Source organism: Streptomyces bugieae (assembly GCF_036352915.1).
In the GTDB taxonomy this organism is placed as follows: domain Bacteria; phylum Actinomycetota; class Actinomycetes; order Streptomycetales; family Streptomycetaceae; genus Streptomyces; species Streptomyces endophytica.
Map to the genome: position 1 here is coordinate 57,672 of NZ_JAZBJP010000007.1, position 180,973 is coordinate 238,644.

The 180,973-nt window shown below is 71.0% G+C and carries 150 protein-coding genes and 4 tRNA genes (1 of these 154 running past the window's edge); 79 read left to right on the forward strand and 75 right to left on the reverse strand.

Features of this window, described 5'->3' with window-relative positions; all coding sequences use genetic code 11:
* Together murJ and V2J85_RS15660 are read right to left on the reverse strand one after the other, a co-directional pair.
* On the reverse strand, positions 1 to 1,461 hold the 5' portion of the coding sequence (gene murJ / locus V2J85_RS15655) for a murein biosynthesis integral membrane protein MurJ (RefSeq protein WP_330821922.1). It extends 759 nt beyond the left edge of the window; 1,461 of the gene's 2,220 nt are visible here — the first part of the coding sequence; it begins with the start codon at positions 1,459 to 1,461; its stop codon lies beyond the left edge, outside the window.
* 46 nt (positions 1,462 to 1,507) lie between these two features.
* On the reverse strand, positions 1,508 to 3,742 hold the full coding sequence (locus V2J85_RS15660; protein WP_330821923.1) for a DUF6049 family protein: 2,235 nt from the start codon (positions 3,740 to 3,742) through the stop codon (positions 1,508 to 1,510).
* A 330-nt stretch (positions 3,743 to 4,072) separates the two neighbouring features.
* Between V2J85_RS15660 and V2J85_RS15665 the strand changes: the two genes are divergently transcribed.
* The gene (locus tag V2J85_RS15665; RefSeq protein ID WP_261956688.1) at positions 4,073 to 5,551 is read left to right on the forward strand and encodes a CCA tRNA nucleotidyltransferase; all 1,479 of its coding nucleotides are present in this window, start codon (positions 4,073 to 4,075) and stop codon (positions 5,549 to 5,551) included.
* Between the two features lie 218 nt (positions 5,552 to 5,769).
* On the opposite strand, the gene V2J85_RS15670 is transcribed toward V2J85_RS15665, so the two are convergent.
* The 4 genes from V2J85_RS15670 to V2J85_RS15685 form a co-directional block, all read right to left on the reverse strand.
* Positions 5,770 to 6,342: an LppU/SCO3897 family protein gene (locus tag V2J85_RS15670; protein ID WP_261956687.1), complete on the reverse strand. Its 573-nt coding sequence runs from the start codon at positions 6,340 to 6,342 to the stop codon at positions 5,770 to 5,772.
* 110 nt (positions 6,343 to 6,452) lie between these two features.
* Positions 6,453 to 7,712 carry an MFS transporter gene (locus V2J85_RS15675; protein ID WP_261956686.1) on the reverse strand — a complete coding sequence of 420 codons (1,260 nt, stop codon included), beginning with the start codon at positions 7,710 to 7,712 and terminating at the stop codon, positions 6,453 to 6,455.
* A gap of 78 nt (positions 7,713 to 7,790) precedes the next feature.
* Positions 7,791 to 8,873 (reverse strand): inositol-3-phosphate synthase, encoded by a 1,083-nt coding sequence (locus V2J85_RS15680; RefSeq protein ID WP_261956685.1) that lies wholly within the window; start codon positions 8,871 to 8,873, stop codon positions 7,791 to 7,793.
* Between the two features lie 46 nt (positions 8,874 to 8,919).
* Complete coding sequence (locus V2J85_RS15685) at positions 8,920 to 9,600, reverse strand: PadR family transcriptional regulator (RefSeq protein WP_261956684.1); 681 nt, start codon at positions 9,598 to 9,600, stop codon at positions 8,920 to 8,922.
* Positions 9,601 to 9,961: 361 nt separating this feature from the next.
* Between V2J85_RS15685 and V2J85_RS15690 the strand changes: the two genes are divergently transcribed.
* Together V2J85_RS15690 and V2J85_RS15695 are read left to right on the forward strand one after the other, a co-directional pair.
* Complete coding sequence (locus V2J85_RS15690) at positions 9,962 to 12,619, forward strand: transglycosylase domain-containing protein (protein ID WP_410011306.1); 2,658 nt, start codon at positions 9,962 to 9,964, stop codon at positions 12,617 to 12,619.
* 131 nt (positions 12,620 to 12,750) lie between these two features.
* Entirely contained in the window at positions 12,751 to 14,232 is a 1,482-nt protein-coding gene (locus V2J85_RS15695) for a glycosyltransferase family 87 protein (RefSeq protein WP_330821924.1), read from the forward strand.
* Positions 14,233 to 14,322: 90 nt separating this feature from the next.
* On the opposite strand, the gene V2J85_RS15700 is transcribed toward V2J85_RS15695, so the two are convergent.
* The 3 genes from V2J85_RS15700 to V2J85_RS15710 form a co-directional block, all read right to left on the reverse strand.
* Complete coding sequence (locus V2J85_RS15700) at positions 14,323 to 15,354, reverse strand: alanine racemase (RefSeq protein ID WP_330821925.1); 1,032 nt, start codon at positions 15,352 to 15,354, stop codon at positions 14,323 to 14,325.
* 65 nt (positions 15,355 to 15,419) lie between these two features.
* Positions 15,420 to 16,538 carry a lipid II:glycine glycyltransferase FemX gene (locus V2J85_RS15705; RefSeq protein WP_261956681.1) on the reverse strand — a complete coding sequence of 373 codons (1,119 nt, stop codon included), beginning with the start codon at positions 16,536 to 16,538 and terminating at the stop codon, positions 15,420 to 15,422.
* Between the two features lie 139 nt (positions 16,539 to 16,677).
* A complete protein-coding gene (locus V2J85_RS15710; RefSeq protein ID WP_261956680.1) occupies positions 16,678 to 16,995 on the reverse strand; it encodes a hypothetical protein in 318 nt (105 codons plus the stop codon).
* Between the two features lie 227 nt (positions 16,996 to 17,222).
* Between V2J85_RS15710 and rpsF the strand changes: the two genes are divergently transcribed.
* The 4 genes from rpsF (at position 17,223) to rplI (ending at position 18,990) form a co-directional block, all read left to right on the forward strand.
* Positions 17,223 to 17,513: a 30S ribosomal protein S6 gene (rpsF, locus tag V2J85_RS15715; RefSeq protein WP_006604399.1), complete on the forward strand. Its 291-nt coding sequence runs from the start codon at positions 17,223 to 17,225 to the stop codon at positions 17,511 to 17,513.
* 82 nt (positions 17,514 to 17,595) lie between these two features.
* The gene (locus V2J85_RS15720) at positions 17,596 to 18,180 is read left to right on the forward strand and encodes a single-stranded DNA-binding protein (RefSeq protein WP_261956679.1); all 585 of its coding nucleotides are present in this window, start codon (positions 17,596 to 17,598) and stop codon (positions 18,178 to 18,180) included.
* A 108-nt stretch (positions 18,181 to 18,288) separates the two neighbouring features.
* The gene (gene rpsR / locus V2J85_RS15725) at positions 18,289 to 18,525 is read left to right on the forward strand and encodes a 30S ribosomal protein S18 (RefSeq protein ID WP_003978893.1); all 237 of its coding nucleotides are present in this window, start codon (positions 18,289 to 18,291) and stop codon (positions 18,523 to 18,525) included.
* An 18-nt stretch (positions 18,526 to 18,543) separates the two neighbouring features.
* Positions 18,544 to 18,990 (forward strand): 50S ribosomal protein L9, encoded by a 447-nt coding sequence (rplI, locus tag V2J85_RS15730; RefSeq protein WP_069573178.1) that lies wholly within the window; start codon positions 18,544 to 18,546, stop codon positions 18,988 to 18,990.
* Positions 18,991 to 19,082: 92 nt separating this feature from the next.
* Here rplI and V2J85_RS15735 read toward each other — a convergent pair whose 3' ends face one another.
* Positions 19,083 to 19,916, reverse strand: a complete 834-nt coding sequence (locus V2J85_RS15735) for a trypsin-like serine peptidase (RefSeq protein ID WP_261956678.1) — start codon at positions 19,914 to 19,916, stop codon at positions 19,083 to 19,085.
* A gap of 74 nt (positions 19,917 to 19,990) precedes the next feature.
* Positions 19,991 to 21,328, reverse strand: a complete 1,338-nt coding sequence (locus tag V2J85_RS15740) for an MATE family efflux transporter (RefSeq protein ID WP_261956677.1) — start codon at positions 21,326 to 21,328, stop codon at positions 19,991 to 19,993.
* A 459-nt stretch (positions 21,329 to 21,787) separates the two neighbouring features.
* On the opposite strand from V2J85_RS15740, the gene dnaB reads away from it, so the two are divergent.
* Positions 21,788 to 23,263 (forward strand): replicative DNA helicase, encoded by a 1,476-nt coding sequence (gene dnaB / locus V2J85_RS15745; protein WP_261956676.1) that lies wholly within the window; start codon positions 21,788 to 21,790, stop codon positions 23,261 to 23,263.
* A gap of 33 nt (positions 23,264 to 23,296) precedes the next feature.
* Here dnaB and V2J85_RS15750 read toward each other — a convergent pair whose 3' ends face one another.
* Positions 23,297 to 24,145, reverse strand: coding sequence for an NAD(P)H-dependent oxidoreductase (locus V2J85_RS15750; RefSeq protein ID WP_330821926.1), 849 nt, complete (start codon positions 24,143 to 24,145; stop codon positions 23,297 to 23,299).
* 98 nt (positions 24,146 to 24,243) lie between these two features.
* On the opposite strand from V2J85_RS15750, the gene V2J85_RS15755 reads away from it, so the two are divergent.
* From V2J85_RS15755 to V2J85_RS15780, 6 genes are all read left to right on the forward strand, one after another.
* Positions 24,244 to 25,230 (forward strand): helix-turn-helix domain-containing protein, encoded by a 987-nt coding sequence (locus V2J85_RS15755; protein ID WP_330821927.1) that lies wholly within the window; start codon positions 24,244 to 24,246, stop codon positions 25,228 to 25,230.
* A gap of 84 nt (positions 25,231 to 25,314) precedes the next feature.
* The gene (locus V2J85_RS15760; protein ID WP_330821928.1) at positions 25,315 to 26,583 is read left to right on the forward strand and encodes a MerR family transcriptional regulator; all 1,269 of its coding nucleotides are present in this window, start codon (positions 25,315 to 25,317) and stop codon (positions 26,581 to 26,583) included.
* Positions 26,584 to 26,603: 20 nt separating this feature from the next.
* Positions 26,604 to 27,368, forward strand: a complete 765-nt coding sequence (locus V2J85_RS15765; protein ID WP_330821994.1) for a hypothetical protein — start codon at positions 26,604 to 26,606, stop codon at positions 27,366 to 27,368.
* 51 nt (positions 27,369 to 27,419) lie between these two features.
* Entirely contained in the window at positions 27,420 to 28,883 is a 1,464-nt protein-coding gene (locus V2J85_RS15770; protein ID WP_330821929.1) for a serine hydrolase domain-containing protein, read from the forward strand.
* 92 nt (positions 28,884 to 28,975) lie between these two features.
* Positions 28,976 to 30,121 carry a pyridoxal-phosphate-dependent aminotransferase family protein gene (locus tag V2J85_RS15775; RefSeq protein ID WP_330821930.1) on the forward strand — a complete coding sequence of 382 codons (1,146 nt, stop codon included), beginning with the start codon at positions 28,976 to 28,978 and terminating at the stop codon, positions 30,119 to 30,121.
* Positions 30,122 to 30,624: 503 nt separating this feature from the next.
* Positions 30,625 to 31,383, forward strand: coding sequence for a TetR/AcrR family transcriptional regulator (locus tag V2J85_RS15780; protein ID WP_330821931.1), 759 nt, complete (start codon positions 30,625 to 30,627; stop codon positions 31,381 to 31,383).
* 12 nt (positions 31,384 to 31,395) lie between these two features.
* Here V2J85_RS15780 and V2J85_RS15785 read toward each other — a convergent pair whose 3' ends face one another.
* Positions 31,396 to 31,848 carry a GNAT family N-acetyltransferase gene (locus V2J85_RS15785; RefSeq protein WP_261956669.1) on the reverse strand — a complete coding sequence of 151 codons (453 nt, stop codon included), beginning with the start codon at positions 31,846 to 31,848 and terminating at the stop codon, positions 31,396 to 31,398.
* Positions 31,849 to 31,898: 50 nt separating this feature from the next.
* The gene (locus V2J85_RS15790) at positions 31,899 to 32,486 is read right to left on the reverse strand and encodes a MarR family winged helix-turn-helix transcriptional regulator (RefSeq protein WP_410011305.1); all 588 of its coding nucleotides are present in this window, start codon (positions 32,484 to 32,486) and stop codon (positions 31,899 to 31,901) included.
* Positions 32,487 to 32,619: 133 nt separating this feature from the next.
* Here V2J85_RS15790 and V2J85_RS15795 point away from each other — a divergent pair, with 133 nt between their 5' ends.
* Positions 32,620 to 33,840: an MFS transporter gene (locus V2J85_RS15795; protein ID WP_261956668.1), complete on the forward strand. Its 1,221-nt coding sequence runs from the start codon at positions 32,620 to 32,622 to the stop codon at positions 33,838 to 33,840.
* A 140-nt stretch (positions 33,841 to 33,980) separates the two neighbouring features.
* The gene (locus V2J85_RS15800; protein ID WP_330821932.1) at positions 33,981 to 34,493 is read left to right on the forward strand and encodes a GlcG/HbpS family heme-binding protein; all 513 of its coding nucleotides are present in this window, start codon (positions 33,981 to 33,983) and stop codon (positions 34,491 to 34,493) included.
* 90 nt (positions 34,494 to 34,583) lie between these two features.
* Here the strand turns inward: V2J85_RS15800 and V2J85_RS15805 are convergent, their stop codons facing one another.
* Positions 34,584 to 35,141: a DUF2269 family protein gene (locus V2J85_RS15805; protein ID WP_330821933.1), complete on the reverse strand. Its 558-nt coding sequence runs from the start codon at positions 35,139 to 35,141 to the stop codon at positions 34,584 to 34,586.
* Positions 35,142 to 35,456: 315 nt separating this feature from the next.
* Here V2J85_RS15805 and V2J85_RS15810 point away from each other — a divergent pair, with 315 nt between their 5' ends.
* The 3 genes from V2J85_RS15810 to V2J85_RS15820 all read left to right on the forward strand — a co-directional run bounded on the left by V2J85_RS15810 (position 35,457) and on the right by V2J85_RS15820 (position 39,868).
* Positions 35,457 to 36,092, forward strand: a complete 636-nt coding sequence (locus V2J85_RS15810; RefSeq protein WP_261956665.1) for an HAD family hydrolase — start codon at positions 35,457 to 35,459, stop codon at positions 36,090 to 36,092.
* A gap of 1,279 nt (positions 36,093 to 37,371) precedes the next feature.
* Complete coding sequence (locus V2J85_RS15815) at positions 37,372 to 38,829, forward strand: globin domain-containing protein (protein WP_330821934.1); 1,458 nt, start codon at positions 37,372 to 37,374, stop codon at positions 38,827 to 38,829.
* 100 nt (positions 38,830 to 38,929) lie between these two features.
* The gene (locus V2J85_RS15820) at positions 38,930 to 39,868 is read left to right on the forward strand and encodes a pyridoxamine 5'-phosphate oxidase family protein (RefSeq protein WP_419836787.1); all 939 of its coding nucleotides are present in this window, start codon (positions 38,930 to 38,932) and stop codon (positions 39,866 to 39,868) included.
* A 74-nt stretch (positions 39,869 to 39,942) separates the two neighbouring features.
* Here the strand turns inward: V2J85_RS15820 and V2J85_RS15825 are convergent, their stop codons facing one another.
* From V2J85_RS15825 to V2J85_RS15845, 5 genes are all read right to left on the reverse strand, one after another.
* Positions 39,943 to 40,422 (reverse strand): NUDIX hydrolase, encoded by a 480-nt coding sequence (locus V2J85_RS15825; RefSeq protein ID WP_330821935.1) that lies wholly within the window; start codon positions 40,420 to 40,422, stop codon positions 39,943 to 39,945.
* Positions 40,423 to 40,589: 167 nt separating this feature from the next.
* A complete protein-coding gene (locus V2J85_RS15830; protein WP_261956662.1) occupies positions 40,590 to 41,486 on the reverse strand; it encodes a LysR family transcriptional regulator in 897 nt (298 codons plus the stop codon).
* Positions 41,487 to 41,801: 315 nt separating this feature from the next.
* Positions 41,802 to 42,929 (reverse strand): cystathionine gamma-lyase, encoded by a 1,128-nt coding sequence (locus V2J85_RS15835; protein WP_330821936.1) that lies wholly within the window; start codon positions 42,927 to 42,929, stop codon positions 41,802 to 41,804.
* A complete protein-coding gene (locus V2J85_RS15840) occupies positions 42,926 to 43,501 on the reverse strand; it encodes a low molecular weight protein-tyrosine-phosphatase (RefSeq protein WP_330821937.1) in 576 nt (191 codons plus the stop codon). Before V2J85_RS15840 ends, V2J85_RS15835 begins: the two co-directional genes overlap by 4 nt.
* 3 nt (positions 43,502 to 43,504) lie before the next feature.
* Complete coding sequence (locus tag V2J85_RS15845; protein WP_261956660.1) at positions 43,505 to 43,882, reverse strand: phage holin family protein; 378 nt, start codon at positions 43,880 to 43,882, stop codon at positions 43,505 to 43,507.
* 49 nt (positions 43,883 to 43,931) lie between these two features.
* Here V2J85_RS15845 and V2J85_RS15850 point away from each other — a divergent pair, with 49 nt between their 5' ends.
* The 4 genes from V2J85_RS15850 to V2J85_RS15865 all read left to right on the forward strand — a co-directional run bounded on the left by V2J85_RS15850 (position 43,932) and on the right by V2J85_RS15865 (position 46,952).
* Positions 43,932 to 44,249: a cupin domain-containing protein gene (locus tag V2J85_RS15850; RefSeq protein ID WP_201805744.1), complete on the forward strand. Its 318-nt coding sequence runs from the start codon at positions 43,932 to 43,934 to the stop codon at positions 44,247 to 44,249.
* 234 nt (positions 44,250 to 44,483) lie between these two features.
* Positions 44,484 to 44,708 carry a DUF5326 family protein gene (locus tag V2J85_RS15855; RefSeq protein ID WP_261956659.1) on the forward strand — a complete coding sequence of 75 codons (225 nt, stop codon included), beginning with the start codon at positions 44,484 to 44,486 and terminating at the stop codon, positions 44,706 to 44,708.
* Positions 44,709 to 45,654: 946 nt separating this feature from the next.
* Positions 45,655 to 46,425, forward strand: coding sequence for an IclR family transcriptional regulator (locus V2J85_RS15860; protein ID WP_330821938.1), 771 nt, complete (start codon positions 45,655 to 45,657; stop codon positions 46,423 to 46,425).
* Between the two features lie 104 nt (positions 46,426 to 46,529).
* Positions 46,530 to 46,952, forward strand: coding sequence for an SsgA family sporulation/cell division regulator (locus V2J85_RS15865; RefSeq protein WP_261956658.1), 423 nt, complete (start codon positions 46,530 to 46,532; stop codon positions 46,950 to 46,952).
* A gap of 686 nt (positions 46,953 to 47,638) precedes the next feature.
* Here the strand turns inward: V2J85_RS15865 and V2J85_RS15870 are convergent.
* Entirely contained in the window at positions 47,639 to 49,297 is a 1,659-nt protein-coding gene (locus tag V2J85_RS15870) for a YibE/F family protein (RefSeq protein WP_419836788.1), read from the reverse strand.
* 285 nt (positions 49,298 to 49,582) lie between these two features.
* Between V2J85_RS15870 and thiC the strand changes: the two genes are divergently transcribed.
* Positions 49,583 to 51,373 (forward strand): phosphomethylpyrimidine synthase ThiC, encoded by a 1,791-nt coding sequence (gene thiC, locus V2J85_RS15875; protein ID WP_261956657.1) that lies wholly within the window; start codon positions 49,583 to 49,585, stop codon positions 51,371 to 51,373.
* Positions 51,374 to 51,461: 88 nt separating this feature from the next.
* Here the strand turns inward: thiC and V2J85_RS15880 are convergent, their stop codons facing one another.
* From V2J85_RS15880 to V2J85_RS15890, 3 genes are all read right to left on the reverse strand, one after another.
* The gene (locus V2J85_RS15880) at positions 51,462 to 52,364 is read right to left on the reverse strand and encodes a hypothetical protein (protein ID WP_261956656.1); all 903 of its coding nucleotides are present in this window, start codon (positions 52,362 to 52,364) and stop codon (positions 51,462 to 51,464) included.
* Between the two features lie 227 nt (positions 52,365 to 52,591).
* The gene (locus tag V2J85_RS15885) at positions 52,592 to 53,656 is read right to left on the reverse strand and encodes a metallophosphoesterase (protein WP_315975469.1); all 1,065 of its coding nucleotides are present in this window, start codon (positions 53,654 to 53,656) and stop codon (positions 52,592 to 52,594) included.
* Between the two features lie 320 nt (positions 53,657 to 53,976).
* Positions 53,977 to 55,077 (reverse strand): LacI family DNA-binding transcriptional regulator, encoded by a 1,101-nt coding sequence (locus tag V2J85_RS15890; protein WP_030411986.1) that lies wholly within the window; start codon positions 55,075 to 55,077, stop codon positions 53,977 to 53,979.
* Positions 55,078 to 55,495: 418 nt separating this feature from the next.
* Between V2J85_RS15890 and hisC the strand changes: the two genes are divergently transcribed.
* Positions 55,496 to 56,575, forward strand: a complete 1,080-nt coding sequence (hisC, locus tag V2J85_RS15895; protein ID WP_261956654.1) for a histidinol-phosphate transaminase — start codon at positions 55,496 to 55,498, stop codon at positions 56,573 to 56,575.
* Positions 56,576 to 56,692: 117 nt separating this feature from the next.
* Here hisC and V2J85_RS15900 read toward each other — a convergent pair whose 3' ends face one another.
* Positions 56,693 to 57,061: a cyclophilin-like fold protein gene (locus tag V2J85_RS15900; protein WP_261956653.1), complete on the reverse strand. Its 369-nt coding sequence runs from the start codon at positions 57,059 to 57,061 to the stop codon at positions 56,693 to 56,695.
* 267 nt (positions 57,062 to 57,328) lie between these two features.
* Here V2J85_RS15900 and V2J85_RS15905 point away from each other — a divergent pair, with 267 nt between their 5' ends.
* The 4 genes from V2J85_RS15905 (at position 57,329) to V2J85_RS15920 (ending at position 65,216) form a co-directional block, all read left to right on the forward strand.
* Positions 57,329 to 58,837 (forward strand): cytochrome ubiquinol oxidase subunit I, encoded by a 1,509-nt coding sequence (locus V2J85_RS15905; RefSeq protein WP_330821940.1) that lies wholly within the window; start codon positions 57,329 to 57,331, stop codon positions 58,835 to 58,837.
* Positions 58,838 to 58,846: 9 nt separating this feature from the next.
* Positions 58,847 to 59,848, forward strand: coding sequence for a cytochrome d ubiquinol oxidase subunit II (cydB, locus tag V2J85_RS15910; protein WP_261956651.1), 1,002 nt, complete (start codon positions 58,847 to 58,849; stop codon positions 59,846 to 59,848).
* 39 nt (positions 59,849 to 59,887) lie between these two features.
* A complete protein-coding gene (cydD, locus tag V2J85_RS15915; RefSeq protein WP_330821941.1) occupies positions 59,888 to 63,442 on the forward strand; it encodes a thiol reductant ABC exporter subunit CydD in 3,555 nt (1,184 codons plus the stop codon).
* A 94-nt stretch (positions 63,443 to 63,536) separates the two neighbouring features.
* Complete coding sequence (locus tag V2J85_RS15920; protein WP_261957526.1) at positions 63,537 to 65,216, forward strand: sensor histidine kinase; 1,680 nt, start codon at positions 63,537 to 63,539, stop codon at positions 65,214 to 65,216.
* Between the two features lie 51 nt (positions 65,217 to 65,267).
* Here V2J85_RS15920 and V2J85_RS15925 read toward each other — a convergent pair whose 3' ends face one another.
* Entirely contained in the window at positions 65,268 to 66,242 is a 975-nt protein-coding gene (locus V2J85_RS15925; protein WP_419836789.1) for a Cof-type HAD-IIB family hydrolase, read from the reverse strand.
* 193 nt (positions 66,243 to 66,435) lie between these two features.
* On the opposite strand from V2J85_RS15925, the gene V2J85_RS15930 reads away from it, so the two are divergent.
* From V2J85_RS15930 to pspAB, 3 genes are all read left to right on the forward strand, one after another.
* The gene (locus tag V2J85_RS15930) at positions 66,436 to 67,335 is read left to right on the forward strand and encodes an LLM class flavin-dependent oxidoreductase (protein ID WP_261956649.1); all 900 of its coding nucleotides are present in this window, start codon (positions 66,436 to 66,438) and stop codon (positions 67,333 to 67,335) included.
* 294 nt (positions 67,336 to 67,629) lie between these two features.
* The gene (htpX, locus tag V2J85_RS15935) at positions 67,630 to 68,526 is read left to right on the forward strand and encodes a zinc metalloprotease HtpX (protein WP_261956648.1); all 897 of its coding nucleotides are present in this window, start codon (positions 67,630 to 67,632) and stop codon (positions 68,524 to 68,526) included.
* A gap of 72 nt (positions 68,527 to 68,598) precedes the next feature.
* Entirely contained in the window at positions 68,599 to 69,162 is a 564-nt protein-coding gene (gene pspAB / locus V2J85_RS15940) for a PspA-associated protein PspAB (protein WP_261956647.1), read from the forward strand.
* A gap of 71 nt (positions 69,163 to 69,233) precedes the next feature.
* Here pspAB and V2J85_RS15945 read toward each other — a convergent pair whose 3' ends face one another.
* Together V2J85_RS15945 and V2J85_RS15950 are read right to left on the reverse strand one after the other, a co-directional pair.
* On the reverse strand, positions 69,234 to 69,776 hold the full coding sequence (locus tag V2J85_RS15945; RefSeq protein WP_330821942.1) for an RNA 2'-phosphotransferase: 543 nt from the start codon (positions 69,774 to 69,776) through the stop codon (positions 69,234 to 69,236).
* A gap of 42 nt (positions 69,777 to 69,818) precedes the next feature.
* Positions 69,819 to 70,451, reverse strand: coding sequence for a PadR family transcriptional regulator (locus tag V2J85_RS15950; protein WP_261956645.1), 633 nt, complete (start codon positions 70,449 to 70,451; stop codon positions 69,819 to 69,821).
* 137 nt (positions 70,452 to 70,588) lie between these two features.
* Between V2J85_RS15950 and V2J85_RS15955 the strand changes: the two genes are divergently transcribed.
* Positions 70,589 to 71,179 carry a hypothetical protein gene (locus V2J85_RS15955; RefSeq protein ID WP_261956644.1) on the forward strand — a complete coding sequence of 197 codons (591 nt, stop codon included), beginning with the start codon at positions 70,589 to 70,591 and terminating at the stop codon, positions 71,177 to 71,179.
* Entirely contained in the window at positions 71,176 to 72,528 is a 1,353-nt protein-coding gene (locus tag V2J85_RS15960) for a carotenoid oxygenase family protein (protein ID WP_330821943.1), read from the forward strand. The genes V2J85_RS15955 and V2J85_RS15960 overlap by 4 nt, the downstream gene beginning before the upstream one ends.
* A gap of 117 nt (positions 72,529 to 72,645) precedes the next feature.
* Here the strand turns inward: V2J85_RS15960 and V2J85_RS15965 are convergent, their stop codons facing one another.
* The 4 genes from V2J85_RS15965 to V2J85_RS15980 all read right to left on the reverse strand — a co-directional run bounded on the left by V2J85_RS15965 (position 72,646) and on the right by V2J85_RS15980 (position 77,534).
* Entirely contained in the window at positions 72,646 to 73,785 is a 1,140-nt protein-coding gene (locus tag V2J85_RS15965; RefSeq protein WP_330821944.1) for a MerR family transcriptional regulator, read from the reverse strand.
* 29 nt (positions 73,786 to 73,814) lie between these two features.
* Positions 73,815 to 74,732, reverse strand: a complete 918-nt coding sequence (locus V2J85_RS15970; RefSeq protein ID WP_330821945.1) for a metal-dependent hydrolase — start codon at positions 74,730 to 74,732, stop codon at positions 73,815 to 73,817.
* Positions 74,733 to 74,814: 82 nt separating this feature from the next.
* Positions 74,815 to 76,545, reverse strand: coding sequence for an SDR family oxidoreductase (locus tag V2J85_RS15975; RefSeq protein WP_330821998.1), 1,731 nt, complete (start codon positions 76,543 to 76,545; stop codon positions 74,815 to 74,817).
* 122 nt (positions 76,546 to 76,667) lie between these two features.
* Positions 76,668 to 77,534: a M24 family metallopeptidase gene (locus tag V2J85_RS15980; RefSeq protein WP_261956639.1), complete on the reverse strand. Its 867-nt coding sequence runs from the start codon at positions 77,532 to 77,534 to the stop codon at positions 76,668 to 76,670.
* Between the two features lie 261 nt (positions 77,535 to 77,795).
* Between V2J85_RS15980 and V2J85_RS15985 the strand changes: the two genes are divergently transcribed.
* The 5 genes from V2J85_RS15985 (at position 77,796) to V2J85_RS16005 (ending at position 82,622) form a co-directional block, all read left to right on the forward strand.
* Positions 77,796 to 78,884 (forward strand): ABC transporter ATP-binding protein, encoded by a 1,089-nt coding sequence (locus tag V2J85_RS15985; RefSeq protein ID WP_261956638.1) that lies wholly within the window; start codon positions 77,796 to 77,798, stop codon positions 78,882 to 78,884.
* A complete protein-coding gene (locus V2J85_RS15990) occupies positions 78,874 to 79,785 on the forward strand; it encodes an ABC transporter permease (protein WP_330821946.1) in 912 nt (303 codons plus the stop codon). Before V2J85_RS15985 ends, V2J85_RS15990 begins: the two co-directional genes overlap by 11 nt.
* Positions 79,782 to 80,693: an ABC transporter ATP-binding protein gene (locus V2J85_RS15995; protein ID WP_261956636.1), complete on the forward strand. Its 912-nt coding sequence runs from the start codon at positions 79,782 to 79,784 to the stop codon at positions 80,691 to 80,693. The genes V2J85_RS15990 and V2J85_RS15995 overlap by 4 nt, the downstream gene beginning before the upstream one ends.
* A gap of 84 nt (positions 80,694 to 80,777) precedes the next feature.
* Positions 80,778 to 81,497, forward strand: a complete 720-nt coding sequence (locus V2J85_RS16000; RefSeq protein ID WP_261957524.1) for an ABC transporter permease subunit — start codon at positions 80,778 to 80,780, stop codon at positions 81,495 to 81,497.
* Positions 81,498 to 81,638: 141 nt separating this feature from the next.
* Positions 81,639 to 82,622 carry an IS481 family transposase gene (locus V2J85_RS16005; protein ID WP_330821999.1) on the forward strand — a complete coding sequence of 328 codons (984 nt, stop codon included), beginning with the start codon at positions 81,639 to 81,641 and terminating at the stop codon, positions 82,620 to 82,622.
* Here V2J85_RS16005 and mltG read toward each other — a convergent pair.
* The 5 genes from mltG to V2J85_RS16030 form a co-directional block, all read right to left on the reverse strand.
* Positions 82,619 to 83,425 carry an endolytic transglycosylase MltG gene (gene mltG / locus V2J85_RS16010; protein ID WP_261956635.1) on the reverse strand — a complete coding sequence of 269 codons (807 nt, stop codon included), beginning with the start codon at positions 83,423 to 83,425 and terminating at the stop codon, positions 82,619 to 82,621. The genes V2J85_RS16005 and mltG overlap by 4 nt on opposite strands.
* A 191-nt stretch (positions 83,426 to 83,616) precedes the next feature.
* Positions 83,617 to 84,930: a CynX/NimT family MFS transporter gene (locus V2J85_RS16015; RefSeq protein ID WP_330821947.1), complete on the reverse strand. Its 1,314-nt coding sequence runs from the start codon at positions 84,928 to 84,930 to the stop codon at positions 83,617 to 83,619.
* A gap of 97 nt (positions 84,931 to 85,027) precedes the next feature.
* Positions 85,028 to 85,759 (reverse strand): FadR/GntR family transcriptional regulator, encoded by a 732-nt coding sequence (locus V2J85_RS16020; protein ID WP_261956633.1) that lies wholly within the window; start codon positions 85,757 to 85,759, stop codon positions 85,028 to 85,030.
* A gap of 260 nt (positions 85,760 to 86,019) precedes the next feature.
* A complete protein-coding gene (gene lysA, locus V2J85_RS16025) occupies positions 86,020 to 87,480 on the reverse strand; it encodes a diaminopimelate decarboxylase (RefSeq protein WP_330821948.1) in 1,461 nt (486 codons plus the stop codon).
* A gap of 14 nt (positions 87,481 to 87,494) precedes the next feature.
* Positions 87,495 to 87,890 carry an SAV_915 family protein gene (locus tag V2J85_RS16030; protein WP_261956631.1) on the reverse strand — a complete coding sequence of 132 codons (396 nt, stop codon included), beginning with the start codon at positions 87,888 to 87,890 and terminating at the stop codon, positions 87,495 to 87,497.
* A gap of 339 nt (positions 87,891 to 88,229) precedes the next feature.
* On the opposite strand from V2J85_RS16030, the gene V2J85_RS16035 reads away from it, so the two are divergent.
* Entirely contained in the window at positions 88,230 to 89,150 is a 921-nt protein-coding gene (locus tag V2J85_RS16035) for a MerR family transcriptional regulator (protein ID WP_330821949.1), read from the forward strand.
* On the opposite strand, the gene V2J85_RS16040 is transcribed toward V2J85_RS16035, so the two are convergent.
* From V2J85_RS16040 to V2J85_RS16050, 3 genes are all read right to left on the reverse strand, one after another.
* Positions 89,101 to 90,066 carry a LysR family transcriptional regulator gene (locus V2J85_RS16040; RefSeq protein ID WP_330821950.1) on the reverse strand — a complete coding sequence of 322 codons (966 nt, stop codon included), beginning with the start codon at positions 90,064 to 90,066 and terminating at the stop codon, positions 89,101 to 89,103. The two genes, V2J85_RS16035 and V2J85_RS16040, sit on opposite strands and share 50 nt — an antisense overlap.
* Positions 90,067 to 90,248: 182 nt before the next feature.
* Complete coding sequence (locus V2J85_RS16045) at positions 90,249 to 90,650, reverse strand: hypothetical protein (RefSeq protein WP_330821951.1); 402 nt, start codon at positions 90,648 to 90,650, stop codon at positions 90,249 to 90,251.
* A 223-nt stretch (positions 90,651 to 90,873) separates the two neighbouring features.
* A complete protein-coding gene (locus V2J85_RS16050; protein ID WP_330821952.1) occupies positions 90,874 to 92,520 on the reverse strand; it encodes an MFS transporter in 1,647 nt (548 codons plus the stop codon).
* 119 nt (positions 92,521 to 92,639) lie between these two features.
* Here V2J85_RS16050 and V2J85_RS16055 point away from each other — a divergent pair, with 119 nt between their 5' ends.
* Both V2J85_RS16055 and V2J85_RS16060 read left to right on the forward strand, forming a co-directional pair.
* On the forward strand, positions 92,640 to 93,671 hold the full coding sequence (locus tag V2J85_RS16055) for an Lrp/AsnC family transcriptional regulator (RefSeq protein WP_330821953.1): 1,032 nt from the start codon (positions 92,640 to 92,642) through the stop codon (positions 93,669 to 93,671).
* Positions 93,672 to 93,679: 8 nt separating this feature from the next.
* On the forward strand, positions 93,680 to 94,537 hold the full coding sequence (locus tag V2J85_RS16060; RefSeq protein ID WP_410011301.1) for a rhomboid-like protein: 858 nt from the start codon (positions 93,680 to 93,682) through the stop codon (positions 94,535 to 94,537).
* Between the two features lie 248 nt (positions 94,538 to 94,785).
* Here the strand turns inward: V2J85_RS16060 and V2J85_RS16065 are convergent, their stop codons facing one another.
* From V2J85_RS16065 to V2J85_RS16105, 9 genes are all read right to left on the reverse strand, one after another.
* On the reverse strand, positions 94,786 to 95,616 hold the full coding sequence (locus V2J85_RS16065) for an HAD family hydrolase (protein ID WP_261956625.1): 831 nt from the start codon (positions 95,614 to 95,616) through the stop codon (positions 94,786 to 94,788).
* Positions 95,613 to 96,923 (reverse strand): serine--tRNA ligase, encoded by a 1,311-nt coding sequence (gene serS, locus V2J85_RS16070; protein WP_261956624.1) that lies wholly within the window; start codon positions 96,921 to 96,923, stop codon positions 95,613 to 95,615. Before serS ends, V2J85_RS16065 begins: the two co-directional genes overlap by 4 nt.
* Positions 96,924 to 97,539: 616 nt before the next feature.
* On the reverse strand, positions 97,540 to 98,466 hold the full coding sequence (pheA, locus tag V2J85_RS16075) for a prephenate dehydratase (protein ID WP_261956623.1): 927 nt from the start codon (positions 98,464 to 98,466) through the stop codon (positions 97,540 to 97,542).
* Positions 98,467 to 98,605: 139 nt separating this feature from the next.
* A complete protein-coding gene (gene efeB, locus V2J85_RS16080; RefSeq protein ID WP_330821954.1) occupies positions 98,606 to 99,940 on the reverse strand; it encodes an iron uptake transporter deferrochelatase/peroxidase subunit in 1,335 nt (444 codons plus the stop codon).
* Entirely contained in the window at positions 99,940 to 102,123 is a 2,184-nt protein-coding gene (locus V2J85_RS16085; RefSeq protein WP_330821955.1) for a copper resistance CopC/CopD family protein, read from the reverse strand. The genes efeB and V2J85_RS16085 overlap by 1 nt, the downstream gene beginning before the upstream one ends.
* A gap of 58 nt (positions 102,124 to 102,181) precedes the next feature.
* Entirely contained in the window at positions 102,182 to 102,628 is a 447-nt protein-coding gene (locus V2J85_RS16090) for a copper chaperone PCu(A)C (RefSeq protein ID WP_261956620.1), read from the reverse strand.
* Positions 102,625 to 103,275, reverse strand: coding sequence for an SCO family protein (locus V2J85_RS16095; RefSeq protein WP_261956619.1), 651 nt, complete (start codon positions 103,273 to 103,275; stop codon positions 102,625 to 102,627). Before V2J85_RS16095 ends, V2J85_RS16090 begins: the two co-directional genes overlap by 4 nt.
* Positions 103,276 to 103,390: 115 nt before the next feature.
* Positions 103,391 to 104,149, reverse strand: a complete 759-nt coding sequence (locus tag V2J85_RS16100; RefSeq protein ID WP_330822001.1) for a YcnI family copper-binding membrane protein — start codon at positions 104,147 to 104,149, stop codon at positions 103,391 to 103,393.
* Between the two features lie 179 nt (positions 104,150 to 104,328).
* The gene (locus V2J85_RS16105) at positions 104,329 to 105,228 is read right to left on the reverse strand and encodes a hypothetical protein (protein ID WP_330821956.1); all 900 of its coding nucleotides are present in this window, start codon (positions 105,226 to 105,228) and stop codon (positions 104,329 to 104,331) included.
* A gap of 247 nt (positions 105,229 to 105,475) precedes the next feature.
* On the opposite strand from V2J85_RS16105, the gene V2J85_RS16110 reads away from it, so the two are divergent.
* Entirely contained in the window at positions 105,476 to 105,964 is a 489-nt protein-coding gene (locus tag V2J85_RS16110; protein ID WP_261956616.1) for an ATP-binding protein, read from the forward strand.
* A 259-nt stretch (positions 105,965 to 106,223) separates the two neighbouring features.
* Positions 106,224 to 106,877 carry a TetR/AcrR family transcriptional regulator gene (locus V2J85_RS16115; protein WP_261956615.1) on the forward strand — a complete coding sequence of 218 codons (654 nt, stop codon included), beginning with the start codon at positions 106,224 to 106,226 and terminating at the stop codon, positions 106,875 to 106,877.
* 7 nt (positions 106,878 to 106,884) lie between these two features.
* On the opposite strand, the gene V2J85_RS16120 is transcribed toward V2J85_RS16115, so the two are convergent.
* From V2J85_RS16120 to V2J85_RS16130, 3 genes are all read right to left on the reverse strand, one after another.
* Complete coding sequence (locus tag V2J85_RS16120; protein ID WP_330821957.1) at positions 106,885 to 108,342, reverse strand: aminopeptidase P family protein; 1,458 nt, start codon at positions 108,340 to 108,342, stop codon at positions 106,885 to 106,887.
* 148 nt (positions 108,343 to 108,490) lie between these two features.
* Entirely contained in the window at positions 108,491 to 110,098 is a 1,608-nt protein-coding gene (locus tag V2J85_RS16125; RefSeq protein WP_330821958.1) for a PP2C family protein-serine/threonine phosphatase, read from the reverse strand.
* 27 nt (positions 110,099 to 110,125) lie between these two features.
* Positions 110,126 to 110,410 carry a hypothetical protein gene (locus V2J85_RS16130; RefSeq protein WP_261956612.1) on the reverse strand — a complete coding sequence of 95 codons (285 nt, stop codon included), beginning with the start codon at positions 110,408 to 110,410 and terminating at the stop codon, positions 110,126 to 110,128.
* 404 nt (positions 110,411 to 110,814) lie between these two features.
* Here V2J85_RS16130 and V2J85_RS16135 point away from each other — a divergent pair, with 404 nt between their 5' ends.
* Both V2J85_RS16135 and V2J85_RS16140 read left to right on the forward strand, forming a co-directional pair.
* Positions 110,815 to 111,525 (forward strand): bifunctional DNA primase/polymerase, encoded by a 711-nt coding sequence (locus V2J85_RS16135; protein WP_330821959.1) that lies wholly within the window; start codon positions 110,815 to 110,817, stop codon positions 111,523 to 111,525.
* A 182-nt stretch (positions 111,526 to 111,707) separates the two neighbouring features.
* Positions 111,708 to 112,484, forward strand: coding sequence for a hypothetical protein (locus tag V2J85_RS16140; RefSeq protein ID WP_330821960.1), 777 nt, complete (start codon positions 111,708 to 111,710; stop codon positions 112,482 to 112,484).
* 255 nt (positions 112,485 to 112,739) lie between these two features.
* Here V2J85_RS16140 and V2J85_RS16145 read toward each other — a convergent pair whose 3' ends face one another.
* The 3 genes from V2J85_RS16145 to V2J85_RS16155 all read right to left on the reverse strand — a co-directional run bounded on the left by V2J85_RS16145 (position 112,740) and on the right by V2J85_RS16155 (position 115,741).
* A complete protein-coding gene (locus tag V2J85_RS16145; protein ID WP_261956610.1) occupies positions 112,740 to 113,708 on the reverse strand; it encodes an SEC-C domain-containing protein in 969 nt (322 codons plus the stop codon).
* Between the two features lie 375 nt (positions 113,709 to 114,083).
* Positions 114,084 to 114,791: an ATP-binding protein gene (locus V2J85_RS16150; protein ID WP_330821961.1), complete on the reverse strand. Its 708-nt coding sequence runs from the start codon at positions 114,789 to 114,791 to the stop codon at positions 114,084 to 114,086.
* Between the two features lie 53 nt (positions 114,792 to 114,844).
* Positions 114,845 to 115,741, reverse strand: a complete 897-nt coding sequence (locus V2J85_RS16155; protein WP_261956608.1) for a glycerophosphodiester phosphodiesterase — start codon at positions 115,739 to 115,741, stop codon at positions 114,845 to 114,847.
* 943 nt (positions 115,742 to 116,684) lie between these two features.
* Between V2J85_RS16155 and V2J85_RS16160 the strand changes: the two genes are divergently transcribed.
* Positions 116,685 to 118,304 (forward strand): S1C family serine protease, encoded by a 1,620-nt coding sequence (locus tag V2J85_RS16160; RefSeq protein WP_330821962.1) that lies wholly within the window; start codon positions 116,685 to 116,687, stop codon positions 118,302 to 118,304.
* A gap of 51 nt (positions 118,305 to 118,355) precedes the next feature.
* Positions 118,356 to 118,442 (forward strand) — tRNA-Ser (locus tag V2J85_RS16165).
* 106 nt (positions 118,443 to 118,548) lie between these two features.
* Here the strand turns inward: V2J85_RS16165 and V2J85_RS16170 are convergent.
* Together V2J85_RS16170 and V2J85_RS16175 are read right to left on the reverse strand one after the other, a co-directional pair.
* Entirely contained in the window at positions 118,549 to 119,643 is a 1,095-nt protein-coding gene (locus V2J85_RS16170) for a baeRF3 domain-containing protein (protein ID WP_330821963.1), read from the reverse strand.
* A gap of 344 nt (positions 119,644 to 119,987) precedes the next feature.
* On the reverse strand, positions 119,988 to 120,536 hold the full coding sequence (locus V2J85_RS16175) for a hypothetical protein (protein ID WP_261956605.1): 549 nt from the start codon (positions 120,534 to 120,536) through the stop codon (positions 119,988 to 119,990).
* A 196-nt stretch (positions 120,537 to 120,732) separates the two neighbouring features.
* Between V2J85_RS16175 and V2J85_RS16180 the strand changes: the two genes are divergently transcribed.
* Entirely contained in the window at positions 120,733 to 121,509 is a 777-nt protein-coding gene (locus tag V2J85_RS16180; RefSeq protein WP_330822002.1) for a class I SAM-dependent methyltransferase, read from the forward strand.
* 118 nt (positions 121,510 to 121,627) lie between these two features.
* Here V2J85_RS16180 and V2J85_RS16185 read toward each other — a convergent pair whose 3' ends face one another.
* Positions 121,628 to 122,491: a bifunctional DNA primase/polymerase gene (locus tag V2J85_RS16185; protein WP_330821964.1), complete on the reverse strand. Its 864-nt coding sequence runs from the start codon at positions 122,489 to 122,491 to the stop codon at positions 121,628 to 121,630.
* Between the two features lie 870 nt (positions 122,492 to 123,361).
* On the opposite strand from V2J85_RS16185, the gene V2J85_RS16190 reads away from it, so the two are divergent.
* From V2J85_RS16190 to V2J85_RS16220, 7 genes are all read left to right on the forward strand, one after another.
* A complete protein-coding gene (locus V2J85_RS16190; RefSeq protein ID WP_261956604.1) occupies positions 123,362 to 123,670 on the forward strand; it encodes a hypothetical protein in 309 nt (102 codons plus the stop codon).
* A gap of 246 nt (positions 123,671 to 123,916) precedes the next feature.
* Positions 123,917 to 125,215 (forward strand): acyl-CoA dehydrogenase family protein, encoded by a 1,299-nt coding sequence (locus V2J85_RS16195; protein ID WP_330821965.1) that lies wholly within the window; start codon positions 123,917 to 123,919, stop codon positions 125,213 to 125,215.
* Positions 125,216 to 125,220: 5 nt separating this feature from the next.
* Positions 125,221 to 126,318 (forward strand): bifunctional MaoC family dehydratase N-terminal/OB-fold nucleic acid binding domain-containing protein, encoded by a 1,098-nt coding sequence (locus V2J85_RS16200; protein ID WP_419836792.1) that lies wholly within the window; start codon positions 125,221 to 125,223, stop codon positions 126,316 to 126,318.
* A gap of 6 nt (positions 126,319 to 126,324) precedes the next feature.
* Positions 126,325 to 127,587: an acyl-CoA dehydrogenase family protein gene (locus tag V2J85_RS16205; RefSeq protein ID WP_330821967.1), complete on the forward strand. Its 1,263-nt coding sequence runs from the start codon at positions 126,325 to 126,327 to the stop codon at positions 127,585 to 127,587.
* Positions 127,588 to 127,684: 97 nt separating this feature from the next.
* Positions 127,685 to 128,179 (forward strand): MaoC family dehydratase, encoded by a 495-nt coding sequence (locus V2J85_RS16210; protein ID WP_261956600.1) that lies wholly within the window; start codon positions 127,685 to 127,687, stop codon positions 128,177 to 128,179.
* Positions 128,176 to 129,399: a lipid-transfer protein gene (locus V2J85_RS16215; RefSeq protein WP_330821968.1), complete on the forward strand. Its 1,224-nt coding sequence runs from the start codon at positions 128,176 to 128,178 to the stop codon at positions 129,397 to 129,399. Before V2J85_RS16210 ends, V2J85_RS16215 begins: the two co-directional genes overlap by 4 nt.
* Before the next feature lie 126 nt (positions 129,400 to 129,525).
* On the forward strand, positions 129,526 to 130,059 hold the full coding sequence (locus tag V2J85_RS16220) for a SigE family RNA polymerase sigma factor (RefSeq protein WP_261956598.1): 534 nt from the start codon (positions 129,526 to 129,528) through the stop codon (positions 130,057 to 130,059).
* A gap of 44 nt (positions 130,060 to 130,103) precedes the next feature.
* Here the strand turns inward: V2J85_RS16220 and V2J85_RS41345 are convergent, their stop codons facing one another.
* Entirely contained in the window at positions 130,104 to 130,988 is an 885-nt protein-coding gene (locus V2J85_RS41345; protein ID WP_419836790.1) for a response regulator, read from the reverse strand.
* Entirely contained in the window at positions 130,985 to 135,424 is a 4,440-nt protein-coding gene (locus V2J85_RS16230; RefSeq protein ID WP_330821969.1) for a HAMP domain-containing protein, read from the reverse strand. Before V2J85_RS16230 ends, V2J85_RS41345 begins: the two co-directional genes overlap by 4 nt.
* A gap of 125 nt (positions 135,425 to 135,549) precedes the next feature.
* Here V2J85_RS16230 and V2J85_RS16235 point away from each other — a divergent pair, with 125 nt between their 5' ends.
* Entirely contained in the window at positions 135,550 to 137,406 is a 1,857-nt protein-coding gene (locus V2J85_RS16235) for a SpoIIE family protein phosphatase (RefSeq protein ID WP_261956596.1), read from the forward strand.
* A 48-nt stretch (positions 137,407 to 137,454) separates the two neighbouring features.
* Here the strand turns inward: V2J85_RS16235 and V2J85_RS16240 are convergent, their stop codons facing one another.
* Positions 137,455 to 137,691, reverse strand: coding sequence for a hypothetical protein (locus tag V2J85_RS16240; RefSeq protein ID WP_261956595.1), 237 nt, complete (start codon positions 137,689 to 137,691; stop codon positions 137,455 to 137,457).
* A gap of 273 nt (positions 137,692 to 137,964) precedes the next feature.
* On the opposite strand from V2J85_RS16240, the gene V2J85_RS16245 reads away from it, so the two are divergent.
* Positions 137,965 to 139,614: a long-chain fatty acid--CoA ligase gene (locus tag V2J85_RS16245; protein WP_261956594.1), complete on the forward strand. Its 1,650-nt coding sequence runs from the start codon at positions 137,965 to 137,967 to the stop codon at positions 139,612 to 139,614.
* A gap of 64 nt (positions 139,615 to 139,678) precedes the next feature.
* On the opposite strand, the gene infA is transcribed toward V2J85_RS16245, so the two are convergent.
* The 4 genes from infA to V2J85_RS16265 all read right to left on the reverse strand — a co-directional run bounded on the left by infA (position 139,679) and on the right by V2J85_RS16265 (position 146,025).
* The gene (gene infA / locus V2J85_RS16250) at positions 139,679 to 139,903 is read right to left on the reverse strand and encodes a translation initiation factor IF-1 (RefSeq protein ID WP_261956593.1); all 225 of its coding nucleotides are present in this window, start codon (positions 139,901 to 139,903) and stop codon (positions 139,679 to 139,681) included.
* Between the two features lie 91 nt (positions 139,904 to 139,994).
* Positions 139,995 to 140,792, reverse strand: a complete 798-nt coding sequence (locus V2J85_RS16255) for a GNAT family N-acetyltransferase (protein ID WP_330821970.1) — start codon at positions 140,790 to 140,792, stop codon at positions 139,995 to 139,997.
* Between the two features lie 259 nt (positions 140,793 to 141,051).
* Positions 141,052 to 145,074 carry a PAS domain-containing protein gene (locus V2J85_RS16260; RefSeq protein WP_330821971.1) on the reverse strand — a complete coding sequence of 1,341 codons (4,023 nt, stop codon included), beginning with the start codon at positions 145,072 to 145,074 and terminating at the stop codon, positions 141,052 to 141,054.
* A 192-nt stretch (positions 145,075 to 145,266) separates the two neighbouring features.
* A complete protein-coding gene (locus tag V2J85_RS16265; protein WP_330821972.1) occupies positions 145,267 to 146,025 on the reverse strand; it encodes an SSI family serine proteinase inhibitor in 759 nt (252 codons plus the stop codon).
* Positions 146,026 to 146,267: 242 nt separating this feature from the next.
* On the opposite strand from V2J85_RS16265, the gene V2J85_RS16270 reads away from it, so the two are divergent.
* Positions 146,268 to 146,358, forward strand: a tRNA-Ser gene (locus V2J85_RS16270).
* A 433-nt stretch (positions 146,359 to 146,791) separates the two neighbouring features.
* Positions 146,792 to 146,864: transfer RNA gene (locus tag V2J85_RS16275), tRNA-Arg, on the forward strand.
* Positions 146,865 to 147,918: 1,054 nt separating this feature from the next.
* Here V2J85_RS16275 and V2J85_RS16280 read toward each other — a convergent pair.
* A complete protein-coding gene (locus V2J85_RS16280) occupies positions 147,919 to 149,265 on the reverse strand; it encodes an NsdA family TPR-like regulatory protein (protein WP_330821973.1) in 1,347 nt (448 codons plus the stop codon).
* A 185-nt stretch (positions 149,266 to 149,450) separates the two neighbouring features.
* On the opposite strand from V2J85_RS16280, the gene V2J85_RS41350 reads away from it, so the two are divergent.
* The 3 genes from V2J85_RS41350 to V2J85_RS16290 all read left to right on the forward strand — a co-directional run bounded on the left by V2J85_RS41350 (position 149,451) and on the right by V2J85_RS16290 (position 152,055).
* The gene (locus tag V2J85_RS41350; protein ID WP_419836791.1) at positions 149,451 to 149,939 is read left to right on the forward strand and encodes an ATP-binding protein; all 489 of its coding nucleotides are present in this window, start codon (positions 149,451 to 149,453) and stop codon (positions 149,937 to 149,939) included.
* Positions 149,940 to 150,392: 453 nt separating this feature from the next.
* Positions 150,393 to 151,487: a radical SAM protein gene (locus V2J85_RS16285; protein WP_330821974.1), complete on the forward strand. Its 1,095-nt coding sequence runs from the start codon at positions 150,393 to 150,395 to the stop codon at positions 151,485 to 151,487.
* 22 nt (positions 151,488 to 151,509) lie between these two features.
* Complete coding sequence (locus V2J85_RS16290; RefSeq protein WP_330821975.1) at positions 151,510 to 152,055, forward strand: class IV adenylate cyclase; 546 nt, start codon at positions 151,510 to 151,512, stop codon at positions 152,053 to 152,055.
* 275 nt (positions 152,056 to 152,330) lie between these two features.
* Here V2J85_RS16290 and V2J85_RS16295 read toward each other — a convergent pair whose 3' ends face one another.
* A complete protein-coding gene (locus V2J85_RS16295; RefSeq protein ID WP_330821976.1) occupies positions 152,331 to 153,113 on the reverse strand; it encodes a hypothetical protein in 783 nt (260 codons plus the stop codon).
* 425 nt (positions 153,114 to 153,538) lie between these two features.
* On the opposite strand from V2J85_RS16295, the gene V2J85_RS16300 reads away from it, so the two are divergent.
* Complete coding sequence (locus tag V2J85_RS16300) at positions 153,539 to 154,615, forward strand: pentapeptide repeat-containing protein (protein ID WP_330821977.1); 1,077 nt, start codon at positions 153,539 to 153,541, stop codon at positions 154,613 to 154,615.
* A 335-nt stretch (positions 154,616 to 154,950) separates the two neighbouring features.
* Here V2J85_RS16300 and V2J85_RS16305 read toward each other — a convergent pair whose 3' ends face one another.
* Positions 154,951 to 156,420: a hypothetical protein gene (locus tag V2J85_RS16305; protein WP_330821978.1), complete on the reverse strand. Its 1,470-nt coding sequence runs from the start codon at positions 156,418 to 156,420 to the stop codon at positions 154,951 to 154,953.
* A 39-nt stretch (positions 156,421 to 156,459) separates the two neighbouring features.
* Here V2J85_RS16305 and V2J85_RS16310 point away from each other — a divergent pair, with 39 nt between their 5' ends.
* The 4 genes from V2J85_RS16310 (at position 156,460) to V2J85_RS16325 (ending at position 159,072) form a co-directional block, all read left to right on the forward strand.
* Positions 156,460 to 157,173, forward strand: coding sequence for a hypothetical protein (locus V2J85_RS16310; RefSeq protein WP_330821979.1), 714 nt, complete (start codon positions 156,460 to 156,462; stop codon positions 157,171 to 157,173).
* Position 157,174: 1 nt separating this feature from the next.
* On the forward strand, positions 157,175 to 157,585 hold the full coding sequence (locus V2J85_RS16315; RefSeq protein ID WP_330821980.1) for a hypothetical protein: 411 nt from the start codon (positions 157,175 to 157,177) through the stop codon (positions 157,583 to 157,585).
* Between the two features lie 733 nt (positions 157,586 to 158,318).
* The gene (locus tag V2J85_RS16320) at positions 158,319 to 158,492 is read left to right on the forward strand and encodes a hypothetical protein (protein ID WP_330821981.1); all 174 of its coding nucleotides are present in this window, start codon (positions 158,319 to 158,321) and stop codon (positions 158,490 to 158,492) included.
* A 506-nt stretch (positions 158,493 to 158,998) separates the two neighbouring features.
* Positions 158,999 to 159,072 (forward strand) — tRNA-Met (locus V2J85_RS16325).
* Between the two features lie 79 nt (positions 159,073 to 159,151).
* On the opposite strand, the gene V2J85_RS16330 is transcribed toward V2J85_RS16325, so the two are convergent.
* Complete coding sequence (locus tag V2J85_RS16330; protein WP_261956578.1) at positions 159,152 to 159,943, reverse strand: NAD(P)H-dependent oxidoreductase; 792 nt, start codon at positions 159,941 to 159,943, stop codon at positions 159,152 to 159,154.
* 119 nt (positions 159,944 to 160,062) lie between these two features.
* Here V2J85_RS16330 and V2J85_RS16335 point away from each other — a divergent pair, with 119 nt between their 5' ends.
* The 3 genes from V2J85_RS16335 (at position 160,063) to V2J85_RS16345 (ending at position 163,729) form a co-directional block, all read left to right on the forward strand.
* A complete protein-coding gene (locus V2J85_RS16335; RefSeq protein WP_330821983.1) occupies positions 160,063 to 161,223 on the forward strand; it encodes a GlxA family transcriptional regulator in 1,161 nt (386 codons plus the stop codon).
* A gap of 526 nt (positions 161,224 to 161,749) precedes the next feature.
* Entirely contained in the window at positions 161,750 to 162,637 is an 888-nt protein-coding gene (locus tag V2J85_RS16340) for a DUF2797 domain-containing protein (protein ID WP_330821984.1), read from the forward strand.
* Positions 162,638 to 162,835: 198 nt separating this feature from the next.
* A complete protein-coding gene (locus V2J85_RS16345) occupies positions 162,836 to 163,729 on the forward strand; it encodes an amidohydrolase family protein (RefSeq protein WP_330821986.1) in 894 nt (297 codons plus the stop codon).
* A gap of 103 nt (positions 163,730 to 163,832) precedes the next feature.
* Here V2J85_RS16345 and V2J85_RS16350 read toward each other — a convergent pair whose 3' ends face one another.
* Positions 163,833 to 164,516 (reverse strand): NADPH-dependent FMN reductase, encoded by a 684-nt coding sequence (locus V2J85_RS16350; protein ID WP_330821987.1) that lies wholly within the window; start codon positions 164,514 to 164,516, stop codon positions 163,833 to 163,835.
* Positions 164,517 to 164,919: 403 nt separating this feature from the next.
* On the opposite strand from V2J85_RS16350, the gene V2J85_RS16355 reads away from it, so the two are divergent.
* The 6 genes from V2J85_RS16355 to V2J85_RS16380 all read left to right on the forward strand — a co-directional run bounded on the left by V2J85_RS16355 (position 164,920) and on the right by V2J85_RS16380 (position 174,594).
* Positions 164,920 to 165,621, forward strand: a complete 702-nt coding sequence (locus tag V2J85_RS16355; RefSeq protein WP_279350124.1) for a response regulator transcription factor — start codon at positions 164,920 to 164,922, stop codon at positions 165,619 to 165,621.
* A gap of 265 nt (positions 165,622 to 165,886) precedes the next feature.
* A complete protein-coding gene (locus V2J85_RS16360; RefSeq protein WP_419836793.1) occupies positions 165,887 to 167,602 on the forward strand; it encodes a HAMP domain-containing sensor histidine kinase in 1,716 nt (571 codons plus the stop codon).
* A gap of 232 nt (positions 167,603 to 167,834) precedes the next feature.
* On the forward strand, positions 167,835 to 169,163 hold the full coding sequence (locus V2J85_RS16365; RefSeq protein WP_261956572.1) for a bifunctional glycosyltransferase family 2/GtrA family protein: 1,329 nt from the start codon (positions 167,835 to 167,837) through the stop codon (positions 169,161 to 169,163).
* A complete protein-coding gene (locus tag V2J85_RS16370; RefSeq protein ID WP_330821990.1) occupies positions 169,160 to 171,694 on the forward strand; it encodes an ArnT family glycosyltransferase in 2,535 nt (844 codons plus the stop codon). The genes V2J85_RS16365 and V2J85_RS16370 overlap by 4 nt, the downstream gene beginning before the upstream one ends.
* A 313-nt stretch (positions 171,695 to 172,007) precedes the next feature.
* Positions 172,008 to 173,639, forward strand: a complete 1,632-nt coding sequence (locus V2J85_RS16375) for an MFS transporter (protein WP_330821991.1) — start codon at positions 172,008 to 172,010, stop codon at positions 173,637 to 173,639.
* Positions 173,640 to 173,805: 166 nt separating this feature from the next.
* On the forward strand, positions 173,806 to 174,594 hold the full coding sequence (locus V2J85_RS16380; protein ID WP_261956569.1) for a TetR/AcrR family transcriptional regulator: 789 nt from the start codon (positions 173,806 to 173,808) through the stop codon (positions 174,592 to 174,594).
* 244 nt (positions 174,595 to 174,838) lie between these two features.
* Here V2J85_RS16380 and V2J85_RS16385 read toward each other — a convergent pair whose 3' ends face one another.
* The 3 genes from V2J85_RS16385 to V2J85_RS16395 all read right to left on the reverse strand — a co-directional run bounded on the left by V2J85_RS16385 (position 174,839) and on the right by V2J85_RS16395 (position 179,020).
* Positions 174,839 to 175,681, reverse strand: a complete 843-nt coding sequence (locus V2J85_RS16385) for a YceI family protein (RefSeq protein ID WP_261956568.1) — start codon at positions 175,679 to 175,681, stop codon at positions 174,839 to 174,841.
* Between the two features lie 235 nt (positions 175,682 to 175,916).
* A complete protein-coding gene (locus tag V2J85_RS16390) occupies positions 175,917 to 178,451 on the reverse strand; it encodes an MFS transporter (protein ID WP_474064963.1) in 2,535 nt (844 codons plus the stop codon).
* Between the two features lie 95 nt (positions 178,452 to 178,546).
* Positions 178,547 to 179,020 (reverse strand): MarR family winged helix-turn-helix transcriptional regulator, encoded by a 474-nt coding sequence (locus tag V2J85_RS16395; protein WP_261956566.1) that lies wholly within the window; start codon positions 179,018 to 179,020, stop codon positions 178,547 to 178,549.
* A 355-nt stretch (positions 179,021 to 179,375) separates the two neighbouring features.
* Here V2J85_RS16395 and V2J85_RS16400 point away from each other — a divergent pair, with 355 nt between their 5' ends.
* Positions 179,376 to 179,594, forward strand: a complete 219-nt coding sequence (locus tag V2J85_RS16400) for a hypothetical protein (protein WP_030816154.1) — start codon at positions 179,376 to 179,378, stop codon at positions 179,592 to 179,594.
* A 98-nt stretch (positions 179,595 to 179,692) separates the two neighbouring features.
* Here V2J85_RS16400 and V2J85_RS16405 read toward each other — a convergent pair whose 3' ends face one another.
* The gene (locus V2J85_RS16405; protein ID WP_261956565.1) at positions 179,693 to 179,974 is read right to left on the reverse strand and encodes a hypothetical protein; all 282 of its coding nucleotides are present in this window, start codon (positions 179,972 to 179,974) and stop codon (positions 179,693 to 179,695) included.
* A 386-nt stretch (positions 179,975 to 180,360) separates the two neighbouring features.
* On the opposite strand from V2J85_RS16405, the gene V2J85_RS16410 reads away from it, so the two are divergent.
* Positions 180,361 to 180,636, forward strand: a complete 276-nt coding sequence (locus V2J85_RS16410) for a GntR family transcriptional regulator (protein ID WP_330821992.1) — start codon at positions 180,361 to 180,363, stop codon at positions 180,634 to 180,636.
* Between the two features lie 206 nt (positions 180,637 to 180,842).
* Here V2J85_RS16410 and V2J85_RS16415 read toward each other — a convergent pair.
* On the reverse strand, positions 180,843 to 180,973 hold a 131-nt coding region (locus V2J85_RS16415), incomplete at its 5' end, for an integrase core domain-containing protein (protein WP_330822004.1).

Consider the following 180,973-nt stretch of genomic DNA (forward strand, 5'->3'; position numbering starts at 1 on the left):
GGCGTACGAGATGAAGCCGGTGCCCGGGTGTCCCTGCTGGTCGGCGGTGTTGCCGGCCCAGGTGGAGAGCTGGGTGACGACGAGCACGCCGGCCTGGTTGGCGAGCACGAAGAGCACGGTCCACTTGGCGAGCTTGGCGGCCTTGCCCAGGCCGTGGCCGCGCCAGTCGAACCGCAGCCGGAGCTTGAAGTCGGCGTCGCGCAGATACGGGATCATCGCCAGCGCCTGGACGACGAGCCCGAGGAGGGTGCCGATGCCCAGGAGGCGGATGCCCTCGTCGGGGATGGTGGTGACGCCGATGTGCGAGGTCTTCGCCGTGCCGTAGACCCAGATGAAGAGGCCGAAGGTGGCGATCATGACGATGTTGTTGAGGACCGGGGTCCACATCATCGCGCCGAAGCGGCCGCGGGCGTTGAGGATCTGCCCCATGACCACGTGCAGACCCATGAAGAAGATCGTGGGGACGCAGTAGCGGGTGAACGCCACCGCGACCTCGTTGGCCGCCGGGTCCCGGGAGATGTCGAACGAGACCAGTTTCACCAGGAGGGGCGCCGCGACCACCGCCAGTACCGTCAGCACCCCGAGCACCACGATGACCAGGGTCAGCAGCCGGTTGGCGTACGCCTCTCCGCCGTCGTCGTCCTCCTTCATCGCGCGCACCAGCTGCGGCACGAAGACGGAGTTCAGACCGCCGCCGATGGTCAGGATGAAGATCATCGTCGGGAGCTGGTAGGCGACCTGCCAGGAGTCACCGAGCACCGCGCCGCCGAGCGCCGCGACGATCAGCGCCGAGCGGACGAAGCCCGTCAGGCGGGACACCATCGTGCCGGCGGCCATCACCGCGCTGGACTTGAGCAGACCGGAGGCGCGGCCCCCGGAGGGCTTGCCGGCCGCCGGCACGGGAGCGGGCTCCGGTTCCGTCGCGGTCTGCTGGGGAACGGCCTCCGGGCCGGGCACCGCCCCGGTCACCGGCGCCCCGGCGGGCGGGCCGGCCGGGGCGGTGCGCTGGGGCTCGTAGGGATGCTGGTCCCGGTAGAGGTGCGCAAAGGCGTCGGACTCCGGACGCTCGCCCCCGGCCTGGCTGACCAGGGGATCGACACCCATGAACTGCGTCGTCGCGGCGTCGTCACCGTACGGAGCGGCCCGGTCCGGGCGCTGCGGCGCGGGCGTGCGGGGTGCGGCCCACGCCTGCGGGTCAGGAGCCTGCCGCCCGGGCGCGGGCTGCGGGTAGAGCGGCTGGGTGGGCTGCCCCGGGGACGGCGGCGGGTGCGCGGCGCGGTCGTAGCGCGCGTCGCTCACCGGATCCTGGGCCATCGGGTCCTGGGCGTGGTGCGGGTCGTTGCGGTAGGCGTCCCGGACGTAGGGGTCCTGCTCCGTGGGGAACGGGGGCGTCGGAGGGACCGGCCCCATGGGGTCGCCATTGGCGCCCCGGCCCCGGTCACCGTCGTACGGCGCATTCATCGCTGCCCCACCTCATCAGTCGCCGGCCATCCGGCCCCGCCATCTATCAACGGTCCACTTTCTCACCTGAGCCGGACGGCTCGGAGTTTTCCGAACCGGTGTCCGGCGCGGGGTCACTCGGCTGCTCGGGCTCGTCTCCGTCCGTGCCGCCGTCGTTGCCGTCCGTGCCCGCCGTGCCTTCGGAGCCGTCATCGGGGCCGTCCTCCTCGGGCCGGCTGCCCGCCCGCTTGCGCTGGAGGTAGATCCGTACGCCGGCGAGCACGAGCAGCAGCACGCCGCCCGCGATGACGAGCATCACCGTGGCGGTGATTTCCGTGACGTTCACCTGGAACGTCATGGGCTCACCGTAGGGCTTGCCGTCCGAGGTGTAGAGCTGGGCGGTCACCCAGGCCCGGCCGTTGGCGTTGGCGGTGGTGTCGAACTTGAACGACTGGCTGTGCCCGCCGTCCACCGAGATCTGCTGCGACTTGCCCACGTCGAGCCGGTTGGGCTGGGAGGACGTGAGCCGGAGCGTCATGTCCTTCACGCCCTGGAAGAGGTTGTTCTGGACCGTCACCGGAATCGTGGCGCTGCGCCCGGAGAGCGTGGCCTCCGACTTCTGGATCAGGTGCACCTTCGTCGTCAGGTTGTCGAGGTAGTTGCGCACGGAGTGGCGGAAGCCGGCGGCACCGGAGCGGTCGCCGCGCCACTGCGTCGACATCTCCCGCATTATCGCGTTGCCGAACGGGGTCACCACCCGCTCCGGCTGGGCCAGGATCGGCTGGAAGTCCTCCAGCGCCGACTGCGTGCCCTGGATCTGCCGGAACGCCTCGGTGGGGAGCTCCTGCCGGCGCAGCGAGGCCGGGTAGGAGGCGCCGCTCGGCACCTGGCGGGTGGCCGCGGGGTCGGGCTTGGCCTTGGCCGCGGCGCCGAGGTTCTGCGCCTGGGTCCAGCGGCCGGACTCGTCCAGTTCGCGCAGGGCGGTGGCCATGGCGTGCGCCTGGCTGGCCGACGGCATCCGCTGCGGCGCGACGACGACGCTGCGCTGCCGGTCCGGGTCCTGCAGGCCGATCATCTGGGTCTGGGCGAGGAATTCCTGGACCGCGTGCGTCGCGTTCGCCGCCTTCGACATGTCGCCCTCGAAGGCCCGGGAGAGCTGTGCGTCCGCCACGATGGCGGTGTTGCCGCCGCCGATGGGACGGGCCGCCGTCGGGGTGTACGACAGCCGGCCGGCGTCCCGGAGGCTGTCGCTGCGGGTGATCACGTTGTGCGCGCCGGCCGAGGTCGCGACATCGACGATCGAGCGGTCGATGGCGCCGTCGACGGGCCAGGCGAAGTCCGTACGCGGCTTGACCCCGAGGATCGTGTCCACGGTCTTGTCGGCGAGGTCGGTGGCCGGCCCGAGGTGGCCGAGCGCACTCGGCACGCCCTTGCCGTGGTGGGCGAGCGAGGCCAGGTCGGGGTCGGCGAAGGGCAGCGCGACCACCTGGTGCGACTTCACCGCCTCTTCGAGCTCGTGCAGCCACTGTTTGGCGACCGCCTGGTTCTTCCCCATGGGGCCGTCCGGGCCGTTCACCCGGTACGACTTGGTCATCGCGTCGACGGTCGCGAGCAGGTCGGGGTCGATGACGAAGGTCACCGGGAGGTTCTTGCCGAGCGCGACCATCTTCTGCAGCCGGCCGCCGGGGGCGAGCTCGGCGGCGAGATCGTCATTGCGGAAGACCGGGGTCTGCTGGGTGTCGGCGTCGGTCTCCGCCGTGAGGTGCGTGGGCGAGATCAGCGGCCACATGTAGGTGAGCTGCGTCTTCTTGTCGGCGGCCGCGGACTGCCAGGGCAGGAAGGTCCGGTCGATGCCCAGGAGCTGGTCGTACGGCGAGGCCTGGGAGTGCCCCGACAGAGAGACACCGATCTGGTACACGCCGTCATCGTTGAGATCGAGGTCCTTGACCGGGACGCTCAGGCTGAAGGGGCGGCTGGCACCGGCCTCCAGCTTGTCGATCTTCTCCGTGTGGCCCTTGATCTCCTCGCCGTCCACGCTGGGCAGATAGCCGGTGCGACGGGAGGCCGTCTCGATCGAACTGCGGTTGCCCAGCGCGTCGCCGCGGTGCATGCCGACGTGCGCGTCGGTGATCGTGCTGTGGCTGTCGTTGGTCAGGGTGCCGGAGACGGTGACGGTGTCGCCCTTGCCGGGGGCCGACGGAGACATGGAGTCGATGGACACGTCGACCGCGTGCGAGTCGGCCGCGGCGGCCTGCGCGGAGGGGGCGTGCGGGGCCTGGAGCAGTCCCACGAGCAGGGGCACTCCAGTGACGAGTGTCACGGTCCTGCGCAGCCATCGACCACGCGGCCGTTCAGTCCCCTGGAACCCTGCCGCCTCGGCCAATCGACCACGCGGCCGTTCAGTCCCCTGGAACCCTGCCGCCTCGGCCACGCGCTCGCCCGTCCCTCGTCGTCGTCAGTGGTCGTCGGAATGTGCGTCCACGAATGGTAACGAGACCCGCCGCGGAGGAGTGCCGGGGACTGCTCCACATGATCGCGGAGCCGACGGCCGCCCGACCGGCCTGTCCCCTTTATTACCTGCGCCTTTATTGCGTGGCGCTTCGCGCGGCGCGGCCACGTACCCTGTTCTGTTGTGCCGAACGCCAACAATGACCTCCCTGCCCCGCACGCCGAGCGGGCCCCGCAGTCGACGAACGCGTTGAACCACGTACAGCGCCGCGCCGTGAGCGAGCTCCTGCGGGTGTCCCCCGTCGCGGACGACCTGGCCCGCCGATTCCAGGAGGCCGGGTTCACACTTGCCCTGGTCGGCGGCTCGGTCCGGGACGCGCTGCTCGGCCGGCTCGGCAACGACCTGGACTTCACCACCGACGCACGCCCCGAGGACGTCCTGAAGATCGTCCGGCCGTGGGCGGACGCGCTCTGGGAGGTCGGCATCGCCTTCGGCACGGTCGGCTGCAAGAAGGACTCGTTCGACATCGAGGTCACGACCTACCGCTCCGAGGCGTACGACCGCACCTCCCGCAAGCCCGAGGTGTCCTACGGCGACTCCATCGAGGACGACCTGGTGCGCCGGGACTTCACGGTGAACGCGATGGCGGTCTTCCTGCCGCAGAAGGAGTTCGTCGACCCGCACAACGGCCTGGAAGACCTTGCCGCCCGCGTGCTGCGGACGCCCGGTGCGCCGGAGGACTCGTTCTCGGACGATCCGCTGCGGATGATGCGGGCGGCCCGGTTCGCCGCCCAGCTGGACTTCGAGGTCGCACCCGAGGTCGTCGCCGCGATGAAGGCGATGTCCGACCGCATCGACATCGTCTCCGCGGAGCGGGTCCGGGACGAGCTGAACAAGCTGATCCTCGCGCCGCACCCGCGCAAGGGACTGCGGCTGCTCGTCGACTCCGGCCTGGCGGACCGGGTCCTTCCCGAGCTGCCCGCGCTGCGCCTGGAAAGTGACGAGCATCACCGTCACAAGGACGTCTACGAGCACTCGCTCACGGTGCTGGAGCAGGCGATCGACCTCGAAGAGGACGGTCCCGATCTGGTGCTGCGACTGTCGGCCCTGCTGCACGACATCGGCAAGCCGCGGACGCGCCGGTTCGAGAAGGACGGCCGGGTTTCCTTCCACCACCACGAGGTGGTGGGCGCGAAGATGACCAAGAAGCGGATGGCCGCGCTGAAGTACTCCAACGACATGATCAAGGACGTCTCGCGGCTGGTGGAGCTGCATCTGCGCTTCCACGGCTACGGCACGGGCGAATGGACCGACTCGGCGGTCCGCCGCTATGTCCGTGACGCCGGCCCGCAGCTGGAGCGGCTGCACAAGCTGACGCGTTCGGACTGCACGACCCGCAACAAGCGCAAGGCCGGTGCCCTGTCCCGGGCCTACGACGGGCTGGAGGAGCGCATCGCGCTGCTGCAGGAGCAGGAAGAGCTCGATGCGATCCGTCCGGACCTGGACGGCAACGACATCATGGAGATTCTGGGTCTGCGGCCGGGCCCCGAGGTGGGCAAGGCGTACAAGCAGATGCTGGAGCTCCGGCTGGAGCACGGGCCCATGGAGCGCGAGGCGGCGATCGCCGCGCTGAAGGACTGGTGGGCCACGCAGCAGGGCTGATGTTTCACGTGAAACGGCCGGACGGCCGACCGGGTGCGTCGTTTCACGTGAAACGAGCGGACCGCGGACGGCTGCCACGTTTCACGTGAAACGAGTGGACGGTCGTCCGGTGTCATGTTTCACGTGAAACGTGGCGCAGACGACTGGGGGCGTAGACGACTGGGGCGGTGTTTCACGTGAAACACCGCCCCAGAGCCGTCGTCAGGAGACGGAGTGTGCTACTTCGTCGGGGTCAGGCAGAGCACCATGGCCGTGTCGGCCCGTCGACGGCGGTGCACCGTCTTGACGTAGGCGTCCTCGCCGGCGGAGCACACGGTCGGGTCCGAGGTGCCGTCGTGCACCTTGGAGACCTTGTACTGGGCCTCCCCGCTGCTGCAGTCGACCACTGCGAGCCCGTCGTCGAGTGAACTGCTGGACTTCTTCACGCAGTCGCCGGCCTCGGCGTTGCTGGCGTCGTCGCGGCTGGTGAACCAGAAGAACGCGAAGGCGGCCAGAACGAAGACGATCCCGATGCCCCGCAGAATCGACTTGGCGGAACGGGTCTTGGCCGGGCGGGGCGGCGGTATGGGAGCGCCGGGCTGCACATAGGGCTGCTGCGGCTGTGCCGGGTACCCGGGCTGCGGCTGGCCGTAGGGCGCCTGCGGCTGCTGGGGATAGGCGTACCCGCCCTGAGGCTGGCCGTACGGTGCCTGGGGAGCCGGTGGCGCCTGCGGATACGGGTTCTGGCCGTAAGGCTGCTGCCCGTACGGCGCCTGGCCGTACGGATTGGGACCCGGCGGCGGCATGGTCATGGAACTCCCCCGATTTTGTTGTGTACAGGCTTGTGTGGGACGCCCGTAAGGTACCGGGTCCCGGCGCCCACCGCAGGGACGGTGCCCTACGGGCCGGGGGAGGACGGGGCCTAACTCCGTCGAAAGCGGGCCATTGCCGCGGCGACCAGCCCGTAGATGACCGTCACCATCCCGAGCAGCGCGGCCGATCTGCCGTCCGGCGGCAGCATGAGGGCGGCCACCGCGGCGGCGCCGACGAAGGCGACGTTGAAGAGCACGTCGTACAGGGCGAAGATGCGCCCGCGGAAGGCGTCGTCGACCGACGACTGGACGACCGTGTCCGTGGAAATCTTGGTGCCCTGGGTGCCGAGGCCGAGCACGAACGCGGCGGCCAGCATCGGCCCCGGCGTGAAGAAGAGGCCCAGCGCCGGCACCAGCACCGCGCCTCCGAGGGCACAGCAGGCGATCCAGCCGAACGCGGTGAGCCGTCCCACCGCCCAGGGAGTGACGACGGCGGCGGCGAAGAATCCCGCCCCCGAGACCACGACGGCGATACCGAGCAGCGCCAGGCCCTCGGACTCGGTGTCCGACCAGGCGTACCGGCACAGCATCAGCACCATGACCGTCAGCGCCCCGTAACAGAAGCGGATCAGGGTCATCGCGGCCAGGGCGCGGGCCGGCACACGCCGCTGGGCGAGATGGCGCAGGCCTGCCGCGAGGCCGCGGACGGTGCTCAACAGGGCCTCGCCCAGGCCGGGTTGGAGCTGCGTCGGGTCGGGGCCGAGCAGCTGCGGCGTCATGCGCAGGGCGGTGAGCGCCGAAAGGAAGTAGAAGGCCGCGGCGAGCAGCACCACGAACGCATCCACGTCGGGGCCGGCCAGCCGGATGGCGAAGGCCAGCCCGCCACCGGCCGTCGCGGCGAGCGTCCCGGCCGTCGGGGCGAGCGAGTTGGCCATGACCAGTTGCTGTTCACCGTCGACCACGCGGGGCAGCGCGGCCGAGAGCCCGGCCAGGACGAAGCGGTTCACCGCCGTGACCGAGAGGGCCGAGGCGTAGAAGAGCCAGTCGGGGACCTTCGACACGATCAGCGCCGCGGTGGCCATGGCGAGCAGCGTCCGCAGCAGGTTCCCGTACAGCAGGACCTGACGGCGCCGCCAGCGGTCGAGCAGTACGCCGGTGAACGGCCCGAGGAGCGAGTACGGGAGCAGCAGGATGGCCATGGCGGAGGCGATGGCCGCGGGCGAGGCCTGCTTCTCCGGTGAGAAGACGACGTAGGTGGCGAGCGCGACCTGGTACACGCCGTCGGCCGCTTGGGAGAGCAGCCGTGCGGCGAGCAGCGAACGGAAGTCGCGTAGCCGGAGTAATACGCGGAGGGCGCGCACAGCATGCATGGGGCACAGCCTCACACAGCCCGCAGGCCCCCGGGTGGAATACCCGGGGGCCTGCGAAGGGTGGTGGCGACCGGCGCCTCAGCGCTCGACCTCGCCCTTGATGAACTTCTCGACGTTCTCGCGGGCCTCGTCGTCGAAGTACTGGACCGGCGGGGACTTCATGAAGTACGAGGACGCGGAGAGGATCGGGCCGCCGATGCCGCGGTCCTTGGCGATCTTCGCGGCACGCAGCGCGTCGATGATGACGCCCGCGGAGTTCGGGGAGTCCCAGACCTCGAGCTTGTACTCCAGGTTGAGCGGAACGTCGCCGAAGGCGCGGCCTTCGAGGCGGACGTAGGCCCACTTGCGGTCGTCCAGCCAGGCCACGAAGTCCGAGGGGCCGATGTGGACGTTGTCCTCGCCCAGCTCACGGTCGCGGATCTGCGAGGTGACCGCCTGGGTCTTGGAGATCTTCTTGGACTCCAGGCGCTCGCGCTCGAGCATGTTCTTGAAGTCCATGTTGCCGCCGACGTTCAGCTGCATCGTGCGGTCCAGGATGACGCCCCGGTCCTCGAAGAGCTTGGCCATGACGCGGTGCGTGATGGTGGCGCCGACCTGCGACTTGATGTCGTCACCGACGATCGGGACACCGGCCTCGGTGAACTTGTCCGCCCACTCCTTGGTGCCGGCGATGAAGACCGGGAGGGCGTTGACGAAGGCGACCTTGGCGTCGATGGCGCACTGGGCGTAGTACTTCGCGGCGTCCTCGGAGCCCACCGGGAGGTAGCAGACCAGCACGTCCGCCTGGGTGTCCTTGAGGACCTGGACGATGTCCACCGGAGCCTCGGCGGACTCCTCGATGGTCTGGCGGTAGTACTTGCCCAGGCCGTCGAGGGTGTGGCCGCGCTGGACCTGCACGCCGGCGTTCGGCACGTCGCAGATCTTGATGGTGTTGTTCTCGCTCGCGCCGATGGCGTCCGCGAGGTCGAGGCCGACCTTCTTGGCATCGACGTCGAAGGCGGCCACGAACTCGATGTCACGCACGTGGTACTCGCCGAACTGCACGTGCATGAGGCCGGGCACGCGGCTGTCCGGGTCGGCGTCCTTGTAGTACTCGACGCCTTGTACCAGCGAGGCGGCGCAGTTGCCCACGCCGACGATGGCTACGCGAACCGAACCCATTCCGGTTGCTCCCTGTGTTCTCGATGAGGCACTGCACCGCAGTGCCTCATGTGGTGGTGTCATCGGACGGATCCGGCCGGGATCCACCCCGGTGCCGGGGCAGGCCGCCCGTATCTCCTGACTGGTTCTTCTTGTTCTGCGCTGCGGGGTCCGGAGCGCGATGGTCGCGTCCGGCACGCTCACTCTCGATGAGCCCGTTCAGCCAACGGACCTCACGCTCCACGGACTCCATGCCGTGGCGTTGCAGTTCGAGGGTGTAGTCGTCCAGCCGCTCGCGGGACCGGGCCAAGGAGGTGCGCATCTTCTCCAGGCGCTCCTCCAGCCGGCTGCGGCGGCCTTCCAGTACACGCATCCGTACGTCCCGCGACGTCTGGCCGAAAAATGCGAAGCGGACGCCGAAGTGCTCGTCCTCCCACGCATCCGGACCGGAGTGGGCGAGCAATTCTTCGAAGTGTTCTTTGCCCTCTGCGGTCAATCGGTAGACGATCTTGGCCCGCCGCCCGGTCAGCGCCGCGGCGGGAACACCCTCCGCGTCACCGTCCGTCTCCTCGGTGAGCCAGCCGTTCGCGACCAGCGCCTTGAGGCAGGGGTAGAGGGTGCCATAGCTGAACGCACGGAACACCCCGAGCGACGTATTGAGCCGTTTACGCAGCTCATAGCCGTGCATCGGGGATTCACGGAGCAGGCCGAGGACGGCGAACTCAAGGATGCCGGAACGTCTGCTCATCCTCCGCCTCCTCGGCCCGGTGCGTTCTTTATGTCGTCCTGATGTATCGACTCGATACATCCAGACGATAGAACGGCCCCTGGGGCGGAACAAGAGGGGGGACGGTGAACGGCGTCACATCACTGATTCGTGCCATCCAACCTGACTGATTTGGAGTGAATTTCAACACTGGGCAGGTTTTGGCCGTGCGTAGTCTGTGCGGCATGCAGACTGCCGGGAACCGCGGGCCGATATCAGACGTCCCCGTCCTCGGTGTAGTGCGGCTCGCGCCTCTGGGGTGGGCCGCGCATCGGGGGGACCTGAAGACAACTGCCGCCTTCAGGCGACGAGATAGCGCGCCTGCCCGAGGAGTATCCGTTCCATGAGCGAGCACCGTCGCAAACCGCCACAGCCGCAAAGTGGCGGACGTGCCGCGGCCCGACGCGCCGCACAGCAGTCAGGGTCAGGGCGTCGTGCCGCCCCTACGCATGGCTCTGCTGCCGGCCCCACCCCTCCTTCCGGCCCGCCCGGGCAGGAGCCGAGGCAGGGCGGGCGGGCCGAGGCCCGCAGGGCCGCCCAGCGCGGCGGCCGCCGCCGGGCGCCCGACGCCGCAGCCATGGGCTCCGGTGGTGGCGGCCGCGGAGGCCGCCGCGGCGGTGGCGGTGGTGGCCCCGAGGGAGGTCGCGGCCGCGGTCGTGACGGCGGCGGCCCGCCCGGCAAGAAGCGGTTCATCGACTATCCGCGTGCCAACAAGTTCGGCTGGCGGCGGTTCGTCCCGTCCTGGAAGCAGGTCGCCACTCTGTGTGTCGGCTTCCTCGGCCTGATGGTCGGTGCGGCCGGTGTGGCGCTCGCGATGGTCAAGGTGCCGAGTGAGAGCGACGCGGCGAAGTCGCAGAACAACGTCTATCTCTGGGCCAACGGCAAGGTCATGGCCCGCGACGGTGAGACGAACCGTCAGAACGTGACGATAGATGAGATCCCGAGGTCGATGCAGAATGCAGCGATCTCGGCGGAGAACGCGTCCTTCCGCACCGACTCCGGTGTCGACCCGATGGGTATCGCCCGCGCCGTGGTGAACATGGCCAGGGGCGGTGAGACCCAGGGTGGCTCGACCATCACGCAGCAGTACGTGAAGAACGCGATGCTGAGCCAGGAGCAGACCCTTGACCGCAAGTTCAAGGAGCTGTTCATCGCGATCAAGGTCGGCTGGAAGATGGACAAGCCCCACATCCTGCAGGGCTACCTGAACACCAGCTACTACGGCCGCGGCGCGTACGGCATCCAGGCGGCGGCGCAGGCGTACTACGGCAAGGACGCGAAGAAGCTGACGCCGGACGAGGGGGCCTTCCTCGCGGCTGTCCTCAAGGGCGCGAACCTCTACGACCCCGCGGGCGGCACCGGGCCGGGTGCGACGGCGGCGGAGAACACCAAGCGCGTCAAGGCCCGCTGGTCGTGGATCCTGGACCGCGAGGTGGCCAACCACCTCATGCCGAAGGCACAGCGGGCCAAGTACACGATGGATCGCTTCCCGAAGCCCATCCGGCCGAAGCCCGTGGCCAGCAAGAGCGGTCAGATCGGCTATCTGATGGACGTCGCCAAGAAGTACGTCCTGCGGCACGCCAACATTCCCGAGGCCCGGTTCGACAAGGGCGGCTACACGATCCGGACGACCTTCGACGAGAAGAAGACCCGGGAGCTGGAGGCCGCGGTCAAGAAGGTCGACAAGCGCTACATCGACCCGAAGAAGCGGGAGAAGGACAAGTTCGTCCAGTTCGGTGGCGCGTCCGTGGTGCCGGGAGACGGCAAGATCGTCGCCCTGTACGGCGGTGAGGGCTACGACAAGGGCCACTTCAGCAACAACGCCGACACCTTCGGTGTGCCGGTCGGCTCGACCTGGAAGCCGTTCGTCCTGGCGGCGTCGATGAAGTACGGCGTCCCCAAGACCCGGCCCGAGGGGCTCTCGCCGGACAGCCTCTACAACGGCAACGACCACCTCAAGGTGAAGGACGCACAAGGCAACTTCGTCCTGAAGAGGGACAACTCGCCCTTCTACCAGGAGAACGAGAGCAACCATCCCTGGGGCTACATCTCGCTGGTCAAGGCGATGGAGCAGTCCGTCAACACGCCCTTCGTCCAGCTGGGCATGGACGTCGGCATGGACAAGGTCCGGGACATGGCGCAGGCCTGCGGCATCTCCGAGGCCAGCTTCGACAAGCACCTCAACCCGTCCTTCGCGCTGGGCACCTCCACACCGAGTGCGATCCGCATGGCCGATGCCTATGCGACGTTCGCCGAGTCGGGCACCAAGGTGGAGCCCTACTCGGTGACCAAGGTGACGTCGGGGGGCCTGGACGTGCAGGGCTTCGATAAGCCCAAGCAGGAGACGGCGATGGACTCCAACATCGCCAACAACGTCACCAAGGTCCTGAAGAACGTCATCCAGAACGGCACCGGCAAGGCGGCCCGCCGCCTGAACATGCCGGCCGCGGGCAAGACCGGTACCACCGACGAGAACAAGTCGGCCTGGTTCGTCGGCTACACCAAGCAGCTCTCGACGGCCATCACGATGTTCCGTGAGGACGCCCAGAACCCGCGTCAGCTGTCCATGAACGGTGTCGGTGGCTTCGACTCGATCCACGGTGGCGCACTGCCCACCGAGGTGTGGACCGAGTACATGCTGCAGGCGATGAACGGTGTCACCCCGGAGGACTTCCCCCCGGCGACGCCCATCGGGCAGAAGGCGGACGAGGCGGGGATGCCGGCCCCGACGCCGACGCCCACGCCGTCCGACACCCCGTCGGCGACCCCGTCGGACAAGCCCACCGAGTCCGCTCCCCCGAGCGACAGCCCGAGCCCGTCGCCGACCGACACCTGCTCGCCGTTCGACCCCACCTGCCGGAACACCGGCGGTAACGCCAACGGTGGAGGAAAGGGCGGCGGCACCGGTGGACCGGGCGGCAGTACCGGAGGCACGACTCCGACACCGGATCCCACGGATGCCAACGGCGGTGGAGGCATCTTCGGCGGTCCCCAAGGCTGACCCCGCGACCGTTTCACGTGAAACAGCGCCATGTTTCACGTGAAACGGAGGAGCCGACGAAGCCCCCGCCCGGCTTGACCGGGCGGGGGCTTCGCCATGTTCTGCCCCTGCTCGTACGGCAGGATGGGCCCATGACGAGCGTGCGACAGGACGAGCCGGTGCGGCCGACGAAGCGGGACGAGGTGGCGGCGGCCGGCAGCGAGCTGATCGGAGGGCCGTTCGGCCGGCACGCGCTGTTCGGTACGCACTGGCTGACGCCGGTACGCGTCATCGCGCTGGTCGCGATCGGGATGTTCGCGCTCGGCATGGTGCAGAAGCTCCCCTGCTACAACGGCGGCTGGTTCTTCGGCGCCACGAGCCAGTACACCCATGCCTGTTACTCCGACATCCCCCATCTCTACGCCGGCCGCGGCTTCGCCGACGGGCTCATCCCGTACTTCGATCGGCTGCCCGGCGACATGGAGTATCTGGAATACCCCGTGCTGACCGGCGTCTTCATGGAGGTCGCTTCCTGGATGACGCCGCACAGCGGGGACCTCCAGTTCCGCGAGCAGATCTACTGGCTGGTCAACGCCGGGATGCTGATGATCTGCGCCGCCGTCATCGCGGTGTGCGTGACCCGCACCCACCGGCGGCGTCCCTGGGACGGCCTGCTGGTGGCGCTGGCGCCCGCCTTCGCGCTCACCGCCACCATCAACTGGGACCTGCTGGCGATCGCCCTGACGGCGGCCGGGATGCTGATGTGGGCCCGCAGCCGCCCGCTGGCAGCCGGCGTCCTGATCGGTCTGGCGACCGCGGCGAAGCTGTACCCCGTGCTCCTGCTGGGGCCCCTGCTGGTGCTGTGCTGGCGGGCGGGGACCTGGCGCGCGTACGGCAAGGCGGTGGCGGGCGCGGTGGCGTCCTGGCTGATGGTGAACCTGCCGGTGATGATCACGCACGATGCGACGGGCTTCCACATCCGCGAGGGCTGGGCGAAGTTCTACGTCTTCAGCCAGCAGCGGCCCATCGACTTCGGTTCCGTCTGGCTGCTGATCTCCCAGCGCACCGGCGCCGCGCTGGAGAACGCCAACACCTACGCCACGCTGCTGATGATCCTGGGTTGCGGCGCCATCGGCCTGCTGACCCTCTACGCGCCGCGCCGGCCGCGTTTCGCCCAGCTCGCCTTCCTCGTCGTGGCGCTGTTCATCCTCACCAACAAGGTCTACTCCCCGCAGTACGTCCTCTGGCTGACCCCGCTGGCCGTGCTGGCCCGGCCGCGCTGGCGGGACTTCCTGATCTGGCAGGCCTGCGAGGTCATGTACTTCCTCGGGATCTGGATGTACCTCGCGTACACCGGCAACGGCGACAAGCACCAGGGGCTGCCGCCGGAGGGCTACCAACTGGCCATCGCGCTGCATCTCCTGGGCACTCTCTACCTGTGCGCCCTGGTCGTCCGGGACATCCTCATGCCGGAGCGCGACGTGGTCCGCAGGGACGGTGACGACGACCCGTCGGGCGGTGTCCTGGACCGCAGCCCCGATGCGTTCGTGCTCGGGCGGGCGTACCACCCGCCGCGCCACGCGGTGCACTTCGAGAAGGCACCGCGGGTCCGCTGGGGCGTGGCGCGCGACTGAGCCTGTTGGCCCCCATGAGACGGGCCCGGTGCCGCAGAGGGGATCTGCGGCACCGGGCCCGTCGTCCGTCCGGTGGGGCTGCTGTCCGGCTCAGCGGTCCACGAGGCGGTCGTACTGCGTCGTGGTGTGCCGCAGATGGGCCACCAGCTCCTCGCCGACCTGCGGCTGCGGCGCGTCGGCCGGCACGAACAGGATCGAGACCTGCATGTGCGGCGGCTCGGCGAACCACCGCTGCTTGCCGGCCCAGAGATACGGCGCGAGGTTGCGGTTGACGGTCGCCAGGCCGGCCCGGGCGACTCCCTTGGCGCGCGGCATCACGCCGTGCAGCGCCTTGGGCGCCTCCAGTCCCACGCCGTGCGAGGTGCCGCCGGCCACCACGACCAGGTAGCCGTCGGAGGCCGCCTTCTGCTGGCGGTAGCCGAAGCGCTCGCCCTTGGCGACCCGGGTGACGTCCAGCACCGATCCGCGGTACTCGGTGGCGTCGTGGTCGCCGAGCCAGAGCCGGGTCCCGATCCGGGCGCGGAACCGGGTCTGCGGGAACTGCTGCTGGAGACGGGCGAGTTCATTGGCCTTGAGGTGGCTGACGAACATGGTGTGCAGCGGGAGGCGGGCGGCCCGCAGCCGGTCCATCCAGCCGATGACCTCCTCGACCGCGTCGGACCCGTCGGCGCGGTCCAGCGGCAGGTGGATCGCGAAGCCCTCGAGCCGGACGTCCTCGATGGCCGTGGCCAGCTTCGGCAGGTCCTCCGGCTTGACGCCGTGCCGCTTCATGCTGCTCATGACCTCGATCACGACCCGGGCGCCGACCAGGCCGCCCACGCCCTCGACCGAGGAGACCGAACGGATCGCCCGGTCGGGCAGCGGCACCGGCTCCTCGCCGTGCCGGAACGGCGTCAGGACGAGCAGGTCACCGCTGAAGTAGTCCTTGATGTGGGCCGCTTCGTAGGTCGTCCCGACCGCGAGAATGTCGGCGCCCAGGCGGGTGGCCTCCTCGGCGAGCCGCTCATGGCCGAAGCCGTAACCGTTGCCTTTGCAGACCGGGACCAGCCCGGGGAACTGCTGGAGAACGCTCTGCTGATGCGCCCGCCAGCGCGCGGTGTCGACGTAGAGGGTGAGCGCCATGGCCGGGCCCGGAACCTTTCTCGTGGCTGGGGTGTGTCAGGAGTACGGACGGTGCGGTGGAGCGGTCAGCGGCGCGACATGTAGATGTCGAGCGCCTTGTGCAGCAGCTTGTTGAGCGGGAAGTCCCACTCACCGAGGTACTCAGCTGCCTGCCCGCCCGTGCCGACCTTGAACTGGATCAGGCCGAAGAGGTGGTCGTTCTCGTCCAGCGAGTCGCTGATGCCGCGGAGGTCGTAGACCGTGGCGCCGAGCGCGTAGGCGTCCTGCAGCATCTTCCACTGCATGGCGTTGGAGGGCCGGACCTCGCGGCCGATGTTGTCCGAGGCGCCGTAGGAGTACCAGACGTGCCCGCCGACGACGAGCATGGTCGCCGCGGAGAGGTTCACGCCGTCGTGGCGGGCGAAGTACAGCCGCATGCGGTTGGGGTCCTCGCTGTTGAGGGCCGTCCACATGCGCTGGAAGTAGCCGAGCGGCCGCGGGCGGAAGCGGTCGCGCTCCGCGGTGATCTCGTAGAGCCGCTGCCATTCGGCCAGGTCGTCGTAGCCGCCCTGGACGACCTCGACGCCGGCCTTCTCGGCCTTCTTGATGTTGCGGCGCCACAGCTGGTTGAAGCCCTTGTGGACCTCCTCCAGCGAGCGGTCGGCCAGCGGCACCTGGAAGACGTAGCGGGGCTGGACGTCACCGAAGCCGGCGCCGCCGTCCTCGCCCTGCTGCCAGCCCATCCGCCGCAGCCGGTCGGCCACCTCGAAGGCGCGCGGCTCGATGTGCGTCGCCTCGACGTCGCGGAGCCGCTTGACGTCCGGGTTCTGGATGCCCGACTTGATCGCGGCCGCGTCCCAGCGGCGGATGATCACCGGCGGGCCCATCTTCACGGAGAAGGCGCCCTGCTGCTTGAGGTGGCTGAGCATCGGCTGCAGCCAGTCCTCCAGATTCGGCGCGTACCAGTTGATCACCGGTCCCTCGGGCAGATACGCGAGGTAGCGCTTGATCTTGGGCAGCTGGCGGTAGAGCACCAGGCCGGCACCGACCAGCTCACCGCTCGCGTCGAACCAGCCCAGGCTCTCCGAACGCCATTCGGCCTTCACATCCGCCCAGGCCGGAACCTGCATGTGGCTCGCCGCGGGCAGGCTCTGGATGTATGCCAGATGCTGCTCTCGACTGATGGTCCTCAGGGTCAGGCTCATGCGGGGCGCTCCTCGGCAGGTGTGTCCCCTTGTTCGGGGCTCCGGCTCTCGCGCCGAAGCCTACTGTGGCCGGGGAGCGCCCCGTCTGGGCCATACGCGCCGGGGCCCCGTATGCCGCAGTGGCACCGGGGCCGGGCGGCTATCCGATGACGCCTCCGAAGAGGCCGCCGTGCGCCATGCCGAGGAAGAAGCCGAAGCCTGAGGCTCCGAGGCCGATGATCAACAGGAAGCGCTCACCCGTCGTCGACGAGATGAACTGTCCCCACAGGCCGGTGCCGATTCCGACCAGGCCGACCCAGGAACTGACCAGATGCAGACTGGGAGAAAGTGTGGTGAAGGCGGCGATCGCGCCGAGCACCACGGTGACAAGGGCGAAGGTGTTCTCTACGGGATGGTCCTTGCCGTCGCTGTTGAGAAGCGAGAGCAGACTGCGCTGGATCCTGGCTGCCTGTGCCATGCGGCACCTCCCATGACAGGGCGGCGCTCTGTAACGCCGCTCACACCCGTTGTGTTCCAGATTGGGGGGTGTACCGGGCGGATTTCAACCGGAAGACTTCAGGCAGGTACTGTGTACCGTCTGCGCCTATGTCTGCCCGGTGACCGGTCCGGCTCGGCGCGGAACGCATATGACCCTCCTGCCACGGAACGACCGTGGCCGCTGAGTCCAAAGGAGGTGGGTTCACCATGCGTCACTACGAGGTGATGGTCATCCTCGACCCCGATCTCGAGGAGCGCGCTGTCTCCCCGCTGATCGAGAACTTCCTCTCCGTCGTCCGTGAGGGCAACGGAAAGGTCGAGAAGGTCGACACCTGGGGCCGTCGTCGTCTCTCGTACGAGATCAAGAAGAAGCCCGAGGGCATCTACTCGGTCATCGACCTGCAGGCCGAGCCTGCGGTCGTCAAGGAGCTCGACCGTCAGATGAACCTGAACGAGTCGGTCCTCCGGACCAAGGTTCTCCGTCCCGAGACCCACTGAACGCGTCAGCGTCCAGCGGTAACCGGGTCCGAGTAGCAGCAACACCAGCAGCCAGCAGCACACCCGCCGAGAGGTTCCCCTAATGGCAGGCGAGACCGTCATCACGGTTGTCGGCAATCTTGTCGACGACCCCGAGCTGCGCTTCACCCCGTCCGGTGCGGCGGTCGCGAAGTTCCGCGTCGCGTCCACTCCCCGCACCTTCGACCGTCAGACCAATGAGTGGAAGGACGGCGAGAGCCTGTTCCTGACCTGCTCGGTGTGGCGCCAGGCGGCCGAGAACGTCGCCGAGTCCCTGACGCGGGGTACCCGCGTGGTCGTCCAGGGCCGCCTCAAGCAGCGGTCGTACGAGGACCGCGAGGGCGTGAAGCGCACGGTCTACGAGCTCGACGTCGAGGAAGTGGGCGCGAGCCTCAAGAACGCCACGGCCAAGATCACCAAGACCAGCGGTCGCGGTGGCCAGGGCGGCGGCTTCGGCGGCGGTCAGGGCGGTGGCCAGGGTGGCGGCGGCTGGGGCGGTGGCCCCGGCGGCGGCCAGCAGGGCGGCGGCGCTCCCGCCGACGACCCGTGGGCGACCGGCGGACCTTCTGGCGGTGGCCAGCAGGGTGGCGGCGGTGGTGGCTGGGGCGGCGGCTCCGGCGGTGGCTACTCGGACGAGCCGCCCTTCTAAGTCCGCATCGGCTCGGCGCTGCGCTGTTTCACGTGAAACAGCGCCGTGAAACGGGCGGCGGCCTTGAGGGCGTCAGCACAAACTTCTTGAACTCACTGGAGAGAGACAATGGCGAAGCCGCCTGCTCGCAAGCCTAAGAAGAAGGTTTGCGTGTTCTGCAAGGAGAAGATCTCCTACGTCGACTACAAGGACACGAACCTGCTGCGGAAGTTCATCTCCGACCGCGGCAAGATCCGTGCCCGTCGAGTGACCGGCAACTGCACGCAGCACCAGCGTGACGTCGCCACGGCCGTGAAGAACAGCCGTGAGATGGCGCTGCTGCCCTACACGTCCACCGCGCGATAAGGGAAGGGTGACCGACAAATGAAGATCATCCTCACCCACGAGGTCTCCGGCCTCGGCACCGCCGGTGACGTCGTTGACGTCAAGGACGGGTACGCCCGTAACTACCTGGTTCCGCGTGGTTTCGCGATCCGCTGGACCAAGGGTGGCGAGAAGGACGTCGAGCAGATCCGCCGCGGTCGCAAGATCCGCGAGATCGCCACGATCGAGCAGGCCAACGAGGTCAAGGGCCAGCTTGAGGGCGTCAACGTGAAGCTGGCCGTGCGTGCCGGCGACGCGGGCCGCCTGTTCGGTTCCGTCACCCCGGCCGACGTCGCTTCGGCGATCAAGGCTGCCGGTGGTCCGGACGTCGACAAGCGCCGCGTCGAGCTGGGCTCGCCGATCAAGACCCTGGGCGCGCACCAGGTCTCCGTGCGTCTGCACGCCGAGGTCGTCGCGAAGCTGGGCGTCGAGGTCGTCGCCGCGTAATCGCAGCACCGAGCCGAAGGGCCGCACCCCGTCCTGGGGTGCGGCCCTTCGCCGTACCGGTCCCGCGGTCGCCGTGGCCGACGGCGGCGGGTTCAGTCGTCGTCCTGGGCGCGTCTGTAGAGCGCGGCGATGTCGTCGTCGAAGTACGCCGCGTAGGAGACGTCGTCCTGGTCGCCGCCGCCTTCGTGGCCGCCGAGGACACCGATGACCGTGCCGGTGTGGCTCTTGGGGTCGTAGTCGGCCAGCCAGGGGCTGCCGCTCGTACCGCCCTCGAAGTCGGTGCACTGGATGCGCATCTGGGTGTCGCTGTACTTCGTGGTGCGGTTCTGGCAGGAGATCGGGGTGTCGCGGCTGGTGGGATAGCCGGTGATCTTGACTTCGTTGTCGAAGCCGCGGTCTATGCCGAGGGTGTTGCCGCCCAGGACGTCCTGGATGTCCTTGCCATCCTTCTTGTCCAGGATGAGGAAGGCGACGTCGAGGTCCTCGTCCTGCGACTTGACCCAGCGATCGTCGAGGATCACCTTCTTGACCTTCCACAGGCCGGTGGGCTCGTCGCCGTCGCGGTAGTCGGGGGCGAAGACGAGGTCGTCGACCGTGCTTCCGGCCTCGGCGTCGAAGGCGCAGTGCGCGGCCGTGATCAGCATGTTCCGGCCCGGGCTCTGCACCACGCTCGCGGTGCAGAAGTGATCGCCGGAGTCGTTCTTCTCGAAGACGACGCCGACCCGGGCGTTCTGCTCGGTCCGGCGGGGGGTGTACGCGTTGCCGTCATCGGCCGGTGCGGTCGCCGCGGGGTCCTGGTCCTGCGGGTCCTGACCCGACTCGCCGGACTTGCCGAAGCTGCTCCGCCCGCTGGCTCTGCTGCTGGTATGGGACTCGTCCGAGGCGTATCCCGCCACGGCAGCGGCCATGACGACGACGAACGTCATGGGCAGCAAGGACCTTCTGGCAAGCGAGCGCACCCCGTCATTATCGACAAGCGCGGAGTGTTGCGGGAGATGCTTCAGCGAGAGGCTCCGGTCACAATCCACCGGCCGGACCGGGTGCGCAGCAAGAGCGTGAGCATGCGGACGGTCATCATCAAGGCCATCGTCCACCACAGGGCCACCAGACCGCCGCCGACAGCGGGCACGGCGAGCGCGGCCGGAGCGAACAGGGCCAGCGTCACCACCATCGCCCCGGCGAGATACGGCCCGTCCCCCGCGCCCATCAGGACGCCGTCGAGGATGAAGACGACGCCGGAGACCGGCTGGGTCACGGCGACCACCAGGAGCGTGGTCAGCAGCGGGTCCCGTACGGCGGGGTCGGAGGTGAACAGCGGGATGAACAGGGGGCGGGAGAGGACGACCAGGAGCCCGAGGACCAGACCGGCGGCGATGCCCCACTGCACCATGCGGCGGCAGGCGGCCCGGGCGCCGGCCCGGTCCCCGGCGCCGAGGTAGCGGCCTATGATGGCCTGCCCGGCGATGGCTATCGCGTCCAGCGCGAAGGCCAGCAGGTTCCACAACGTGATCACGATCTGATGGGCGGCGACCTCGGCGTCGCCCAGCCGGGCGGCGATGGCGGTGGCGATCATCAGCACCGCGCGCAGCGAGAGCGTACGGACCAGCAGCGGCACGCCGGCTTGGGCGGAGGCGCGGATGCCCGCCGCGTCGGGGCGCAGCGAGGCGCCGTGCCGGCGCGCGCCGCGGACGACGACGGTGAGGTAGACGGCGGCCATGCCGCACTGGGCGATGACGGTGCCCCAGGCGGAGCCGGCGATGCCGAGGCCGGCGCCGTAGACCAGTCCGACGTTCAGTGCGGCGTTGGCGGAGAAGCCGCCGATGGCGACGTAGAGCGGGGTCCGGGTGTCCTGGAGGCCGCGGAGCAGGCCGGTGGCGGCCAGCACCATGAGCATCGCGGGGATGCCGAGCGCGCTGATGCGCAGGTACGTCGTGGCGTACGGCGCGGCGGTGCCGGAGGCGCCGAAGGCCTCCACCAGCCAGGGGGCGGTGGGCAGCACGGCGGCGATGACCGCGGCCCCGAGCAGCAGGGCGAGCCAGATGCCGTCCATGCCCTGGCGGATGGCGGCGGGCAGATCGCCGGCGCCGACCCGGCGGGCGACCGCGGCGGTGGTGGCGTAGGCGAGGAAGACGAAGACGGAGACGGCGGTGGTGAGCAGCCCGGCGGCGATACCGAGGCCGGCCAGCTGGGAGGTGCCGAGGTGGCCGATGACGGCGCTGTCGACCATGACGAAGAGGGGTTCCGCGACCAGGGAGCCGAAGGCGGGCACGGCAAGGGCGATGATCTCGCGGTCGTGGCGGCGGGCGATGCGCCGCGGGGTCGCGGGAGCCTGTGTCATGCACTCAATCTAATCTTCCACAGGTAAGAGATGCAAACCCTTTGCACTCCTTACTTTCCGTGCTCCGGCGCCGTCTCCTCCGTGCCGTTTGTCGCGATCTTGAACAGGCGGTGGAAGTTTTTCTCCCCCACAGCCTATGGATGAGAAAACCGCAGGTCAGGGCGGTGTGCACGGGGTGATTGTGTGCTTGTCCACAGAAGTTTCCCCCGCCCCATGCACAGGATCCGGGGAGTTCTCCACAGCTGAGGGCCAGTCATCCACACGGCCTGTGGATAACCAGATTGGCGGACGGTGCCCACGGGCCTACCGTGGTCCGGCGCCCGCCGCCCGTTTCCGGCCTGAGACCACGTCCGAACTCGACGCGCCGTAACCGGAGTCGGGCGTCTCGATTGTCAGAGCTGTGCCGTAAGAAGGAAGCGCACAGCAAGGTCCGCGCCGCGGACGGGAGGAGGTGCCGGGGTGAGCATTCCCGAGCCCATGGAAGACCCTTGGGCGGGCTCCGGCCCCAGCGACCTGCTGCCGGCGGCCCGGTCCCGGCGGCCTGACGGCAAGGGCCGCGGCCGCGGGGACCGGCCGGACCGCGACGACGACGGCGGTTCCTGGTCCGGCGGCTTCGAGCGGGTCCCCCCGCAGGACCTGGACGCCGAGCAGTCCGTGCTCGGCGGCATGCTGCTGTCCAAGGACGCCATCGCGGACGTCGTCGAGGTCCTCAAGGGCGAGGACTTCTACCGCCCCGCCCATGAGCTGGTCTTCCAGGCGATCCTCGACCTCTACGCCAAGGGCGAGCCGGCCGACCCCATCACCATCGCCGCCGAGCTCACCAAGCGCGGCGAGATCGCCCGGGTCGGCGGCGCCTCCTACCTGCACACCCTCGTCCAGTCCGTCCCGACGGCCGCGAACGCCGAGTACTACGCCGAGATCGTCCACGAGCGCGCCGTGCTGCGCCGCCTGGTCGAGGCCGGCACCCGCATCACCCAGATGGGATACGCCGCGGACGGCGACGTCGACGAGATCGTCAACAGCGCCCAGGCGGAGATCTACGCCGTCACCGAGCAGCGCACCAGCGAGGACTACCTCCCGCTCGGCGACATCATGGAAGGCGCCCTCGACGAGATCGAGGCGATCGGTTCCCGCCAGGGCCAGATGACCGGCGTGCCGACCGGCTTCACCGACCTGGACTCCCTCACCAACGGCCTGCACCCGGGCCAGATGATCGTGATCGCCGCGCGTCCCGCCATGGGTAAGTCCACCCTCGCGCTGGACTTCGCCCGCGCCGCCTCCATCAAGAGCAATCTCCCCAGCGTGATCTTCTCGCTGGAAATGGGGCGCAACGAGATCGCGATGCGCCTGCTCTCCGCCGAGGCCCGGGTGGCGCTGCACCACATGCGCTCCGGCAGCATGACGGACGACGACTGGACGCGGCTGGCCCGCCGGATGCCGGACGTCTCCGCGGCGCCGCTCTACATCGACGACTCACCCAACCTGTCGATGATGGAGATCCGCGCCAAATGCCGCCGGCTCAAGCAGCGCAACGATCTCAAGCTGGTGGTCATCGACTACCTCCAGCTGATGCAGTCCGGCGGCTCCAAGCGCGCCGAGAGCCGCCAGCAGGAGGTTTCGGACATGTCCCGTAACCTCAAGCTGCTGGCCAAGGAGCTGGAGCTCCCGGTGATCGCGCTCTCCCAGCTGAACCGTGGCCCCGAGCAGCGCACGGACAAGAAGCCGATGGTGTCGGACCTCCGCGAATCCGGCTCGATCGAGCAGGACGCCGACATGGTCATCCTGCTGCACCGCGAGGACGCCTACGAAAAGGAGTCCCCGCGCGCCGGCGAGGCCGACCTGATCGTGGCCAAGCACCGTAACGGCCCGACGGCCACGATCACGGTGGCCTTCCAGGGCCACTACTCGCGCTTCGTGGACATGGCGCAGACCTGACGACGCGCCTCAGCCCGGCGATCGACGCCTGACTCAGCCCCGAGGGCGGGCGGGCGCGTCCGGGCGGATGCCGGTGTCCGGGCCGGCGTCCGCGTCCGTGCGGAGGTGGAGGTCGAGTCCGCTCGTGCCCGGTGCCTCGACGCCCGGCAGCAGCCGCATGTCGCGCCCGTAGTCACCGCCGTCGAGCGCCCGGAACGGGACCGGTGCGTCGGTGAAGAGTCCATCGAGACGTCGCCCGAACTCCCGCTTCGCCGCCGCGAGTTGTTCCTCCGGCAGGTCGTTCGCGCCGTACACCGCGAACGGTTCGAGCGGCGTCATGCCGGTGAACCAGAACAGGCCGTGCTGGACCGGGTGGAGGACGTCCGTGAGCCGACCGTGGATGCCCCGGTCGGAGAACGCGGACTCCCGGGCGCCGACCGTCACCGACACCAGCGCCCGGCGCCCCGCCAGGGCGCCCTCGCTGTAGGGCGGCGGGACTGCCGGGCCGTATCCGAACCCGCTGGTGAACACCCGGTCCATCCAGCCCTTGAGGATCGCGGGCACCGAGAACCACCACAGCGGGAACTGCAGGATCACCGCGTCCGCCCAGCGCACCTTCTCCTGCTCCGCCGCGATCTCGGGCGCCAGCCGCCCCGCCAGCGTGGCCCGCTCCGAGGCTGCCATCACCTGCAGCCGCCGGTCCGCGGCGTGGTCGGGGAAGTCATCGGCGTCCACCGTCGCCTTCCACTTCATGGCGTAGAGGTCGGACACCTGCACCTCGTGCCCGGCCGCACGCAGGTGCTCGACCGCGAAGGCGGTCAGAACGGCGGTGAGCGAACGGGGTTCCGGATGGGCGCTGACGACGAGGATCTTCTGCGGCTGCCGCGGCGTGGCTTCGGTCATGCGGCCACGTTCTCCCGTGCGCGGACGGGTAACCAGAACCCGCTTCAACCGCCGGAACGGCAATCCTGGTAACGCTAGGGCCACCCATACTTGACCGCATGGACGGTGCGGACCACATCGAGCAGACAGGCGGCGGGGGCCACGGGACCGGGCCCGGGGCCGGGGCCGTGACCGCGCATGGGGCCGGGAACGGGAACCGGGCCGGTGACGGCGGCGAGCTCGACCGCATCGAAGACCGCATCGACGGGGTCGGGGACACCCGGCGGGCGCTCGGCAGTTTTCTGCGGGCCCGCCGGGGGCGGGTGGCACCGGAGGACGTCGGGCTCGCCGGCGGCAAGCGACGTCGGGTGCGGGGGCTGCGCCGCGAGGAGTTGGCCCAGCTCGCCGGGATCAGCGTGGACTATTACGTGCGCCTCGAACAGGGCCGCAACACCCAGCCGTCCCCCGAGGTGCTGGACGCCCTCGCCGACGCGCTCGGCCTCGACGCGGCGGAACGCAGGCACCTCACCACGCTGGCCGATGCCCGGCGGGGCCCCGCGCCCGTGGTCCGGGTCAGCCCCGTGCTGCAGCGGATGCTGGACGCCATGGGCGGCCTCCCGGCCTTCGCGACGAACCATCGCCTCGACGTCGTGGCGTGGAACGACCTGGGGGCCGAGCTGACCGGTGGCCTGGCCGACCCGGAACGGCGCGACCGGAACAACGCCCGGTTCCTCTTCCGCGACCCCGCATCCCAGGAGCTCTATCCCGAGTGGCCGGACCGGGCAGCGGAGGCCGTGGGCCAGTTGCGGGTCGCCGCAGGCCGTTACCCCGAGGACGGGGAACTGGCCGCGCTCATCACCGAACTGTCCACGCACAGCCCCGAGTTCCGGCGGATCTGGGACAGCGGTGAGGTCGTGATGTGCGGTGCCGGACGCAAACGCCTGCGGCACCCGGTGGCCGGCCTGCTCACCCTGGACTACGAGACGCTGCACGTGCCGGCCGCACCGGGTGAGACGGGCCTCGTGGTGCATGTGTTCAGTGCCGCGGAGGGCAGCGGTGAGGCGGTGGCCCTCGCCCGGCTGGCGACCGCTGGGTCGCCGGCATGAGGCGGCCCCGGCAGGGCCCGGAAATCCGTGGGACCGAGGCCGGGCTTTGACCTTCAGGTTGGTCGAAGCTCCAGAATCGCGTGCATGGACGACACCGGCGAGCTGTTGAGCATCGGTGCGTTCGCGCGGCAGGTGGGCCTGGCGCCGAGCGCCCTGCGGTTCTACGACGATTGTGGGGTGCTGCGGCCGGCCCAGGTGGACGGCGCGACGGGCTATCGGCGTTATGCCGCGGACCAGGCGGCGCGGGCGGTGCGGCTGCGCCGTCTGCGGGAGGCGGGGCTGCCGCTGGTCGATGTCGCGGTGGTCCTGGACGGTCCGCAGGAGGCGGCTCGGGAGGTTCTCCGTGAGCATCTGGAACGGATGCGGCGGACGGCCGATGAGGCGCATGCGGTGGTGGCGGGGTTTCTGCACCAGGCGCCCGGCGGGGTGCCCGGTGAGGCAACGGACGGCAACGGATGGGCGCGGGCGCGGGTGGGCGGTGCCGAGCTCGCCAGCGCCGTACGGCAGGTGGCACCGGCGGCCGCGAGGGGCGCGACCGCTCAGGAATTCCCCGTACTGGGCTGTGTGGCGCTCGAACTCGCCGACGGTGAGGTGCGGTTGGCCGCCACCGACCGCTATCGGCTGGCGGTACGGGTGCTGCGGCCGGAGGAGTTCGCGGGCGGACCACGGCAGGCCCTCATCGGGGCGGACGCTGCCCGGAGCCTGGCGGAGTGGGCCGTACGACAGGTGGCGGTGGACGTGGAATGTGGCGGGGAGACGGCGGGCGTACGACTGCGGAGCGGTGCGAACGGAGCGGACTGGCGCGAGGTGCCGGAGCCCGTCGATAAGGCGGGTGATGGCTCAGCTGAAGGGCACCTGGCGAAGGGCGCGGCGAGGTTTCCGGACTACCGGATGGTGCTGGAGGTCCTGGCAGCGGAGCGGCATCGACTCATCGTGGACCGGGCGGGGCTGAGGGACGCGGTAGCGGGGCGGTCGGGGGTGGTGTCGTTGTCGGTCCCTTCCAGGGACGAGTGCGAGGCCGAGGGGAGGCAGCGGGCCGTTTCACGTGAAACACGTGACGGATTGCTCGATGTTTCACGTGAAACCGCGGAAGCCGACCCAGAGGCCGTGCAGACGCTGGAGGTGACGGGCGGGGCCAGGCAGCCCGTCCGGCTGAGGGCCGTCCTCACGGGAAGCGCGCTCCGCATCGCCTTCGACCCAGCGGTCCTTGTGCCTGCGTTGGAAGCCGGAGTGGGGCCGGATGTCCTGATGGAGATCGTCTCGGCGGACCGGCCGGTCGTGGTCCGCTCCGCCGACCAGGGAAGTTTCACGACGCTGGTGATGCCTGTACGCGGTGCCGGGGGCCGGCGATGACGGAGGAGGGGAGCGTGACGATGGATCCGGAACTGCCCGTGGTCCGGTTGTGTGGGAAAGGGATGCAGGCCGAGGCGGAGGGGCGGGCGGAAGTCGCGCGCGAACTCTTCCAGCAGGCCTGGGACATCGCCGCCGACGACTATGAGGCGTGCATCGCCGCGCACTACCTCGCGCTGCACCAGAAGTCGGCGGAGGAGACGCTGCGGTGGAACCAGGAATGCCTGGACCGCGCCGATCGCGTCGCGGATGAGCGCGTGCGGGAGTTCTATCCCTCGCTGTATCTGAACATGGCCCATGCTTATCGGCGGCTCGGCCGCCGCGCACTCGCTCACCACTACTTCCTGCGGGCAGCGGAGCGGGTGTGTGACCCGGCCGGAGGCCGGCACGATCGGCACGGCCAACGTGACCACTACGACCACCACGGCCAGTACGGCGACTGGAACCGTTTCGCGATCGCGGAGGGGCTGCGGGCGACGGCCGACGCGGTGCCCGCCGAAGTGTCCGACGAAGTGTCCGACGCCCCCACGCTGCCCGGTGCCGCGGCGCTCCAGCCCCTCGATGCCGAGCTCGACGGACGCATCCGCGAGCTGTTGGCGCGTTGGTGTGCGCGGGCCGACCTCAAGGCGCTGGGGCTGACGCTCCCGGCGTACCTCGGCCACCTCGGAACGGAAGCGGACCGCGTACGGCTCCGGTCCGCGCTGCACATGGTGCATGCGGCGCGCTGGCTGCCGGCGGACGAGCAGACCGAACTGGGTGCGGTTGTCGGGGCGACGGCGCTGCGGTGAGCGGTGAGGATAGGGGCCGGCCGAGTCGGACCTGTCGTTGAGGAGCGTGCCATGACCATCACCCAGTCCGCGGAGTCGCCTGAGCCCGTAGCGGACGGTCCCCGGCCGGTGGACGGGGAGCCGGTGTGGGCCGAGACCTCTGCGGCGTTCACGGAGCTGTTGCCCCAGACGCGGCGGGCGCTGCTACGCCGACTGGCCGTCGGGCAGGCCGAGGGGCGGGCGCCTTCGATGGTGGGTGCGGTGGTGCGCGAGGGACGACCGGTCTGGATGGGGAGCCGGGGCTCGGTAGAAGGGGCGGCGCCGCACGGCGATGTGCAGTACCGGATCGGCTCGCTCACCAAAACGCTGATCGCCGTCCTCGTGATGAGGCTGCGCGACGAAGGGCTGCTGCGTCTGGACGATCCCGTGGGCAAGCACCTCAAGAGCACCCCGGTGCCTGAGGCGACGATCGCCCAACTCCTCTCCCATTCCTCGGGTTTGACCGCCGAGCCGCGTGGCCCGTGGTGGGAGCGGACCGCGGGCGAGCTGCGCCCCGAGCCGGCCGATCTGTTCGATGATCGCCCGCAGCGGCTCGCGGCGGGACGTCGCCACCACTACTCCAACCCGGGATACGCCCTGCTCGGCGCAGTCGTCGAGCGGCTTCGGGGCGGCACGCCCTGGTACGAGGTGCTGCGGGACGAGGTCCTTCAGCCCCTGGGCATGGCCCGTACGACGCTCGATCCCCAGGCGCCCCACGCGAACGGCTGGGCGGTGCATCCGTGGGCCGATGCGCTGCTGCCCGAACCCGCCCACGACACCGGACTGATGGCTCCGGCAGGCCAGTTGTGGTCGACACCGGACGACCTGTGCCGCTGGGGGGCCTTCCTGCTGCGTGGTGACGACCGGGTGCTGAGCGCGTCGACCGTGGCCGAGATGCGCACGCCCGCGGTGCCGCCGGAGGAGAACGGCTGGGACGCCGGGTACGGGCTGGGACTCCAGCTCGTACGCCGGGGAGGGCGCCGGCTGGCCGGGCACACCGGCTCGATGCCCGGGTTCCTGGCGACACTGTGGACCGACCCGGAGGAGGACGTGGCGGTGATCGTGCTGGCGAACTGCACCTCGGGTCCTGCGGTTCCCACCATCGCGTCCGAGCTCGCCGGGATCGTGACCGCACACGAGCCCCGGATCCCCGAGCCCTGGCGTCCGCTGTCCGGACCGCTGGATCCGGAGCTGCTGGCGCTGACAGGGCCCTGGTACTGGGGCGCGAACCCGCATGCGTTGCGGCTGCGGGCCGACCGCGAGCTGGAACTCGCCCCGCTGTCCGGGGCGGGACGGGGCTCGCGGTTCCGTGCCGAGGACGACGGCACCTGGACCGGCCTGGACGGCTACTACGCGGGCGAGACGCTGCGGGTGGTGCGGGACGAGCAGGGCGCGGTCAGCCATCTCGACCTCGGCACCTTCGTCTTCACCCGCGGTCCCTACGAGCCGTCGGGACCGGTGCCCGGCGGAGTGGACCCGGAGGGCTGGCGGGTCTGACGCCCGTAACGCGGCGGCGCGGACTCCGGACGTACAGTCGAATCCGATGTCAGGAGCCGCGCCGAGGCGGCTCGCTACCGCTGGAAGGCCCCATGTCTGCCGTGTCTGATCCGACCGCGAACACCGCTGCCCCCGACCTGCTCGACCTGCCGCCCCTCACCGCGGCCCACTTCGCGCGCATCGAGGACAAGGTCGCCGCGCTGATGCGCACCCGCTGCGACGTCGTGACGATGCAGGGCGAGGCGCTGCTGCCGCTGGAGGCCTGCATCCGGTCCGCCGTACGGCCCGGCAGCACCGCCCTCAACATCATCACCGGCCCCTACGGGGAGACCTTCGGCGGCTGGCTGCGTTCCTGCGGCGCCGAGGTGGTCACCCTCTCCGCACCCTTCACCGGAGCGGTCGACCCGCGCCAGGTGGCCGAGGCGCTGCGTGAGCGCCCCGAAATCGACTTTGTGAGCCTGGTGCACGCCGAGGCGGCCACCGGCAACACCAACCCCGTCGCCGAGATCGGCGCCGTGGTGCGGGAGCACGGCGCGCTGCTGATGCTGGACGCGGTCGCTTCGGTCGGTGCCGAGCCGCTGTTGACCGATGAGTGGGGCGTGGACCTGTGCGTCATCGGCGGACAGAAGGCGCTGGCCGGGCCCGCCGGAGTGTCCGTGGCCTCGGTCAGCGCCCGGGCGTGGGAGCGGATCGCCGCCAATGAGCAGGCCCCGCGGCGTTCGTACCTGTCGCTGCTGGATTGGAAGGAACGCTGGCTCGACGGCGGTCGTACGGCTCTGCCGCACGCGCCGGCTCAGCTGGAGATGCTCGCGCTGGAGCAGGCGGCGGACCGTATCGAGGCGGAGGGGCTGGACGCGGTCATCGCCCGGCACCGGGCGGCGGCAGCGGCGACCCGGGCCGGCGTGCGGGCCCTGGGGGAGCTGACTCCGTACGTCGAGCGTGACGAGGACGCGGCGCCGGCGGCAACAACCCTGCGCGCGCCCGAGGGAGTCGACGCACGGGAGATCGTGGCCGCCGCACTCGCGGTGGACGGAGCGGTGCCCGTGCAGGCCGCGGCGGGAACGCTGGCCAAGGAGATGATCCGGGTGAACCACTACGGCCGTGCCGCCGATCTCGCAGTGGTCAGGGCCTCGCTGGTGGCGCTGGCCGGCGGGCTTCGTGCGCTGGGCGTCTCGGTGGATGCCGAGGGCGCAGCCGTTGCGGCGGGCGAGGCATGGGACGGGGTGTCCGCCGGCTGAGGATGCCGCGGGGGGTCGTGTTTCACGTGAAACACGACCCCCCTGCGGATGCGCCATGCACCGCCGTTTCACGTGAAACCAGCTCACTCGCTCGGGCCCGAGGTCGCCGAAGTGCTCCTCAAGGGCCCATTTTTGTTTGCCAAGTCCCGTTCGCAGTCCGGTAGTTGAGTACTGATTGCTCCTGTGCGTGGACGCGGAGACCGGCCCGACCGGGTGTACTCCGGTGGCGCGTCAGATGCACCGGCGGCAGGCTGAATGCTGAAGATCCCCGACGCGCTGAAGGTTCCCCCGGCAACGTCCGGTGGCTCTGACTCATGCTCTGGCCCGGCTCGTGTGCTCGACAGCCCCGGCCTGTGTGCTCGACCGCGCGCACCCTCTCCGGTATCTCGCCGTGAGTCCCTTAACGATCATGTCCAAACGCTCTCATAGAATCGGAATGAGCGACCCGTTTGTTGGTGCGGGATGCGCGAACCGGTGGGGCAGGGTCTTCAGGAGGTCCGGGGATGGCGGAGGGTGGTGCCCGGCGCGGTCATGCGCCCGCGCGCTCTGATGCGCGGCGCAACAGGGCGCTCGTGCTCCAGGCGGCCCGATCGGCCTTCGAGGAACAGGGGTTGGGGGTGCCGCTCGGCGAGATCGCCCGCCGGGCAGGGGTCGGCGCGGGCACCGTCTACCGCCATTTTCCTTCCAAGGAAGCCCTGTTCAGGGCGGCCGTCGTCGAGCGGATCGAGCTCTTCACGGACACCGCAAGGGACTTGGTGGATGTCGACGAACCCGGCGAGGTCTTCTTCCGCTACCTGTCCTCGGTGGTGCGCCTCGCGTCACGGAACAAGGCGTTGTGTGACGCGCTGGAGGCGGCCGGCACGGGACGCTTCGGGCCGTCGCCGGAGGCCGGGCGGGACTTCGACGAGGCGCTGGAATCCTTGCTCACCAGAGCCCAACTCGCCGGCAAGGTACGGCTGGACGTCGGGCTCGCCGACCTCAAGGCGCTGCTGGTGGGCTGTCTCTCCATGGAGCAGGCCCGGTCCGGATCGGACGCGGACGGCGGGGCGCCGGGCCGGATGACGGCGCTGATGTGTGATGCGCTGCGCACCCAAGACACCGTAACGAAACTGCCCGGTTCGCCCGGAAACCGTAATGAAACGCGGTGTGTGGAGTGCGGGACGGTGATCGAACCCGCGCGCACCGGCCGGCCCGCGCGCTACTGCGGCGGGGCCTGCCGGCAGCGGGCACACCGGGCGCGGGGCCGCACCCGGCGGATGTGACGCTGTCCTCGTTCAGAGCATCAGCTTGAATCCCAGATGGGAGGCCTCGAAGCCGAGGCGCTCGTAGAAGCGGTGGGCATCGACGCGGGTGGCGTCGGAGGTCAGCTGCACCATCCCGCAGCCCAGCGTGCGTGATTCGGTGATCGCCCACTCGATGAGCTGGGTTCCGAGGCCGCTGCCGCGTTCCTCACGGTGCACCCGCACGCCTTCGATGATCGACCGGGTGGCGCCGCGCCGGGACAGCCCGGGGATGACCGTGAGCTGGAGCGTTCCGATCGTCCGTCCTTCGCGCGCCGCGACGATCAGGTGCTGGTTCGGGTCGGCGGCCAGTGCCGTGTAGGCGGCGATGTACGGAGCCAGGTCGTCCGGCGATTCCCGGGTGGCGCCCAACGGGTCGTCAGCAAGCATCGCGACGATGGCGGGCAGGTCGGCCTCGGTGGCGCGGCGTATCTCGATGTCGCTCATGGGCGCGACCCTATGCCTCGGCATCTCCGCCGCGCCGACCTGGCCGCCGGTCAGTCCTGTGACGGGGCGAGGGTCTGGACCGCCGTGACCAGCGGCGCCAGCTCAGGCCGCTGTGCGGCCTCCTGCAGGGCCTCGCAGAGGGCCCCGTCATGCGTCGGCCGGGCCTCCACCAGGAGGGCCAGCCCGTCAGGCGTGACGTTCGTATAGATGCCACGCCGGTCGTCGGGGCACAGGTAGCGGGACAGCAGACCGCGGTCCTCCAGGCGGGTCACGAGGCGGGTGGTGGCGCTCTGGCTGAGCACGACCGAGTCCGCGACCTGATTCATCCGCAGATGACCGCCCGGCCCGTCGTGCTGCTCGCTGAGCACGTTGAGGACCGAGAACTCGCGGACGCTGAGGTCGTGCTGCGCCTGAAGAGCGCGCTCGATGTGCGACTCGATGCGGCCGTGCAGAGCCGAGAGCGCGCACCAGCCCTGAGCCAGGGCGGGGGTGGCCGCCGGCGGGCAGCCGGGCGCGGCGTCCGGGGTCACTGCGGTCTCCGGGACCTCCGGTCCCGTGGCCTCCACCTGCGGGGCGCCTGCCCTCGCGGCCTCCGTCTGCGGCCGAGCTTTCTGCTTCTCGCGCGTCTGCTGCGTCATCGAAGACCTCCTCATGGGGCGCACGATCCAGGATAGGACACCAGCGAAATATCCGGCGCTTGCAATTAACCCGCGTCTGCAATTATTGTGGACGCTCGTAAGGGACGGACGCAATCATTCGAAGGGATCCGTCATGCCTCTCGCACTCCTGGCTCTTGCCATCGGTGCTTTCGGGATCGGAACGACCGAGTTCGCGGTCATGGGCCTGCTGCCCGACATGGCGGCCGGCTTCGACGTCTCCATCCCCCTCGCCGGATACGCGACCACTCTCTACGCCCTCGGCGTGGTCGTCGGCGCCCCGCTGATGACGGCGCTCGGCACGCGCTTCACGCGCAAGCAGATGCTGATGCTGCTGATGGGCCTGTTCATTGTGGGCAACCTGCTCACGTCGCTCGCGCCCAGCTTCTGGATCATGCTTGCCGGCCGGATCGTCTCCGCGTTCACGCACGGCGCGTTCTTCGGCATCGGCGCCATCGTTGCCGCCGACCTCGTCGCCCCCCAGAAGCGCGCCGCCGCCATCTCGCTCATGTTCAGCGGCCTGACCGTCGCCAACGTCGTGGGCGTACCGGCCGGCACGATGCTCAGCCAGCAGTTCGGCTGGCGGACCACCTTCTACGCCATCACCGCGCTCGGCGTGATCGGCCTGCTGGGCATCATCAAGCTGATCCCGGCGCAGCGGGCGAAGGCCGCCTCGCGCCTCGGCAGCGAGCTCGCGGTCTTCCGCAACCCGCAGGTCGGTCTGGCGATGCTGATGACGGTCCTCGGCTTCGGCGGTGTCTTCGCCGCGGTCACCTACCTCGCCTCGATGATGACCGAGGTCACCGGCTTCGCCCCGTCCTCCGTCATCTGGCTGACGGCCATCTTCGGCCTCGGTATGGTCGGCGGAAACTTGGTCTCCGGCCGTTTCACCGACCGCGCCATGATGCCGATGCTGTACGTGTCGATGACCGGCCTGGCGCTCTCGCTGGCCGCGTTCAACTTCACCGCGCACAACAAGATCGCCGCGACGATCACCATCGCGCTGATCGGCATCTTCGGCTTCGCGACCGTGCCGCCGCTGCAGAAGCGGGTCATGGACCAGGCGGCCGCCGCGCCCACGCTCGCCTCGGCCGGCAACATCGCGGCCTTCAACTTCGGCAATGCGCTGGCCGCTTGGCTCGGCGGGCTGGTCATCTCGGCCGGCCTCGGCTACACCGCACCCAACTGGGTCGGTGCGCTGATGACCGCCGCCGCGCTCGGTGTGGCGATATTCGCCTCCGCCTTGGAGCGGCGTCAGACGGGCCGTGGCCAGGTGGTGGCTGCGGGCGGCTCCACCACGGTCGCCGACGAGCCCATGGCAGCGGCGCACCACTGATACCCACGGCGGCCCCGTACGGCTGACATACACCGACCGCACCGCACGGGCAGCGCAGCCTCTCTCTTCAAGAAACCCCGCAAGAAACCCCGCAAGAAACCCCCAAGGAACCCCACAAGAAACCCCGCAAGGAACCCCTCATGAGCACCTCCCCCTCCGCCACGGCCGCTCCCTCCCCCACGACCTCCCCTTCCGCCGCTGGCCCCAGTGCCGCCTCCCCCGTCGACCGCGACGCTCCGGTCGTCCGTCCGCTCACCACCCGCGATGCGGAGAGCCTCATCGAAGCCGCCGTGCGGGCGGCCGAGGGCACCGGGGTGCGGGGCAGCGTCAGCGTTCTGGATGCGGGCGGGCATCTGCTCGGCTTCCGTAGGGACGATGCGGCCGTGCTGATCTCCGGGGAGACCAGCACCCGCAAGGCGTTCACCGCCCTCCAGCTGGATGCGCCGACCGCTGACCTCGTCGAGCTGGTACGGCCCGACGGCCTCTTCCACACGCTGCCCACCGCGCTGGACCGGCCGCTGCTCTTCCTCGCGGGAGGGGTGCCGCTCCACCGCGACGGGCGGCTGATCGGCGCGATCGGCTTCGGTGGTGGCGCCCCCGACCAGGACCACCAGATTGTCCTCAGCGCGATAGCGGAGGCGGGCCTGGAGTGAGCTGGACCGAGCTGGAGTGAGCTGGACTGAGCTGGACTGAGCTGGACTGAGCGGGAAGGAACGGGAAGGAAATGGCCGCCCCGCCGCCCGTCAGCTGGCGCCCGCGCCCGCCCGGCCGTTCCCCGGCACCCGGCGGGCGCGGGCCTCGGCCGCCCGGTCCTCGCGCAGTCGGCGGCCGCGGCGGGTCGGTCCCCAGGGCTTGAGGACGGAGATCGCGGTGAGGAAGAAGTAGGTGGCCGAGGCGACCGCGGGTGCGATGACGAGGCCGATGTCGGGGGCCGGGGTACCGGTGGTGGCCTCGGCGGCGAGACGGTCGATGCCCGGGCGGAGTGAGAAGACCGACAGCAACACCGTGACGAGCGTCAGCCAGAACTTGACGTAGACCCAGCGGTGCCGGGCCAGTCCCCACGGGGTACCCAGCGACAGCACCAGACCGGTGACCAGTGCACTGAAGGCGAGGGGGAGGCCCAGCCAGTCACCGAAGATCTTCATCGCGCGGTAGGCGACGGCTGCCATCTCGGGGGAGCCGGTGGTCCAGCCCGTGATGCTGAGTGCCAGCAGCCCGAGCGTGACACCGAGCCAGCTGACGGATGTGGCGACATGGAGGACGAGGAGGGCCCGGCGGGCGGGCCGGCTGAGCTGCTGCATACGGTCCACGGTCGTGGCCGGGCCCGTCTCGTACATCTGCCGCCGGGAGTATCCCCGTATACGCGTCCCCGAGTACGGCCGGCAGTTGCCGCGGCGGCGGTTCGCGGCCGCCGCCCTCCCGCTGCCTCTCGATGCCCGAGTCGCCTCGCTGTCCGACCTCTCCCCGGCCCGGCCCCGGACCTCTCCACCCTCCACCTCGGCCCGCCCCCCTACCTTGTCCAGCCCCCCAGCCCGCCCCGACCCAGCCCCGCTCCCACCCCGCCCCTGCCCCCTGCCCCCTGCCCCCGTGATCGTGTAGTGGTTACGCTCCCCGGCATGGGGATGCTGCATCTTTTCGATATGGACGGGACCTTGCTGTACGGGTCCGCGGCTGCCGTTGAGATATCGCGGCAGCTCGGTCTCGATCGGGAGATCGCCGAGTTGGAGCGCCGGTTCGCCGCGGCGGAGCTGACGCCGGTGCAGTTCGCGCAGTTGGCCTGCGATCTCTGGGCCGCCGAGCTGACCGAACTTCAAGTGGCCGCCGCCTTCGACGGCGCGCCCTGGCTCGCCGGAATTCGGGAGGTCTGGGCCGATATCCGCACCCGCGGTGAACGGTGCGCGGTGATTTCCCTCTCGCCCGGCTTCTTCGTCGAGCGGCTGCTGGACTGGGGAGCCGACACGGCGCACGGTTCCCGCTGGCCCGCCGTGCCGATCAGGCGGCCGGTGGATCCGGACGGCATCCTGTCGTCGGCGGCGAAGGTACGGATCGCAGATGAACTCTGCGTGCAGTACGGGCTGACCCGTGACGACTGCGTGGCGTACGGCGACTCCATGTCGGACACCGCACTGTTCGCGGCGGTGCCCCGGTCCGTGGCGGTGAATGCCGATCACCACGTCAGTGACCTGGCTTCATTTGCCTACACGGGGCGTGATCTGCGAGAGGCATACGCATTGGTCCGTACCGGCGGGTAATTCCGCGCTTTCTGCGGCTGATTCACCCGTGTGTGCGCGAAAAATGCGCTCTGTACTGAGGATCGCGGATATCGGAGGGGCGTGCGGAGTGTTCCAAGATCAGGGCTTGTGGTTTCAACTACTGCCGGTATGGTCGAGTCCGGCTTGGCGGGGGTGAGGGCTTCCGCGGGCACGCAAGGACGCGGGCAAAGCTTGTCAGCCTAGCGGTGAAGTGGCCCGTGACACCCGGACTTCCGGCTGTTTGTCCGTTGTGGTGGGCTGGGTGGCATGCTGTTGACGCGGCATCTGCTCCACATTGTCGCAGGGAAGTGAGATTTGTCCGCTTTAGCGGGTGTTGCCGGAATCGCTTGAGTCGATTAAGAATTCCGGTCAGGGCGGGGGAATTCCGGGCAGTTCCGGTCTACGGAAGTGCGAAGACGACCGAAAGACGTTCGAGGCGAGGCAGACCATGGACGCTCCGACCACCACATCGGCCGATAGCGGCTCTTCTGGCGGCAGCAGCGGCGATTGGGGTTGGTTCACTCCGCCGGCGAAGAAGTCCTCCGGGGAACAGCAGGAGCGACAGGATGCCCAGGATCACCAGGATCCGGGCAGTCAGGACAGCCGGCGCCGGGACCGCCAGGACCGGGATGGCCTGGACGGAAGCACCCCCTACGGAAGTGGCCGGGCCGAGGCTGATGGCTGGGGCGAGCCCAACGGCCCGGGTGAGCCCAGTAACCGGGGCGAGCCCAGCAACCGGGACGAACGCGTCTATCACGGTGAACAACGTGAACGCGGCGAACACGTCTATCGCAACCAACCCGACCAACAGGGTCAACGTGACTACCGCGGTGAACAAGGCGAACGCGACTACCGCGGCGTACCGGACGGCCGTAATGCGCCGAACGTCCCGAGCTCCCCGAATGCCTCGAACTTCCCTCACCCTCCGAACGAACGGGAGCGGATACCCAGTCGGCCGGTCAACCCGATCCGGCCGGTAGGTACCGCTGCCGATCGTGGGACGGAGCCGCCGCAGGCTCCCCAGCCGCACCGCGAGCCCCCCAACCCGTTCGGCGAACCCGACCCCGGGTACGGGGACCCCGCCCGCCCGTACGGCGACCCCGCCCCGGCATACCGGGACCCCTCCCTCCCCTATGGCGAGCCGGTTCGTCATCCGGCCCCGGAGCCCACCCGTCATCCGGCCCCGGAGTCCGCCCGTCGGCCGGCCCCGGAGCCCACTGGTCAGCCGGCTGCGGAGATCACCGGCCAGGCGGCCGCAGAGGCCGCCCGCCGACCGCCCATGGAGCCGTCGCCCCGCCCGTCTGTATGGGAGCGCGGCGCCGCCCGTGGCCACGAGCCCGAGCCCGTCCATCAAACGGCGCGCCCCACGGCAGCGGCGCCCACCCACAGCGCCACCCCCGGCCCCGGTGACCCCCACCGCGGCGCGGCCGGCCCCGGCACCACCGTCCCCAGGACCCCCGCCAGCGACATCCCCACCCCCAACAGCCCCATTACGAACACCCCCACCACCGGTACCGCCGCTGCTCCCCCCGCCGCTCCCCCCGCCCCCCAGCCCTCCCTCGCCGCGCTCGGGGCCACCGTGTCCGAGGCGCCCGCTTCGCCCGACGCGATCCTCATCCGTCGCACCATGGCCGAGATCGAGCCCGTGGCCGACAAGGTCACCTCGTACTTCTACGCGCTGCTCTTCGTCCAGCACCCGGATCTGCGGGCCCTCTTCCCGGCCTCGATGGACACCCAGCGCGACCGGCTGTTCAAGGCGCTGCTCACCGCGGCCACGCACGTCGACGACACCGAGGTGCTCACCAGCTACCTCGCCAACCTCGGCCGCGGTCACCGCAAATACGGCACCCAGCCCGACCACTACCCCGCGGTCGGCGAGTGCCTGCTCAGCGCGCTCGCCCGTTACGCCACGACCAGTTGGGGCCCGGAAGCCGAAGCCGCGTGGGTGCGCGCGTACACCGCGATCTCCCAGATCATGATCGACGCGGCCGCCGAGAACGAGGCCGTGGCGCCCGCCTGGTGGCAGGCCGAGGTCGTCTCGCACGAGCTGCGCACGCCGGAGATCGCGGTGGTCACGGTCCGTCCGGACCAGCCGTACCCGTTCCTCGCCGGGCAGTACACCAGCGTCGAAACGCCCTGGTGGCCGCGGGTCTGGCGGCACTACTCCTTCGCTTCGGCGCCGCGTTCCGACGGTCTGCTCTCCTTCCACGTGAAGGCGGTACCGGCCGGTTGGGTCTCCAACGCGATGGTGCACCGGGCCCGCCCCGGCGACGTCCTCCGGCTCGGCGCACCGGCCGGTTCGATGACCGTCGACCACACCACCCGCAACGGCCTGCTGTGCGTCGGCGGCGGCACCGGCATCGCGCCCATCAAGGCCCTGATCGAGGACGTCGCCGACCACGGCATCCGGCGCCCGGTCGAGGTGTTCTACGGCGCGCGCAGCGACCACGACCTCTACGACCTCGACACCATGCTGCGTCTGGAGCAGACCCACCAGTGGCTCTCGGTCCGCCCGGTCGTCGCCACCGGACCCGCGGTCCGCGGCGGAACCAGCAGCGAGACCGGCCAACTTCCCGATGCGGTGCGGCAATACGGGCCGTTCCGGGAATACGACGCATATCTTTCCGGGCCGCCGGGCTTGATCCGCAGCGGTGTGGACGCTTTGGTAGGGGTCGGCATTCCGTCCGACCGCATACGGCACGACTCGGTGGAAGAGCTGGTCTCGGTAGGGGATTGAGGTCTTGGCAGAGCACGGCGAATACGGGCCGACAGGGGAGGGGCCGGGTATGCGGGGTATGCCGCAAGGAGAGCGCCCCGGGAGCGACGGCGAGCACCTGGTGCAGCAGAGACTCGGTACGACCGAGCGCGCCGACCGGTTCTACCGCGACCAGGTGCTGGACCACCTCAATGCCCGTATGCAGGAGTTCGTCGGTCGGCAGGAGATGTTCTTCCTGTCCACGGCCGACCGGCACGGCGAATGCGATGCAACGTTCCGTGCCGGTCCGCCCGGATTTGTGCAGGTGCTCGACGCGCGCACGCTGGCGTACCCGGAATACCGGGGCAATGGCGTCATGGCGTCCATCGGCAACATCTCGGAGAACCCCCGTCTCGGCATCCTGATGGTCGACTTCACCCGGGACCGCATCGGCCTGCACGTCAACGGGCGGGCCCGGGTGGTGATGGACGAGGAGATGCGGGCCGGCCATCCGGGCCTGCCGGTCGATCCGGTCCCCGGCCGGCGCGCCCAGTTGTGGGTCATGGTCGAGGTCGAGGAGGCGTACATCCACTGCGCCAAGCACATTCCGCATCTGCAGAAGGTCCCGCCGCAGCAGCGCGGGGCGCGGGCCTGGGGCACCGACGACTTCAAGAGGAAGGGCGGTGACTTCTTCGACGCGGCGGCCGAGGCGGGCGACCGAGCACCCTTCCGCCGCCCGGAGCGCAAGAACGAACATCTCCGGGGCGGCTTGCACGAGGACACCCCGGGCGAGGCGCCGGCGGCGCACGGGACCGGCCAAGAAGACGGACCCGTGCCCGGGAACGGGCACGGTTCAGCACTGGACGGCACCGCGATCCCCGGCCCTCCCTCCCGCATCGCGGAGACCGGTCCTTCGTCGAGCGCCCGGGCGGCCGACGCCCCGGGCCGGGACGACTTCGTGGGGGAGCTGAACGCGGAGTTCCTCGACCGGGTCGAGCGGGTGCTGGCGCGTGCCCAGCCGCGTCGGCCGGCGGAGGACGAGCCGGAGTTCCGCGGCTGGTTCGGCCGACGCGACGTCTGAGGCGCCAACCCGGCCGCGGCTCCTGCACCGTGGGCTCACCCCGGGCCGGGCTCAGCGCAGGCCGGGCTCCCGGCTCACCCCAGATCCGGCGCGTGCATCGCCCGTACGCCCTCGATGTTGCCGTCCAGATAGTGCCGCAACGACAGCGGGACGACTTCGACGGAGGCGATGCCGACCCGGGTGAACGGCACCCGCACGATCTCGTAGTCGCCGCACGGCTCGTCGACCTCGGGGCCGTGCCGGCGGGTGGGGTCCATGAAGTCGAGCCGGCAGACGAAGAAGTGCTGGACCTTCACGCCGTCCACCCCGCCGTCACTGAAGTGCTCGACGGTGTCGACGAAGACCGGGACCACGTCCTTGATCTTGGCGCCCAGCTCTTCGTCCAGCTCGCGATGGAGCGCGTCGACAACCGTGGCGTCCTCCGGCTCAACGCCGCCACCAGGGGTGATCCAGTACGGGGTCCGTCCCGGCTTGGTGCGTTTGATCAGAATCAGGTCCTCGCCGTCGAGCAGAATCGCGCGGGCGGTGCGTTTGACGACTGGCCGTACGGTCATAGTCGACAGATGCCGCAACCACGCCCTGGTGAAACCCCCGCCCCTCCACCACCAGCCACCGGGGCACACAGCTCCTCACCGGCCCACCGGCCACCGCAGCTCGTCACCGGCCCACCGGTCCACCGGCTCCCGCGGCTGGCCGCCGGCCGACCGATGTCCGCAGCTCGTCACCAGTCGACCGCGGACCGCAGCAGCCACTCGTGAGCCCGGGCGATATGCGGAAGGCCCAGCGTCCCGGTCCGTACGGCGAGGAAGTAGGTGCGCAGCGGGGGCACCGGAGGATCGAGCAGCGCCACGACCTCGCCGCACGCGAGTGCCTCGGCGCACAGATAGCGCGGCAGCACGGCCAGCCCCGCCCCGGCCGTCACACACGCCAGGACCGCGCGGAGATCGGCGGTGATGACGGCGGCGGACGCCGCGGGCTTGGCGTCGAAGACCTCGGCCCAGTAGCGGGCGATCATCGGCAGGCTCTCGTGGACCTCGACGAGCGGTACGGAATCCAGTACGCGGACGCCGCCCGCCTGCAGCACGGCCGGGCCGCCGAACTGCGCCGACCAGGACGGCGCGGCGATCAGTACGTGCTCCTCGTCGCACAGCGCGGTGGCGGTCAGCAGCCCGCCGCGTGGCCGGGTGGTGGTGACGGTCAGATCGTGGTGGCCGGCCGCCAGCCCGGTCAACAGCTCGTCCGCGGAGCCGAAGGTGGTGCGTAGGGAGAGGCCCTGGGTGATGAGCGGAGCCAGTGCGGGAAGCGCGCGTTGGGCCATGAACTCCGGTGGCCCGGCGAGGTGCAGGGTGCGGGTGACGGATTCCCGGTCGAGCCCGGCCTCGGTGATCTCGGTGAGCGCGTCGAGGTGCGGTGCCACTTTGTGGGCGAGCTCGTCGCCGACGGTGGTCGGCGTGACGCCACGGGCGCAGCGGAGGAAGAGCGGACGGCCCAACTGGCGTTCCAGGGAGCGAATCTGGCTGGTCACGGCGGGCTGGGAGAGCCCGAGTAACGCTGCGGCGCGGGTGAAGGAACCGGCTCGGTGCACCGTGACGAAGGTGCGCAGCAGAGCCAGATCCATCCCGTACCTCCTGCGCCCCTCGGAAGCCTGGTCGCGGGCCAGCCATAAAATTGCGGATAGGGCTGTGTCTCTAGCGTGATTGGACACTGACGCTCAGTCAACTAGCCTTGTTCGAGCGGTTGGTTTCACGTGGAACATTCGGTTTCACGTGAAACACGTGGCGGCGCGCACCACGCAACCGCGGCCGGCAGGGTGACGAGGGGGGATACCCTGCCGGCCCTTTCATGTGACGTCCCGGGACTGGCTGTTCGGGCACCGCCCGTTCGGGGACTGGCCGTTCCGGCTCTCGCCGCCAGCCCCAGCGCCAGCGCCAGGTCAGTTCGCGTGGGCCGTGTCCAAGGCGCGGAGGACGTCCGCGATCAGATCGTCCGGGTCCTCGACGCCGACCGAGAAGCGGATGAAGCCCTCGGGGACGGCGTCGCCGCCCCAGCGGGCGCGGCGTTCGGCGGTGGAGCGCACGCCGCCGAAGCTCGTGGCGTCGTCGACCAGGGTGAGGGCGGCCAGGAAGCGTTCCGCGTGGGCCTTGTCCGGGAGGGTGAAGGACACCACGGAGCCGAAATGTCCGGGACGCATCTGGCGGGCGGCGAGCGGGTGGGCCGGGTCGGCCGGCAGGCCGGGGTGGCGCAGGCCGGTGACCTCGGGACGGTCGGCCAGTGCGGCGGCGAGCGCGAGGGCGCCGGCCGACTGCTGGCGGACGCGCAGCGCGAGGGTGGCCAGCGAGCGGTGCGCCAGCCAGCTCTCCATGGGGCCGGGGATCGCGCCCACGGTCTTGCGCCACTGCCGTACGGCATCGGCCAGCGCGGCGTCGCGGGTGCTGACATAGCCGAGCAGGACGTCGCCGTGGCCGGTGAGTGCCTTGGTGCCGCTGGCGACCGAGAAGTCCGCTCCGAGGTCCAGCGGGCGCTGGCCGAGCGGCGTGGCGAGGGTGTTGTCGACCGCGACCAGGGCGCCGCGCCGATGAGCCTCGTCGGCGAGCCGACGGACGTCACACACATCGAGGCCGGGGTTGGAGGGTGTCTCGATCCACAGCAGCCGGGCGCCGTCCAGCACGTCGAGTTGGGCGTCGTGTGCGGTCGGGGCCGTACGGACCTCGATGCCGTAGCTCTCCAGCCGGGTCCGGACGGCGGGCAGCAGCTGGTAGCCGTCGCTGGGCAGCACGACGGCATCGCCGGAGCGCAGCTGGGAGAAGAGGACGGCGCTGATCGCCGCCATCCCGGAGGCGAACGCAACCGTGTGCGCGGTGCCGTCCGGAGACTCCAATTCCCCGATGGCGCGTTCCAGATGGGTCCACGTCGGGTTGGTGTCGCGGCCGTAGGTGTACGGGCCGGCGGCGTCGCCGGGGAGGTGGTAGTGGGCCGCGAACACCGGTCCGGGCAGCGCCGGTTCGAAGGCCTCCGGCTCAGGGAGCCCGGCTCGTACGGCGCGGGTGCCGTCGCCCGTCATGCGCTCTCCTTCTCCTGCGGGTGGTACGGGACCTGCGCACCGCGCCGGTCGTCGGGCTCGGGTGCGTGCCCCGGGAGCAGTGTCCGCGTGGTGAGCGCGGTGCGGACCTCGGCCAGCAGGCCGTCGCTCGCCGCCTCGATCATCTCCAGGCACTCCTCGAAGCCCTCGAAGCCGCCGTAGTAGGGGTCCGGGACGTCGAGATCGGCGGCGGCCTGTGCCGCGTACGAACGCAGCAGGTGCACCTTGGCCGCGTCCTGCGGCGTGGGGGCCAGCCTGCGGAGTTCGCGCAGATGGCCGGAGTCGAGGGCGATCACGAGGTCGAGGCGGGCGAACCAGGAGGAGCGGAACTGCCGGGCGGTGTGGGCGGTCGGGTAGCCGGCGGCACGCAGGACGGCGACCGTGCGCGGATCGGCACCGCCGCCCTCGTGCCAGCCGCCGGTGCCCGCGCTGTCCACCTCCACCAGGCCGTCGAGCCCGTCTTCCGCGACCCGGGCGCGGAAGACGGACTCCGCCATCGGCGACCGGCAGATGTTGCCGGTGCAGACGAAGCAGACGCGGTACGGAACGGTCAACGGTCAGTCCTCGTCGGGAAGGATCACGTGCATCGCCCAGGAGACGACCGAGACGATCACGCCACCGAGCACAGCCGTCCAGAAGCCGTTCACATGGAAGGCGAGGTCGGCCTTGCCCGCGAGCCAGGAGGTCAGTAGCAGCATCAGCGCGTTCACGACCAGCGTGATCAGGCCGAGGGTGAGGATGAACAAGGGGAGGGACAGCAGCTTCACGACGGGCTTCACGATGAAGTTGACCAACCCGAAGATCAGCGCCACGAGGATCAGGGTGAGTATCTTGCGGCCGGTGTTCTCGCCGGTCAGCGTGATGTCCTTGAGTAGCCAGATGGCCACGGCAAGCGCCGCGGCGTTGGCGATCGTCTTGACCAGAAAATGCTTCATGGTGAGATCGTCGCAGACGAGTGTGAATCATCGGAGGGGTGCGAACGGCATGAAGGCTTTCAGGCTGGAGGAACTGGAAGCAGAGCGGGTCGCCAACGACGGCGCGTATCTGCAGTTCATCCGGGAGCGCAACATGTCGGTCGGGCTGTACGCGCTGGACGCCGGCAGCATCGATCCGCAGCGGCCGCACGCCCAAGACGAGGTGTATCTCGTCGTCAGCGGCCGGGGGTTGATCACCGTCGGGGCGGAAACGGAGCCGGTGGCACGCGGCAGCGTCGTCTACGTGCCGGCCGGGGTACCCCACAAGTTCCATCACATCAGCGAGGATCTGCGGGTGATGGTGGTCTTCTCTCCTCCTGAGAGCTAAGGGTCGGGGCTCCGAACCCGTAGGGGACGAGTCAGGGTCGAGCCGGGGCTACGAGACCCCCACGGCGGTGTCCGGCGCCCTAGCATCGTGGGTGATGGAAGAGCCGGAGGCGGCGAGGCGGCAGGTGCGCGGCCCGCGGACGGTGCCATCGGCGCTGAACGCAGCGCACCGGACAGATAGCGCGGTACGGACAACGGTACAGACGGCGCGACCGACAGAAAGCAGGGCAGAGCAGTGGCTGGTAAGGGGATATTCACCGGACTTCCGTGGTGGGTCACCTGGGTTGTGATTCCCGTCGTCCTGATCGTGGTGTTCGGCGGCCTGATCGCCTCCGCGCTCCACTTCCTGATCGGCCTGCTGTTCAAGGTCCTCATAGCGGCGGCTCTGATCGCGGGGGTCATCTACCTGGTCCGCCGTTTCACCGGCTCGTCGTCGTCCTCGTCGAAGACCGACTGGTAAGCCACGGGGCTGCGCCGGGGGCCGCCCACCGCGGCGGCCACGTGCGTGGGCTTCCTTCGCCTGGGGCTCACGCGCGGGCAGTGGCTCTCCCGCTCAGGGGCCGCCCGCCCGGGCACCCACTCCCTCGCCGTGCTCCGTGCCCGGGCATCCGCTTGCCCGGGCGGGCGCCCCCTCGGCGGGCCCGGGATGAGGGTCGCCGAAGGCGAAGGTGCGCTCCGAACCGAACGCGACCTCGGACGGACGTGACTACGGGAGAACGTGATCCCGGACGGACGCGACGGACATGACCACGGGAGAACGTGATCCCGGACGGACGTGACCCGCGGGCGTGACCCCCGACGGGCGTGAGCTGTGGCGGGCGTGATCTCGGACGAACACCGCCAGGCACGGACGTGGCCAGGCACGGGTGTGGCCAGGCTCGGACGTGGCCCTGGGCGGGCGTTGCCTCGGGCGGAGTGGGTGCGGGCGATGTGGGGCCTGGACGAGGGGCCTGGACGAGGGGCCTGGACGAGGGTGGCCACATGAAGGTCGGGCCGGGGCCGAAGGTGGTCCCGGATGGCGGTGCCCTGCCCGGCAAGGGGCGAACGCGACCACACCCCCGCCGCATCAACTCCCCTCGTGGTCGCCGCTGGGCCAGGCGGGTTAACTCCCCCGGCTTTCGGCCTATCGGCGCGACAGGCGGAGCTAGAGTGCGGACCGCAGACGTCTTCCGGACGGCGACGTTCCGCATGTTGACGTTCGAACGGTGACGCCCGGACCGTGATTCCCGGGCGGTGGCGTGCGGATGTCGTGGTGCGGAGGGTGACGTTCGGGAGGCGCTGCATGAGGCGAGGCCGGGACGGGTGTCACCGCGGGGGACGGGAGACGCACGCGGGCGCGGGAGCGGTTCCCGCGACCGGGGTGCCCGGACCCCGTGGCGAGCGGAACCTGGGGGTTGGCGTTGGCAATGGCGAATGGCGAATCCGGTTCTCACCCCACCCTGATCGGATCGGTGCAGCGGGCGCTCCGGTTGCTGGAAGCGGTGGGGGCGCACGAGGACGGGGCGCCCGCCAAGCAACTCGCCAGAGAGACCGGGCTGCCGCTGCCGACGACGTACCACCTGCTGCGGACCCTGACCCACGAGGGCTATCTGCGCCGGGAGAACGGCGTGTTCGTCTTCGGGGAGGCGGCCGAAGCCATCGGCCGGGCCGGGGCCAGGCGCCGGCAGCGGGCCCAGATCTCGGAGGCGCTGGCACTCGCGGGCCGGGAGTTGGGAGCCGCCGTCTACTTCGCCGTCTACCGCGAGGGTGAAGTCGAGGTCGTGGCGGTGACCGACGACCCGGAACGGCCGCCGGTGGAGGAGTGGGTCGACTTCCGCAGTACCGCCCACGCCCACGCGATCGGGCAATGTCTGCTCGCTCAGCTTGACGACGCGACGAGGAAGGAGCATCTGGCCCGCTATCCCCTGCAGTCCATAACCCCGTTCTCCCTGGATACCGAGGACGATCTGCTGCGCCGCCTGGATACGGTGCGTCGCGGGCAGGTCGCCTACGAGTGCCAGGAATATGCCCTAGGCACGGTCTGTGCGGCCATTCCCGTCCAGGTCGGCGCCGCCGCGGCGGCCCTGGCGGTCTCCCTGCCGGCGGAAGAACTGCATCGATTGCGGTCCGTTACGGATCGACTACGAAAAATGGCGGAGGCGACACTAACGACACTCGCCTTCTCTATCAGTATCTGAAAACTCACTCCTTGTGATCTGCCTGCGCCTGGCCGACGATGGCGTCAATAGGGCTATGGGGGATGTTTCCCGGCCATCTCCGATCAAGTGCGGGGCAGTGGTTGATGACCGACACAGTTCAGGCAGAAGTGATCATGAGCTTCGTCGTCTCCGAGGAGCTTTCGTTCCGGATCCCGGTGGATCTCGACTTCGACAGCGCCGATCCGTATGCCGTCCGTCTCACCTTCGACCTGCCCGGCGATGCGCCCGTGACCTGGGCGTTCGGTCGTGAGCTGCTGCTGGACGGGCTGAGTCGGCCGTCCGGTGAGGGTGATGTGCGGATCGAACCGGCCTCGCCCGCGCACCTCAGCGACGTCTTCATCGGCCTTCAAGTGGGCCTTGAGCGCGCCCTGTTCCGGGTCAGTGCGGCGCCCCTGGTCGCCTTCCTGGACCGTACGGACCGGCTCGTCCCGCTGGGCAAGGAAGAGGTCTGCGACACCCTGGAAGCGGTGCTGGACCAGATTCTCACGGAGGCCCCCGCCGGCTGACCCGCCCGCGTCCCACCGGCCGTGCCCAACCGCCCCTGACCGCGGGTCGCGCCCACGTGGCCGCGACCCCGGTCGCGTCGGCCCACTGCGGCCTCGGTTCATCCCCATCTGACTGCGGCCCCAGCCCGTACCCACCTGGCAGCGGCCCGGTTCGTCCCCACCTGACCGCGGCCCCGATTTGTCCCCGACTGGCTCCGGCCCGGCGCGTGCCCACCTGACCGTGTGACCCGGTTCGTCCCCGCCTGGCTGCGACCCTGGCGCGTGCCCACTCGCCGTGGGCCTGGTCCGCGACTACGTGGCCGCGACCCCGGCCGCACCAACCCGGCCGCACCAACCCAGTTGCGCCCGCCCGACCGTCCCGCCTCGGCCGTGTCCCGCGTTCTCGCGTCCCGCGTTTTGGGGCCCACGTCCGCGCGTTCCCGGGTTCCGGGTGCCTCGCCGCCTGGGTGCCCCGCGTCCGGGCCTCCCGCGCCTCGCGGCCCCCTCAAAGGGCCTTGCGGGCTCCCGGGCCTCCCGGGCCCCCCGGGCCTCCCGGCTCTCGGGTCCCAGACTTCCCGGGACCGGTGCGCCCTCCGACTCCCCGGTCTCCCTGGGTATCGGCCCAAACCGGGCCTCAGCCCTCCGGGGCCCCGCCCCCAGAGCCCCAGCCTCCCAGTCCCAGCCTCCCAGCCCCTGCCCCGCCCTGCTCACCGCCTACGTCGCCTGCCGCGGCCTCCGCGGTGACCGGAGGGAGCGCGGGTGGTGGTTCCTGTTTGCTCTGATGATCCGGTTGTCTCCTGCGTCCCGTAGGCGGCCGGTGGGGCTGCTGCACTCCGCGTTCCGGGGATGCCCGGTGGGGTGGCTGGGCCCCGCGTGCCAGGGGTTTGCGGTGGGGTCCCCGTGCCCCGCCTGCCCGGCTTTTTGCGGTCTGCTGCGACGACCAGGGCTGCCAGTAGCGTCGTCAGGGGTACCGAGGCCACCAGGCCGATGCTGCCCACCAGGGTGCGGACGATTTCCTCGGCGACGACCTCGCTCGTGGCGACCGTGGCGACGCTGCTCTGTGCGATCGAAAACAGCAAAAGCAACGGCAGGGCGGCGCCCGCGTAGGCCAGTACGAGGGTGTTGACGACGGAGGCGATGTGGTCCCGGCCGATCCGCATCGCCGCGCCGTACAGCTTCCGCCAGCCGGCCGACGGGTCGGCCTCCCGTAGCTCCCAGATCGCCGCGGTCTGGGTGACCGTCACATCGTCGAGCACGCCCAGCGAACCGATGATGATCCCTGCCAGCAGCAAACCGCGGATCTCGATGTTCGGATAGAGGCCGTGCACCAGCCCCGTGGTGTCGTCCGTATTGCCGGTCAGCAGCGCCCAGTTGATGAACACCGACCCCAGCAGCCCGATCAGCAGCAGCGAGGCGAGGGTGCCGAGCACCGCGACCGAGGTGCGGGCCGTCAGGCCGTGGCACATGTACAGGGCGATCAGCATGATCGCGCTGCCCCCGACCACCGCCACCACCAGCGGATCGGAACCCTGCAGGATCGCCGGCAGGATGAACAGCGTCAGGACGACGAAGCTGGCCGCCAGTGCCACCAGCGCCAGCACCCCGCGCAGCCGTCCCACGACGACGACCGCCAGGGCGAAGATCCCTGCCAGGATCCACATCGGCAGGGACCGGTCGACATCGCTGACCGAGTACTGGAGTTCCTTCGGCGCCTTGGGGGAGTAGGCCACCACGACGTCCTGCCCGGTGGAGTAGTGCCGGAGCGCGTCCGGCGTCACCACCGTCTGGAAGGTGCGTCCGGCGTTCTCGCCGGTGGTGACCTTGATCGTCGCCTGCTGGCAGGGCTTTCCCTTCTCCGCTCCCCCGGTTGGCTGTTGCCCGGTCGGCGACGGTGGCTGGGGCTGCTGCTCGGCATGTACGTCCGCACAGTTCACCTCCGCCACCTTGATCACGCGGGCCCGTTCCGTGGGTTGGTCGAAGCCCACCCCGGACGGTTTGTGCGGTGGTGCGCCGCCCGGCCAGAGCACGACCAGGCCGACTGCCACCGCGGCCGCGAACGGAATGAGCACCGCCGCGATCACCTTGCGCAGATGCCGGGAGACGGGCGTGGCCGGCCCGTGGCCATGACTGTGTCCATGCCCGTGCCCGTGGCCATGACTTTGCTCGTGCCCGCGTCCGTGCCTGTGGCCATGACTGTGCCCGTACCCGTCCCCATGGCCGTGGGCGAGCGCCTGCTCGTGCCCATGCCCATGCCGGCCGGCCTGCTGACCAGACTGCGTGCCGGCCTGCGGAACAGACTGTGGTGGTCCGGCCTGCCGACCAGACTGTGGCGGGCCGGGCTGGAGGTGGGGCTCGTGAGTGCTCACCGCCCGATCATTGCAAGATGTCCGGCTGCCCTCGCACGACGGGCGGCTGCTGTCGGCGCGCCGTTCCGATATCGGCACCCCGTTCCGACGGGCCCCCTGTTCACTCCGCGGCATCGGCCGCTACCGTGGTGCCACCTTTGCAATCGCGGGAGCTCGGAGCACCGGGCTGAGAGGGCGCTGACCTTCGTCCCCACCGTGTTTCACGTGAAACACCGGAGGACGGATACCGCTGCGTCGACCGCCGAACCTGTTACCGGGTAATGCCGGCGTAGGGAGTTGGGTCTTATGACTCTGCAGGATGCACGCACGCCCGAAAGCGGAAGCGGTGCCAGCGGCGAGCCGAAGGAGATCGGCTGGCACAAGGGCTATGTCTCCGGATCGCGCCCGGACCTGCGGGTACCGGTCCGGCGAGTGCACCTCACCAACGGCAAGGACGTGACGCTCTACGACACGTCAGGGCCATATACCGACCCGAACATCGAAACCGACGTCCGCCGTGGCCTGGCGCCGCTGCGGGAGAACTGGATCATCGCCCGCGGCGACACCGAGGAGTACGCGGGCCGTCCCCTGCGGCCGGAGGACGACGGCCTCAAGCACACCTCACCGCGTGGCGGCCTCAAGAACCTCGACGCGGTCTTCCCCGGCCGCCCGCGCCAGCCGCGCCGCGGCCGTGACGGCGCCGCGGTCACCCAGCTCGCGTACGCGCGGCGCGGCGAGATCACCGCGGAGATGGAGTACGTCGCCCTCCGCGAGAACGTGAGCCCCGAGTTCGTACGCGACGAGATCGCGGCGGGGCGGGCGGTGCTGCCGGCCAACGTCAACCACCCGGAGATCGAGCCGATGATCATCGGCAAGAACTTCCTGGTGAAGGTGAACGCCAACATCGGTAATTCGGCGGTCACTTCCTCCATCGAGGAGGAGGTGGAGAAGATGACCTGGGCGACGCGCTGGGGCGCGGACACGGTCATGGACCTCTCCACCGGCCGCAACATCCACACCACCCGCGAGTGGGTGCTGCGCAACTCCCCCGTCCCGATCGGCACCGTCCCGCTCTACCAGGCGCTGGAGAAGGTCGACGGCAAGGCGGAGGAGCTGACCTGGGAGATCTACAAGGACACCGTCATCGAGCAGGCCGAACAGGGCGTGGACTACATGACGGTGCACGCCGGTGTGCTGCTCCGCTACGTCCCGCTCACCGCCCGCCGCAAGACCGGCATCGTCTCCCGCGGCGGCTCGATCATGGCCGCGTGGTGCCTGGCACACCACAAGGAGTCGTTCCTCTACACGCACTTCGAGGAGCTCTGCGAGATCCTCGCCTCCTACGACGTGACCTACTCGCTCGGTGACGGCCTGCGCCCCGGCTCCATCGCGGACGCCAACGACGAGGCGCAGTTCGCGGAGCTGAAGACGCTCGGCGAGCTGAACACCATCGCCAAGCGGCACGGCGTACAGACCATGATCGAGGGCCCGGGCCACGTCCCGATGCACAAGATCAAGGAGAACATCGACCTCCAGCAGGAGATCTGCGAAGAGGCCCCGTTCTACACGCTCGGCCCGCTGACCACCGACATCGCGCCCGCCTACGACCACATCACCTCCGGTATCGGCGCGGCGATGATCGCCTGGTGGGGCACCGCGATGCTCTGCTACGTCACGCCCAAGGAGCACCTGGGCCTGCCGGACCGCGACGACGTCAAGACCGGCGTGATCACGTACAAGATCGCGGCCCATGCGGCGGACCTGGCCAAGGGGCACCCGGGCGCCCAGGAATGGGACGACGCGCTCTCCGACGCGCGCTTCGAGTTCCGCTGGGAGGACCAGTTCAACCTGGCCCTCGACCCGGACACGGCACGTGCCTTCCACGACGAGACGCTGCCCGCCGAGCCGGCCAAGACGGCGCACTTCTGCTCGATGTGCGGGCCGAAGTTCTGCTCCATGAAGATCAGCAGGAGCATCACGGAGCAGTTCGGCGGCGACGCGGACGCCACGCCCGAGGAGGTCGAGGCGGGGATGCTGGAGAAGTCGAAGGAGTTCGCTGCAGCGGGGAACCGGGTGTACCTGCCGCTGGCGGACTGATCGGCTGACGGCGTGTGGTGGGGGCCCCAACAGGGCCTCCGCCTCCACCGCCGCTTCCGTCGCCCCGGGTCCTGGTCCGCCCCGCTGCCTAGTCCGCCCCCTCGTCCGGCCCCCCGTAATCCGGGCTGGTGAAGTCCGGGCTGGAGTAGCGCGGGCGGGAGGCCGACGAGCCGGTGTCCGGGCTGGTGAACTCGGGGCGGGAGTAACCGAGGGTCGGGATGCGGCTCTCGGAGGCCGGGGTGCGGCGGGGGACGTAGCGGACCGGGTCGTCGTCCGGGGTGGCCGTGGGGTCGGCGAGCGCCTCGCGCAGAAAGGGCAGCAGTCCGCGCTCCAACAGGGCGCGCCGCCACGCCTCCCGGGCCTGGTCCAGGGCCTCGTACAGCTCGTCGACTCTGGCGGACTCGGCGGACGGGCCGTTGCGCAGTGCGGTGACGACCAGGCAGGTCATCGCGACCAGGGAGCCGGCCGCGGTGAGCGCCGCGAACACCCAGCCGACGCTGATCAGCGGCTGCGCCAGCGACTTGTCGGGGCTGACCGCGCGCAGGACGTAGCCGATGAGGAGGAAGAGCACGGCGGCGATACCGGCGAGGACCGGGGCGAGCACGGTGACCACCGCCGCCAGCCCGGCACCGGTGTTTCCGGCCTCGTTCACGGCCGGGTCGGTGGCCGGTCCCGTTCCCCCGTCGTCGCCCTCCTCGTGCTCCCCGACGGGCGCCACGGGGCCGGACGCCGGGCCGGATGCGGCCGGTGCCGGCGTCCGCAGCTCGGCACGGAGCTGGACATAGCGTTGGTATTCGGCCGTCGCGCAGGCGGCGATGGCGGTGGTCGCGCTGAGCGCCATCGTGCGCAACTGCTCGTTGTTCAGATGCTTTCCCGTGGCGGCGGTGAGGTCGTCCGGGCGGTATTCCGCGGTACGCAGCGCCTCATCAAGGAGCCGCGCGAATTCCGCGCGGTCCTCGTTCAGCAGGTGCGGAGCGCTGTTCATGTGCATCCCCCGATGCTCCGTAGGGCCGTACGGCCGGCGTGGGCCGGGCAGTGGGCGGAAACGGAGGAGAGCCTGCTTACGGATAGACCGATGGTAGAGCGACTCCGGTACGGGGTGACAGAGAGTTTGCGGAAATTGAGTAACCGCCCGACCGGATTCCGTCGGTGTCTCCCCTCGTTCCCGCCCCCTACCGGCCGTCCCGCCGGTCGGGGGGATACCTGCCCCGGGAACGCTCAGCCAGTCAGGGGGAGTTGGACGACCAGCAGCTTTCCGGCCATCGTGATGCCGCCGTCCATGGCGATGGCCAGACCGTCGGCGTAGACGTGCGGACCGTCGACGGCGATGCCGTCGCCCTCGCCGTCCTCCGTGCCGACCTCGCCCAGGAGGTACGGGATCGGGCTGTGGCCGTGCACGACGCGGTCGCCGCCGTAGGCGTCGAGGAGTTCGCGCACGGCCTGCGAGCCGGACTCGTCGCGGAAGGCGAAGCGCTTGGTGAACTTCCGGAAGAGGTCCCAGACTTCGTCGGCGTCGCTGCGGGTGAGGACGTCGTGGACGGTGTCGTTGACGGCCTCGATGGAGTCGCCGTATTCGAGGTAGGCGGTGGTGTCGGAGTGCACGAGCAGATGCCCGTCCTCCTCCATCACGGCGTCCAGTCGGGCCATCCACTGCAGGTGGTGGTCCTCCAGGCGGTCCATGTCGGTCTTCTGGCCGCCGTTGAGGAGCCAGGCGGCCTGGAACGAGGCGGTGCCGGCACCGGACTGCACGGGGGTGTCGCCGAACCGCTTGGCGCCCAGCAGCAGCAGCTCGTGATTGCCCATCAGGGCCTTGCAGTAGCCACCGGCCGCCGCGGCCTCCGCGGACAGCTGCATGACCAGGTCGATCACGCCGATGCCGTCCGGGCCGCGGTCGGTGAAGTCACCGAGGAACCACAGGCGGGCGTTGCCGGCCGCCCAGCTGCCGTCGGCGTCGATCAGGCCCTCGGCGGCCAGCGCCTCGCGCAGCTCGTCGTAGTAGCCGTGCACATCGCCGACGACGTACAGGGGGCCCATGCCCTCGGGCGCGTCGGATCCGTTGGCCGGCTCGGGGACCGGCGCGACGGACGGCCGGTCGATGAGCGTGTCGGTACGGCCCGGGGTGACGACCGGAAGGTCGCGGGCGGTCGGGGTGTAGTCCTCGGGCAGCTCGACCGGCGGCGCGGCCGGCGGCACCGAGGGGGGCGCGGCGGGCGGCGCGACCGGGGGACCGGCGGGCAGATGGAGCGGCGGACCGGCCGGCGGCACGGGGGATCCTGCGGACATTCCGGGCGGTTGAACGGACGCCGGAGCTTGTCCACCCATGGTCCACACCATGGGTCCCTCACTGGCCCCCTGAGTCATCGACCCCTCCACCGTTGCGCCGCCGTGCACCTCTCGGACCTTGCCTGGTCGACGGCGGTCCGCGGTGTCGTGCGCCCATCATAGGAATGCCGGTCGCGGGTTGTGACGCACCCGGGGGTGGTCAATCCGCTGGAGCCTGGCAATCGCGGCTGATTTCTCCCGGGATCGCCCATTTTTTTCTGCGTCAACGCGGGCGCCCCGGCGTCGTCCGGCACGCCCGCTCGTTCGTGTTCGGCGGCACGTCAGTCGCCGGCGGGTCCTCGTGGTGGGCTGATGGTCGTGCGCGGGGACCGTCGCTGGGAGGAAGTGCGCACGATCAGATCGGTCGGTATCACCTGCTCGATCGGGCGTCCGGTGTCGAGCCCCTCGATGGCGTCGATGAGGATCTGCACGACGGCGGTGCCGATCCGGCGCGGCTTGAGGGAGAGCGTGGTGATCGGCGGTTCGGTCGTGGCGTAGACGGTGGACTCGCTGCAGCAGACCAGCAGCAGGTCCTCCGGGACGCGCAGGCCGTAGCGCCGGGCGGCGGCGAGCAGATCGGTGCCGTTGGGGTCGAAGAGGCCGTAGACGGCGTCCGGCCGGTCCGGGCGGGCCAGCAGCCGGTCGGCGGCCACCGCGCCCGCGCACGGGTCGTGGGCCGGGTACGACTCGTAGACCGGATCCTGCCCGACCCGCTCGCACCAGCGCAGGTACGCCGTGGTCGAGAGGCGGGTGTAGGTGTCGGTGGTGGTGCCGGTGAGCAGACCGATGCGGCGGGCGCCGGCGTCGGCGAGGTGGTCGAGCAGGCCGAGGACGGCGGCCTCGTGGTCGTTGTCGACCCAGCCGGTGACCGGCAGGGCGCCGCCGGGGCGGCCGTCGGAGACCACCGGGATGCCGTGCCGGACGAGTTCGGTCACGACCGGGTCGCCGTCGGCGGGGTCGATGACGACCGTGCCGTCCAGGGCGACGTTGGACCACACGTCGTGGCGGGAGGTCGCGGGGAGGATGACCAGCGCGTAGCCGCGGGCCAGGGCCGCGGAGGTGGCCGCTCTGGCCATCTCAGCGAAGTACGCGAACTCGGTGAAGGTGAAAGGTTCATCCCCGTAGGTGGTCACGGTCAGGCCGAGGAGCCCCGACTTACCGGTACGGAGGGTGCGGGCGGCTGCGGACGGGCGGTAGCCCAGCCGGTCGGCCACCTCGCGGACATGGCTACGGGTGGCATCCGGAAGCCGGCCCTTGCCGTTGAGCGCGTCGGAGACGGTCGTGATCGACACACCGGCTGCGGCGGCAACGTCGCGGATGCCCGCCCGCCCCAGCCGGCGACCGGTCGCCCGGCTCACCTGGTGCTTCCCTGCTGCTGTCATGGCGAGCCGATAGTAGGGCTCGATAGGGCCATTCGCGGGGCGTTGACCGGGGTGATGGAAAGGCACGTTTCTGCAAGGTGATCCGCCGTCAACTACCGTGAAAATGAAGGAAGTTGTGGGTTGTGCAGGCTATTTGAGGGGAGATTTACTGGCTCGGCCTGTCGATCGGTTCAGGTCTCGAAGAGGTCTCAAGTCACCTTGACGAGGGATGCGCGCCACGGCGTAGGCCACCGGCGCGCGGCTGCGAGTGGGGCGCGCCCCGAAGGTCTCGCGCTGGCCCCTTCCGAGTGATCTTGATGCACGGGTGCGCAGGGACGTGCCGGGCGACCGGGTTCCGGCCGGGGCTGCCGCCGAACGGGTCAATCCTCTTAAGGTGTGCAGTATTGGAGATGGACGGGACGGTCGAGGAGGACCTGCGGTGAGCGAGAAGACCCCGAAGCTGCGTGCGGCGCTGGACGGCATCCCCACCTACAAGCCGGGGCGGCCGGCGCCGGCCGACGGTCCCGTCACCTACAAGCTGTCCTCCAACGAGAACCCCTATCCGCCGCTGCCGGGTGTCCTGGAGAGCGCGGTGACCGCCGCGGGGGCCTTCAACCGTTACCCGGACATGGCCTGCACGGGCCTGATGACGGAGCTGGCCGACCGGTTCTCGGTGCCGGTGGAGCATCTGGCGACCGGCACCGGGTCGGTGGGCGTGGCCCAGCAGCTGATCCAGTCGACGGCCGGGCCGGGCGACGAAGTGATCTACGCCTGGCGCTCGTTCGAGGCGTACCCGATCATCACCCAGGTGTCCGGGGCCACCTCCGTGCAGGTGCCGCTGACCTCCGGTGAGGTGCACGACCTGGACGCGATGCTCGCCGCGATCACCGACCGGACCCGGCTGATCTTCGTCTGCAACCCCAACAACCCCACCGGCACGGTCGTCCGCCGTGCGGAGCTGGAGGCGTTCCTGGACCGGGTGCCGGGGGACGTCCTGGTGGTGCTGGACGAGGCGTACCGCGAGTTCATCCGCGACCCCGAGGTGCCGGACGGGATCGAGATCTACCGCGACCGTCCCAACGTCTGCGTGCTGCGGACCTTCTCCAAGGCGTACGGCCTGGCGGGGCTGCGGGTGGGGTTCGCGGTGGCGCACGAGCCGGTGGCCGCCGCGCTGCGCAAGACGGCGGTGCCGTTCGGGGTGAGCCAGCTCGCGCAGGACGCGGCGGTGGCGTCGCTGCGCAGCGAGCAGGCCCTGCTGGAGCGGGTGGACGCGCTGGTGGCCGAGCGGGCGCGGGTGGTCGACGGGCTGCTCGGGCAGGGCTGGACGGTGCCCGAGACCCAGGCCAACTTCGTCTGGCTGCGGCTGGGGGACCGTACGACCGACTTCGCGGCGGCCTGTGAGCGGGCCGGCGTGGTGGTGCGGCCGTTCGCCGGCGAGGGCGTCCGGGTCACGATCGGGGAGACGGCGGCGATGGATCTGTTCCTGCAGGCGGCGGAGGATTTCCGCAAGGCGCTGTAAGCGGCTGAAAGGCGCCGGCGGGCGCACCGGAAGGCTCTGCAAGGCGTTGCAGAGGAGTGGCACGTCGAGGCCGCGGGTCCGTCGACCCGCGGCCTCCGGCGTGGTGGGCGGGGCCGCTCACGCCTTCTGTACGTGGATGGGGTCGCCGCTGCGGACGGTGGCCAGCGCCCGCGGATCGCCGTCGATGCGGCCCAGCACGTTGCAGGGGGAGGCCAGCCGGGGCTCGTCGCCCTCGGAGATCGGCGTGGGGCCGTAGGGGAGCGCGAGGGCGTTGCCGGGTGGCCAGAAAGCGACGGTGCCGGCCTCGACGACCTGGCGGGCGTCGGGTTCCAGCGCGGGCGAGAGCCCGGTGTCGAAGTAGACCTCCTCGCCCCAGGTGTGGGCGGTGGCGTCGACCGGGAGGGCGGCCATGAGCGCCGCCGCGGTCGGGGTGTCGTCGAGGGTCGCGGTCAAGTGCCCGGCGGGCCAGGTGATGCGGATCTTCATGGCGATGAATTCAACAATGTGTTGAAGGCTTGCGGAAGAGGGCGTCCACACTCGGAGGAAGGGCACCCGCAACCTCGGCGGAAACGTTCACACGCCATGGATTCGAGCGTGACCGCAGTCACGTACCCCCCTTACCCAAGGGCGAGGGGCATGGGAGATAATTGCTTGTGAATGTGAACGCGTTCACAAGCCCGTCCCGGTATTTACCGCTTTGTGTGACGCAAAAGGGACATTGCCGTTGGCAAACGGCGAGGTAAGGAGCACGGCATGGAACTGGCCTTGGCGCCGGAGACTCTGGCGCGATGGCAATTCGGCATCACCACCGTCTACCACTTCCTTTTCGTCCCCCTGACGATCTCGCTCGCCGCTCTGGTGGCCGGACTCGAGACCGCATGGGTGCGCACGGGCAAGCAGCAGTACCTCAAGGCCACCAAGTTCTGGGGCAAGCTGTTCCTGATCAACATCGCGATGGGTGTCGTCACCGGCATCGTGCAGGAGTTCCAGTTCGGCATGAACTGGTCCGACTACTCGCGGTTCGTCGGTGACGTCTTCGGCGCCCCGCTGGCCTTCGAGGCGCTCATCGCGTTCTTCTTCGAGTCGACCTTCATCGGCCTGTGGATCTTCGGCTGGGACAAGCTGCCCAAGAAGATCCACTGCTTCTGCATGTGGATGGTCTCCATAGGCACGATCCTGTCGGCGTACTTCATCCTGGCGGCGAACTCCTGGATGCAGCACCCGGTGGGCTACAAGTACAACGCCACCACCGGACGCGCCGAGCTCACCGACTTCTGGAAGGTGCTGACCCAGGACACCACCCTGGTCGTCGTCTTCCACACGCTGACCGCGGCCTTCCTCACGGGCGCCGCGTTCATGGTCGGCATCTCCGCCTTCCACCTGATGCGCAAGAAGCACATCAAGGTCATGCGGACCTCGCTGCGGCTCGGGCTGATCACCCTCGTCATCGCCGGCATCCTCACCGCGGTCAGCGGTGACGCGCTCGGCAAGGTCATGTTCAAGCAGCAGCCGATGAAGATGGCCGCCGCCGAGGCGCTCTGGGACAAGGAGGCGCCGGCGCCGTTCTCGGTCTTCGCCTACGGAGACGTGGAGAAGGGCCACAACGAGGTGGCCATCGAGATACCCGGCCTGCTCTCGTTCCTGGCCCACGACGACTTCTCCTCGCCGGTCCCCGGCATCAACGACGTCAACAGGTCCGAGCAGCAGAAGTTCGGCCCCGGCGACTACCGGCCCAACATCCCCGTCGCCTACTGGGGCTTCCGCTGGATGATCGGCTTCGGCATGTCGTCGTTCGCCATCGGGCTCGCCGGGCTCTGGCTCACCCGCAAGAAGTTCTGGCTGTCGCCCGGTCTGCGCACCGGCGACGAGGAACCACCGAAGCTCGCGCTCACCAAGAACAAGGTGCTCGGTGCCCGCCTCAGCAAGTGGTACTGGTCGCTCGCCTTCGTCACCCTCGGCTTCCCGCTGATCGCCAACTCGTGGGGCTGGATCTTCACCGAGACGGGCCGGCAGCCCTGGGTCGTCTACGGCGTGCTGCGCACCTCGGACGCGGTCTCCCCCGGCGTCTCGCAGGGCGAGGTGCTCACCTCGATGATCGTCTTCACCACGCTCTACGCGATCCTCGCCGTGGTCGAGGTCAAGCTGCTGGTGAAGTACGTCAAGGCCGGGCCTCCGGAGCTCACCGACGACGACCTCAACCCGCCCACCAAGATCGGCGGGGACAGCGCCGACGCCGACCGGCCGATGGCCTTCTCGTACTAGGAGGCGACCGTGCAACTCCACGACGTCTGGTTCGTTCTCATCGCCTTCCTGTGGACCGGATACTTCTTCCTCGAAGGATTCGACTTCGGGATCGGCGTCCTCACCAAGCTCCTCGCCCGCGACCGCGGCGAGAAGCGGGTACTGATCAACACCATCGGCCCGGTCTGGGACGGCAACGAGGTCTGGCTGCTCAGCGCGGGCGGGGCGACCTTCGCCGCCTTCCCCGAGTGGTACGCCACCTTGTTCTCCGGCTTCTACCTGCCGCTGCTGGTCATCCTGGTCTGCCTCATCGTGCGCGGCGTGGCCTTCGAGTACCGCGCCAAGCGGCCCGAGGAGCGCTGGCAGCGCAACTGGGAGCACGCGATCTTCTGGACCTCGCTGCTGCCCGCGGTGCTCTGGGGCGTGGCGTTCGGCAACATCGTGCACGGGGTGAAGATCGACGCACACAAGGAGTACGTCGGCGGCCTGCTCGACCTGTTCAACCCGTACGCGATCCTGGGCGGCCTGGTCACGCTCACGCTGTTCACCTTCCACGGCGCGGTGTTCGCCTCGCTCAAGACGGTGGGCGACATCCGGGCCCGCGCGCGCCGGACGGCGGGCGTCCTCGGACTGGTCGCCGCCGTGCTCGCGCTGGGCTTCCTGGGCTGGACCCAGGCCGACAAGGGCGACGGCAGCAGCCTGGTCGCCATGATCGTCGCGGTGGTCGCGCTGGTCGCGGCGCTGGGTGCCAACAGGATCGGGCGCGAGGGGTGGGCGTTCGCCTTCTCCGGGATCACCATCGCGGCGGCGGTCGCCATGCTGTTCCTGACGCTCTTCCCGAACGTCATGCCGTCCACGCTGAACGAGAGCTGGAGCCTCACGGTCAGCAACGCCTCGTCCAGCCCCTACACCCTGAAGATCATGACCTGGTGTGCGGGGATCGCCGCGCCCCTCGTGATGCTCTACCAGGGCTGGACGTACTGGGTGTTCCGTAAGCGCATCGGCACCCAGCACATCGCCGAATCCCACTAGCCGATATGCCGCCCCTCGGGGCGGCCCCGGCAGGATGGAATGTTTCACGTGAAACCCGTCGACCCGCGCCTGCTCCGTTACGCCCACGCCACCCGCGGCTTCCTCATCGCGGTGGTGCTCCTCGGGCTGGCCGGAGCGGGCCTGGTCGTCGGCCAGGCCATGCTGATCGCCGAGATCGTGGTCGGTGCCTTCCGGCACGGGCTCGGTCCCGGCGGTCTGGCCACTCCGCTGGCGCTGCTCGCCGCGGTGTCCGTGGGCCGTGGCCTGGTCTCCTGGCTCACCGAGCTGGCTGCGCACCGTGCCAGCGCGGCGGTGAAGTCCGAGCTGCGGATGCGGCTGGTCGAGCGGGCGGCGCGGCAGCGTCCGGAGCGGGCCACCGGCGAGCTGACCACGCTCGCCACCCGCGGTATCGACGCCCTCGACGACTACTTCTCCCGCTATCTGCCGCAGCTGGGATTGGCGGTCGTCGTCCCGGTCGCGGTCCTGGCCCGGATCGTCACCGGCGACTGGATCTCCGCGCTGACGATCGTCCTCACGCTGCCGCTGATCCCGCTGTTCATGATCCTCATCGGCTGGGCCACCCAGTCGCGGATGGACCGCCAGTGGCGGCTGCTGGCCCGGCTGTCCGGGCACTTCCTCGACGTCGTCGAGGGCCTGCCCACCCTCAAGGTCTTCGGCCGGGCCAAGGCCCAGGCCGCCGCGATCCGCACCATCACCGGCGAGTACCGGCGCGCGACGCTGCGCACCCTGCGGATCGCCTTCCTCTCCTCGTTCGCCCTGGAACTGCTCGCCACGATCTCCGTCGCCCTGGTCGCGGTCGGCATCGGCATGCGGCTGGTGAACGGCGAACTCGATCTGTACACCGGGCTGATGGTGCTGGTGCTCGCGCCCGAGGCGTATCTGCCGCTGCGGCAGGTGGGGGCGCAGTACCACGCGGCGGCCGAGGGGCTCGCCGCGGCGGAGGAGATCTTCGCCGTGCTGGAGGCGCCGCTGCCCACGCCCGGCACCGCACCGGCGCCCGAGGGCACCGCGCTGACCGTCGACAACCTCGTGGTCCGGCACCCGGGACGGACCGCGGACTCGCTGCCCGCCACCTCGTTCGAGGTCCGGCCCGGCGAGACCGTCGCCCTGGTCGGCCCCTCGGGCGCGGGCAAGTCCACGCTGCTCAGCGTGCTCCTCGGTCTCACCGCACCGACCGAAGGCCGGGCCCTGGTCGACGGCCGGGACATCGCCGGGCTCTCCCCCGACAGCTGGCGGCAGCGGATCGCCTGGGTGCCGCAGCGCCCGCAGCTGTTCGCCGGGACCGTCGCCGAGAACGTACGGCTGGCGCGGCCGGAGGCGGACGACGCAGCCGTACGCACCGCCCTCGCGGACGCCGGTGCCCTGGACTTCGTCGACGCGCTCCCCGACGGCCTGGCGACCCGGCTCGGGGAATCTGGTGCCGGGCTCTCCGCCGGCCAGCGGCAGCGGCTGGCGCTGGCCCGGGCCTTCCTCGCCGACCGCCCGATCCTGCTGCTGGACGAGCCGACCGCGAGCCTGGACGGCGAGACCGAGGAGGCGATCGTCGCCGCGGTCGGCCGGCTCGCCGCGGGCCGGACCGTACTGCTCGTCGTCCACCGCCCGGCGCTGCTGGCGGTAGCCGACCGGGTGGTGCGGCTGCCGGACATCGCTTCCGACGTGCGGGAACCGGCTGTGGACGCGGGCGTACGGGCGGGCCGCGGCGCGGCCCCGGGCGCCACGCCGGATGCTGCCACCGCCCCCGCTCCGGACCGCACCGCCGACCCCGGCGAGGGGCTCGACCTGGCCCCCACCCGTGCCTCGGCCCCCGCCCGTCTGCGGCGGATGGCGCGGGCCCGACGGGCCCGGTTCGCGCTGGCGCTGCTGCTCGGCAGCCTCGCCCTGGGCAGCGCGGTCGGCCTGATGGCCACGTCCGGCTGGCTGATCTCGCGGGCCGCGCAGCAGCCGCCGGTGCTCTACCTGATGGTGGCGGTGACCGCGACCAGGGCGTTCGGCATCGGGCGCGCGGTCTTCCGGTACGCCGAGCGGCTGGTCTCCCACGACGCGGTCTTCCGCATGCTCGCGGACGTCCGGGTCGCCGTCTTCCGGCGGCTGGAGCGGCTGGCGCCGGCCGGGCTCGCCGGGCGCCGGCGCGGCGACCTGCTGTCGCGGCTGGTCGCCGACGTCGACGCGGTGCAGGACCACTTCCTGCGCTGGCTGCTGCCCGCCGGGGCGGCGGCGCTGGTCGGTGCGGGCGCGGTCGGCTTCACCGGCTGGCTGCTGCCCGAGGCCGGCGCGATCCTGGCCGCCGGGCTGCTGCTCGCAGGCGCCGGGGTGCCGCTGCTCTCGGCCGCGCTGGCCCGGCGGGCGGAGCGGCAGCTGGCCCCGGCCCGCGGCAAGCTCGCCACCCGCGTCGTCGATCTGCTCACCGGGACCGCCGAGTTGACGGTGGCCGGCGCGCTGCCGGCCCGTACGGAGGCGGTGCGGCGGGCGGACCGCGAGCTGACCCGGATCGCGGCCCGATCGGCGACCGTGGCCGGCACCGGCGCCGGGCTCTCGGCGCTGCTGTGCGGGCTGACCGTCGCCGCCGCCGCGGTCGCCGGCGTCCAGGCGGTGCACGCCGGGCGGCTGGACGGGGTGGCGCTGGCGGTCGTCGTGCTCACCCCGCTCGCCGCGTTCGAGGCGGTGACCGGGCTGCCGCTCGCCGTGCAGTACCGGCAGCGGACCCGGCGTGCGGCCGAGCGGGTCTTCGAGGTGCTGGACGCGCCCGCACCGGTGCGCGAACCGGCCACCCCCGCGACGGCTCCCGGCACGCCGTTCCCGCTGGTCGTGCGCGGTCTGACCGCCCGCCACGCCGGGCAGGACCGGCCCGCGCTGGACGGCGTGGACCTGACGCTGGCGGCCGGCCGCCGGATCGCCGTGGTCGGCCCGTCCGGGTCCGGCAAGACCACGCTGGCGCAGGTGCTGCTGCGCTTCCTGGACCGGGAGGCGGGTACGTACACGCTGGCCGGTACGGACGCCCAGGCGCTCGACGGTGACGCGGTCCGGCGGCTGGTCGGGCTGTGCGCGCAGGACGCGCACCTCTTCGACAGCTCGCTGCGGGAGAACCTCCGGCTGGCCCTGCGGGACCGGAGCACCGGTACGGGCGAGGACGCGGACCGGGTGTTGTGGGACGCGCTCGGCCGGGCCCGGCTCGACGACTGGGTGCGGGGGCTGCCCGACGGCCTGGACACCATGGTCGGCGAGCACGGCGCCCGGCTCTCCGGTGGCCAGCGGCAGCGGCTGGCCCTGGCCCGTGCGCTGCTCGCGGACTTCCCGGTGCTCGTCCTGGACGAGCCCGCCGAGCACCTCGACCTGGCCACCGCCGACGCGCTGACCGCCGATCTGCTGGCCGCGACCGAGGGCCGCACGACGCTCCTGATCACCCATCGCCTCACCGGGCTCGACGCCGTCGACGAGGTGCTGGTGCTGGACGGCGGTCGGGTCGTGCAGCGCGGCGGCCCGGCGGAGCTGGCCGCGGCCGACGGCCCGTTCCGGCGGATGCTGGAGCGCGAACGGGCGGTGGACGAGGCCTACGGGCCGGCACCGGCTATCTGACACTTTTGCAGGTAAATGGCCTCTTATGGGGGGTCTCATTAGGCTCGAGGGCATGGATCGCGCCGCCCGCACGGACCCGCCCGCCCCCGACCCCATGCACGAGGCAACCGAGGCCACCCGCAGCCTGCAGGGCCTGTCCGCCGAGCTGACCGCCCGGGTACCGCAGCTCCTGGAGGCGATGCGCACGGTCGGCGCGGGGCTCGATCTGCACATCACCCTCGACCGCATCGTGCAGACCGCGGCCGAACTCGCCGACGCGCGCTACGCCGCCATCGGGATCATCGACGACGCCCGCGAGGGGCTGTCGGACTTCGTGACGTACGGCGTCGGCGCGCGGGAGCACCAGCGGATCGGTGCGCTGCCGGACGGCCACAAGGGGCTGCTCGGCGCGCTCATCCACGACCCCAAACCGCTGCGCCTCGCCGACCTCACCCAGGACCCGCGCTCGGCCGGCTTCCCCCCGGAGCACCCGCCGATGCGCACCTTCCTGGGGGTGCCGATCCGCGTCCAGGGCGAGATCTTCGGCAACCTCTACCTGACCGAGAAGCGCGGCGGCGGGGAGTTCAGCGAGGAGGACCTGCACATGGTCCGGGTGCTCGCCACGGAGGCGGGCATCGCGATCGGCAACGCCCGGATGTACGCGGCGACCCGCCAGCGGGAACGGTGGATCGACGGTTCGGTGGCGGTCACGACCGAACTCCTCGCGGGCAGCGACGTCGACGACGCGCTCGCCGTGGTTGCCGAGCAGGCCAGGAAGCTGGCGGATTCGGCGGCGGGCATCGTGCTGCTGCCCGACGACGAGGGCGGGCTGGAGATCGTCGCCGTATCGGCCGACGACCCCACCGGCATCCTGGGGACCCACATCCCGCCGGACAGCCCGGTGGCCCGTCAACTCCTGGACGGTGAGCCGGTGTTCGTCGACGACTCGGCCAGCGACCCCCGGATGGTCACCGACATCGCGGCCCGTTTCGGCCCCAGCATGCTGCTGCCGCTCAAGAGTGGCGGCCGGGTCCTGGGCACCCTCGCCACCCCGCGGACCCGGGGCGCCCGGCCGTTCTCCGCCGCCGAGCGGACGCTGGCCACCCAGTTCGCCGCGCAGGCCGCGCTGGCGCTGGTGCTGGCCGACGCCCAGCGCGACCGGGAGCGGCTGGCGGTCTACGAGGACCGCGACCGGATCGCCCGTGACCTGCACGACCTCGTCATCCAGCGGCTCTTCGCGACCGGCATGATGCTGGAGGGCGCGCAGCGCAGGTCCGTCGTTCCGGAGGTGGCGGCGGGCATCGGCAAGGCCGTCGACGAACTGGACGTCACCATCCAGGAGATCCGGACCGCGATCTTCGCCCTCCAGCAGAGCCCGGTGGAGGCGCCGTCGGGCCTGCGGACCCGGGTGCTGCGCGAGATCGGCACCGCCGCCGTACCGCTCGGCTTCCAGCCGTCGGCCCACTTCGTCGGCCCGGTCGACTCCCGGGTCGGCGAGCTGACCGGCAAGAACCTGATCGCCGCGCTGCGCGAGGCGCTGTCCAACGCCTTCCGGCACGCCCACGCCTCCCGGATCGAGGTCGTCGTGGACGCGACGATCCGGCTGCCGGACGGCACCGACGGGGTCCGGTTGACCGTCGCCGACGACGGCATCGGCATACCGTCCGGCGGCCGCCGCAGCGGTCTGCAGAACCTCGCCAAGCGCGCGGAATCGCTGGGCGGCGCCAGCACGTACGGGCCCGGGGTGGGCGAGGACGGCGCGGGCACGACGGTGACCTGGGAGGCGCCGCTGTGAGCCGCGACCTGGGAGGTGCCGCTGTGTGCCGTCGCGCCGGCCCGGTGCCGCTCAGGGGCGCGCGGCACCCCGCTCGGCGCACCGCTGCAGAATCCGCTCGATGACCAGGGCGACGCCGTCCTCGTTGTTGGACGCGGTACGGCCCGTAGTGGCGGCCAGCACCTCCGGATGGGCGTTGGCCATGGCGTACGAGGTGCCGGCCCAGCTCAGCATCTCTAGGTCGTTCGGCATGTCCCCGAAGGCGACGACCTCCTCCCGGGAGATGCCGCGTTCGGCACAGCAGTGGGCCAGGGTGCCGGCCTTGCTGACGCCCGGGCCGCTGATCTCCAGGAGGGCGGTGGGGCTGGAGCGGGTGAACGATGCGAGATCGCCCGCGGCCGACCGGGCCAGCGTGAGGAACGCGTCCGGTTCGAGGTCCGGGTGGTGCGCGAGCAGCTTGATCACCGGCTGGTCGGGGAAGGCGGGCGGCTCCGCATCGGCTGCGGAGCCCGCCCCGTCGGGCCCCAGCGGCGCCACGAAGTCGTCGGCCAGCAGCTTCTCGACCGGTGCCACGACCGCGGCCGGGTCGAGCAGGAGCGGCGGGTACTGCGGTTCGTAATGGATGCCGCTGGTGCGCTCGACGGCGAACGAGGTACCGGGCGCGGCGCTGCGCAGCGCGTCCACGACCTCCCGCGCGAGCGCCTGGTCCAGCGGGCTGACCTCGACGATCCGGCCGCCGCGGTGCAGATCGACGACGGCCGCGCCGTTCGCGCAGATCGCCAGGCCGTGGCCGTGCACATGGTCGCTGACCACGTCCATCCAGCGGGCCGGGCGTCCGGTGACGAAGAACACCTCGATGCCGGCCCGCTCGGCGGCGGCGAGCGCAGCGATGGTCCGCTCGGACACCGTCTTGTCGTCGTGCAGCAGGGTGCCGTCGAGGTCGGTGGCGATCAGCCGGGGCACGACGGCCGGTTCGGGCGGAACGGCCGGTCCGGGGGCAACGGCCGGTTCGGCCGCCCGGGGTGGCGTGGCGGAGGCATCAGTCACGGGCCCATCTTCCCGCACCGGTGCGCACAGGCGTGCGGTGGGTCGCGCGGATGAGCCGGAGCGGGAGCCGGACGGAGGACGGGGTGGGCGGCCGCTCGCGGGCCAGGGCGGTGTGCCGGTTCAGGGTGGCGGGAGGCGTGCGGTGGCCGGCGGCGATCGTGGGGAACACCCGGACGGCCGTACGCTCGAGGGCATGCGACTGAGCACCGTGATACTTCCCGTCCGCCGCTGGTCCGAAGGTGGACGGGAGGTGTGGCAGCGCGCCGAGGAGCTGGGCTTCCACGCCGCCTACACCTACGACCACCTGTCCTGGCGGAGCTTCCGTGACCAGACCTGGTTCGGCGCCCTGCCCACCCTGACCGCCGCCGCGGCCGCGACCTCCCGGCTGCGCCTGGGCACCCTCGTCACCTCACCGAACTTCCGGCATCCGGTCACCCTCGCCAAGGAACTGATCTCCCTCGACGACATCAGCGGCGGCCGGATCACCCTGGGCATCGGCGCCGGCGGCAACGGCTTCGACGCCACCGCGCTCGGCCAGGAGGCCTGGTCACCGCGGGAGCGGGCGGACCGCTTCGGCGAGTTCGTGCCGCTGCTCGACCGGCTGCTGACCGAGGACGTGGTCTCGTACGAGGGCGAGCACTACTCCGCGGACGAGGTCCGCAACATCCCCGGCTGTGTGCAGCGGCCGCGGCTGCCGTTCGCAGTGGCCGCCACCGGGCCGCGCGGCCTGAAGCTCGCGGCCAAGTACGGCCAGGCGTGGGTGACGACCGGTGACCCCAAGGTCTCCAACGGCGGCGGCAGCTCGGCCGACTCCCTGGAGGCGGTCCGCGGGCAGTGCGAACGGCTCGGCAAGGCCTGTGCCGAAATCGGCCGCGACGCCGGCGATCTGGAGAAGATCATGCTCTCCGGCTTCACCCCGGACCGGCCGCTGGACTCCGTCGACGCGTTCGTGGACTTCGCCGGGAACCACGCCGCGCTGGGCTTCGACGAGCTGGTCCTCCACTGGCCGATCGCCGATTCGCTCTTCGCGGCGGACCTCGACGTCTTCGAGCGGATCGCCACGGAGGGGCTGGCGCAGCTCGGCGACGCGTAGCAGCTCGGCACCGGGGAGGGGTGGGGCCGAGGAGGGCGGGGCGGGCTGCGGCTGGTTTCACGTGAAACACGCCGCCTGGCTGTCACGTGAAGCACGCTGCCCGGCTCTCACGTGCAACCCGCCGCTCGGCCCGACCGACGCGCCCGGTCATTCGCACACCTCCGCTTTACCTCGTATATAGCCCGGAAGAGGGAGAATCGGGACAGCGGCGCAGTGTGGCGGACGCGGCGCGCCGGAGACCGGTGCGCGAGCGGGTCGGCGCACTGCGCGAAGTGCGGTGTTCGTGGAGGAGCCATGGCACAGACCCGATTCGCCCCGGACCGCGGGTTGACCTCGCGGATGATCACGACGATGTTCTTCATCGGGCTGCTGTACGTCGTGGTCGTCGGCGTGCTGGTGGTCCTGCTCAAGGGCGCCTGGGTGGTGGTGCTGCTGATCGCAGGAGCCCTGTTCGTCGCGCAGTTCTGGTTCAGCGACCGGATCGCGGCCTTCAGCATGGGGGCACACGAGGTCACGCCCGAGCAGGCGCCCGTACTGCACGGCGCGGTGGACCGGCTGTGCGCCCTGGCCGACATGCCCAAGCCGCGGGTCGCGATCGCGGAGTCGGACGTGCCGAACGCCTTCGCCACCGGCCGCAACCGGAAGAACTCGATGGTGTGCGCCACCACGGGCCTGCTCCGGCGGTTGGAGCCGGAGGAGCTGGAGGGCGTGCTGGCCCACGAGCTCTCGCACGTCGCGCACCGCGATGTCGCGGTGATGACCATCGCGTCGTTCCTCGGCGTACTGGCGGGGATCATCACCCGCGCCGCCCTGTGGAGCGGCGTCGGGCGCAACAACCGGGACCAGAACGCGGCCATCGCCGTGCTGATCGTCACCGCCGTCAGCGCGGTCGTCTACGCGATCAGCTTCCTGCTGACCCGGCTGCTGTCCCGTTACCGCGAACTGGCCGCCGACCGCGCGGCCGCGCTGCTGACCGGCCGCCCCTCGGCGCTGGCCGCCGCGCTGACCAAGGTCACCGGGCAGATCGCCCGGATCCCGACCGAAGACCTGCGCAAGGCCCAGCCGTACAACGCCTTCTTCTTCGCCCCGGCGTTCAACAAGGAGAGCTTCCACCGGCTGCTGTCCTCGCACCCGACGCTGGAACAGCGCCTGGACCAGCTGGGCCGGATCGCGGCGCAGCTCGGGACGTGAGGCGTCCGTGACGATCGCCGGCCCGCCTGACGGTGCGGGCCGGCCCCTCCAGGAGCAAGGAGTACCCCGCGCATGGGATTTCTGGACGCCCTCCTCGGCCGCAGCAAGCCGGTACGCCCCGATCTGGACCAGCTCTTCGCGCTGCCGTCCGCCGCGATCACCCTGCAGGCCGCGGCCGGATTCACGCCCACCGGCCTCGGCTCGGTGTGCTTCGCCAGTGTGGAGGGCGGCGCGTTCGCCCGCATCCAGGAGGAGGCCCGGTCCCTGCTGGACGGGCCGGTGGAGTTCACCCAGGACGCGTACGGCTACACCTGGCTGCTCGTACGGCATCCGCCGGAGGACGTGGCGGGCCTGGTCAACGACCTGCACGCGGTCAACACGTCCCTGGAGGAGGCGGGTTTCGGCCCGCAACTACTGTGCTCTCTGGTCGGCTTCCGTGACGACCGGCAGCGGTCGCTGGCGCTGGTCTACCTCTACAAGAGGGGCACGTTCTATCCCTTCGCACCGAAGCCGGGCGGTGGGGAGAAGCGCGAGAATCCGCTCGAACTCCAGGTCAGGGCGATGCTCGGGGACGATCTGACGATCGAGAAGGACCTGGCGCGGTGGTTCCCCGTATGGGGCGCACCGGGGTTGTGATCCCTCGGGCGGGGTGGTGATCCCTCGGGCGGGGTGGTGAACCCGTGGGACGGGTCGGTGGACGGATCGGCTCACCCGGGGAAGCGGAGGAAGCGGGCGGGCACCCGGTCGGTGAGCCAGACGCCGTTCGCGCTGACGTGGAAGACATGTCCGGCCCGGTGCATCGCCGCCGCGTCCACGGCCAGGACCACCGGTTTGCCGCGCCGGGCGCCCACCCGGGTCGCGGTGTCCCGGTCCGGTGAGAGGTGGACCGCGTGCCGGCCCATCGGCAGGAGTCCCTCTTCCTGGATGGCGGCCACATTGCGCGCCACCGTGCCGTGGAAGAGGTACGCGGGAGGTTCGGCCGGCGGCAGTCCGAGGTCCACCCGTACGGAGTGGCCCTGGTTGGCGCGTATCCGGCCGTCCTCGATGGTGAAGCGCTGTTTGTCGTTGCTGGCCACCACGGCCGCCAACTCGTCCCGCGAGAACGGGAATCCATGGGTCTCGGCCGCCGCCATCAGGGCGTCGACGGGCACCCAGCCCTGGGCGTCGAGAGTGAGGCCGATCCGCTCCGGTTTATGGCGCAAATGCTTCGACAGGTACTTCGAGAGGCGCACGGAGCGCTGGGTGTTCATGCCTCCAGGGTGCAGCGCCGAGCGCCCCGGAGGCATCCGAATTCACGTCCCGCCGGTCTCGTCCCCCTGCGGGCCCTCGGCGTCCTTTCCCTGCGTTTCGTGGCCTTGTCCGGGTCCTTCGTGCTGGGCGTGCGCGAGCTCGCTGGCCCGTCGCGCCTTGGCGGTGGTCACCTGCTCGGCCGCCCAGCGGGCCCACTCCTCCTGGGCCGCCGACATCCGCAGGCCGTACTCCAGGGCGATCCGTCCGTAGACCGAAATCATCTCGTCGTCCCACTGGGCGTTCTCGTCGACCTGCTCGCACATGGCGCGGGTGCGCGCGGCGAGCTCGGCCTGATGGAGGAGGAAGGTCTGGGCTTCGAGCGGCGTGACGATGCCGAGGAAGAAGACGCGCAGCAGGCCGTCATCGCGCTGCGGGCCGCTCGGCTCGACCTTGGTGAGCCAGTGGCGCAGCTCCGTCAGGCCCTCGTCGGTGATCGCGTATTCCTTGCGGCCGCGGGGGCCGTGGGCGGTCACCTCGACCATGCCGGCGGTGGTGAGCTTGCCGAGCTCGCCGTACACCTGGCTCTGCGTGGCGGGCCAGACCATCGAGAGCGTGGCGTTGAACAGCTTCATCAGGTCGTAGCCGCTCGCGGGGGCTTCGGACAGCAGACCCAGCACGGCATGTCTCAGGCTCATGACCGGCACATTACCTTCCACTGTTGACATGTCAAAGGAGGACCTTCTAGATTCGACATGTCGAAGTTGGAAGGTGCGGCGGAGACGCGGACGGCGAAGAGCGCCGGTCGTGCGGCCGCGGACGAAGAGGGGGAGTCATGAACTATCTGCGGGGCTTCGTGCCGTGGCTGGTCTTCGCGGGGGTTTCCACGATCGGCTGGCAGTGGGGCGCTCTCGCCGGTGTGCTGACGGCTGTCGCGCTGCTCATCGCCGACCGGGCGGCGGGCCTTTCGCTCGACTACCGCGTGCTGGAATACGGCACGATCGTCTTCTTCGCGGCCCTGTCCGCGCTGGCCTTCGCCCGCCCCGACAGCGGCCTGCGGCTGTACGGCAGCGCGCTCTCGATGGGCTGGCTGGCGCTCATCGCCTGGGTGTCCATAGCGGTCCGGCGGCCCTTCACGCTGGGCATCGCGCGCCGGATGGCGCCGCCCGAGGTCTGGCACACCCCGCTGTTCCGCCGCATCAACGTCGTGCTCACCGCCGCGTGGGCGCTCTCCTTCACCCTCACCGCGACCGCCCAGGCCCTCGTCTCCGCCTACGAGCTGGACACGGTCTACTCGGTCCTCATCCAGGTCGCCGGCTTCGTCCTCCCCGTCCGCTTCACCTCCAGCTACCCCGACCGGGCCCGGGCCCGCTTCGAGCAGCAGGCCGCCGCGCAGGGCGGCGTCCAGGAAGGCCTGGCGTCATGACCACCACCTCCCCGACCACCCCGTCCGCCTCCGATGCCCCCGCTCCGCACCTGGCCGGCAACTTCGCCCCGGTCGCCGAGGAGCTGACCGCCTACGACCTCCCGGTCACCGGCACCGTGCCGCCCGAGCTCAGCGGCTGGTTCCTGCGCAACGGCCCCAACCCGCGGGACGCCGTCACACCGCACTGGTTCTTCGGTGACGGCATGGTCCACGGGCTCCGCCTCGAGGGCGGCCGGGCGGTCTCCTACCGCAACCGCTGGGTCCGCACCTCGACCTTCACCGACGGAGTGCCGCCCCGCGATGCACAGGGCCGCCGCAATCTGTCGGCCGGCGTGGCCAACACCCACGTCGTCCGGCACGCCGGCCGCACCCTCGCGCTCGTCGAGTCGTCGTTCCCGTACGAAATCGACTGCCGCCCCGGCCATGAGCTGGAGACCCTGGGCGTCCACGACTTCGGCGGACGGCTCACCACCGCCATGACCGCGCACCCCAAGACCTGCCCGACCACCGGCGAGCTGCACTTCTTCGGATACGGCGGGTCCAAGCCGCCCTATCTGACCTACCACCGGGCCGATGCGGACGGGGAGTTGGTGATCAGCCGCCCCATCGACGTCACGGCGCACACGATGATGCACGACTTCCATCTCACCGAGCGCCATGTCATCTTCATGGACCTCCCGATGGTCTTCGACGCCCACCGCCGCCCCGGAATGCCCTACCGCTGGGACCCGGAGTACGGCGCCCGGCTGGGCGTGCTGCGCCGGGACGACCCGCACGGCGAGGTCCGCTGGCTGCCCATCGACCCCTGCTACGTCTTCCACGCGCTGAACGCCCATGACGACGGCGACCAGCGGATCGTCCTCCATGTCTCCCGCTATCCCGACTTCACCGGCAGGCAGCCGTCCTGCCTGTGGCGCTGGACGATCGACCTGGCTTCCGGAACGGTCGCCGAGGAGCAGCTGGACGACCAGTACTGCGAGTTCCCGAGGGTGGACGACCGCCTCGTGGGGCAGCGGGCCCGCTTCGGCCACGCCACCGTCGCCGAGGCCCCGGGGACGGGCCACATACCCGGTGCCCTGCTCCGCTACGACCTGGAGACCGGCGCGGTCGTCCGCCATGACTTCGGTCCGGGCCGTACCCCGGGCGAGGCGGCCTTCGCCCCGGCGGACGACCGTCCGGGCGGACCGGGCTGGCTGCTGACCTACGTCTACGACGCGACCACCGACACCAGCGACCTGGTCGTCCTCGACGCCGAGGACATATCCGCCGACCCGGTGGCCACGGTCCATCTGCCGCAGCGGGTGCCGTACGGCTTCCACGGCAACTGGCTGCCGGACCCGGCACGTTGAGCCGGCGAGTCGTTGCGATGTCCCGACAGGTTTGTCCCTCCGGGGCGGAATAACCGCGACCGCATGCTTCTTGAGACCTGAAAAGCGCGAAGTGGCACGCCCGTTGGGGGTGCCGGCTCAGGTGCCGGGCGGGGGCCCGGCGTCCGGGGCGGTGTCCGTGGGGCCCTCGGACGGGGCATGGGGGCCGCCCGGGACCAAGGCGTCCATGGTGCGGGCCTGCACCTCGCGCCGGGCGGCGGCCGCGATGAACGCCGCGGTGTGTGCGGGGCCCACCAGGTCCCGTACGGCCGCCACGGCGTCGGCGGGCAGCGCCACCGCCTCGGCGTCGGCACCGGCGCCAGCCGCCGCGGCGGGCTTTCGCGCGGGGCCCGGCGCCGCCTCGGGGGCGGGGCCGGGAGCAGGGTGCGGGCCGGTCGCGGTACGGGGGTCCGGGACCGGCCCGGAGCCTGCCGGTGCCGAGGGGGCGCTGCCCCTCGGCCCGTGGCTCTCCGCGGGAAGCGCCTCGCTGAGGTGCCGGCGGAGGTAGCGGGTGGCCAGGGTCCGCATGGCGCGGGCGAGTTCGGCGTCGACGGTCTGCTGGGCCAGCGGCCGCAGCCGGCGGACGAGGGCGGCGGCCTCGGCCGCCTCGGCTTCGGTGGGCGGATGGTCCAGGAACTGCTGGAAGACGTGCTCGGTGGTGAAGTCCAGGAAGCGCGAGGCGATGTGTTCCACCTGGCCGCGCAGCTCCCGGAGATGGGCGGAGATCGCCAGCAGCGGGACGCCCGCGGAGTGCAGCTCGGCGGCGACGGCGAGCTCCTGCGGGCTGGGCACGAGGAACTCGTCGTCCTGGCCGGGGAGCCGTTCCAGGACGCCCAGTTCGACAGCCTCGGCGACCGCCGCCTCGTCGGAGGCGCCCCCGAAGGCCGCGTCCAGGTCGGCGCGGCTGATCCGGGACGCCTCCTCGTCGGTCCACGGTCCGTCGATCTCGGCGACCAGGCCCAGCACCCCGCCGAGGTCGAGGCCGGCGTCCCAGGCCTGGAGGAGCTCCTTGATGCTGGCGAGGGTGTAGCCGCGGTCCAGCAGGTCGGCGATCTGGCGCAGCCGGGCCAGATGGGCAGCGCCGTAGACGTTGGCCCGGCCGCGGCGTTCCGGGCGGGGGAGCAGCCCGCGGTCCTGGTAGGCGCGGATCGTCCGGACCGTGGCACCGCTGAGGTGCGCCAGGTCGTCGATGCGGTACTCGGCCGGGCGGGGTGCGGCCGCCGGCTGCTGCTGGGTCACTGCGGTGCTCCTCCTCCGTCGGCCGCGCGTTACGAGACGGCCGCGCGGCCCACCGCGCCCGCCGCGGCCCGGGCGGCCGGCGAGGACGCCAGGTAGGCGACGGCCGTGCGCAGCGACCCTTCCTGCGAGGGATGGTACGACCGCCGCAGATAGCGCGGTATCGCCGCTCCCAGCTCACGCCAGGTGGGGAGCAGTCCCTTGCGGACGGCCCGGTTGTGCTCCCGCAGCGCGTAGCGGGAGCGGGCGGCGAGCTGCGGGTCGTGCCGGAGGAGATAGGCCGCGCCCCAGGCCCAGAGATGGAGCAGCACGGGGGCGGTGACGGCCATGCCCAGCACCCGGCGGGCGTACCGGCCCGGGTCCTCGCCGCCGGTGTGCTGGTACATGTCGAAGGCGACCGCCCGGTGCTCGACCTCCTCCGCACCGTGCCAGCGCAGCAGGTCGAGCATGACCGGGTCGGGCCCGGCCCGGTCGAGGCCGTCGGCGGCCAGCACCCAGTCCCCGAGCACCGCGGTGAACTGCTCGATGGCGGCGATCAGGGAGAGCCGGAAGCGCAGCCACTCCCGTTCCGGGACGGGGACGCCGAACGGCGGCCGGTCGCCGAGCAGACGCTCGAAGAGGAAGTCGATGTGCCGGGTGTAGGGGCCGGTGTCCAGGCCCTGGTGGGCCAGATGGTCGAGGACGTAGGAGTGCTGGACGCTGTGGGTGGCCTCCTGGCCCATGAAGCCCTTGACGTCCCTGAGGAGCTGCTCGTCCCGGACCAGCGGCAGGGCCTCCTTGAAGACCTTGACGAACCACCGCTCCCCGGCCGGCAGCAGCAGGTGCAGCACGTTGATGACGTGGGTGGCGGTGGGCTCGTCGGGGATCCACAGCAGCGGTGTCGCACGCCAGTCGAACGAGACCCGGCGCGGGGTGATCGGGTGGTGCTCCTGGAGGGGGGAGGTACTCATGCGCGGCTCCTGACATGCGCGGTGGTCCGGCTCTCGGGAATCTCCGGTCGCTGGGGCTCCTCCTGGCGGGCCGGGGGCTTGCCTACAGCCGCGGCTCGATGCGGGCGAGGGCGCGCAGGGCCCGCGGGGCGAAGCGCGACAGGAGGTGGGCGCCGCGGGCCTCGGGGGTGACGGGCACCACCGCCTGGTTGCGGACCACCGCCCGCAGGATGGCGTCGGCGACCTTCTCCGGCGGGTAGTTGCGCAGCCCGTACATCCGCGCGGCCTTGGCCTGGCGGCGTTTCTCCTCCTCGGCCGAGACCCCGGCGAAGCGGGCGGTGCCGGTGATGGCGGTGTTGACCAGCCCGGGGCAGATGGCCGAGACGCCGATGCCCTGCCCGGCCAGTTCGGCGCGCAGGCACTCGCTGAGCATCAGGACCGCGGCCTTGGAGGTGCTGTAGGCGGGCAGCATCTTCGACGGCTGGAAGGCGGCCGCCGAAGCGGTGTTGACGATGTGGCCGCCCTGACCGCGGTCGGCCATCCGCCTGCCGAAGATCCGGCAGCCGTGGATGACGCCCCACAGGTTGACGTCCAGCACCTTCTTCCAGTCGTCGGTGGTGGTCTGGAGGAAGGAGCCGGACAGGCCGATCCCGGCGTTGTTCACCAGCACGTCCACGGGGCCGTACTCGGCGTCGACCTTGTCGGCGAGCTTCTCCATGGCCGCCTCGTCCGCGACGTCGACGACCTCGGGCCAGGCCTGCGGGGCGCCGACCAGACGGGCCAGCTCGGCGGTCCGCGCCGCGCCGTCCGCGTCCCGGTCGACGGCGATGACCCGGGCGCCGGCCTCCGCGAAGGCGAACGCGGTGGCCCGGCCGATGCCGCTGGCCGCGCCGGTCACCAGCACCAGTTGCCCGCCGAACCGGTCGGCGTACGGGCCGCGCGCCGCGATCTGCTTCGCCGGGTCACCCTCCTCCTTGGCGGTGACGAACTCGGTGATCCAGGAGACCAGTTGGTCCGGGCGGGTGCGGGGGACCCAGTGCTTGGCCGGGAGGGTGCGGCGGACGAGCTGCGGTGCCCACTGCTCCAGGTCGTCGTAGAGCCGCTGGGAGAGGAAGGCGTCGCCGGTGGGGGTGATCAGCTGGACCGGGCAGTGCGCGTAGGCGTCGGCGCGCGGGCGGCGGAGCCGGGCGAGGACGTTGTCGCGGTAGAGCCAGGCGCCGTGGGCCGCGTCGGTGGGGAGCGAGGCGGTCGGGTAGTCCCCGGCCGGCACCTTCTCCACCCGCTGGAGGATGCCCGGCCAGCGCTTGCCGAGCGGGCCCTTCCAGGCCAGTTCGGGCAGCACGGGCGTGTGCAGCATGTAGACGTACCAGGACTTGGCGCCCTGGTTGAGGAGCTGGGCGGCGCGGCGCGGGGTGGGCCGCACCATCCGCTTCTTGATCCAGTGGCCGAAGTGGTCCAGTGACGGGCCCGACATGGACGTGAAGGAGGCGATCCGGCCCTCCGTGCGGCGCACGGTGGCGAACTCCCAGGCCTGTACCGAGCCCCAGTCGTGGCCCACGACGTGCACCGGGCGGTCGGGGCTGACGGCGTCGGCGACGGCCAGGAAGTCGTCGGTCAGCTTCTCCAGGGTGAAGCCGCCGCGCAGCGGCCGCGGGGCGGTGGACCGGCCGCAGCCCCGGACGTCGTAGAGCACCACATGGAAGCGGTCGGCCAGCCCGCGGGCCACCTCGGACCACACCTCCTTGCTGTCCGGATAGCCGTGCACCAGCACCACCGTGGGGTGTGCCGGGTCACCCAGCTCGGCGACGCACAGCTCCACGCCGCCGGTGTGCACCCAGCGCTCCGTCGCCCCCTCGAGCCCCGGGCCGCGGCCCGATCCGCGGCCCTGCGCCCCGCCCTGCGTGCGGCCCGGCTCCTTGCCGCGGCCCGCGGCCGCGTCCCGTCCACGTCCCGTCTTCACGCGGCCTTCTCCTCCTGCCAGCGCCGCACGTGCGGCAGATCGTCGTCCAGCCAAAAGGCGCTTTCCTGGGGGTCCTTGGAGTCCGTCACGACCAGGATCTCCTCGAACTTCGCGCCGGTGCCCCGGAATCCGAGGTGGGGTTCGACCGCCCACAGCCCGGGCTGCGGCGGATGGTCGGAGAAGGTGTACGGGCTCCACAGCGGGGACCAGCCGTCCCGGTGGCCGTGCAGCGCGTCGGAGGCGAGGCCCTTGAGGGACTGGGCGCCGAAGCCGAAGAGGGTGGGCGACCAGCGGCGCTGCTTCACCCGGTCGATCTTGTGCGCGATGACGCCGAAGGGATAGGCGCGGTGGCGGTTGGCGTAGCCCTGCCGCACCATGAGCCGGTCGACGTCCTGGTAGATCTCCCGCAGCGGGCGGCGTTCGCGGACCTCGCGCAGGATGAGCGCGCGGTGCGCCTCCAGGTCGGCGAGCAGCTTGTCGTGCACGGGGTTGAGGCCGAGGCAGCCGGAGTAGCCGATGTCGGCGGTGTAGCCCTGGTGGACGGGGGCCATGTCGAGGATGAAGGGCATCCCCGGTTCCAGCTCGCGGTTGGTGGGGAAGAACTGCAGCGGTATCCGGAAGTTGACGAACGCGGTGCGGTCGCCGAACCAGGCGAACGGCAGGTGGAACCAGTCCCGCACCCCGCGCTCGCGCAGCCACTCGCGCTGCATCCGCGCCGCCGCGCGCTCGGTGATCCCGGGCTTGAGCTGGGCGGCCACGGCCTCCGCGCAGGCGTAGGCGAGCCGCTGGACCTCTCTGAACCCCCTTAGTTCTGCGGTGAGTTCTCCGGCTGCTGCTGAGGTCGCTGTGGTGACTGGGGCCATCGCCAACCGTCCGTCCGTGAGCCGTGCATCGCGGTACGCGCCCGTAACTTGACACTGATGAATGTGACAATGACCGGCGGCGACGTCAAGGGGTCCGACGCACCCGGCGGCCGGAAGCCGGGCGGCCCGCCCCTACGGGCCCGCCCCTACGGGCCCGCCCCTACGGGCCCGCCCCTACGGGCCCGCCCCTACGGGCCCGACCCTGAGACGAGGGCCCCTCAAAGCAGGAGAACCCCTACGGGCACGTAATACCGCAGGGGGATGCCGATACCGACTTGTGGGTTGACGACCGGTGTGGCGGACGCCACTACCGTCGAAGACGTGACTGTGATCGTGACCGAAAGCCTGAGCAAGCGGTTCCCGCGGGTGACCGCTTTGGACCGGCTCTCCGTTGACATCGCCCCCGGCGTGACGGGCCTGGTGGGTGCCAACGGCGCCGGAAAGTCCACCCTGATCAAGATCCTGCTGGGACTGGCCCCGGCCAGCGAGGGATCGGCGCGCGTCCTCGGCCTGGACGTGGCCAAGGACGGCAACGCCATCCGCGAGCGGGTCGGCTACATGCCCGAGCACGACTGCCTGCCGCCGGACGTCTCGGCCACCGAGTTCGTCGTGCACATGGCCCGGATGTCGGGGCTGCCGCCGACCGCCGCCCGCGAGCGCACCGCCGACACCCTGCGCCACGTCGGTCTCTACGAGGAGCGCTACCGCCCCATCGGCGGCTATTCGACGGGCATGAAGCAGCGGGTGAAGCTGGCCCAGGCGCTGGTCCACGACCCGCAGCTGGTGTTCCTCGACGAGCCCACCAACGGCCTCGACCCGGCAGGCCGGGACGAGATGCTCGGCCTGATCCGGCGGGTCCACACCGACTTCGGCATCTCCGTCCTCGTGACCTCGCACCTCCTCGGCGAACTGGAGCGCACCTGCGACCACGTCGTCGTCATCGACGGCGGCAAGCTGCTGCGGTCCTCCGCCACCGATGAGTTCACGCAGGTCACGGCCTCCCTCGCGGTGGAGGTCACGGACACCGAGGCCCACCCGGACGGCACCGAGGCGCTGCGCGCGGCCCTGGCCGCCGCCGGCGTCGCGGTGACGACCGGCGCTCCGGGCGTCGCCGGCCTCCCCTCGTCCGGCCACCTCCTGTTCGTCGAGGCGGCCGGTGAGCAGACCTACGACCTGGTGCGGGACACCGTCGCCGGACTCGGGCTCGGCCTGATCCGGATGGAACAGCGCCGCCACCAGATCGCCGAGGTCTTCCGCGACGCGGACCGGGCCCAGGCCACCCCCGCCCCCGCGGGCGCCCCCGGCGCCCCGTACGCCACCCAGGAAGGAGGCGCCCACGATGTCGCCTGAGCCCATGACCCCGGCAGCCACCGCCCCACCCGGCGCCTCCATCCACAACATCGGCTACCGCCACTACGACGGCCCGCGGCTGGGCCGCGCCTATGCCCGCCGGTCGCTCTTCTCGCAGAGTCTGCGGGGCGCCTACGGCCTCGGCCGCTCGGCCAAGAGCAAGGTGCTGCCGATGCTGCTCTTCGCGGTGATGTGCCTGCCCGCCGCGATCATGGTCGCGGTCGCGGTGTTCACCAAGGCCGGCAGCCTCCCGGTCGGCTACACCCGCTACGCCATCTACCTCCAGGCCGTCATCGGCCTCTATCTGGCCGCCCAGGCCCCGCAGTCGGTCTCCCGGGACCTGCGCTTCAAGACCGTGCCGCTGTATTTCTCCCGCCCCATCGAGCGCGGCGACTACGTGGCCTCGAAGTTCGCGGCGATGGCGAGCGCCCTGTTCGTCCTCACCGCCGCCCCGCTGCTGGTCCTCTACATCGGCGCGCTGCTGGCGAAGATGGACTTCCTCGACCAGACCAAGGGCTTCGCCCAAGGACTCGTCTCCGTGGTGCTGCTGTCGCTGCTGTTCGCCGGGATCGGGCTGGTCGTCTCCGCGCTCACCCCGCGCCGCGGCTTCGGCGTCGCCGGCGTGATCGCCGTCCTCACCATCCCGTACGGCGCGGTGAGCGCGGTCCAGGGCATCGCCTTCGTCCAGGGCAGCGAGTCCGCCGTCGGCTGGCTCGGACTGTTCTCGCCCATCACGCTCATCGACGGGGTGCAGTCCACGTTCCTCGGCGGGAGCAGCTCCTTCCCCAACGGGCTCGCGCCGTCGACCGGCGCCGGGTTCGTCTACCTCCTCGTCACCCTGATCGCCATCGCCGGCTGCTATGCCCTGCTGATGCGCCGCTACCGGAAGGCCGGTCTATGAGCACCCTCCACATCGACCACGCCTCGCGCTGGTTCGGCAACGTCGTGGCCGTCAACGACATCACGATGACCATTGGCCCCGGGGTGACCGGTCTGCTCGGCCCCAACGGCGCCGGCAAGTCCACACTGATCAACATGATGGGCGGCTTCCTCGCCCCCTCCAACGGCTCGGTCACCCTCGACGGGGCGACGATCTGGCGCAACGCCGGCATCTACCGCCACATCGGCCTCGTCCCGGAGCGCGAGGCGATGTACGACTTCCTCACCGGGCGCGAATTCGTCGTGGCCAATGCCGAGTTGCACGGCCTCGGCCGGCGGGAGGCGGCCCGGGCGCTGGCCACCGTGGAGATGGAGTACGCCCAGGACCGCAAGATCGCCACGTACAGCAAGGGCATGCGGCAGCGCGTGAAGATGGCCTCCGCGCTGGTCCACGACCCGTCCGTGCTGCTGCTCGACGAGCCCTTCAACGGCATGGACCCGCGCCAGCGGATGCAGCTGATGGAGCTGCTGCGCCGGATGGGCGACGAGGGGCGCACGGTCCTGTTCTCCTCGCACATCCTGGAGGAGGTCGAGCAACTCGCCTCGCACATCGAGGTGGTGGTCGCCGGCCGGCACGCCGCGTCCGGCGACTTCCGCAAGATCCGCCGGCTGATGACCGACCGCCCGCACCGCTATCTCGTCCGGTCCGACGACGACCGGGCGCTGGCGGGCGCGCTGATCGCCGATCCCTCGACGTCCGGGATCGAGGTCGATCTCGTCGACGGCGGACTGCGCGTCCAGGCCGTCGACTTCGGCCGCTTCACCACACTCCTGCCGCGCGTCGCCCGCGACCACGGCATCCGCCTGCTGACGGTCTCGCCCTCCGACGAATCGCTGGAATCCGTCTTCTCCTACCTCGTAGCGGCCTGAGGCTGAAAGGAGCCCTGACGCATGTCCACGAGCACGACCACCCCGCCCGCCCCGCCGGCGCCGGCCGCCGCGCCCCGGGCCTCGCTGTTCCACCCGACCGTCGCCCGGCTCACCTACCGTGCCCTGCTCGGCCGGCGGCGGGCCCTGATCCTCTTCGTGCTGCCCGCCCTGCTCATCGTCATCGCGGTGGCCGTCCGGGCCCTGACCGGCGCCGATGACAGCACCGCCGGCGGGATCCTGGGCGGTTTCGCCCTGGGCACGATGGTCCCGTTGATCGGCGTCATCGCCGGCACGGGCGCGATCGGGCCGGAGATCGACGACGGATCGGTGGTCTATCTCCTGTCCAAGCCGGTCTCCCGGTCGACGATCATCTTCACCAAACTCCTGGTCGCGATCGGCGTCACGGTTGCCTTCTCCGCCCTCCCCGTGCTGCTCGCCGGCTTCCTCCTGAACGGCAACAGTCAGCAGATAGCGGTCGGGTACGCGGTGTCCGCGGCCGTCGCCGCGGTCGCCTACAGCGCGCTCTTCCTCCTCTTCGGCACGATCACCCGGCACGCCGTGGTCTTCGGACTGGTCTACGCCCTGGTCTGGGAGGCGCTGGTCGGCACCCTCGTGCCCGGTGCGCGGACCCTCAGCGTCCAGCAGTGGGCCCTCGCCATCGGTCAGAAGGTCGCCGCCGAGGGAGCGATCACCTCGGACGTGCAACTCCCCGTGGCGATAGGCCTGTTGACGGCTCTCACGGTCGCCGCGACCTGGTACGCCGGCCGCCGGCTGAAGGCCCTCACTCTGGCGGGCGAGGAGTAGGACGCCGCGCCGCGCCGGCTGCCCCAGGGCGTCTTCCTAGGTGTATTGATCACGAGCGTTGTTAACAGCCGCTCGGCTTGATCAATGGCGAAGACCTCCGGTGTGGTGGAGGTGTCGAATCTGCACCGCACGGAGGTCTTCATGTCCCACCGTAATGCCCGGCTGACCGTCTTTGGCCGGCGGCTGCTGGTCGAACGCATCCGCTCCGGACGTCCCGTCGCTCATGTGGCTGCTGAGATGGGGGTGTCACGGCCCACGGCCCACAAGTGGATGCGCCGGTGGCGGGCAGAAGGCGAAATGGGCCTTGAGGACCGCTCCAGCCGACCACACACGACTCCGCACCGCACCAGGCCCGACATCGAAGACCGTGTCTGCACACTGCGGCAAACCCGCAAGCTGGGACCGGCCAGGATCGGACCGATCCTGGCCCTGCCGGCCTCCACCGTGCACCGCATCCTGACCCGCCACGGCCTGCACCGCCTGGCCTGGCTCGACCGGCCCACCGCCCAGCCCATCCGCCGCTACGAACGGTCCCGGCCCGGCGAGATGGTGCACGTCGACATCAAGAAGCTGGGCAACATACCTGACGGTGGCGGGCACAAGGTCCTCGACCGTCGGCAAGCCACGGACAACAAGCAGGCCACCACCAGCGCCCGCAAGAGCGGCAAACCGCCGATCGGCTACAGCTACATCCACTCCGCCGTCGATGACCACTCCCGCCTGGCCTACAGCGAGATCCTCACCGACGAACGTCAGCACACCGCGATCAGCTTCTGGCGACGAGCCCAAGCCTTCTTCGCCTCGCACGGCATCACCGTCGAGCGCGTCCTGACCGACAACGGCTCCTGCTACAAGTCCAAGCTCTTCACCCAGGCCCTGACCGCGGCCGGCATCGCCCACAAACGCATTCGGCCCTACCGGCCACAAACCAACGGCAAAGTCGAACGCTTCAACCGCACCCTGCTCGACGAATGGGCCTACCTCCGGCCCTACGCCAGCAACGACGAGCGCACCGCCGCACTGGACACCTTCCTGCACAACTACAACCACCACCGCAGCCACACCGCACTCGGCGGCAAGCCACCCATCAGTCGTGTGAACAACGCTCCAGGTCAATACACCTAGGCGCCGCCGTTCTTCTGCCGGTCGTTGAACTCCTGCACGTTCTTCAGGTGCTCCTGATAGTCGGCGGTGAAGCGGGTGTCGCCCGGTTTGACGGTGACGAAGTACAGCCAGTCGCCCGCGGGCGGCGCGCCGGCCGCCTTGAGCGCGTCCGCCCCGGGGTTGTCGATCGGGGTGGGCGGCAGACCCTCGTAGCGGTAGGTGTTGTACGGGCTCTTGGTGCGGGTGTCGGCGTGGCTGGTGTGGAGCGTGCTGCGGCCCAGCGCGTAATTGATCGTCGAGTCCATCTGCAGCGGCATGTGCCGGGCCAGCCGGTTGTCGATCACGCGGGCGACCTTGCCCATGTCGGCGGGCCGGTCGGCCTCCGCCTGCACGATGCTGGCGATCACCACCGTCCGGTAGGAGGTGATGCGGTCCTCGGCGAGCCGCTGGTTTCCGGTCTTGACCATGTACGAGAGCAGCGACGCCGGGGTGGTGTCCGAGCGGATCGGATACGTCGCCGGGAAGAGGTAGCCCTCGGGGTTGCCCTTCGCCTCGGCCGGCAGCGGGAGGTGCGCGTTCTTGGCGGCCTTCGCGGTCGAGCCGCTGGGCAGATGGAGGGCCTTGTCGGCGGTGGCGTAGATCTGGGCGGCCCGCTGTCCCTCGGGGACGGTCAAGGTCTCCTCGTTCGCCCGCTCGCGCAGCAGCCGGGTCACCAGGACCACGGCGACGACGACCAGGACGGCCAGCACGGCCACCACGATGAGCCGGCCGGTGCGGGAGAACCGCGGGCCCGGCCGGCGAACGGTGTGCTGAACATCGCTCATGGGGGCACGGTAAGCCACACCCCCCGAGCCCCCGGGCGGCCACCCCCGGATCGTTGCCAACGAGGGAGATCGTTCACCGTCCCGCCATCGCCCGCCCACACGACGGGCCTCGCCACCGGCCCGTTCCGCCGTCGCACCCCGGGGCCCCGGCCAGGCACGCGGCCCCCGCCGGTCCTGCGCGGCGCCCGCCCTCAGGCCGTGTGCGTCGCCGCGTCCCCGATCCGGCGGTCCCGGCCGGCGCCCAGGGCGAGGAGCGCCAGGGCTGCGCAGACGGTGAGCAGCAGGAGGAGGGGGACGGTCCAGCCGTTGGTCGTCTGGTGGACGGCGCCGAGGGCGAGCGGACCGGCGGCGGCGAGGAGGTAGCCGCCGGTCTGCGCCATGCCGGAGAGGCGGGCGGCCGTATGGGCGTCGCCGGAGCGCAGCACCATCATCGTCAGGGCCAGCCCCAGCGCGCCGCCCTGCCCCACGCCGAGCAGCGCCGCCCACAGCCAGGCGCCCGCCACCGGAGCCGTGAGCAGTCCGGCGACGCCGCAGGCCATCAGTGCGGACACCGCCACTCCCAGCAGCCGCTGCCGCCGCATCCGCCCCGCCAGCATCGGCACCACGAACGAACCGGCCATCTGCAGCAGCGTGCTGAACGCGAAGACCAGCCCCGCCTCGCCCTTGCCCATCCCGTGGTCGGTGAAGATCGTCGGCATCCAGGCGATGACCACGTACGCGATCAGCGACTGCGAGCCCATGAACAGCGTGACCTGCCAGGCGAGCGGCGAGCGGGCGAGCCTCGGGCCGCGCTCGACCGGGTGCGCGGGCGTGGCCGCGGCGGTGCCGTGCCGGGTGCCGCGCCGCGCCAGCACCGCCTGGGGAACCCAGACCACCGCGGCGACGGCGGCCAGCAGCGCCCAGGAGACCAGCGACCCCTGCCAGCCGCCGAGCGCGCTCTCCAGCGGTACGGCCGTGGCGGCGGAGACGGTCGCGCCGAGGATCATCGCGGTCGAGTACAGCGCCGTCATCCCGGCGGCGCGGTCCGGGAAGTCCCGCTTGATCAGGCCGGGCATCAGCACGTTCAGCAGGGCGATGGCCGCGCCGACCACCGCGCAGCCGGCGAACAGCGCGACCACCGGCGGCGCGATCCGCAGCACGATGCCGCCGCACAGCGTCACCAGCGCCCCGCAGAGCACGGTCTCGGTGCCCCAGCGCCGGGCCAGTACGGGGGCGACGACCGAGCCCAGCCCCATGAAGATCAGCGGGATGGTGGTGACCAGGCTGCTGACCGTGGCGGGCAGATGGAAGTGCCTGCCGATCTCCCCGAGCAGCGGTGACACCCCGGCGAGCGCCGCCCGCATGTTGAGCGCGGCGAGCACGATCCCGGCCAGCACGAGCGCCGGGTGAACGGTTCGCAGCCGGCGCCGCGCCGCGACGACCGCCGGTGCCGCGACGAGATCCTCCTCGGCGTCGATCAGCCGGGCGTCCGGGCTCAACGGAGCAGCGGGTCGGGGTCCTGACATGCGTACGTACCTCGCCAAGCGTTACGGAAGACGGAGAGAAGAGAGAGCAGGGACGGAAGGGAGAGAAGGGAGAAGGGGAGGGAGCCCGGAGCCGGGGTCAGTGGGGCGGGGTGGCTGTGGGGGGCTCGCCGAGCAGGGCTTCCACGGCCCGTTTCGGTTTCTCCAGCAGGTCGCGGGTGGCCCGCTCCGCGGCGTCCGGGTCGCCCGCGGCGATCGCGTCCAGGACGGCGCGGTGGTCGCCGTGCACGATCTTCGGCATCGCCTGGTCGTCCAGCGCGCTGACCAGCGCCTCCCGTACGGAGCTGCTGAACCAGCCGTAGGTCGCGGTCAGCGCGGTGTTGTGGGCGGCGTCGACGACGGCCTGGTGGAAGGCGATGTCGTGATCGGCGTAGAGCTCCAGGCTGCCGGAGCCGGGCTGCCCGGACGGGTCCGTCAGCTCGGCCTGGGCGTCCAGGGCCGCGCGCATCCGCTCCAGGTCGTCCGGTCGATGGCGGAGCGCGGCCAGCCGGGCGGCCTCCGCCTCCAGGGCGATCCGTAGTTCCAGGACGTCGCGGATCCCGGCCCGCCGGACCCCGCGCAGGATGTCGCCCGGGTCCGCGGTGGAGACGACGAAGGTGCCCTCGCCCTGCCGCGAGCGCAGCATGCCGGCGTGCGCGAGCACCCGGACGGCCTCGCGCACGGTGTTGCGGCCCACCTGCAACTGCTCGGCGAGCGCGTGCTCGGTGGGGATCCGCGAGCCGACCGGCCACTCCCCGGCCGTCAGCTGGGCCCGCAGCGCGTCGACCACGGTGTCCACGAGGGATCGCCGTCCCGCCGCCTGCAGTGCCATGCCGTGCCCGTGCCTTCCCGTTGCCCGGCCGGGCCGCGACCGCCCGCTCAGTGGCGTGCTCGGTTGTCCGGTCGGCCCGGTTGCCCAGTCATCCTACAAATATGGGTTCATAGTACATGCAAGTGGGAGTGGCAGTGGGCGGTCCGTGGGCCCGGGGAGATCCCGGAGCCCACGGACCCGGTTGCGTGCGGAGAGCGAGCGGCAGTCGGCCAGACCTCACGGCCTCACAGACCTGTCAGACCTGTCTGACCTGACAGACCTCACAGACCGATGTCGCGCTCCTGGATGTCCGCCAGGGATTCGCGGCGGACGAGGAGGCGGGCGGTGCCCGAGGTGACCGCGACGACCGGGGGACGGCCGACGAGGTTGTAGCCGGAGGCCATGGAGAGGTGGTACGCGCCGGCCACGGGCACGGCGAGCAGATCGCCGGGGCGGAGATCGCCGGGCAGCCGGGCGTCGGCGGCCAGTATGTCGCCGGCCTCGCAGTGCCGGCCCACGACACTGACCCGTTCCGGGGCGGCCGACGAGGCCCGGCCGACCAGCCGGGGCGCGTAGCGCACCCCGTACAGCGCGGGCCGCGGGTTGTCGCTCATCCCGCCGTCCACCGCCACGAAGGTGTGCGTCCCGGTGCGCTTGACGGACAGCACCCGGTAGAGGACGACACCGGACGGGCCGATGATCGCGCGGCCCGGTTCGACGGCGAGCCGGGGCACCGGCAGGCCGGCCGCCGCACAGCCGCGCACCAGCTCGGCGCGGATCCGGGCGCCGAGCGCGGCGATGTCGAGGGCGGGCTCGCCGGGCCGGTAGGCCACGCCGTGTCCGCCGCCGAGGTCCAGCTCGGGCAGGGTGATGCCGTGCTGTTCGCGGATCCGCGCCAGCAGGCCGACCAGCCGTCGTACGGCCGACAGATACGGCTTGGCGGCGGTGATCTGGGAGCCCAAGTGGCAGTGCAGACCGGTGAGTTCGAGGCGCGGCTGGCCGAGGACCCGGGTGACGGCGTGCTGCGCGGAGCCGTCCGCGATCGACAGTCCGAACTTCTGGTCGTCGGTCCCGGTGCGGACCTTGGCGTGACCGCCCGCGGCGATTCCCGGGACGACCCGGATCAGCACCTTCTGGCGGGTGCCGGCCGGGACCGCGGCGGCCAGCCGGGCGATCTCGGAGGTGGAGTCGATGACGATCCGCCCGACGCCGAGCCGGAGCGCGGCCCGGAGGTCCGCCGGGCTCTTGGCGTTGCCGTGCAGCACCATCCGCCCGGGCGGAAAGCCGGTGGTGACGGCGAGTTCCAGTTCGCCCGCGGAGCAGACGTCCAGGCCGAGGCCCTCTTCGTGCACCCAGTGGATCATGGCGCGGCACAGGAATGCCTTGGCCGCGTAGTAGACGTCGGCGTCGGGGAAGGCCCGGAGGTAGGCGCGGCAGCGCCGGCGCACCTCGTCCTCGTCCAATACGTAGGCGGGGGTGCCGAAGCGGTCGGCCAGTTCGGTCAGCGGGACGCCGCCGAGGGTGAGGTCACCGGGGCCGTGCGGCAACGTGGAGGCGGGCCAGACGGAGAGCGGGTCGGGCGGCGCGGCGGGGAGCGGATCCGGCAGCGGGGCCCCCAGGTGGGCGGCGGGGGTCGGTGCGGGAGACGGCGTCGGGGCCGGTGCGGTGAGGGGATCGGCGGCCGCGGACGGCGCCGGTCCACCGGGCTCCTGGGCGGTGCGGGGCAGGGTGCTGTGGCTCATGGTGTTCGCCCCTCTCAGACGGCCCGAAGGTGCGGCGTACGGGACGCCCGGGCCAGGTGCGAGGCGCCCGCCGCCCGGGCCGCCTGGGGCACGCGTGGTGCGCCCGGGGCCAGGGTGGCGCGGGGGGCCTCCGGGGTGAGGCGGGGATCGACGGTCAGGGCCGTCGCCCCGACGGGCTCGGCCAGCGCCCGCAGGGCCGGCTCGGAGAGCCTGACCCACGGCTGGCCGCCGCCGAGCGCCGCGGCGAGGCGTTGGGCCGAGGTGAAGCCGACGGCGGTACGCCCGCCGAGCGGGGTGCGGAACAGGCGGGCCGTACAGCCCGCGGGGCCCGACCGGACGGGGACGAACAGAGGCCCGGCCGGGACGCGATCGGAGGGCTCGGGATCTTCCGCGTAGAGATGGTGGGACACGGCGTTGCTCCTCGAACAGGACATCGGCGGCCCCGGACCGGTGGATGACGATGCGTGTGCCGGGGCTCGGCTCTGCCGACGCTATGCCCGGGGAACGGGCCCCTCCGCCGGACGCTGACGCGTCATTGACGAGTTGTGGACCCTACTTGACGCGATGCTGCCGCCCGGTGGCCGATTGTGGGGCGGGAGTGACGCGGTGGATCCGGGCGAACCGCCGCTCGTCCGGGCCGCCGCCGGCCCGTTCCGCGCACCCGGCAGGGTGGAACACCACCGTCCCCCATCGTGTGGACCACGGCTCTTGACCTTGACACTGTGGAAAGCACTCCACTGGAAGGCGTCATGTTCAGCATCGGAGATTTCGCCCAGTACGGCCGCGTGTCGGCGCGCATGCTGCGCCACTACGACGCGATCGGGCTGCTGTGCCCGGCGCGTACCGACCCCGTCACCGGCTACCGCTTCTACGAAGCCGCCCAGCTCGCCCGGCTCAACCGGATCATCGCGCTCAAGGACCTCGGATTCAGCCTCCAGCAGGTGGGCGCGATCCTGGCCGAGGAGGTCAGCGTGCCGGAACTGCGCGGCATGCTGCGGCTGCGCCGGGCGGAGCTGGCGGCGACGCTGGCGGCGGCCGGCGAACGGCTGGCGCAGGTCGAGGCGAGGCTCCGGTCCATCGAGAGTGAGGGACACATGTCTGCCGACGATGTGGTGGTCAAACCGACCGGAACGGTACTGCTCGCGGAACTGAGCGGGATCGCCGCCGGCTACGGGCCCGAGGACATCGGCCCGGTGATCCAGCCGCTCTACGCCGAGCTGTGCGCGCACCTGGAGGCGGCCGGCGTCACCCCGGCCGGCCCGGGCCTGGCGTACTACGAGGACGTGCGGGGGAGCGCGGCGGGGGACGAGCCGGGGCCCGGCGCCGTCCTCGTGCACGCCGGGCTGACGGTCACCGCCGAGGCGCTGACCAGGGCCGGGGCCTGGTGCGGCGGGACGGGTGCCCCGGCCACCGGCACCCCCACCGCGACCGGCCTCGGCTTCGACGTGGTCGCGCTGCCCGGGCTGGAGTGCGCCGCCACGGTGGTGCACCGCGGGCCGATGAGCCGCATCCTGCCCACCGCGCAGAACCTGGCGCACTGGATCGACGCGAACGGCTACCGCTCCGCCGGGTACGCCCGCGAGCTCTATCTGGAGTGCCCGCCGGACCAGGAGAAGTGGGTCACGGAGATCCAGGAACCGGTGGTGCGGGCCGCCCCAGACACGCCGTGACGGTCTCCGCGAACGCCACCGTCGCCGGGCTCAGGGCGTCCCACTGACGCACCGCCCACCCGGTGGCGAGCGGCGGCAGCGCGGGGATCGGGACCAGCCGCAGGGACGGGTGGGCGGTGGCCCCGAGGCCCGGGGGCCGGGGGACGACCGCGGGGCCGACGCCGAGTTCGGCCAGCAGCAGGGCGGTGTCCCAGTCGGCGACGCTGGTGGTGCTCGGCGGCGGCACGGCGCCGGGGCCTTCCCCGTGCGGCGGCTCCCGATGGCCGAGGTCCCCGTCGAGTCGATGGCTGAGGTGCCCGTCGAGCCGCATCCGGGAGGTGGAGTTCTCCGGCAGCCGTATGTGCCGGATGCCGGCCAGTTCCTCCGGCTCGATCCGCTCCCGCGCGGCCAGCGGATCATCGCTGCGTACGGCGAGCACCCACGGCAGCCCGATCACCGGATGCTGCTCGATGCCGCGCACCGGTGGACCGAGCGTGATCCAGGCCAGTTCGGAGTCGCCGTCCACCACCGCCTCGAAGCAGCGGCGGCTCGAACTCTCCGTCCGGAACTCCAGGTTGACGTGCGGATGGCGGCCGCGGAAGGCGACCACGGCCTCGGACATGAAGTGCCGTACGGTCGTCGCGCCGGTGGTGACCCGTACGGTGCCGCCGTCGCCCGCCCGCAGATCGCGGAGTTGCCGTAGCGCCAGGTCGAGCCCGCTCAGGCCGTCCGCCGCGGCGCGCTGGAGGATCCGGCCGGCCTGGGTGGGGGCGACCCCGCGCGGCCGGCGTTCCAGGAGCCTGATGCCCGTCTCGCGTTCCAGGCGCTTGATGCGCTGGCTGACGGCCGACTGGGTGCAGCCCAGATCACGGGCGACGGCGCTGAGATTGCCCGCCTCGCAGACCGCCACGAAGGCGCGCAGATCATCGAGAGTCACCCGGGTACGGTACGCCGCGCCAGATGCTCAACCCCAGCCAGGGCTAAGGAATGTGGGGGGAGGTCAGAGAGTCGTCTTGGAGGCGCGGCAACGCCTCATCCCGCGGCGCACGACGACCGGCGCGTCACGGCGCGGCGCACGACCACCGGCGCATCACATGGCGGCGCACGACGCCTCGCGCATCACGTCGCGGCGAACGACGACCGCACCTGCCGGCCGTTGACGATCAGTGCGACGCCGAGCAGGGCGATCCCGCAGACCCCCTGCTCGATCTTCAGCCACACCGGGAAGGAACCAGGGATCGCGATGATCACCGCGATGGCCACCAGCATCACGCCGGAGAGGATCCGCACGCGGCGGTACGCCGGGCGGGAACCCCGGGCCGCACGGCGGGCGGAGACGAACATCACCACCGCACTGGCGACGACGATGACGGTGCGCACCCAGACGGCGTCGTTCACCACCGCGGCGTCATCGCGCAGGGCGACGACGGCCGCGAGGGTGAGGACGCTGAGGCCGAGATAGCCGCCGACGAGCAACGTCGCCCGGCGGAGCGCCGCCAGGGCGCGCGGTTGCCCGCTCACGGAGGGCAGGGTGGCGGGGGAGGAGGTCTCGGGGTGTAAATGCCGGGCGGCCATGGGCGTCGTCCTTTCGTTCCGTCGGCGGGCCGGTTCCAGCATCCGGCCCGTCCGCCGCCGATTCCTCGGCCGCGTGGACGAAACGAGGCACCGCCGCTCTCCGGGTCCGGTCCGGGCCACCCCGTAGTGGACCGACACCGGGAACCCGGAAATCTCCCCTGATCCGCCCCTACCGATCCGCCGGTGCGGGCCCGACGGCCTCCGCCGCACGAGCGCGGCCGCTCCCGTCCCCGGGCCCGCTACCGTCCCCGGGCCCGCTCCCGTCCGCGCCGGCACCCGCGCGCCGCCGTACGACCGCCAGCACCAGCACACCGGCCGCCACCGCCACCAGCCCCGAGATCGCCACGATGTCCCTCAGCCCGGACAGGTAGGCGGCGTTGACGGCCTGACGGGAGACGGCCGGATGCGCGGCGGACCCGCGTACGCCGTGCAGCGCGTCGGCGAAAACGGTGCCGAGGACCGCGATGCCCAGGGCGTAGCCGAGCTGGCGGAAGGTGTTGACCGCGCCGCTGGCCATGCCCGCGCGCCAGGGCGGTGCCGCGCCGAGCGCCGCCGACACCAGCACCGGCATCGCCATCCCGATGCCCACCCCGCTCACCGCGAGACCGGGCACCAGCGTCGCCCAGCCGGAGCCGGCATCCAGCAGCACCCGGTGCAGCAGGGCACCCGCGCCGGTCAGCAACAGGCCGAGCCCTACCGGCAGTTGGGGCGCCATCCGCTGCAGGTGACGGCCGCCCAGCGCGCCGACCAGCAACGACATCACCGCCATCGGCGTCACCGCGAGACCCGCCCGCACCGGGCTCAGCCCCAGGATGTTCTGCACCCACAGCCCCACGAACGTCAGGTACGGGAACGCCGCCGCCTGCAGCAGGAGCGCCGCCGCCATCAGCGTCGCGAACGACGGCCGGCGCAGCAGGCCCAGGTCGAGCAGCGGCCGGCGCACCCGCCGTTCGATCACGAGGAACGCCACCAGCGCCAGGGCCGCGACCGCCAGCGAGCCCAGCGTCCCGGCCTCCGACCAGCCGCGTTCCCCGCCGCGGATCAGCCCGTACGTCAACGCGCCCGCGCACACCGTGAAGGACGCCGCGCCCGGCCAGTCGATCCGGGCGACCGGGGACCCTCCGGCCGCGTCCGTACGGGACCGGGAGGGGTCGCCGTAGGACTCGGGGACCCGGCGCAGCGTGATCACCACCGCGACCGCGGTCAGCGGCAGATTGACCAGGAAGATCGCCCGCCAGTCGGCGTACTCCGTGAGCAGCCCGCCCAGAACGGGACCGATCGCGGCCGCGGCACCGCTGGTGCCGCCCCAGACGCCGAACGCCACACCGCGGTCCCGGCCCCGGTAACAGGCCATCAGCAGCGGGGTGTTGGTGGCGAACATCGCCGCCGCGCCCACGCCCTGCACGGCACGCGCCGCGATCAGCACGCCCGGGCCCGGCGCCAGCCCGCAGGCCAGCGAGGCGAGCGCGAACAGCGCCAGCCCCGCCACGTACAGCCGGCGCCGCCCGAAGAGGTCGGCCGCCGAGCCGGCGACCATCAGCAGCGCGGCCAGCGCCAGCGCGTAGACGTCCAGCACCCACTGGAGCGAGGTGAAGGAGGCGCCCAGGCCGTCGGCTATCCGGGGTAGCGCGGTGTTCACGATCGTCACGTCGACCAGCAGCAGGAAGTTGCCGAGGGTGATGGCGGTCAGGGGCCACCACTTGCCGCGCCGGCCGGCGTCCGCGGAGCCTTCCGGTGCCGCGCCGCCGGCCGGCCCGTGGGGTGCGCCGGGCGTGCCTGGTCGTCCGTTGCCGGGTCTGTGGGGTGCGCCGTGCATGACTGGTTTCCTCTTTCCGCCGTCGCTTTGATGGCGACCCCACGGTCGGTTCCGCACCCGCCGGTCTCCCAGCCACCGCGCTCCCGGCGGCGCAATCCGACACGCGCTAGCCTCGGACGGTGAAAACCGACGGGGTGCCCGGCGCGGGTGGTGGCGGTTTCGACGCCCTCGACCGCCGGCTGGCCCATGCGCTGCAGCTCGACGGCCGCGCGCCGTTCAGCCGGATCGCGGAGGTGCTCGGGGTGTCCGACCAGACCGTCGCCCGCCGCTACGGGCGGCACCGCAGCAGCGGTGCGCTCAGAGTGCTGGGACTGTCCGACGCGCGGGTGTTGGGCGAGGTCGAATGGATGGTCCGGGTGCAGTGCGCGCCGGAGGCCGCGGTCACCGTCGCCGAGGCCCTGGCCCGCCGTCCGGACACCTCGTGGATCTGCCTGATGTCCGGCGGCACCGAGATCACCGCGGTCTGCCGGGCGGCGAGCAGCGACCACAGCGACGCACTGCTGCTGGAGAAGCTGCCGCGCACCCCGAGCGTGGTCGGCGTCACCGCACACTGCCTGCTGCACGAGTTCTGCGGCGGTCCACAGGGCCTGATCAGCAAGTCCGGTGCGCTGACGGACGAGGAGGCCGCCCGGCTCGGCCCGCCGCCCCCGGACGTCGATCCGGCGGCCGATCCGGTGGTGCTCGACGACGCCGACCGCCGGCTGTTCGCCGCCCTGGCCCGGGACGGCCGGGCGCCGCTGGCCGAACTCGCCGCCGTCACCGGCTGGTCACCCACCACGGTCCGTCGCCGGCTCGCCGAACTGCGGGCGACCGGGGCGCTGTATTACGACGTCGATTACGACCTGCGGAAGTTCGGGTACGGCGCGATGGTCGCCCTCTGGCTGTCCGTCGCCCCCGCCGAACTCGCCGCGGCCGGCGCGGCGTTGGCGGAGCATCCGGAGGTGGCCTTCGCCGGTGCCACCACCGGCCCGAACAATCTGTTCGCGTCGGTGCTCTGCCGGGACGTCCGGGCGGTCTACACGTACCTGACGACCCGGGTCGCGGCGCTGCCCGGCGTACGGACGATGGAGAGCGCGCCCCGCATCCGGCAGATCAAGGGGCCGGGCCCGCTGGTCGCCGGCTCGCCCGCGGTCCGGGGGCGCCGCCGATGAGGGCGCTGATGAGGATCGTGATGGAGCCCCCGCGCGACCCCTGGGCGCGGCCCGCGGGCAACCCCGTGATCTGGGTGAAGAACTGGGTCCGGTCCTCCCCCGGCACCCACATCTGGCTGCTGATCATCGGTGTCACCAGCCTCGTGATCGCCTCTGCCTCGGAGGGGCTGGGCCAGTTCCTCATCCACCGCACCAGCAGCAACATCCACGAACTCAACGAGCATCCGCTGCCCTCGCTGCTGATCAGCGGCTTCTGGATCGAGAACCCCGGATCGTTCCTGCTGTACGTCGTGATGTTCGAGCTGGTGCACGCCAATGTCGAGCGCTGGACGGGCAGTTGGCGCTGGCTGCTGATCGTCGGCGGGGCGCACGTCGCCGCGACCCTGGCCAGCCAGGAACTCGTCCTGCTGGCCATCGAGGGGCACCAGCTGCCGCGCTCGATGACGCACGTCGTCGACATCGGCGTCTCGTACGGCCTGGCGGCCGCCGCCGGCGTGCTGACGTACCGCCTGCGCTCCCCCTGGCGCTACGGCTATCTCGTCGGCGTACTGGCCTTCTTCGCCATCCCCCTGACGACCGGCGCCACCTTCACCGACTTCGGCCACGCCATCGCCCTGACCATGGGCTTCGCGGCGTGGCCGTTGACACCGGCGGCGGAGGTGGCGGGGGACGAGGAAGGCGACGCGGGGGAAGCAGGGGAAGCGAGGGACGAGGAAGGCGACGCGGGAGAAGCAGGGGAAGCGAGGGACGAGCAACCCGCCGCGGAGGAGGCGGGAGCCGACGCGCGGGAAGCGGGGGACGACCAATCCGCCGCGGAGGAAGCGGGAGTCGACGCGCGGGAAGAGGGCGGCGGGGGCGGGCGTTAGGGGTTCAAGGGGCCTTCCGGACCCCTACGGGTGAGGCGAACAGATCCCGTAGGGGACGCGAGCGCCCCCTCGGGGCCCTCAACGCCGGGGCCAGGGACGGTATTCCGTAACCAAGGCCGGAGCCGCCCGCCACCGGCGGCCGGAACCGCCCGCCACCGGCGGTTGGGGCCCGCCACCGGCGGCCGGAGCCGTTGCCACGCCGTTGGCCACCCGGCCCCACGGGCCACCGCCCCCCTGGCCACCCGCCCTCACACCCCGTACAGCCGCTCCAGAACCACCGCGATGCCGTCGGCCTCGGAGGAGGTGGTCACCTCGTCGGCGACCGCCTTCAGTTCGGGATGGGCGTTGGCCATGGCCACGCCGTGGGCGGCCCAGGCGAACATCGGGATGTCGTTGGGCATGTCGCCGAACGCCAGCGTCTCCTTGGCGGTGCGGCCCAGGCGGCGGGCGGCCAGGGACAGCCCGGTGGCCTTGGTCAGGCCCAGCGGCAGCAGTTCGACGACGCCGGGGCCGGCCACCATGATGCCGACCAGGTCACCGGCGACCTGGCGGGCGGCCGCCGCCAGCGCGTCGTCGTCCAGCGTCGGGTGCTGGAGGTAGACCTTGTTGATCGGGGCCGCCCACAGCGCGCCGTGGTCGTCGATCATGACGTTCGGCAGCGGGCCGTCCTGGACGCGGTAGCCGGGGCCGACCAGCACCTCGCCCTCCAGGCCGTCCCGGCTCGCCGCCAGATACAGCGGGCCGACCTCGGCCTCGATCTTGGACAGCGCGAGACCGGCCAGCTGGCGGTCGAGCGTCACCGAGGTCAGCAGCCGGTGCTCACCGGCGTGGTAGACCTGCCCGCCCTGGCCGCACACCGCGAGCCCGTGGTAGTCCAGGGCGTCGAGGATGTGCCGGGTCCAGGGCACGGCACGGCCGGTGACGACGATGTGTGCCGCGCCTGCCGCGGTGGCCGCGGCGAGCGCCTGGCGGGTGCGCTCCGAGACCGTCTCGTCCGGGCGCAGCAGCGTCCCGTCGAGGTCGGTCGCGATGAGCGTGTACGGCAGCGGCGGGACGTCCGCCGGAGCTGATCCGCTCACTTGGCGCCGGACTCCCGGCCCGCCGCGACGGGCTCCAGCACGGTCCGGCCGCCCAGGTAGGGGCGCAGCACCTCGGGGACGCGCACCGAGCCGTCCGCCTGCTGGTGGTTCTCGAAGATCGCCACGATGGTGCGCGGGACGGCGCAGAGCGTGCCGTTGAGCGTGGCCAGCGGGCGGACCTTCTGCTTGCCGTCGGCGTTCTCGCGCATGCGGACGGAGAGCCGGCGGGCCTGGAACTCGTCGCAGTTGGAGGCCGAGGTCAGCTCGCGGTACTTGCCCTGGGTCGGGATCCACGCCTCGCAGTCGAACTTGCGGGAGGCCGAGGCGCCCAGGTCACCGGTGGCGACGTCGATCACCTGGAACGGCAGCTCCAGGCTGTTCAGCCACTGCTTCTCCCACTCCAGCAGGCGCTGGTGCTCGGCCTGCGCGTCCTCCGGCGCGACGTAGGAGAACATCTCCACCTTGTCGAACTGGTGGACCCGGAAGATGCCGCGGGTGTCCTTGCCGTACGTGCCGGCCTCGCGGCGGAAGCAGGGGGAGAAGCCGGCGTAGCGCAGCGGCAGCTGGCCGGCGTCGACGATCTCGTCCATGTGGTACGCGGCGAGCGGGACCTCGGAGGTGCCGACGAGGTAGTAGTCGTCCTTTTCGAGGTGGTAGACGTTCTCGGCGGCCTGGCCGAGGAATCCGGTGCCCTCCATGGCGTGCGGGCGAACCAGCGCCGGGGTCAGCATCGGGACGAAGCCGGCCTCGGTGGCCTGCGCGATGGCGGCGTTGACCAGCGCGAGCTCCAGGAGCGCGCCGATGCCCGTCAGGTAGTAGAAGCGCGAGCCGGAGACCTTGGCGGCGCGCTCCACGTCGATGGCGCCGAGCGCCTGGCCGATCTCCAGGTGGTCCTTGGGCTCGAAGCCCTCGGCGGCGAAGTCGCGGATGGTGCCGTGCGTCTCCAGGACCGCGAAGTCCTCCTCGCCGCCCACGGGGACGTCGGGGTGGACGAGGTTGCCGAGCTTGAGCAGCAGCTGCTGGGTCTCGTCCTTGGCCTCGTCCTGCGCGGCGTCGGCGGCCTTGACGGCGGCGGACAGCTCGCCGGCCTTCTTCAGCAGCGCGGCCTTCTCGTCGCCGGTGGCCTTGGGGATGAGCTTGCCGAGCGTCTTCTGCTCGGCGCGCAGCTCGTCGAAGCGGACGCTGGACGACCTGCGCCGCTCGTCGGCGGAGAGAAGCGCGTCGACGAGCTCGACGTCCTCTCCACGGGCGCGCTGGGACGCGCGCACACGGTCGGGGTCCTCACGGAGCAGGCGAAGGTCAATCACACCACCAGGCTACCGGGGCCGCGCCCCACGCTTCGACGCGATATTCCCCGCCATTGCAATTTGTCCGGTTTGAGAGGTTTATTCCATGGCGGGGATGCGGTAAATCCGCCGGGGAATTCCCATCCATTCGCACCCCTTCCCGGCTGTCGTGATCTTCTGGAGGAGGGCGGTGGAGTCATCCGGTATGCGGGTGTTCGCGGCGTCCGCGATCGATGATCCACTGGGCGGGAGCGGGGAGTTGGGGCGGCCTTCGCGGCCCCCGTGCGGTGGGGTTGTCCACAGGGGAGGGGGGTTCCCGGATATTTATCCACAGGCTGTGCGTGGAATCTGTGGAAGTCGGCGGCGATCATTCCGCTTCCGAAATGCTCGGCTATGGATTCTCTGTCCAAACCCCGTTCACGCACTCTTTCGTGTGGGATTGCCTCGCTCTAAAGGATGGACCGAAGGAATTATGCTGACGGGGTCCGAGGTGGGGTGCTGTGGAGGGATGTGGGGTCAGTAGGGCGATTTGTCGACTGTGTCCGACTGTCGTGTCGACTTACCCACAGGTCGAGAACCGGGCCTGTGGATAACTTTGTGGACAACCCACAGGCGCTCAAAGCCGCAGGTCGGGAGCTCAGCCCCGGCCGTCCAGGCAGCGCGCGAGCCAGTCCGAGGCCTCGGTGAACGCCGAGTCGGTCATCTGCCGCCGCACGCTCGGCGTCGTCTCGTCCGCCCGCGGATACGAACCGAGGAACCGCACCTCGCGGCAGACCCGCTTGAGGCCCATCAGGACCTCGCTGACCCGGCGGTCGGTGATGTGCCCCTCGCAGTCCACCGAGAAGCAGTAGCGCCCGATGCCCTCACCGGTCGGCCGGGACTCGATGCGCATCATGCTGACCCCGCGCACCGCGTACTCCTGGAGCAGTTCGAGCAGCGCACCGGGGTGGTCCTCGGCCAGCCACAGCACCACCGACGTCTTGTCCGCGCCGGTGGGCGCCGCCGGCCGGGCCGGGCGGCCCACCAGCACGAAGCGGGTGGCCGCGTTCTGCGCGTCGTGGATGTCGGTGACCAGCGGCGTCAGGCCGTACGTCGCCGCCGCGAACTCACCGGCGAACGCACCGTCGTAGCGGCCCTCCTGCACCAGCCGCGCACCGTCCGCGTTCGAGGCCGCCGACTCCCAGACCGCCTCCGGGAGTTGGGCCGCCAGCCACTTGCGGACCTGGGGCTGCGCGACCGGGTGCCCGGTCACCGTCTTGACCTCGTCGAGCGTCGTACCGGGCCGCACCAGCAGCGCGAAGGCGATCGGCAGCAGCACCTCGCGGTAGATCATCAGCGGCTCGCCGGAGGCCAGTTCGTCGAGGGTCGTGGTCACCCCGCCCTCGACGGAGTTCTCGATCGGCACCAGGGCGGCCGCCGCCTCCCCCGCCCGCACCGCGTCCAGGGCGGCCGGCACCGACACCATCGGCACCAGCTCGCGCGTCGCCGCCTCGGGCAGGCTGCGCAGCGCGGCCTCGGTGAACGTGCCCGCGGGGCCGAGATAGGTGTAGCGGCTGGCCGACATCCTTGAGGACTCCCTCGCGTGACTGCGGGAGCACCCCGCCGATCTTCTCCCTGTCCTGCCACGATACCGAGCCGCCCCGGCCCCCGGACCGGCCTTCCGAAGGCCGGACGGCGCACCGGGCCTCCGCCGGGCGGTCCCGCTAGCCCTCCAGCAGCGGCTGCCCCACGTACCCGCCCGGCACCGCGGCCGGCGGCACCGCGTACAGGCCGCTCGCCTCGTGCCGCAGGAACGGCGAGAGCGCGTCCCCGCGGTCCAGCTTCCGCTGGATCTGGGTGAAGGCCCGCAGCGGGTCGGCCTGCCAGCAGATGAACAGCAGCCCGGCGTCCGGCGCGCCGTCGTCCCGGAAACCGTCGTGGTACGAGAACGGGCGGCGCAGCATCGCCGCGCCCTGGTTGGACTCCGGCGCCGCGACCCGGGCGTGCGCGTTGGCCGGGATGACCGGCAGCCCGTCCGCTCCGGTGGCGTCCAGCTTCATCGGCGTGGTCTCGGAACCGCCGGTCAGCGGTGCCCCGCTGTCCTTGCGGCGCCCGATGACCCGCTCCTGCTCGTGCCGGGAGCGCTTCTCCCAGTCGTCCAGCAGCATCCGGATCCGGCGGACGACGGCGTACGAGCCGCCGCGCATCCACTCCTGCGCGGCGTCCCGCCCGACGAATATCCGCCGGTCGAAGTCCGCGTCGGTCGGCTTGGGGTTGTTGGTGCCGTCGACCTGGCCCATCAGGTTGCGCGCGGTCATCGGGTGGGCGGTGGCGCCCGGGGTGCGGTTGAAGCCGTTCATCTGCCAGCGCAGCCGGGCGGTGCCGGCCGCGTCCTTCTGCAGCGCCCGCAGCGCGTGGAAGGCGACCAGCGCGTCATCGGCGCCGATCTGGATCCACAGGTCGCCGTTGCTGCGCTCGGGGTCCAGCGCGTCGGCGGAGAAGTCCGGCAGCGGATCGAGCTGTACGGGGCGGTGCTTCGTCAGGCCCGTACGGTCGAAGAAGCTGTGGCCGAGGCCGAAGGTGACGGTCAGCGAGGACGGGCCGGCGTCCAGCGCGACGCCGGTGTCGGCGTCCGGCGTGCGCCCGGCCATCAGCTCCTCGGCCGTCCGCGACCAGCGGCGCAGCAGCGCGGCGGCGGCCTTGCGGTCGCTGCCCGGGGCCAGGTCGAAGGCGACGAGGTGCCCGCTGGCCTGCAGCGGGGTGGTGATCCCGGCCTGCTGCTTCGCCCGGTCGTCCCGGAACGGCACCTCGGTCGAGCCGAGGGAGCTCAGGGCCGCGGCGGGCCCCTCCTCATGGGCGGCGGCCGTCCCCAGGGCGCCGCCGGCGCCGCCGACGACCAGCCCGGCGGCGCCCGCCGCGCCGACGGTGCCGAGCAGCCGGCGGCGGGAGAGCGCCAGGGCGGTCCGCGGGCCGGCCGGCTCGGGCGCCGGGGCCTGCGGTTCGGGGGCCTGGGGTTCGGGGGCCTGGGGTTCGGGGGCCTGCGCGGTTCGCTTGCTCATCAGCCGATCTTCACGTTCCTGAACTCGGTCACCTGGTCGATGTCGGAGGTCCGTACGAGCAGCGAGAGCTGCCACCGTCCGGGGACCGGCAGCAGGACACCGCTGGCGCGCCAGTGTCCCTTGCCGGTGTGCCGGGGCACCACCGTCAGCGGCCCGAGCTTCTTGGCCTTGAGGGTGAACTCGACCTTCACCTCGGGGACGTCCTTGGCCCGGCCCTTCGGGTCGGAGATCCGCAGCCGCAGGTCGTTGGCGTTGCCGCTGCGGCCGGGGTCGAGGTCGAGGCGGGCGGTGCCCTTGCCGCCCGGACCGCCGGTGTCGAACGGGACGGTGAGGACCTGCGGCTGGTTGGCCGCGGCCGACTGACCGCCCGACACGGCCTTGACCGCCTCCTCGGTACGGGCCGGCTCGGTGGCGGTCAGCACCGTCGTCACCACCAGCAGGAGTACCGCGACCGACGCCTCGGCCAGTACGGACCGGCGCAGCCCCCGCCGCTCGGGGTCGGCGTCGCGCAGCCGCTTGGTGCGGGCGGTGCGCAACGCGGCCTGCTGACGGGCGAGTTGGGCGGCGCGGGCGGGGTCGGCCGGTTCCGTCGCGGGCGCCGCCGGTGGTTCCGTCGCGGGCGCCGCCGCCCGTGCCGCCGCCGGCTCCTCGTCGTTCTGGGCGGTCTTTTCGGCCGTGCCGGCCGCCGGCACGGTCACGGCCTTCTCGAAGAGCTCGTCGGCCTCCGCGGCCTCGTAGGCCTCCTCGGCCCCCTCGGCCTCCGGGGCCGCGTCCGCCGCTTCCGGTTCCGCCGTCCGTACCTCCGTCAGCCGCGCCGTCCAGCGCCGCGAGAACCAGGCGATGCCCACGAGCACCACCACCAGGCCCACCTTGAGCAGCAGCAGCCGCCCGTAGGTGGTGCCGGTCAGCGCGGTCCAGGTGCCGACCTGCCGCCAGGACTGGTAGAGGCCGGTGGCGACCAGCACCAGGACGGAGCCGAACGCGATCCGGGAGAAGCGGCGGACGGCGGTCCGTTCGATCGGCGGCCCCCAGTACAGGGACACCACCAGCGCCGCCAGCCCGCCGAGCCAGGTGGCGACGGCGAGCAGGTGCAGGACGTCGACCGGCATCGCGATCGCGGGCTGCAGCCCGGTCGAGGCGTGTTCGGCCATCGCCCAGGTCGTCGCGAGGCCGGCGGCGACGATCACCCCGCCGATGCCGAGCCCGAACGTCAGGTCCTTGCGGCGCCGGGCCTGCTCGGCGGGGTCCTCGGGCGCGTCCTCGGCGGTCCGGGCCGCGTCGTCCCCGTCGTCCGTGCCGTCCCCGTCGGCCCGGTCCTCGTGGCCCCCGCCGTCCGCCCCGGCACCCGTCTCCAGGCCCTCCCGCGGCTCCCGCGGTTCCTGCGCCCGCGCGTACGCCCCGAACAGCACCGCCACGAACAGCGCCGCCGCGGCGAGCAGCAGCAGCCGGGAGACCAGCGCCGCGCCCGGCTTGGTGATCAGTACCTGCTGCAGGCCGCCGAGGTCGAAGACGTCGGAGAGGTCGCCGGAGCCGGTGTACGGGGTGCGCAGCAGCAGCATCGCCACGGTGGTGCCGGTCAGTACCGCCCATCCCTGGACGACCAGGCGCTGGACGGACCGTACCCGGGCGGCGGCCGGCCGGCAGGCCACCACGAAGGCGGCGCCGCCGGCCAGCAGGACGAAGCCCGCGTACGCCAGCGCGCGGGCGATGCCGTAGAGCGCCCCCACGAGGCCCCCGCCGGCCTCCTGCTGGGACACCGGCGCGGTGGTCTTCGAGGGCGCCCCGATCGAGAAGGTGAAGGCGCCGGAGACCGGGTGGCTGTCGGCGGAGACCGCCTGCCAGGCGACGGTGTACGTGCCGTCGCCCAGGCCCGGCGGCAGCCCCGTGCCGTATTTGACGGTGCTGCCGCTGCACAGGTTGCGCAGTTTGCCGCGGTCCACCCGTTTGCCCTGCGGGTTCAGGACGCGGATGGAGTCGTCGCCCATCGCGACGCCCTCGGAGAAGGTGAGCGCGACCTGCTCGGGCGCCTGGTCCACCACCGAGCCCTGCGCGGGGGTGCTGCCGGTCAGCGCGGCGTGCGCGGACGCCGGGACGGCGCCGCCCAGCAGCGCGCCGGCCAGTGCCACCGCGACGAGCAGCACCCGCAGTACGGCGGACCGCCGCCGTGGCCCGGTGATGACCATAGTGATCGCTCCCTCAACTGCCGTGTGAGTGCGGTTGCGTGACGTACCGTGCCGCCCGTTACTTCTTCGGCTGGTAGTTGACGGCCTTGACCGGGACGCTCACCCTGACGGGCTCGGCATGGGCGAACTGCAGCTGGAGGGTGATCACGTCGCCCTTGGTCGGCTTGTACTTGAGGCCCATGAACATCAGGTGGTTGCCGCCGCGGCTGAGCTTCAGCTCGCCGTTCGCCGGGATCGGCAGCGAGTCGACCTGCTCCATCTTTCCGCCGGACGTCTTGTGGAGGGTGATGTCCTTGGCGAAGTTGCTGGTGACCGAGGTGAGCTTGTCGGCGGTGCCGCCGGTGTTCTTGACGGTGAAGAACGCCCCGGCCATGTCCTGGGTGACCGGCTGCGGCAGGTACGCGCCGCTGACCGACAGCTTGGGGGCGCTGCCGTCGTCGCAGGCGCTCAGGGCCAGACCGGCGGTGAGGGCGAGGGCGGCGGCGAGGGTGGTGCGGCGGTTCACGGGTTCTGTCCCTTGATGATCTTCGGAAGTGCGGTGGTGTAGTTGTCGGAGGTCGCCTCCTGCATGCCCAGCCAGTGGATCTTGTCGTCCTTGGGGGAGCTCAGCAGGACCTGCGCGCCGTGGGTGGAGACCACATCGCCGTTCTTCTTCTTGACCGGCTTCTCGATGCCGATGTTGACGCTGCGGGCGCCCGCCTGGATGGTGTCGAAGCGGCCCGTCAGACCGATGAAGTCCTTGTTGATGCCGCCGAGCCACTTCTTGAGGGCGGCGGGGGTGTCGCGCTCCGGGTCGGAGGTGACGAAGACGACCCGCAGGTCCTTCTGCTCGGCCTTCGGCAGCTGCTTCACCGCGACCGCGATGTTGGCCATGGTCAGCGGGCAGACGTCCGGGCAGTGGGTGTAGCCGAAGTAGATCAGTGTCGGGTGGCCCTTGGTCTTCTCCAGCAGGTCGTACTTGGCGCCCTGGGAGTCGGTCAGGACCAGGTCCGGCTTCTCCATCGGGCTGTCGAGCGTGACGATGGGCTTGGCGGCGGTGCCCCCGGAAACCTGGGCTACCGGCTTGTCGCCGTCGCCTCCCTGGTCGCAGGCGGTCAGGCCGAATGCCGTGACGGCCGCGACGGCGGAGGCGAGCAGGGCCCTTCTACGCATTGCGCTACGCATTGCAGATGTATCCCGTTTGTGTGGTGTGGTCCGGCGCCCCGCTCAGGGGAACGGGGCGACGGGCCGGCGGCGCGGTGGGGCGCCGCCCGGCCCGTGGTGGCGATCAGGCGTTGCGCCGCCGGCCGGCGAACACGCCGAAGCCGACGCCGATGACGCCGACGACGATGCCCGCGGCGCCCAGGAGGCGGGCGGTGTTGTCGCTGGTGTCGGCGGCCGCGGCGGTCTTCACGTCCCCGGCCTTGTCCTCGCTCTTGGCGTCGGCGGCCGCGCCGTGCGCGTCGTCCTCGGCGGCGGTGAGCTTGAGCACCGGCGCGGGGTTCTCCGGCTCCGGGCCGCCCTCCTTCGTCGGCTCGATCCAGCGCACGACCTGCTTGTTGTCGTACGTCTGGAGGGCCTTGAAGACGAGCTGGTCGGCGTCCTTGGGCAGCTGGCCGATGGAGAGCGGGAACTGCTGGAACTGGCCGGGCTCGACGCCCTTGCCGTCGGCGGTCCAGGTGATCTTCGAGGGCGCCTCGGTGATCTTCTCGCCCTCCATCTCGATCGGCTTGGCGAGCTTGGTCTTGGTGACCGACACCTTCCAGCCGGGCACCGGCTGCGGCATGACCGACGCCAGCGGGTGGTCGGTCGGCAGGGTCACCTCGAGCTTCACCGTGGAGGCGTGGTCCTGCTCGTTGGGGACCTTGAAGTTGACCGTGGCGAAGCCGCCCTTGGGGGCATCGTCGGACTGCACGCTGACGTGCGCGAAGGCCGGCCCGGCGAGCAGCAGCACACTGCCGGCCGCGATTCCGCCCACCAGGGGCAGTCTGGTCTTGACGAATCCGGCAATTCCGGATGACTTGGAAGTCCCGGAAGTCCCGGACATCGTGGGCTCGCTGGGCATGGTCGACGCGTTCGACATGGAAAGCACTCCACAGGAAGGAGAGAGATACGGGTGACGGTGATCGGTGGCGCGCACACGGCGACGCCGCGCGAGCCCGTACCCGCCCCCATGCCTTGAGGGCATGGGAGGTACTCCCATGTGGGAACGTGCGTCGCGTGACGTCAGGCCGCGAGGGCCAGGGCGGTCACGACAGGCGGCCCTCGCCGGATCACACTGTGGTCGAGCGCGGCACCTTGCGGGCCGGGTTTGTCATCCCCGTACGAAACGAGGGCGCGCAGCAGTGCCTCGTGCGCCGCGCCGAGGCCCGCGAGCAGGGCGCCGACGAGCGTGAGTGCCCCGCGCACCGCGCCGAGCAGGGCGTGGACGGTCAGCTTGTACGCCGCCGGGGCCGACAGCCGGACCAGCCGCCACAGCGCCGCCTCGCCCCGCCGCAGCAGCCAGCCGACCGCGAGCGCGGCCAGCAGGTGCCCCAGCAGCATGGGCAGCGACGGCAGCAGACCGTGCGTCATCGCCGGGTCGGCGGCGGCGCCGCCACCGGCCGTCCCGGGTCCGCCGGGTGCGCCCAGACCGGCCGCGGAGGCCATGTCGTAGCCGCCCCCGTCGAGGAGCCGCCGCGCCCGCGCACCGTCCAGCCGGCCCGTGCCGAGCCCGCACATCAGGTGCCGGGCCAGGTCCACGGCCGTCGCGTCGGACAGCGCGCCGTGCCCGGATCCCCCGGAACCGGTCGCCGTCCCGGCCATCGGCATCCGCTGCCGCGCCATCCGCTCGGCCGTCGTCAGGCCGCACACCTGGCCCCACACGAACAGCGAGTGCAGTGCCAGCTGGCCCACCGCGAGTCCCGCGGCGATGCCCGGCAGCGTCCGCTCCCGGCCGGCCAGCGGCGCCGCGACCGCGAACACCACGGCGGCGGCGACGCCCAGCGTCCACAGCGGAACGGCGGCGCAGGAAGCGATCATGTGCCCGGCCGCGGACAGCGCGACACAGACCGCGGTGAAGACCGCGGCCCTCAGCAGCCGCAGGTCCGCGGCCGCGCGCGCTGGGGAGGCGGGCGGGGCAATCATGGCCGCGCCATCATCCCACTGCCCCCGCCCGCGGCCTACGGCAGGGCGGCCCGAAGGGGCGCCTCTCAGGGGCGTCCAGGGCGTCCGCCGGGGCGCGCGGAGGCGCGGGCGCGGCGCTGCGCCTACACCGATGCGCTCACTCTTCGCATCCGCCGAATGAGCGGTATCACGTCCCGGACATGCTTACGGACCTTGGGGCACGGCAATACGTATCGATATGTCGAGCCGCGGCCAGGAGGCTGGAGCGATGAGCATCTGGTGGTCACTCCATTTGCGGCGCGAGGCTGCGAGCGTGCCGCTCGCCCGGCGTCTGCTGCTGGGCACGATGGAAACGGCGGGCGTCGACCCGGACATCTGTTACGACCTGTCGGTCGCCCTCTCCGAGGCGTGTGCGAACGCCGTCGAGCACGGCGGCGACGGAGCCCCCGAGGACTACCGCGTGACGGTCTTCATCGACGGCGACACCTGCCGCATCGAAGTCACCGACTCGGGCCCCGGTTTCCGCGGCGCCCCCTCCGCCCCGCCCCATAGCCCCGCGGACCGCCCTCTGCCGGCCCCCGTCCCCGCCCCCGCCCAGGCCCCCGCGTTCGCGGAGGACGGCCGGGGGCTCTTTCTCATCGAGGCCCTCACCGACCACGTCCGCTACCGCAACCGCACCGGCCGCCCGGGCGCGGTGGTCAGCTTCGACAAGATCCTCAAGTGGCGGGAGGGCGCGGCGCTGCCGATGGCGTCCTGAGGTGTCGGCAGGGGACGTGCGCGGGCATCGGACGCGGCGGCGCGGAGTGTAAGTGTGGTGCTGCCTCGCGGGGCCGCGGGCTGGCCGGAAAGTGCCTGCTCGGGAGGGATGGCGGCGCGGCCTCGCGGTGGGAGGACCTCCCCCGCGGCGTCCCCTGTCCCTGCGAGACCGGCGCACACCAAATCTAACGCGAAGAAGCTCGCGTTAGTCTTTCTCGGACAATACTTGGCGTGATCCCGCACTGCAATACGGAGCCGGCGTGACGACAGCGCACCAGCCCCAGGGCGCCCCGGGCGAGACCCGACCCGGCGGGCGTACGGCGCGCACCCGCGAGGCCGTACTGGCCGCGGTGTTCGAGGAGTTGGGCGCCGGCGGGTTCGCCGGACTCACCATGGAGAAGGTCTCCCAGCGCTCGGGCATCCACGTCGCGACGCTCTACCGGCGCTGGCGCAGCATCGAGGGCCTGGTCTGCGACCTGCTGACCGAGCTGAGCGCCGACGTGCCGCTGCCGGACACCGGCACGCTCCCCGGCGACCTGCGTGCGCTGGCCCGCTCGATAACCGCGTTCTACGGCGAGCCGCGGATGCGGCGGCTCATCGAGGCGGTGGTGTCCGCGGCGGCCCGCGACCCGCAGGTGGCCACCGTGCTGCGGTCGTTCTTCGGCGAACGGCTGGCGCTGGCCGGCCAGATGGTGGAGCGGGCCGTCGCGCGCGGCGAACTGCCCGCGGAAACCGATCCCGAGCAGGTGATGTCGGCGCTCGGCGCGCCCTTCTACTACCGGATCCTGATCGCCCGCCGCCCGGTCGACGCGGCGCTGGCGGAATCCGCGGCCACCGCCGTGTGGGCCGCGGCCCGGGCGGGCGCGTACCCGCGGGAAGGCCACGGGCCGGCGGACGACGCCACCGGCCCGTGAACCAGGGTTACTTCTTCAGCCCGGCCATCCAGGCCTCGACCTCGTCGGACCGGCGCGGCAGCGCGGCCGAGAGGTTCCGGTTGCCGTCATCCGTGACGAGGATGTCGTCCTCGATGCGGACGCCGATGCCGCGGTACTCCTCGGGGACCGTCAGGTCGTCCGACTGGAAGTACAGACCGGGCTCGACGGTGAGGACCATGCCGGGCTCCAGCGTCCCGTTGACGTACGTCTCGGTGCGCGCCGCGGCGCAGTCGTGGACGTCCAGGCCGAGCATGTGGCCGGTGCCGTGCAGGGTCCAGCGGCGCTGCAGGCCGAGCTCCAGCACCCGCTCGACCGGGCCCTCGACCAGGCCCCACTCGACGAGCCTCTCGGCGAGCACCCGCTGCGCCGCGTCGTGGAAGTCGCGGTAGGCGGCGCCCGGCTTGACCGCCGCGATGCCCGCCTCCTGGGCCTCGAAGACCGCGTCGTAGATCTTGCGCTGGAGGTCGGAGAAGCGGCCGTTGATCGGCAGGGTGCGGGTGACGTCCGCGGTGTAGAGGGTGTCGGTCTCCACACCGGCGTCCAGCAGCAGCAGGTCGCCGGAGCGGACCGGGCCGTCGTTGCGGACCCAGTGCAGGGTGGTGGCGTGCGGGCCCGCGGCGCAGATCGAGCCGTAGCCGACGTCGTTGCCCTCGACGCGGGCGCGCAGGAAGAACGTTCCTTCGATGTAGCGCTCGGACGTCGCCTCGGCCTTGTCCAGGACCTTCACGACGTCCTCGAAGCCGCGGACGGTGGAGTCGACGGCCTTCTGCAGCTGGCCGATCTCGAACTCGTCCTTGATCACCCGGGCCTCGGAGAGGTGGACCCGCAGTTCCTCGTCGCGCTCGGCGGTGACCTTGTCGGCCAGCGCGGCCTCGATGCCGGCGTCGTGCCCGCGGACGACGCGGACCGGGCCGGTGGCCTCCTTGAGCGCCTCGGCCAGCTCCCGCACGTCCTTGCAGGCCACGCCGAGCAGCGCGGCGGACTCGGTGAGGCTGTGGCGGCGGCCCACCCACAGCTCGCCCATGCCGTTGAGCCAGAACTCGCCGTTCTCGCGGTCGGAACGGGGCAGGCGGTAGAGCGTCGCCTCGTGGCCGTCCTTGGTGGGCTCCAGGACCAGCACGCTGTCGTCGGTCTGGTCGCCGGTGAGGTAGACGTACTCGGTCGAGGCGCGGAAGGAGTACTCGGTGTCGTTGGAGCGGGTCTTCAGGTTGCCCGCCGGGATCACCAGGCGCTCACCGGGGAAGCGCGCGGACAGCGCGGCGCGGCGGCGGGCGGCGTTCGGGGCCTGCTCGATCGGCTGCAGGTCGCGCAGCTCGGTGTCGGCCCAGCCGCTCTTCATGTTCTCCGCGAGCTCGTCCGAGACGCCCGGGTAAAGGCCGTTCTTGCGCTGCTTGATCGGCTGCTCGTCCTCGTCCGGGGTCTCCGGCGTGAGCTCGTCGGTCACAATGCCTCCTTTTAAGAGTGAACCGCATTCCATCGTATGTGCCGACGGATGACGGTCCAGGGGGCAACGGGTGTGACCTGTCGGGCAGCGGCCGCGCCCCCTTCCGGGGCACGACCGCTCACCCGCCTGACCTGCACAATCGCGGGCGCTACTCCTCGAAGTACGCCACCAGCAGCACCACGTCCTCCTCCGACGACGGGTCGTCCAGCCCCCGCGGCAGCATCGTGCGCAGGACGTGGTCGGCCACCGCTTCCGGATCATGGCGGATCGCCCGGGGGACGCCCGCGGTGGCGGTGTGCAACCGGGCGAAGGCGCGGTCCATGGGCTCCCCGGTGCGGTGCAGCAGCCCGTCGCTGTACAGCAGCAGGGTCTCGCCGCCGGCCGGTTCGATCTCCACGCTCGGCGCTTCCCAGCAGGCCAGCATGCCCAGCGGCGCGGACAGCGTGGTCTCCACGAACTCCGTCCGCAGATCCCCGAGGATCAGCGGCGGGCAGTGACCGGCCCCGGCCAGCACCAGCTTGCGCGGCAGCACACCCGGCACCGGCGGCGCGGGCGGGCCGCCCGGGGCACCCGGCGGCGGCTCGGTGAACGCGAACAGCGCGGTCGCGCTGCGCGCCGGCTCGGTCAGCCGCAGCAGCAGCTCCAGGTCGGAGAGGACCGCGACCGGGTCCTCGCCCTCCATGACCGCGTACGCGCGCAGCGACGCCCGCAGCCGTCCCATGGCGGCCACCGCGCTCGGCCCGGACCCGGTCACCGAGCCGACCGCCAGGCCCAGCGCGCCGTCCGGCAGCGGCAGCGCGTCGTACCAGTCGCCGCCGCCGCGCGGTCCGGTGGCGTGCCGCACCGCGAGGCGGACGCCCGGGACGCGCGGCAGCCGGTGCGGCAGCAGCTCCTCGCGGAGCGTGGCGGCGGCCTGCCGGCTGCGGTGCAGTTCGAGGAGGCGGGCGAGGTGCTCGGAGGCGTGGGTGCGGTAGAGGCCGACGAGGTGGCGCTGGCGCTCGGTGGGGGCGGCCGGTTCGTCGTAGAGCCAGACCGCGGCGCCGGTCCGGCCGACGGGATCGGCGGTGAGCGGCACGGCGTAGCTGGCGGCGTACCCGAGGCGGGCGGCGACCTCCCGCAGCCGGGGGTCGAGGTCCTTCTCCCCGGGGATGTCGGGCTCGCTGATCTCCGTGCGGTCGTCGGGCCCGACCGTGCCCTCGGGGGCGTCGTCGCCGGCGCCGGAGACGCCCGGCTCCGGAAGGCCGTCCAGTATCCGCGCGTACGACAGGGCGCGGCGCGGCACGGTCTCGATGTGACCGATCTCGGCGTGGCCGAGGCCGAGGCCCACGGTGGTCTCCGGGCCGAGGCCGTCGGCCGGCGCCAGGACGACCAGACCGCGGCGGGCGCCGACCAGCGAGGCGCCGGCGCGCAGCAGCTCGTGCAGCGCCTCGTCCAACGTCCGCGTGCGGGCGAGCCGTTCGGTCAGGTCGTGCAGGGTGCTGAGGTCGGAGATCCAGCCGGCCAGCCGGTCCTGGACGGCGGCGAGTTGGTCGAGGGCGGAGACGTCGGGGGTGGTGGGGGCGGAGCCGGGCGGGGGGTCGGGGGCGGCGGTTCCGGCTCCGTCGGTGGCGGGGTCGGACGCGTCGTCGGAGGGGTCGGAGGGGCTGCCGGAGGCGGGGTCCGCGGGCGTCTTCGCCACATGCGGGCCGACAGTGTGCGTGGGAGCGGGCAGAGCTGGTTCGATTCCAGCCACTTTCGGTACGTGAGGGGCGGTCATGGCTGGCGGCTATCGTCGCGCCAGGCATTACTCCAGTTCAGGCCGCTGATTGTGAGGGAGTGCGGCTTTTTGTTGAGTGACGTTGTGCGATCCGTTCGGGCGCGCAATTTCCTCAATAGCATCGCAAACCCCCATGTCATGCTGCTCCGCTATCAATGCCTCCACATGTACACGCACCAGCGAGGGGATGTCCAGCATTGTCCCCGTGGGGTTTGTGGTGTCAGTGAGGTCTGTAGATTGGCCTGAAAAAAGCCCCACGAGCGTCAATTTGAGGTCGACTGGCGCCGATCGACAGCGCGTCATCACCACCATGGCGGGTACGTAATCGGAAAGGTGCGGGGCCAGTTGGGCTCGCACCGGGAACTCTCCGGCGGGCACCGGCGTCTCATACGGCGACGACCGCACGCACCTCCAAGTGGCGGGGACTGCACCACCGGAAGCGCAAGCGCCATGCGCGCGCCACCCCTCGCCACGTTCCCCGCTCGGCGTACGACGTGATGCGCTGCCTTGTACACGCGGTGACCAGAGATCCACGTGGCGTGATCGACGCGCGATCGACCCCGGCTGCATGACCGGGCCGTAAGAGCGCCACCACGGCGTCGAGCGGCCCGTGCGAAACCATGCGGACCGGGCAAGCAGTGCCTTGAAGTGCCATGAAGAGCGATGGACGAAGCCCTCGGCAAGCCCTTGGCGTTAACGGAAAGGAACGAGCGCTCATGCGCGAGATCCTCGGAAGGCGACGCAAGATCCTGTTCCGGCGCACGGGGAGGTCGGCGCTGCTCGGTGCGGCGCTCCACTGCGCCACCGAGTGGCAGTGGCCCGTACTTCCCGGCGTGGCGCTCGGCCCCGCCGGCCGGCAGCCCGCCGGCGCCCGGCTCGGCCTCGGTGAGCGGCCCACCCGCCGGTGCAGCTGCCCCGATCCGGACTGCGTGGTGCCCGGCGCACACCCCTTCGACCCCGGCCTGCTCGCGGCGACCACCGACGCCCGGATGGTGCGCTGGTGGTGGACCAACCGCCCGTCCGCCCCGATCGTGCTGGCCACCGGCGGCCGCGCACCCTGCGCGGTGAGCCTGCCGGCGGTCGCCGGTGTCCGCGCGCTGGCCGCCCTGGACCACTTCGGCGTCCGCGTCGGCCCCGTGGTCGCCACGCCCACCCGCTGGTCCCTGCTCGTATCGCCGTACGGACTGGAGGAGTTGGGGGAGCTGCTGCACTCGCAGGACTGGGTGCCCAGCTCGCTGCGGTTCCACGGCGAGGGCGGCTACGTGGTGCTCCCGCCGTCCCAGATCGGCGCCGGCCGGGTGCGCTGGGAGCGGCCGCCGGCAGCGACCCCCGCCGCCCCCTGGCTGCCGAAGGTGGCCACCATCGTCGACGCCCTGGTGACGGCCAGCACCAGCACGCCGGACGGCGGCAGCCGGCTCGCCTACTGACGGGCGCGGGGCGGGCGACAGCGAAGGAACCGCGGGCGGTTCACCCGTACGGGTGTGACGAGCCCCGATCACTACGGGAAATGGGTGTCCGGGCGACCGGACGCACCGCCCGCGGCCGATAGGTTCGGCCCACCGTCAAGCCGTCGGCGTCGACGACGGCATCTCAATCGCAGGTGGGGCCCATGCAGCGTGCGCAGAAACTCCGCATGACCGGGCTCGCCGGTGTGGCCGCGCTCGCCGTCGCCGTACCGCTCGGGGCCGCGATGGCCGGCCCGGCCGAACCACTGCTCCCCCACCGCCGGGCCGCCGGAGCCCGCCTCGGGCAAGGAACGCGCACGGCCGAAAATCGCCCCCTGCTCGGACGGGACATGGCGGGAGAAAGCGGCTCCAAGACGGGGAAAAGCGGCATCGGGACGGCGGGGAAGAAGGGCGCCGCGATGCGGGAAATCGGCGCCGCCGCGGACAAGGTGGCCGCGGCCGCCCGCTCCCACCGCCCCGCCCGGTCGCCCGCCGGTTTCCGGGCCGGGGCCCCCGACGGCCCCCTGGACGACCTCGGGCTGCCGCTCCTCTCCGGCCGGATCATCCACTGCGGTCCCGAACTCGCTTCCGGGCGGGGCATCGAGGCGCAGACCTGTGTGCTCACCGAGAGCGGCCGGACCTGGGCGCGGACGTACTACCGCAATGTCACCGGCGGCGCGCTGCGGGCCGTACTGACCCTGCTGCGCCCGGACGGCCGGAGCGTCCAGGTGAACTGCGAGGTACCGGCGGCCGATGTGCCGGGCGTGTGCGAGACGCCGGCCGGCCGGACCGTACGCGCGGGCCGCACCGGGTACACGGCGGTCGCGGAGTTCTCGGACACGGCGGGGGAGCGGCTGCTGCTGCGCTCCGGCAGCAACTCGGCGGCGGACGACGGGAGCCCGGCGGCGGGTGGCCCGGCGGCGGGCGGCGACTCGGGCTGATCGCTCGCGGGTGCTCGCCGGTGCTGATCGTCCGGCCGATCGGAGTGCCTGGTTCCGGACATGGAAGCGCCCGGTCGCTGGCGACGGGGGATGCACCAGCGACCGGGCTTTTAGAACCGTAACAAGAGATCGGCGGTTAGCAAATTCGATCGTGGAATTCCGGACGCTCATTTACCGTCAGGTAGGGGGAGTTGTGACCGGTGTCACGCCAGGGTCCCCGGAGGCGTACGGTGCGCATGATCGCCGCCGGGACGGTCAGCTCAGCGTGATCTGACGGTTGGTGAGGCCGCCGCGCGCCCGGCGCTCGTCGGCGGTCAGCGGGGTCTTGGCGGCGAGCGCCTCGGCCAGCCGCTCGGCGAACTCCGCGGCCGGCTTGGCCACCTCGTCCGCCCCCATCTCCGAGGGCAGGTCCCACACCGGTACGACCAGCCCGTGGGCGCGGAACGAACCGACCAGGCGGGTGCCCTCGCCGAGCGAGGACGCGCCCGCGGCGTGCAGCCGGGCGAGCGCGTCCAGCAGCTGCTCCTCGGGGTGGGCAGTGACCCAGCGCAGGTGGTTCTTCTCGGGCGCCTCGCACCAGTACGCGCCCTCCAGGCCGGGAATCCGGGCGGTCGGGATGGCGGCCGCGTTGGCCCGCTCCAGAGAGGCGGCGACCTCACCGGTGGCGTTCTCGGCGTTCTCCACCCAGAACTCGAAGCCCGTGTGGACGGTCGGCTCAAAAGATGCGTTCAGGTCGAGCAGGTCCTGCAGTCGCGGACCCTCGGCGGAGGGGCGCGCGGCAGCGACCGGACTGCCCGGTTCCGCGGCCAGTGCGCGCTGCAGGGTGTCCGCGAGGTCGCGGCTGATGTCACCGGAGGCGGTGTCGTTCTGCAGCCCGAGCAGGATCGCCCCGTTGTCGCGGCGCAGCGCGGGCCAGGCCATCGGCAGCACCGTCGCCAGCGTCACGGAGGGCACGCCCTCGGGCAGCCCGCCCTTCAGCGTCAACTCGGCGGTGGCGGCGGGCACCAGCTCGCGCAGCGCCACCCAGTCGCACTCGCCGGGCAGGCCCTCGAAGGGGCGCTGCACCAATTCGGTGACGGCGTGCGCCGCGCGCCGCCCGTGACACGCCTTGTACCGGCGGCCGGAACCACAGGGGCAGGGCTCACGAGCGCCGACGACCGGCACCTCCCCGTCCTTGATCTGCGGTGCTGCGGACTGGGGCTGGGGGCGGCGCTTCTTGGCCATGCGACGGCTTCTCCTGGTCGATCCCGGGCGTACGCGTTTCGGCGCGAGCCTAGAGGATCGCGTACCGGGCCGCCCTGACCGTGCGGGGGGCCGTCGCGGGTGTTTCGCGGACGGTGGGCGGTGGGCGGTGGCCAATGGCAGGTGGGGCGAGGGGGAGCGGCGACGGCACCGACGGCCGATGGCCGGTTGCCTCGTTGCTGCCCGCTGTCGTGCCGCCCGTTCGAGCCGACCGAGCCGACCGAGCCGACCGAGCCGACCGAGCCGACCGAGCCGACTGGCCCGGCGTCTTACGCCACCTGCGCCAAGTCCCCGGCGCCCACGCCAAGATCCAGCGCCCGGGCCCAGTCCTGCAGGCCTACGCCAAGTCCTGTACGCCTACGCCAAGTCCTCGATGTCCAGGAAGGCGGCCGGGTTCAGCGGCCGGCCGGTGGGCGCGAGTGAGGACGGGAGCCCGGCAACCGGGTCGGTCATCGCGTCGGCCGTCGGATCGGGCATCAGATCCACGCGCGTAGCGAATGCGCCCTGAAGAGAGAGCACGGCCCAGACCGTGACCTCACCCGGGGTGCTGTCGCGTACGCCCCAGTCCTTGGTGAGCGAGTGGATGATCGCCAGTCCCCGGCCGCCGTGCGCGGTGATGGAGGGAGTGGCCGGGCGGGGACGGGTCGGCCCGCCGCCGTCCGTGACCGCAACGGTCAACCGGCCCTGCCCGTCGATCTGCCAGGACGCCCGCACGGACGCCGCGGCCCCCACCCGCGAGCCGTTCCGGGCCGCCATCGGGCCCGTCGGGCCGGGTTCGTCGATCGGACGGGCATGCCGACAGGAATTGCTCAGCAACTCCGAAAGGACCAGGACCGCGTCATCGACGACCGTGTCCTGAACTCCGCTTGCCAACAGCTCTTCACGCATGCGTCGCCTGGCCATGCCCACACCCACCGGACCATGGGGTACGGCCATGATCGACGACGTCGGCACCTCTTGTGCCACCACCAACGCCACCCCCGAGACCTCCTTTGCCCCACGCCACGGGATGAATGCCCCAATGGACTGGACCGGAAACCGGCCACCCGGCACGCGGTGACGCACAAACCGGCATCGGATACCGGTCGAATGCGCCGGTGCACACCCTGTGATGAGCTTTAGCCAAGGCCGAGTTGCCTTCGTACCTGCTTGGGGCGATTTGTAATCACCGCATCGACTCCCAATTCCTGGCACAGCACGACATCGTCGGGCTCGTTGACCGTCCACACATGCACCTGATTGCCCGCCCGATGTGCCTTGGCGACGTATTCGGGATGTGCCCGGAGGATCCGGATGCCGGGTCCCGCGATGCCCACGCCCGCCGGCAGCCGGCCGTCGCGGTAGCGGGGGGTGAGGAATTGCATCAGGTAGACGACGGGGATGGCGGGCGCCGCGGCCCGGACGCGGTGCAGCGAACGGGCGGAGAAGCTCATCACCCGGACCGGAGACGGCCGGTCGGCGCTGATGGCCGGTTTCGTGTACCCGAACCTGCCCAGCAGCTCGACCAGCCGCTCCTCCACCTGTCCGGCCCAACGCGTCGGATGTTTGGTCTCGATGGCCAGCTCGACCCGGCGGTCCGCGTCGGCGACCAGCTCCAGCAGCCGCTCCAGCGTCAGTACGGACGTCCGCTCGGGATCCTCGTTCTGCCGGTCCGGCGCCTCGCCGCCGAACACCCCGCTCCGGCGGTACGGCGCCTCGGCCCCGAACGTCTCGCCGCCGAGCGCCTCCTCCTTCCAGGAGCCGAAGTCGAGGGAGGCGAGATCGGCGAGTTCGAGGGCGGAGACCGCGCCGCGCCCGTTGGAGGTGCGGTTCACCCGCCGGTCGTGCACGCAGACCAGATGGCCGTCCGCGGTCAGCCGGACATCGCACTCCAGGGCGTCCGCCCCGTCCTCGATCGCCTTGCGGTAGGCGGCCAGGGTGTGCTCCGGGGCGTCCTCCGAGGCGCCTCGATGGGCCACTACGGACATGGCGGGACGATCCGGATGGGGGTCCTGGGCGGGGCGTGCATAGCTCACCGCGTTATCGTGCCACTCGCCGGTGCCGGTGGGTCGGGCGTACCCCGGCTGTACCCCGGGCGTATCCGGGGCGTATCCCGGGCGTACCCCGGAGCGAGGGGGCCGGCCGCGCTTCGGCTCCGCCGTGGTCCTCGCCGCGAGCGCCGTCGAGGACCACGCCGCGCGTACCGTCGCGGATCCGTCCGTGGAGCCCGCCTGTGGCCCCGGAGTGGGCCCCGGTGTGGGCCCGGTGTGGGCCCCGCCCGTGGACCCCGGCGCGTGGGGCGGCCGTACCCCGACGTGCGGAACAACGGATGCGCCCGTTTTGTCCGGCATAAAGGATGAGAGCACAGTCACAGCCTCGGCTTACGGCACTCTGACGCGCGGTGGGAAAGGCTGGGACGGAGCTTCGCCCGTATCGCCTGGCCCGTACCGCCCGGCCAGGGCCCGCGGATCCACCGCGCGGCCCCGACCGACGGCCCGGTCCGGCGGCGCGGGACTCGCCGAGACCGCCGGGATCCTGAATCCTGGGGTACCGGAGTACCGGAGCACTGGAGCAGTGGAGGACCGGAGTACCGGAGCACTGGAGCAGTGGAGGACCGGAGTACCGGGGCACGGAAGCACACGGAGGAGCACGGAAGAACATGGAACGGCGCGCCGGGCGTACTGGTGAGCCGCGAAGTGGGTAGCCGAGCCCACCGGAGGTAGCCCCGGACGATCGGGTCTACCGCTCCACCAGGCACTTCGGCGACGACGGGGACGCCCTCCGAGAGGTATGCGGAGAGATCCTCCGAGACGTCTTCGGAGACGTACTCGGGGACGCCCTTCCGGGCGCCTCGGGGCGCACTCCGTGTCACTGTCGTCACCACCCGGTCGGACCGTGAGGCCCGGCCGGACCGCAAGACCCCCGTACGGGCCGCCGGCCCGGGCGGGACCGTAAGGCCGTGAAGCTGAGGAGAGAGCTGTGAGCACCGAGAACGAGGGAGCCGTCCCGTCGGAGGCCAGGCCGCCGACCGGGGCGCAGCCGGACAGCGCTGCCGCGTCCGCCTCCGGCGCCCAGGCTCCCGACGCCCCGCCCGCGCCCGCGACTCCCCCCGCGGCACCCCCGCCGCCGGACTTCGCCCCGACCGTCGCCTCCGCGGGCGACCCTGGCCCCGGGCCCGCACAGCCGCCCCACCAGTCACCCCAGTCGCACCAGCCCGGATACCCGGGCGGCGAGCCCACTGCCTCTGGGTACCCGGGTGGCGAGCCCACTGCTTCCGGGCACCCGGGTGGCGAGCCCACCGCTTCCGGGCACCCGGGTGGCGAGCCCACCGCTTCCGGGTACCCGGGTGGTGAGCCCACCGCGCAGCTCCCCCCGTACGCCGCGGCCGGCCACGGTTCCTCCGCCGGCGGCTGGGGCGGGCCCCCGTACGGCGGTGGCGGCGACCCGTGGGCGGGGGCCGGCACCCCGGCTCCCAAGCGGCGCACCGGCGGGCTGATCGCCGCCGTCCTGGTGGCCGCGCTGGTCGCCGGCGGAGTCGGCGGCGGCATCGGCTACTGGGCCGCGGGCCGTGACGACACCGCCTCGACGACGGTCTCGGCGCCCGGTGACGCCGGCGCGCTGAACCGCAAGCCCACCTCCGTCTCCGGGATAGCGCAGCGCGCGCTGCCGAGCGTCGTGACGATCGAGGCGCAGGGCGCCACCGGCGAGGGCGGCACCGGCACCGGCTTCGTCTACGACAAGCAGGGCCACATCCTCACCAACAACCACGTCGTCGCCAGCGCGGCCGACGGCGGCAAGCTCACCGCGACGTTCTCCAACGGCAAGAAGTACGACGCCGAGGTCGTCGGCCACGCCCAGGGCTACGACGTCGCCGTGATCAAGCTGAAGAACCCGGGTGACGCCACCCTCAACCCGCTCCCGCTGGGCAAGTCGTCCAACGTGCAGGTCGGCGACGCCACGATCGCGATCGGTGCGCCCTTCGGCCTGTCGGGCACGGTCACCACCGGCATCATCAGCGCCAAGGACCGGCCGGTGGCGTCCAGCGACGGCGGCGGCAGCCAGGCGTCGTACATGAGCGCCCTGCAGACGGACGCGTCGATAAACCCGGGTAACTCCGGCGGCCCGCTGATGGACGCCGGCGGCAACGTCATCGGCATCAACTCCGCGATCCAGTCGGCCGGCAACGGCGGCGGCCTGGGCGGCGAGTCCGGCCAGTCCGGCAGCATCGGGCTGGGCTTCGCGATCCCGATCGACCAGGCCAAGCGGGTGGCGCAGGACCTGATCAAGACCGGCAAGCCGGTCTATCCGCAGATCGGCGTCCAGGTCGGCATGCGCGACACCGGCAACGGCGCGACCATCGCCCAGACGGGCAACAACGGCTCCGACGCGGTCACCCCGAACGGCCCTGCCGACAAGGCCGGCCTGCAGCCCGGCGACACGATCACCAAGCTCGACGACACGGTCATCGACAGCGGCCCCACCCTCATCAGCGAAATCTGGCAGCACAAGCCGGGCGACCAGGTCACCCTGACCTACAAGCGCGCCGGCAAGGAGCACACGGCCAAAGTCACCCTGGGGCAGCGCACGGGCGACAAGTGACGCGCTAATCTGATCCCGCGGCACCCGCGCTCCCACGCGCCGGCGCCGCGGGGAGGCTTGCCCGAGCGGCCTAAGGGAACAGTCTTGAAAACTGTCGTGGCGGCAACGTCACCGTGGGTTCAAATCCCACAGCCTCCGCTGAGGTAGAAGAACATGCAGGTCGGAGCGGGTTTCGGAGTTGTCCGGGCCCGCTTCGGCTGTGTTTGTTGGTCGGTTGCGCCGAGCTTTCCGTGGCTGTGGGGCGTCAGTAGCGCAGTACGCCTGCGATGCAGCCCTGGTCCGTGAGTGTGCCGTCGGGTACGAATCGGACCTCGGTGCCGGTCTCCAGGGCCTGTTCGACGATCTCGTCGATCATGTCGTCGCGTGCCCCGGAGTGGGCGGTGTCCGCGGGCTGCAGGTGTCCGCCCTCCTCGCGTACGACGGTCCGGAAGTGGTCTTCGACGGCGAGCAGACGCACCCGTGCCTCCTTCACGGCCTGCCAGACCTCGTCGATACCGCCCGCGAACTCGTGCCGTCCCTGTGCGGTGTCCAGCTCGGCGACGACGGTGGACGTCGCCGCGGACTCGCGCGCGGTGCGCAGTGGCTCGACGGCCTGCCACACGCCGGCGGCCGGCCCGTCGGCGAGACCGCCGTGCTCGACGGTCATGGTGTCCGGACCGAGGGGCCCGAGCTCCTCCAGGAGGGTCAGCGCGGCGGACGATCCGATCACGTAGAGGGGGCGGGGTTCGGCGGCGAGGACGGCCCGCAGCTTTTGGTGCGCCTCGCGCAGGAAGTGTCGGGTGGCCTCGTCCTGGAAGGTGCTGGGCAGGTCGCCGATGCGTTCCTTTCGCTCTGCGTCGTAGTCCTCGAGGCTCCGGGTGAGGGGAAAGCCGTCACGGGTGTGCTCGGCGGCGCGCTCGGGCTCGCCGTTCCACAGCGAGACCCGGTCGGCGGCCACGGCCAGTGCCCAGTAGGGCTGCTCAGCGGCCTGGGCCGCGACGAGGTTTCGGGTCAGGAAGGTGTCGGCGAGGACCACGCGCTCCGGCACGTCACGGGCCACCGACCACACCTGGTGTTCGCCCTGCGCCGCGTAGATGATGAGGCCGTCCTCGGCGTGGACGAGATCGACCTCGGCCACGGCTCGGCGCAATTGGTCGAGGACCTCAACGCGCCCCTCGCGGGGCACGTCCGGGGCGTTCTGGACGGCTTTCTCGGCTTCGGCGACGAGGTTGCGCAGGCGTACGGGGTCCTGGGCGTTCTCCGGTTCGCGGCGGTGCGTCGGCATCACGAGGGAGACGGCAGGGTACGGGCGGGGCCGGCGCAGTTCGGCGAGCACGTCACTGCTGAGCATGGGGTCCATGCGGAAGCCTTCCTGCTGGTTCGGGCAGATGCCGGGGCGGGGCCTCGGGACTCGGGATGCGGTACGGCGGGCGACGCGGCCGTTCGCGGGGCGACTACTGGGGTCCGGCGAGCTGCTCTGCCAGAGGCCTCCCCCTATACGCCCCATAAATCGACATTTTGTACTGATATGCCGGCGTTCGCGAGTCGGTGCGTTCTTGACCTCCGTGGGGCGGTGTCCAGGCCGGGAGCGCGCAGGCCAGGAGGGCGCTGACGGGTGTCTGGTGGATGCCTGACGGGTGTCTGGGGGTGTCTGGTGGATGTCTGGCGAGGCGATTGGGTGGCTGAGCGCCGGGGGGCGCTGGGTCAGCCGCCCCTGTTTTCGGTCTTCGTCTCGTAGGCGTCCAGTTCGCTGCGTAGCGTTTGGCCCGGGTACGGCCGCTCGTAGGGCTCCAGTAGCACCAGGCGGAGGCTGCTGAGGGGGTCGACGGTGGGGCGGGCGTCGTACTCGATGCCGTCCTCGTCCTCGTAGTCGTCCAGCCGGTCCCACGGGGGGATGACGAAGGGGTACGACTTCCACCGGAAGTGGCCTTTTCCGTCGGGGTGTATCTGCCACTGGGTGCCTCGGTAGTGGTTGTGCACCTCCCCGAGATACCAGGCGGCGACCTGCAGGAACGCCTCGTCCTCCTGCTCCCGGAACTCCTCCGCCGAGCGGAACCTCTCCCGCACCACGTCCTCCAGGAGATCCAATGACTCGGGGGAGAAGTCCCACGGACCGCCGATGTCCTGCACCCACGTCGAGAACCGCGACTGCTGTTCACGCAGCCACAGGGGCAGGACGTCGTTCTCCGACCGCAGTACGTCCAGCTCGCGCGCTTCCCTGATGTCCTTGGCGCTCCAGTTCCCTCTGCTCATGGGGCCGACCTTAGCCATCCGCACTGACATCGCCGGGGAACGGCTGTGCAGGGGAGGGGAGTTGGGGTGTGGAGCGGTGCTTCGGTCGAGGGTTCGTCAGTCGAGGTTTCGTCGGTCGAGGTGTCGTCAGAGGGTTCGTCTTCGAGGTGGGGATAAATGGGTGGCGCTGTGGGGCGGCTGGGGGAAGTGTGGGGGTATGAGTCGTATGCGGGCGTTTGAGGAATTGGTTGCCGAGGCGGAGGCCGTGTCGGTGGAGGGGTGGGACTTTTCGTGGCTGGAGGGGAGGGCTACGGAGGAGCGGCCCTCTTGGGGGTATCAGCGGGCGATGGGGGAGCGGTTGGCGCGGGTGGGGGCGGCGCTGGACATCCAGACGGGGGGTGGGGAGGTGCTGGCCGGGGCTCCGAAGTTGCCGCCGGTGATGGTGGCCACGGAGTCCTGGCCGCCGAACATCGCCAAGGCCACCGCGCTGTTGCATCCGCTCGGTGCGGTCGTGGTGGCCGATGCGGATGAGCCGCCGCTGCCGTTCGCCGATGCGGCCTTCGATCTGGTGACGAGCCGTCATCCGGTGACGGTGTGGTGGGAGGAGATCGCGCGGGTGCTGCGGCCCGGGGGGACCTATTTCTCTCAACAGGTGGGGCCGGCGAGTGTTTTCGAGCTGGTGGAGTACTTCCTCGGGCCGCAGCCGGAGGACGTACGGCGGGCGCGGCACCCCGAGGACGCGCGGCGGGCGGCGGAGGCGGCCGGGCTGGAGGTGGTCGATCTGCGGGCCGAGTCGTTGCGGACCGAGTTCTTCGACATCGGGGCGGTTATTTATTTCCTGCGGAAGGTGGTGTGGATGGTGCCGGGGTTCAGCGTGGAGCAATACCGCGAACGGCTGCGGGAGTTGGACGGGGAGATTCGGCGGGAGGGGTCGTTCGTGGCGCACACGACGCGGTTTCTGATCGAGGGGAGGAAGCCGGAGCGGGTGCGGTGACGGGCCCGTCTTTGGGTAGCGCGCCCTTCGCATGGGGGGCTTGGGCGCGCCGCTCTGGGGTGTTGGGGGTGGGGGCAGGGCAGTCAGGTCAGGTCAAGTCGGGTCAGGTCAAGTCAGGTCAGCACGGCTGCTCATGGTGCCGGCGGGACGCTGAGGCGATGGTGGCGCGGGCCTCGTGTTCGGGGAGGCCGGTGTGGCAGGCGGCCTCGGTCAGGCGGGCGGCGAGCTCCGGGCCGAGGCCGTCCTCGTAGGCGCGGCAGGCGGCCCAGAAGAGCCGGGCGTTGCGCTGGCCGACCGGGGAGGAGCGCACGAAGCGTACGAGCGCCGCGGCGGGCTGGGGCGGGACGCCGGGCGGGGGCTCGTATCCGGCACCGGTGTGCTGCGGGGAGGCGCGCCGGGTGGGCGTGAGGGGGGCCAGGAGCGGGTCCGTGAGCAGCGTGAGCAGGGCGCTGGGGACGGGAGCGGGGCGGGCCGGGGCGTTCGGGGCGAGGACGTAGCGGCCGTGGGTGGTGAGTGAGCCGGGGCCGACCAGATAGCCGCCCGCTCCGCGGACGTCGATACCGGGGGCGAGGCGGCCGACCGAGTTCGGGACGGGCGGGGACGGCGGGCCGGTGAACCAGACGTGCCGGCCGCCGCTGGGGGTGCGGACCATGATCGTCGGCGGGACCGGGAAATCGTGCGCCTCGGCGAGGAACAGCAGGGCGGTGAGGCCGTCGGCGCCGTTCTTGGTGTCGAGGTCGAGACCTATGAGGTGGTGCGGTGGCAGGCCGCAGGCGATGCCGTAGCCGGTGGCCCAGGGGGCGGCGGCGAACATGCGGCGGATGGTGAACGGGTCGGTGCCCGCGTCGTGGACACCGTGCCCGAGACGGCCGCAGCCGCCGTGGCAGGGCGGGACCTCGGGGTGCCCACGGTGCGGGGACCGGAGGGCGGGCAGCTTGGCGCGGGTGAGCGGGATGACGGGGTAGCCGCGCTCGGCGGCCATGAGCGCTTCGGTCAGGGCGGCGGTGTGGGCGTTGGGGGGTGGGGTGAGGGCGGGGTGGTGGGGGCTGGCGGAGCTGCTGCTACTGCCGCTGCTGCTGCCGCCGCCGCTGCCGCCGCTGCCGCTAGCGGGGTGCGGCGGGTCGGTGGTCGGTGGATGCGAGGGGATCGAGGGGCGCGCAGGGCGCGCAGGGCGCGAGGGGGGTGTGGTTCGGGGTGCCCGCTGCTCGGGGGTGGGTGGGCGTGACGGGTCGGCGGTCGGTGGCGCTTGCCACCCTGCGGCGGTCGCGTCGGGCGCGTCGGTCGGTGGCGCTTGCAGACGCGCGTCGGCCGGTCGTTTCCGTCGCGCGTCGGCCGGGGCCTGGGAGCGCTCGTCGACCGGAGGCTGCGGCCGCCCGTCGGCCGGTGACTGCGGCCCCCCGGCGGTCGGTGGCTCGGTATGGCGTAGGTGCAGGGCTGCCATGGCGTTATTTTCGTACGGATGTTCGACGAAGGGAAGGGGGGCGTGCGACGGAGGGTTTGTGCGCCGGGCGTCTAGGTCGGACGGGTGTCGGACGGGTGGGGGTGCTCACCCCCTGTGGGGGGAGGGGCGCCGGCGGGTCGTGTCCTCGCCGTGGGGCGGAGGTGGGTCGACGTGATGCAGCGGGGTTTACCCAGGGTTCCTCATGCTTGCGGGCGAATCGGCTCTTCGTGGCGGATTCGCGAGGGTTTCCTGGGCAATCCTGAGTTCGCGACGTCGAGGCAAGCATCGTGGTGGCCGGCCAACTACCCGATGGACCAACGGAGTTCCCGCAATTGACCAGGCGTGATCAGGCCCGGCGGGCCCGGTCCGGCAGGTCGGATCCAGAAGTTGTGTTCCGTAGGAGGAATTGACATGGCAAGCACCCGTACCGCCCGCGTCCTCGCTGTGGCCGCCGCACTGCCCTTCGCGGTGGCGCTCCTTTCCGGCGTGGCGCAGGCCGACAACGGCGGCTTTGCGAACAACGGGTCGAATGCGGCGTCGACGAGCCAGGGGGGCGTTCTCATCGGCGGCGACAACCACGGCAATGCGACCAACGGTCAGCAGGTCGCCAACGGTGCCGGCGCCTCCAATCAGAACAACACCGCGAGCGTCAACGGGTCCGGTTTCACGGCCATCGACCAGGACAACGCCACCGTCAGCTTCGGGAACAACATCGGCTGACCCGGGGCCGCCGTATGGGGAGTGGCGGCTGAACGAGGGGTGATACGTCGAGGTCGGCACCGAGGGCATGGGCCGCTCCGGGGTTCACCGCACCGGCCTTGACAGTGAGCGGGTTTCTGACGGACAGTCAGAAACCCGCTCACTTGTGCGTGCGTGAGGGGCGTTCGGTTCGCCGGTTCGCCGGACCGTCAGGTCGCCGGGCCATCGGCCCGCCGGTATCGGGCCACAGAAGGGGAGGCCGTCGACGTGCACCTCGCCCCCACCGCGCGCCAGGAGCGCCTGCGTGCCGAACTCCGTGCGTACTTCCGGGACGTGATGCCGAACGGGGTGCCGGCGGACACCGCCGCGCAACGTGCGGTGCTGCGCCGGATCGGCGGCGACGGCATGCTCGGCCTCGGCTGGCCCACGGAGTACGGCGGGCGGGGGCGCGGCCCCGACGAGCAGTTCGTCTTCTTCGACGAGGCGTACCGCGCCGGCGCCCCGGTCTCCATGGTCACCCTCAACACCGTCGGGCCGACCCTGATGAAGTACGGCACGCGGCGGCAGAAGGAGTTCTTCCTGCCGCGGATCCTCCGGGGCGAGATCGTCTTCGCGATCGGTTATACGGAGCCGGAGGCCGGTACGGACCTCGCGGCGCTCCGTACGCGGGCGGTGCGCGTGCGAGCCTCTGATACGGAGGGGCGGCAGGGGCCGGGGGGCGAAAACGGCGGCGGGTCCGGTGGCGGGGCCGGCGACGGGTCCGGTAGTGGGGCTGCCGTTGGGGCCGCCGGCGAGGGCGACGGTCACTGGCTGATCAACGGTGCCAAGATCTTCACCAGTAACGCCCACCAGGCCGACTGGATCTGGCTGGCCTGCCGTACCGACCCCGACGCACCCAAGCACAAGGGCATCTCGATCATCCTTGTGCCGACCGGTGCGACGGGCTTCTCCTGGACGCCGATCGAGACGGTCGGCGGGCTGCGGACCACCGCCACGTACTACGACGACGTACGCGTCCCGGCCGGCAACCTCGTCGGCGAGGAGAACGCCGGCTGGCAGCTGATCACCAACCAACTGAACCACGAGCGCGTGGCGTTGGCCGCGATCGGAATGCAGGCCGAGGACGCGTACCGCGCGGCGCTGGAGCACGCCCGGACCGCCGACCCGGAGACCGGGGAGCGGCCGGCGGACCGTCCGTGGGTCCGGTCGCGGCTCGCCGAGGTGCACGCCCGGCTGGCAGCGACCCGGCTGCTGAACTGGCGGCTGGTCGGTGAGGTGGGCGCCGGGAGGCTCAGCCCCGGCGATGCCAGCGGGGTCAAGTTCGCCGGGACGGAGAGTGCGGTCGAGGTCTACCGGATGTGCCAGGAGGTGGTCGGCGACGCCGCCCTGGTGCGGGCCGGTTCACCGGGCGCGTTCGGGGACGGCGGAGGGAACGGCGGAGGGGACGGCGAACTGGAGCGGATGAACCGCGCGGCGCAGATCAACACGTTCGGGGGCGGCGTGAGCGAGGTCCAGCGGGAGATCGTCGCGACGATGCGGCTTGGGATGCGGAGGGGACGGCGATGACGGCGATGACGGCCACCGGGGGCAGCGAAGAGCGGGCGGGGGCCGGGGGCGCCGGTGAGGGGGCGGCCACCCGGGGTCTGTACGAGCGGCTGAAGGCGTACGAGGGGCGGCCCGCGGCCACCGCCGGGGTCGGGAAGGACCCGGTCAACGCGGCGATGATCCGGCACTGGTGCGAGGCGATGGGGGACGCCAACCCGGCGTACGAGGGGCCGGACGCGATCGCCCCGCCGACGATGCTCCAGGCGTGGACGATGGGCGGGCTCTCCGGCCATCAGGGCCGCTCGGGGGCGTACGACGAGCTGTCCGCGCTGCTCGACGGCGCCGGCTACGCGGCCGTGGTGGCGACCGACTGCGAGCAGGAGTATCTGCGGCCGCTGCGGCCGGGCGACCGGATCACCTTCGACGCGGTGATCGAGTCGGTATCGGAGCGCAAGACCACCAAGCTGGGCACCGGCCACTTCGTCACGACGCGGATGGACATCCGGGCAAACGGGGAACTGGCCGGGACGCACCGCTTCCGGATCCTCAAGTACGCCCCGCCGCCGGCGCGTCGTAAGGGCAGGCCAACGGCACAGCCGCAGCCGCAGTCGCAGTCGCAGTCGCAGCCACAGATGCAGTCGCAGATGCAGGCACCGGCGAAGGCGCGGCGGCCGCGGCCGGTGATCAACCGGGACAACGCCGGATTCTGGGAGGGAGTCAGCCGGCACACGCTGCTGATACAGCGGTGCGGAGGTTGCCGGACGCTGCGCTTCCCCTGGCTCCCCGGCTGCCAGGCGTGCGGCTCCCCCGAGTGGGACACGGTCGAGGCGAGCGGCACCGGCACCGTCTACTCGTACGTGGTGATGCACCACCCGCCCTTCCCGGCCTTCGACCCGCCCTATGCGGTGGGGCTCATCGAACTCGCCGAGGGCGTGCGGATGGTCAGCAACGTGATCGGCGTGCCCTACGACAAGGTGCGGATCGGGATGCCCGTGCGCCTCGAATTCCTGCGCCTGGACGAGGAGTTGGAGCTACCGGTCTTCCGCGTGGACGAGACGTTGCAGCGGCCGGTCTCCCGTGGGGACGAGGCGCTGCAGCGGCCGGTCTCCCGCGGGGAGGGCTGAGGGCTGATGGATTTCACGCCCACCGAGGAGCAGTCCGCCGCCCAGCAGCTCGCGGCGCGGATCTTCGCCGACCTCGCCACGCACGACCGGCTCACGGAGGCCGGTACCGCCTCGGACGCCGAGCTCTGGAAGGCGTTGTGCGCGGCCGGACTGCCGGCGGCCGTCGAGGAGATCGGGCTGCTGGGACTGGCGCTGGTCCTGGAGGAGCAGGGCCGCACCACCGCCCAGGTACCGCTCGCGGCGACCTGCGCGTACGGCGTGCTGACCGTCGCCCGGCACGGCACGGAGGAACAGCGGACACGGCTGCTGCCGGCGCTGCGGGACGGCACCGCGGTGGCCACCGGCGCATTCCCGGCGCGGGGCGCCGTCACCGCGGCCACGGGAGTCGCCAAGGGGGCTACGAACGTCGCCTCAGCAGCCTCAGCGGCCTCAGCGGCCTCCTCCGGGCAGGCGGCCGTGGACGGTACCGGGTGGCTGACCGGCGTCGTCCCCGTCGTGCCGTGGTTGCGTGACGCCACCCACGTACTGGTCCCGGACGCGGAGCGGGCGCTCTGGCTGGTGCACGTCGCGGACGCCCGGGTCGAGCCCGTGGAGACCACCGCGCCCTGGGCGGCGGGACGGCTCACGCTTGACGGAACGCGGGCCGAGCGTCTGGGCGGGACGCGGACCGAGTGGCTCGACGGGAAGCGGGCCGAGCGGCTGGGCGGGAAGCGGGCGGAGCACCCGGAGGGCGGCGCGCAGGCCGAGCGGCTCGACGGGACACGGCGGGACAGACCCGCGGACCGGCTCCCGACCCCGTACGACGACGTGCTCGCGTGCGCACGCATCGCCTTCGCCGCGCTGCAGGCCGGGGTCTGTGCCGGCGCGCTGGCGCGCACGGTGGCCCACACCACCACCCGCGAACAGTTCGGCCGCCCACTCTCCACCAACCAGGCGGTCCTGCTCCGCGCGGCCGACGCGTACATGGACACCGAGGCCATCCGCGTCACCACCTACGAGGCGGCCTGGCGCCACGACGAGGGGCTGCCGTACGACGAACATGCGCTGACCGCCGCCTGGTGGGCCTCCGAGGCGGGCAGGCGCGTGGTGCACACCGGCCAGCACCTGCACGGCGGCATCGGCGCGGACCTCGACCACCCCGTCCACCGGCACTTCCTCTGGGGCCGCCAGCTCGACGCCCACCTCGGCTGCGGCGCCGAACTCCTGGAAGAACTGGGCGCGTTGCTGACCGAGCCGCCGACCAAGGAGGCGCAGCATGACGAGGCCTGAACAGCCCATGCCTGAACAATGCACGTCTGAACAGCCCATGCCTGAACAGTCCATGCCTGAGCAGCCCATGCCTGAACAGTGCACGTCTGAACAGCCCATGCCTGAGCAGCCCATGCCCGGCCGCGGCGCACCGGACATCCGGGCCGGTGACGTACTGCCCGCCCTGGAGATCCCGATCACCCGGACGCTGATCGTCGCCGGAGCCCTCGCCTCCCGCGACTACCAGGACGTCCACCACGATGCCGAGCTCGCCAGGGAGAAGGGCTCCCCCGACATCTTCATGAACATCCTCACCACCAACGGGCTGGTGGGCCGCTACCTGACCGACCACTTCGGCCCCACCGCCGTACTGCAGAAGCTCGCGATACGACTCGGTGCTCCCAACTACCCGGGAGACACCATGACGTTGACGGGAACGATCGCCGAGGTCGGCACCGCCGGGACCACCGCTCAGGTCCGCGTCCGCATCGTCGGCACCAACGCGCTCGGCAACCACGTCACCGGCACGGCGACCGTCGGCCTGCCTCCGGCCGGCCGGGCCGCGGCGTCCCGCGCGTACCGCTCCCACGTCTCCCCGGAGGGCACCGTATGAGCCTGCACCGTCCCGACGCGCTCTCCGGGCGCGCCGCCATCGCCGGGATCGGCGCGACGGAGTTCTCCAAGGATTCCGGCCGCAGTGAGCTCAAGCTCGCCGTCGAAGCGGTACACACCGCGCTCGACGACGCCGGGCTGAGCCCGGCCGACGTCGACGGGCTGGTCACCTTCACCATGGACACCACCCCCGAGATCACCCTCGCGCAAGCAGCGGGCATCGGGGAGCTGTCCTTCTTCTCGCGCGTCCACTACGGCGGTGGCGCGGCCTGCGCCACCGTCCAGCAGGCGGCCCTCGCCGTCGCCACCGGAGTCGCCGAAGTCGTCGTCTGTTACCGGGCGTTCAACGAACGCTCGGGTCGCCGCTTCGGTTCCGGCGTGCAGGAACGGCAGCCCTCCGCCGAGGGTGCGGCGCTCGGCTGGAACCTCCCCTTCGGTCTGCTCACCCCCGCCTCCTGGGTGGCGATGGCGGCCCAGCGCTACCTCCACACCTACGGCCTGACCCCCGAGGCCTTCGGTCATGTCGCGGTCACCGGCCGCCGTCACGCCGCCCGCAACCCGGCCGCGTATTTCCACGGCAAGCCGATCACCCTCGACGATCACGCGGCCTCCCGCTGGATCGTCGAGCCGCTGCGGCTGCTGGACTGCTGTCAGGAGACCGACGGCGGCCAGGCCCTCGTCGTCACGACCCCCGAGCGGGCCCGTGACCTGCGCCGTCCGCCCGCCCTGATCACGGCAGCGGCGCAGGGCGCCGGCCGCGCCCAGGAGCAGATGACCAGCTTCTACCGCGACGACCTGACCGGCCTGCCGGAGATGAACGTGGTGGCCCGCCAGCTCTGGCGCACCTCACGACTGACCCCCGCCGACATCGACGTCGCCATCCTCTACGACCACTTCACCCCCTTCGTGCTCCTGCAGCTGGAAGAGTTCGGCTTCTGCGCGCCCGGCGAGGCCGCCGACTTCGTCGCCGCGGACGCCCTGCCGCTGAACACCCACGGCGGCCAGCTCGGCGAGGCGTACCTGCACGGCATGAACGGCATCGCCGAAGCCGTCCGGCAGCTCCGCGGCACCTCCCCCAACCAGACCCCGGACGCCACCCACGTGCTGGTCACGGCGGGGACCGGCGTACCGACATCCGGGCTGGTCCTGAGCCGGGACGGAGCCGGCGCCCCGGACGGTTCCTCGGACAGCGCCCCGGGCGGTCCCCCGGACGGTCCCTAGGGGACCGCCGCGTCCCCTCCCCCCAGAGGAGGTGCGGGCCGCCGTCTCCGTACAACTTGAGGGGGAGACCGCTTCGGCACCTGGGGCCGATCCGTCCACACCCCCCTCGCTCCTAGCGTGGGAGCCATGACCACGCCTGTGTGCACCAGCGCTTCGACCGCCGCTGTGTTCCCCAGCTTCTCGTCCTACGTACGGGCCCGGGGGCCGGTCCTGCTGCGCGCCGCGCGGTCGCTGTCCGCCAACCCGAACGACGCCGAGGACCTCCTCCAGACCGCCCTGGCCAAGACGTATGTGGCCTGGGAGCGGATCGAGGACCACCGCGCGCTGGACGGCTACGTCCGCCGCGCGCTGATCAACACCCGTACCTCGCAGTGGCGCAAGCGCAGGGTGGAGGAGTTCGCCGTCGACGAGCTCCCCGAGCCCGATCCGCTGCCGTCCCCCGACCCGGCCGAGCTGGAGGGCCTGCGGGACGCGATGTGGCGCGCGGTGATGCGGCTGCCCGCGCGGCAGCGGGCCATGGTCGTCCTCAGGTATTACGAGGACCTGAGCGAGGCCCAGACCGCCGAGGTCATGGAGGTCTCGGTCGGCACGGTCAAGAGCGCCGTCTCCCGCGCCCTGGCCAAACTCCGCCAGGACCCCGAACTCGCCATGATCGCCTGACGGACCGCCGGCACCACACGGGGGCGTCCGGCGGCCGGCCTGCGTCACGTCTCGTGGTTCACCAGCAGTCTGCCGACCGTCTGTTCCAGTTCGGCGACGCGGTCGGCGAGGTGGGTGCGGTCGACCGAGGAGGCGTCGCGCAGGAGGAGTTCCAGGTCTGCCAACTGGCCGGCGATGTCCGCCAGATGGGCCGCATCGCCGGGGGTGAGGGCAGTGGGTGTCGTCGGGCGCGGGACGGGGCCTTCAGGAGGGCCGCCGGCTACCTCGGCGCCCCCGGCTGCGCTGGGCTCCGCAGACGGGGCGGATGTCGCCGTTGTGGCAGATGCGGCGGTGGTGGGTGTGGATGCTGCCGCGCTCTCCGGTACGTCAGCAGATTCGCGGGTCCCCTCCGGCTCGCCGGCCTCCTCCAACCCACGGATCTCCTTCGGCCCATGAGCCTCACCCGCCGCCTGTCCCGATGCGGCCGCGCCCGGGCGGTTCTCGTTCGTCAGCAGGCGTTTCAATTGTTCCGCCTGGGCGGCCAGTTGGCGGTTCTTGCGGTAGAGGTCCAGGAAGACGTTCACCTTGGTGCGCAGGAGCCAGGGGTCGAAGGGCTTGATGAGGAAGTCGGCGGCGCCGACCGTGTAACCGCGGTAGGCGTAATTGGGGTCGACCGAGGCGCCGGTGAGCAGAATGATGGGCACGTCTTTCGTCTGGTCCAGGCCCTTGATGTTGGCCGCGGTCTCGAAACCGTTCATGCCGGGCATCAGGACGTCGATGAGGACCACCGCGAATTCCTCGCGGAGCATGGCCTTGAGGGCCTCTTCGCCGGAGCGTGCGCGTACGACCTTCTGGGTGAGGGAGCCCAGCACGGCCTCCAGCGCGACGAGGTTCTCCTCCATGTCGTCGACGATGAGGATGCTCGACGTGGTGTCCGGTGTCGTCGTCATGACCGCCGTCCTGACTCCGGTCCGGTCGCTTCCCGGTCCTCGGGCGTGCGTGGTGTGTCCGGGGCGTCGTGCGCCCGGGCCGCCGTTCCGCCGCCGTCCTGCCGGTCGGTCTCCCCGGCCTCCCCGCCGTGCTCGGTCTCCCCGGCGTGCTCGGTCTCCCCGGCCTGCGGTGCGCACGCGCTCCTCGAATCCGCGGCCGGATTCGGGTCCAGCAGGCGGCAGATCACCGAAAGGAGGCGGTCCACGTCCACCGGTTTCGGGATGTAATCGTTGGCGCCGCTATCGATCGCCTTTTCGCGGTCGCCGGGCATGGCCTTCGCGGTGAGCGCGATGACCGGCAGGTCCGCGAATCGGGGGGCTTGTCGGATCGCCTTGATCATCTCGTAACCATCCATTTCCGGCATCATGATGTCCATCAGCACCAGGGAGACGTCCGGTGTCCGGTCGAGAACTTCCAGGCCCTCGCGGCCGTTCTCGGCGTATTTCACATTGATGCCGACCCGGCCCAGTACGTGGGTGAGCGCGAAGACGTTGCGGATGTCGTCGTCGACGATGAGGATCCGGCGGTTCGCCAGGATCCGGCCGGCGCGCCCGCTCAGCCAGTCCTTGAGGCGGGTGGTCTCGGGCCAGGTCACGTCGCCGCCGTCGGCGGAGCGGGGGCCCGTACGGGGGGTGGCCGGCTCGGCCAGGCCGGGGAGGACCTCGCTTCTCGGCGGGCCGTGGCCGCCCGCTGCGGGGGCGGAGGGGGCGGCCGGTGCGCCCATGGAGGCGGGGGCGAGCCCGGTTTCGCGGGCGGTTCCGCCGGCCGGACGGTGCTCCGCCGCGCCGGTGGGACGGTCCTCGGGACCGCCGTTGGGCCTGGGCTCGGTGCCGTCGACGGGCCGGGGTGAGGCTGCCGGGGCGGGGGCCGGGAGCGGTGCGGTGTAGCGGGCCGGGACGTAGAGGGTGAAGGTCGATCCGACCTCGGGTTCGCTCTCGGCGGTGATCCGGCCGCCCAGCAGCGCCGCCATGTCGCGGCTGATGGACAGGCCCAGGCCGGTGCCGCCGTATTTGCGGTTGGTGGTGCCCTCGGACTGCTGGAACGCCTCGAAGATGCCGCCGAGTTTCTCCGGCGGAATGCCGATACCGGTGTCCTTGACGGAGAACGCGACGACGTCGTCGGCGGTGCGCAGCGATTCCTCCTCGAAATGCCGCCCGGAAACGCGTGCCACGAGGAGTTCCACGCCGCCGGTGGAGGTGAATTTCACCGCGTTGGAGAGGAGGTTGCGGAGGATCTGCTGGAGGCGCTGTTCGTCGGAGAACAGTTCCTCGGGGACGTCGTCGGCGACCTTGACGTCGAAGGTGAGGCCGCGGTCGACGGTGAGCGGCCGGAAGGTCGCGCGGACGTAGTCGAGGAGTTTGATGAGCGGCAGCGGCTTGGGGTGGACGTCCATCCGGCCGGCCTCGATCTTCGACAGGTCGAGGATGTCGTTGATCAGCTGGAGCAGGTCGGAGCCGGCGCGGTGGATGGTGACCGCGAATTCCACCTCCTGTGCGGAGAGCCGCCCCTCGGGGTTGTCGGCGAGGAGCCGGGAGAGCACCAGCAGGGAATTCAGCGGGGTGCGCAGCTCGTGCGACATGTTCGCGAGGAATTCGGACTTGTACTGCGAGGAGGTGGCGAGGAGTGCGGCCTTCTCCTCCAGCTCGGCGTTGGTGAGCTGCAACTCGTCGGAACGCTGGCGGAGTTCGGCGGTGAGCCGCTGGGATTCCGAAAGGAGCGATTCGGTGCGGGCGTTGGCGATGATGGTGTTGATGGACACCCCGATGGTGTTCACGAACTGGTCGATGAAGGCGAGGTGGACGTCGCTGAAGCGGCTGAAGGACGCCAGCTCGATGACGCCGAGCACCTGGTCCTCGAAGAGCACCGGCAGGATGACGATGCTGGCCGGGGCGGCGGCGCCCAGGCCGGAGCTGATGGTGATGTAGTCGGGCGGTGCGGAGTCGACCACGATCCGCTTCTTCTCCATGGCGGACTGGGTGATCAGCCCCCAGCCGGGGGTGCCCAGGCGCAGCCGCGGCAGGGAACGCCGGCCTGCGGGCTGGCCGGTGCCGTAGCCGGCGATCAGCTCCAGTCCCTCGCCCGGTTCGGCGCCCGCTTCGGCCAGGAAGAACGCGCCGAACTGCGCGTTCACCAGCGGCGTCAGCTCGCGCAGGATCAGGTCGGCGACCTCGACCAGGTCGCGGTGGCCCTGCATGAGGCTGGCGATACGGGCGAGGTTGGACTCCAGCCAGTCCTTGGCGCGGGTGGTCTCGCGGAGGTTGGCGACCATCAGGTTGATGTTGTTCTTCAGCGCGGCGACCTCGCCCTGGGCGTCCACGGTGATCGAGCCGGACATGTCGCCCTGGGTGACCGCGCTGGCCACCTCGGCGATCGCGCGCACCTGCGTCGTCAGGTTCAGTGCCAGGTCGTTGACGCTGGTGGTCAGCCGCTTCCAGGTGCCGTAGACGCCCTCGACCCGGGCCTGGCCGCCCAGTTGTCCCTCGCTGCCGACCTCGCGGGCGACGCGGGTCACCTCGGAGGAGAAGGAGGAGAGGGTGTCGACCATGGTGTTGATCGTCGTCTTGAGTTCGAGGATCTCGCCGCGGGCGTCGACGTCGATCTTCTTGGACAGGTCGCCCTTGGCGACGGCGGTGGCGACCTGGGCGATGTTGCGGACCTGGGACGTCAGGTTGTCGGCCATGAAGTTGACGTTGTCGGTGAGGTTCTTCCAGACGCCGGACACGCCGTGGACCTGGGCGCGGCCGCCGAGCCGGCCCTCGGTGCCGACCTCGCGGGCGACCCTGGTGACCTCGTCCGCGAAGGCCCGCAGCTGCTGGACCATGGTGTTGACGGTTTCCTTGAGTTCGAGGATCTCGCCGCGGGCGTCGACGTCGATCTTCTTGGACAGGTCGCCGTTGGCGACGGCCGTGGTCACCTGCGCGATGTTGCGGACCTGGGACGTCAGGTTGAGCGCCATCGAGTTGACGTTGTCGGTGAGGTCCTTCCAGACCCCGGACGCGCCCCTGACCTGCGCCTGACCGCCCAGGTTGCCCTCGGTGCCGACCTCGCGGGCGACCCGGGTGACCTCGTCGGCGAAGGCGGAGAGCTGGTCGACCATGGTGTTGATCGTCGACTTCAGTTCGAGGATCTCGCCCTTCGCCTCGACGGTGATCTTCTTGCCGAGGTCGCCCTCCGCGACCGCGGTGGCGACCTGGGCGATGTTGCGGACCTGGGACGTCAGGTTGTCGGCCATGAAGTTGACGCTCTCCGTGAGGTCCTTCCAGACCCCGGATACGCCCCTGACCTGGGCGCGGCCGCCCAGCTGGCCCTCGGTGCCGACCTCGCGGGCGACCCGGGTGACCTCGTCGGCGAAGGCGGAGAGCTGGTCGACCATCGTGTTGATCGTCGACTTCAGTTCGAGGATCTCGCCGCGCGCGTCCACGGTGATCTTCTGGCTCAGGTCACCGTTGGCCACGGCCGTGGTCACCTGCGCGATGTTGCGGACCTGCCAGGTCAGGTTGGACGCCATGAAGTTGACGTTGTCGGTGAGGTCCTTCCAGACCCCGGATACGCCCCTGACCTGGGCGCGGCCGCCCAGCTGGCCCTCGGTGCCGACCTCGCGGGCGACCCGGGTGACCTCGTCGGCGAAGGCCCGCAGCTGGTCCACCATCTTGTTGACGGTCAGCTTCAGCTCCAGCAGCTCACCGGTGGCCTCGACCGTCACCTGCTGGGTCAGGTCGCCGCGCGCCACCGCCGTGGTGACCACCGCGATGTCCCGCACCTGCGCGGTCAGCCGCGACGCCATGGTGTTGACCGCCTCGGTCACGTGCAGCCAGTCGCCGGAGAGCCCCTGGACCTTGGCCCGGCCGCCCAGCCGGCCCTCGGTGCCGACCTCGCGGGCGACCCGGGTGACCTCGCCGGTGAACAGGGACAGCTGGTCGACCATGCGGTTGACCCCGCTGCCCAGGCGGCGCAGATCGCCGCGCAGCTCCCGGCTGCCGTCGTGCAGCTCGACGTGCTGGGTCAGATCGCCGTCGGCCACCGCGTCCAGCACCCGGGTGGCCTTGGCCAGCGGCACCACCAGCGCGTCCAGCACGGTGTTGGCCGCCTCGATGCTGGTCGTCCAGGAGCCCTGGCCGGGGCTGGCGGAGATCCGCTCGTCCAGCCGGCCCTGCCGGATGATCTCCCCGCGCACCCGTTGGAGTTCCGACGACAGATGGGCGTTGCGGGCCACGATCTGGTTGAGGGCGCCGGCCAGGTCCGCCAGGACCCCGTCCGCGGCGGGGCCGTCCGGGATCGCCACCCGGCTGGTGAAGTCCCCGTCGCGCAGCGCGTTCATCGCCGCGAGCAGCGGCCGCAGCTCGCTCGTACGCACCCACTGGCCGTTGCCGTCCGGCTGGGGCGGGTCAGGAGCCATGACGCACCCTCCCCCCAATGATCGATGTGGAGAGCTACATTTCCCGCGAGAGATCCTTTTGGGGCAGGTATGACATAGTATAAAGCGCTCGTAATTACTTTCTCCCGGTATATCAGGGGCCCGTAGTGGCAGCGCTGTCCAGCCCGTACGCGACGGAAACCGTTTCCCGGAAGGGACTGCCGGCCAACCAGCTCGCAGCCTCCGGCGCGCGCAAATTCGTCCGCGCGCTGCTCACCGAACGGGCCGCCGCACCGTCCGCCACCGCCGGACCGGGCGCCCCGGCGATCACCTCCGAACTCATCTACACCGCGGTGCTGCTCACCAGCGAGCTGGTCACCAACGCCGTGATGTACGCCGGCACCGACATCGACGTGACCTGCCGCCTGGAACACGGCCCGCCGCCCGATCCCGAAACGGGGGACGGCCGGGCGACGGTGGGCGTGGTCCTGGAGGTCTCCGACCGCCACCCCGCCCGGGGCGTACGCGGCGGGGTGGACGCCCGTACCGGAGAGCCCGGATACGGCCTCCAGCTGGTCAGCGCGCTGGCGGAGTCCTGGGGCGTCACCTACCGCCGGGCGGTCAAGACGGTCTGGTTCCGGCTGGAGGCCACCGAGGGCGAACCGGTCGGCCCGCCGCCCCGGCCCCCGGCCGAGGAGCACCGCGCCGAGCCCCCGCCCCGCCACACCCACCCGGTGGCCGGGCGGCCCTCCGCCGCGCACGCCGCCGAATGGGCCGACCGCGGTGGCCCGTCCTTCCTCGCCGAGACCAGCGAGCTGCTGGCCGGCCAGCTCGACCAGGACATGGTCACCGCGCTCACTGCCCAGCTGCTGGTCCCCCGGCTCGCCGACTGGTGTGCCATCTGGCTGAGCACCGAGGGCGGCGGACGGCAGCTGTCCCGCGTCTGGCACGTCGACGAGCGGCGGATCCAACCCCTCCGCGCCGACCTGGAGCGCGACCCGCCCCGTGAGATGTTCCGTACCGGCGGCACCCCCTGGCCCTGGCCGGAACACGCCGGCGCGTCCCCGGCGGGCGGCTCGGCGCTCGCCTTCCCGCTCACCGCCCGCGACACCGACCAGGGCGTCCTGCTGCTCGGCCGGGCCGGACAGCTGCGGATGACCGACACCGTGGTGCGCATGGTCGAGGACGTCGCACGGCGGGTCGCCCAGGCCGTCCACACCGCCCGCCAGTACACCCGGCAGACCACCATCAGCCTGGCCCTCCAGCGCCGCCAGCTGCCCGCCTCACTGGCCAGCATCGAGGGCGTGGACACCGCGATCGTCTACGAGCCGCACGGCGAGGGGCAGGCCGTCGGCGGCGACTTCTACGACGTGTTCCCCATGGGCGGCCGCCGCTGGTGCTTCCTGCTCGGCGACGTCCAGGGCAAGGACCCCGAGGCGATGTCGGTCACCGGACTGGCCCGGCATCTCGTCCGGCTGCTGGCCCGCGAGGGGCACGGCGTGGAGTCCGTCCTCGGCCGGCTGAACCTCGCCATGGCGGAGGAGACCGCCGAGGCCCTGGAGCTGGGCGGCGAGCAGGCCGGCGCCCGCTTCCTGAGCCTCCTCTACGGCGAGCTGGAGGTCGACCCCGGCGTGCCCGGCGCCCGCTGTACGGTCGCCAGCGCCGGGCATCCGCCGCCGCTGCACATGTTCGTCGACGGCAGCGTCGAGCCGGCCTCCGAACCGCAGATGCTGCTCGGCATCGACGAGGGCACCGACTACCAGGCCAGCTCCTTCGACCTGCGGCCCGGCGAGACGCTGCTCTGCGTCACCGACGGGGTCACCGAACGCCGGTGCGGCAACTGGCAGTTGGACGACAACGACGGGCTGATCGAGGTCCTGCGGGACGGCATCGGGCTGGGCGCCAAGGCGCTGGCCGAGCACGTACGGCGCGCGGCGCACGACTTCGGCACCGGCCCGGTGGAGGACGATCTGTCGGTGCTGGTCCTCCAGGCGCTGCCGCCGACGGTCGAGCCGCGGGCGTGAGGGTGGGGGCGCGGCGGATCCGGATCGGGCGGGCCGTGCCGCCCCGGCTCAGGCCCCGCCGGCCCGGCTGACCAGCAGCTGCCCGCCGCCCGAGACCACCCCTCCGCCGTGCCCGACGACCGGGTCGAACTGCCCGCCGAACGGCCGGTGCCCGGACGCGGCGCCGCCGTCGGCCGGCCGCAGGACTTCGGTGGTCCGCGGCGCCGCCTGGGCGGCGCCGGACGCCAGCACGCTGACACCGCCCAGGGCGGCGAGGACGAGGCAACGGCGGAGGTGGGGGCGCATGAGGGGCTCCAGTGAGCGAGGTGACCGGTTGCCCGCCAGCGTGCGGCCGGCCCCGGCCCCACACAAGCAACCCGCCCGGCGGGCCATCCCTGTGGGTGAACGCCGGGCCGATGTCCCGGCCGGACGCGGGTGACGGAACGCGGCACGCAGGTAACCGAACAGAAGGAAGAAATCAGTCTCGTGCTCGCCGGCTAGTGACATACCGCGTGGTATGCCAGCAGAATCACCAGGAAATTACCCTCGCGTAACGGCCGCTGTCTTGGGAGGCCCCTGGTGTACAGCACGATGCAGGACGTACCGCTGCTGATCTCACGGATTCTGACCCACGGATCCACGGTCCACGGTCAGTCCCGGGTGACCACCTGGACGGGCGGCGAACCGCACCGCCGCAGCTTCGCCGAGATCGGCCGCCGGGCCGCCCAGCTGGCCCACGCGCTGCGCGACGAGTTGTCCGTGGCCGACGAGGACCGGGTCGGCACGCTGATGTGGAACAACGCCGAACACATGGAGGCGTACCTCGCCATCCCCTCCATGGGGGCGGTGCTGCACACCCTCAACCTGCGGCTGCCCGCCGAACAGCTGGTGTGGATCATCAACCACGCCGAGGACCGGGTCGTCCTCGTCAACGGCAGCCTGCTGCCACTGCTCGCCCCGCTGCTGCCGCAGCTGGAGACCCTCCGGCACATCGTGGTCGTCGGCCCCGGCGACCGGTCCGTCCTGGACGGCGCGCGGGCCCGGGTGCACGACTACGAGGAGCTCATCGCCGACCGCCCGGAGACGTACGACTGGCCGGAGCTCGACGAACGGGACGCCGCGGCCCTCTGCTACACCTCCGGCACCACCGGCGACCCCAAGGGCGTGCTCTACAGCCACCGTTCGCTCTACCTGCACTCGCTGCAGGTCAACAGCGCCGAGGCGTTCGCGCTCTCGACGCGCGACATCACGCTGCCCGTCGTGCCGATGTTCCACGTCAACGCCTGGGGCCTGCCGCACGCCGCCTTCATGGCCGGCGCCTCGCTGCTGATGCCGGACCGCTTCCTGCAGCCCGCCCCGCTCGCCGAGATGATCGAGACCGTACGGCCCACCATCGGCGCCGCGGTCCCCACCATCTGGCAGGGCCTGCTCGCCGAACTCGACGCGACCAAACGCGATGTCTCGTGTCTGCGGACCGTCGTCATCGGCGGCTCCGCCTGCCCGCCCGCCCTGATGCGCGGATTCGAGGAGCGGCACGGCATCCGCGTCGTGCACGCCTGGGGCATGACCGAGACCTCGCCGCTGGGCTCCGTCTCGCACCCGCCGGCCGGGGTGAGCGGCGAGGCGGAGTGGGACTACCGCGCCACGCAGGGCCGCTTCGCCGCCTCCGTCGAGGCCCGGCTGATCGGCCCGGACGGCGCGCAGCTGCCGCACGACGGCGCCGCCGCGGGTGAGCTGGAGGTCCGCGGCCCATGGATCGCCGGCGCCTACTACGGCGGCGCCCAGGGCGAACCGCTGCGCCCCGACGACAAGTTCAGCCCCGACGGCTGGCTGCGCACCGGCGACGTCGGCACCATCACCCCGGACGGCTATCTGACCCTGACCGACCGCGCCAAGGACGTCATCAAGTCCGGCGGCGAATGGATCTCCTCGGTCGAGCTGGAGAACCACCTGATGGCGCACCCGGACGTCACGGAGGCCGCGGTGGTCGCCGTACCGGACGACAAGTGGGGCGAGCGGCCGCTGGCGACCGTCGTCCTGAACCAGGGCGCGACCATCGGCTACGAGGACCTCAAGGCGTTCCTCGGCGAGCGGATCGCCCGCTGGCAGCTGCCGGAGCGCTGGGCGGTGATCCCGGCGGTGCCCAAGACCAGCGTGGGCAAGTTCGACAAGAAGGTGCTGCGGCGGCAGTACGCGGACGGCGAGCTGGACGTGACGCTGCTGGCCTGAACCGGCCCCACCGGGCGCCCGTCCCGCGGGCGCCCGGTACCGACCGGTACCGGCCGGTCAGCCGCTACGACCGGTATCGGAAGATGATCCGGCCGCGGGTGAGGTCGTACGGACTGAGCTCCACGAGCACCCGGTCCTGCGGCAGGATCTTGATGTAGTTCTTCCGTATCTTCCCGCTGATGTGCGCGAGCACCGTGTGCCCGTTCTGGAGCTCCACCGTGAAGGTGGCGTTGCGCAGGCAGTCGACGACGGTGCCCTCGACTTCGATGCCCTTGGCTGTTCTCGTCATGTTCTCTCACTCCTCTGTAGGCGGATGTGCGGGCCGTGGGGAAACGCCTCACGCCGGCCTCGGTCCGGTCGCGCGGTGAGGTGGCGGAGCGTCAGCGGCACACCAACTCCAGGTTGCTGCTGGCGCGCTGGGCGCCGATGCCGTCGAACAGCGCCGTCGCCGCCGCGTTGGATTCGGTCACCTCGGCCGCTGCCCTTTCGATGCCGGTGCGGTGCAGCGAGCCCAGCACGTGGGCCAGCAGTGCCCGGGCGGTGCCGCGGCGGCGCCAGCCGGCCCGGACCGCGATCAGCCCGATCCGCGGCAGCCGGGTCACCGGCGCGACCCGGACCAGGCCCACGTACTGATCGGACGCCGCTGCCACCGCGTACTTCGACGGGTCCACCACGGTGACCCCGTGCGGGCGGGGCAACACCTCGGCGGGCATCGCCTGCCATCCGACGGTGGCCTCGACCTCCTCGCGCAGGGCGCGGTCCAGCGCGCGCAGCGGGCCTTCCTCGGCCTCGCCGGCGGGCACGATCGTCACGCCCGCCGGCGGCCGCACCGCGTCGAGCCGGGTGCCCCGCGGGTCGGTGGGCACGAAGTACTCCCACTCGCGGCGCCGGGTGGTGAAACCGACCCGCTCCCAGCGGGACTTCGCGTCGCGGTCGGCCTCGTCGACCAGTGTGTACAGCGGCCTGGGCAGGTCGGCCAGCATCGCCTGGACGAGCCGGCCGAAGGCCGCGCCGTGCCACGCGTCGATGCTGACGAAGATCCGCCCGTCGGGCCGGCGCGAAACGTCGCCGCAGCCGACCACGTGATCGCCGGCCAGAGCGTGCCATTCCTGCTCCGCGACCCGCGTGACCACTACCGGGCGCTCGTCCGTGCCCGCAGGGAAATGCGCAGTATTCATGGGTGTCTGCCTTTCAGGAGGCCTTGTGTTCAGGCACTCCCGGCGACACCTACGTCAGTCGCCCGACCATGAAGGAAAGGGGGGAGCGCCCATGGGACACAGCATTCACGGGTCTCACCTCCTGGTCAGAACTTCACGGCCGCCCGCAGGCTACCAACCGTGGCCGTCCCGCCCCAACGCATTTTTCCGCGGATACCGCCCGCGGAGATCCCTCGATCCGCAAGCCGGCCACGCGACCGGAACTCCGGGCGGGCCGGCCCTAGTTCGTACCGATCTTCGCCAGCAGATCGACGATCCGGGACTGCACCTCGGCGCTCGTCGAACGCTCCGCCAGGAACAGCACCGTCTCACCGGCCGCCAGCCGCGGCAGCTGCGCCGGATCCATGTCGGCGGAGGTGTAGACGACCAGCGGGGTGTGGTCGAGCAGCCCGTTCGCGCGCAGCCAGTCGACGATGCCGGCCCGCCGGCGCCGCACCTGCATCAGGTCCATCACGACGAGGTTCGGGCGCATCTGCGTCGCCAGGGTCACCGCGTCGGCGTCCGCACCGGCCCGCGCGACCTGCATCCCGCGCCGCTCCAGCGACCTGATCAGCGCGCCGGCGATGGCGTCGTTCTGCTCGATGAGCAGCACCCGCGGCGGGTGGTTCTCGCTGTCCCGCGGCGCCAGCGCCTTGAGCAGCACCGCCGGCTCCGCCCCGTAGGCCGCGTCCCGGGTCGCCTGCCCCAGACCGGCCGTCACCAGCACCGGCACCTGGGCCGCGCCCGCCGCCTGGCGCAGCGACTGCAGCGCGGTACGGGTGATCGGCCCGGTCAGCGGGTCGACGAAGAGCGCCGCGGGGTACGCCGCGATCTGCGCGTCGACCTCCTCACGGGAGTTGACGATCACCGGGCGGTAGCCGCGGTCACTGAGCGCCTGCTGGGTGGCGACGTCCGGCGCCGGCCAGACCAGCAGCCGGCGCGGATTGTCCAGCGGCTCCGGCGGCAACTCGTCGTCCATCGGCATCGGCTGACGGTCCATCACCTCTATGGCGCCGTTCGGCCCGTCCAGCGGCTCGGGACCCTCACTGCCCTCGTCGGGCGCCGAGATCGCGAAGGCCCGCCCCTCGCTGGCGTCCATCAGGTGCGGCTGCGGCTGCGCCGCGGGCGCCGGCCCGGGCTGACCGGCCGCCGGCGCACGGTCCTGCGGCGCGGCCGGCTGCGGACCGGGACGCGGCCCGGCCCCGTCCGGTACGGATGCGGCGGCCGCCGCGCGCTCACCGTCCTGCGGCGGCGCGGCGAGCTTACGACGCCGGCCCGAACCCGCGGACGTACCGCCGGGCGGGGTGCTGCCGGGCGGCAACGGCCGCTGCTGCCCGGCGATCTGCTGGGCGAACGGCACGCCCTGCCCGAGCGTGCGCACGCTGAACGCCCGGCCCTGGGCCGCCGCCTCGTCCTCGGAGCCCGGCGGGAGCGGCTGACGGTGCGGCTGACCGCCCGGCCCGCCCTGCGCGGGTACCGGCGCCGCGGGCGTTTCCTCGGCGGGGCTGGGGCGGCCGCGACGGCGGCCGGTCGGGGCGGGCGGCGCCTCGGGCCCGGCGGGCGCGTCCCCGTCCGGCACCGGTGCGATGCCGGACGCCAGACCGGTCCCGGCGGGCTGGGCCACCAGCCCCTCCGGCCCGGCCACGAACGTCCCGGACGACTCGGAGTCGGCCATCGCGGCCGCCGCGCGCTCCTCGGCGGCCGCCCGGCGCGCCCGGCGCCGGCCGGTCGGCTCGTCCCACGTGTCCTGTGCCTCAGGGGAGTTGGCGGCCCCCGCGGCAGCCTCCAGGGCGTACCCGGGCGGTCCGGCGGGCGGCGTGGCCTCCGGACCGCCGGCCACCGGCCGACGCGCCCGGCGCCGGCCCGTACCGGCGGCCTCCTGCGGGCCGGCCGCCTGCGCGGGCACCTGATCGGCGACCGCGGGCAGCGCGGGCAGCCCCGAGGGCGCCGGCTGCGGGGCCCGGTCCGCCGCGGCCGGCGGCAGCGCGAACGCCGTCCGCTGACCGGCCTGCTGCGCGGCACCGGTGGCGGCGGGCGCCCGGTCCCGCTCGCCCTGCGCGCCGCGCTCCGGCGCCTCGGCCAGCGCCCGGCGGGCCCGCCGGCCGGCCGGCTGGACGGGGCCCAGACCCTGCGGCTGGGCGGGCGCCGGGGCCTGGCCCGGAATCTGCGGACGTGCCGGAACGGCGCCGGTCGACGGCCCGGACGCGGCGCCCGGTCCGGTGGGGGTCCCGGCCCGGTCCGGTCCGGCGGCCGGCGCCTGCCCCTGCTGCTGACCGGTGGACGGGTCCGCACCCGAGGGCAGCGCGGGCAGCCCGGCGCCCTCCGTGGCGCCCTGCCGGGCCCGCCGGCGCCCCGTAGGAGGCACGGCCTCGGCCCCCGCCGTACCCGGCGGCAGCCCCGGGCCCTCGCCCTCGGCAGCCGCCGCGCCCGGCTCGCCCTCGGGCGCGCCCTGCTCCCCACCGGGGCGCCGGGCCCGCCGACGACCGGTCGGCTGCGCGCCACCGGCCTGCGCCGGCACCGCCGCACCCTGCTCCACACCGGCACCGAGGGACTCACCGGCCCCATCGGTACCGCCGTCACCCGCCGCGGGCCCCTGGCCCGTTCCGTCCTTGCTCGCCGCGTCGCCCTGCGTACCCCGGGCCCGCGCGGTCGGGATCGGCATCACCGTCGTCTCGTTGCCGACCGGCACCTCCGCCGTCCCGGCCTCCGCGGCACCGTCCGCCGACTCCGCGTCGTCCGCGCCGTCGATCCCCACCGGCAGCTCCAGCACATAGGCGCTGCCGCCCGCACCGGGTCCGCTGCCCGGCACCTCATGGGTCTGCAGCAGTCCGCCGTGCTGCCGCACGATCCCGCGCACCAGCGGCTCGTGCACCGGGTCACCGCCGCCGAACGGCCCGCGCACCTCGATCCGTACGACCTCGCCGCGCTTGGCCGCCGCCACCACGATCGTCGAGTCCCCGGGGATCGCGGTACGCCCGCCGGTCCCCATGGCGCCGTCCCCGGCCGGCATCCGCCCCGTCGAATCCACGCCCGCGACGTCCGCGATCAGATGCGACAGCGCCTGTGCGACCCGCTCCGCGTCCACCACCGCCTCTATCGGCGGGGCGTGCACCGCGAACTGCGCCCGGCCCGGCCCGATCAGCTCGATCGCGCCCTCCACGCCCGCGGCGACCACACCGTCCAGCGACACCTTCGCCCGGTTCAGCTTCTCCTTGCCGGCGTCCAGCCGCTGATAGCTCAGGACGTTGTCCACCAGCGTCGTCATCCGGGCGTGGCCGGCCGCGAGGTGGTGCAGGATCTGGTTCGCCTCCGGCCACAGCTGGCCGGCCGGATCGGACGCCAGCGTGCCCAGCTCGCCCTTCAGCTCCTCCAGCGGACCGCGCAGCGCCTGCTCCAGTACGGCCAGCAGCTGGGCGTGCCGGGCCGCCAGCGCGTCGAGGGCCCGCCGGTCGGTGAAGGTCATCACCGCGCCGACCAGCTGATCGCCGTCCCGCACCGGCGCCGTGGTCAGGTCCACGGCCACCGCACGCCCGTCCTTCGCCCATAGCACCTGCCCGCGGACCCGGTGCTTGCGCCCCGACTTGAGCGTGTCGGCCAGCGGCGTGTCCTCCCAGGGCAGCGCCGACCCGTCGGTCCGCGAGTGATGGATGAGCGGATGCAGTTCCTTCCCGCCCAGCTCACTCGCCCGGAACCCGAGGATCTGCGCCGCGGACGGGTTGACCAGGACGACCTTGCCCTCGGAATCGACCCCGACCACACCCTCGGCCGCGGCCCGCAGGATCATCTCGGTCTGCCGCTGCTGGCGGGCCAGCTCGGCCTCGGTGTCCAGCGTGCCGCTCAGGTCCCGCACGACGAGCATCAGCAGCTCGTCGCCGGTGTAGCCGTTGCGGTGATCGGCATAGGCGGCCTCGAAGGCGGACTCGTACGGGGTCCGGCCGTCCTCGAGATTCGCGCTGGTCACCTCGACCAGCAGCTCGGTGCCGTCCGTCCGCCGCGCGACCATCCGCGTCGGCTTCGTCCGCTGCCCCGCGACCTCCTCGTCCCGGCGCCGCATCGAGCCCGGGATCCGCTTGGAGTCGAAGTCCGGCAGCAGGTCCAGCAGACCGCGCCCGACCAGGGCCGTGCCCGGCGCCTCGAAGGTCTCCAGCGCGATGGTGTTGGCGTTGACGACCGTGCCGTTGCAGTTGACGAGCAACAGCGCGTCGGGGAGGGCGTCGAGTATGGCTGCGAGGCGAGCAGCGCCTCGGGATGGCCTGCTGCTCACGAGACGCTTCCCTCCTGTTACCGCACCGTGCCGGGCCCGCCGCGGCGGACCGTCGGGATGGAGTCTACGGGCACTCGCGCGCGACGCGGAGGCGGATGACGGGGAGGTTATGCCGCGGCGCCGTGCGACTCGCCGCACGCCCGACATGTGCCCCTCGTCCTGACCTGGGACGCTACTGCGGCACGAATCGGGTCACGAACTCGTCGCCGGGAGCAGAGGTTCGAAGCGGCTCCAGCGTTCGATCTCACACCCGTTGGTGCGTCGGAAGTCCGCGTTGACGGGTCGCCCCGCCCATGTCCCGCTCACGTGTGCGGTCGCCGGACCGCCGTAGATCATCGTGCACTGCGCGTGCTGCGGCACCGGCGCGAACGGGTCCTTCCCCCACCGCGTCATGGAGTCGAGCTTGGCGCACGCCCGCCGCACATGGTGGTGCGTCCCGTGCGCGGGGTGGCAATACAGCTCGAAGGTCCCGTCCGTATGGGCCGACCCGGACCGGTGGACGGTAACGGTGAGGTGATCACGGGGCGCCCCCTGGGGCACCCGCCGGGACGCCGGGTCGACGTGGTGCGCGCCGTGGCCGACCCGCTCGTGGTGGGCGACGTGGCGGGCAGGGGAGGCCTGCCGACGAGCCTGGCCCCGGCCGCCCGCCCCCTCCGACTGCCCATAGGGGGTGGCCAGCTGCCCCCGCTGGGTATCCCGCCCGACGAGCAGATCAGGCCCGACCAGCGCCCCCTCCCCACCGGCACGCCCACCCCCGTGGCCTCCGCCCTCAGGGCCACTCCCGTTCGGGGCGTGGTGGCCCGCGCCCGTCACGCCGTCGCCGGACCGGTAGTGGGGGAGCGGGATCGGTGCGGCCGACGCGACCGGCGCCACCAGGGCCAGCACGGCGGTGGCTGCGGTGACGGCGGTGGCAGCGGCGGCGAAGGGGGACGACGTCCGGCGGTGCGACATCACAGGCTCCAGAGAGGCGAGTGCGGGGCGGTACGCGGTACGTACACGCCGGGGGCGCACGACACGGAGGTCGCCACGGCCCCACACTCCTAACGCGCCGCCGCCCCCGACGTTGCGCCGCAGGAACGTCTTTGCCGGGTGGCCCGCGCGCCTAGTACCGTAGGGGGCGATTGGTGACAGCCCTCGAAGCTGTGCCATCATCGACACACACCACAGCGCGCCTGCGCGCGTGGGGTGCGTGTGGAGGCGTCGCCTAGTCCGGTCTATGGCGCCGCACTGCTAATGCGGTTTCGGGCTTACCCCCGATCGAGGGTTCAAATCCCTCCGCCTCCGCTCTTCACCGTTCAGGCCCCGGTCACCCCGACCGGGGCCTGAACGCATTCCGGCGCATGCACGGCGGAGGCTTCGCGGAGCGGCCCCCGGAACGTCTTTTGATCTCCCCAGGCATGCCCTGCTCTCTCGCCCTGACCTTGCCCGGATCTTTCCGACCCTCCTCTAGGGACATGGTCTTAGTGGCCCCCGTCACACCCGCCGCCGGGCTCAGCCCGCCCAGTCCGCGCGACCCCGCCCCGAAGAGGGCTCCCCCCACCCGAACTTCGCTCGGATCATCGACCGCCGCCCCTGCGCCGGATCACCCCCACCCCCGACCGCAAACGCATTTCCGCAGGTCAGAGGGGGTGAGGGGAATGGATTTCGCCTGACGCCGCAGGTCATGTAATGTTGTTCCCGCAACGCCGACCGGCAAGAAAAACCGCCGGAAAGCCAAGCGCTCGTAGCTTAACGGATAGAGCATCTGACTACGGATCAGAAGGTTGCAGGTTCGAATCCTGCCGAGCGCACAGCAGGCCAGAGGCCCCGTTCGAATCGAACGGGGCCTCTGGCGTTTCTCTTGACGGCGATGATCGACGCCAACCGCTTCCGAGGGCAGCGCAGACTGCATCGGACAGCCACCCGGACACCGGCCGTGCCGTCGCCATGGTCCGGCCTACTGTCGTCACCCCTCAGCGTGTCCCCGACGCGATCAAAGGCGGAGCGCGGGGGGCTCAGGACTTCCGTGATCATGCCAGCGTCGGCGCCCGGTCCTGCCCTGCGTTGTTCGTGGAGAGGAGACGCACCCACGTGACGCAGGTGATGAAGGCGGACCTTGCGGACCTCGGCGTGAACACGCAGAGCCTCGAAAGGCCGGTCCAGGTAACTCCGTGATGAAGGCGAGGTGCTGACCTGTCCCCTGCGATAGGGCTGCAAGTCGTCAGCAGCCGTGGATAAGCACCGCGGCTGGAGGGCCAAGACCGCTCGGCCGCAGGCCGGACCACGGACAACGCGCGCCGCAGCTGTTCAAAGTTTCTTTACTGGATCAAGGCGGCCCGCTACGCGGGCCGCGCGCGCTGGCGGCCGAAGGCCGCCGACGCTCCTGTCTACCGCCCCGCTCTCGGCGGCCCCCCGCCGCTCAGCGCAGGCCCGAAGACAGGCCGACCAGACCAGGCGGCAACCCGCCCAGCCCGAAGCACCAGCACCAGGTCGACGCCACGGACGTCACCTGATCCTTCTCGGCCGGGCACACGCGACCAGCCACCCCAACCACACCGGATCCGCGGTGAAACCACGACTTCGCGCCAGGCCAGAACGGAGCAGCGTGGTACAGACCGGATGGGGCCCAGGTACACACGTGGCGGGTGCTCGTCACAGCGCGGGCGCGTCGTGGCTGACTGCCTGTGGCTGAGGCCCAGGAGCGCACCTTCTCCTGCCGGCCGCCCGTAGTGCCCGTTCCCCAACGGAACAGAAATCCTGAGCTTGGCCACGAACCAGACACGAAATCGCCCGCTCGTCTGCTGAGAGAAAGCAGACGAGCGGGCGTCTCAACAGGCCAGGCCAGCGGCGAGGCTGGAGCGATGACTACGCGGCTAGAGCAGCGATTCGTTCGGAGACCTCTCGGACCTTCGGCTCGCTCTTGACGGGCCGGAAGGCTCGACGGACGTCTTCCAGGCGTTCCACGCCCCGCCGCGAGTGGATGCCGTCTTCGATGAGATCGGCTGCCTTGTGCGTGGCGTCGAGCGCGCCGTCCAGGTCACCGGCTTTCTGATAGGCCAGAGCCAAGGTGCCGTAACGGACCGCCTTGTCTCGCGGGGCAGCCTCGGTGACGGAGCGTTCCAGCGCAGCGGTGGCCTTCTCTGCCTGCCCTGTGGTGAGGAGGAAACGGCCCTCCGTGGACCGGAGCTGCGCCTCGCCAAACCAGGCCAGGTAGGAAGGAGTGTCCGAGGCATCGACGCGGCCAAGGGCGTCAAATGCACGGTTGAGCGCTGCTGCTGCCTTCCGCTTGTCGCCGGCCTTGTTGTAGACGGTGGTCTGGTGGGCGGCGAGCGAGGCGCGCATGATGGCGGGCACCCGGCCTCGGACGGCTTCTGCGGTATCCATCAGCCCAACGGCAGCGAGCTGTTCCTGGTGATTGGCCGCCTGGGTGGCCATGAAGCACATGGTGTGCGCCCCGAGGGTGTCATCACCCGCAGTCTTGGCCGAACGGAGAGCCGCGGCGTAGTGCTGCTGAGCGGCACTGTGGAGGCTGGCGTCGTAGCTCATCCAGCCAAGGAGGCAACACACCTCGGCGGCCAGCACGTAGAGCTGCTTCGCCGTCTCCTCCGTGTACCGGCCGTTCTCTAGCATGCGCATGATCAGACGGAGATCGGTACGGGCGGACTCCAGGAATTCGCCACCGCCCGTCACCTGCTCCATGCTGCGCAGGGACTCCACCCTGCCGCGCATGTGATCCACGGTGGCGGAGGTGACCCTGTCGCCGGTCGCGGCTGCGGCGATGGCTGGATCGGCCGTTGCCCACTGGGCCCCGATGCCCACGAGTGCCATGCCACCGATACCGAGAAAAGCCCTCCGGTCCATTGGTCCACTCCCAGCAAGTGAGGTCAGGGACTTCAGCGTAGCCTCCTGCGTCCAAGGCGCAGCAAGGTCGAATGTGTTGTCCCCCGCGAGCAACCAGCGCGGCCATGGCGCTGACATGCGCGCTGCGTCAGAGATACGAAGCACCCTTCCGATGACCATCTGGGTGATGTCGTCAGGCGCATGGTCGCCGCGTTCCCACTTGAAGACGGTCGAACGGGTGGTTCCCAGGTTGTATCCCAGGGCCCGCCCCTCAAGGCGTATCAACTGGGCGAACTTGGTCTTGCCCAGGCCGGCTTCGACCCGCGCGTAGGACAGTGGGTGGTGTAACAACTCAGTTGGGTGCCCGGTCATCAGGTCCTCCCGTCGGCCTGGATGCACACTCAACATAGCGCCGTCGATGCTTGCCGGAGCAGGTGTGAAGCGCCCCCTGAAACCCCCTGAAACCTTACGAGTTGAGGGGCCGCAGGTGGATGTTCTTGTCCTGTCCGGAGTTCCCCGGGCACCGACGGACAAGGCAGGCGGAGGCGTGATCCACCATGCCCGGACGACTCTCCTCACCGGCGTCATACGGCTTCCGCGTGCCGCCTGCCAGAAGGTCGGTCAGCGAAGCCCGGCGAAGGATCGCAGAACGTGTCCGTCGCTGGCGTACGGGCATGTCCGCTGACCAAGTCGCAGAGCTCTTGCTGTTGAGCAGCGAAGTGATCACCAACGCCGTTACCCATACGGGCGTGACGTGCGCGGTGTGCGTGCGATGGACGGGTGCGGAAGTGCGGGTCGAAGTGACCGACACCGGGCCGCAGCTCCCGCACGTCGTCAGCCCTGCACCGGCATCGGAAAGCGGCAGAGGTCTGTGGCTCGTCGCCGCCTTGGCGGCTGCTTGGGGGACCAAGCAGGGCCCGGCGGGAAAAGTGGTCTGGTTCGAAATCGCGGTTGCTGGTCCATCGACTGGATCAAGTCCTGCGCTCGCTGCGGAAGCGGCTGGGCCATGCGCACGGGCCACTCGGCTGCGACGAGCCGACGCGTAAACGAGTGCGCTTCATGCCCGGCAGCGGAAATGCCGGACGCCCGTCTCAGCCAAGTACGAGAAGGAAGGATCCGATGTGAAAGTGTTGTCATCCGCGGGGAGGCACGCCGTCGCGCGAGGCACATCCCGTCGCGGTGATGTGGTCGGCCGGTGCCTGGGGTGGGTGTGGGCGCTGGGGACGGCCACCGCGATGATCTTGCTCCTTCAGCTCGCGCACAACGACATCGGCAGGCATCGAGCAACGTGGGCCTCGGCAGCTCGAACGCTGCCCGACGAAGCTGCCTTCCAGAGCTGACTTCGCTCAGCCCCCGCGGATCAGCCCTGCCCAGGAGACTCCACGCCGCGCGCGCAGGGACTGCATCGCAACTCCCCAGGCCTGCGAGCACTGAAGCCGCAGCCTCGGGACACCAAACCCCCTCACTCTCGCCCTCCAACGACGAAGGAGCAGAGATACGTGATCGATCACCCCGCTTTAAGGAACGTCAGTAGTGCCGTTCCGGTCCGCGTCACAGTGGACCGGACCCTACGCGTCAAGGTCATCGACGCCTGCGGCATGACCTGCACTTTCTGCCACAACGAAGGAACGCCGGTCAGTGCGGACAACCATGAGGACCACGCGGGAGAGTTCGGGGCAGCAGGCCGCTCCGGCCGCGTTTCGATCTACCTCGCCACCAACGGTGCGCGTTTCCTCACCGCACCCATCCTCCCGGATGACACGTTCCACGCGGCGCTCACCCAGCTCCGCGAGGTGCTGGACTTCGACGAGGTTCATCTGACCGGCGGGGAGCCGACGCTACATCCCCGCCTTCCTCAGATCGTGGCCATGTCCCGATCCGTCGGCTACAAGGTCAGCGTCACGTCGAACGGGGAAAACGGCGACCGAATCCTCCCCGACTGCGCCACGGCCGGCCTGGACCACGTGAACTTCTCCATCTTCGGGACCACCGCGGAAGAACTGGCGCAGGTACAGAACATCCGCTACCGCTCGCACTCTTTGGCAGGCCGCAAGATCGATGCGCTGGAGAAATCAATCAGCCTGTCGCTCGACCTGGGACTTGGCGCTCGGGCCAACGTCGTCATCCCGAACCGAAACCACGTCCGTCGCGTCTACCGGCTGCTGGAGAAGTACTCACCACAGCTCTCGGTCCGCGTCCTGTCCTCCCTCGCCGACGGGGAGGAGTCGCTCGACGCCATCGACCTCCTCCTGGAGGAACTGCAAGCCACGCCGACCGAGGTGAGGCTGATCGCCGGCACGTCGGGGTTCAGGGTCGGCTACCAACTCCCCAACGGGCGAACGCTTCTGGTGAAGCACATACGATCTCTGCGGCTTCCGGAGACCTGTGTCGGCTGCCGGTTCAACAACAGCACCGACTGCCACGAGGGCTACTACGGCGTCCGGCTCTACCGTGACCCACGCGGAAAGTTCCACGTTGGCGTATGCATCCAGCGCATGGACCTGTGCCTGCCGCTCGAAGAGTTCGTCACCAGCAGCGTGTGCAGCGAGATCAGGAAGCTGCGCGAGCAGGACTACCACGACCTCACTGCGTAGATCCCGCGACCAGAGGAGAGAGATGGCACAGCATGAGTACGAGGCCAAGTTTCTGGGCGTTGACGTGGACGCCCTGCGCGACCAACTGAAGGCAGCCGGCGCCGAGCAGGTCTTCCCCAAGACCATGTTCACCCGCCTGATCTTCGAGAACGACACCGTTCAAGGCGAGCAGTGGCTAAGGCTGCGCGATGAGGGAGGCAAGACCACCCTGACGTTGAAGCAGGTCACCGACGCCAGCCACATCAACGGCACAACCGAAATCGAGATCGAGGTCAGCGACCTGGAGAAGACCGCGCAACTCCTCAAGGCCCTCGGTCTTCGCCAGGTGCGCTACCAGCAGAACTATCGGGAGGAGTGGCAGCTCGACGGCGTCACGTACGACCTTGACACGTGGCCCAGCTTGCCGACGTTCCTAGAAATCGAGGGTTCCTCTGAGCAAGCGGTACGCGCAGCGGCAGCTGAACTCGGCTTCGACTACGGCGAAGCCCGCTTCGGCAGCATCGACCTGATCTACAAGAGCGAACTGAACAGGGACATCCTCGCGGAGGCCACCCTCCTGTTCGTGTGAGCTTCCCGCCCATCTGCGCCCCCGTCGGTTCGACCGCTGGGGGCGTTCGCGCGCCTCACGCCGAGCAGCTGCGATGCGATCAACGCAGCCTCATCGGTCTGTATTCGTGGGAAGGACCGGGAAGGCGGGGAATCGCTGCCGGGCCGTCACTTGCATCGCGTAATGTCAATTTGCAATTGTATCTCCTGGTCACCCCCGAGCGCCGCCTCCCTAATCAGGATCTCTAGAGGCTCGAATTTCAGCGAGGCATGCCAAATTTGGACGTGCTGCGTCAATCATTTGCCCCATAGGTCATTAGCGGCTGTGACAAGTGCGGCTATCGTAGCAAGCGCTGCTATGGGAACCCCGATTACTGCAATCTTTTCAGCTGGCGAGAGGCGCGACCACCAAGGGCCCGTCGGGAGATTGTCGATCACATCCAGCCGGGCGCGCAGTGATCTACGCTTCATGATTTGATAAATGGGAAAGAGTGTCCCGAATGCATAAGTGACGACGATCAGAGAGTTGACAACTTTTGCGTTTTTGGTCGAATTCGCGACTCGCGTGATGCACTCGTTGGCCGTCTCGTTATCCACGCCGTGGACGAGTAGAAATGTCCCGAACGCAAGGAAGAAGAGGAGGGCTATATACATGACCCTGTTCTCGTACCGAGGTGAACTTGACACTGCCCCGCGTGATGTTAGGAATTTTTCGATTCGGGCGACCTGACCGAAGGCCCAAGTTGTATCCGAACCTGATACGTTGACCTCGGTCCGTTCTTTGTCGATGGTTATCCTGACCCCTCGCACTAGCGATGGCGAGCTTGCATCTAGGGACAGGTTGGTCCAATGAGCTCCGATTTCCGGAGCGTTATCGTGGACAGCTGTCACTAGATCCTGCAATGTGGGCTTCCAAAATCTGGTGTTGCCTGCAACGGTGGAAACTCTGACCGCGGGCGCAGGTATACCCTCGCACGCCATTGCGAACATGCGCTCGATGTCGTCTCTGCCCAAGCGGCACTGGTAAAAGATCTTGTGTAGATCTGTTTGTTGTCCTGACGTGCCGCCCCCAGCTGTCATGAAACAAATGATGCCGTCCAGTCGGGTTTGGTGGAGGCTGTTTCACTTGTCTCGTTGGAGGATGCGGCAGTGGTGCAAGCCTCAGGATGCTCCCGCCTCGCCACAACGTCCTGCTCTGATCGCGAACGGCCGTCAGCTGCCATCGGGCTCGGCCTAGTGACTGCAACGCTGACGGCAACCACGGCACACAGAGAGTGGAGATCATGACCTCAGCGCTGAGCCCGGATTGGGGCGATGGGACGGCATAACGGGCTGCCTGATCCTTCGCATCATAAGGTTGCAGATTCGAATCCTGTCGAGTGCCTACACGTCTCTTCCCCACTCTGGGAAGGAGGAGGGCTGAGGCACAGTGAGTCGGGCAGAGCGGGTGATACCCAGGGACCCTCGCGTGGCGCCGACGGCCCGTGTGGGGTGCCATGGGGAAGGTGACCAAGGCCCTCGGCACCGAGCGACTCCGTCGCATCACGCACCGCCGTGCCACGAGGCAACGCCGGCGGCAACCCCGGTTCAGCACCAGTGGTCCCACGCCCGGCGGCAACCGCCTGCAGTGGGTCGGCCTGGTCGCCGTCAGCTTGCCGGGACTGGCCGCGCTGGCCGCACTGCTGTTCACCTGGATGCAGATGGGACAGACCAACAGGCAGCTGCGGATCAGCGAGCAAGGGCAGATCACCAACCGCTACAACGCCGCGATCAACAACCTGGGATCACAGTCAATCGACGTGCGCCTGGGCGGAATCTACGCCTTGGAGCGCATCATGCAGGACTCCTCCCGCGACCACCCCACGGTGGTCTCGGTCCTGGCCGCCTTCGTACGTCAGCACGCCCCACTTCCTGCGAGCGCCGTCAAGACGACCCGCACCCGTCCGACGACGCACTCACCGCCTACCGACATCCAGGGGGTGATGAACGTGTTGGCCCATCGCCGTCCCGGCCTGGACCACGGGGCGGTGGTAGATCTCAGTTTCACCGATCTGAATGGCCTGAAGACCATGGGCGCACAAGGCCACGTCTACTTCCGCAGCGCGGACCTGCACGGGGCGAACCTCCGCGGTGCGGATCTGGATGCCGCGGACCTCCAGGGAGCACAACTATGGGACGCAGACCTCCGGAGCGCGTGGATGCACATGGCGGACCTCCGCCGGGCATCCCTCAATCGCGCCAAGCTGACTAATACGTGGCTCTGCGCCTTTGGAACCGGGTGCGCTGACCTGGCCGGCGCGGACCTCAGCGATGTGGACATGACCGATATGGACCTGGCCGGCGTGAACCTGACCGGCGCCACCTTGAGCGCAGCGAACTTGACCGGCGCGGACCTCACCGGCGCACGCCTGGTTGGTGCCTACCTGCCCAACACCAACCTCACGAGAGCGAACCTCACCAACGCGGATCTCACTGGCGCACACCTCAGCGGGGTGAAGCTGGATGGAGCGAAACTGGATGGGACGAAGCTGAAGGGGGTACACGGGCTCCCCTCGCAGAGGGCATCCCGCTTTCACCGATAAAGCACTCCGCTGCATGGTTGCCCAGCTGACCTTCGAGGCCGCGGCCTTACGCAACGCGGCAGATTGAGAGTATGTTGCGGTCCGTAGCCAGTACCGCGAAGCTCAGCTTGCACGTCAGTATTCATCCTCACCGCCGCCCCATTTCGCGGTGGCTCCCTAATGGCACGGCTCCTAAAACGCAGAAGAGCCAGTCCTGGACTGTCACCCGCACCAGAGCCGGCCCCACCGTTGAGCCCATCGTTCACCTCGGAACAGGCCGTGGTCAGAGAGTGGGTTTCTGGTACGCGGCTGGCATCCGAGGTGGTTTTGCAGAACTGTTCGGAGCCTAGAGGACGTCAGGTGTAACGCCTGCGCCCAGCACCTGCGCGCGGACCGAGCATTATCACAGGGGCATCCTCGGCGGCGCGTGCAGCCTTCATACTGATTTTGTTGTTGACGTCGTAGGAAGCACAGGTATTTACGCGCCCCATACACTTACAGGCCAACTTGGCACATTCATTCACTCGATTTCCCTTGGCGCATTTAATATCACGCTTGCGAGCCCGCATACGCATCTTCGGCACAACGAGGCTATTAGAGACCGCAACATAGCTGCCGATTCGCTGCCTCAGACTAAGAGTCGCATACATTTCCCAGCGATCTTTCGTCAGCTCAGCGTCAAATACTGGCGTAAGAACACGGGAAATCCCCCACCGCTGAAGCAGTGTGCCATCATCAATCAATCGACCCAAGTCCTCACATATAAGAATCGCAAACCTCCCTACAGTCGTTTCGAGGATCGATAGCTTCGAGCCGAGATATATATGCTCATCCCTAAAGCGTTTGCCATCCTGGCTGCCCGTACTTTGCACCACACTCGTAGGCATCGCCCATTTCCTCATCGTATCAATGTCAATTCGATAGCCATGCCGCTTATCCTGGACAAGTAGCTCCTCTCCCTCTCTGGTGAGCATCACAGCTTCATTGCGCGGCGGTTCGGAGTCGTCTATTGGGCCACTTCCAACAACGAGCCAAAGGAGTGGAGATTTCACTCCCCGAGATTCCCTTAGAAGGACTTTCCAAGTGTCAAGAATCTTGCCATCTAGGCAGGCCTCAGGAAGTAGGCCAATTACGGCATTGGACCTGAGTACATTAGTGAGAGTTTTCCTCATTCGATCCACGGGGAAGGCGGCTGGCCCAGGATGGAGTGCGTATTCGACATCCCCGACGGCATCGATCACTATCTCGTTGGGGTCCTCTGCAAATGGGGCGCAGGCCACCGGAATGGCCCTTGACCGTGTCAACCCGTCTACAAGCACCGCAGCCGGGTCAAACCGCCCCGGGGGTAGGTTTTCGAGTCCACTGTGAACGTGCTTGTAATCGACAGCCTTCCAATCTTCCTCACTTACGCGTATGACATAATTGAATTGGTCGGCAACAGACTCCTTTTGCTCAGGGGAAACCCAACGAGGCAACAAAGCACCTTGATCATCACCGCCTTTTTCTCTCTCGTTAAAAATTCCAGATTCTATGTATCGAGTTTTTAGGGCCGAGAGCGCCTTCACGTCGCTCCACTGCATGGGGTGACATTCACCTAGAACGCGATCCAAGGCAGCGAGGAGAGTGAATGCGGCTTCTTCACTTCCTCGGGCAAATTGAGCCAACTCGGTCGGCACATGTTCCAGATGTATGACATCGTCATACCACTGCTTAACCCGATCTTGATTTCGCGCGAGGATCCGCTTGACGGCAGTGGCACTCACGTCGGCGGTGAACTCGTCGTAAACCGTGCAGAACAGCTGGGCTGGGTCGAGTGGATCACTCATCGCACTTGACCAATGCTTGATGAGGGTTAGCCTGTTGTTGTGGCGCAGACAGAGGGCTTTGCGGCCGTATGCGAGAAGCTACGCCGCGGGGAGGCTGGTCCCGGCGACGCCGAGTGCGATGCTCTTGCTGCGTTGCTCGTTTATGCTGTCGCATTCTCGGACCTCAAAGGCCTGGTAACCGCGCTCGACGAGATCCAGTTTACGCTGAACGTCCGAGCCGGCAACAGAGTGCTGCGTGGCAGGCTGTTGTCGCTTAGTGACGTAGCGCGATGGGGGCAACAAAAAGCTCTGCCATCCGCCATCGCATCGGCCTTTGATCCGCAGGGCCTGAGCCATCGATTTCTTGAGCTTGCACATCTCAAGCCCGGACTCTCTAACGTTGATCTGCAGGAGAGGCTGGGAACGAGTGCTGCAGTGGTTGGCCGCGTTGGCAGGAATCTCCTCGAAGGCGGACTAGTAGTTCGTCACCGGTTCGGACGCTGCAACCAGTGGGAGGTTACTCCTCGCGGCAGGAAGGTCCTCAACGAGCTTGCGCAGCATGAGGCTTGGGACTTGACTCAGAGGGTCCAAAAGAAGCGTACCGAATCTGAAGCCGGGAACGAAATTAGACAAGTTGACATACGCTTCAGAGGTGGAGCTGAAATAGAGAACATTGAGTCAAAGGATCGATTCAGATCCAAGCAATCACTTGCGCGAAATGTTCGGGGTAATCCGCCCAAGGTGCAGGCCCTTCAAAACTGGCGGGAGTGCTGAGATGGGTAACAACACTCAGGCGATTTCTGCAGCGCTCAAAACGCTTGCAGACCTCGATGAGCAAGAGTTGGAAGTCGTCCTAGAGACTCTCGCGGCTGGCGCTCAATCAACTGAAGATCGCCGTGACCATGGAAGACTGCTTGAGCTTTACCGAAGCTTCTCGAGACGAAATGAATTCAAAGTTGGCCAGTTGGTTACTTGGAAGCCGCATATGCGAAATCGGAAGCTTCCAGAAGAGGGCGAGCCTGCCATTGTCGTCGACTTCCTTACTGAACCTCTCTACAGTGAACGCGCTGATGAAGGCTCCCCGTACTTCCGAGAGCCGTTGGATCTAATTCTGGCTATGATTGATGATGACGGAGATCTTCTGTGCTTTCACTTCGACTCTCGCCGATTCCAGCCTTACGAGTAACCAGGTAGACAAAGGCTGTAGAGTGCGGATGCCGCGCGCGGCGAGCGGAGCGAGTCGCCTTGAACCCCGTAAAGAAAGTTGTAACTTGCAGCTGGACTGAGCCTGAAGTCCTGGGCTCCCAACCAAGTTTTGCCAGCCCGCCACCTCTATGTGGCAAGCAAGCCGGCCACAGCAGAGCGATTGGCTCTGCTGCATGTCAGTGGAGCTGTGCGGATCACGTCCCCGCGCGAGGCTGGAGGCCGGTTCGGGGTGTGCCCGAGGATCTGAGTGGAACGGGCTTGACAACGGTCGTTACAGGCCGTGCCACCGTTCCGAGCTGACGGCAACCCTGACGGCAACGACGGCACACAGAGGCTGTTGATAACGGCGATCAGCGATCAGCCGGGAGGAAAGCGGAGTCCCCGCCCAACGTCCTGCCCAAAGCTACGGATCAGAAGGTTGCAGGTTCGAATCCTGCCGAGCGCACAGCAGTCAAAGCCCCCGCCGGGTCGTCCGGACGGGGGCTTTGTCGTGCCGTACAGCAGCGAAGTACAGCAACCGGGTCAGCCGGCGCCGCCCAGGGTGGCGGACAGCATCGCGAGAGCTTCGCGTACGTCTTCGTCCTCCGCCTCGGCGTAGACATCTATGGTGATCTCGATCGCCGAGTGCCGCGCGATTCGCTGTGCGACCTTCGGTAGTGAAGATCAGGTCCTCGCCGTTGCCCGCTCGGTAGGGTGCGGCCGGGAGGGGTGCGATGACGGGGTACGACTGGAGTGACGACGACACTGACTACGCATCAGCGGTCGGCCGGACGTGGACCGTCGTGGTGATCTCCTTGCTTTGTGTGGTGTTCGTGGTCGGTGCTGCCGTCGCCCTTGGCCTGGGGCTCTTCGGGTTGAGTGGCATGCTCTCGCTCATCAGCGATTGACCCACGCAGCGCAGGAGCGGAGCACAGCAACTGGCTTGTCCTGAAGCGGCGACCGGTGATCCTGGCAGGCCAGTTGATGCGTGCCGATGGGCCCCCTGCGCGAATGCCCCGACTGCGGCGAACCATTGGCCTCGGCCGGGCTGGTGCTCAGTCGGCGAGGGCCGGAGGGAAGGCGTGTCTGTCGGTCACTGTGGCGGTGCTCGGCGCGTCATGCGTGGTGGCGCTGGGCTGGCCAAACAGGGGAGCTTGAACGGTGTCCCCATTCCGATCTCTTTCCGCGCTGACATCCACGGCTGACATCAACGACGGCGGACGCTCGCGGAAGCGAACGGGTGAGGCCGGGCCAGGCTGGGCGAGACCGGGTGAGGCCGGGTGAGGCCGGGTGATCGCCCGGCGGACAGGAGCGGTCCTGCAGGGCGGCGGAGCCAGGCGGACCGGGTGTTGTGGTTGGTGATGGGAAAGGATTAGGCGTGGGGGCCGGAGTCGCGTAGTGTTCGGGGAACCGACGCGGGGTGGAGCAGCTCGGTAGCTCGCTGGGCTCATAACCCAGAGGTCGCAGGTTCAAATCCTGTCCCCGCTACTGACGCCGCAGGGCCGTGGATCTTCATCCACGGCCCTGCGGCTTTTTTGCGTTCCAAGGGCTTTGCGTTCGCGCGGTGTCAGGGGTGGTGGGGCGGGGGTGGGGCTGTGTAGTGGGCGGAGGGGCCCGCGGGGGTGGGGGTGAGGTGGGGGTGGAGGAGGAGGTCGTCGTCGTAGTCGCCGGTGTTCTGGTGGCGGAAGGCGAGGGGGTCCGTGGTGGGGAGGGTGTGCAGGCGCTCGCGTAGGCGGGTGGCGGCGGTTGCGTAGGCGGTGGGGGTGGTGCGGTCCGCGCTGGGGATCAGGAGGGGCGGGAGCACCGACATGCCGGTGTACCAGAGGGTGCCGTGCTGCAGGGGGAAGAGGAGATCGTTGAGGTCGCCGTTGACGCCGCGCGGGCCGAGGGTGGCGGCGCGGGCGCCGGCGGTGGTGATCACCATGGCGCGTTTGCCGGTGAGCCGGCCGTCGCCGTAGCGCAGCGGGCGGCCGGTCTCCGGGTCGGTGTGGCCGAAGGCGAAGCCCTTGATGAAGACGCGGTCGAACCAGCCCTTGAGGATGGCGGGCATGCCGTACCACCAGAGGGGGAACTGGATGATCACGGTGTCCGCCCAGGTGACCTTGGACTGTTCCTCGGCGATGTCCGGGCTCAAGTGGCCGTGGGTGTAGGCGTGTTCGGAGGCCGGGCCGACGTGGAGGCGGTCGGTGGGGTCGTGGCCGTAGTCGGTGGCGTCGACCACCGGGTTCCACTTCATCGCGTACAGGTCGGAGACGCGGTACTCGTGGCCGTGGGCTTCGAGCGTGCGCAGGCCCTCCTCCTTGAGGGCGCCACTGAGGGAGCGCGGGTCGGGGTGGGCGAACAGCCAGAGGATCTTCATGACACCCACTGTCCGGGCGGGCGGGCGTACGAACGAGTGGCCGGATGGCCATACTCTGCAAGGATCGGGCCATGGGGAATGGTGTGCGGAACGGTATGGGGAACGGTATGGGGACAGTCATGGGGCCCGGGGCTGGGAGAGCCGTCGGGGGTGAGGGGGTGCGGCGGCATCGGGTGGCGGTGCTGGTGCGGGACGGGATGCTGCCGATCGAGGTGGGCATCGTGCACCGGATCTTCGGCGAGGCCCGATCGGCGGACGGGGAGCGGCTGTACGAGCTGGTGACCTGTGCGCTGGAGCCGGGGGAGGTGCGGACGGACACGGACTTCACGGTGTGTGTGGCGCACGGGCCGGAGGCGCTCGCCGAGGCGGACACCGTGGTCGTGCCGGCCTCCGGGGCGGATTACGACCGGGCGGAGAGTACGGCCGGGCGGCTGAGCGCGGAACTGGCCGAGGCGCTGGGGCGGATCCGGCCGGGGACGCGGATCGCGTCGATCTGTACGGGCGCGTTCGTGCTGGCGGCGGCCGGGCTGCTGGACGGGCGGCGGGCGACGACGCACTGGCGGTCGGTGGACGACTTCCGGCGACTGTTCCCGCACGTCGAGCTGGACGCGGACGTGCTGTACACGGATGAGGGGGACGTGCTGACGGCGGCGGGGGTCGCGTCGGGCATCGACCTGTGTCTGCACATGGTGCGGTGCGACCACGGGGCGGCCGTCGCCAATGATGTGGCCCGGAGGACCGTCGTACCGCCGCACCGTGAGGGCGGCCAGGCGCAGTACATCCGGCGGCCGATGCCGGAGTCGCAGGTGTCCTCGACGGGCCGGGCGCGGGCCTGGGCCCTGGAACACCTGGACCGGCCGGTGACGCTGCGGGAGCTCGCGGCGTGCGAGGCGATGAGCGTGCGGACCTTCACCCGGCGGTTCCGGGAGGAGGCGGGGATCTCGCCGTTGCAGTGGCTGACTCAGCAACGGATCGAGCGGGCACGGCAGTTGCTGGAGGAGACGGAGCTGACGGTGGACCGGATCGCGGCGGAGGCCGGCTTCGGTACGGCGGCGTCGCTGCGGCAGCATCTGCAGTCGGCGCTGGGGGTGTCGCCGCGGACGTATCGGAGCACGTTTCGGGGGCCGGGAGTGGGGGCGGGGGCGACGCCGGGGCCTGGGCTGGGGGCGGCAGCGGCAGCGGGGCCGGGGCCTGGGTCGGGGCCGGGGGCGAAGGAGAGGGAGACGGTCGGCGGTCGGCGTCGGCGTCGGCGTCGGGGTGGGGGTGGGTTGGTGGCTTGAGGGGTGGGGAGTGGCTGTGGGCCTGGCGGCTGGGGGCTGGCGGGGCCTGAGCCGGAGCGGGGCGGGGCTGTGGCTTGCGGGAGGGGCGGGCCGGAGGCTGTGGATTGCGGGTGCGGGTGCGGGTGCGGGTGCGGGGGACGGGCGCGCGTGTGGGAGGCGGGCGCTCGTGTGTGAGACGGGCGTTGTCAGTGGGGGGTCGTACGCTGGCGATGTGTGGTGGCGATGTACGGGACCGCGCTGGTCAGGCGGTGGTTCGGGGGTACGGACGGGGTCAGGGGCGGGGCCAAGGCAAGGGCCAGGGCCGGGAGCGGGGTTCGGGTCGGGGGCGGTGTCTGGTGCGCTGACGGGCTCCGGTGCGCTGAGGGGGGCTGACGGGCTGAGGGAGCCCGGCGGGTCGGCGGGGGGTGGATCGGCGCCTCCGGCGGGGCGCGGGGCGGAGGGGGCGTCGGCGGGGTTCGGGCAGCGGCTGGGCTGGTATTGCGCCGAGCGGGACGAGGAGCGGGAGAGTCTGCTCCCCGCGGGGAAGATGCTGGCCTTCGCGGCGCAGGGGGAGCGCCGTTGCCTGGGTGTGCGGCGGGCCGGCCGCTGGCTGGTGTGCCCGTATGCGGCGGTGCTGGACGGGGAGAGCGCCAAGGACCAGTGCGCGCGGTGCGCCCAGTTGGACCGTTCGCGGTCGGTGGCCGCGGACACCATGGCCGACGACCCGCGCCCGTATGCCGTCTACCTCGCGTACTTCGGGCCCGGTCTGCTCAAGGTGGGGATCACGGCCGCCGAGCGGGGGCCGGCGCGGTTGGTGGAGCAGGGCGCGGTGGCGTACGCATGGCTGGGCCGCGGACCGCTGATGGCGGCGCGACGGGCGGAGGCGCTGCTGGGGAGCGCCCTGGCGATCCCGGACCGCTTCACGAAGGCGGCGAAGCGGGCGGCGCGGGGGGTGCTGCCGGCGGTGCCGGAGCGGTGCGCCGAGCTGGCTCAAATCCACGCGAGGGCGCGGCAGTTGGGTGGATGGCCGGAGACGCTTGAGCCGCTGGAGTTCGCGTGTACGGACCATACGGAGCTGTTCGGGCTCGACCGGGTACCGGCCGGTGCGGCGGTGTTGGGCGGGCTGACGGCGGGGGCGGAGATCGTGGGGGAGGTGCTGGCCGGGGCCGGGTCGGATGTGTATCTGCGGCTGGTGGGAGGAGTCGAGGGGGCGGCGGGTGAGGCTGAGGTGCGGCGTTCCGGTGCGGGGCAGGGGGCGGGGGCCGGTGGGCCGTGGCCGGTGGCGGTGATGGATGCGCGGTTGCTGTCGGGGTGGGTGCTGGGGGCGGCCGCGGGGCGGGTGACGACCGTGCCGGTGCTGCCGGCCCGTACGGCGGGACCTGGCGGGCCGGAACGGGGAGGGGAGCGGGGCGGGGAACAGGAAGGGCTGTTCTGAGGCGCACCGGGTTCTTCGAGTCCGAGGGGCAACGGGTTCTTCGAGTCCGAGGAGCAACGGACTCTTTGAGTCTCGGCGCGACGGGCTCTTCGCGCCTGAGGAGCAACGGGCCTTTCGAGGGGATTCTGCTGAGGGGGACGCGCCTGCGAGGCTGGGGGCCGGCCGCCGGTGTGGCGGATGGACTGAGGAGGGGCCGGGGTGGCGGACGGGGACGAGCGGGTGGGGGCGTTCTGGCGGGGGCTGGGGCTGCCGGGGCTGATCGACGTCCATACGCACTTCATGCCGGAGCGTGTGATGGCGAAGGTCTGGGCGTATTTCGATGCGGCCGGGCCGCTGGTGGGCCGGGAGTGGCCGATCGCGTACCGCTTCGAGGAGGACCAGCGGCTGGCGGTGCTGCGCGGCTTCGGCGTGCGGGCGTTCACCTCGATGATCTATCCGCACAAGCCGGGAATGGCGCAGTGGCTGAACGGCTGGGCGGCCGACTTCGCGGCCCGTACGCCCGATTGCCTGCGGACCGCGACGTTCTTCCCCGAGGACGGCGCGGAGGCGTACGTACGGGCCGAACTCGCCGGCGGCGTACGCGTCTTCAAGGCGCATGTGCAGGTGGGGGCGTACGACCCGGCGGGTGCGGGGCTGGATGCGGTGTGGGGGGCCGTCGCGGAGGCGGGGGTGCCGGTGGTCGTGCACTGCGGGTCGGGGCCCGCGCCGGGCAAGCACACCGGTCCGGAGCCGATCGCACGGGTGCTGGCCCGCCATCCCCGGCTCCGGCTGATCATCGCGCACCTGGGCATGCCGGAGTACGCCGACTTCCTTGAGCTGGCCGAACGGTATCCCGGGGTGCACCTCGATACGACGATGGCCTTCACGGACTTCGCGGAACAGACCGCGCCGTTCCCGCGGACCGAGCGCGCCCGGCTGGCGGACCTCGGCGAACGGGTGCTGTTCGGCAGCGACTTCCCCAACATCCCCTACGGGTACGCCCATGCGCTGGAGGCGCTGGCCCGGTTGGGGATGGGGGACGAGTGGCTGCGCGGGGTTTGTTACGGGAACGCGGCGCGGTTGTTCGGGGTGGGGAGCGGGGCCGGGGCGTAGTCGGGTCCGGTCGGAGCCGGGGCGTAGTCGGGGCTATGGCTGTGGCTGCGGCTGTTGCCGTGGTGGAGCGGCCTGCTGGCGGTGTGCCGGGTGCCTCAGGGCGCTAGCGGGCCGCCGGTGTTCCCGTGGCGGCGGTGGCCAGGTGGGTCAGGGCCGTGGCCAGGTCGGTGAGGGTGGCCTCGTCCGAGACGCGTTCCGTCGCGCCGTCGATCTTCGGGCCGATGGCGGGGATTTCGCGGCAGGCGGCCGTGATGACCTCGCCCGTCATCATGCGCAGGGTCTCCCGGAGCTGGGCGTTGGCGTGATCGCCGCCGGTGGGGAAGGGGGACGCGGTGATCACCGCGACCGGCTTGTGGACCACCTCACCGCTGCTGACCAGCCAGTCGAGTGCGTTCTTGAGGACGCCGGGGACTCCGTGCGCGTACTCGGGGCTGACGATGAGCAGGGCGTCGGCGGACGCCACTGCGGTGCGCAGGGCGGCGACGGCGGCGGGGGGCGTGGCGTCCTCGCCGTCCAGGTCGGGGTTGAAGTGCGGGAGCGCTCCGATGTCCGCGGTGGTGGCGGGGCCGTCCCACAGGGCGAGGGCGGAGTTCAGCACCGCGCCGTTGGAGGAACGGGCGCGCAGGCTGCCGGAGAGGGCGACGAGGCTCAGCGCGTCATCCGGCAGCGCGTCGTCCGGCAGTCCGTCGCCCGGCAGGGAGTCGGCCGAAAAGGAGTCGGCCGGCCGGGAGTTGGGGGTCAGGCCGTCGTGGGTCAGGCCGTCGTGGGTCAGGGCGTCGTGGGTCATGGGGGGACGGTACGCCGGGCGGTCAGGGGTGGCTGGGTGAGGTCCCGTGCAGGGGTAAAAGTGCTGGTCAGGGCGATTGTCAGTGGGGGGTGCCATGCTTGGGGCAGTGGTGATCGGCCTGGACCGCGCGGGGGGCGGCCCAGGCCGGTCCCGGACCCGATCACGAGCCCGATCACGGGCCCCGGTCGTGACCCAGTCCGGGCCGTGACCCGGTCGCGGGCTGCGTCCGGGATTCTCAGGAGATTCACAGGAAGGAGCAAGGGAGCTCTCACGAGCGAGGGTCAAGCTCACCGGCATGACCGTGACTTCGTCGTCCTCAGCGGCTCTTCATGCTGCGTCAGTTCCGGTTTCGTCGGTTCCGGCGGGCTCGGCGAGAAGAGCGCCCGGGAAGCAGCCGGAGCTGTTGCGGCCGGACGGCAGCCCGGTGCGGGTGCTGGTGGTCGACGACGAGTCCTCGCTCGCCGATCTGCTGTCGCTCGCGCTGCGGTACGAGGGCTGGGACATCCGTGCCGAAGGGGACGGTGCGGGGGCACTGCGCTCCGCCCGTAGCTGGCGGCCGGATGCGGTGCTGCTGGACGTCATGCTGCCGGACATGGACGGGCTGACGCTGCTCGGACGGCTGCGGCGCGAACTGCCGGACGTGCCGGTGCTGTTCCTGACGGCCAAGGATGCGGTCGAGGACCGGATCGCCGGGCTGACGGCCGGCGGGGACGACTACGTCACCAAGCCGTTCAGCCTGGAGGAGGTCGTGGCGAGGCTGCGGGGCCTGCTGCGCCGGGCCGGGGCGGCGGCCGCCCGGAGCGAGTCGCGGCTGACCGTGGGCGATCTGGTACTGGACGAGGACAGCCATGAGGTGTGGCGGGACGGGCAGGAAATCCACCTGACGGCAACGGAGTTCGAGCTGCTGCGGTATCTGATGCGCAATCCGCGGCGGGTGCTGAGCAAGACCCAGATCCTCGACCGGGTCTGGAGCTATGACTTCGGCGGCCAGGCCAATGTCGTGGAGCTGTACATCTCGTACCTGCGGCGGAAGATCGATGCCGGGCGGGCGCCGATGATCCATACGCGGCGGGGTGCGGGCTATCTGATCAAGCCGGCTGGGTAGCGGAGCGGTGCCCGATCCCGTGCTTGCGCCGCTGCCCGGTCCCGGTCCTGGTCCCGGTCCCGGTCCTGGTCCGGATGCCGGTCCCGGTCCTGGTCCGGATGCCGGTCCCGGTCCTGATCCGGATGCCGAGAGGGCATCTGTTTCGGGACCCGCACCTTCGCCCGTTGCGGATGTGGGCTCCGCGCCTGTTTCGGGTGGCGGGTCCGTGCCCGGGCCTCTAACCGGGGGCGCGCCCTCGTCTGTGTCCGTGCCTGCGTCCATGCCCATGCCCGTGTCCGAGTCCGTGTCCGAGTCCGAGTCCGAGTCCGTGCCCGGCCGCAGGTGGTCAGGGTGGGGGCCGGTGCGGCGGCGGTGGACGTTGCGGACGCGGCTGGTGGTGTCGGCGGTGGCCCTGATTGCCGTTGTGGGGGCGGTGATCGGGGTCGTCACCACCATCGCGTTGCACTCGTACCTCCAGGGGCAGTTGGACGAGCGGCTGAATGCCACGGTCGAACGGGCGATGATGCCGCGGCCGCACGATCCGATGCGGAGCCAGCCCCTCGACTTCGTCGCGATGGGGGGTCAGCCCGTCGGCACGGTGGGCGCGCGGGTCGGGCCGGACGGTGCCCTCGACGTGGGAGCCCGGCTGAACAATTCGACCAGCCGGGATCCCTCGGAGCGGCTGGCGTGGCTGACCGGTGGGCAGGTCGCGGCGCTGAACGGCGTACCGAGGGACGGCCGTCCGCACACCGCCGAGCTGCCCGGGCTCGGCGACTACCGCGTGCAGTCCGCGAGGGACGGCTCACTGGTGGCCGGGCAACCGCTCGGCGAGGTCGAGGACACGGTCGGCCGGCTGGTGCTCATCGAGACGTGTGTGACGGTCGCCGGGCTGGTCGCGGCGGGGATGGCCGGGGCGAGCATGGTGGGGATCGCGCTGCGGCCACTGCGCCGGGTCGCCGCCACCGCCACCCGGGTGTCCGAACTGCCGCTGCACCAGGGCGAGGTGGCGCTGCACGTCCGCGTACCGGCTGCCGAGGCGGATGCCCGGACCGAGGTGGGGCAGGTCGGGGCGGCGCTGAACCGGATGCTGGGGCACGTGGGCTCGGCGCTGTCGGTGCGTCAGGAGAGCGAGATGCGGGTGCGGCGGTTCGTCGCCGACGCCAGCCATGAGCTGCGGACGCCGCTGGCGTCGATCCGGGGGTACGCCGAGCTGACCCGGCGCGGGGACGAGCGACCCGGGCCGGTGACCCGGCACGCCCTGGGCCGGATCGAGTCGGAGGCGGAGCGGATGACGGGGCTGGTGGAGGACCTGTTGTTGCTCGCACGGCTCGATTCGGGGCGGCCGCTCTCGTACGAGAGCACTGATCTCTCGCCGCTGGTGGCGGACGCGGTGAGCGATGCCCGGGCGGCCGGGCCCGGACACCGGTGGCGGTTGGAACTGCCGGACGAACCGGCGTGGGTCCACGCGGACGGTGGGCGGTTGCACCAGGTCCTGGTGAACCTGCTGGCCAACGCCCGGACGCATACGCCGGAGGGGACGACGGTGACGGCCCGGGTGGTCCCGGCGGTCGGAGTCCCGGCGGTCGGAGTCCCGGAAGTCGGAGCCCCGGAAGTCGGATTCCCTGCGGTCGGAGTCCCGGTGCCGCAGGGGCAGGCCGCACTGGGTCAGGCCGCACAGGGTCAGGCCACACAAGCGCAGGCATCACCGGGTCAGGCCCTCCACGGGCGTGCCCGATACGGCCGGGCCCCACAGCCCGCCGTCCGGCTCCAGGTGGAGGACGACGGGCCCGGCATCCCGGCGGACCTCCTGCCGCGGGTGTTCGAGCGGTTCGCGCGCGGGGACGCCTCCCGTTCGCGGGCGGCCGGCAGCACCGGGCTCGGGCTCGCGATCGTGCAGGCCGTGGTCGCCGCGCACGGCGGTACGGTCGGCGTCGAGAGCGCGCCGGGGCGAACCGTCTTCACGGTGACCCTGCCGGCGGGGTCCCCGGCACCGCAGCCCTGACCGCCCCCCCGGGCTCCCTGACCGCACCCCGGGCTCCCTGACCGCCCCCCCCGGGCTTCCTCACCGCACCCAGGCCTCCGCACCCCGGCCTCCGCACCCCGGCCTCCGCACCCAGGCCTCCGCACCCCGGCCTCCGGCCTCCGGCCCACGGCTCGGGGCTCACAGCCCGGCTCACAGCTCAGCCACAGGCTCACCACACGGCCGTGACAGGGCGGTTGGCGAGGGTCGGTGCATGACGACGACACAGCCGCCCGACACACCGCTGGGCTCCCTGCCACCTCGCGAGCATCTGCGCCTCGGCCAGACCGCGACCGTGCTGGATGTGGTCATCCCCGTCTACAACGAGGAGGCGGACCTGGAGCGCTGCGTCCGGCGCCTGCACGAGCACCTCGCGCGGACCTTCCCGTACGGGTTCCGGATCACCATCGCGGACAACGCGAGCACCGACCGTACGCCCGAGGTCGCCGCACTGCTCGATGACGCGATCGACGAGGTCACGGCCGTACGGCTGGAGCAGAAGGGGCGCGGGCGGGCGCTGCGCACCGTGTGGTCGCTCTCCGAGGCGCCGGTGCTGGCCTACATGGACGTCGACCTGTCGACGGACCTCAATGCCCTGTTGCCGTTGGTCGCGCCGTTGATCTCCGGGCACTCGGATCTGGCGATCGGCTCGCGGCTCAGCCGGAGCGCGCGGGTCGTTCGCGGACCGAAGCGGGAGTTCATCTCGCGAACGTACAACCTCATCCTGCGGGGTTCGCTCGCCGCCCGCTTCTCCGATGCGCAGTGCGGGTTCAAGGCCATACGGGGCGATGTCGCGGAGCGGCTGCTTCCGATGGTCGAGGACACCGGGTGGTTCTTCGACACCGAGATGCTGGTGCTCGCGGAGCGGGCCGGACTGCGGATCCACGAGGTGCCGGTGGACTGGGTCGACGACCCGAACAGCACCGTGCACATCGTGCGCACGGCCACCGACGACCTGAAGGGCGTCTGGCGGGTGGGACGGGCGCTGGCGACCGGTGCGCTGCCGCTGGACCGGCTGGCCCGCCCGTTCGGGGACGATCCGCGGGACCGGGAACTGCCCGGTGTGCCGGGCGGGCTGGCCCGTCAGCTCGTCGGCTTCTGTGTCGTCGGCGGCCTCAGCACTCTGCTGTACCTCGGGCTCTACTCCCTCTTCCGCCTCGGCACCGGCGCCCAACTGGCCAACGCCGCCGCACTGTTGTTGTCCGCGATGGCCAATACGGCGGCCAATCGGAGGCTCACCTTCGGGGTGCGGGGGCGGGACCGGGCGGTCCGCCATCAGGCCCAGGGCCTGGTGGTCTTCGCCATCGGCCTGGTCCTGACCAGCGGGTCCCTGGCCGCACTGGACGCGGCCAGCGGGCCGGCCTCGCACGGCACCGAACTGGCGGTGCTGGTGGCCGCCAACCTGGCGGCGACCGTGCTGCGGTTCCTGCTCTTCCGCGCCTGGGTGTTCCCGGACCGCGAGCGCCGGGACGTCGTCGAGGACGTCCACGGGGGCGCCCAACCGCACGACCGGAACCACGACTTCTTCAGGAGCACCCGATGAACCCGCGTCCGCATCCGCATCCGGACCCGTACCCGTACACCCCTGGCGCCGCCTCCCGGGAGCGCTGGGCGCGACCCGCGCTGGTGGCGTTGCTGCTGGTCACGGCCGTGCTCTACCTCTGGAGCCTGTCCGCCTCCGGCTACGCCAACCAGTTCTACTCGGCCGCCGTACAGGCCGGCAGCGAGAGCTGGAAGGCGTTCTTCTTCGGCTCGTCCGACGCCGCGAACTCGATCACCGTCGACAAGCCGCCGGCCGCGCTTTGGCCGATGGCGCTGTCCGTACGCCTCTTCGGCCTCAGCTCGTGGGCGATCCTGGTGCCCGAGGCGCTGATGGGCGTGGCGACCGTCGGGGTGCTCTACGCGGCCGTGCGGCGGCGGTTCGGGGCGGGCGCGGGACTGCTCGCCGGCGGGGCGCTGGCGGTGACGCCGGTGGCGGCGCTGATGTTCCGGTTCAACAACCCCGATGCGCTGCTGTGCCTGTTGATGGTGTGCGCGGTCGCGGCCGTCCTGCGCGCCCTTGCGGACGGCCGGACGAAGTGGCTGGTGCTGGCCGGGCTCTGCTTCGGCGCCGGGTTCCTCACCAAGACGCTCCAGGCGTGGCTGATCCTGCCGGCGCTCGCCGTGGTCTACGCGTGCTGTGCGCCGGTGGGCCTGCGCAAGCGGTTCGGGCAACTGCTGCTCGCCGGGCTGGCGATCGTGGTGTCCGGAGGCTGGTGGGTGGCGATCGTCGAGCTCTGGCCGGCGTCCTCGCGGCCGTATATCGGCGGCTCGCAGACCAACAGCTTCCTGGAGCTGACCTTCGGCTACAACGGCTTCGGGCGGATCAGCGGCAACGAGACCGGCAGCGTCGGCGGGGGCGGACGCGGGCCGGGCGGGGGCGGCGGCTGGGGTGAGACCGGCCTCACCCGGCTGTTCTCGTCCGACATGGGCGGGCAGATCTCCTGGCTGCTGCCGGCCGCGCTGATCCTGCTGGTGGTGGCGGTGGGGCTGCTGTGGCGGGCCCGGCGTACGGACGCCGGCGCCGTGCCTGCTGCCGCCGAACAGGCCGGGAGCGGGCAGGCCGGGGGCGGTCAGGCCGGGAGCGGTCAGGCCGGGAGTGAACAGGCCGGGGACGGTCAGGCCGGAGGAGATCGGGCCGGGGGCGGGCAGGCCGTCACCGTGACCTCTGCGGCCGGTCTCGCCGCCGAACAGGCCGGTCAGCGGGCCGAGTTCCTGGTGTGGGGCGGCGCGCTGCTGATGACCTTCACGACGTTCAGCTTCATGTCCGGGATCTTCCACCAGTACTACAACATCGCGCTGGCCCCGTACATCGCGGCGCTGGTCGGTATGGGCGCGACCCTGCTGTGGCGGCGCGGCGGGCGGCTGGCGTCGGTCGTGCTGGCGCTGACGGTCGCGGTGACCGCGGTCTGGTCGTACGTCCTGCTGGACCGCTCGCCCGACTGGCTGCCGTGGCTGCGCTGGACGGTGCTGGTGCTCGGGGCGCTGGCGGCGGTGGGGCTCGTGCTGGGCGTACGGAAGACGGCAGCGGCGGGCCAGCAGGACGTGACGGCGGGCCAGCAGGACGTGACGGCGGACCGGCAGGACGTGACGGCGGACCGGCAGGACGTGACGGCGGACCGGCAGGACGTGACGGCGGACCGGCAGGACGTGACGGCGGACCGGCAGGCAGCGGCGGCGGACCGGCAGGCGGCGGCGGGGGTCCGGGTCCCGGTCGCCCGGCGGTTCGGTGTCGTCGCCGCGGGACTCGGGGTGGTCACGGCGCTGGCGGGACCGGTCGCGTACACGCTCGACACCGTCAACACGCCCAAGGGCGGGTCGATCATCACGGCCGGGCCTTCGGTGCGCGGTGGTATGGGTGGGCCGGGCGGCGGCTTCCCCGGAGGCCGGCACCGCATGTGGCGCGGCAACAACGGCGCGATGCCGGGCGGCGGCATGCAGGCCGGGGCCCACGGAGCGCCCGGAGCCTTCCCCGGAGCCCCTGGTGCCCCTGGCGCCGCCGGTGCTCCCGGAAACGCTGCCGGTCGCCTGCCGGGCATACCGGGAGCGAAGGGCGCGGGTGCCGGTATGGGCCGCATGCGTGGTGGCATGGGCGGCCTGCTCAACGGCAGCGAGGTGAGCGCCCGGGCCAAGGCCCTGGTGGAGAAGAACGCCGGCGACTACACCTGGGCCGCGGCGGCCATCGGCTCGCAGAACGCCGCCGGCTACCAGCTGGCCACCCAGAAGCCGGTGATGTCGATCGGCGGCTTCAACGGCAGCGACCCGTCGCCGACCCTCGCACAGTTCAAGAAGTACGTCGCGGAAGGGAAGATCCACTACTTCATCGCGGGCGGCCGGGACGGCTTCGGCGCCGGGGGTCCCGGTGGCCCCGGTGGCCGGGAGTGGCCCGGTGGATTCGGCGGACGTGGGGGCCGTGGCGGTCCGGGCGGCGGCGGACAGGGCCACTCGTCCAAGATCAGCTCCTGGGTCGAGAAGACCTTCAAGAAGGTCACGGTCGGCAGCGCCACTTTCTACGACCTGACGAAGCGGGTCTGAGTGGTGAGGCAGGGGGCCTGACCGGTGACGAGGAGGGCCTGAGCGGTGAGGCAGGGGGCCTGACCGGTGACGAGGAGGGCCTGAGCGGTGAGGCAGGGGGCCTGACCGGTGACGAGGAGGGCCTGAGCAGTGAGGCAGGCGGGGGCCTGACCAGTACGGACGCCGGAAAGCGGTCGCCCCAGAAACGGACGCCCGAAAACGGTTGCCCGGAATTGGTCGCCCCCCGCCCCCACTCGGCCGAAAACCAAATGTACGGCGTATAACCCTCCCTGTACGGTGTATGGCAACCGCTCACATCGCACAGGGAGCCCGTATGCCGTCCCCCGTGGCCACCGACGCCGCACCCACCACGCTCCAGCCGCCGGGCCGGCATGCCACCCGCTGGCTGATCCTGGCCGTCATCTGCGTCGCCCAGCTCACGGTCATCCTCGACAACACCGTCCTGAACGTCGCCATCCCCTCCCTCACCAAGGAGATGGGCGCGACCACCGCCGACGTCCAGTGGATGATCAACGCCTATTCGCTGGTCCAGTCGGGCCTGCTGCTCACCGCCGGCAATTCCGCCGACCGTTACGGCCGCAAGAAGATGCTCGCCGTCGGCCTGGTGCTGTTCGGCCTGGCCTCGCTCGGGGCCGCGCTCGCCCAGTCGCCCGGCCAGCTGATCGCGGCCCGGGCCGGTATGGGCGTCGGCGGAGCCCTGCTGGTCACCACCACGCTCGCGGTCGTCATGCAGATCTTCGACGACGAGGAGCGCCCCAAGGCGATCGGCATCTGGAGCTCGGTCAACTCCCTCGGCTTCGCCGCCGGCCCGCTGATAGGCGGTGCGCTGCTCGACCGCTTCTGGTGGGGTTCGCTGTTCCTGGTCAACCTCCCCGTCGCCGTCATAGCGGTGGCGGCCGTGGTCACCCTCGTCCCCGAGTCCAAGAGCCGCGGCGGTGAACGCCCGGACCTCCTCGGCGCTCTGCTCTCCATGATCGGCATGGTCGGGGTGGTATTCGCGATCATCTCCGGACCGCGCGACGGCTGGCTCTCGGGCCAAGTGCTTATCTCCGCCGCCATCGGGATCGCCGGCCTCGCCCTCTTCGCGGGATGGGAACTGCACACCCCGCACCCCATGCTGGACATGCACTTCTTCCGCAACCGCCGGTTCATCGGCGCGGTCTCCGGCGGCATCCTGGTCGCCTTCGGGATGGGCGGCTCGATGTTCCTGCTCACCCAGCACCTCCAACTGGTGCTCGGATACGGCCCGTTGGACGCCGGGCTGCGGATGGCGCCGCTCGCCGTCACCGTCATCCTGATCAACTTCACCGGCCTGGGCGCCCGTCTGATGCCGAAGTTCGGCACCCCGGGCATGATCATCACCGGGATGTCGTTGCTCGCCGCCGGACTCGCCGCCATATCGGTGCTCGGCGGACACAGCTACGGCGGCATGCTCACCGGCCTCATCGTGATGGGCATCGGCGTCGCGCTCGCCATGCCGACGATGGCCAACGCGATCATGTCCGCGATCCCGCCGGCCAAGGCCGGGGTGGGCGCCGGGGTCAACGGCACGCTGATGGAATTCGGCCAGGGCCTGGGCGTCGCCGTCCTCGGCGCGGTCCTCAACATCCGCTTCACGGCCCTGCTCCCGCTGGTGGCCGCGGGCGCCGGCTCGCTCTCCGCGGCGCTCGCCCGTACGCACACCGCCGCCGAACGCACCGCCGTCCAGGACGCCTTCGCCTCCGGCATCGGCACCAGCCAGCTGGTCGGCGCGGCCGCGGTGTTCCTGGGCGGGCTGCTCGCCGCCGTACTCCAGCGCCGGGCGGAACGCACCGGGCAGGACCAGGGGACACCGGAGGCGCAAGGGGGGCAGGAGGCGACAGGGGCGGCTACGGCATCGGGAGCGCCCGGGACACCGCCCGGGATGCCGCACGGGCCGGAAGCGGCCGCCGCTGCCGCGGAATAGCATCGTCGGTGCAGAAGATCGTCGGTGCGGAAGATCGTCGGTGCAGAGATCGACGGTGCGGAAGATCGTCGTACGCCGACGTGCAAGACGTGAACCCCGTGCAGCACGTGAACCACGTGTTGCACGTGAACCCGTGCAACACGTGAAGAAGAAGAGGACGGACGCCATGACCGCGACCAACGGCCGTGCCGGTAAGCGGCCGCACAGCGTCTGGCTGACCGAGCGCCCCCCGCTCAAGCGCAAGGCGGAGCAGCCGGCCGGGCTCGACCTCGAAAAGATCATCGGGGCGACCGTCCGGCTGCTGGACGACGAGGGACTGGCGAGGTTCTCGATGCGCCGGCTCGCCGCCGAGCTCGGCGTCACCGCGATGTCCGTCTACTGGTACGTCGACACCAAGGACGATCTGCTGGAGCTTGCCGTCGACGCGGTGGCCGGCGAACTGCCCCTGCCCGACGAGTCGGAGCCCGGCGCCGACTGGCGCGAACAGCTCCGGGTCCTCGCCACCGGCTACCGCGACATGCTGCTGCGCCACCCCTGGGCGGCCCGGCTGCTGGCCGAGTTCATCAACATCGGCCCGCACTCCACCGCGTTCTCCAACGCCACGCTGCGGGTGATGGCGAGCAGCGGCCTGGACGCCGAGCGCACGTCCGGCGCGCTGGCGTCGCTGTTCCACTTCGTCTACGGCTTCGCGACGATCCGGGCGACGCACGAGGCGCGGTGCCGGGCCGCGGGCATCAGCCTGGACGACTACTTCGAGCAGGTCGTCTCGGCCATCTCGGGCCGCCCGGAGTTCGCCGAGACGATGGAGCTGTCCCTCCGCGCCGACCGCGTCCGTACGGGCCGGTCGGCCGTGGCCATGCTGGACCGGGACTTCGCCTTCGCGCTCGACCTGCAGATCGCGGGGATCGAGGCGATGCGGGGCGGCGGCGGGCACGGGCACGGGCACGAGGCGTGACCCGCGCGGGGGTGTGGAGAGGGCCGGAGGGAGAGGGGCCGGGGGGAGGGGAGGGCCCTAGGGGTCGGGGAAACAGATCCCCTAGCTAGGGGGCCGGAGCGCCCCCTGCGGGGCCACAACGCGGCGCGGCGGTGAGGCATTCCCGCCGCCCCGCGTTACGGCCCAGCCACCCGGCTCCAGCCACCCGGCTCCCGCCACCCGGCTCCCGCCACCCAGCTCCCACCACCCCGCTCCCACACCCCCCTCACGCCATCGGCAAGCTCTCCCCCTGCACCGCCTGGATGTCCAGTTCGACCTTCAGGGTGGTGCCGATCGCCGCGATCCCCGCGGCCACGACCTGGTTGTAGTTCATCTTGAAGTCCTCGCGCCGCAGTTCGGCCGTGGCGCGGAACGCCGCGCGGACGCCGCCCCACGGGTCCGGGCCGGTGCCGAGGTAGCTGAGGTCGAGGTCCACCGGGCGGATGACGCCGTGCAGCGACAGGTCGCCGTGCACGGTCCAGCGGTCCGGGCCGGCCGGTGACAGTCCGCTGCTGCGGTAGGTGATTTCCGGGTACACCTCGACGTTGAGGAAGTCCTCGTTGCGCAGATGCCCGTCCCGCATGCCGTTGCCGGTGTCGATCGACGACGCCTTGATGACCGCGTCGACCCGCGACTTCCCCAGGTCCTCGGCGATCTCGATACGGCCGCTGAACTCGGTGAACCGGCCGTGCACGCTGGAGATCCCCAGGTGCTGGGCGACCGCGCCCACCGTGGAGTGCATCGGGTCGATGGTCCAGGCGCCGGGCGGCGGCAGCTCGGCCCCGCCCTGCCGGGCCAGCACGACGTTGCCCACCTCCATCCGGCCGCTCGCCGTCACGATCGCGCTGGAGGCGACCGGTGCGTAGCCGACGGCCGTCACGATGACCGTGTACGGGCCGGCGGGCAGCGGCGCCTCGCTGCGGATGGCACCGTCCTCGTCCGCCGCGGCACGCAGCACCTGCGTGCCCGTCATGTCGGTGACGGTCAGCACGGCGTGCTGCACCGCCCAGCCGTCCCGTGTGCGGACCTGCGCCCGCACGCCCGCGGCTCCCGCGCCCGTCGAAGTCATTGCCTCTCCCGTGTGTTGCTGGTGGTGCCCCGACTCCGGGCCCTGGCGGGGCCGGGAGCTCGGGGGTGTCGGACCCCGGCGGCGGCGTGCAGGCCGTCCCCTGCCTGTGCGCCACACCGCCGCCGGAGTCCTGGGGTCCGGTCCGGGACGCGTCTCCGCTCACCGCGCGTCCCGGCCCGGGGTCTTGCTGCCCGGGTTGCTCCGTCGTCATTCCGTACGGGCCCCGGGCCCCGGGTCAGTCCCCGGGGTGGGCGAGCTGGACGTCGTGGCCGTCCACCCCGCGGGCGTCGACCGCGAGACCGGTGGCCAGCGGCGGGTAGCCGCTCGCGATGACCGTGTAGTCACCGGCGTCCAGGTCGGTGAAGGCGTACGCGCCGTCCTCACCGGTGGTCGAGGTGGCCACGACGTTGCCGGCCGCGTCCACCAGCGTCACCCGGGCGTCGGGCAGCGGACGGCGGTCCGCACCGGCCCGTACGACGCCCTGCACCCGCGCGCCGGACAGCAGCTCGACCTCGATGCGGGTGGTGCCCTGGCCGCCGATCTCGACCGGCAGTGCGGCCGGCCGGTAGCCGGCGGCGTTCACCGCGACCGTGAAGGTGCCGGGGGCCAGCTCGTCGAAGGAGAAGTACCCCTCGGCGCCGGTCTTCCCGGTGGCCAGCACCTCGCCGCGGACGTCCGTGACGACGACCATGGCGTCCGCCACCGGCTCGCCGGTGACCGCGCTGCGCACCTGGCCGCCGAGGCCGCTGGTGCCGCTGAGCAGGATGTCGTAGCCGTACGGCTGGTCGCCGACGACGACCGTGGACGCCTGCGGCTGGTGCCCGTCGGCCGCCGCGATCAGCACGTACGAGCCGGCGCCGGGGGCGCTGAGGACGTACGAGCCGTTGGCCTGGGCGACCGCCCGGCCGAGCTGACGGCCGCCGAGCGAGATCAGCGTGACCGCGGAGCGCGGGACGGGGTGGCCCTCCGCGTTGCGCACGAAGCCGTGGATGGACGGCCCGGCGGGCACGGCGTCGCCGCCACCGGCCGAGGCGTAGCCCTGCAGGGGCTGCGCGGCCGGCTGCGCCCACGAGGGGGTGTGGCCGCCGTCGTCGGAGGTCACCGGCGCGGCACCGACGAGGACGGGCTCCCGTTCCTCGGCCGCGCCGCCCGCCGCGGCAGCCGCCTGCAGCGGAAGCGTCGCCTCCGACGGGGTCACCGACGGGCTCGCCGACGACGGCGCGCCCGCGCCGCTCTGGGCGCCCTCCGAGCTCTGGGCCAGTCCGCCACGCGTCTTCAACGCGACCTCCTTGATGAACAGGGTGAAGAGGAAGGCGAGCAGCGCGCAGGGCGCCGCGTAGAGGAACACATCGGCGACACCGTGGCCGTAGGCGCTCTCCATGACCGTGCGCAGCGGCGCCGGGAGGGCGTCCAGGTCCGGGATGCCGCCGCTGTTGCCGGAGGCGTGCGCGGCGGCCTTGGCGGCCTTGGGGCCGAGGTCGGCCAGGCCGTCCTTGACGTAGTGGGTGACGCGGTTGGCGAGCACCGCACCGAGGGCCGAGACGCCCACCGCACCACCGAGGGAACGGAAGAAGGTCACGACGGACGAGGCGGAACCGAGGTCCGACGGGGCCACCTGGTTCTGCGTGGCGAGCACCAGGTTCTGCATCATCATGCCGATGCCGAGACCCATCAGCGCCATGAAGATCGCGATGTGCCAGTACTCGGTGTCGTAGCGGATGGTGCTCAGCAGGCCGAGGCCGGCGGTCAGCAGCACACCACCGGAGACCAGCCAGGCCTTCCAGCGGCCGGTCTTGGTGATGACCTGGCCCGAGACGGTCGAGGAGATGAACAGCCCGCCGATCATCGGGATCGTCATGATGCCGGACATCGTCGGCGACTTGCCGCGCGCCAGCTGGAAGTACTGGCTGAAGAAGACGGTGCCGGTGAACATCGCGATACCGACGAACAGGGAGGCCACCGACGCCAGGGTGATCGTCTTGTTGCGGAACAGCCGCAACGGGATGATCGGCTCCTTGGCCTTGGTCTCGACGAAGACGAAGACCGCGCCGAGCACCACCGCGCCGCCGACCATCGCGGCCGTCTGCCACGACATCCAGTCGTACTTGTCGCCGGCCAGCGTCACCCACACCAGCAGCAGCGAGACCGCCGCGCTGATGAAGAACGCGCCCGCCCAGTCGACCTTGACGCCCTCGCGCTTGACGACGGGCAGCTTCAGGGTCTTCTGGAGCACGATCAGGGCGATCACCGCGAACGGCACACCCACGTAGAAGCACCAGCGCCAGCCGAGCCAGCTGGTGTCGGTGATGACGCCGCCGAGCAGCGGGCCGCCGACGGTGGCGACGGCGAAGGTGGCGCCGAGGTAGCCGCTGTACCGGCCGCGCTCCCGCGGCGAGATCATCGCGGCCATCACGATCTGGGCCAGGGCGGACAGACCGCCCACGCCTATGCCCTGCACGACGCGGCAGGCGATCAGCATGCCGGTGTTCTGCGACAGACCGGCGACGACCGAGCCCGCGACGTAGATGATCAGCGCGAACTGCACCAGCAGCTTCTTGCTGAACAGGTCGGAGAGCTTGCCCCACAGGGGCGTGGTCGCCGTCATCGCCAGCAGCGAGGCGGTCACGACCCAGGTGTAGGCGCTCTGCCCGCCGTCGAGGTCGTGAATGATCTCGGGCAGCGCGTTGGAGACGATCGTCGACGAGAGGATGGCGACGAACATGCCGAGCAGCAGCCCGGACAGCGCCTCCATGATCTGACGGTGCGTCATGGGGGCCCCGTCGGAGGCGTGGTGATGACCGCCTCCATGCTTGGCGTGGCCGCCCCGCACACCGGCTGGTGTGGTCGTAGCCATGTGGTTCCTTTTCATCCTGCGGGTGTACGGGTGCTGAAGTCGTGGTGTGCCCGGGTCCGGCAGTCGCCGAAGCTCGTACGGAGCCGGGCGAGCAGCTCGTTGAGGAGACCGACGTCGTCGTCGCTCCAGTCGCCGAGATACCGGGCGAGCGCGGCGGTGTAGCGCTCGGAGAGCTCCTGGAGCATCTCCGTGCCGCTCGGGGTCAGGCGCAGCAGCCGCGACCGCTTGTCCGCCGGATCGGGCTCACGCTCGATCCAGCCGCGCTCGCAGACGTGCGCCACGTGCCGGCTGGTGACGGACATGTCGATCGCCATCAGCTCGGCCAGCTGACTCATCCGCATCTCGCCGTGCCGGTCGAGAAGGGTGAGCACCGCGGCCGAGGCGGGCGGGCAGTCCTGGGGCAGGATCCGCCCCATCTCCCGCTTCACGGCCCCGATGGCGCTGAGTTGCCTGGCCAGCTCCTCGTACTGACTGTGAGCGGCCACCGGCTCCTCCACCCATCCATCGCTCAGCTCGATCGCACTTCTTTTGTTGCTTGGGGCAACCATACGCACGGTTGGTTGCTGAAGGCAAACGAATGGGTGGCATGTACAGGCAAAGGCTGCCCCAAGCTCTTGTCGCGAATCCGTCAACAATTGGCCGGTTCGCTCAAAGCCGCAGGTCCGCGGGGGTGTCCGGGGGCTCTGTCCATATCGCCACAACGCGAACACAACACGCACAAGTGGCACACCTCACGCGGCGGGCTCTCCCCATCGACCCACCCGTCCCCCTCCTCCCCTGGTCGCCCCACACGCGCCCCAGGGGTGCCCCCGGGCCCCCGGTTCGCTAGGGTCCTGCCTCATGGCGACCAACCCGCAGAACCAGGCCGACGGGAACTACGACCCGGCGGGCAGCACGCAGATGTTCCGTGCCTTCGTGGACGAGGGCGGCACCCCCCAGACCGGCGGCCGCCGCGCCCCGGCCCCCCAGCAGTCGGCCGGCCCCCGCGTGGGCGTTATCGTCGGCGTCATCGTCGCCGTCCTGGTCATCGCGGGCGCGGCCTGGCTGGCGCTGTCGTAACGCGTCGCCCTTAGCTCTTGCTCTCGGATCTCGGCTTTACGTGGACGGGGCCCGGCGGTAACAACCGCCGGGCCCCGCTCTCTTGCGCTCTTCAGGTGCTAGCCGGTTCGTCCGCCCCGGCTCTCGACGATCCGCAGCGCATCCCGCAGCGCTTCACACAGCCTGTGGACACAGAACCGGAGCTCGTCGGCAGACGGCCTTGCCGACTCCCGCAGCAGTTCGGTCGCCCGCGCCAACACTTCCTCGCCGGTGCTCACCTGCACCTCTTCCATGTCGTCGGCGAGCTGTGAGAGAAACCCGCCGCTGTGGTCGGTGGAGAGGTAACAGGGCTGCCCGTCCGGCCCGCTCCAGGGCAGCAGCCGCATCCCGCTACGCCTCATGAAGCAACCGCCATCTCGCGCAGAAAGGCCCGTTCCCGGCGGGCCTGCTGCCGCTCGTGGGCGAGGAGATAGGGGCGTACGAGGGGGGAGGTGTCGCCGTCGAGGGGGGATTCGGGGCGGCGGGGAGCGTGGAGATGCTGTGGACGTGGTGGCTTGGGTCGAAGGGCGGCGACGGGGGCGTGGCGAGTGTGCCGTTCCCCCAACAGGGCGATGAGGGTATGCATAAGCTTCGGCATGTCGACCTGCTCTCTTCAGGCGGAGGTTGACCAGGCCTCGGGGGTGTTGGCGCACCCGCCGGGGTCGCTTCGAGTCTAGCGAAGTATTCTATGGTGCACTAGGTATTTGACAGATCGCCTGATGCGCCATACCACGCTTAGCGTGTTCAGGTGATCGAATTTGCTCCTGACAGACCTCGGTGGCGCCAGGTTGCTGACGTAATCCGCCAGCGCATCGCCGACGGCACGTACCCGCCCGGTACGCGTGTCCCGTCGGTGATCCAGCTGCAGGAAGAGTTCGGCATCGCGGTGGCGACGAGCCAGAAGGTGAACAGCGGGCTGCGTGCCGAGGGGCTGATCTACACGGAACCCGGTATGGGCTCGTTCGTCGCGAAGAACGCCGCGGAGATCCTCAAGGACGCCGGCCAGCCCCCGGACGCCCCGTAAGCCGTGGAGTTCGTGACCGTTCGTAAGGTCACGGCCGCCCTTCGGGAGGAAGGGCTCATCGTCACCACGCCGGGGATGGGGTCCTTCGTGACGTCTCGTCAGCCCGATAGCGAGTAGTGAACGGCGAGGCGAGCCCGGCCTCCGACGACGGGTAGGGCATCCCGTAGGTCGTACGGCGCGCAGCGCACACCCTGCCCCGGCAGCCCCTAGGTGTGCTGTCCGGACAGGTTGGTGACGCGGCTGGCTGGGGTGTGGCCGCTGATTCCGGTATGGGGTCGGTGGTAGTTGTACCAGTCCAGCCAGTCGGGAAACGCTGCCTGCCGTTCGGCCTCTGAGG

Bases quoted from the DNA above. Each gene is read 5' to 3' on its own strand.
- V2J85_RS15860 (WP_330821938.1), top strand. From the start codon at position 45,655: ATGGCGAATGGCGAATCCGGTTCTCACCCCACCCTGATCGGATCGGTG.
- V2J85_RS15765 (WP_330821994.1), top strand. From the start codon at position 26,604: ATGGATCCGGAACTGCCCGTGGTCCGGTTGTGTGGGAAAGGGATGCAG.
- V2J85_RS15770 (WP_330821929.1), top strand. From the start codon at position 27,420: ATGACCATCACCCAGTCCGCGGAGTCGCCTGAGCCCGTAGCGGACGGT.
- V2J85_RS15740 (WP_261956677.1), bottom strand. From the start codon at position 21,328: ATGACACAGGCTCCCGCGACCCCGCGGCGCATCGCCCGCCGCCACGAC.
- V2J85_RS15755 (WP_330821927.1), top strand. From the start codon at position 24,244: ATGGACGGTGCGGACCACATCGAGCAGACAGGCGGCGGGGGCCACGGG.
- V2J85_RS15695 (WP_330821924.1), top strand. From the start codon at position 12,751: ATGACGAGCGTGCGACAGGACGAGCCGGTGCGGCCGACGAAGCGGGAC.
- V2J85_RS15890 (WP_030411986.1), bottom strand. From the start codon at position 55,077: ATGACAGCAGCAGGGAAGCACCAGGTGAGCCGGGCGACCGGTCGCCGG.
- V2J85_RS15775 (WP_330821930.1), top strand. From the start codon at position 28,976: ATGTCTGCCGTGTCTGATCCGACCGCGAACACCGCTGCCCCCGACCTG.
- V2J85_RS16305 (WP_330821978.1), bottom strand. From the start codon at position 156,420: ATGAGTGATCCACTCGACCCAGCCCAGCTGTTCTGCACGGTTTACGAC.
- V2J85_RS15690 (WP_410011306.1), top strand. From the start codon at position 9,962: ATGAGCGAGCACCGTCGCAAACCGCCACAGCCGCAAAGTGGCGGACGT.
- V2J85_RS16405 (WP_261956565.1), bottom strand. From the start codon at position 179,974: ATGAGGCGTAGCGGGATGCGGCTGCTGCCCTGGAGCGGGCCGGACGGG.
- V2J85_RS16220 (WP_261956598.1), top strand. From the start codon at position 129,526: ATGACCACGCCTGTGTGCACCAGCGCTTCGACCGCCGCTGTGTTCCCC.
- V2J85_RS15785 (WP_261956669.1), bottom strand. From the start codon at position 31,848: ATGAGCGACATCGAGATACGCCGCGCCACCGAGGCCGACCTGCCCGCC.
- rplI (WP_069573178.1), top strand. From the start codon at position 18,544: ATGAAGATCATCCTCACCCACGAGGTCTCCGGCCTCGGCACCGCCGGT.
- V2J85_RS15685 (WP_261956684.1), bottom strand. From the start codon at position 9,600: ATGAGCAGACGTTCCGGCATCCTTGAGTTCGCCGTCCTCGGCCTGCTC.
- V2J85_RS16320 (WP_330821981.1), top strand. From the start codon at position 158,319: ATGACGGGGTACGACTGGAGTGACGACGACACTGACTACGCATCAGCG.
- V2J85_RS16015 (WP_330821947.1), bottom strand. From the start codon at position 84,930: ATGTCAGGACCCCGACCCGCTGCTCCGTTGAGCCCGGACGCCCGGCTG.
- V2J85_RS15980 (WP_261956639.1), bottom strand. From the start codon at position 77,534: ATGGCCCCAGTCACCACAGCGACCTCAGCAGCAGCCGGAGAACTCACC.
- V2J85_RS16335 (WP_330821983.1), top strand. From the start codon at position 160,063: ATGGGGCCCGGGGCTGGGAGAGCCGTCGGGGGTGAGGGGGTGCGGCGG.
- V2J85_RS16180 (WP_330822002.1), top strand. From the start codon at position 120,733: ATGAGTCGTATGCGGGCGTTTGAGGAATTGGTTGCCGAGGCGGAGGCC.
- V2J85_RS15905 (WP_330821940.1), top strand. From the start codon at position 57,329: ATGGAACTGGCCTTGGCGCCGGAGACTCTGGCGCGATGGCAATTCGGC.
- V2J85_RS16295 (WP_330821976.1), bottom strand. From the start codon at position 153,113: ATGACAGCTGGGGGCGGCACGTCAGGACAACAAACAGATCTACACAAG.
- V2J85_RS16365 (WP_261956572.1), top strand. From the start codon at position 167,835: ATGACGACGACACAGCCGCCCGACACACCGCTGGGCTCCCTGCCACCT.
- V2J85_RS15705 (WP_261956681.1), bottom strand. From the start codon at position 16,538: ATGAGCCTGACCCTGAGGACCATCAGTCGAGAGCAGCATCTGGCATAC.
- V2J85_RS15960 (WP_330821943.1), top strand. From the start codon at position 71,176: ATGACCACCACCTCCCCGACCACCCCGTCCGCCTCCGATGCCCCCGCT.
- efeB (WP_330821954.1), bottom strand. From the start codon at position 99,940: ATGAGCAAGCGAACCGCGCAGGCCCCCGAACCCCAGGCCCCCGAACCC.
- V2J85_RS16340 (WP_330821984.1), top strand. From the start codon at position 161,750: ATGCTGGCCTTCGCGGCGCAGGGGGAGCGCCGTTGCCTGGGTGTGCGG.
- V2J85_RS16280 (WP_330821973.1), bottom strand. From the start codon at position 149,265: ATGACCGGGCACCCAACTGAGTTGTTACACCACCCACTGTCCTACGCG.
- V2J85_RS15735 (WP_261956678.1), bottom strand. From the start codon at position 19,916: ATGACGTTCGTCGTCGTCATGGCCGCTGCCGTGGCGGGATACGCCTCG.
- V2J85_RS15835 (WP_330821936.1), bottom strand. From the start codon at position 42,929: ATGACGGGCGACGGCACCCGCGCCGTACGAGCCGGGCTCCCTGAGCCG.
- V2J85_RS16210 (WP_261956600.1), top strand. From the start codon at position 127,685: ATGCCTGAGCAGCCCATGCCCGGCCGCGGCGCACCGGACATCCGGGCC.
- V2J85_RS15675 (WP_261956686.1), bottom strand. From the start codon at position 7,712: ATGCATGCTGTGCGCGCCCTCCGCGTATTACTCCGGCTACGCGACTTC.
- V2J85_RS15825 (WP_330821935.1), bottom strand. From the start codon at position 40,422: ATGACCGTACGGCCAGTCGTCAAACGCACCGCCCGCGCGATTCTGCTC.
- V2J85_RS16125 (WP_330821958.1), bottom strand. From the start codon at position 110,098: ATGACCGCCCCTCACGTACCGAAAGTGGCTGGAATCGAACCAGCTCTG.
- V2J85_RS15815 (WP_330821934.1), top strand. From the start codon at position 37,372: ATGGAGCCGTCGCCCCGCCCGTCTGTATGGGAGCGCGGCGCCGCCCGT.
- V2J85_RS16400 (WP_030816154.1), top strand. From the start codon at position 179,376: ATGGCGACCAACCCGCAGAACCAGGCCGACGGGAACTACGACCCGGCG.
- V2J85_RS16085 (WP_330821955.1), bottom strand. From the start codon at position 102,123: ATGGTCATCACCGGGCCACGGCGGCGGTCCGCCGTACTGCGGGTGCTG.
- V2J85_RS16350 (WP_330821987.1), bottom strand. From the start codon at position 164,516: ATGACCCACGACGCCCTGACCCACGACGGCCTGACCCACGACGGCCTG.
- V2J85_RS15780 (WP_330821931.1), top strand. From the start codon at position 30,625: ATGGCGGAGGGTGGTGCCCGGCGCGGTCATGCGCCCGCGCGCTCTGAT.
- V2J85_RS15985 (WP_261956638.1), top strand. From the start codon at position 77,796: ATGCCGATACCGACTTGTGGGTTGACGACCGGTGTGGCGGACGCCACT.
- V2J85_RS16215 (WP_330821968.1), top strand. From the start codon at position 128,176: ATGAGCCTGCACCGTCCCGACGCGCTCTCCGGGCGCGCCGCCATCGCC.
- V2J85_RS16105 (WP_330821956.1), bottom strand. From the start codon at position 105,228: ATGATTGCCCCGCCCGCCTCCCCAGCGCGCGCGGCCGCGGACCTGCGG.
- infA (WP_261956593.1), bottom strand. From the start codon at position 139,903: ATGACGAGAACAGCCAAGGGCATCGAAGTCGAGGGCACCGTCGTCGAC.
- V2J85_RS15830 (WP_261956662.1), bottom strand. From the start codon at position 41,486: ATGGATCTGGCTCTGCTGCGCACCTTCGTCACGGTGCACCGAGCCGGT.
- V2J85_RS16265 (WP_330821972.1), bottom strand. From the start codon at position 146,025: ATGTCGCACCGCCGGACGTCGTCCCCCTTCGCCGCCGCTGCCACCGCC.
- V2J85_RS16100 (WP_330822001.1), bottom strand. From the start codon at position 104,149: ATGTCCGGGACTTCCGGGACTTCCAAGTCATCCGGAATTGCCGGATTC.
- V2J85_RS16175 (WP_261956605.1), bottom strand. From the start codon at position 120,536: ATGAGCAGAGGGAACTGGAGCGCCAAGGACATCAGGGAAGCGCGCGAG.
- V2J85_RS15810 (WP_261956665.1), top strand. From the start codon at position 35,457: ATGGGGATGCTGCATCTTTTCGATATGGACGGGACCTTGCTGTACGGG.
- V2J85_RS16330 (WP_261956578.1), bottom strand. From the start codon at position 159,943: ATGAAGATCCTCTGGCTGTTCGCCCACCCCGACCCGCGCTCCCTCAGT.
- V2J85_RS16035 (WP_330821949.1), top strand. From the start codon at position 88,230: ATGTTCAGCATCGGAGATTTCGCCCAGTACGGCCGCGTGTCGGCGCGC.
- V2J85_RS41345 (WP_419836790.1), bottom strand. From the start codon at position 130,988: ATGACGACGACACCGGACACCACGTCGAGCATCCTCATCGTCGACGAC.
- V2J85_RS15800 (WP_330821932.1), top strand. From the start codon at position 33,981: ATGAGCACCTCCCCCTCCGCCACGGCCGCTCCCTCCCCCACGACCTCC.
- V2J85_RS15850 (WP_201805744.1), top strand. From the start codon at position 43,932: ATGAAGGCTTTCAGGCTGGAGGAACTGGAAGCAGAGCGGGTCGCCAAC.
- rpsF (WP_006604399.1), top strand. From the start codon at position 17,223: ATGCGTCACTACGAGGTGATGGTCATCCTCGACCCCGATCTCGAGGAG.
- V2J85_RS15795 (WP_261956668.1), top strand. From the start codon at position 32,620: ATGCCTCTCGCACTCCTGGCTCTTGCCATCGGTGCTTTCGGGATCGGA.
- V2J85_RS15710 (WP_261956680.1), bottom strand. From the start codon at position 16,995: ATGGCACAGGCAGCCAGGATCCAGCGCAGTCTGCTCTCGCTTCTCAAC.
- V2J85_RS16170 (WP_330821963.1), bottom strand. From the start codon at position 119,643: ATGGACCCCATGCTCAGCAGTGACGTGCTCGCCGAACTGCGCCGGCCC.
- pspAB (WP_261956647.1), top strand. From the start codon at position 68,599: ATGGGATTTCTGGACGCCCTCCTCGGCCGCAGCAAGCCGGTACGCCCC.
- V2J85_RS16145 (WP_261956610.1), bottom strand. From the start codon at position 113,708: ATGGCCAAGAAGCGCCGCCCCCAGCCCCAGTCCGCAGCACCGCAGATC.
- thiC (WP_261956657.1), top strand. From the start codon at position 49,583: ATGACTCTGCAGGATGCACGCACGCCCGAAAGCGGAAGCGGTGCCAGC.
- htpX (WP_261956648.1), top strand. From the start codon at position 67,630: ATGGCACAGACCCGATTCGCCCCGGACCGCGGGTTGACCTCGCGGATG.
- V2J85_RS15700 (WP_330821925.1), bottom strand. From the start codon at position 15,354: ATGGCGCTCACCCTCTACGTCGACACCGCGCGCTGGCGGGCGCATCAG.
- V2J85_RS16360 (WP_419836793.1), top strand. From the start codon at position 165,887: ATGCCCGTGTCCGAGTCCGTGTCCGAGTCCGAGTCCGAGTCCGTGCCC.
- V2J85_RS15670 (WP_261956687.1), bottom strand. From the start codon at position 6,342: ATGACCATGCCGCCGCCGGGTCCCAATCCGTACGGCCAGGCGCCGTAC.
- V2J85_RS16375 (WP_330821991.1), top strand. From the start codon at position 172,008: ATGCCGTCCCCCGTGGCCACCGACGCCGCACCCACCACGCTCCAGCCG.
- V2J85_RS15720 (WP_261956679.1), top strand. From the start codon at position 17,596: ATGGCAGGCGAGACCGTCATCACGGTTGTCGGCAATCTTGTCGACGAC.
- V2J85_RS15865 (WP_261956658.1), top strand. From the start codon at position 46,530: ATGACCGACACAGTTCAGGCAGAAGTGATCATGAGCTTCGTCGTCTCC.
- V2J85_RS16110 (WP_261956616.1), top strand. From the start codon at position 105,476: ATGAGCATCTGGTGGTCACTCCATTTGCGGCGCGAGGCTGCGAGCGTG.
- lysA (WP_330821948.1), bottom strand. From the start codon at position 87,480: ATGAGCCACAGCACCCTGCCCCGCACCGCCCAGGAGCCCGGTGGACCG.
- V2J85_RS15945 (WP_330821942.1), bottom strand. From the start codon at position 69,776: ATGAACACCCAGCGCTCCGTGCGCCTCTCGAAGTACCTGTCGAAGCAT.
- V2J85_RS16205 (WP_330821967.1), top strand. From the start codon at position 126,325: ATGGATTTCACGCCCACCGAGGAGCAGTCCGCCGCCCAGCAGCTCGCG.
- pheA (WP_261956623.1), bottom strand. From the start codon at position 98,466: ATGTCGGCCAGCCGCTACACCTATCTCGGCCCCGCGGGCACGTTCACC.
- V2J85_RS15845 (WP_261956660.1), bottom strand. From the start codon at position 43,882: ATGAAGCATTTTCTGGTCAAGACGATCGCCAACGCCGCGGCGCTTGCC.
- V2J85_RS16315 (WP_330821980.1), top strand. From the start codon at position 157,175: ATGGGTAACAACACTCAGGCGATTTCTGCAGCGCTCAAAACGCTTGCA.
- V2J85_RS16135 (WP_330821959.1), top strand. From the start codon at position 110,815: ATGCGCGAGATCCTCGGAAGGCGACGCAAGATCCTGTTCCGGCGCACG.
- V2J85_RS15950 (WP_261956645.1), bottom strand. From the start codon at position 70,451: ATGAGCCTGAGACATGCCGTGCTGGGTCTGCTGTCCGAAGCCCCCGCG.
- cydD (WP_330821941.1), top strand. From the start codon at position 59,888: ATGTTTCACGTGAAACCCGTCGACCCGCGCCTGCTCCGTTACGCCCAC.
- V2J85_RS15930 (WP_261956649.1), top strand. From the start codon at position 66,436: ATGCGACTGAGCACCGTGATACTTCCCGTCCGCCGCTGGTCCGAAGGT.
- V2J85_RS41350 (WP_419836791.1), top strand. From the start codon at position 149,451: ATGCCCGGACGACTCTCCTCACCGGCGTCATACGGCTTCCGCGTGCCG.
- V2J85_RS15880 (WP_261956656.1), bottom strand. From the start codon at position 52,364: ATGCACATGAACAGCGCTCCGCACCTGCTGAACGAGGACCGCGCGGAA.
- V2J85_RS16005 (WP_330821999.1), top strand. From the start codon at position 81,639: ATGTCCCACCGTAATGCCCGGCTGACCGTCTTTGGCCGGCGGCTGCTG.
- V2J85_RS15885 (WP_315975469.1), bottom strand. From the start codon at position 53,656: ATGTCCGCAGGATCCCCCGTGCCGCCGGCCGGTCCGCCGCTCCATCTG.
- mltG (WP_261956635.1), bottom strand. From the start codon at position 83,425: ATGAGCGATGTTCAGCACACCGTTCGCCGGCCGGGCCCGCGGTTCTCC.
- V2J85_RS16385 (WP_261956568.1), bottom strand. From the start codon at position 175,681: ATGACTTCGACGGGCGCGGGAGCCGCGGGCGTGCGGGCGCAGGTCCGC.
- V2J85_RS15955 (WP_261956644.1), top strand. From the start codon at position 70,589: ATGAACTATCTGCGGGGCTTCGTGCCGTGGCTGGTCTTCGCGGGGGTT.
- V2J85_RS15995 (WP_261956636.1), top strand. From the start codon at position 79,782: ATGAGCACCCTCCACATCGACCACGCCTCGCGCTGGTTCGGCAACGTC.
- V2J85_RS15920 (WP_261957526.1), top strand. From the start codon at position 63,537: ATGCACGAGGCAACCGAGGCCACCCGCAGCCTGCAGGGCCTGTCCGCC.
- V2J85_RS16230 (WP_330821969.1), bottom strand. From the start codon at position 135,424: ATGGCTCCTGACCCGCCCCAGCCGGACGGCAACGGCCAGTGGGTGCGT.
- V2J85_RS15970 (WP_330821945.1), bottom strand. From the start codon at position 74,732: ATGAGTACCTCCCCCCTCCAGGAGCACCACCCGATCACCCCGCGCCGG.
- V2J85_RS16200 (WP_419836792.1), top strand. From the start codon at position 125,221: ATGACGGCCACCGGGGGCAGCGAAGAGCGGGCGGGGGCCGGGGGCGCC.
- V2J85_RS15805 (WP_330821933.1), bottom strand. From the start codon at position 35,141: ATGCAGCAGCTCAGCCGGCCCGCCCGCCGGGCCCTCCTCGTCCTCCAT.
- V2J85_RS15790 (WP_410011305.1), bottom strand. From the start codon at position 32,486: ATGACGCAGCAGACGCGCGAGAAGCAGAAAGCTCGGCCGCAGACGGAG.
- V2J85_RS16190 (WP_261956604.1), top strand. From the start codon at position 123,362: ATGGCAAGCACCCGTACCGCCCGCGTCCTCGCTGTGGCCGCCGCACTG.
- V2J85_RS15990 (WP_330821946.1), top strand. From the start codon at position 78,874: ATGTCGCCTGAGCCCATGACCCCGGCAGCCACCGCCCCACCCGGCGCC.
- V2J85_RS16060 (WP_410011301.1), top strand. From the start codon at position 93,680: ATGAGGATCGTGATGGAGCCCCCGCGCGACCCCTGGGCGCGGCCCGCG.
- V2J85_RS16380 (WP_261956569.1), top strand. From the start codon at position 173,806: ATGACCGCGACCAACGGCCGTGCCGGTAAGCGGCCGCACAGCGTCTGG.
- V2J85_RS16130 (WP_261956612.1), bottom strand. From the start codon at position 110,410: ATGGTGGTGATGACGCGCTGTCGATCGGCGCCAGTCGACCTCAAATTG.
- V2J85_RS16370 (WP_330821990.1), top strand. From the start codon at position 169,160: ATGAACCCGCGTCCGCATCCGCATCCGGACCCGTACCCGTACACCCCT.
- V2J85_RS16095 (WP_261956619.1), bottom strand. From the start codon at position 103,275: ATGCGTAGAAGGGCCCTGCTCGCCTCCGCCGTCGCGGCCGTCACGGCA.
- V2J85_RS16020 (WP_261956633.1), bottom strand. From the start codon at position 85,759: ATGGCACTGCAGGCGGCGGGACGGCGATCCCTCGTGGACACCGTGGTC.
- V2J85_RS16290 (WP_330821975.1), top strand. From the start codon at position 151,510: ATGGCACAGCATGAGTACGAGGCCAAGTTTCTGGGCGTTGACGTGGAC.
- V2J85_RS16140 (WP_330821960.1), top strand. From the start codon at position 111,708: ATGCAGCGTGCGCAGAAACTCCGCATGACCGGGCTCGCCGGTGTGGCC.
- V2J85_RS16255 (WP_330821970.1), bottom strand. From the start codon at position 140,792: ATGAATACTGCGCATTTCCCTGCGGGCACGGACGAGCGCCCGGTAGTG.
- V2J85_RS16240 (WP_261956595.1), bottom strand. From the start codon at position 137,691: ATGCGCCCCCACCTCCGCCGTTGCCTCGTCCTCGCCGCCCTGGGCGGT.
- V2J85_RS15750 (WP_330821926.1), bottom strand. From the start codon at position 24,145: ATGACCGAAGCCACGCCGCGGCAGCCGCAGAAGATCCTCGTCGTCAGC.
- V2J85_RS15680 (WP_261956685.1), bottom strand. From the start codon at position 8,873: ATGGGTTCGGTTCGCGTAGCCATCGTCGGCGTGGGCAACTGCGCCGCC.
- V2J85_RS16185 (WP_330821964.1), bottom strand. From the start codon at position 122,491: ATGGCCGCCGAGCGCGGCTACCCCGTCATCCCGCTCACCCGCGCCAAG.
- rpsR (WP_003978893.1), top strand. From the start codon at position 18,289: ATGGCGAAGCCGCCTGCTCGCAAGCCTAAGAAGAAGGTTTGCGTGTTC.
- V2J85_RS16050 (WP_330821952.1), bottom strand. From the start codon at position 92,520: ATGCACGGCGCACCCCACAGACCCGGCAACGGACGACCAGGCACGCCC.
- V2J85_RS15760 (WP_330821928.1), top strand. From the start codon at position 25,315: ATGGACGACACCGGCGAGCTGTTGAGCATCGGTGCGTTCGCGCGGCAG.
- V2J85_RS16390 (WP_474064963.1), bottom strand. From the start codon at position 178,451: ATGACGCACCGTCAGATCATGGAGGCGCTGTCCGGGCTGCTGCTCGGC.
- V2J85_RS15900 (WP_261956653.1), bottom strand. From the start codon at position 57,061: ATGAAGATCCGCATCACCTGGCCCGCCGGGCACTTGACCGCGACCCTC.